Origin of the sequence: Propioniciclava coleopterorum (assembly GCF_011393335.1) — a bacterium.
GTDB lineage: Bacteria > Actinomycetota > Actinomycetes > Propionibacteriales > Propionibacteriaceae > Propioniciclava > Propioniciclava coleopterorum.
In genome coordinates, this window is record NZ_CP049865.1 from 3,115,688 (window position 1) to 3,341,791 (window position 226,104).

General features: G+C 72.3%; 211 protein-coding genes, 8 tRNA genes and 16 pseudogenes (1 of these 235 running past the window's edge). 158 read left to right on the forward strand and 77 right to left on the reverse strand.

The features are described from left to right. Nucleotides 1-717 precede the first annotated feature (717 nt). A tRNA-Met gene (locus tag G7070_RS14725) sits at nt 718-793 on the reverse strand. Between the two features lie 104 nt (nt 794-897). Between G7070_RS14725 and G7070_RS14730 the strand changes: the two genes are divergently transcribed. The 6 genes and pseudogenes from G7070_RS14730 (at nt 898) to serA (ending at nt 7,060) form a co-directional block, all read left to right on the forward strand. Then, complete coding sequence (locus G7070_RS14730; protein ID WP_166234363.1) at nt 898-2,472, forward strand: ABC transporter substrate-binding protein; 1,575 nt, start codon at nt 898-900, stop codon at nt 2,470-2,472. Nucleotides 2,473-2,482: 10 nt separating this feature from the next. Continuing rightward, nucleotides 2,483-3,448 (forward strand): ABC transporter permease, encoded by a 966-nt coding sequence (locus G7070_RS14735; RefSeq protein ID WP_246227145.1) that lies wholly within the window; start codon nt 2,483-2,485, stop codon nt 3,446-3,448. Beyond that, nucleotides 3,445-4,257, forward strand: a complete 813-nt coding sequence (locus G7070_RS14740; protein WP_166234364.1) for an ABC transporter permease — start codon at nt 3,445-3,447, stop codon at nt 4,255-4,257. Before G7070_RS14735 ends, G7070_RS14740 begins: the two co-directional genes overlap by 4 nt. Continuing rightward, nucleotides 4,254-5,081, forward strand: coding sequence for an ABC transporter ATP-binding protein (locus tag G7070_RS14745; RefSeq protein ID WP_166234365.1), 828 nt, complete (start codon nt 4,254-4,256; stop codon nt 5,079-5,081). Before G7070_RS14740 ends, G7070_RS14745 begins: the two co-directional genes overlap by 4 nt. Then, nucleotides 5,078-5,859: pseudogene (locus G7070_RS14750) on the forward strand (ABC transporter ATP-binding protein). The gene G7070_RS14745 and the pseudogene G7070_RS14750 overlap by 4 nt, the downstream one beginning before the upstream one ends. A 10-nt stretch (nt 5,860-5,869) precedes the next feature. Further along, nucleotides 5,870-7,060, forward strand: coding sequence for a phosphoglycerate dehydrogenase (gene serA / locus G7070_RS14760; protein ID WP_166234368.1), 1,191 nt, complete (start codon nt 5,870-5,872; stop codon nt 7,058-7,060). A gap of 114 nt (nt 7,061-7,174) precedes the next feature. On the opposite strand, the gene G7070_RS14765 is transcribed toward serA, so the two are convergent. The 4 genes and pseudogenes from G7070_RS14765 to G7070_RS14780 form a co-directional block, all read right to left on the reverse strand. Continuing rightward, nucleotides 7,175-7,996 carry an inositol monophosphatase family protein gene (locus tag G7070_RS14765; RefSeq protein WP_166234369.1) on the reverse strand — a complete coding sequence of 274 codons (822 nt, stop codon included), beginning with the start codon at nt 7,994-7,996 and terminating at the stop codon, nt 7,175-7,177. A 26-nt stretch (nt 7,997-8,022) separates the two neighbouring features. After that, nucleotides 8,023-9,026: pseudogene (gene rsgA / locus G7070_RS14770) on the reverse strand (ribosome small subunit-dependent GTPase A). After that, complete coding sequence (gene aroA, locus G7070_RS14775; RefSeq protein WP_166235360.1) at nt 9,023-10,255, reverse strand: 3-phosphoshikimate 1-carboxyvinyltransferase; 1,233 nt, start codon at nt 10,253-10,255, stop codon at nt 9,023-9,025. Before aroA ends, rsgA begins: the two are co-directional and overlap by 4 nt. Nucleotides 10,256-10,278: 23 nt before the next feature. After that, nucleotides 10,279-10,857, reverse strand: a complete 579-nt coding sequence (locus tag G7070_RS14780) for a DoxX family membrane protein (RefSeq protein WP_166234370.1) — start codon at nt 10,855-10,857, stop codon at nt 10,279-10,281. 177 nt (nt 10,858-11,034) lie between these two features. Between G7070_RS14780 and G7070_RS14785 the strand changes: the two are divergent. Together G7070_RS14785 and rsrA are read left to right on the forward strand one after the other, a co-directional pair. Continuing rightward, a pseudogene (locus G7070_RS14785) lies at nt 11,035-11,643 on the forward strand (sigma-70 family RNA polymerase sigma factor); the annotation flags it as partial. Nucleotides 11,644-11,655: 12 nt separating this feature from the next. Next, on the forward strand, nt 11,656-11,925 hold the full coding sequence (rsrA, locus tag G7070_RS18980; RefSeq protein ID WP_246228034.1) for a mycothiol system anti-sigma-R factor: 270 nt from the start codon (nt 11,656-11,658) through the stop codon (nt 11,923-11,925). Between the two features lie 65 nt (nt 11,926-11,990). On the opposite strand, the gene G7070_RS20025 is transcribed toward rsrA, so the two are convergent. Beyond that, nucleotides 11,991-12,065: a 50S ribosomal protein bL37 gene (locus tag G7070_RS20025; protein WP_431977957.1), complete on the reverse strand. Its 75-nt coding sequence runs from the start codon at nt 12,063-12,065 to the stop codon at nt 11,991-11,993. Between the two features lie 123 nt (nt 12,066-12,188). Here G7070_RS20025 and G7070_RS14790 point away from each other — a divergent pair, with 123 nt between their 5' ends. Continuing rightward, nucleotides 12,189-13,649, forward strand: coding sequence for a sensor histidine kinase (locus tag G7070_RS14790; RefSeq protein ID WP_166234372.1), 1,461 nt, complete (start codon nt 12,189-12,191; stop codon nt 13,647-13,649). 50 nt (nt 13,650-13,699) lie between these two features. Here the strand turns inward: G7070_RS14790 and G7070_RS14795 are convergent, their stop codons facing one another. Together G7070_RS14795 and G7070_RS14800 are read right to left on the reverse strand one after the other, a co-directional pair. Further along, nucleotides 13,700-14,800, reverse strand: a complete 1,101-nt coding sequence (locus G7070_RS14795; RefSeq protein WP_166234373.1) for an ROK family transcriptional regulator — start codon at nt 14,798-14,800, stop codon at nt 13,700-13,702. A gap of 56 nt (nt 14,801-14,856) precedes the next feature. Then, nucleotides 14,857-15,105: a WhiB family transcriptional regulator gene (locus G7070_RS14800; protein ID WP_166234374.1), complete on the reverse strand. Its 249-nt coding sequence runs from the start codon at nt 15,103-15,105 to the stop codon at nt 14,857-14,859. A 162-nt stretch (nt 15,106-15,267) separates the two neighbouring features. Here G7070_RS14800 and G7070_RS14805 point away from each other — a divergent pair, with 162 nt between their 5' ends. Beyond that, nucleotides 15,268-15,636, forward strand: a complete 369-nt coding sequence (locus tag G7070_RS14805; RefSeq protein WP_166234375.1) for a hypothetical protein — start codon at nt 15,268-15,270, stop codon at nt 15,634-15,636. On the opposite strand, the gene galK is transcribed toward G7070_RS14805, so the two are convergent. The 4 genes from galK to G7070_RS14825 form a co-directional block, all read right to left on the reverse strand. Further along, nucleotides 15,620-16,720 (reverse strand): galactokinase, encoded by a 1,101-nt coding sequence (gene galK, locus G7070_RS14810; protein ID WP_166234376.1) that lies wholly within the window; start codon nt 16,718-16,720, stop codon nt 15,620-15,622. The two genes, G7070_RS14805 and galK, sit on opposite strands and share 17 nt — an antisense overlap. Then, nucleotides 16,710-16,889: a DUF6104 family protein gene (locus G7070_RS14815; RefSeq protein WP_166234377.1), complete on the reverse strand. Its 180-nt coding sequence runs from the start codon at nt 16,887-16,889 to the stop codon at nt 16,710-16,712. Before G7070_RS14815 ends, galK begins: the two co-directional genes overlap by 11 nt. A 5-nt stretch (nt 16,890-16,894) precedes the next feature. Continuing rightward, a complete protein-coding gene (locus G7070_RS14820) occupies nt 16,895-20,647 on the reverse strand; it encodes a multifunctional oxoglutarate decarboxylase/oxoglutarate dehydrogenase thiamine pyrophosphate-binding subunit/dihydrolipoyllysine-residue succinyltransferase subunit (protein ID WP_431977958.1) in 3,753 nt (1,250 codons plus the stop codon). Nucleotides 20,648-21,011: 364 nt separating this feature from the next. After that, nucleotides 21,012-21,083: transfer RNA gene (locus G7070_RS14825), tRNA-Arg, on the reverse strand. 127 nt (nt 21,084-21,210) lie between these two features. On the opposite strand from G7070_RS14825, the gene lysA reads away from it, so the two are divergent. From lysA to G7070_RS14945, 24 genes and pseudogenes are all read left to right on the forward strand, one after another. Next, nucleotides 21,211-22,617, forward strand: coding sequence for a diaminopimelate decarboxylase (lysA, locus tag G7070_RS14830; RefSeq protein WP_166234378.1), 1,407 nt, complete (start codon nt 21,211-21,213; stop codon nt 22,615-22,617). Nucleotides 22,618-22,639: 22 nt separating this feature from the next. After that, a complete protein-coding gene (locus G7070_RS14835) occupies nt 22,640-23,935 on the forward strand; it encodes a homoserine dehydrogenase (RefSeq protein WP_166234379.1) in 1,296 nt (431 codons plus the stop codon). Nucleotides 23,936-23,937: 2 nt separating this feature from the next. Beyond that, nucleotides 23,938-24,546 carry a bifunctional phosphoserine phosphatase/homoserine phosphotransferase ThrH gene (thrH, locus tag G7070_RS14840; RefSeq protein WP_166234380.1) on the forward strand — a complete coding sequence of 203 codons (609 nt, stop codon included), beginning with the start codon at nt 23,938-23,940 and terminating at the stop codon, nt 24,544-24,546. Continuing rightward, nucleotides 24,536-25,915 carry a glycosyltransferase 87 family protein gene (locus G7070_RS14845; protein ID WP_166234381.1) on the forward strand — a complete coding sequence of 460 codons (1,380 nt, stop codon included), beginning with the start codon at nt 24,536-24,538 and terminating at the stop codon, nt 25,913-25,915. Before thrH ends, G7070_RS14845 begins: the two co-directional genes overlap by 11 nt. A 367-nt stretch (nt 25,916-26,282) precedes the next feature. Beyond that, nucleotides 26,283-27,896 (forward strand): transcription termination factor Rho, encoded by a 1,614-nt coding sequence (gene rho / locus G7070_RS14850; protein WP_246227146.1) that lies wholly within the window; start codon nt 26,283-26,285, stop codon nt 27,894-27,896. 318 nt (nt 27,897-28,214) lie between these two features. Beyond that, complete coding sequence (locus tag G7070_RS14855) at nt 28,215-29,462, forward strand: hypothetical protein (protein WP_166234382.1); 1,248 nt, start codon at nt 28,215-28,217, stop codon at nt 29,460-29,462. 11 nt (nt 29,463-29,473) lie between these two features. Continuing rightward, the gene (locus G7070_RS14860) at nt 29,474-30,115 is read left to right on the forward strand and encodes a hypothetical protein (protein ID WP_166234383.1); all 642 of its coding nucleotides are present in this window, start codon (nt 29,474-29,476) and stop codon (nt 30,113-30,115) included. After that, a complete protein-coding gene (locus tag G7070_RS14865) occupies nt 30,115-31,215 on the forward strand; it encodes an MBL fold metallo-hydrolase (RefSeq protein WP_166234384.1) in 1,101 nt (366 codons plus the stop codon). The genes G7070_RS14860 and G7070_RS14865 overlap by 1 nt, the downstream gene beginning before the upstream one ends. A 38-nt stretch (nt 31,216-31,253) precedes the next feature. Then, the gene (locus G7070_RS14870) at nt 31,254-33,122 is read left to right on the forward strand and encodes a patatin-like phospholipase family protein (RefSeq protein WP_166234385.1); all 1,869 of its coding nucleotides are present in this window, start codon (nt 31,254-31,256) and stop codon (nt 33,120-33,122) included. A 140-nt stretch (nt 33,123-33,262) separates the two neighbouring features. Then, nucleotides 33,263-33,475, forward strand: a complete 213-nt coding sequence (rpmE, locus tag G7070_RS14875) for a 50S ribosomal protein L31 (RefSeq protein WP_166234386.1) — start codon at nt 33,263-33,265, stop codon at nt 33,473-33,475. Between the two features lie 96 nt (nt 33,476-33,571). After that, entirely contained in the window at nt 33,572-34,648 is a 1,077-nt protein-coding gene (prfA, locus tag G7070_RS14880) for a peptide chain release factor 1 (RefSeq protein WP_166234387.1), read from the forward strand. After that, the gene (prmC, locus tag G7070_RS14885) at nt 34,641-35,498 is read left to right on the forward strand and encodes a peptide chain release factor N(5)-glutamine methyltransferase (RefSeq protein WP_166234388.1); all 858 of its coding nucleotides are present in this window, start codon (nt 34,641-34,643) and stop codon (nt 35,496-35,498) included. The genes prfA and prmC overlap by 8 nt, the downstream gene beginning before the upstream one ends. Further along, complete coding sequence (locus tag G7070_RS14890; protein ID WP_166234389.1) at nt 35,495-36,463, forward strand: L-threonylcarbamoyladenylate synthase; 969 nt, start codon at nt 35,495-35,497, stop codon at nt 36,461-36,463. The genes prmC and G7070_RS14890 overlap by 4 nt, the downstream gene beginning before the upstream one ends. 7 nt (nt 36,464-36,470) lie before the next feature. After that, nucleotides 36,471-37,574, forward strand: a complete 1,104-nt coding sequence (locus G7070_RS14895) for a glycosyltransferase family 4 protein (RefSeq protein ID WP_166234390.1) — start codon at nt 36,471-36,473, stop codon at nt 37,572-37,574. Next, nucleotides 37,567-38,028: a hypothetical protein gene (locus G7070_RS14900; RefSeq protein ID WP_166234391.1), complete on the forward strand. Its 462-nt coding sequence runs from the start codon at nt 37,567-37,569 to the stop codon at nt 38,026-38,028. The genes G7070_RS14895 and G7070_RS14900 overlap by 8 nt, the downstream gene beginning before the upstream one ends. 97 nt (nt 38,029-38,125) lie before the next feature. Then, nucleotides 38,126-38,950, forward strand: a complete 825-nt coding sequence (gene atpB, locus G7070_RS14905) for a F0F1 ATP synthase subunit A (protein ID WP_166234392.1) — start codon at nt 38,126-38,128, stop codon at nt 38,948-38,950. A gap of 51 nt (nt 38,951-39,001) precedes the next feature. Beyond that, nucleotides 39,002-39,232, forward strand: coding sequence for an ATP synthase F0 subunit C (locus G7070_RS14910; RefSeq protein ID WP_166234393.1), 231 nt, complete (start codon nt 39,002-39,004; stop codon nt 39,230-39,232). A 17-nt stretch (nt 39,233-39,249) separates the two neighbouring features. Beyond that, nucleotides 39,250-39,786 carry a F0F1 ATP synthase subunit B gene (locus G7070_RS14915; protein ID WP_166235363.1) on the forward strand — a complete coding sequence of 179 codons (537 nt, stop codon included), beginning with the start codon at nt 39,250-39,252 and terminating at the stop codon, nt 39,784-39,786. Further along, nucleotides 39,783-40,577, forward strand: coding sequence for a F0F1 ATP synthase subunit delta (locus G7070_RS14920; protein WP_166234394.1), 795 nt, complete (start codon nt 39,783-39,785; stop codon nt 40,575-40,577). Before G7070_RS14915 ends, G7070_RS14920 begins: the two co-directional genes overlap by 4 nt. 52 nt (nt 40,578-40,629) lie before the next feature. Next, nucleotides 40,630-42,261 (forward strand): F0F1 ATP synthase subunit alpha, encoded by a 1,632-nt coding sequence (atpA, locus tag G7070_RS14925; RefSeq protein WP_166234395.1) that lies wholly within the window; start codon nt 40,630-40,632, stop codon nt 42,259-42,261. Between the two features lie 8 nt (nt 42,262-42,269). Next, nucleotides 42,270-43,175, forward strand: coding sequence for a F0F1 ATP synthase subunit gamma (locus G7070_RS14930; protein ID WP_166234396.1), 906 nt, complete (start codon nt 42,270-42,272; stop codon nt 43,173-43,175). Between the two features lie 22 nt (nt 43,176-43,197). Continuing rightward, nucleotides 43,198-44,651: pseudogene (gene atpD / locus G7070_RS14935) on the forward strand (F0F1 ATP synthase subunit beta). Between the two features lie 2 nt (nt 44,652-44,653). Further along, the gene (locus tag G7070_RS14940) at nt 44,654-45,073 is read left to right on the forward strand and encodes a F0F1 ATP synthase subunit epsilon (protein ID WP_166234397.1); all 420 of its coding nucleotides are present in this window, start codon (nt 44,654-44,656) and stop codon (nt 45,071-45,073) included. Nucleotides 45,074-45,090: 17 nt separating this feature from the next. Next, a complete protein-coding gene (locus G7070_RS14945) occupies nt 45,091-45,540 on the forward strand; it encodes a DUF2550 domain-containing protein (RefSeq protein ID WP_166234398.1) in 450 nt (149 codons plus the stop codon). Here the strand turns inward: G7070_RS14945 and G7070_RS14950 are convergent. Further along, nucleotides 45,537-46,199, reverse strand: coding sequence for a cob(I)yrinic acid a,c-diamide adenosyltransferase (locus G7070_RS14950; RefSeq protein ID WP_166234399.1), 663 nt, complete (start codon nt 46,197-46,199; stop codon nt 45,537-45,539). The genes G7070_RS14945 and G7070_RS14950 overlap by 4 nt on opposite strands. A 28-nt stretch (nt 46,200-46,227) precedes the next feature. On the opposite strand from G7070_RS14950, the gene G7070_RS19475 reads away from it, so the two are divergent. Continuing rightward, the gene (locus tag G7070_RS19475) at nt 46,228-46,887 is read left to right on the forward strand and encodes a peptidylprolyl isomerase (protein WP_284690943.1); all 660 of its coding nucleotides are present in this window, start codon (nt 46,228-46,230) and stop codon (nt 46,885-46,887) included. A gap of 3 nt (nt 46,888-46,890) precedes the next feature. Here the strand turns inward: G7070_RS19475 and G7070_RS14960 are convergent, their stop codons facing one another. Further along, the gene (locus G7070_RS14960) at nt 46,891-47,691 is read right to left on the reverse strand and encodes an alpha/beta fold hydrolase (RefSeq protein ID WP_166234401.1); all 801 of its coding nucleotides are present in this window, start codon (nt 47,689-47,691) and stop codon (nt 46,891-46,893) included. A 2-nt stretch (nt 47,692-47,693) separates the two neighbouring features. Then, nucleotides 47,694-47,966, reverse strand: coding sequence for a hypothetical protein (locus G7070_RS14965; protein WP_166234402.1), 273 nt, complete (start codon nt 47,964-47,966; stop codon nt 47,694-47,696). A 39-nt stretch (nt 47,967-48,005) separates the two neighbouring features. Between G7070_RS14965 and nucS the strand changes: the two genes are divergently transcribed. After that, nucleotides 48,006-48,692 carry an endonuclease NucS gene (gene nucS / locus G7070_RS14970; protein WP_166235365.1) on the forward strand — a complete coding sequence of 229 codons (687 nt, stop codon included), beginning with the start codon at nt 48,006-48,008 and terminating at the stop codon, nt 48,690-48,692. Nucleotides 48,693-48,702: 10 nt separating this feature from the next. Here the strand turns inward: nucS and G7070_RS14975 are convergent, their stop codons facing one another. From G7070_RS14975 to mce, 4 genes are all read right to left on the reverse strand, one after another. Continuing rightward, a complete protein-coding gene (locus G7070_RS14975; RefSeq protein WP_166234403.1) occupies nt 48,703-49,539 on the reverse strand; it encodes an AI-2E family transporter in 837 nt (278 codons plus the stop codon). Further along, nucleotides 49,536-49,793 (reverse strand): hypothetical protein, encoded by a 258-nt coding sequence (locus G7070_RS14980; RefSeq protein ID WP_166234404.1) that lies wholly within the window; start codon nt 49,791-49,793, stop codon nt 49,536-49,538. Before G7070_RS14980 ends, G7070_RS14975 begins: the two co-directional genes overlap by 4 nt. A 178-nt stretch (nt 49,794-49,971) precedes the next feature. After that, nucleotides 49,972-51,234, reverse strand: coding sequence for a DivIVA domain-containing protein (locus G7070_RS14985; protein ID WP_166234405.1), 1,263 nt, complete (start codon nt 51,232-51,234; stop codon nt 49,972-49,974). A 120-nt stretch (nt 51,235-51,354) separates the two neighbouring features. After that, nucleotides 51,355-51,801 (reverse strand): methylmalonyl-CoA epimerase, encoded by a 447-nt coding sequence (gene mce, locus G7070_RS14990; protein WP_166234406.1) that lies wholly within the window; start codon nt 51,799-51,801, stop codon nt 51,355-51,357. Between the two features lie 198 nt (nt 51,802-51,999). Here mce and G7070_RS14995 point away from each other — a divergent pair, with 198 nt between their 5' ends. Both G7070_RS14995 and G7070_RS15000 read left to right on the forward strand, forming a co-directional pair. Beyond that, nucleotides 52,000-52,155 (forward strand): hypothetical protein, encoded by a 156-nt coding sequence (locus G7070_RS14995; protein ID WP_166234407.1) that lies wholly within the window; start codon nt 52,000-52,002, stop codon nt 52,153-52,155. Nucleotide 52,156: 1 nt separating this feature from the next. Beyond that, complete coding sequence (locus tag G7070_RS15000) at nt 52,157-52,696, forward strand: PH domain-containing protein (RefSeq protein ID WP_246227147.1); 540 nt, start codon at nt 52,157-52,159, stop codon at nt 52,694-52,696. On the opposite strand, the gene gluQRS is transcribed toward G7070_RS15000, so the two are convergent. After that, complete coding sequence (gluQRS, locus tag G7070_RS15005) at nt 52,693-53,586, reverse strand: tRNA glutamyl-Q(34) synthetase GluQRS (RefSeq protein ID WP_166234408.1); 894 nt, start codon at nt 53,584-53,586, stop codon at nt 52,693-52,695. The two genes, G7070_RS15000 and gluQRS, sit on opposite strands and share 4 nt — an antisense overlap. Before the next feature lie 118 nt (nt 53,587-53,704). Here gluQRS and G7070_RS15010 point away from each other — a divergent pair, with 118 nt between their 5' ends. The 13 genes and pseudogenes from G7070_RS15010 to ilvC all read left to right on the forward strand — a co-directional run bounded on the left by G7070_RS15010 (nt 53,705) and on the right by ilvC (nt 66,659). Beyond that, nucleotides 53,705-54,631 carry a helix-turn-helix transcriptional regulator gene (locus tag G7070_RS15010; RefSeq protein ID WP_166234409.1) on the forward strand — a complete coding sequence of 309 codons (927 nt, stop codon included), beginning with the start codon at nt 53,705-53,707 and terminating at the stop codon, nt 54,629-54,631. After that, entirely contained in the window at nt 54,628-55,566 is a 939-nt protein-coding gene (locus G7070_RS15015; RefSeq protein WP_166234410.1) for a helix-turn-helix transcriptional regulator, read from the forward strand. Before G7070_RS15010 ends, G7070_RS15015 begins: the two co-directional genes overlap by 4 nt. Nucleotides 55,567-55,596: 30 nt before the next feature. Then, on the forward strand, nt 55,597-55,803 hold the full coding sequence (locus G7070_RS15020) for a hypothetical protein (RefSeq protein WP_166234411.1): 207 nt from the start codon (nt 55,597-55,599) through the stop codon (nt 55,801-55,803). A 31-nt stretch (nt 55,804-55,834) separates the two neighbouring features. After that, entirely contained in the window at nt 55,835-56,113 is a 279-nt protein-coding gene (locus G7070_RS15025; protein WP_166234412.1) for a Sec-independent protein translocase subunit TatA/TatB, read from the forward strand. 7 nt (nt 56,114-56,120) lie between these two features. Beyond that, nucleotides 56,121-56,939: a twin-arginine translocase subunit TatC gene (gene tatC, locus G7070_RS15030; RefSeq protein ID WP_166234413.1), complete on the forward strand. Its 819-nt coding sequence runs from the start codon at nt 56,121-56,123 to the stop codon at nt 56,937-56,939. Continuing rightward, nucleotides 56,936-57,838, forward strand: a complete 903-nt coding sequence (locus G7070_RS15035) for a diacylglycerol/lipid kinase family protein (protein WP_166234414.1) — start codon at nt 56,936-56,938, stop codon at nt 57,836-57,838. Before tatC ends, G7070_RS15035 begins: the two co-directional genes overlap by 4 nt. Further along, nucleotides 57,831-60,668: a DEAD/DEAH box helicase gene (locus G7070_RS15040; RefSeq protein WP_246227148.1), complete on the forward strand. Its 2,838-nt coding sequence runs from the start codon at nt 57,831-57,833 to the stop codon at nt 60,666-60,668. Before G7070_RS15035 ends, G7070_RS15040 begins: the two co-directional genes overlap by 8 nt. 607 nt (nt 60,669-61,275) lie before the next feature. Next, a complete protein-coding gene (locus G7070_RS15045; protein ID WP_166234415.1) occupies nt 61,276-61,800 on the forward strand; it encodes a hypothetical protein in 525 nt (174 codons plus the stop codon). A gap of 43 nt (nt 61,801-61,843) precedes the next feature. Further along, nucleotides 61,844-62,623: an imidazole glycerol phosphate synthase subunit HisF gene (gene hisF, locus G7070_RS15050; RefSeq protein WP_166234416.1), complete on the forward strand. Its 780-nt coding sequence runs from the start codon at nt 61,844-61,846 to the stop codon at nt 62,621-62,623. Continuing rightward, nucleotides 62,620-63,039 carry an HIT family protein gene (locus G7070_RS15055; protein ID WP_166234417.1) on the forward strand — a complete coding sequence of 140 codons (420 nt, stop codon included), beginning with the start codon at nt 62,620-62,622 and terminating at the stop codon, nt 63,037-63,039. The genes hisF and G7070_RS15055 overlap by 4 nt, the downstream gene beginning before the upstream one ends. A gap of 229 nt (nt 63,040-63,268) precedes the next feature. Continuing rightward, nucleotides 63,269-65,013, forward strand: a pseudogene (locus G7070_RS15060) (acetolactate synthase large subunit). Then, nucleotides 65,010-65,543 (forward strand): acetolactate synthase small subunit, encoded by a 534-nt coding sequence (gene ilvN / locus G7070_RS15065; protein ID WP_166234418.1) that lies wholly within the window; start codon nt 65,010-65,012, stop codon nt 65,541-65,543. The pseudogene G7070_RS15060 and the gene ilvN overlap by 4 nt, the downstream one beginning before the upstream one ends. 87 nt (nt 65,544-65,630) lie before the next feature. Next, a complete protein-coding gene (ilvC, locus tag G7070_RS15070; protein WP_166234419.1) occupies nt 65,631-66,659 on the forward strand; it encodes a ketol-acid reductoisomerase in 1,029 nt (342 codons plus the stop codon). A 138-nt stretch (nt 66,660-66,797) separates the two neighbouring features. On the opposite strand, the gene G7070_RS19480 is transcribed toward ilvC, so the two are convergent. Further along, nucleotides 66,798-67,508, reverse strand: coding sequence for a LysM peptidoglycan-binding domain-containing protein (locus tag G7070_RS19480; protein ID WP_166234420.1), 711 nt, complete (start codon nt 67,506-67,508; stop codon nt 66,798-66,800). Nucleotides 67,509-67,696: 188 nt separating this feature from the next. Here G7070_RS19480 and G7070_RS19000 point away from each other — a divergent pair, with 188 nt between their 5' ends. From G7070_RS19000 to G7070_RS19010, 3 genes are read left to right on the forward strand one after another with little or no spacing between them, the layout of a single operon-like run. Next, nucleotides 67,697-68,509 (forward strand): P-type ATPase actuator domain-containing protein, encoded by an 813-nt coding sequence (locus G7070_RS19000; protein ID WP_246227149.1) that lies wholly within the window; start codon nt 67,697-67,699, stop codon nt 68,507-68,509. Further along, nucleotides 68,506-69,072 carry a hypothetical protein gene (locus tag G7070_RS19005; RefSeq protein ID WP_246227150.1) on the forward strand — a complete coding sequence of 189 codons (567 nt, stop codon included), beginning with the start codon at nt 68,506-68,508 and terminating at the stop codon, nt 69,070-69,072. Before G7070_RS19000 ends, G7070_RS19005 begins: the two co-directional genes overlap by 4 nt. Then, the gene (locus G7070_RS19010; protein WP_246228054.1) at nt 68,994-70,100 is read left to right on the forward strand and encodes an HAD-IC family P-type ATPase; all 1,107 of its coding nucleotides are present in this window, start codon (nt 68,994-68,996) and stop codon (nt 70,098-70,100) included. Before G7070_RS19005 ends, G7070_RS19010 begins: the two co-directional genes overlap by 79 nt. A 4-nt stretch (nt 70,101-70,104) precedes the next feature. Here the strand turns inward: G7070_RS19010 and G7070_RS15085 are convergent, their stop codons facing one another. After that, nucleotides 70,105-71,178: a 3-isopropylmalate dehydrogenase gene (locus G7070_RS15085; protein WP_166234421.1), complete on the reverse strand. Its 1,074-nt coding sequence runs from the start codon at nt 71,176-71,178 to the stop codon at nt 70,105-70,107. Nucleotides 71,179-71,273: 95 nt separating this feature from the next. On the opposite strand from G7070_RS15085, the gene G7070_RS15090 reads away from it, so the two are divergent. The 4 genes from G7070_RS15090 to G7070_RS15105 are packed head-to-tail and all read left to right on the forward strand — an operon-like array spanning nt 71,274 to nt 73,926. After that, nucleotides 71,274-72,359 carry a branched-chain amino acid aminotransferase gene (locus tag G7070_RS15090; protein WP_166234422.1) on the forward strand — a complete coding sequence of 362 codons (1,086 nt, stop codon included), beginning with the start codon at nt 71,274-71,276 and terminating at the stop codon, nt 72,357-72,359. Nucleotides 72,360-72,368: 9 nt separating this feature from the next. Further along, nucleotides 72,369-72,758 (forward strand): hypothetical protein, encoded by a 390-nt coding sequence (locus G7070_RS15095; RefSeq protein WP_166234423.1) that lies wholly within the window; start codon nt 72,369-72,371, stop codon nt 72,756-72,758. Between the two features lie 20 nt (nt 72,759-72,778). Continuing rightward, nucleotides 72,779-72,940, forward strand: coding sequence for a hypothetical protein (locus G7070_RS15100; protein WP_166234424.1), 162 nt, complete (start codon nt 72,779-72,781; stop codon nt 72,938-72,940). Beyond that, nucleotides 72,937-73,926, forward strand: a complete 990-nt coding sequence (locus tag G7070_RS15105) for an N-acetylmuramoyl-L-alanine amidase (RefSeq protein ID WP_166234425.1) — start codon at nt 72,937-72,939, stop codon at nt 73,924-73,926. Before G7070_RS15100 ends, G7070_RS15105 begins: the two co-directional genes overlap by 4 nt. Here the strand turns inward: G7070_RS15105 and G7070_RS15110 are convergent. Both G7070_RS15110 and tpx read right to left on the reverse strand, forming a co-directional pair. Next, entirely contained in the window at nt 73,840-74,979 is a 1,140-nt protein-coding gene (locus G7070_RS15110; RefSeq protein WP_166234426.1) for a serine/threonine-protein kinase, read from the reverse strand. The genes G7070_RS15105 and G7070_RS15110 overlap by 87 nt on opposite strands. A 76-nt stretch (nt 74,980-75,055) precedes the next feature. Further along, nucleotides 75,056-75,553, reverse strand: a complete 498-nt coding sequence (tpx, locus tag G7070_RS15115) for a thiol peroxidase (RefSeq protein WP_166234427.1) — start codon at nt 75,551-75,553, stop codon at nt 75,056-75,058. Between the two features lie 181 nt (nt 75,554-75,734). On the opposite strand from tpx, the gene cimA reads away from it, so the two are divergent. From cimA to G7070_RS15150, 7 genes are all read left to right on the forward strand, one after another. After that, the gene (gene cimA, locus G7070_RS15120; protein ID WP_166234428.1) at nt 75,735-77,321 is read left to right on the forward strand and encodes a citramalate synthase; all 1,587 of its coding nucleotides are present in this window, start codon (nt 75,735-75,737) and stop codon (nt 77,319-77,321) included. 73 nt (nt 77,322-77,394) lie between these two features. After that, a complete protein-coding gene (locus G7070_RS15125) occupies nt 77,395-78,072 on the forward strand; it encodes a DUF1707 SHOCT-like domain-containing protein (protein WP_166234429.1) in 678 nt (225 codons plus the stop codon). A 10-nt stretch (nt 78,073-78,082) separates the two neighbouring features. Next, nucleotides 78,083-78,646 (forward strand): DUF1707 domain-containing protein, encoded by a 564-nt coding sequence (locus G7070_RS15130; protein WP_166234430.1) that lies wholly within the window; start codon nt 78,083-78,085, stop codon nt 78,644-78,646. Nucleotides 78,647-78,731: 85 nt separating this feature from the next. Beyond that, nucleotides 78,732-79,547, forward strand: a complete 816-nt coding sequence (locus tag G7070_RS15135) for a fumarylacetoacetate hydrolase family protein (RefSeq protein ID WP_166234431.1) — start codon at nt 78,732-78,734, stop codon at nt 79,545-79,547. Next, nucleotides 79,544-80,587 carry a CPBP family intramembrane glutamic endopeptidase gene (locus G7070_RS15140; protein ID WP_166234432.1) on the forward strand — a complete coding sequence of 348 codons (1,044 nt, stop codon included), beginning with the start codon at nt 79,544-79,546 and terminating at the stop codon, nt 80,585-80,587. Before G7070_RS15135 ends, G7070_RS15140 begins: the two co-directional genes overlap by 4 nt. A gap of 124 nt (nt 80,588-80,711) precedes the next feature. Then, a tRNA-Gln gene (locus tag G7070_RS15145) sits at nt 80,712-80,783 on the forward strand. Nucleotides 80,784-80,853: 70 nt separating this feature from the next. Next, nucleotides 80,854-80,929 (forward strand) — tRNA-Glu (locus tag G7070_RS15150). Between the two features lie 56 nt (nt 80,930-80,985). Here G7070_RS15150 and G7070_RS15155 read toward each other — a convergent pair. The 5 genes from G7070_RS15155 to G7070_RS15170 form a co-directional block, all read right to left on the reverse strand. Then, entirely contained in the window at nt 80,986-81,150 is a 165-nt protein-coding gene (locus tag G7070_RS15155) for a hypothetical protein (protein ID WP_166234433.1), read from the reverse strand. 47 nt (nt 81,151-81,197) lie between these two features. Next, complete coding sequence (locus G7070_RS19015; RefSeq protein ID WP_348981468.1) at nt 81,198-81,863, reverse strand: substrate-binding domain-containing protein; 666 nt, start codon at nt 81,861-81,863, stop codon at nt 81,198-81,200. Beyond that, a complete protein-coding gene (locus tag G7070_RS19020) occupies nt 81,767-82,189 on the reverse strand; it encodes a LacI family DNA-binding transcriptional regulator (protein WP_246227152.1) in 423 nt (140 codons plus the stop codon). Before G7070_RS19020 ends, G7070_RS19015 begins: the two co-directional genes overlap by 97 nt. 117 nt (nt 82,190-82,306) lie before the next feature. Continuing rightward, complete coding sequence (locus G7070_RS15165) at nt 82,307-82,429, reverse strand: ANTAR domain-containing protein (RefSeq protein ID WP_246227153.1); 123 nt, start codon at nt 82,427-82,429, stop codon at nt 82,307-82,309. Continuing rightward, complete coding sequence (locus G7070_RS15170; RefSeq protein WP_166234435.1) at nt 82,429-83,016, reverse strand: GAF domain-containing protein; 588 nt, start codon at nt 83,014-83,016, stop codon at nt 82,429-82,431. Before G7070_RS15170 ends, G7070_RS15165 begins: the two co-directional genes overlap by 1 nt. 166 nt (nt 83,017-83,182) lie before the next feature. Here G7070_RS15170 and ctaD point away from each other — a divergent pair, with 166 nt between their 5' ends. Beyond that, nucleotides 83,183-84,898, forward strand: coding sequence for an aa3-type cytochrome oxidase subunit I (ctaD, locus tag G7070_RS15175; protein WP_431977902.1), 1,716 nt, complete (start codon nt 83,183-83,185; stop codon nt 84,896-84,898). Between the two features lie 35 nt (nt 84,899-84,933). Here the strand turns inward: ctaD and G7070_RS15180 are convergent, their stop codons facing one another. Further along, complete coding sequence (locus G7070_RS15180; RefSeq protein WP_166234436.1) at nt 84,934-85,719, reverse strand: sigma-70 family RNA polymerase sigma factor; 786 nt, start codon at nt 85,717-85,719, stop codon at nt 84,934-84,936. A 161-nt stretch (nt 85,720-85,880) separates the two neighbouring features. Continuing rightward, the gene (locus G7070_RS15185) at nt 85,881-86,606 is read right to left on the reverse strand and encodes an IclR family transcriptional regulator (RefSeq protein WP_166234437.1); all 726 of its coding nucleotides are present in this window, start codon (nt 86,604-86,606) and stop codon (nt 85,881-85,883) included. Between the two features lie 99 nt (nt 86,607-86,705). Here G7070_RS15185 and leuC point away from each other — a divergent pair, with 99 nt between their 5' ends. Continuing rightward, nucleotides 86,706-88,112, forward strand: coding sequence for a 3-isopropylmalate dehydratase large subunit (gene leuC, locus G7070_RS15190; protein ID WP_166234438.1), 1,407 nt, complete (start codon nt 86,706-86,708; stop codon nt 88,110-88,112). 3 nt (nt 88,113-88,115) lie between these two features. Further along, complete coding sequence (gene leuD / locus G7070_RS15195) at nt 88,116-88,721, forward strand: 3-isopropylmalate dehydratase small subunit (protein WP_166234439.1); 606 nt, start codon at nt 88,116-88,118, stop codon at nt 88,719-88,721. 88 nt (nt 88,722-88,809) lie between these two features. Here leuD and G7070_RS15200 read toward each other — a convergent pair whose 3' ends face one another. After that, the gene (locus tag G7070_RS15200; RefSeq protein ID WP_166234440.1) at nt 88,810-88,992 is read right to left on the reverse strand and encodes a hypothetical protein; all 183 of its coding nucleotides are present in this window, start codon (nt 88,990-88,992) and stop codon (nt 88,810-88,812) included. A 65-nt stretch (nt 88,993-89,057) separates the two neighbouring features. Here G7070_RS15200 and G7070_RS15205 point away from each other — a divergent pair, with 65 nt between their 5' ends. The 16 genes and pseudogenes from G7070_RS15205 (at nt 89,058) to miaB (ending at nt 102,980) form a co-directional block, all read left to right on the forward strand. Further along, entirely contained in the window at nt 89,058-90,182 is a 1,125-nt protein-coding gene (locus tag G7070_RS15205) for a D-alanine--D-alanine ligase family protein (protein WP_166234441.1), read from the forward strand. Continuing rightward, a pseudogene (locus G7070_RS20030) lies at nt 90,182-91,136 on the forward strand (thiamine-phosphate kinase). The gene G7070_RS15205 and the pseudogene G7070_RS20030 overlap by 1 nt, the downstream one beginning before the upstream one ends. Before the next feature lie 101 nt (nt 91,137-91,237). Then, nucleotides 91,238-93,712: an FtsK/SpoIIIE family DNA translocase gene (locus G7070_RS15215; protein WP_166234442.1), complete on the forward strand. Its 2,475-nt coding sequence runs from the start codon at nt 91,238-91,240 to the stop codon at nt 93,710-93,712. Nucleotide 93,713: 1 nt separating this feature from the next. Further along, nucleotides 93,714-94,394, forward strand: coding sequence for an SDR family oxidoreductase (locus G7070_RS15220; protein WP_166234443.1), 681 nt, complete (start codon nt 93,714-93,716; stop codon nt 94,392-94,394). Nucleotides 94,395-94,507: 113 nt separating this feature from the next. Beyond that, nucleotides 94,508-95,407: an aldo/keto reductase gene (locus G7070_RS15225; RefSeq protein WP_166234444.1), complete on the forward strand. Its 900-nt coding sequence runs from the start codon at nt 94,508-94,510 to the stop codon at nt 95,405-95,407. Next, entirely contained in the window at nt 95,404-96,129 is a 726-nt protein-coding gene (locus G7070_RS15230; protein WP_246227154.1) for a polysaccharide deacetylase family protein, read from the forward strand. The genes G7070_RS15225 and G7070_RS15230 overlap by 4 nt, the downstream gene beginning before the upstream one ends. Before the next feature lie 23 nt (nt 96,130-96,152). Continuing rightward, a complete protein-coding gene (locus tag G7070_RS15235; protein ID WP_348981471.1) occupies nt 96,153-96,506 on the forward strand; it encodes a putative quinol monooxygenase in 354 nt (117 codons plus the stop codon). A gap of 54 nt (nt 96,507-96,560) precedes the next feature. Continuing rightward, nucleotides 96,561-98,003 carry a 30S ribosomal protein S12 methylthiotransferase RimO gene (gene rimO, locus G7070_RS15240; protein WP_166234445.1) on the forward strand — a complete coding sequence of 481 codons (1,443 nt, stop codon included), beginning with the start codon at nt 96,561-96,563 and terminating at the stop codon, nt 98,001-98,003. Further along, entirely contained in the window at nt 98,000-98,602 is a 603-nt protein-coding gene (gene pgsA / locus G7070_RS15245) for a CDP-diacylglycerol--glycerol-3-phosphate 3-phosphatidyltransferase (protein ID WP_166234446.1), read from the forward strand. Before rimO ends, pgsA begins: the two co-directional genes overlap by 4 nt. After that, entirely contained in the window at nt 98,599-99,090 is a 492-nt protein-coding gene (locus G7070_RS15250; protein ID WP_166234447.1) for a CinA family protein, read from the forward strand. The genes pgsA and G7070_RS15250 overlap by 4 nt, the downstream gene beginning before the upstream one ends. A 116-nt stretch (nt 99,091-99,206) precedes the next feature. Then, nucleotides 99,207-99,500, forward strand: coding sequence for a helix-turn-helix domain-containing protein (locus G7070_RS15255; RefSeq protein ID WP_166234448.1), 294 nt, complete (start codon nt 99,207-99,209; stop codon nt 99,498-99,500). 3 nt (nt 99,501-99,503) lie between these two features. Continuing rightward, nucleotides 99,504-99,698: a DUF3046 domain-containing protein gene (locus tag G7070_RS15260; RefSeq protein WP_166234449.1), complete on the forward strand. Its 195-nt coding sequence runs from the start codon at nt 99,504-99,506 to the stop codon at nt 99,696-99,698. A 175-nt stretch (nt 99,699-99,873) separates the two neighbouring features. Next, nucleotides 99,874-100,928 (forward strand): annotated as a pseudogene (recA, locus tag G7070_RS15265) (recombinase RecA). Nucleotides 100,929-101,002: 74 nt separating this feature from the next. Then, the gene (locus tag G7070_RS20035; RefSeq protein ID WP_206079826.1) at nt 101,003-101,251 is read left to right on the forward strand and encodes a regulatory protein RecX; all 249 of its coding nucleotides are present in this window, start codon (nt 101,003-101,005) and stop codon (nt 101,249-101,251) included. Next, nucleotides 101,248-101,475, forward strand: coding sequence for a RecX family transcriptional regulator (locus tag G7070_RS20040; RefSeq protein WP_206079827.1), 228 nt, complete (start codon nt 101,248-101,250; stop codon nt 101,473-101,475). The genes G7070_RS20035 and G7070_RS20040 overlap by 4 nt, the downstream gene beginning before the upstream one ends. A gap of 14 nt (nt 101,476-101,489) precedes the next feature. After that, on the forward strand, nt 101,490-102,980 hold the full coding sequence (gene miaB / locus G7070_RS15275) for a tRNA (N6-isopentenyl adenosine(37)-C2)-methylthiotransferase MiaB (RefSeq protein ID WP_166234450.1): 1,491 nt from the start codon (nt 101,490-101,492) through the stop codon (nt 102,978-102,980). A gap of 190 nt (nt 102,981-103,170) precedes the next feature. Here the strand turns inward: miaB and G7070_RS15280 are convergent, their stop codons facing one another. After that, nucleotides 103,171-103,398: an antitoxin gene (locus G7070_RS15280; RefSeq protein WP_166234451.1), complete on the reverse strand. Its 228-nt coding sequence runs from the start codon at nt 103,396-103,398 to the stop codon at nt 103,171-103,173. 97 nt (nt 103,399-103,495) lie between these two features. On the opposite strand from G7070_RS15280, the gene miaA reads away from it, so the two are divergent. The 5 genes from miaA to G7070_RS15305 all read left to right on the forward strand — a co-directional run bounded on the left by miaA (nt 103,496) and on the right by G7070_RS15305 (nt 109,131). After that, entirely contained in the window at nt 103,496-104,443 is a 948-nt protein-coding gene (miaA, locus tag G7070_RS15285) for a tRNA (adenosine(37)-N6)-dimethylallyltransferase MiaA (protein WP_206079828.1), read from the forward strand. Nucleotides 104,444-104,447: 4 nt separating this feature from the next. Further along, nucleotides 104,448-105,305: a diaminopimelate epimerase gene (gene dapF, locus G7070_RS15290; protein WP_166234453.1), complete on the forward strand. Its 858-nt coding sequence runs from the start codon at nt 104,448-104,450 to the stop codon at nt 105,303-105,305. Then, nucleotides 105,302-106,729 (forward strand): GTPase HflX, encoded by a 1,428-nt coding sequence (gene hflX / locus G7070_RS15295; RefSeq protein WP_166234454.1) that lies wholly within the window; start codon nt 105,302-105,304, stop codon nt 106,727-106,729. The genes dapF and hflX overlap by 4 nt, the downstream gene beginning before the upstream one ends. Continuing rightward, on the forward strand, nt 106,722-107,105 hold the full coding sequence (locus G7070_RS15300) for a DUF952 domain-containing protein (protein WP_166234455.1): 384 nt from the start codon (nt 106,722-106,724) through the stop codon (nt 107,103-107,105). Before hflX ends, G7070_RS15300 begins: the two co-directional genes overlap by 8 nt. Nucleotides 107,106-107,205: 100 nt before the next feature. Further along, nucleotides 107,206-109,131 carry an ATP-dependent DNA helicase gene (locus tag G7070_RS15305; RefSeq protein WP_166235377.1) on the forward strand — a complete coding sequence of 642 codons (1,926 nt, stop codon included), beginning with the start codon at nt 107,206-107,208 and terminating at the stop codon, nt 109,129-109,131. A gap of 120 nt (nt 109,132-109,251) precedes the next feature. On the opposite strand, the gene lexA is transcribed toward G7070_RS15305, so the two are convergent. Continuing rightward, entirely contained in the window at nt 109,252-110,040 is a 789-nt protein-coding gene (gene lexA, locus G7070_RS15310; protein WP_166234456.1) for a transcriptional repressor LexA, read from the reverse strand. 222 nt (nt 110,041-110,262) lie between these two features. Here lexA and G7070_RS15315 point away from each other — a divergent pair, with 222 nt between their 5' ends. The 3 genes from G7070_RS15315 (at nt 110,263) to G7070_RS15325 (ending at nt 114,291) form a co-directional block, all read left to right on the forward strand. Further along, nucleotides 110,263-110,631 (forward strand): hypothetical protein, encoded by a 369-nt coding sequence (locus G7070_RS15315; protein WP_166234457.1) that lies wholly within the window; start codon nt 110,263-110,265, stop codon nt 110,629-110,631. Nucleotides 110,632-110,881: 250 nt separating this feature from the next. After that, nucleotides 110,882-111,382 (forward strand): transcriptional regulator NrdR, encoded by a 501-nt coding sequence (gene nrdR / locus G7070_RS15320; RefSeq protein WP_166234458.1) that lies wholly within the window; start codon nt 110,882-110,884, stop codon nt 111,380-111,382. Nucleotides 111,383-111,438: 56 nt separating this feature from the next. Next, nucleotides 111,439-114,291, forward strand: coding sequence for a vitamin B12-dependent ribonucleotide reductase (locus tag G7070_RS15325; RefSeq protein ID WP_166234459.1), 2,853 nt, complete (start codon nt 111,439-111,441; stop codon nt 114,289-114,291). Between the two features lie 561 nt (nt 114,292-114,852). Here G7070_RS15325 and G7070_RS15330 read toward each other — a convergent pair. Beyond that, nucleotides 114,853-115,053 carry a hypothetical protein gene (locus G7070_RS15330; protein WP_166234460.1) on the reverse strand — a complete coding sequence of 67 codons (201 nt, stop codon included), beginning with the start codon at nt 115,051-115,053 and terminating at the stop codon, nt 114,853-114,855. Between G7070_RS15330 and G7070_RS15335 the strand changes: the two genes are divergently transcribed. After that, nucleotides 115,038-115,874 carry a nucleotidyl transferase AbiEii/AbiGii toxin family protein gene (locus G7070_RS15335; protein ID WP_166234461.1) on the forward strand — a complete coding sequence of 279 codons (837 nt, stop codon included), beginning with the start codon at nt 115,038-115,040 and terminating at the stop codon, nt 115,872-115,874. The genes G7070_RS15330 and G7070_RS15335 overlap by 16 nt on opposite strands. Nucleotides 115,875-115,892: 18 nt before the next feature. Here G7070_RS15335 and G7070_RS15340 read toward each other — a convergent pair whose 3' ends face one another. Then, nucleotides 115,893-116,195: a GNAT family N-acetyltransferase gene (locus G7070_RS15340; RefSeq protein WP_166234462.1), complete on the reverse strand. Its 303-nt coding sequence runs from the start codon at nt 116,193-116,195 to the stop codon at nt 115,893-115,895. Nucleotides 116,196-116,293: 98 nt separating this feature from the next. On the opposite strand from G7070_RS15340, the gene G7070_RS15345 reads away from it, so the two are divergent. After that, the gene (locus G7070_RS15345) at nt 116,294-116,815 is read left to right on the forward strand and encodes a hypothetical protein (RefSeq protein ID WP_166234463.1); all 522 of its coding nucleotides are present in this window, start codon (nt 116,294-116,296) and stop codon (nt 116,813-116,815) included. 10 nt (nt 116,816-116,825) lie between these two features. On the opposite strand, the gene G7070_RS15350 is transcribed toward G7070_RS15345, so the two are convergent. From G7070_RS15350 to murQ, 4 genes are all read right to left on the reverse strand, one after another. After that, nucleotides 116,826-117,200, reverse strand: coding sequence for a GNAT family N-acetyltransferase (locus G7070_RS15350; RefSeq protein WP_166234464.1), 375 nt, complete (start codon nt 117,198-117,200; stop codon nt 116,826-116,828). A gap of 85 nt (nt 117,201-117,285) precedes the next feature. Then, entirely contained in the window at nt 117,286-118,323 is a 1,038-nt protein-coding gene (locus G7070_RS15355) for a MupG family TIM beta-alpha barrel fold protein (RefSeq protein WP_166234465.1), read from the reverse strand. Between the two features lie 123 nt (nt 118,324-118,446). Further along, the gene (locus G7070_RS15360; RefSeq protein WP_166234466.1) at nt 118,447-119,931 is read right to left on the reverse strand and encodes a PTS transporter subunit EIIC; all 1,485 of its coding nucleotides are present in this window, start codon (nt 119,929-119,931) and stop codon (nt 118,447-118,449) included. Nucleotides 119,932-119,975: 44 nt separating this feature from the next. Beyond that, nucleotides 119,976-120,869 carry an N-acetylmuramic acid 6-phosphate etherase gene (gene murQ / locus G7070_RS15365; protein WP_166234467.1) on the reverse strand — a complete coding sequence of 298 codons (894 nt, stop codon included), beginning with the start codon at nt 120,867-120,869 and terminating at the stop codon, nt 119,976-119,978. Between the two features lie 122 nt (nt 120,870-120,991). On the opposite strand from murQ, the gene G7070_RS15370 reads away from it, so the two are divergent. Beyond that, nucleotides 120,992-121,852: a MurR/RpiR family transcriptional regulator gene (locus G7070_RS15370; protein ID WP_166234468.1), complete on the forward strand. Its 861-nt coding sequence runs from the start codon at nt 120,992-120,994 to the stop codon at nt 121,850-121,852. Nucleotides 121,853-121,876: 24 nt separating this feature from the next. Here G7070_RS15370 and G7070_RS20045 read toward each other — a convergent pair whose 3' ends face one another. Next, nucleotides 121,877-122,434 carry an inositol monophosphatase family protein gene (locus G7070_RS20045; RefSeq protein ID WP_206079829.1) on the reverse strand — a complete coding sequence of 186 codons (558 nt, stop codon included), beginning with the start codon at nt 122,432-122,434 and terminating at the stop codon, nt 121,877-121,879. Continuing rightward, nucleotides 122,365-122,697 (reverse strand): annotated as a pseudogene (locus G7070_RS20050) (inositol monophosphatase family protein); the annotation flags it as partial. The gene G7070_RS20045 and the pseudogene G7070_RS20050, both read right to left, overlap by 70 nt. 74 nt (nt 122,698-122,771) lie before the next feature. Between G7070_RS20050 and G7070_RS15380 the strand changes: the two are divergent. From G7070_RS15380 to G7070_RS15395, 4 genes are all read left to right on the forward strand, one after another. Then, nucleotides 122,772-124,025, forward strand: a complete 1,254-nt coding sequence (locus tag G7070_RS15380) for a Gfo/Idh/MocA family protein (RefSeq protein ID WP_166234469.1) — start codon at nt 122,772-122,774, stop codon at nt 124,023-124,025. 94 nt (nt 124,026-124,119) lie between these two features. After that, nucleotides 124,120-124,935, forward strand: coding sequence for a transporter substrate-binding domain-containing protein (locus tag G7070_RS15385; protein ID WP_246227155.1), 816 nt, complete (start codon nt 124,120-124,122; stop codon nt 124,933-124,935). Nucleotides 124,936-124,999: 64 nt separating this feature from the next. Then, entirely contained in the window at nt 125,000-125,818 is an 819-nt protein-coding gene (locus tag G7070_RS15390; RefSeq protein WP_166234470.1) for an amino acid ABC transporter permease, read from the forward strand. Between the two features lie 2 nt (nt 125,819-125,820). Then, nucleotides 125,821-126,690 carry an amino acid ABC transporter ATP-binding protein gene (locus tag G7070_RS15395; RefSeq protein WP_166234471.1) on the forward strand — a complete coding sequence of 290 codons (870 nt, stop codon included), beginning with the start codon at nt 125,821-125,823 and terminating at the stop codon, nt 126,688-126,690. A 38-nt stretch (nt 126,691-126,728) separates the two neighbouring features. Here the strand turns inward: G7070_RS15395 and G7070_RS15400 are convergent, their stop codons facing one another. Both G7070_RS15400 and G7070_RS15405 read right to left on the reverse strand, forming a co-directional pair. Continuing rightward, the gene (locus tag G7070_RS15400; protein WP_166235381.1) at nt 126,729-127,214 is read right to left on the reverse strand and encodes a DedA family protein; all 486 of its coding nucleotides are present in this window, start codon (nt 127,212-127,214) and stop codon (nt 126,729-126,731) included. 5 nt (nt 127,215-127,219) lie between these two features. Beyond that, on the reverse strand, nt 127,220-128,530 hold the full coding sequence (locus G7070_RS15405; protein ID WP_166234472.1) for an acyltransferase family protein: 1,311 nt from the start codon (nt 128,528-128,530) through the stop codon (nt 127,220-127,222). 133 nt (nt 128,531-128,663) lie between these two features. Here G7070_RS15405 and G7070_RS15410 point away from each other — a divergent pair, with 133 nt between their 5' ends. From G7070_RS15410 to G7070_RS19335, 7 genes are all read left to right on the forward strand, one after another. After that, on the forward strand, nt 128,664-129,599 hold the full coding sequence (locus G7070_RS15410; protein ID WP_166234473.1) for an AEC family transporter: 936 nt from the start codon (nt 128,664-128,666) through the stop codon (nt 129,597-129,599). A gap of 176 nt (nt 129,600-129,775) precedes the next feature. Continuing rightward, nucleotides 129,776-131,131, forward strand: coding sequence for a phosphoketolase family protein (locus G7070_RS19030; RefSeq protein WP_246227156.1), 1,356 nt, complete (start codon nt 129,776-129,778; stop codon nt 131,129-131,131). Then, entirely contained in the window at nt 131,029-132,156 is a 1,128-nt protein-coding gene (locus G7070_RS19035; RefSeq protein ID WP_246228063.1) for a phosphoketolase family protein, read from the forward strand. Before G7070_RS19030 ends, G7070_RS19035 begins: the two co-directional genes overlap by 103 nt. 10 nt (nt 132,157-132,166) lie before the next feature. Further along, entirely contained in the window at nt 132,167-132,562 is a 396-nt protein-coding gene (locus G7070_RS15420) for a pyridoxamine 5'-phosphate oxidase family protein (protein ID WP_166234474.1), read from the forward strand. Nucleotides 132,563-132,568: 6 nt separating this feature from the next. Further along, nucleotides 132,569-133,270, forward strand: coding sequence for a ThuA domain-containing protein (locus G7070_RS15425; RefSeq protein WP_166234475.1), 702 nt, complete (start codon nt 132,569-132,571; stop codon nt 133,268-133,270). Nucleotides 133,271-133,473: 203 nt separating this feature from the next. Next, nucleotides 133,474-134,253 carry a prolyl oligopeptidase family protein gene (locus tag G7070_RS19040; protein WP_250645987.1) on the forward strand — a complete coding sequence of 260 codons (780 nt, stop codon included), beginning with the start codon at nt 133,474-133,476 and terminating at the stop codon, nt 134,251-134,253. Further along, nucleotides 134,238-135,563: a prolyl oligopeptidase family serine peptidase gene (locus G7070_RS19335; RefSeq protein ID WP_250645988.1), complete on the forward strand. Its 1,326-nt coding sequence runs from the start codon at nt 134,238-134,240 to the stop codon at nt 135,561-135,563. Before G7070_RS19040 ends, G7070_RS19335 begins: the two co-directional genes overlap by 16 nt. A 10-nt stretch (nt 135,564-135,573) precedes the next feature. Here the strand turns inward: G7070_RS19335 and G7070_RS15435 are convergent, their stop codons facing one another. Beyond that, the gene (locus G7070_RS15435; RefSeq protein WP_166234476.1) at nt 135,574-136,578 is read right to left on the reverse strand and encodes a hypothetical protein; all 1,005 of its coding nucleotides are present in this window, start codon (nt 136,576-136,578) and stop codon (nt 135,574-135,576) included. A 348-nt stretch (nt 136,579-136,926) separates the two neighbouring features. On the opposite strand from G7070_RS15435, the gene hrpA reads away from it, so the two are divergent. The 3 genes and pseudogenes from hrpA to G7070_RS15450 form a co-directional block, all read left to right on the forward strand. Further along, the gene (hrpA, locus tag G7070_RS15440) at nt 136,927-140,781 is read left to right on the forward strand and encodes an ATP-dependent RNA helicase HrpA (protein WP_166234477.1); all 3,855 of its coding nucleotides are present in this window, start codon (nt 136,927-136,929) and stop codon (nt 140,779-140,781) included. Nucleotides 140,782-140,791: 10 nt separating this feature from the next. Next, nucleotides 140,792-141,697 carry a PAC2 family protein gene (locus tag G7070_RS15445; RefSeq protein ID WP_166234478.1) on the forward strand — a complete coding sequence of 302 codons (906 nt, stop codon included), beginning with the start codon at nt 140,792-140,794 and terminating at the stop codon, nt 141,695-141,697. A 4-nt stretch (nt 141,698-141,701) separates the two neighbouring features. Beyond that, a pseudogene (locus G7070_RS15450) lies at nt 141,702-142,505 on the forward strand (acyl-CoA thioesterase); the annotation flags it as partial. A 230-nt stretch (nt 142,506-142,735) separates the two neighbouring features. Here the strand turns inward: G7070_RS15450 and G7070_RS15455 are convergent. Together G7070_RS15455 and G7070_RS15460 are read right to left on the reverse strand one after the other, a co-directional pair. Then, nucleotides 142,736-143,689 carry a sigma-70 family RNA polymerase sigma factor gene (locus tag G7070_RS15455; protein ID WP_431977903.1) on the reverse strand — a complete coding sequence of 318 codons (954 nt, stop codon included), beginning with the start codon at nt 143,687-143,689 and terminating at the stop codon, nt 142,736-142,738. Between the two features lie 154 nt (nt 143,690-143,843). Further along, a complete protein-coding gene (locus G7070_RS15460; RefSeq protein ID WP_166234479.1) occupies nt 143,844-145,973 on the reverse strand; it encodes a S9 family peptidase in 2,130 nt (709 codons plus the stop codon). A gap of 91 nt (nt 145,974-146,064) precedes the next feature. Here G7070_RS15460 and G7070_RS15465 point away from each other — a divergent pair. The 6 genes and pseudogenes from G7070_RS15465 (at nt 146,065) to G7070_RS15490 (ending at nt 153,076) form a co-directional block, all read left to right on the forward strand. Beyond that, nucleotides 146,065-147,481: pseudogene (locus G7070_RS15465) on the forward strand (RNA polymerase sigma factor). A 281-nt stretch (nt 147,482-147,762) separates the two neighbouring features. Then, on the forward strand, nt 147,763-148,806 hold the full coding sequence (locus G7070_RS15470; RefSeq protein WP_166234481.1) for a LacI family DNA-binding transcriptional regulator: 1,044 nt from the start codon (nt 147,763-147,765) through the stop codon (nt 148,804-148,806). Next, entirely contained in the window at nt 148,803-149,843 is a 1,041-nt protein-coding gene (locus G7070_RS15475) for a tripartite tricarboxylate transporter substrate binding protein (protein ID WP_166234482.1), read from the forward strand. The genes G7070_RS15470 and G7070_RS15475 overlap by 4 nt, the downstream gene beginning before the upstream one ends. 61 nt (nt 149,844-149,904) lie before the next feature. Continuing rightward, nucleotides 149,905-150,390, forward strand: coding sequence for a tripartite tricarboxylate transporter TctB family protein (locus G7070_RS15480; protein ID WP_166234483.1), 486 nt, complete (start codon nt 149,905-149,907; stop codon nt 150,388-150,390). 11 nt (nt 150,391-150,401) lie between these two features. Then, the gene (locus G7070_RS15485; protein ID WP_166234484.1) at nt 150,402-151,901 is read left to right on the forward strand and encodes a tripartite tricarboxylate transporter permease; all 1,500 of its coding nucleotides are present in this window, start codon (nt 150,402-150,404) and stop codon (nt 151,899-151,901) included. Further along, a complete protein-coding gene (locus G7070_RS15490; protein WP_166234485.1) occupies nt 151,901-153,076 on the forward strand; it encodes a Gfo/Idh/MocA family protein in 1,176 nt (391 codons plus the stop codon). The genes G7070_RS15485 and G7070_RS15490 overlap by 1 nt, the downstream gene beginning before the upstream one ends. Nucleotides 153,077-153,179: 103 nt before the next feature. On the opposite strand, the gene G7070_RS15495 is transcribed toward G7070_RS15490, so the two are convergent. Beyond that, entirely contained in the window at nt 153,180-153,695 is a 516-nt protein-coding gene (locus G7070_RS15495) for an O-acetyl-ADP-ribose deacetylase (RefSeq protein WP_166234486.1), read from the reverse strand. 55 nt (nt 153,696-153,750) lie between these two features. Between G7070_RS15495 and G7070_RS15500 the strand changes: the two genes are divergently transcribed. Continuing rightward, nucleotides 153,751-154,734 (forward strand): LLM class flavin-dependent oxidoreductase, encoded by a 984-nt coding sequence (locus tag G7070_RS15500; RefSeq protein WP_166234487.1) that lies wholly within the window; start codon nt 153,751-153,753, stop codon nt 154,732-154,734. 162 nt (nt 154,735-154,896) lie between these two features. On the opposite strand, the gene G7070_RS15505 is transcribed toward G7070_RS15500, so the two are convergent. Next, nucleotides 154,897-155,088: a DUF7455 domain-containing protein gene (locus tag G7070_RS15505; RefSeq protein WP_166234488.1), complete on the reverse strand. Its 192-nt coding sequence runs from the start codon at nt 155,086-155,088 to the stop codon at nt 154,897-154,899. A 189-nt stretch (nt 155,089-155,277) separates the two neighbouring features. Here G7070_RS15505 and G7070_RS15510 point away from each other — a divergent pair, with 189 nt between their 5' ends. From G7070_RS15510 to G7070_RS15520, 3 genes are read left to right on the forward strand one after another with little or no spacing between them, the layout of a single operon-like run. Further along, a complete protein-coding gene (locus G7070_RS15510) occupies nt 155,278-157,368 on the forward strand; it encodes a DNA gyrase/topoisomerase IV subunit B (RefSeq protein ID WP_246227157.1) in 2,091 nt (696 codons plus the stop codon). Between the two features lie 13 nt (nt 157,369-157,381). Further along, on the forward strand, nt 157,382-157,909 hold the full coding sequence (locus G7070_RS15515; protein WP_166234489.1) for a beta-class carbonic anhydrase: 528 nt from the start codon (nt 157,382-157,384) through the stop codon (nt 157,907-157,909). Further along, on the forward strand, nt 157,909-158,781 hold the full coding sequence (locus G7070_RS15520) for an SDR family oxidoreductase (protein WP_166234490.1): 873 nt from the start codon (nt 157,909-157,911) through the stop codon (nt 158,779-158,781). The genes G7070_RS15515 and G7070_RS15520 overlap by 1 nt, the downstream gene beginning before the upstream one ends. 101 nt (nt 158,782-158,882) lie before the next feature. Here G7070_RS15520 and G7070_RS15525 read toward each other — a convergent pair whose 3' ends face one another. Beyond that, complete coding sequence (locus G7070_RS15525) at nt 158,883-161,351, reverse strand: DNA gyrase/topoisomerase IV subunit A (RefSeq protein ID WP_166234491.1); 2,469 nt, start codon at nt 161,349-161,351, stop codon at nt 158,883-158,885. Nucleotides 161,352-161,398: 47 nt separating this feature from the next. Next, nucleotides 161,399-162,433 carry an App1 family protein phosphatidate phosphatase gene (locus G7070_RS15530; RefSeq protein ID WP_166234492.1) on the reverse strand — a complete coding sequence of 345 codons (1,035 nt, stop codon included), beginning with the start codon at nt 162,431-162,433 and terminating at the stop codon, nt 161,399-161,401. Nucleotides 162,434-162,489: 56 nt separating this feature from the next. Between G7070_RS15530 and G7070_RS15535 the strand changes: the two genes are divergently transcribed. The 3 genes from G7070_RS15535 to G7070_RS15545 are packed head-to-tail and all read left to right on the forward strand — an operon-like array spanning nt 162,490 to nt 164,842. Beyond that, a complete protein-coding gene (locus G7070_RS15535; protein WP_166234493.1) occupies nt 162,490-163,053 on the forward strand; it encodes a DUF5998 family protein in 564 nt (187 codons plus the stop codon). After that, nucleotides 163,050-164,186, forward strand: coding sequence for an alkaline phosphatase family protein (locus G7070_RS15540; protein WP_166234494.1), 1,137 nt, complete (start codon nt 163,050-163,052; stop codon nt 164,184-164,186). Before G7070_RS15535 ends, G7070_RS15540 begins: the two co-directional genes overlap by 4 nt. Next, nucleotides 164,186-164,842 (forward strand): thymidine kinase, encoded by a 657-nt coding sequence (locus tag G7070_RS15545; RefSeq protein ID WP_166234495.1) that lies wholly within the window; start codon nt 164,186-164,188, stop codon nt 164,840-164,842. The genes G7070_RS15540 and G7070_RS15545 overlap by 1 nt, the downstream gene beginning before the upstream one ends. A 42-nt stretch (nt 164,843-164,884) precedes the next feature. Here G7070_RS15545 and sepH read toward each other — a convergent pair whose 3' ends face one another. Next, nucleotides 164,885-165,961 carry a septation protein SepH gene (gene sepH / locus G7070_RS15550; RefSeq protein WP_431977904.1) on the reverse strand — a complete coding sequence of 359 codons (1,077 nt, stop codon included), beginning with the start codon at nt 165,959-165,961 and terminating at the stop codon, nt 164,885-164,887. A 185-nt stretch (nt 165,962-166,146) separates the two neighbouring features. Here sepH and G7070_RS15555 point away from each other — a divergent pair, with 185 nt between their 5' ends. Further along, nucleotides 166,147-166,440: a DUF4193 domain-containing protein gene (locus G7070_RS15555; protein WP_166234497.1), complete on the forward strand. Its 294-nt coding sequence runs from the start codon at nt 166,147-166,149 to the stop codon at nt 166,438-166,440. A gap of 91 nt (nt 166,441-166,531) precedes the next feature. On the opposite strand, the gene G7070_RS15560 is transcribed toward G7070_RS15555, so the two are convergent. After that, nucleotides 166,532-166,822 carry a DUF4235 domain-containing protein gene (locus tag G7070_RS15560; RefSeq protein ID WP_166234498.1) on the reverse strand — a complete coding sequence of 97 codons (291 nt, stop codon included), beginning with the start codon at nt 166,820-166,822 and terminating at the stop codon, nt 166,532-166,534. 86 nt (nt 166,823-166,908) lie between these two features. Between G7070_RS15560 and G7070_RS15565 the strand changes: the two genes are divergently transcribed. The 4 genes from G7070_RS15565 to G7070_RS15580 are packed head-to-tail and all read left to right on the forward strand — an operon-like array spanning nt 166,909 to nt 168,954. Next, a complete protein-coding gene (locus G7070_RS15565) occupies nt 166,909-167,364 on the forward strand; it encodes a DUF3093 domain-containing protein (protein WP_166234499.1) in 456 nt (151 codons plus the stop codon). Continuing rightward, the gene (gene dut, locus G7070_RS15570; RefSeq protein WP_166234500.1) at nt 167,361-167,867 is read left to right on the forward strand and encodes a dUTP diphosphatase; all 507 of its coding nucleotides are present in this window, start codon (nt 167,361-167,363) and stop codon (nt 167,865-167,867) included. The genes G7070_RS15565 and dut overlap by 4 nt, the downstream gene beginning before the upstream one ends. Next, complete coding sequence (locus G7070_RS15575; RefSeq protein ID WP_166234501.1) at nt 167,864-168,592, forward strand: DUF3710 domain-containing protein; 729 nt, start codon at nt 167,864-167,866, stop codon at nt 168,590-168,592. Before dut ends, G7070_RS15575 begins: the two co-directional genes overlap by 4 nt. An 11-nt stretch (nt 168,593-168,603) precedes the next feature. Next, a complete protein-coding gene (locus tag G7070_RS15580) occupies nt 168,604-168,954 on the forward strand; it encodes an OB-fold nucleic acid binding domain-containing protein (protein WP_246227158.1) in 351 nt (116 codons plus the stop codon). Nucleotides 168,955-168,987: 33 nt separating this feature from the next. On the opposite strand, the gene G7070_RS15585 is transcribed toward G7070_RS15580, so the two are convergent. The 3 genes and pseudogenes from G7070_RS15585 to G7070_RS15595 all read right to left on the reverse strand — a co-directional run. Beyond that, nucleotides 168,988-169,380, reverse strand: coding sequence for a VOC family protein (locus tag G7070_RS15585; RefSeq protein ID WP_166234502.1), 393 nt, complete (start codon nt 169,378-169,380; stop codon nt 168,988-168,990). A 41-nt stretch (nt 169,381-169,421) separates the two neighbouring features. After that, nucleotides 169,422-170,117 carry a potassium channel family protein gene (locus tag G7070_RS15590; RefSeq protein ID WP_166235389.1) on the reverse strand — a complete coding sequence of 232 codons (696 nt, stop codon included), beginning with the start codon at nt 170,115-170,117 and terminating at the stop codon, nt 169,422-169,424. Nucleotides 170,118-170,147: 30 nt separating this feature from the next. After that, nucleotides 170,148-170,783: pseudogene (locus G7070_RS15595) on the reverse strand (potassium channel family protein); the annotation flags it as partial. A gap of 34 nt (nt 170,784-170,817) precedes the next feature. Between G7070_RS15595 and G7070_RS15600 the strand changes: the two are divergent. From G7070_RS15600 to dxs, 6 genes and pseudogenes are all read left to right on the forward strand, one after another. Further along, complete coding sequence (locus tag G7070_RS15600) at nt 170,818-172,851, forward strand: APC family permease (protein WP_166234503.1); 2,034 nt, start codon at nt 170,818-170,820, stop codon at nt 172,849-172,851. After that, on the forward strand, nt 172,844-174,016 hold the full coding sequence (locus tag G7070_RS15605; RefSeq protein WP_166234504.1) for a class I SAM-dependent RNA methyltransferase: 1,173 nt from the start codon (nt 172,844-172,846) through the stop codon (nt 174,014-174,016). Before G7070_RS15600 ends, G7070_RS15605 begins: the two co-directional genes overlap by 8 nt. A 21-nt stretch (nt 174,017-174,037) precedes the next feature. Further along, the gene (locus G7070_RS15610; RefSeq protein ID WP_166234505.1) at nt 174,038-174,214 is read left to right on the forward strand and encodes a DUF6767 domain-containing protein; all 177 of its coding nucleotides are present in this window, start codon (nt 174,038-174,040) and stop codon (nt 174,212-174,214) included. A gap of 78 nt (nt 174,215-174,292) precedes the next feature. Next, a pseudogene (locus G7070_RS15615) lies at nt 174,293-177,114 on the forward strand (aconitate hydratase). 74 nt (nt 177,115-177,188) lie between these two features. Beyond that, a complete protein-coding gene (locus tag G7070_RS15620) occupies nt 177,189-177,662 on the forward strand; it encodes a hypothetical protein (RefSeq protein ID WP_166234506.1) in 474 nt (157 codons plus the stop codon). 679 nt (nt 177,663-178,341) lie between these two features. Beyond that, a pseudogene (gene dxs, locus G7070_RS15625) lies at nt 178,342-180,263 on the forward strand (1-deoxy-D-xylulose-5-phosphate synthase). A 17-nt stretch (nt 180,264-180,280) separates the two neighbouring features. Here the strand turns inward: dxs and G7070_RS15630 are convergent. From G7070_RS15630 to G7070_RS15650, 5 genes are all read right to left on the reverse strand, one after another. Next, the gene (locus G7070_RS15630) at nt 180,281-181,555 is read right to left on the reverse strand and encodes an HRDC domain-containing protein (protein ID WP_166234507.1); all 1,275 of its coding nucleotides are present in this window, start codon (nt 181,553-181,555) and stop codon (nt 180,281-180,283) included. Further along, a complete protein-coding gene (locus tag G7070_RS15635; RefSeq protein WP_166234508.1) occupies nt 181,552-182,112 on the reverse strand; it encodes a DUF3000 domain-containing protein in 561 nt (186 codons plus the stop codon). Before G7070_RS15635 ends, G7070_RS15630 begins: the two co-directional genes overlap by 4 nt. A 112-nt stretch (nt 182,113-182,224) precedes the next feature. Beyond that, nucleotides 182,225-182,662 (reverse strand): peptide-methionine (R)-S-oxide reductase MsrB, encoded by a 438-nt coding sequence (msrB, locus tag G7070_RS15640; RefSeq protein WP_166234509.1) that lies wholly within the window; start codon nt 182,660-182,662, stop codon nt 182,225-182,227. Nucleotides 182,663-182,717: 55 nt separating this feature from the next. Beyond that, the gene (locus G7070_RS15645; protein WP_166234510.1) at nt 182,718-183,509 is read right to left on the reverse strand and encodes a sirohydrochlorin chelatase; all 792 of its coding nucleotides are present in this window, start codon (nt 183,507-183,509) and stop codon (nt 182,718-182,720) included. A 370-nt stretch (nt 183,510-183,879) separates the two neighbouring features. Further along, a tRNA-Val gene (locus G7070_RS15650) sits at nt 183,880-183,951 on the reverse strand. Nucleotides 183,952-184,111: 160 nt separating this feature from the next. On the opposite strand from G7070_RS15650, the gene G7070_RS15655 reads away from it, so the two are divergent. From G7070_RS15655 to G7070_RS15730, 17 genes are all read left to right on the forward strand, one after another. After that, nucleotides 184,112-184,184, forward strand: a tRNA-Gly gene (locus tag G7070_RS15655). A gap of 41 nt (nt 184,185-184,225) precedes the next feature. Then, a tRNA-Cys gene (locus G7070_RS15660) sits at nt 184,226-184,296 on the forward strand. 1 nt (nt 184,297) lies between these two features. Beyond that, a tRNA-Val gene (locus tag G7070_RS15665) sits at nt 184,298-184,373 on the forward strand. Nucleotides 184,374-184,482: 109 nt separating this feature from the next. Next, on the forward strand, nt 184,483-184,812 hold the full coding sequence (locus G7070_RS19050; RefSeq protein WP_246227159.1) for a hypothetical protein: 330 nt from the start codon (nt 184,483-184,485) through the stop codon (nt 184,810-184,812). Nucleotides 184,813-184,856: 44 nt separating this feature from the next. Continuing rightward, nucleotides 184,857-185,972: a glutamate-cysteine ligase family protein gene (locus tag G7070_RS15670; RefSeq protein ID WP_246227160.1), complete on the forward strand. Its 1,116-nt coding sequence runs from the start codon at nt 184,857-184,859 to the stop codon at nt 185,970-185,972. A gap of 108 nt (nt 185,973-186,080) precedes the next feature. After that, the gene (gene thrS, locus G7070_RS15675) at nt 186,081-188,117 is read left to right on the forward strand and encodes a threonine--tRNA ligase (protein WP_246227161.1); all 2,037 of its coding nucleotides are present in this window, start codon (nt 186,081-186,083) and stop codon (nt 188,115-188,117) included. Nucleotides 188,118-188,175: 58 nt separating this feature from the next. Continuing rightward, nucleotides 188,176-188,664: an HIT family protein gene (locus G7070_RS15680; protein ID WP_246228074.1), complete on the forward strand. Its 489-nt coding sequence runs from the start codon at nt 188,176-188,178 to the stop codon at nt 188,662-188,664. After that, entirely contained in the window at nt 188,664-189,479 is an 816-nt protein-coding gene (locus G7070_RS15685) for a DUF881 domain-containing protein (protein WP_166234513.1), read from the forward strand. The genes G7070_RS15680 and G7070_RS15685 overlap by 1 nt, the downstream gene beginning before the upstream one ends. Nucleotides 189,480-189,495: 16 nt before the next feature. After that, the gene (locus G7070_RS15690; protein WP_166234514.1) at nt 189,496-189,828 is read left to right on the forward strand and encodes a small basic family protein; all 333 of its coding nucleotides are present in this window, start codon (nt 189,496-189,498) and stop codon (nt 189,826-189,828) included. Further along, entirely contained in the window at nt 189,821-190,741 is a 921-nt protein-coding gene (locus G7070_RS15695) for a DUF881 domain-containing protein (protein ID WP_166234515.1), read from the forward strand. Before G7070_RS15690 ends, G7070_RS15695 begins: the two co-directional genes overlap by 8 nt. A gap of 95 nt (nt 190,742-190,836) precedes the next feature. Further along, the gene (gene gcvH / locus G7070_RS15700) at nt 190,837-191,217 is read left to right on the forward strand and encodes a glycine cleavage system protein GcvH (protein WP_246227162.1); all 381 of its coding nucleotides are present in this window, start codon (nt 190,837-190,839) and stop codon (nt 191,215-191,217) included. Between the two features lie 62 nt (nt 191,218-191,279). Beyond that, nucleotides 191,280-191,774 (forward strand): FHA domain-containing protein, encoded by a 495-nt coding sequence (locus tag G7070_RS15705; protein WP_166234517.1) that lies wholly within the window; start codon nt 191,280-191,282, stop codon nt 191,772-191,774. Beyond that, nucleotides 191,775-192,467: a transcriptional regulator FtsR gene (gene ftsR, locus G7070_RS15710; RefSeq protein ID WP_166234518.1), complete on the forward strand. Its 693-nt coding sequence runs from the start codon at nt 191,775-191,777 to the stop codon at nt 192,465-192,467. It abuts the gene before it with no gap. 14 nt (nt 192,468-192,481) lie between these two features. Then, on the forward strand, nt 192,482-193,000 hold the full coding sequence (locus tag G7070_RS15715; protein WP_166234519.1) for a bifunctional nuclease family protein: 519 nt from the start codon (nt 192,482-192,484) through the stop codon (nt 192,998-193,000). A 114-nt stretch (nt 193,001-193,114) separates the two neighbouring features. Continuing rightward, on the forward strand, nt 193,115-193,690 hold the full coding sequence (locus G7070_RS15720; RefSeq protein ID WP_166234520.1) for a MerR family transcriptional regulator: 576 nt from the start codon (nt 193,115-193,117) through the stop codon (nt 193,688-193,690). A gap of 106 nt (nt 193,691-193,796) precedes the next feature. Continuing rightward, a complete protein-coding gene (gene gcvP, locus G7070_RS15725) occupies nt 193,797-196,640 on the forward strand; it encodes an aminomethyl-transferring glycine dehydrogenase (RefSeq protein WP_166234521.1) in 2,844 nt (947 codons plus the stop codon). 58 nt (nt 196,641-196,698) lie between these two features. Then, nucleotides 196,699-197,817 carry a YhjD/YihY/BrkB family envelope integrity protein gene (locus G7070_RS15730; RefSeq protein ID WP_166234522.1) on the forward strand — a complete coding sequence of 373 codons (1,119 nt, stop codon included), beginning with the start codon at nt 196,699-196,701 and terminating at the stop codon, nt 197,815-197,817. A 110-nt stretch (nt 197,818-197,927) separates the two neighbouring features. On the opposite strand, the gene G7070_RS15735 is transcribed toward G7070_RS15730, so the two are convergent. Continuing rightward, nucleotides 197,928-199,154 (reverse strand): pyrophosphate--fructose-6-phosphate 1-phosphotransferase, encoded by a 1,227-nt coding sequence (locus tag G7070_RS15735; RefSeq protein ID WP_166234523.1) that lies wholly within the window; start codon nt 199,152-199,154, stop codon nt 197,928-197,930. 234 nt (nt 199,155-199,388) lie between these two features. On the opposite strand from G7070_RS15735, the gene G7070_RS15740 reads away from it, so the two are divergent. After that, nucleotides 199,389-199,784, forward strand: coding sequence for a pilus assembly protein TadG-related protein (locus G7070_RS15740; protein ID WP_166234524.1), 396 nt, complete (start codon nt 199,389-199,391; stop codon nt 199,782-199,784). A 24-nt stretch (nt 199,785-199,808) separates the two neighbouring features. On the opposite strand, the gene G7070_RS15745 is transcribed toward G7070_RS15740, so the two are convergent. Both G7070_RS15745 and G7070_RS18080 read right to left on the reverse strand, forming a co-directional pair. Continuing rightward, nucleotides 199,809-200,573, reverse strand: coding sequence for an aminotransferase class I/II-fold pyridoxal phosphate-dependent enzyme (locus tag G7070_RS15745; protein WP_206079830.1), 765 nt, complete (start codon nt 200,571-200,573; stop codon nt 199,809-199,811). Next, nucleotides 200,570-200,932: a beta C-S lyase family protein gene (locus G7070_RS18080; protein WP_206079831.1), complete on the reverse strand. Its 363-nt coding sequence runs from the start codon at nt 200,930-200,932 to the stop codon at nt 200,570-200,572. The genes G7070_RS15745 and G7070_RS18080 overlap by 4 nt, the downstream gene beginning before the upstream one ends. 132 nt (nt 200,933-201,064) lie before the next feature. Between G7070_RS18080 and G7070_RS15750 the strand changes: the two genes are divergently transcribed. After that, the gene (locus tag G7070_RS15750) at nt 201,065-201,817 is read left to right on the forward strand and encodes a CPBP family intramembrane glutamic endopeptidase (protein ID WP_166234525.1); all 753 of its coding nucleotides are present in this window, start codon (nt 201,065-201,067) and stop codon (nt 201,815-201,817) included. Nucleotides 201,818-201,854: 37 nt separating this feature from the next. Then, entirely contained in the window at nt 201,855-202,478 is a 624-nt protein-coding gene (locus tag G7070_RS15755; RefSeq protein ID WP_166234526.1) for an L-threonylcarbamoyladenylate synthase, read from the forward strand. A 7-nt stretch (nt 202,479-202,485) separates the two neighbouring features. Here G7070_RS15755 and ppk2 read toward each other — a convergent pair whose 3' ends face one another. Further along, the gene (gene ppk2 / locus G7070_RS15760; RefSeq protein WP_166235391.1) at nt 202,486-203,307 is read right to left on the reverse strand and encodes a polyphosphate kinase 2; all 822 of its coding nucleotides are present in this window, start codon (nt 203,305-203,307) and stop codon (nt 202,486-202,488) included. 149 nt (nt 203,308-203,456) lie between these two features. Then, on the reverse strand, nt 203,457-204,962 hold the full coding sequence (locus G7070_RS15765) for an Hsp70 family protein (RefSeq protein ID WP_166234527.1): 1,506 nt from the start codon (nt 204,960-204,962) through the stop codon (nt 203,457-203,459). A gap of 131 nt (nt 204,963-205,093) precedes the next feature. Between G7070_RS15765 and G7070_RS15770 the strand changes: the two genes are divergently transcribed. Continuing rightward, nucleotides 205,094-207,574, forward strand: a complete 2,481-nt coding sequence (locus tag G7070_RS15770; protein WP_166234528.1) for a hypothetical protein — start codon at nt 205,094-205,096, stop codon at nt 207,572-207,574. Nucleotides 207,575-207,603: 29 nt separating this feature from the next. Here G7070_RS15770 and G7070_RS20055 read toward each other — a convergent pair. The 3 genes and pseudogenes from G7070_RS20055 to G7070_RS15790 form a co-directional block, all read right to left on the reverse strand. After that, nucleotides 207,604-208,604: pseudogene (locus tag G7070_RS20055) on the reverse strand (PAC2 family protein). Nucleotides 208,605-208,785: 181 nt separating this feature from the next. Further along, nucleotides 208,786-209,496 carry a DoxX family protein gene (locus G7070_RS15785; protein ID WP_166234531.1) on the reverse strand — a complete coding sequence of 237 codons (711 nt, stop codon included), beginning with the start codon at nt 209,494-209,496 and terminating at the stop codon, nt 208,786-208,788. A 44-nt stretch (nt 209,497-209,540) separates the two neighbouring features. Further along, on the reverse strand, nt 209,541-211,196 hold the full coding sequence (locus tag G7070_RS15790; protein WP_206079832.1) for a gamma-glutamyltransferase family protein: 1,656 nt from the start codon (nt 211,194-211,196) through the stop codon (nt 209,541-209,543). A gap of 51 nt (nt 211,197-211,247) precedes the next feature. On the opposite strand from G7070_RS15790, the gene G7070_RS15795 reads away from it, so the two are divergent. Continuing rightward, nucleotides 211,248-211,763, forward strand: coding sequence for a ferritin (locus G7070_RS15795; RefSeq protein WP_166234532.1), 516 nt, complete (start codon nt 211,248-211,250; stop codon nt 211,761-211,763). Between the two features lie 146 nt (nt 211,764-211,909). Here the strand turns inward: G7070_RS15795 and treS are convergent. Further along, nucleotides 211,910-214,030 (reverse strand): annotated as a pseudogene (gene treS / locus G7070_RS15800) (maltose alpha-D-glucosyltransferase); the annotation flags it as partial. Nucleotides 214,031-214,070: 40 nt separating this feature from the next. On the opposite strand from treS, the gene G7070_RS15805 reads away from it, so the two are divergent. After that, a complete protein-coding gene (locus G7070_RS15805) occupies nt 214,071-214,646 on the forward strand; it encodes a P-loop NTPase family protein (protein ID WP_166234533.1) in 576 nt (191 codons plus the stop codon). Here the strand turns inward: G7070_RS15805 and G7070_RS15810 are convergent. Both G7070_RS15810 and G7070_RS15815 read right to left on the reverse strand, forming a co-directional pair. After that, nucleotides 214,634-216,992 (reverse strand): annotated as a pseudogene (locus G7070_RS15810) (ATP-binding cassette domain-containing protein). The gene G7070_RS15805 and the pseudogene G7070_RS15810 overlap by 13 nt on opposite strands. 64 nt (nt 216,993-217,056) lie before the next feature. Further along, nucleotides 217,057-218,334 (reverse strand): MFS transporter, encoded by a 1,278-nt coding sequence (locus tag G7070_RS15815; RefSeq protein WP_166234534.1) that lies wholly within the window; start codon nt 218,332-218,334, stop codon nt 217,057-217,059. Nucleotides 218,335-218,567: 233 nt separating this feature from the next. On the opposite strand from G7070_RS15815, the gene G7070_RS15820 reads away from it, so the two are divergent. Continuing rightward, a complete protein-coding gene (locus G7070_RS15820; protein WP_166234535.1) occupies nt 218,568-219,866 on the forward strand; it encodes an ABC transporter substrate-binding protein in 1,299 nt (432 codons plus the stop codon). Nucleotides 219,867-219,990: 124 nt separating this feature from the next. Continuing rightward, nucleotides 219,991-220,470 carry an RICIN domain-containing protein gene (locus tag G7070_RS15825; RefSeq protein ID WP_166234536.1) on the forward strand — a complete coding sequence of 160 codons (480 nt, stop codon included), beginning with the start codon at nt 219,991-219,993 and terminating at the stop codon, nt 220,468-220,470. Nucleotides 220,471-221,375: 905 nt separating this feature from the next. Here G7070_RS15825 and G7070_RS15830 read toward each other — a convergent pair. The 5 genes in view from G7070_RS15830 to G7070_RS15850 are tightly spaced (at most 40 nt apart) and all read right to left on the reverse strand, a layout consistent with a single transcriptional unit that may run on beyond the window. After that, nucleotides 221,376-222,137, reverse strand: coding sequence for an SDR family NAD(P)-dependent oxidoreductase (locus G7070_RS15830; RefSeq protein ID WP_166234537.1), 762 nt, complete (start codon nt 222,135-222,137; stop codon nt 221,376-221,378). 39 nt (nt 222,138-222,176) lie between these two features. Further along, on the reverse strand, nt 222,177-223,067 hold the full coding sequence (locus G7070_RS15835; protein ID WP_166234538.1) for a DUF2268 domain-containing putative Zn-dependent protease: 891 nt from the start codon (nt 223,065-223,067) through the stop codon (nt 222,177-222,179). A 40-nt stretch (nt 223,068-223,107) separates the two neighbouring features. After that, a complete protein-coding gene (locus G7070_RS15840; RefSeq protein ID WP_166234539.1) occupies nt 223,108-223,344 on the reverse strand; it encodes a hypothetical protein in 237 nt (78 codons plus the stop codon). A 23-nt stretch (nt 223,345-223,367) separates the two neighbouring features. Beyond that, nucleotides 223,368-224,321, reverse strand: coding sequence for a DNA double-strand break repair nuclease NurA (locus G7070_RS15845; protein ID WP_166234540.1), 954 nt, complete (start codon nt 224,319-224,321; stop codon nt 223,368-223,370). Then, nucleotides 224,321-226,104: the 3' portion of an AAA family ATPase gene (locus tag G7070_RS15850; protein WP_166234541.1), read on the reverse strand. It continues 1,510 nt past the right edge of the window; only the last 1,784 of its 3,294 coding nucleotides appear in the window; the start codon falls outside the window, past its right edge; it ends in the stop codon at nt 224,321-224,323. Before G7070_RS15850 ends, G7070_RS15845 begins: the two co-directional genes overlap by 1 nt.

The following is a 226,104-nucleotide window of genomic DNA, read 5'->3' on the forward strand; positions in this document are numbered from 1 at the left end:
GGCGTGCCGTCGTTGTCGCTCCAGGCGTTGGTCCACACGGCACGGACGGCGGCGGGCCGTGTGGGGGTCGCCCCAGAGTCGAGCGGGGTCACCGACGCGTCGACGCGCACCTGGTTGTAGCGACCCGGCGGCAGGTGGACCGTGCGCCGCAGCAGGTCCGACGTTCCGACGACGGTGCGCTCGGCGGCCGACAGGTGATCGGAGGCGGTGACGCACTGCAGCGACGTCCCGGGGCTGGTGGAGCACACCTCGAAGTCCACCAGGTAGCGGCCCGGCGCCGGCGCTCCGCCGGGCGACCGGATGGCGATGAGGGGCCAGGGCGCCCCGACGGCCTGCGTGCCGCCCGCCCGGATGCCGGGCCCGGGTGCGGCTGTGGGGCGGCCCGGCTGATGCGGCCGCGCGGCGGGGCCGTGGTCCCGCCCCGCGGTGGGGCGGGTGAGGGCCGAGCGGGGGCGGGGGGCGACGGCAGCGCGGCCGCGAAGGGCGCGAACAGGACGCCGAGCAGAGCGCTGAGCGCGAGTCCGGCGGCAGCCCGGCCCGTTCGCGCGGACGCGGTCCGGCGGCAGCGGACGGACGCCGACCTGCGCTGCATCCTCGACCCTCCTGACCCCCGATCCGATCGTGCCCACCCTACGTGATAACGATGTTCAGAGGGAGGTCGGTGCTTGCCGGGGCGCACGAAAAAACCGGGAGCCGATGTTCGGCTCCCGGTTCCGGTGGTAGCGGGACAGGATTTGAACCTGCGACCTCTAGGTTATGAGCCTAGCGAGCTACCGAGCTGCTCCACCCCGCGTCGTGGGATCAACTATAGCCCAGCTTCCCGGTGGGCCCAAATCGGCGTTCGCTGGGGGTGCAGTAAGCTGAGCGACGCTCAGGGCGGCGACTTCTGGAGGGCGAGTGAGCACGAACACCAAGCGGGACCGTTACGCGCGTCGGGCGGTCGTGGCGCTCGTGGCGACCATCGCCGTGCTGCTGAGTGCCTGCACCCCCGGCGGGGGCCAGACAGGCTCGCCGGAGCCCCAGGCCTCGGCGCGCACCCTGGTCATCGGAGCCACCGCCGAGCCGACGTCGCTCGACCCGACCGCGGACGCCGCCGTCGCGGGCTCCCAGGTGATGCTCTACAACGTCTACGAGACGCTGGTGAAGGTCGACTCCCAGGGCCAGCTGCGGCCGCTGCTCGCCCAGGCGTGGGACGTCTCGCCCGACCGGCTCACCTACACCTTCCAGCTCAACCACGCCGCCAAGTTCTCCGACGGCACCCCGGTGACCGCGGACGCCGTGGCGAAGAACATCGACCGCATCAAGACCCAGCAGGTCGCGGCCAAGCTCAAGACCGTGATGAGCATCGTGGCCGGCACCAACGTCGTCGACGAGGACACCCTCGAGGTCAGCCTGTCGCGGCCGAGCGTGAACTGGCTCTACGAGATGGCGTCCACGGCCGGCATCGTCATCAACCCGGCGGGCTTCGACGAGGCCACCACCGCCACGGCGGGATCGGGTCCGCTGACGCTCGACCGCTGGACGCCGGGCGACAGCATCTCCCTGACCAAGGCGCCCTCCTACTGGGGCACGCCGAGCCGGTTCGACGAGGTGACGTTCCGCTACTTCAAGGACCCCAACGCGATGAACGCCTCCATGCTGTCGGATCAGCTGGACATCATCTCGAACCTGCAGGCGCCCGAGGCGCTCGCGCAGTTCAGCGACCCGAGCCGCTTCACGGTGCTCGAGGGCACCACCAACGGTGAGGTCGTCATGGGCGTGAACAACGGCGGCGACCCGACCGACCCCAACGTGCCGGCGGGCACCGGCAACCCGGCGCTGAAGGACGTCCGCGTCCGGCAGGCGATCACGATGGCGATCGACAAGAAGGCCCTGGTGAACACCACCTGGGGCGGCCACGGCGTCGTGCTGGGCTCCATGACGGTGCCCACCGATCCGTACTACGAGGACCTCTCCACGCTGTTCCCCTACGACCCCGACAAGGCCCGCGCGCTGCTCGCCGAGGCCGGGGCCACGAACCTGACGCTGCGGCTCAAGCCGGCCGCGCTGCCGTACGCGACGAAGGCGGCCCAGTTCATCGCCGCGCAGCTCCAGCAGGTCGGGATCACGGTGCAGGTCGAGGAACTGCAGTTCCCGGCGCGCTGGCGCGAGACGGTCTACGACCGCGCCGACTACGACCTCACCATCGTGGCGCACGTCGAGGCGCGCGACCTGAGCAGCTTCGCCAACCCGAACTACTACTGGCGCTACCACAACCCGCAGTTCGACAGCCTGGTCACCACCGCCGACCAGGGCACGGTCGATGAGTACGTCAGCGGCATGAAGCAGGCCTCCGAACTGCTGGCCCAGGACGCCGCGGCCGTGTGGCTGTTCGCGCTGCCCAACCTGGTCATCACCAAGCCGGGCATCACCGGGGTGCCCACGGACGCCCAGTCGCTGTCGTTCGACACCACCACCATCGCGAGGGCCTGAGGGCCCGAGCGTGGCGCTCCGTCTGTTCCTCCGGCTCCTGCTCCGGCTGGCCATCCTGCTGGTCAGCCTCGCGGTGGCCTCCTGGGTGATCTTCTGGATCACCCAGGAACTGCCCGGCGACATCGCGCGGGTGATGCTGGGCGACGGCGCCTCTCCGGAGCAGCTGGCGGCCAAGCGCGCCGAGCTGGGGCTCGACCGCCCGTTCCGCGTGCAGTACGAGGAGTGGGTCGTCGGCGTGCTGACCGGCGACTTCGGGCGGTCGTGGTACTCCAAACTGCCGGTCGTGTCCCTGATCGCCCCCCGCGCCGCCGTCACGGCCTTCCTGGTGGGCGGGGGCCTGCTCGTGGCCGTGGTCATCGCCCTGCCGCTCGGTGCGCTGGCCGCCCTGAAGCGGCGGCAGTGGCCGGGGTTCGCGGTCTCGGCCGCCTCGCAGATCGGGATGGCGATCCCCGCGTTCTGGGCGGGCATCCTGCTCGTGGTGGCGTTCGCCGTCCAACTGCGCTGGCTGCCCGCCAACGGCTACGTGCCGTTCACCCGGGACCCGGCCGCGTGGGCGGCGCACCTGGCGCTCCCGGTGATCGCGCTCGGGCTGGTGCAGGCGGCCGTCCTGGTGCGCTACGTGCGGTCGTCGTTCCTGGACGTGCTGGGGGAGGACTACTACCGCACCGCGCGGTCGATCGGCTGGACGCGCGGGGCGGCGCTGTGGCGCCACGGCGTCCGCAACGCCGCGCTGTCGCTGGTCACGGTCATCGGGCTGCAACTCGCCTCGCTGATCGTCGGGGCGGTCGTCATCGAGCGCGTGTTCGTCCTGCCCGGCCTGGGGAGCCTGATGCTCGACGCGGTGGCGGGCTTCGACCTGATCATCGTGCGCGGCATCGTCATGGTGCTCGTGGCCACCGTCCTGGTGATCAACGGGCTGATCGACATGCTGTACGCGGTGATCGACCCCCGGCTGCGCGAGGGGGACCGGGCATGAAGCGCCTCGAACTGCGCGTCGGGCTCGCGCTCGTCGGCCTCGTCGTCGCGATGGCGCTGCTGTCGTACATCTGGACGCCCTTCAGCCCCACGCTGGTCAACTCGACCACGCCGCTGCAGCCGCCGGGCTGGCCGCACATCCTCGGCAGCGACCACATGGGCATCGACACGTTCAGCCGGATCCTCGTGGGCGCGCGGTCCGCCCTCTACGTGGGGGTGATCGCCGTCGGCGTCGCCGCGCTCGTCGGGGTGCCGGTGGGCCTGCTCGCGGCCTTCCTGCCCCGCTGGGCCGCCGAGATCGTGCTCCGGATCACCGACATCGCCTACGCCTTCCCGGCCCTGCTGCTGGCCATCCTGCTCGCCGGCGTCTTCGGGGCGTCCACCGAGACGGCGATGCTCGCCATCGGCGTCGCCTCGGTCCCCGCGTTCATCCGGGTCGCCCGCGCCGGCGCGGTGAGCGTGCTGGCCTCGGACTACGTGCTGGCGGCGAAGGCGTCCGGCACCACGGCGGTGCGCACCGCCGTGCGGCACGTGCTGCCCAACATCTCCCCGCTGATCGGCGTCCAGGTCTCGGTGAGCTTCGCGCTGGCCATCCTCGCCGAGGCTGCGCTGAGCTACCTGGGCCTCGGCACGCCCAGCACGGTGCCCTCGTGGGGGCGGATGCTCGGCGACGCCCAGACCTACCTGTTCGGACACCCGATCCAGGCCCTGTGGCCCGGGCTGGCGATCGCCGGCACTGTCCTGGGCTTCAACCTCGTCGGGGACGGGCTGCGCGACCTGCTGGACCCCAAGCTGCGGGAGGTGGCATGAGCCGCCTGAGCGTGCGCGACCTCACGATCGCCTTCGGACGCCGCCCGCCGGTCGTCACCGGGGTGGAGTTCGATCTGGAGCCGGGCGGTCGCCTGGGCCTGGTCGGTGAGTCCGGCTCGGGCAAGACCGTGACCGCGCTCGCGATCATGGGGCTGCTGCCCGAGAACGCCCGCGTCACCGGCTCGATCAGGCTCGGCGACACCGAAATCGTCGGCCTGGGCGATCGCGCCATGGCGAAGCTGCGCGGCGACCGGCTCGGGATGATCTTCCAGGAACCCATGACGGCGCTCGACCCGACGATGACCGCCGGCCGCCAGGTCGCCGAGGCCTTCCGGCTGCACCGCGACCGGGACGCCGGACGCGCGCGCCAGGCCGTGTGGGACATGCTCGCCGCCGTCGGCTTCGACGACCCGCAGCGCATCGCCGACAGCTATCCCCACCAGCTCTCGGGTGGCCAGCGGCAGCGCGTCGTGACGGCGATGGCCCTCATCAACCGCCCCGCCGTCGTGCTGTGCGACGAGCCGACCACGGCCCTGGACGTCACCGTGCAGGAACGCGTCCTGCAGGTCCTCGACGGGGTGCTGGACGCCGCGGGCGCCTCCTGCCTGTTCATCAGCCACGACCTGGCGGTCGTGTCGCAGCTCTGCTCGGAGGTGGCCGTGATGCTCGAGGGCCGGATCGTGGAGCGCGGGCCCGCCGAGCAGGTGTTCGCCCGCCCCACGCACCCCTACACCGCCGGCCTGGTGGGCGCCGGCCGGCTCGACCTCCTCGAGCCCGGGACGCCGCTGCCCACCGTGACCGACGCCGCCCGGAGCGCCCGATGAGCCTCTTCGAGGTCCGGGAGCTGACCCGGGTCTACGGCAGCGGACGCAACCGGGTGGTCGCCCTGGACGGGGTCAGCCTCGACGTGGCGGCGGGGCAGCGGCTCGGCATCGTGGGGGAGTCGGGGTCGGGCAAGTCGACGCTGGTCCGTCTGATGGCGGCCCTCGACAGGCCGACCTCGGGCGAGGTGCGCTTCGCAGGGCGCCCCGTCACCGGCGTGCCCGAGCGGGGCTGGGATTCCTGCGATCGCGGGTCCAGATGGTGTTCCAGGACCCCCGCGCGTCGCTGGACCCACGGATGCGGGTCCGCGACATCGTCGCCGAGCCCCTCGTCAGCCCCATCGTGCGGGCCGAACTGGGCGAGGTCGACCGCACCCGCCGCGTCCTGCAGGTGCTGGCGGAGGTGGGCCTGCCGCCGGAGGCCGGCGAGCGGTACCCGCACGAGTTCTCCGGAGGGCAGCGGCAGCGGATCGCGATCGCCCGGGCGCTCGCCCCCGCCCCGGACGTGCTCATCGCCGACGAGGCCGTCTCCGCGCTCGACGTGTCGGTCCGGGCGCAGGTGCTCAACCTGCTGATGCGGCTCGTGGACGACCTCGGCCTCACCCTCATCTTCGTCAGCCACGACCTGGGTGTGGTGCGGCACGTGTGCGGCGACGCGATCGTCATGAACGCCGGCCGCATCGTCGAGGCGGGCCCGACGCGGCGGATGTTCGAGCACCCCCAGGACGCCTACACCGCCCGACTGGTGGCCGCGATCCCCAGGTTCAGGGCGCGCCCCTAGAATCCTCCGGGTGAAGGCGCTTCTGCTCGAGAACATCCATACCAACGGCGTCCGGCTCCTGACGGAGCGCGGGTTCGACGTCGTGACCATGCCCGGTGCCCTGGGGGAGGACGACCTCATCGAGGCGTTGCAGGGCGTCGACGTCCTGGGCATCCGTTCCAACACCCACCTGACGCCGCGCGTCCTGGCCGAGGCAGACTCGCTCAAGGCCGTGGGCGCCTTCTGCATCGGCACCAACCAGATCGCCCTGGACGAGGCCACGCGGCGCGGCATCGCCGTCTTCAACGCGCCCTACAGCAACACCCGCTCGGTGGTGGAGTTGGCCATCGGGGAGATCATCGCGATGGCGCGGCACCTCACCGACCACAACGCCAAGATGCACGCCGGGGAGTGGGTCAAGTCCGCCAAGGGCAGCCACGAGATCCGCGGCCGGTCGCTCGGCCTAGTCGGCTACGGCAACATCGGCAGCCAGTTGTCGGTGGTGGCCGAATCGCTGGGCATGCAGGTGTACTTCTACGACATCGTGGACAAGCTCGCCCTGGGCAACGCCCGCCGCAGCGGCAGCCTCGAGGAGTTGCTGGCCGAGGCGGAGACCATCTCGCTGCACGTCGACGGCCGCCCCGCCAACCGCGGCTTCTTCGGCGCCGAGCAGTTCGCGCAGATGCGGCCCCGCTCGCTGTTCCTCAACCTGTCGCGCGGCTTCGTCGTCGACACCGCCGCCCTGAAGGACGCCCTGGATTCCGGGCACGTGGCCGGCGCGGCCGTGGACGTGTTCGAGACCGAGCCGAAGAAGAACGGCCAGGAGTTCACCAACCCGCTGCGCGGCACGCCGAACGTCATCCTGACCCCGCACGTGGCCGGCTCGACCGAGGAGGCCCAGCAGAACATCGGCTCTTTCGTGGCCGGCAAGCTCGCCGACTACGTGGAGTCCGGCTCGACGGTGCTGTCGGTCAACCTGCCGCCGGTGCAGGCGCACCGCGGCGACGGCCGCCGGATCACGCACCTGCACCAGAACGTGCCGGGCGTCCTCGCCTCGATCAACACGCTGCTGGCCGGCTACGGCACGAACATCGTGGGCCAGACCCTGGCCACCAAGGGCCAGGTCGGCTACGTGGTGCTCGACATCGCCGGCGAGCTGGACCCGGCCGCGATCGACGCGCTGCGCTCGATGCCCGAGACCATCCGCGTCGAGGTGCACTGACCCCGCTCAGACATGGCTCGCGCCCGGCCCCTCCAGGGACCGGGCGCGGCGTCGTTGCGGGCGCTGCCGTCCGGGGATGCCCGTCGTCGGGTCCCGGACGGGTCGGCGGGACGCTCAGTCGTCCAGGTCGAGGCGCTCGGTGGGCTCCATGGGGGCCAGCCGGGCGACGACGTCGTCGTGCAGCAGGCCGTTGGTGGCCAGGGCGCCGGGACCGACCGGCCCGCGCACCCCGTCGAGGTTGCTGAACTCGCCGCCGGCCTCCCGGACGATGACGTCGAGGGCCGCCATGTCGTGCAGCGCCAGGTCGGGCTCGGAGGCGATGTCCACCGCGCCCTCCGCCAGCAGCATGTAGCTCCAGAAGTCGCCGTAGGCGCGCGTGCGCCAGGCGTCGCGCAGCAGGTCGACGAACTCCTGGCCGCGTCCCGACGACACCCAGCCGCCGATCGAGCTGTAGGACAGCGACGCGTTCTCCACCGCGGAGACGCTGCTGACCTGCATCCGGCTGGCGTTCAGCAGGGTCTTGCCCGTGAACGCGCCGTTGCCCTTGGACGCCCACCAGCGGCGCTGCAGCGCCGGCGCGGACACCAGCCCGACCACCACCTCGTCGCCGTCCATGAGGGCGATCAGCGTCGCCCACACCGGGACGCCGCGGACGAAGTTGCGCGTCCCGTCGATCGGGTCGATGACCCAGCGCCGGGGACCGTACCCGGTGTCCGCGCGCTCCTCGCCGTGCACCGCGTCGCGGGCGCGCGCCCGCTTGAGGGTGGCGCGGATGGCGTCCTCGACCGCCAGGTCGGCGTCGGTCACCTCGGTCAGGTCCGGCTTGGCGCTGACCTGGAGGTCCTGGGACTTGAAGCGGGCGAGCGTGAGCGCGTCCGCGGTGTCGGCCAGGACGTGGGCGAGCCGGACGTCGTCGACGTAGCTGGGATCGGGCATGGCTTCACCCTAGGGCAGCCGGTGCGCTACTCCCATGAGGCGGGGCTGGTCCACACCTTCTCCATCCGGCGGAACGACTCCAGCCGCTCGGGGCGCAGCTCGCCGCGCTCGACGGCCTCGTCCAGGGCGCACTCCGGAGCCGTGGAATCGTGTCGGCAGCCCGCGGGCAGTCCTGCGTGATCGCGGCCAGATCGTCGAAGGCGGCGAGGATCGACTCGGTGGTCACGTGCGAGAGCCCGAAGCTCCGGACGCCGGGGGTGTCGATCACCCAGCCGCCGGGGGCGGGCAGCTCCAGCGCGATCGCCGAGGTGGAGGTGTGGCGCCCGCGTCCGGTCACCTCGTTGACGTGTCCGGTGGCCCGGTCGGCGTCGGGGATGAGCGCGTTGACCAGCGTGGACTTGCCGACGCCGGAGTGCCCGACGAAGACGGTGCGGTGCCCCGCGAGCAGTTCGCGCAGCCGGTCCAGGTCGGCGCCCGGCTGCACGACCACGGCCGTGACGTCGAGGCCGGCGTAGGCGGCGAGCAGGGCGTCGGGGGAGGCCAGGTCGGCCTTGGTCAGCACCAGCAGGGGCGCCAGGCCCGCGTCGAAACCGGCCACGAGGATGCGGTCGATCATCCCCATTCGCGGCGGCGGGTCCGCCAGCGCGGTGACGATGGCGAGCTGGTCGGCGTTCGCGACGATCGGCCGCTCGTGGGCGTCGTCGTCGTCGGCGGTGCGGCGCAGCACCGTCTCGCGCGGCAGCGCCTCCACGATGCGCGCCAGCGTCCCCGGGTCGCCCGAGGTGTCCCCGACGATCCGGACGCGCTCGCCCACGATCACGCCCTTGCGCCCGAGCTGGCGCGCCTTGGCCGCCAGCACCACGGTGCCCTCGTCCTCGAGCTGCACCGTGTAGCGGCCGCGGTCGACGGTGATGACCAGGCCCGTCGCGGCCTTGGAGTAGTCCGGGCGGTCCTTGGTGCGCGGCCGCGTCCGCTTGGGCGGGCGGCCGTACCCCTCGTGCTCGTCGTGCGTGATGCCGCGGCGGCTCATGCGCCGACCAGCCCCGACCACAGCCCGGGGAAGTCGGCCATCGTCTTGGTGCTCGCCCCGACGTCGTCCAGCTCCACGCCGGGGACCGCGAGCCCCAGCACCGCGCCGGCGTGCGCCATCCGGTGGTCGGCGTGGGTGCGCCACGTGCCGCCGGTCAGCGCGCCGGGGGCGACGATCAGGCCGTCCTCGGTCTGCCGCACCTCGGCCCCGCGGGCGCCGAGTTCGGCCTCGAGCGCGGCGAGGCGGTCGGTTTCGTGCCCGCGGATGTGGCCGACCCCGCGGATCCGCCCGCCGTCGCGGGACAGCGCGAGGAGGGCGGCCGCGATGCAGGTGAGCTCGCTGGCCTCGGACAGGTCCAGGTCGGCACCGCTCACGGCGCCCGTCCCGGTGACGGTGACCGATCCCGGCGTGCGCGTCACGACGCCGCCCAGCGCCTCGAGCGTCGCGAGGATCGCCCCGGACGCCTGCACGGTGTGGGAGGGCCAGGGCACCGTCACGGACCCGCCCGCGGCAGGCGCGGCCGCCAGGAAGACGGCGGCGTTGACGAGGTCGGGCTCGATGACGTCGTCGCGGGCGGCGATCGTCCCCGGGGCGACGTGCCACGTGTCGGGCCCCGTCTCGGCGGCGTCCACGCCGCGGTCGGCGAGCATGGCCAGGGTGAGCCGGATGTGGGGCCGCGACGGCACGGGCGGGCCGACGTGGCGCAGGTCGAGGCCGCGCTCGAACCGGGCGCCGGCGAGCAGCAACCCCGAGACGAACTGGCTCGACCCCGAGGCGTCGATGGTCACGTCGCCGCCGGGCACCGCGCCGGTGCCGTGCACCGTGAACGGGATCGCGCCCCCGTGGTCGATCGTGGCACCCGCCTGCACCAGGCCGTCCAGCAGCGGCCCGACGGGGCGCACCTCGGCCTCCGGGTCGCCGGTGAACGTCGTGGTGCCGTCCGCCAGCGCGGCCAGGGCAGGGACGAACCGCATGATGGTGCCCGCCTGGCCGACCTCGACGGCGCCCGGGGTGAAGGCCGCGGGCGGGCTGACGAGGACGGTGCCGTCGGGGTCGTCGCGGAATCCGACGCCGAGGGCCTCCAGCGCGGCCCGCATCAGCCGCGTGTCGCGCGCGTCCAGCACGCCGGTCAGCCGCGACGGGCCGTCCGCCAGCGCGGCGAGGACGTACGCGCGGGCGGTCGCGGACTTCGATCCGGGGACCACCACCGTCCCCGACACCGGCGACATCGCGGTCGGGGCGGTCCACCGTGTCACGACAGCGCGCCCTCGATGCTCTTCTTGACGTGCTTGGCCTGCCGCTTGGCGTCGCCGGCGAGGTGCTTGGCGTCCCGCTTGGCCAGCTTGGCCGCGCGCTCGGTCTCGGCGCTCAGGCGGCGCCGAGTGTCCGCGGCCCGCCACGCCAGGCTGGGGCGACCGGCGGTGTCCTGGGTCACGATGAGGGCGGCGCCCAGCAGGGCCAGGTCGCGCAGGCGGGCCACCTTGTGCTCGGCGCGCTCCACCTCGCTGGCGCCCTCGGGGAGCTGCCCCAGCACCTGCGTCAGCATGGACGCGGCCGCCAGCGCACCGCCCGCGCGCCGGCCGATGCCGGTGACGATGCCCAGGCCGCCCAGCAGCGACAGGGCGCCGTTGATGCGGACCAGCGTCTCCGGGTTCTCGGGCACGTACGAGGCGGCGTCGGGGCCGACTGCCTTGCGGGCCAGCGGGACGATCCGATCCGCGACCGGCTCGACCTGAGCGACGTAGCGCTCGGGCTCCTTGATCGACTTGACCCCGTTGACAATGTAGAAGCCGCCCAGCAGCAGGCGACCGACTCCGCGCAATAGGTTCATGGCGACATTCCTACCACGGGCGCACGCGGGGCGGGAACAGACCACGGTCTGTGACGCCGATGTCGGGAATACCCGCCCCGGCGTCCTGGTTGAAAGGGCGTGGCAAGCACCGTACTGACCCCGGACTCCGAGCGCGGAACGCGCGTCGGGGAGGGTTCGCCGGTACTCTCGTACGTGATGAACCTCCCTACGACCGACGCGGCGAACGAACCGATCGACGTCACCCAGGAGACCGAAGAGGAGCGCACCGCCCGCTTCGAGCGCGACGCGCTGCCCTACCTGGACCAGCTCTACGGCGCGGCGCTGCGCATGGCGCGCAACCCCGCCGACGCCGAGGACGTCGTGCAGGACACCTTCGCCAAGGCCTACCAGTCCTTCCACCAGTTCAAGCCGGGCACCAACCTCAAGGCGTGGCTGTACCGGATCCTCACCAACACCTACATCAACGCCTACCGCAAGCAGCAGCGCCGCCCCAAGGAGGGGTTCGGCGAGGACGTCGAGGACTGGCAGCTCGCGCGCGCCGAGCAGCACACGTCCACGGGGCTGCGCTCGGCCGAGATGGAGGCCCTGGACCGGATGCCCGACTCCGTCGTGACCGACGCGATGGCGCAGCTGGCCCCCGACTTCCGGATGGCGGTCTACCTGGCCGACGTCGAGGGCTTCTCCTACAAGGAGATCGCCGAGATCATGGGGACGCCGATCGGCACCGTGATGTCGCGGCTCAACCGCGGACGCACCCAGCTGCGCGGCATGCTGGCCGAGCACGCGGCGTCCATGGGGATCGGAACGGGGGACGCGATGCCTGATCCGAGGATCGTCGACTGCGCCTACGTCGAGGAGCGCGTGCAGCAATTCCTGGACGGGGAGCTGAGCGAGACCGAGGCCGACGAGCTGCGGTTCCATCTGGACGCCTGCGCGCACTGCATCGACGGCGCCGACCTGATCGAGGCCTACCGCCGCCTGGTGCGGCGCTCGTGCGCCTCGCACGCGCCGGAGTCGCTGCGGCTGCGCATCATCACCCAGATCCACGCCGTGCAGGTGACCCGGATCGAGATCCGCGAGGTCTGAACCCGCCCCACGACACACGAAACCCCCGCGAGGATCTCGCGGGGGTTCGTCGTTCCGGGTACGGCTCAGGCGTTGGGACGCTTGCCGTGGTTCGCCTTGCCCTTGCGGCGAGCGCGGCGCTTGCGACCGGTCTTTCCCATGGGAATCTCCTCACGTCGGTTGGCGCCGGGCGGCGCGACGGTCCATTCTGCCACGCACCCCCGCCGCGCTCCAAACCGGGCGGGGTGGGAACGGCGTCTCCGGGAGGCCCTAGCATGGAGAGCATGCTCTCGATGACCGAGGTGATCGCCGAACACAGCGACCTGTCGGCGAACGACACCCTGTGGTTGGCGGGGCTGGTCGACCAGTGGGACATGCTCGCGGACCTGGCGTTCAGCGACCTGATCCTGTGGGTCCCCGACGTGGACGACAACGTGTTCTGGGCCGCCGCGCAGTGCCGCCCCACCACCGGTCCCACCGCGCTGGAGGACGACGTGGTGGGCGAGGACATCGCCTACGACCCCGAGAGCCTGGTGATCGAGGCCTACCTGTCCCAGGAGGTCAGCCAGACCAGCGGCAACAAGCTGCACGCGGGCATCCCCGTGGACGTGCACGCCGTCCCGATCCTGCGGGACGGCCGGGCGATCGCCGTGGTCGAGGTCCATACCAACCGGATGGGGGTGCGGGCGCCGGGCGCGCTGGAGGACACCTACCTGGAGACCGCCATGGTGCTCATGGAGATGATGCGCCAGGGCCGGTTCCCCACGCCCGGCGACAAGCCCGTGCCGTGGGGGACGCCGCGGGTGGGCGACGGCTCGCTGCGCGTCACCGCGGGCGGCGTCGTCGCGTTCGCGAGCCCCAACGCCATGAGCGCCTTCCGGCGGCTCGGCTGGGGCGGTGATCTGCTGGGCGACCGGCTCGCCGAGATCATGGACTCGTTCAAGCACGGCCGGCGCGAGCCCGTGGAGGAGATGGCCCCGCCGCTGCTGTCGGACCACCGCGTCCGCGAGATGGAACTGGAGACGATGGACGGCGCCATGCGGCTGCGGTCGCAGCCGCTGTGGCGCGACGGCGAGCCCGACGGCTGGTTCGTCACCTGCCGCGACGTCACCGACCTGCGCACGCGCGAGCGCGAGCTCGTCACCAAGGACGCGACGATCCGGGAGATCCACCACCGTGTCAAGAACAATCTGCAGACGGTGGCTGCGCTGCTGCGGCTGCAGGCCCGCCGCACCACGTCGCCCGAGGCGTCCAACGCGCTCGCGGACGCGCAGAAGCGCGTCGCGGCCATCGCGGTCGTCCACGAGATCCTGTCCCAGGGTTTCGACACCTCGGTCAGCTTCGACGAGGTCGCGGACCGGCTGATGACCATGGTGCGCGACGTGGCCACGTCCCGCAGCAAGGTGACGATGACCCGCATCGGCTCGTTCGGCAACATCCCCGCCGACGTCGCCACGAACCTGTCGCTGGTGTTCACCGAGGTGGTCCAGAACGCGCTGGAGCATGGCCTGGGCGATCGCCCCGGGCACGTGGTGGTGACCGCGGACCTGCGCGGGGGCTACCTCAGCGTCGAGGTCGCCAACGACGGGGAGACGCTGCCGCCCGACTTCGCTCCCGGCTCGTCGCACAGCCTGGGGCTGTCGATCGTGACCACCCTGGTGGCCGACCTGGAGGGCACCTTCGCGATGGAGCGCGGCCCCGAGGGCGAGGGCACGCTCGCCAAGATCGTCATCCCGCTGGACTGACCTTCGGGCCGTCGGCCGCTCGTCCCCGCCACGCGGCGCCTCGGGACAGGTCAGGCCGCGCGCATCCGGCTGCGGATGGCCAGCGCCGCGGCGCCGCGGGCCCACTCGGCCTCGCCGACCGCCTCGACGATCAGCTCGGGCACGGGCAGGTCGCGCGGGCTCATCTCGGCGAGCCGGGCGGCCACCCGCTCCTCGCGGCCGGCGAGCACCACGGCACCCTCCCCGGCGAGCAGGATCCGCCGCGGGGCCGTCACGGCCGACACCGTCCCGGCGAGTTGCCCGGCGGCGTCGGCCAGATCGTCCAGCAGGGTGGCGAGCCCCGGGTGGTCGGCCGCGAGCGCGGGTAGGTCCGCGGCCGCGATGGCGTGGCCCAGAAGGGCCGAGGCCCGCTCCACGAGCAGCGGGACGCCCGCGGCGTCCATGGCGGGGCGGCCGCCGCCCAGCAGCACCGGGCCGACCAGGCCGGCGGCGCCGCCGTGGCCGCGCACCAGTTCGTCGCCCGCCACCAGCCCCAGACCGACCCCGGCGCCGAGCGTGACGACCGCGAAGTCGTCGCAGCCGCGGCCCACGCCGAACCAGTGCTCGGCGACGGTGAAGGCGTTCACGTCGTTGTCGATGACCACGTCGAGCCCGGTTTCGGCGCGCAGCAGGCCCGCCAGGTCCACCGGCTCGTCCCAGCCGAGCAGGTGGGTGCTGCGCACCAGCCCGTCGGCGGCGACAGTCCCGCCCAGCGACACCCCGAGCGCGCGGGGTCGGCGCCGGCCGCGCAGGTCGACGACCAGCGCCCCCACGGCGGCGACCACCGCGGCGGGGGAGGCGTCCGCCAGCGGCGTCGAGCCGGCCCGCAGGATCGTGCCCTTGAGGTCGGTGAGGACGCCGTGCGCGGCGTCCCGGGTGAGCTTCACCCCGACGAACGAGGCGGCGCTCGCGGCGATCTCCAGGGGCAGGGCCGGACGGCCGGGGGAGCGCGGCCGCGGCGTCCCCTCGATCAGCAGGCCCGTGCGGACCAGCGGCTCGGTGATGCGGGTCAGGCTGGCCGAGGACAGCCCCAGCATGCGTCCCAGTTCGGCGCGCGAGATCGGGCCGTACCGGAGCACGGCGAGGGTCACGCGCAGCGAGGTCGGATCGAGGTTCCAGCGGTCGCGCGGCACACGACCAGTCTGCCGTTTCGGCGTCGACAAGGGTGCTGCGGGAACGAAAGAGAGCGTCAGCCGCGGTTGCGGGCGCGGGCGTTGCGGCGCTTCATGGCGCGGCGCTCGTCCTCCGACAGGCCGCCCCAGACGCCGTGGTCCTGTCCCGCCTCAAGAGCCCACTGGAGGCACTCGGCGCGCACGTCGCAGCGGGCGCACACCTTCTTCGCCTCCGCGATCTGCATGATGGCCGGACCGGTGTTCCCGACGGGGAAGAACAGCTCGGGATCCTCGGTCAGGCAAGCCGCCCGATGGCGCCAATCCATGCGGCAACCACTCCTTGTCTTGGAAGAGTCTCAGAAGCACGTCGGGTTGGGGGTGCGGTCCGGGCGTACCCGAACACTTTGCCAACAAGAACGGGCGAAAACAAGAGGTTTCACACGGCGGTTCGTGGGATCGGGCGAAACGATCCCGTACCATGGCCACCGATGCGCGAAACCTCCTCCCCCCGTTCCCCCTGGCTGACGGCCGCGGCCGTCGCCGGCGTCGGCCTGGCCGTCTTCTTCGTCGTCCTCGCGGTGCTCTCGCTGGCCTCCGGACACGGCGCGTTCAGCGGCGGGGTCGCGGTCGCGCTGCTGATCTGGGCCGTCATCGTGGCGGTCTCGGCGGTGCTGCTGTGGCGGGGGCGCGGGTTCCTGCGCGGGGTCGTGGTCGCGGCGGGGCTGCTCCACGTCTTCGCGTTCGGGCAGATGGTGCCGAGCAACCCCTGGGCGCTGCTCGGCTCGGCCGCCGGCCTCGTCTGCGTCGTGGCGCCCCTGCTGCCCAGCAGCCGGGCCCGCCTCAGTCGCGCAGGCTGAGCTCGATGCCGCCGGCGGCGGCCCGCGTGGTCGTGACGCCCGGGGCGTCGAACCCCCGCTCGGCGTAGGCGGCCTGCAGCGCCGCGGTGAACGCCTCCAGCCGGTCGGCCGGCAGCAGCGCGATCACGGTGCCGCCGAAGCCGCCGCCGGTCATCCGCGAGCCCAGCGCCCCGGACGCCAGGGCGACCTCCACGGCCAGGTCGACGGTGGGGACCGTGATCTCGTAGTCGTCGCGCATGGACGCGTGCGAGGCCGTCAGCAGCGCACCGAACGCGGGCCAGTCGGCGTCGCCGAGCGCGCTGATCGCGTCCAGGACGCGGGCGTTCTCGGTGACGACGTGCCGGACGCGCCGCACCTGCTCCGGGTCGCTCAGACGCGCCAGGGCGTCGTCGAGCTCCGCCACGGTGACGTCGCGCAGCGCCGGCACACCGAGCGCCGCCGCGGCGGCCTCGCAGGCCTCGCGTCGGCGCGCGTAGTGTCCGTCGGCCAGGACGTGCGGGCTGCGCGTGTCGACCAGCGCGAGGACGAGGTCGTCCGGCAGCGCGAACGGCACCTGCGTCGTGGTGAGCGTGCGGCAGTCCAGGAGCAGCGCGTGGTCGGTCTCGCACCAGAGGCTGGCGCGCTGGTCCATCGGGCCGGTGGGGATGCCCAGGAAGCCGTTCTCGGCGGTCTGGGCGGCCTGCGCCAGCTCCTCGGGGGTGAGGTCGAGCTCGGCGTAGAGGTCCAGCGCGAGCGCCGTGGCGCACTCCAGGGCCGCCGAGCTCGACAGCCCGCCGCCGAGCGGGACGTCGCTGGTCAGCGTCAGCTCGACGCCGCCCACGTCGTGGCCGGCCTGCCGCAGCGCCCACAGGACGCCGGCGACGTAGCCCCACCAGGCGCGCTCGCCGGGCTCGAGGGTGTCCAGGGTCACCGTCTCGCCCAACTGCTCGGACGTGATCGTGACCAGGTCGCCCTCGCCGGGGGACGCGGTGACCCGCGCCACCTTGTCCAGGGCGATGGGGAGCACGAAGCCGTCGTTGTAGTCGGTGTGCTCGCCGATCAGGTTCACCCGGCCGGGGGAGATCCCCACCGCGTCACTCGTCATCGGGATCGTCCAATCGCGCCAGCCACGTGGCGAATCGTTCCACGGGGACCTCGAACTCCGGGTGCACGTCCACGAACGTGCGCAGCTGCTCGGCGAGCCAGGCGAGGGTCACTTCCTCCTCGCCCCGGCGCGCCTCGAGCTCCTCGATGCCCCGGTCGGTGAAGTACACGCCGCTCAGACCCCGTCGAAGGCGCGGTCGAGCAGTTCCTTCTCCTGCGCGAGGTGCACCTTGTGCAGGCCCACGGACGGCGAGGACGCCTCGGGGCGCGCCACCGGCGTCATCGTGAACGTGTAGTCGTCGCCCATGCCCGCCTCGATGGCCTCGGGGAGGTGCAGCGCCATGAACGGCCACGGCCCCTGGTTGATCGGCTCGTCCTGCACGAAGCGGATGTCGGTGACGCCCGGGTAGCGCTTGAGCTCGGCGACCAGGTCGTCGGTCGGGAGCGGGTAGAGCCGCTCCAGGCTGACGATGGCGACCTTGCCCTCCAGGCCCCGCTTCGCGCGCTCGGCCACGAGCTCCCACCGGAGCTTGCCCGAGCACAGGATGACGGCCTTCACCTGCGCGTCGTCGGTGATCGACTCGTCGCCGATCGCCGGACGCCAGCGACCCTCGGTGAACTCCTCGGGCGGCGAGACCGCGGCCTTGTTCCGCAGCATCGACTTCGGCGTCATGATCACCAGCGGGCGGTGCCAGTTCACGTACGTGTGGGTGCGCAGCAGGTGGAAGTGGGACGCCGGCGTCGAGGGCTGGCACACGGCCAGCGCGCCCTCGGAGCACAGCTGCAGCCAGCGCTCGATGCGGGCCGAGCTGTGGTCAGGGCCCTGGCCCTCGTAGCCGTGCGGCAGCAGCAGCACGACGCCCGACTTCTGCGTCCACTTCGCCGCGCCGGAGGAGATGAACTCGTCGGCCATCGTCTGGGCGCCGTTGGCGAAGTCGCCGAACTGCGCCTCCCACAGCACCAGCGCCTGCGGGGAGGCGACCGAGTAGCCGTACTCGAAGCCCATCACCGCGTACTCGCTGAGCAGGGAGTCGTAGACGTGGAACTTGCCCTGGTCCTCGCTCAGGTGCTGCAGCGGGACGTACTCCTCGTTGGTCCGGCGGTCGACCACCGCGGCGAACCGCTGGCTGAACGTGCCGCGGCGGCTGTCCTGGCCGGTGAGCCGGACGGTGCGGCCCTCCAGCAGCAGCGACCCGAACGCGAGGATCTCGGCGGTGGCCCAGTCGATCGGACCCTGCTCGATGGCGTGCGCCCGGCGCTCCATCTGGGGCAGCACCTTCGGATGGACGGCGAAGTCCTCGGGGAACGTCACCTGCGCCTGCGCGATCCTGGCCATGGCCTCGGGAGTGATCGCGGTGCCCTGCTCGCGGCCCAGCTTGACCGGGTAGAACGGGACACGGCGGTAGGTGTCGTCGTCGTCGGAGGTGTCCTTGACGTCCTTGAACACGCCCTCGAGCCGGCTGCGGAACTTCTCCATCACCGCGTCGGCGTCCTCGGTGGAGATGTCGCCGCGTCCGATGAGCGACTCGGTGTAGAGCCGGCGGACGCTGCGCTTCTGCTCGATGAGGTCGTACATCTTGGGCTGGGTGAAGCTCGGGTCGTCGCCCTCGTTGTGGCCGCGGCGGCGGTATGCGATGAGGTCGATGACGACGTCGGTGTGGAAGCGCTCGCGGTATTCGAAGGCCACCCGGCCGACGCGGGCGACGGCCTCCGGGTCGTCCCCGTTGACGTGGAAGATCGGCGCCTGCACGACCTTGCCGACGTCGGTGGAGTAGACCGAGGAGCGCGACTCGCTCGGAGCGGTCGTGAAGCCGACCTGGTTGTTCACCACGATGTGGATCGTGCCGCCGGTCTTGAAGCCGCGCAGCTGGCTCATCTGCAGGGTCTCGTAGACCACGCCCTGGCCGGCGAAGGACGCGTCGCCGTGCAGCAGGACCGGCAGGACGTCGTAGGCCTCGAGGTTGCCCGAGGCGTCCATCTTGGCCCGCGCGATGCCCTCGACGACGGGGTTGACGGCCTCCAGATGGCTGGGGTTCGCGGCGACGGAGGTCTTGATCTTGTTGCCCTCCAGCGAGGTGAACTCGCCCTCGGCGCCCAGGTGGTACTTCACGTCGCCGGTGCCCATGATCTGGTGCGGGTCGATGCTGCCCTCGAACTCGCGGAAGATCTGGCCGTAGCTCTTGCCGACGATGTTGGCCAGCACGTTGAGCCGACCGCGGTGCGGCATGCCGATCATGACCTCGGACAGTCCGGTGTTCGCCGCGACGTCGCACACCTCGTCCAGCAGGACGATCGTGGACTCGGCGCCCTCCAGCGAGAACCGCTTCTGGCCGACGAACTTGGTCTGCAGGAAGGTCTCGAAGATCTCGGACTCGTTGAGCTTGTCCAGGATGCGCAGGTGCTCCTCGCGCGTCCACTTCTTGGCGGGCTGCTCGAACAGGGACTCGATCCAGCGCCGCTTCTCGGGCTCCTGGATGTGCATGAACTCGACGCCGACGTGGCCGGAGTAGGCGGAGCGGAGCTGCTTGAGGATCTCCCGCAGCGTCATCGTCTCCTTGTCGTGGCCGCCGAACTGTCCGACGGGGAACTCGCGGTCGAGATCCCAGATGGTGAGGCCGTGCGCCTCGAGCTCGAGCTCGGGGTGGCTGCGCTGCTCGTACTCCAGCGGATCGATGTCGGCCATCAGGTGGCCCCACATCCGGTACGCGTTGATGAGCTGGATGACGCGGGCGCCCTTGCTCAGCTCGAACGTGCGGTGCGCGGAGTCGTCGGAGGCCCAGCGCAGCGGCAGGTAGGGCACGCGCAGCGACAGGAAGACCTCGTCGTAGAAGTCGTGCTTGCCGATGATCAGCTCGTGCAGCACCTTCAGGAACTCGCCCGACGTCGCGCCCTGGATGACGCGGTGGTCGTAGGTCGAGGTCAGGGTGGTGATCTTCGACACGGCGAGCTCGCGCAGCCGCTGGTCGGAGGCCGCCTGGAACTCCGGCGGGTAGTCCAGCGAGCCGACGCCCAGGATGACGCCCTGCCCGGTCATGAGGCGCGGCACGGAGTGGCTGGTGCCGATGCCGCCGGGGTTGGTCAGGGACGCGGTGGTGTTGGCGAAGTCGTCGACCGTCAGCTTGCCGTTGCGGGCCTTCTTGACCATCGCCTCGTAGCCCTGCCAGAACTCGCGGAAGTTCATCTGGTCGGCGCCCTTGATGTTGGGCACGAGCAGTTGGCGGGTCCCGTCCGACTTCACCTGGTCGATGGCCAGGCCGAGGTTGATCTGGTTGGGGATCACCAGCGTGGGCTTGCCGTCGACGACGTCGTAGGCGTTGTTCATGTCCGGGACCATCTTCAGGGCCTGGACCATCGCGTAGCCGAGCAGGTGCGTGAAGGACACCTTGCCGCCGGTGGTGCGCGCGAGGTGCTGGTTGATGATCTCGCGGTTGTCGATGAGCAGCTTGACCGGCAGGTTCCGGACGCTGGTGGCGGTGGGGACCGTCAGCGACAGGTCCATGTTCTTGGCGGTGCGCATCGGCGCGCCGCGCAGCGTCACCTTGGTGGGCTCGGCCTTCTCCTCGATCGGGCGGACCGCGGAGGGTCGGTTGGCGGACAGGCCGCCGCCGCTGCCGGGGTTGCGGGGGGTGCTGGGCACCGACGCCGTGGGCGCGGGTGCGGGCACCGGCGCCGCGGCCGGCGTCGACGCGACCGCGGGGGTCGGGGACGGCGTCGGAGCCGCCGGGGCGGGCGGCGCGGCGGGAGCGGCCGGGGCCGCGGGCGCCGGCTTGGCCAGCTCGACCTTGGGGTCGGGGGCGGGGGCGGAGTGCTGGGGGCCGGCTGCGCGGGGGCGGGGGCCGGGGGAGCGGACGGAGCGCTGCTCGCCGCGGGGGTGGCCGGGGCGGCGGACGCGTCCTGCGCGGCGCGCTGCTGGAAGAACGCGCGCCAGGAGGGGTCTACCGAATCCGGGTCGGACGAATATGCCTCGAACATCTCTTCGATGAGCCAGTCGTTGGCCCCGAAGTCCGTGAGGTCGCTGGAGTTGTTGCCGGGCGCCGTCGCCACAATTGCCTTCTTCCATTCGCTCGCGCATGAACGGCCTGCCTGGTCGACCGCTCGGGTTCGAGCTTAGCCAGGATTCCCGACGCGGACGAACCCCGCGTGCCGCGTGGCGGGCAGGTCGCCCCCGCCCTTTTCCGGCCCGTCCACCGAAGCTTCTCGGGTATCGGAACCGAAGCCCGTGCCGCGACCATGACGGCGTCCGGGAATGAGCCGACCCCCCGTCCGACGTGGATCGGACGAGGGGTGGAGGGCGCCCCCAGCAGGATTCGAACCTGCGCTCCCGCCTCCGGAGGGCGGTGCTCTATCCCCTGAGCTATGGGGCCGAATGGCCGCAGACGACTCTAGCACCCTTCGGACGTCCGCTCCGCCTCCGGCCGTCCGCGCCGGGCCGCCGTCCGCGCGGTGGCGCCGGTGGGGCGTCCGTGCCCCGACGTGGCAGAGTTGACCGGCGTGACACACATGCACGTTGCCGGTTCGATCCACGCTGATGCCACCTCCGCCGCACCCGTCTGGCTGGAGAAGCCGACCGACGCCAACGCGCTCGTCGACGGTCTGTGGAGCGGCACCGCCGTCCGCGGCGCCGGCGGCGAGATGCACCTGGGCGGGCTGCCGGTGACCGAGATCATCGAGCAGGCCGGGTCGCCCGTCTACGTGATCGACGAACTCGACTTCCGCGGCCGGGCGCTGACCTGGGCGGAGGCCTTCGAGGGCTGGAAGGTCTACTACGCCGGCAAGAGCTTCCTGTCGGGGACCATCGCGCGCTGGGTGCAGGAGGAGGGGCTCAACCTCGACGTCTGCTCGCTGGGCGAACTCACGGTCGCGCTGCGCGCCGGCTTCGACGCCGCCCGGATCGGCCTGCACGGCAACAACAAGTCCGAGGAACTGCTGCGGCTGGCGCTGACCGCGGGGGTCGGCCGGATCATCGTCGACAGCGCCGACGAGATCGCCCGCCTGGAGCGCCTGGGCGCCGAACTCAGCGTCCGGCCCGACGTGCTGATCCGCGTGACCACCGGCGTCGAGGCCCACACCCACGAGTACATCGCCACCGCGCACGAGGACCAGAAGTTCGGCTTCTCGATCTCCGGCGGTCAGGCCCTGGTGGCGCTGGTGCGCTGCCACGGCAGCGCCCAGGTGAACCTGGTCGGCATCCACAGCCACATCGGCTCGCAGATCTTCGACACCAACGGCTTCGAGGTCGCCACCCGCCGCACCCTGCGCCTGATGAGCCAGTTCAAGGAGGCCACGGGCGTGGCGCTGCCCGAGCTCGACCTGGGCGGCGGCTTCGGCATCGCGTACACCACCGACGACTCCCCGGCGACCGCGCACGACCTCGCGCGCGGGCTGGCCGAGATCATCGACCACGAGTGCCGCGCGTTCGGCCTGGAGCGGCCCCTGCTCTCGATCGAGCCCGGACGCGCCATCAGCGGCCCCGCCGGCACGGCGCTGTACACCGTCGGCACCATCAAGGACGTGGAACTCGGCGGCGGCCAGTCCCGGCGCTACATCAGCGTGGACGGCGGCATGAGCGACAACATCCGCCCGGCGCTGTACGCGGCGGAGTACTCCGCGGTGATCGCCGACCGGGTCAGCGACGCGGCCCCGACGCTGTCGCGCGTCGTCGGCCTGCACTGCGAGGGCGGCGACATCCTCGTGCGCGACACGTTCCTGCCGCGCGACATCCGGATCGGCGACGTGATCGCGGTCCCGGGCGCGGGCGCGTACAGCCGCTCGATGGCCAGCAACTACAACCACACGCCGCGGCCCCCGGTCGTGGCGGTCCGCGACGGTAGGGTGGCGACGATCATCCGCCGCGAGACACTGGACGACCTCCTGGCGCTCGACGCCGGGCTGGAGTGAGAAAGGGCGGGACGATTCCATGATGACGATCGGGGACGCCCCCGTGCGCGTGGCGCTGCTGGGTTGCGGCGTGGTGGGCTCGCAGGTGGCCCGCATCCTGGTGGAGCAGGCCGACGACCTGAAGGCGCGGGTCGGGCGCCCGCTGGAGCTGGTGGGCATCGGCGTCCGGACGCCGGGGCCGCGGCCCGGCATCGACGAGGCCCTGCTGACCACCGACGTCGAGGCGCTGGTGCGCCGCGAGGACGTCGACGTGGTCATCGAGCTGATCGGCGGCATCGAGCCCGCCCTCACCCTCATCCTCGCCGCGATCGAGACCGGCAAGTCGGTGGTGACCGCCAACAAGGCGCTGCTCGCCCAGCACGGCGCCGAGGTGTTCGGCGCGGCCCGCGCCTCCGACGTGGACGTCTACTACGAGGCGTCCGTGGCGGGCGCCATCCCGATCATCCGGCCGCTGCGCGAGTCGCTGGTGGGCGACGCGATCACCAGCGTGCTGGGCATCGTGAACGGCACCACCAACTACATCCTCGACCAGATGCACACCCACGGCTCCTCGTTCGCGGACGCCCTCGCCGAGGCCCAGTCGCTGGGCTACGCCGAGGCCGACCCGACCGCGGACGTCGAGGGGCACGACGCCGCCGCGAAGGCGGCGATCCTGGCGTCGCTGGCCTTCCACACCCGCGTCAACCTCACCGACGTCGACTGCGAGGGCATCACCGGCATCTCGACCGGCGACATCGCCGCCGCCGAGCGGCTCGGCTGCGTCGTGAAGCTGCTGGCGCGCTGCTCGGTGTCGGCCGACGGCACGGTGGCGGTCGGCGTCCACCCGACGATGGTGCCGGTCGAGCACCCGCTGGCCGGCATCCGCGGCGCCTACAACGCGGTCTTCGTCGAGTCGGTCAACGCCGGCCGGCTGATGTTCATGGGCCCCGGCGCCGGCGGCTCGCCGACGGCCTCGGCCGTGCTCGGCGACGTCGTCACGGCGGCCCGCAACCGCGTCCGCGGCGTCTCGGGTCCCGGCGAGTCCGCGTACAGCACCCCCGGCATCACCGATCCCGGCCGCGTCGAGTCCCGGTTCTACCTCTCGATCACCGTCCGCGACGAGCCCGGCGTGCTGGCCCGGGTGGCCGAGGCGATGGCCCGCCACGACGTCTCGATCGCCGCGGTGCGCCAGGAGCAACTCGGCGACGGCGGCTACGCCCGCATCGGCGTCACCACGCACGAGGCGCCGTACGCCTCGGTGCGCGACGTCGTCTCGCTGCTGACCGCGACCAACGACGTCCACGGCGACGTGCGCCTGCTGCGCGTGGAAGGAGCCTGACCATGCTGCTGGCCTGCCTCGACCTCGAGGGCGTGCTGGTCCCCGAGATCTGGATCGGCGTCGCGGAGCGCACCGGGCTGGACGAGCTCCGGCTCACCACGCGCGACATCGCCGACTACGACGAGCTCATGACGCACCGGCTGGCGGTGCTGGACGCCCACGGCATCACGCTGTCGCAGATCCAGGACGTGATCGCGGGGCTGACCCCGCTGCCCGGGGCCGCCGCGTTCCTCGACTGGCTGCGCGAGCGCTTCCAGGTCGTCATCCTCTCCGACACCTTCTACCAGTTCGCGATGCCGCTGATGGCCCAGCTGGGGCACCCGACGCTGCTGTGCCACGACCTGGAGATCACCGACGACAGGATCACCGGCTACCGGCTGCGCCAGAGCGACCAGAAGACCAAGGCGGTGGCGGCGTTCCAGTCGCTCAACCTGTCCGTGGTCGCGGCGGGGGACTCCTACAACGACACGGGCATGCTCGCCCAGGCGCAGGCCGGCATCCTGTTCAACCCGCCGGCCAACGTCATCGAGGAGTTCCCGCAGTTCCCGGTGACCCGCGACTACGACGAGATGCGCGCGGCGTTCGAGGAGGCCCGGCTCCGTGTCGGCTAGCCCGACCGAACCGGACGCCCGCGGCGTCGACGTGCCCGCCGAACAGCGGACACCGCAGCCGGACGCCCCCGCCGAGGCGACGACCCCGACCGAGATGGCCTCCGATCCGACGACGCGGACGGAGCCCGGGCCCCAGCAGCCCGACCCCGGGACGACCGACGCGCGGCACGCCCGCTGGTCGCTCCGCTCGGTGCTGATCGCGCTGGCGTGGTTCCTGCCGCCGCTGGGCGCCGGGCTGTGGATGGCGGCCGTCACGATCCCGGGCGGCTCGTTCGACCCGTGGGCGCCCGCGATGATCGACCTCGACGTCTACCGGCGCACCGGGTCGATGCTCCTGGCCGGCCAGGACATCTACGTGGCCGAGGGGCTGCCCTGGATCTACCCGCCGTTCGCCGCCTTCTTCACCGTCCCCCTGGCCGTCGTGCCGCTCGGGGTGGCGCAGGTGTTCTGGATCGTGCTGACCGTGGGCCTGCTCATGGCGATGCTGTACCGGCTGGGGCTCTCGGGCTGGGTGCTGTCGGTGGCGACCACCGCCGCCGTCCTGCTGGCCGAGCCGGTGCGCGAGACCCTCGGCTTCGGCCAGCTCGGCGTCCTGCTCGTCGCCGCGGCCGTCCTGGACTCGATGCCGGGGCGCCGGATCTTCGGGCGCCGCCTCACCCCCGAGGGCACCTGGATCGGGCTGGCCACCGCCGTGAAGCTGACGCCGGCCACGGTCGCGGCCTACCAGTTCTTCGCCGGACGCCGCCGCCCCGGCCTGGTCGCCTTCTTCACGTTCGTGGCCGCGACGGGTCTCGGCGTCCTTCTGATGCCCGCGGGCTCGCTGCACTACTGGGGCGGGCTGCTCTCGGGCGACTCGGGGATCAACGCCGGGATCGTGTTCAAGACCAACCAGTCCGTGATGGGCGCGTGGGCCCGGCTGTTCGGCGAGCTGTCGCGCGGCGGGCTCGTGCTGAGCGCCGTGATGGCCGTCGTCGGCATCGTCGCCGCCGTGCTCGTGCACCGGGCCGGCCAGGCCGCGCTCGCGATCTGCCTCGCGGGCCTGACCAGCCTTCTCGCGTCCCCGATCAGCTGGTCGCATCACTACGTGTGGATCGTCCCGCTGACCGTGGTGCTGGTGACGGGCCGCTCCCTGGCGCTGCCGGTGCGGGTGCTCGGGCTGTTCTACGCCGCCTGGGTGTGGGCCGCCCCGTTCCAGGCGCTGCCCGGCGGCGACGGCGCGGAGCTGCGCTACACCGCGGGCCAGCAGCTCATCGACAACGCGGGCATCGTGCTCGGGATCTGCTTCGTCGTGCTGTGCGGGGTCTCCGCGCTGGTGCGGCGGGGCGGGTCGTCCGCGTTGCTGCGCGACGGCGTGGTAGTCTCGTCCTAACGCACGAGGTTGCGTCGCCCCCGCAGGCGGGTGCCGGGTTCATTCCGGCGAAGATCTGCTCCCTTCAAACTTGACGCGTCGTGCGTTGGTCGTTCGGGCCCGCAGACGTCGCGTGCCCCGCGGCACGGTGCCCCGGGGAACCCGAGAGGATCCCAGTGTCCGACATCGATTCGATGCTCCTGCCCGATCTGAAGAAGCTCGCCGGCTCGCTCGGCGTGAAGGCGACGGGCCTGCGCAAGGCCGAACTGGCCGCCGCGATCCGCGCCCACCAGTCGGGCGGCGCGACGAACGGTCGCTCGTCCGCGGCCCGCGAGGCCCGCGCCACCCTCCCGCTGGACGCCGCCCGCAGGCCAGCGAGGTCGCCGCCGTGCAGCGCACGCGCCGCGAGCGCCCCGCCCGCGCCGAGTCCGAGCAGCCCGAGCGCCGCGAGCAGTCCGACCGCCGCGAGCAGCAGCCCGAGCGTCGCGAGCAGCAGTCCGAGCGCCGCGAGCAGTCCGAGCGCGCCGAGCGCCAGGACGCGCCCGCCGACGGCGACGACGTCGCGTCGCGGCTCGAGGCGCTCGCCGCCGACGCCCCGCGCCGCAACCGTGGCCGCAACCGCGGCTCCGAGGGCGGGCAGGCCGCGCCTGAGGCGTCCGAGGAGCGCCAGGCGCCCCAGCAGAACATGAACAACAACAGCAACTCCGGCGGCGGCAACCGCCAGGACTCCTACGACGACGACGGCCAGGGCGGCCGCCGCAACCGTCGTCGCCGCAACCGCGACCGCAACAGCCGGCGCAGCGGCAGCGGCGGCGGCACCAACCGCAACGCGGGCCTGGACAAGATGGAGGCCGAGCCGACCGTCAACGAGGACGACGTCCTGACCGAGGTCAGCGGCATCCTCGACGTGCTCGACAACTACGCGTTCGTCCGCACCTCCGGCTACCTGCCCGGCCCGAACGACGCCTACGTGTCGCTGTCGATGGTGAAGAAGTGGGGCCTGCGCAAGGGCGACATCGTCACCGGCTCCATGCGCGCCCACCGCGAGGGGGAGCGGCAGAAGTTCAGCCCGCTGGTGCGGATCGACACCATCAACGCGGCCGACCCGGCGCTGGCCAAGGACCGCCCGGAGTTCAACAAGCTCACGCCGCTCTACCCGCAGGAGCGCCTGCGGCTGGAGACGACGCCGACCAACATGACCGGCCGCATCATCGACCTGGTCGCCCCGATCGGCAAGGGCCAGCGCGGCCTGATCGTCTCCCCGCCGAAGGCCGGCAAGACCATGGTGATGCAGTCCATCGCCAACGCGATCGTGGCCAACAACCCCGAGGTGCACCTCATGGTCGTGCTCGTCGACGAGCGCCCCGAGGAGGTCACCGACTTCCAGCGCTCGGTCAAGGGCGAGGTCATCGCGTCCACGTTCGACCGGCCGGCCGACGACCACACCACGGTCGCGGAGCTGGCCATCGAGCGCGCCAAGCGCCTGGTGGAGCAGGGCCACGACGTGGTCATCCTGCTCGACGGCATCACCCGCCTGTCGCGCGCCTACAACCTCGCCGCGCCGGCGTCCGGCCGCATCCTGTCCGGCGGCGTCGACTCCGCGGCGCTCTACCCGCCGAAGAAGTTCTTCGGCGCGGCCCGCAACGTCGAGCACGGCGGCTCGCTGACCATCCTCGCGACTGCCCTGGTCGAGACCGGCTCCAAGATGGACGACGTCATCTTCGAGGAGTTCAAGGGCACCGGCAACATGGAGCTGCGCCTGCGCCGCGAGATGGCCGACAAGCGCATCTTCCCGGCCATCGACGCCGTCGCGTCCGGCACGCGCCGCGAGGAGCAGCTCATGACCCGCGAGGAGCTGGCCATCATGTGGAAGCTCCGCCGCGTCCTGAGCGGCCTGGACGACCAGGCGGCGCTGGAGATGCTCATCAACCGCCTGAAGAAGACCCAGACGAACCTCGAGTTCCTGCACGTCATCAGCCGGACGACCCCCAGCAACGACTGACCCGACGCGGCAGCGCCGACCCTTGCGCGGCGCGCCGTACGGACGCCACCCTTGAGGCGGCGGGCACCCGGGTCCGCCCGGGTCCCCAGGAGCGGCGATGTCGCAGCCCGAGGTACGCATCGCGCTGATCGGCGCTGCGGCGCGGGCGGGACGCGCGGCCGCGAAGGGCCACGTCGGCCTCCTGGGGTCGCCCGCCGAGGCCGGCTGGTGGATCTGCGATCCGGACACCGACCTGCCGCCGCTGCGCCCGGGGGTCCGGCTCGTCCTGCTGGGTGAACCCCCACTCCGCCCACGGGTGAGCGCGGCGTCGACTGGTTCGTGCTGCGGCGGTCCGGGCTGGCGGGTCTGGTGGCGCTGCTGGCGCGCGGCGTGGCGCCCGAGGTGGCCCTCGCCCTGCTCGAGCGGCCGGCTTCGGGCTCGGACGCGGAACCCGACCGGCCCGGGGTCGCCACCGAAGGGCCGCACGGAGCCGACGACCGGGAACTGCACACCGCCACCGACCGGCCCGCGCCCGCACGCCCTCGCCGGACGCCGAGGCCCACCCGCCCACGCCGCCCCGGGTCCCGCAATCCGTCCTCGGGGACGGGCCCGGGGCGCCCCCGGCCGCGGCCGGCTCCTGCGCCGCAGGCGGGGGCAGGGCCCGAGCCCATCCACCCGGAGCAGCGGACGGCGGCCGACGCGCGCCGGCTCACCGCCGACTTCTACGACGCCGACACTCCGCTGCGGCGGGCCCTGCCCCCGCGCGCGGCGCTCACCCTCGTGCTCCGCATCGCGGTGCCCGAGGCGGGGCAGCCCGCCGGTGACGTGGCGGTGCCGCTGCCCGAGGATCCGAGCCGGGCGAGCGTCGTGCTGGACGTGACGGTCGCCGGCGCGTCCTGGCCGCGCCCGCAGACCCAGCAGATCGCGGTGCCGACCGGCGAGCCCGGCGCCCCCAGCACGTCGGCGGCATTCGACCTCGTCACCCCCGACGCCGGGGGCGTGGTGGACGTGCAGGTCAGCGTCACGCACCGCGGGCGCCCCCTCCAGGTGGCCGCGATCCTCGCCCCGGTCCGGGCGCGGCCCGCGCCGGGCGACCGCGTGGACGTGTCGGTGAGCGCCACGACGTCCGGGCCGCTGCCCGTGCCCGGGCTGGCGGCGGGAGCGACCCGCGAGGCGGTCACCGTCGACGCCCGCGGCTCGGACCTGGTGAACCTCGCCACCGGCGACCTGGTCCCGCAGTCCGACGTCGCGGACCTGCTGCGCGCGGCGGGCGCCTCGCTGTCGCGCGTCCTTGGCTCGCCGCTGGCGCCGGCGAGCTTCGCCGACCCGCAGGCCCGGGCGCTGCTCGTCGAACTGGCCCGGCGGGGGCCACGCTCCGGCAACGGCTGGCCCCGCTCGGGCTGGGCGACACTGCCGAGCTCAACCTGCTCGTCCTGGGGCACGGGACGCTGTTCCCCTTCGAGCTGGTCTACTCCGGGCCGGCGCCGCGCCGCGGTGCCACCGTCTGCGAGCACCCCGGCCCCGACTGCCCGCCGCCGACCAGCCGCCGCGTGTGCCCGCGCGCCTTCTGGGGCGCGTCCCGCGTGATCTGCCGGACCGTGCAGCGCCATGCGTGGGCACCGGCGCCGGGCCCGGTCCGGCTCGGCCCGGCGCTGTTCGCGGCGGCGGCGCGGGCCGACGCCGGATCCCTCGAGCCCGCGCCCTCGGGGGTGGCGCTGGCCGGCCTCGCGGCCGCGGCGTCCGGGACGCCGGTGCGGGTGACGAGCTGGACGGCCTGGCGGCGCGAGATCCGGACCCGCGGCCCGGGGCTGCTGGTGGTACTCGGCCACGTCGAGGAGGTGCCGGGCGACCGCGTCCTGGAGATCGGGCGCGCCTCCGACCTGTCGCTGGCCGACGTCGGCGCCGCGCACGTGCTGCGGGCCGGGGGAGCGCCGCCGCTGGTCGTGCTGGTCGCCTGCTCGACGGCCCTGGCCGCGGACCCGTTCGGGTCGCTGCACGGCGCGTGGCTCGACCACGGGGCGGCCGCCGTCGTCGGGACGCTCGCGCAACTGAACGGGGTGCAGGGCGCCGAGGCGACCGTCGCGCTGGTCTCGGCGCTGCGCGAGGTCGCCGCGTCCGGGCGGGACGGCGGCCTGGGCGCGGCCGTGACGGCGGCCCGCTCGGCGCTGCTGGCGCGCGGGCTGCTGGTGGGGCTGCTGCTGATCTCCCACGGGGAGATCGCGCTGGAGGTGGCGGCCTGATGTTCAGGGTGGTGGCGCTGCCGGCGGGTCCGGGCGACGCGGTGATCGTGGAGTACGGCCCCGCGCGGGCCCCGCGGCGGTTGCTGATCGACGCCGGGCCGCGGCACGCCTGGGCGGCCCTCGCGGCGCGGCTGCGGCGCCGCGCCGCCGACCGCTACGAGGTGCTCGTCGTCACCCACGTCGACGAGGACCACATCGGCGGCGTGCTCGAACTGCTGGACGACCCCGGCCTTGCGCCGCGGGTGCAGGCGGTGTGGTTCAACGGCTACGTGCACTGCGAGCGGGGCGGCAACGTGCTCGGGCCTGTGCACGGCGAGCAGTTGACCCGCCGGATCGTGGATCTGGCCGTGCCGTGGAACCCGGGTTGGCCGCGGCCCGTCGGGCCGGGGCTCGGGGGTCCCGTCGTCGCGCCGGTGTCCGGGCCGCTGCCGGCACTGGACCTGCCCGGCGGCGCCAGGGCCGTGCTGCTCGGCCCCGCCCCGGCGCAGCTGAAGCGGCTCGCCCGGACGTGGCGCGACGTCGTGACGAAGGCCGGGCTGGTGCCCGGGGCCGGCGCCGAGGGCGACGGTGCGGCCGTCCGGCAGCGCCCGCGGACGTGGGGCGACCTGCCCGCGACGCTGGACGCGGCGGCGCTCGCGCGGCTGGCGGCCGGCCGGTCCCGCGACGGGTCGGCGGCGAACGGCTCCAGCATCGCCGTCGTGCTGGAGTTCGAGGGGCGCCGGGTGCTGCTCCCCGGCGACGCCCACGGCCCGCCGCTCGCCGCCGCGATCGCCCGCTACGGCGCCGAGGTGGGGGAGTCGCGGCCGCGGTTCGACCTGGTCAAGCTGCCGCACCACGGCTCCGGGGCCAACGTCACCGACGAACTGGTGGCCTCCTGGCTCGCGCACCGTTTCCTCGTCAGCACCGACGGCACCGGGTACGCCCACCCCGACGACGCCGCGATCGCCCGGCTGATCCTGGCGGCGGAGACGGACCGCCCCGAGTTCCACGCCAACCACCCCGGCGGCGGGCTCGCCCGCTGGTCGGCGCGCGCCGGCGAGGTCGCCGCACGCTTCGTGTTCCCCAGGACGCCGGCCGCCGGCCTGACCGTCACCGTGTAGGACGCCGTCGGCGTCCCCGACCCACCAGGGAGGTCCCCATGACCGAGCCGCTCCCCACCCGCTCCTGCGACGTCATCATGAAGGGCGGCATCACCAGCGGTGTGGTGTACCCGCGCGCGCTGGCCCGGTTCGCGCGCGACTACCGGCTCCGGCGGCTGGGGGGCGCCTCCGCCGGCGCCATCGGCGCCGCGCTGGGGGCCGCGGCCGAACACGGACGCGGCAGGGACGGCGGCGGGTTCGAGGCGCTGGAGGCGATCCCCGAGCAACTGGGGGAGGGCCGCCTGGCCGCCCTGTTCCAGGCGGGCCCGCGCACCCGGCCGCTGCTCGGGCTGATGCTCGCCGCGACCGGCCACGACGCGCCCGGCGCTGCCTCGTCCGGGCTCGGGCGCGCCCGCGGCGTCGCGGCGGCGCTCCTGCGGGGCTGGCCGGTCGCCGCGCTCCTCGGCGCGCTCCCGGGGCTCGCCGGCCTCGCGCTGGCCGTGGTGGTCGGCGGCTGGGCCGGGGTCGGCGTCGGCGCCCTCGCGCTGGTGGTGCTGCTGGTCGGGGTGGCGGTCGGCGCGGGGGTCGGGGTCGCGCGCACCCTGACCCGCGACGTCCCGGCCCAGGGGTTCGGGATCTGCACGGGCCTCGGAGAGCCGGGCGGCGGCCCCGGCTTCACCGAGTGGCTCGCGCACACCATCAACGCCCTCGCGGGCCGCCCCGACGAGGCCCCGCTGCTGTACGGGCACCTGTGGACCGGCGGCGAGGAGGTCGCCGACGTGGCGGAGGATGCGCGCGCCGTCGACCTGCGGATGGTCAGCACGTGTCTCACCCAGGCCCGCCCCTACGAGATGCCGTGGGCGGCCCGCACGTTCTTCTACGAGCCCCGCGAGTGGGCGCGGTTGTTCCCCGCGGAGGTGATGGCCGCCCTCGAGGCCGCGCCGCGCGGCCGTGACCTCGACGTCGACGCGTCCTGGGAGGACGAGGCGGCGGCGGCGCTGCCGCGCCCGCTGCGGCGCCTGCCCGACCCCGAGCAACTGCCCGTCGTGGTGTCGGTACGGATGTCGCTGAGCTTCCCGCTGCTCATCAGCGCCGTGCCGCTGTGGACCGTCGACCGGCGCAGCGACCAGACCCGCGCGGCCGTTCGGGCCCGGCGCGCCGGACGCGACGACGGTCCGGCCCCGCAGTTCCAGAAGGTGTGGTTCACCGACGGCGGCTTCTGCAGCAACTTCCCCGTCCACCTGTTCGACGACGCGCTGGCCACGCGTCCGACCTTCGCGATCAACCTCGGCTCCTTCCTGCCGGGCCGCGTCCCCCAGGACGACGAGGCGCGCAACATCGAGTGGAGCCGCACCAACGCCGCGGTCCTGCCCAGCCACCGGGACGTGCCGGAGCGGGGCTGGGGCGCGGTGACGGGGTTCTTCGGCGCCGCGCTGGCGACCTCGCGGGAGTGGACCGACGCCACCCAGCTCAGCGCCCCGGGCATGCGCGACCGGGTCGTGCGGGTGCTCCAGTCCGACACGGAGGGCGGCCTCAACCTGTTCATGGACGGCCCGACGATCGAGCGACTCGCCGCCCGCGGAGAGGCGGCCGCGGCGGCGCTGACCGGCAGGTTCACCGGCGAGGACGGGCGCGGGGTGACCGGCTGGGACAACCACCGCTGGGTGCGCTACCGGGCCCTGATGGCGGCCCTGCCGACGTGGCTGCGCGCCTACGCCGAGGGCCGCGCCGCGATGGCCGACCTGGACGCCGCCGACCCGCCGAGCTACCCCATGAGCGTCCGCGCACGGGACGTCGCCGCCGACCTGGACGCCGCCCTCCGGGGCGCGGCTGCCCGGGTGGATGACTCCGGGTCCTCGGCCGGCGTGGGAGATCTCACCTCGGCGCCCCGGCCGCTCACGGTGCTCCGCCGCACCCCGCAGCTTTGACGCCGCGCCGCCGGCGGACCGGGGGAGTTTGGATCCCCGGCCGCGGCGCGGCATAATGAATCCTCGGTGCCGGTTCACGCCCGAGCCACAGGCTCGACATCCTTCGGCGACCCGGCCCGTCACCGATAAGGAGATCTCCCATGAAGCAGGGCATTCACCCCGAGTACGTGGAGACCCAGGTCAGCTGCACCTGCGGTAACACGTTCACCACCCATTCCACCGCGACCTCCGGCGTGATCCGCGCCGAGGTCTGCGCCGCCTGCCACCCGTTCTACACGGGCAAGCAGAAGATCCTCGACACCGGCGGCCGCGTCGCCCGCTTCGAGAAGCGCTACGGCAAGAAGAACGGCTAGTTCCTCTCCACGCCGGGTGTCAGGATTCGCGTCCTGGCACCCGGCGTCGTCGTTGCACCCCCGCCGGGGTGCATCTCACCACCGCAGAGGACGCCCATGTTCGCCAACGCCGCAGCGATCGTCGCCGAGTACGACGAGCTGACCGCCGCCCTGGCCGACCCGGCCACGCACGCCGACACCGCGCTGTCGCGGCGGGTGGGGCGCCGGTACGCCGAGCTGACCCCCATCGTGAAGGCGCTCGCCGAACACGAGACGCTCACCGCCGACCTGCAGGCCGCCCGGGAGCTGGCCGACGAGGACGCGGCGTTCGCCGAGGAGGCCACGGCGCTGGAGACCCGGCTGGCGGCGTCCTCGGAGAAGCTCGCCGAACTGCTGGCTCCGCGCGACCCCCACGACAGCGCCGACGCCCTGCTCGAGATCAAGTCGGGCGAGGGCGGGGAGGAGTCGGCGCTGTTCGCCGGCGACCTCGTGCGGATGTACTCCCGCTACGCCGAGCACCGCGGCTGGAAGGTCGAGGTGCTCGACGCGACCGAGACCGACCTGGGCGGCTTCAAGTCGCTCACCATGGCGGTCAAGGCGGGCGGTGGCTCCGCCCCGGACGCCATGCCCTACGGCGTGTTGAAGTTCGAGGGCGGCGTGCACCGGGTGCAGCGCGTCCCCGTCACCGAGACCCAGGGACGGATCCACACCTCGGCCGCCGGCGTCCTGGTGATGCCCGACGTCGACGACGACGCCGAGATCGAGATCGACCCCGACGACCTGCGCGTCGACGTCTACCGCAGCTCGGGCAAGGGCGGGCAGGGCGTCAACACCACCGACTCCGCCGTCCGGCTCACCCACCTGCCGACCGGCGTGGTCGTGACGTGCCAGAACGAGCGCAGCCAGCTGCAGAACAAGGCGTCCGCGATGCGGATCCTGCGCGCCCGGCTCGCCGCGCTGGCCGCGGAGCAGGCCGAGGCCGAGGCGTCCGCGAGCCGCCGCTCCCAGGTCCGCACCGTGGACCGCTCCGAGCGGATCCGCACGTACAACTTCCCCGAGAACCGGATCGCCGACCACCGGATCGGCTACAAGGCCTACAACCTGGACGCGGTGCTGGCCGGCGACATGTCCGGGGTCATCGAGGCGCTCCAGGCCGCCGACCTGGCCGAGCGGCTGGCGTCCGCCGGTGCCTGAGCGTCCCGTCTCGGCCGTCGTGGCCGCCACGGCGTCCCGGCTCGGCTCGGTCGCGGAGGCGCGGCTGCTGCTGGCCCACGCCCTGGGCGTCGAACCGAACCGGCTGCTGCTGGCCGATCCGCCGGACGCCGCCGCCCTGGCGCGGCTGGACGCCGGCGTGGCGCGCCGGGAGGCGGGGGAGCCGCTGCAGCACATCACCGGGTCCGCGCCGTTCCGCACCGTGACGCTGGAGGTCGGGCCCGGCGTGTTCATCCCGCGCCCCGAGACCGAGGTCATGACGGGCTGGGCGCTGGACCGGCTCGCCGAGATCATCGCCGCGGGGGTCGCCGAGCCGCGGGTCGTCGAGTTGTGCGCCGGCTCGGGCGCCATCACCAAGGCGCTCGCGACCGAGGCGTCCGCCGGCTCGTTCCACTGCGTCGAACTGTCGCCGGACGCCTGGCCCTACCTCGCCGCGAACCTCGCCGGGCTCCACGTGGACGCCCGCCTGGGGGACATGGCCGACGCGTTCGGCGACCTGGACGGCACCGTCGACCTCGTGATCGCCAACCCGCCCTACGTCCCCCTGGAGCATTGGGCGGACGTGCCCGCCGAGGTGCGCGACTTCGACCCGGCGCTGGCGCTGGTGTCCGGCGAGGACGGCCTGGACGCCATGCGGGTCGTGGCCGAGGTGGCGGCGCGGCTGCTGCGCCCGGGCGGCTTCGCGTGCGCCGAGCACGCCGAGGTGCAGGTCGACAGCGCCCCCGCCGTGTTCGTGGCCACGGGGGCGTTCACCCAGGTCCGCGACCGGCGCGACCTCACCGATCGACCGCGGTTCGTGACCGCGGTCCGGGCTGGCAGGATGGTTCCGTGACGAGCAACGTGATCGCGATCACCGACCAGGAGGCGGCCTTCTCCGCCGCGCAGGACGCCATCGCCGCGGGCGAGGTGATCGTGCTGCCGACCGACACCGTATACGGGGTCGGGGCGGACGCCACCTCCGGGGCGGCGGTGCAGCGCCTGCTGGACGCCAAGGAGCGCGGGCGCGACTTCCCGCCCCCGGTGCTGGTGGCCGAGGTCGGCATGGTGCGCGCGCTGGCCACGGGGGTCGACGACCGGCTCACCAGGCTCGCCGAGGCGTTCTGGCCCGGCGCGCTCACCGTCATCCTCAAGGCCCGCGAGACGCTGCGGATGGACCTGGGCGACCGCGGTGACACGATCGCCGTGCGCGTCCCCGATCAGGAGTTCACCCGGGAACTGCTGCGCCGCACCGGCCCGCTGGCGGTCAGCAGTGCCAACGTGCACGGGCGCGACGCCGCCACCACGATCGAGCAGGCGCTGGAGCAGCTGGGGGAGCGGTGCACCGTCTACCTGGACGCGGGCACCATGGACGGCAGCGTCCCCTCCACCATCGTCGACCTCACCGGCCCGCAGGCCCGCGTCCTGCGCGACGGCCGGATCTCGGTGGCCGAGCTGAACGAGGCGGTGCCCGGCCTGGTCGAGGTCCCCGCCGAGGAGCCGACCGCCGAGGACCCGACGACCGACGCGCAGTCCGAGGGGGAGACGCCGGAGTCCGACGCGCCGACGACCGAGACGCCCGACTCTGACGCGCCGGGATCCGAGACTCCCGAGGCTGACGCGCCGGGGTCCGAGGCGCCCGGGTCCGACGCCCCGACCACCGAGGCTCCCGAGTCTGGGGCGGGGCCTGTGTCGGAGTCCGAGGTGCCCGAGCCTGAGACCGAGTCAGAGGCACCCGGCGCGGGGGCGTCCGACACCCCGGCGGCGCAGGCCGCCGCGACGGAGCCGGAGGGGACGGGCCCGGACGCCGACCGGGCCTGACACCGACGTGCGCGAGTATCTGCTGGTCCTGTTCGTGGCCGCGGGCGTCACGTACGTGGCCGCGAGCCTCGCGCGCCGCTACGCCTTCCGGTTCAACGCTGTCGCGCTGGTGCGCGACCGCGACGTCCACACCAAGCCGGTGCCGTACTTCGGCGGCGTCGCCATGCTCGCCGGGCTGATCGCCGCGCTCATCCTGGCGACGAACCTGCCCTGGCTGGGGAGATTCGAGCTCGTGCAGCGCGACGCCTGGGCCATCTTCCTGGGCGCCCTGGTGATCTGCGTCGTGGGCGTGATCGACGACCTGTTCGAGCTGGGCGCCGCCGCCAAGTTCTCCGGGGAGGTGCTCGCGGCCGGGATCGTGGTGCTCAACGGCGTGAAGTTCTACTGGATCCCGCTGCCCGACCGCATCATCGCGCTCGACAACATCGCCGCCATCGCGCTGGCCGTCTTCGTCATCCTGTTCTGCACCAACGCCGTCAACTTCATGGACGGTCTCGACGGCCTCGCCGCCGGCGTGGTCGCCATCGGGGCGGCGTCCTACTTCCTGTACGCCTACCTGCTCAGCTACGAGCAGGACCTGGTGCGCGCCACCACGAGTTCGCTGGTGACCGTGGCGCTGGTGGGGATCTGCCTGGGGTTCCTGCCGCACAACATCCACCGGGCGCGGATGTTCATGGGGGACAGCGGCGCGCTGCTGCTGGGCTTCCTGCTCGCCACCTCGGTGATCAGCCTGACCGGACAGCTGGACCCGTCCCGGCTCAACGCCGGCGGGGGAGCGCTGTTCTCGGCCTACCTGCCGCTGCTGCTGCCGTTCGCGGTGCTGGCGCTGCCCGTCATCGACCTCGTCAGCGCGTACGTGCGGCGCACGCTCGCGGGCAAGCTCTGGTTCGAGGCCGACAAGCAGCACCTGCACCACCGCATGCTGCAGTTGGGGCACAGCCACCGCCGCGCCGTCGGGCTGCTGTGGCTGTGGGCCGCCGTCATCGCGTTCGGCGCGGTGGGCATCGGCATCGTCGACGGGTGGTGGCCGATCGCCGCCACGGTGGCCGGGCTGGCGCTCGCGGCCGTCCTGACCTTCTGGCCCCGGATCCGTGGAGGGACGCATGGCTGACCGGAAACCCCCCAGCCCCAACGTGCAGCGCGCGCTGCGCCTGCTGCAGGCGGGGCTGGTCGGCGGACACGTCGCGGCGCTCACCGCCGTCGGCCTGTTCTGGGCGATCGCCGGGCCCGAGGCGGGCATCACCGCGGCCATCGCCGCCGCGGCCACGATCGCGTTCTACGCCATCGCGCTCGGCGCGCAACTCATGGTCGCCGACGCGGCGCCCAAGGTCGTGCTGTTCGCCTGGCTCGCGTCCTACCTCGCGCGCGTCACCGTGCTCGGGCTGGCGCTGGCGGTCACCCTCACCCAGGCCGACCGGTTCGCGTGGCTCGACCCGGTCGCCCTGGTCGTCACCACCATCGCGGTGGTGCTGGGATGGCTGGGCTTCGAGCTGTACGCCTACTCCAAGCTCCGGATCCCGGTGTTCGACCCTCCCGAGGTGTCCAGCGACGGGCCACCGATGTGACTCAGCCCGGCAGGGTTGCTAGAGTTCCTGCCGCACCGGACCTCCCTTTTGGCGGCTGCGTGCGCTGACGGCATGACCGACCGCACAAGGAGGCGCAATGGGCGGTACCAACGGGTTGCTTCTTCTACCGTTGGAGGGCGAATCGTGGCCGCCGGGCGAGCACAGCTTCGGTTCGCGACCCCTGTTCCCCGGCATTCTGCCCGATTGGGTGAACAACCACGCCGCGCAGGCGGTGATCGCCGCAGCGCTGGTGATCGCGTTCTGGCTGTGGATGTCGCGGAACCAGAAGATCGTCCCCACGCGTAGGCAGGCCATCGGCGAGACGTTCTACGACCTCGTCCGCAACGGCATCGCCCGCGACATCCTGGGGCACGACTTCCGGCGCTACCTGCCGTTCCTGCTGGCCCTGTTCTCCTTCATCCTGGTGAACAACCTCTTCGGCCAGTTCTTCATCTTCATGTTCCCGACGTTCTCCAAGATCGGGTTCGCGTGGGGCCTGGCGCTGTGCGCCTGGGTGCTCTACAACGGCGCAGGCATCCGCAAGTGGGGCCTGTTCGGGTACCTCAAGCACGCCACGCTGCCGGCCGGGGTGCCCAAGCCGCTGTGGTTCCTCATCATCCCGCTGGAGTTCCTCTCCAACATCATCGTGCGCCCGCTGACGCTCGGGCTGCGTCTCTTCGCGAACCTGTTCGCGGGGCACCTCGTCATCATGGTCTTCGTGGTCGGCGGCACCATGCTGCTCACGGCGACCCAAACGCTGGAGGGCTTCCCCGTCCCGCTGCTGAACGTGGCCGGCGTCGTGTCGATCCTGTTCAGCTTCGCCATCTTCGCCCTGGAACTGCTCGTCGGTTCCATCCAGGCGTACATCTTCACCGTGCTGACCGCGCAGTACGTGGCCTCGGCCACCGCGGACGACCACTGATAATCCCCCGTTGACTTTCGCCTGAAAGAAACCATCCGAAAGGAAAACCCAATGCTCCCCTTCCTGGAGATCACGATCAACGGCTCGATCAACATGATCGGCTACGCGCTCGCGACCCTCGGCCCGGCCCTGGGTGTCGCCTGGATCTTCGCGTCCGTGATCAACGGCACCGCGCGCCAGCCCGAGGCCCGCGGCGCGATGATGGGCACCGCCTGGATCGGCTTCGCCGTGGTTGAGGCCCTGGCCATCATCGGTATCGCCCTGGCCTTCGTGCTGCAGTGATCTGGGGCACACCCATGTTGCCCCTTCTTGAAGGCATCAACCTCGGGCCGCTCCTGCCGGAGCACCCCGAGGAACTGATCGTCGGCATCATCCTGTTCCTGATCATCTGGTTCGTGGCGGCCAAGTTCGTCGTCCCGAAGTTCGAGGCGACCTACGCGGAGCGCACCGAGGAGATCCAGGGCGGGATCGAGAAGGCCGAAGCCGCCCAGGCCGAGGCAGCCGCCGCGCTGGAGGAGTACCGGGCCCAGCTCGCCTCCGCCCGCGAGGAGGCCTCGCGCATCCGTGAGGACGCGAAGTCCCAGGGCGCGGCCATCATCGCCGACATGCGCCAGCAGGCGACCGAGGAGAGCAGCCGACTGCTCTCCAACGCCAAGGCCCAGATCGAGGCCGAGCGCGCGACCGCGGTGACGCAGCTGCGTTCCGAGGTCGGTGGCCTGGCCACCACGCTCGCCGGTCGGATCATCGGCGAATCGCTGGACGACGACGAGCGCGCGGCCCGCACGGTCGACCGCTTCATCGCCGACCTCGAAGCGCACCCGGCGGGTCAGGCATGAGCGCCGCCGCCGAAGCCCGCCTGAAGGCGCTGGACGCGGTCGCGGACGCACAGCCCGCCTCCGCGGCGCTGGCCGACGACCTGTTCGCCGTGGCGGACGCCGTCGCGGGCCAGCCCGCCCTGCGCCGGGCGCTGACCGATCCGTCCACTCCGGACGAAGCGCGCCAGGGCCTGGCCGAGGCGCTGCTGAGCTCCCGCGTGGGGGCGCCGGCAGTGGCCGTGGTGGGTCAGGCGGCACGCGCCCGCTGGAACAGCGCCGCGTCGTTCGTCGCCGCCCTCGAGCGGCAGGGCGTCCGCGCCCTGTTGCGGGTGGCGCAGGACGAGGGCCGCCTCGACCAGCTCGAGGACGAACTGTTCAAGGTCGAGCGCGCGGTGGACGCCCACCCGGAACTCCGCAGCGCCCTGGCCGACCGGCAGGCGCCGATCGAGGGGCGGCAGCAGCTGCTCAGCGACCTGATCGCCGGCAAGGTGCTCGCCCCCGTGGAGCAGTTGGCCCGCCGCGCCGTCGTGGCGCGCAAGCGGACCTTCGACCTCACCGTGGACAGCTACCTCACCGCGGCCGCCGAACTGCGCGAACGCGCGGTGGCGACCGTGACGGTGGCGCGTCCGCTCACCGCGGAGCAGGAGCATCGGATGCTCGCGGCCCTCACGGCGCAGATCGGTCGCCCCCTGACGCTGCGCGTCGTGGTCGACCCGCACGTGCTCGGCGGGGTCCGGGTCGTCGTCGGTGACGAGGTCATCGAGGGCACCGTCTCCGGGCGCCTCCACGACGCCCGACGCAAGCTGGCCTGAGGCCGGCACACAAGACATTGATCACCAAGCAGGCAAGCGAAGGACGCATCCCATGGCGGAACTGACCATTCGTCCCGACGAGATTCGGGACGCTCTCGACCGGTTTGTCCAGAACTACACCCCGGACGCCTCCTCGCGCGAGGAGGTGGGCGTGGTCGTCACCTCCGGTGACGGCATCGCCAAGGTGGAGGGGCTGCCGTCGGCGATGGCCAACGAGCTGCTCGAGTTCGCCAACGGCACCCGCGGCATCGCGCTGAACCTCGACGTCCGCGAGATCGGCGTCGTCGTCCTGGGCGACTCCGAGGGCATCGAGGAGGGCTCGACCGTCCGTCGCACCGGCGAGGTGCTCTCGGTCGCCGTCGGCGACGGCTACCTCGGCCGCACCGTCGACGCGATGGGCAACCCCATCGACGGCCTCGGCGAGATCACCGACCTGTCCGGCCGCCGCGCCCTGGAGCTGCAGGCCGCCGGCGTCATGGACCGCCAGGAGGTGCGCGAGCCCCTGCAGACCGGCATCAAGGCGATCGACGCCATGATCCCGATCGGCCGCGGCCAGCGTCAGCTCATCATCGGCGACCGCAAGACCGGCAAGACCGCCATCGCGATCGACACGATCATCAACCAGAAGGCGAACTGGGAGTCCGGCGACCCGACCAAGCAGGTGCGCTGCATCTACGTCGCGGTCGGCCAGAAGGGCTCCACGATCGCCGCGCTGCGCAAGACGCTGGAGGAGGCCGGCGCGATGGACTACACCACCATCGTGCACGCCCCGGCGTCCGACCCCGCGGGCTTCAAGTACATCGCGCCCTACTCGGGCTCGGCCATCGGCCAGAACTGGATGTACGAGGGCAAGCACGTCCTCATCATCTTCGACGACCTGACCAAGCAGGCCGAGGCCTACCGCGCCATGTCGCTGCTGCTGCGCCGCCCGCCGGGCCGCGAGGCGTACCCCGGCGACGTGTTCTACCTCCACTCCCGCCTGCTGGAGCGCTGCGCCAAGCTGTCGGACGAGTTGGGCGGCGGCTCGATGACCGGCCTGCCGATCATCGAGACGAAGGCCAACGACGTGTCGGCCTACATCCCGACCAACGTGATCTCGATCACCGACGGCCAGATCTTCCTGCAGTCCGACCTGTTCAACGCCAACCAGCGTCCCGCCATCGACGTCGGCATCTCGGTGTCCCGCGTCGGCGGCGCCGCCCAGATCAAGGCGATGAAGGGCGTGGCCGGCACCCTGAAGCTGAGCCTGGCCCAGTACCGCGACATGCAGGCGTTCGCGATGTTCGCCTCCGACCTGGACGCCGCCTCGCGCCGTCAGCTCGACCGGGGCGCGCGCCTCACCGAGCTGCTGCGTCAGGGCCAGTACCAGCCGTTCCCGGTGCAGGAGCAGGTCGTCAGCGTGTGGGCCGGCACCAACGGCTACTTCGACGACGTGGCCGTGGACGACGTGCTCCGCTTCGAGGGCGAGCTGCTGGACCACCTGCGCCGCAACACCACGATCCTCACCACGATCGCCGAGACCCAGAAGTTCGACGACGACACGGCCCAGGCCGTCGCCGCCGAGATCAAGAAGGTCAAGGAGCAGTTCAACGCCGGCAAGGAGACCGTGGTCGGCGAGGCCCCGGCGCGGGCGCTGGGCGACGACGACGTGGACGCTGAGCAGATCGTCGTCAAGAAGGGCTGAGGCGGAGTATGGCTTCGAGTCTGAGGGAGCTTCGGCAGCGACGTAAGTCGGTGTCGGCGACCATGAAGATCACCAAGGCGATGGAACTCATCGCCGCCTCCAAGGTGATCCGCGCGCAGCAGACCGCCCAGCGGGCGCTGCCCTACACCCGCGAGCTGAACCGCGCGGTCTCGGCGCTGGCGACCCACGCCAGCGTCGAGCACCCGCTCACCACCCCGTCCAAGCAGGTGCGTCGGGCGGCGCTGCTGATCCTCACCTCGGATCGCGGCATGAACGGCGCGTACAGCTCCAACGCCATCAAGGCCGCCGCGCGCATGCGCGTCCGGCTGGAGGAGCAGGGCGTCGAGGTCAAGCGCTACGCGGTGGGCCGCAAGATCATCAACTACTGCAACTTCCGCCAGCTCCCGATCACCCGGTCGTGGGAGGGCTTCAGTGACGCCCCGACGTACGCGAACGCGCAGGAGATCGCGGACGCCCTCATCGAGGACTTCCTGACCCCGTACGAGGACGGCGGCGTCGACGAGATCCACGCGGTCTACACCCGCATGGAGTCCATGCTGACCCAGTCCCCGCGCGTCCGGCGGCTGCTGCCGCTGGAGGTCGTCTCGGGCGTCCACGAGATCGGCGAGCACGACATCGTGCCGCAGTACGAGTTCGAGCCCGACCCCGAAACAGTGCTGGACGAGCTCATGCCGCTGTACGTGCGCAGCCGCGTCTGGTTCTACCTGCTGCAGTCCGCGGCGTCCCAGCTGGCCAGCCAGCAGCGGGCGATGAAGTCCGCCACGGACAACGCCAACCAGCTCATCGAAACCCTGACGCGCGAGGCGAACCAGGCGCGCCAGGCCGAAATCACCCAGGAAATCACCGAGATCGTCGGTGGCGCCAGCGCGCTCGCCGAGGCGAGCGCCGAGTAAAGGCTAGGAAGCGAGAAGCAACATGACCGTGACTGCTGAGAACCCGACCCAGGCGGAGGCCACCCCCGGCGTGGGCCGCGTCGCCCGCGTCATCGGCCCGGTGGTGGACGTCGAGTTCCCCGCCGACCAGATGCCCGACATCCTCAACGCCCTGACGATCAAGATCGACGCCGGCGAACTGAGCCGTGAGATCACCGCCGAGGTGGCGCTGCACGTCGGCGACAACATGGTGCGCGCGATCTCGCTCAAGCCCACCGACGGCATGCGTCGCGGCACCCAGGTGACCGACACCGGGGCCCCGATCTCCGTGCCGGTCGGCCTGGTCACCAAGGGCCGCGTCTGGAACGTGACCGGCGACTGCCTCAACGAGGACATCTCCAACATCGAGATCGCCGAGCGCTGGCCGATCCACCGTCCGGCCCCCAAGTTCGACCAGCTCGAGCCGAAGACCGAGATGCTGGAGACCGGCATCAAGGTGCTGGACCTGCTGACCCCGTACGTGAAGGGCGGCAAGATCGGCCTGTTCGGCGGCGCCGGCGTGGGCAAGACCGTGCTCATCCAGGAGATGATCTTCCGCATCGCCCACAACTTCGGTGGCACCTCGGTGTTCGCGGGCGTGGGGAGCGCACCCGTGAGGGCAACGACCTCATCCACGAGATGATCGAGGCCGGCGTCATGAAGGACACCGCCCTGGTGTTCGGCCAGATGGACGAGCCGCCGGGCACCCGCCTGCGCGTCGCGCTGTCGGCCCTGACCATGGCCGAGTACTTCCGCGACGTCGAGAAGCAGGACGTCCTGCTGTTCATCGACAACATCTTCCGGTTCACCCAGGCCGGCTCGGAGGTCTCCACGCTGCTGGGCCGCATGCCCTCGGCCGTGGGCTACCAGCCGAACCTCGCCGACGAGATGGGCCAGCTTCAGGAGCGGATCACCTCGACGCGCGGCCACTCGATCACCTCGATGCAGGCGATCTACGTGCCCGCCGACGACTACACCGACCCGGCGCCCGCCACGACGTTCGCCCACCTGGACGCGACGACCGAGCTCAGCCGCGACATCGCCAGCCGTGGCCTGTACCCGGCCGTCGACCCGCTGACCTCCACGTCGCGCATCCTCGACCCGCAGTACGTGGGTCAGGCGCACTACGACGTGGCCACCCGGGTCAAGCAGATCCTCCAGCGCAACAAGGAACTGCAGGACATCATCGCCATCCTGGGCGTCGACGAGCTGTCCGAGGAGGACAAGATCATCGTCGCGCGGGCGCGCCGTCTGCAGCAGTTCCTCAGCCAGAACACCTACACGGCGGAGAAGTTCACGCAGGTGCCGGGCTCGACCGTGGCGCTGGCCGACACCATCGAGTCGTTCAAGATGATCTGCGACGGCGAGGTCGACCACATCGCCGAGCAGGCCTTCTTCAACGTCGGTGGCATGGACATGGTCATGGAGAACTGGGACCGCATCCAGAAGGAAGGCTGAGCATGGCGTTCGACAGCAGCCCGCTGCGGGTCGAGGTCGTAAGCGCCGACGGGCTCATCTGGCAGGGGGACGCCGTGTCGGTGGTCGCCCGCACCATGGAGGGCGACATCGGCATCATGGCGAACCACGAGCCGTTGCTCGCCATCCTGGTGCCGTCGGCGGCCGAGGTGCTCTCGGTCGACGGCAAGCGGGAGATCGTGGCCGTCGACGGCGGCTTCCTCTCGGTGTCGGACAACCACGTGTCCGTGCTGAGCAGCTACGCCCGCCTGGCGCACGAGATCTCGCTGCCCGAGGCGGAGCTGGAACTCGCCCGCGCGCAGAAGGCCCTCGAGGACGGCGACATCAGCACCGAGACGATGCAGCACGTCCACCGGGCCAGCGCCCAGGTGCGCGCCGCGAAGCGGGCCTCGGAGAAGCATTAGGGACGAGGCGGGGGAGCATGCCGGATTGGTGGAGCTGGTCGGCCGGGTTGGCCGTCGTCCTGCTGATCTGCGTGCTCGCCCCCATCGCCTGGCTCCTGTTCCGCCGCATGTGGCTGTCCATGGGACACGGGCGGGTGTTCGCCTGCTCGCTGCAACGCACCCCGACCTCCGTGTGGAAGGTCGGGGTGGCTCGTTTCCACGCCGACACGTTCGAGTGGTACCGGGTGTTCAGCCTGTCGCTGCGCCCCAAGGTGACGTTCCGCCGGGACCAGACCGTGGTGCTCAAGGTCCATCCCGCCCACGGCGGCGAGGGCTCCGGCGTGTTCCCGGGCCACTCGATCGTGGAACTCGGCCCGCCGCTGGCGGGCCGCTCGCTGGCGATGGCGCGCCCGGACCTCACGGCCTTCACGAGCTGGACCGAGGCCAGCCCGCCCGGCATGAAGAACGGGCGCCTGCTCGGCTCCTAGGCGTTCTCGGCCTGCGAGCGCCGGATGCGCGCGCGGTGCCGCTCGGCCCGCTCGCCGACAGGCTCCCGGTCCTTGCCGGGGATCCACAGCACGTCGTGACCGGTGTTGGCCACCCGCGCGAGGATGAACAGCAGGTCCGACAGCCGGTTGAGGTAGGTGATGGCCAGCGGGTTCAGCCCGCCGGGCTCCTCGCCGGCGCCCACGTCGAAGCCGTACTCCTGCGCGGCGGCCCACGCGGCGCGCTCGGCGCGGCGGACCACGGTGCGGGCGAGGTGCAGGTAACCGGCGCTCGGCGTCCCGCCGGGCAGGATGAAGCTGGCCAGGTCCGGCAGCCCCTCGGAGTACTCGTCGCACCAGGCCTCGAGGCGCTCGACGTTGGCGGCCGTGACCCGCAGCGGCTCCCACTTGGGCTCTGCGACCACCGGGTTGGACAGATCCGCGCCCACGTCGAACAGCTCGTTCTGGATGGCGCGCAGGGTCACGAGGATCGGCTGCGGCAGGGCCTCGAGCGCGGTCACGACGCCCAGGATGCTGTTCGCCTCGTCGACGTCGCCGTAGGCCGCGACGCGCGCGTCGGTCTTGCTCGTCAGGCTCATGTCGGACAGCCGGGTCTGGCCGGCGTCACCGGTTCGGGTGTAGATGCGCGTCAAGTTGACCATGCCCTCACCCTAGTGTGAGGTGGGCAGGGTGAACCGACGCCTGCTCGCCCTGCTGCTCCTGCCCGTGCTGCTGGTGGCCGCGACCGGGTGCGCGCTGCGGCCCGTGAACCGGACGCCCGCCGCCGGGACCGTGACGTGCGACTACCGGCCGGGCGGCACGCCCGCCAAGCCGGTGGACCCGCCCGCGTGGCAGGACGTCCCCGCGTCGGGCACCGAGCCGGTCACGTTCGACCTGGGGGATGTGAAGCTCCAGGGCGAGCTCGACCGGGGCGTCGCGCCGTGCACCGTGAACTCGTTCGCGAGCCTGGTCACCCAGGGCTTCTACACGGGCAGCGAGTGCCACCGGCTCTCGACCTCGGGGATCTTCATCCTGCAGTGCGGCGATCCGACGGGCACCGGCAGCGGGACGCCCGGGTACGTCTTCGACGACGAGGTGACCCCGGACACCACCTATCCCGCCGGCACGATCGCCATGGCCAACATGGGCCGCAACACCAACGGCAGCCAGTTCTTCTTCGTGTACGCGGACACGCCGCTGCCGCCGAACTACACCGTCTTCGGCCACCTCGACCAGGCCGCCACCGAGGCGGTGGCCGAGCGCGCCTTCCAGGGCCACGACGCGAGCAACCGGGACGGGACCGGGCGGCCGCTGGTCCCCACGGTGCTGCGCAGCGTCACGCTGGGCTGAGCCTCAGCGTCCCAGGGCCGGGCGCAGCTGGTCCAGGAACGCCTGCAGGGTCGCCGCCACCGCCTGCGGTTGGTCGGCGTGCAGCCAGTGGCCCGCGTTCTTGATGGTCACCAGCCGGGTGCGCGGGAACAGGGCGCGCATGGCCGGGCCGTGCTCGTCGGTGACGTAGCCGGAGTCGGCGCCCCGCAGCCACAGCACCGGCCCCTGGAACGGCCCCCGCAGGCCGGCCGGCCAGCCGCTGATCTGGGGCAGGGACGCCGCCAGCAGGTCGAGGTTGGGCAGCCACCGCCAGCCCTCGGGGCGGGCGCGGTGCAGGTTCTGCAGCAGGAACGCCCGGACGCCGGCGTCCGGCACCGTCGCGGCGAGCAACCGGTCGGCGTCCTCGCGTGTGCGCACCTGGTCCAGCGGCAGGGTGCGCAGGCCGTTGACGAGGCGTCCGAACCCGTAGCCGTGCGAGGAGTCGTCGGGGGAGATGTCGGCGACCACGAGCGCGCGCACCAGGCTCGGGTGCCGCAACGCCAGCGCCATCGCGGTCTTGCCGCCCATGGAGTGCCCCAGGACGGTGATCGGCGTGCCGGCGGGCAGGTGTTCTCGCAGCGTCTCGGCGACGCGGTCGGCCCACTCGGCGTAGCCGAAGGACGCCGTCCAGGCGCTGCGGCCGTGGTTGGGCAGGTCGATCAGCAGGCCGGGATCCGTCGCGGAGACGGCCTTCGCCACGGTGGCGAGGTTCTTGCCCTGGCCGAGCAGGCCGTGCAGGTAGGCGATCCGGGGGACGCCCTGACCGATCTGCATGGTGTGCAGCATGCTCAGGCCCGCCTCGCCCAGCAGGCGCTGTGCCAGTGCCGGCGGTGGTCCACCCCGCTGCTGGCGCCGATGGGCGCGACGCTGGGCCACGCGACCAGGTGCGGGGCGCCCGCGGGGATCGACTGGTGGCAGCCGGGGCACAGGTAGTCCTTGACGGACCGGCCGGCGGGCATGGACTGGATCAGCCACGTGCCGTCGCGCTTGGCCTCGCTGCGGGCGAAGCTCGTCGACAGCGGCCGCGGGGGACGCAGGTGCTTCGAGGGTCGCTTGGCCACGTGCCCCACCCTAGAGGGTAGGGTGGCGCGGTGCGTCTGATGATTGCCCGCTGCCAGGTCGACTACGCCGGACGACTGTCCGCCCACCTGCCGATGGCGACCCGACTGATCCTGCTCAAGGCCGACGGCTCGATCTCGATCCACGCCGACGACCGGGCCTACAAGCCGCTGAACTGGATGAACCCGCCCTGCACCCTCGTGATGCGGGACGCCGACCCGGACGCCGACGGCGAGGCCGACCTGGCCCAGGTCTGGGAGGTCGCCAACAAGGACGGCGACAAGCTCGTGATCTCGGTGGCCGAGGTGGTGCACGACTCCAGCCACGAGCTCGGCGTCGACCCGGGCCTGGTCAAGGACGGGGTGGAGGCGCACCTGCAGGCGCTGCTGGCCGAAAACCCCGCCACGTTCGGGGACGGCTGGGCGCTGGTGCGGCGCGAGTACATGACCGCGATCGGGCCGGTGGACATCCTGTTCCGGGACGCCGACGGCGCCCACGTGGCCGTCGAGGTGAAGCGCCGCGGCGAGATCGACGGCGTCGAGCAGCTGACCCGCTACCTGGACCTGCTGAACGCCGACCCGCGGCTGCGTCCGGTCGCCGGGGTGTTCGCCGCGCAGCAGATCAAGCCGCAGGCCAAGGTGCTGGCGGCGGCCCGCGGGATCCGGTGCGTGACGGTCGACTACGACGCGCTGCGCGGCATCGACAACGCCGAGGACCGGCTGTTCTGAGCCGGGACGCTCAGGCGCGGTCCAGCGCCGGCACCAGGACCTCCTGGTAGATCAGGAGCGCCGAGGCGACGGTGGGGATCGCGATCAGCGCGCCGGGGATGCCGAACAGGATGCCGCCCGACAGCGCCGCCAGGACGATCAGCGGGCCGGGCACGTTGACCGAGCGCTGGAAGATGCGCGGCTGGATGAGGTAGGCGTCCACCTGCTGGTAGATGAGGAAGAACGCGATCGTGATGATCGCCGCGGTCAGGTCCTTGATCGAGAACGCGATGAGGGCGACGATCAGCATCGAGATCGTGGGCCCGACCAGCGGGATGAACGCGAAGCCCGCCACGACGACGGCCAGCGCGAGCGAGTACTGGCCCAGCCCGATGATGTTGAGGAAGATGAACGCCGAGCCCGAGGCGAGCGCCACCACGATGAACAGCCCCGACATGTAGCCGCCGATCCGGCGGAAGACCTCGCCGGCGAGGTACTTCACGCGCGGGCGGCGCGAGGCGGGAGCCATCTGGTAGATGGTGTTCTTGATGCCGGGCAGGAAGGCGAGGAACCACAGCGTCAGGACCAGCGTGATGAACATGCTGAACAGGATGTTCGCGATCGCGACGCCGGCGCCGAGGATGCCGCCGAAGAGCCCGTCGAACCAGGCCCCGGAGCTGAGGACCTGCGTGATCCGGGTGATGATCTCGAACTGCTCGTCGAGCTCGGCGACCACGGGGTTCTCCTTGAGCCCCTGGAGGTAGCTCGGCAGGCTGGACACCAGCCCGTTCACCTGCTCGATCAGCAGCGGGAGCACCGCCCAGGCGCCCAGTGCCAGGACCACCACCAGCGTGAGCGCGACGATCACGACCGCCAGGCTGCGGGGGCGCCGCGGCGGACGAACCACTCGACCGCAGGGTTGAGCCCCAGCGCCAGGAACAGCGACAGGACGCCCATCAGCACGATGCTCTGCAGGGCGGCGATCGCGGCCAGCATGCCGAAGGCCAGCAGCCCGCCCAGCGTCAGCAGGAAGCCGATCTGGAACGGGTTGCGGTACAGCAGGCTGGTCGGCGGCGGGGTGTCGTCGCCGGCCGGCTCGTGCGTGGGGTCCGGTGGGGTCACCTGCGAGCCGCGGCGCAGCCGCCGCCACCACCGCCGCGGGGGCTCGGACGCCGACGCGGCGCTCGCGGGGCCCGCCGGGACCCGCGGCCCCGAGGGGCCGTCCGGGGGGCGGGGGTGGTCCGCGCCTCCTCGGCCGGCGCCGCCTCGATCGCCGGCTCTGGGTCGGGGCTGGTGGAGGTCACGAGCCGGACTGCTCCTCGCGGTGGTCCTCGGCCTCGTCCGACCCCTCGGGGAGCGCGGCCTGCGGGTCGGCGTCCGGGGTGTCGGGCAGGACGACCTCGTCGGTCTCCGCCTCGGCGTCCACCTCCAGGGACGCATCCGCGTCCGTCCCGGCATCGACACCCTCGCCGAGGACGACGGGCTCGAGGGTGGGCTCGGGGGCCAGGTCCGCGAGCAGGGTCGGGATGGCGCCCGTGGCCTCGTCCTCGGGGAACTCCTCGGCGGTCTCGGTCGCGAGGCTCGACAGCTGCGCGAGCTGGGTGAGCAGCGCCTGCTTGCGCTGGCGCAGGTGGCGGTGCTCCCGCTTGAGGCGCTCGTTGCGGGCCACCAGCTCGGTGTCGGCGGTGGCCAGGCGCGACTCGGCGTCCGTCTTGGCCTGGGACAGGATCCCGGCGGCCTCCGTGATGGCGGCGGCCTTGATGTCCTCGGCCTCGGCGTAGGCCGCCTGCTGGCGGCCGCGCAGGTCCTCCGACGCCTGGCGCAGCGCGTCCTGCAGTTCCTCGGAGCGCCGGGTGGCGTCGCCCGAGGTCGTCCGCAGCCGCTCGGTCAGCTCGTTGTGCTCGGTCTGCAGCGCGGTCAGCGCCTCCTCCCGCTCCTGGGCGGATGCGGCGCGGACGGTGGCGGCCTCGTGCTGGGCCTGCGCCAGGAGCCGCTCGACCTCGCGGCGGGCGTCGGCCAGCAGCGCCTCGGCCTGGTGGGAGGCGTCGGCCAGCACCGCCTCGCGGTGCCGGTCGGCGGCGTCGCGCAGCCCGCCGGCCTCGACGCGGGCCGCCTCGAGCTCCTGGGTGGTCTGCCGCTCGAGATCGGAACGCAGGACGCGCAGCGACGCGATGCCCTCCTGGCGGGCGTCCTCGGCGGTGGCGGCGGCGTCGTTGCGGGTGCGCTCGGCCTCGTTGCGGGCCTCCTCCAGCATCGCCGACGCGCGCGACTGGGCGCGCTCGATGAGGTCGGACGCCTGCGCCTCGGCCACCTTGAGCAGGTTGGCGGTGTGCGCGCCCAGCTTGCTGAAGTCGGTGTCGTCGACCCGCAGGTTCGCGGCGGTCAGTTCGCGCTGCACCTCGCGGAGCTGGTGCTTGGCGACGGTGACCTGGCGTTCGAGGTCGCGGATGTAGTCGTCGACCGCCTTCTTGTCGTAGCCGAGCATCGCGTTGGGGAAGCCCCGCACCGCGCTCGCGTTGTCGTCGAACAAATCAAGGCCGTGCGGCTCTTGCTGCTGGCTCACCGGTCCATCCTTTCGGCCGAGGCTCGGGTCACGTTCGATGCTACTGCCGGGCGCGCGGCCCGGGCATGCGACAGGCCCGTCCCGAGGCGGTAATTCGGGGCGGGCCTGCTGCCGGGTGGATCAGTGGGCCGCGTTCGGGTTCGGCTCGACGAGCTCGAGCAGGACGCCGCCGGTGTCCTTGGGGTGGCAGAAGTTGATGCGGCTGTCGTTGGTGCCGCGCTTGGGCTCGGGGAACAGGAGGCGCACGCCGCGCTCCTTCAGGGTGGCGCTCACGGCGTCCAGGTCGGCGACGCGGTAGGCGAGCTGCTGCATGCCGGGGCCGTTGCGGTCGATGAACTTCGCGATCGTGGAGCTCTCGTTCAGCGGGGCCAGCAACTGGATCTGGGCGTTCTCGGCGAGCTGGTCGCCGGTGCCGATCATGGCCTCCTCGACGCCCTGCTCCTCGTTGGTCTCGCGGTGGAGCACGCGCCAGCCGAGCACGTTGGTGTGGAACTCGATGGCCTCGTCCAGGTTCGGGACGGCGAGACCGACGTGGTCGATGCAGACGAAGAGATCGGTGTTGTCCATGCCTCAAGCGTGGCACAGCGGCACCGCGCGCGTGGGGCGTCCGGTCGATTGGTCCGACCAGCCGCGCGGCGGGCCGGCACGCGGCGCACCCCGTTGGGGTGACGCGCGGCGCGCCCACCTGCGCGCGAGCCCCCTGTGCTGCCACACTTGAGGGGTTCCAGACCGCTGCAGCAGCCAGAACTTCCCCCTGGAGGACCCATGGGCAAATGGATCAAAACGATCGTGCTCGCTCTCATCGTGATGTTCGCGATCTTCTACCTCTACACGCGCCCCGAGGCGGCCGCGGACTTCATCAAGTTCATCTTCGGCATCTTCGACTCGATCGGGCGGTTCTTCGACTCGCTGGTGCGCTGACGTGGTCTCGCTGTCACGCTTCCTCCGCCCCGAGGCGTCACGGCGACTACTGGTCGACGAGGGTGAGTTCATCGTCGACGAGGTGAGCAAACACTGGGTCTGCTACGTCGTCCCCACGCTGATCGTGCTGGCCGGGACGGCGAGTCTGTTCGCCATGCCCGCGCTCGGGCCCGGCTGGTGGGTGGGGCTGCTCGCGGGGCTGGCGCTGGCGTGCGTGGGTTTCTACCGGATCCACGCGCAGTTCATGGACCGGTTCCTCATCACCAACATGCGCGTGTTCCGCGTCCACGGCATCGTCGACCAGCACATGGCGACCATGCCGATCGCGCGCATCCTCGACATCTCGGTGCGGCAGACCTTCCTGGGCCAGTTGCTCGGCTACGGCCACTTCGTGTTCGAGTCGGCGGCGCAGGACCAGGGGCTGAAGCAGATCAACTTCGTGCCGCGGATCGAGGAGCGCGACCTCACGATCCAGCGCGTCATCCAGCGCGCCGGCCTGCGCGCCCGCATGGAGGCCCCGGCCGACTGGGACGGCGTCTAGCCCGCGGGCTCCTCCCAGATCCACAGGCCCGGGCGCCGCTCCGGGTCGAACCGGGACGCCAGGTCCTCGGCGGTCACCGGCTCCCCGGGCTCGTTCAGGCCCAGCGAGGCCCCCAGCTCCGACAGGACCCGGCCGGCGTCCCAACCCTGGGCCGCCAGGTCGGCCAGCGTCACCGCGCCGTCCCGCTTGGCCAGCCGCTGGCCGCAGTCGTTCACGACCAGGCCCACGTGGGCGTACTCGGGTTCGGCGGCCCCCAGGCGCCGCGCCAGCCACGCCTGTCGCGGCGAACTGGACAGCAGGTCCTCGCCCCGGACCACCTGCGTGACGCCCTGGGCCAGGTCGTCGACGACGACGGCCAGGTTGTAGGCGTAGGCGCCGTCGTTGCGGCGGACCACGAAGTCGTCGATCTCGCCGGTCACCTCGCCGGCCCAGCGGTCGCGGACGGTGACGGTCGCCGCACCCGCGTCGACGCGGAGCGCGGGCGGACGCTCGGCGCGGCGGGCGGCCCGCTCGGCGGCGCCGAGGTGGCGGCACGTGCCCGGGTAGGGCCGGTAGCCGTCGGCGTGCGGGGCGGAGGCCGCCTCGGCGATCTCCCGGCGGGTGCAGTAGCACTCGTACACCGGCAGGCGCTCCAGGGCGCCGGCGTAGCGGTCGAGCCGCTCGGACTGGCGCACCACCGGTGCGTCCGAGCCGATGCCGAGCGCGGCGAGGTCGGCCAACTGTCGCTCGGCGGTGCCGTCGGCGGCGCGGACCCGATCCACGTCGAGGTCCTCGACCCGGATCAGGAAGTCCAGGCCGGTCGACCGGGCCATCAGCAGCGCGGCCAGCGCGGTGCGCAGGTTGCCCACGTGCAGGTCGGAGGTCGGGCTGGGCGCGAACCGTCCCGCCATGGCGTCCTCCTCCCGCCGCCCGGCGGGCGACCCGCCGCGAATCTAGCCGACGCGCCCGAGGGCCACCCGGGGCGCGCCGTTGGGCGCCGCGGGGCGCGCCCGCCGGTAGCCTGACGGGGTGTCCGCGCGCAAGTCCGAGAGGATCATGAACCTCACCATCTGCCTGCTGCTGGCGCGCCGTTTCGTCGAGCGCGAGCAGATCAGGGAACTCGTCGAGGGCTACCACGGGCTGTCGGACACCGCGTTCGAGCGGACGTTCGAGCGCGACAAGGAGGAACTGCGCACCCTCGGCGTCCCGGTGGAGACCGGCTCCAACTCGGTGCTGTTCCCCGACGACGTCGGCTACCGGATCCGGCGCCGGGACTTCGAACTGCCCGAGATCGACTTCGCGGCCGCCGAGTTGGCCGCGCTGGGCGTGGCCTCCACGGTGTGGGACGACGCCCGCCTGCAGGACGAGGCGGTCAAGGCGCTGGCCAAGCTGCGCGCCGCCGGACTGGACCCCGACGGCGCGCGGGTCGCCGGATTCGCCCCCTCGGTCGCCGCCCGCGAGCCGGGCTTCGAGGCGCTGTGGGACGCCACGCTGAGCGGGCGGCCCGTCGGGTTCGGCTACCGGGGCGTGGACCGGGTCGTGGAGCCCTGGCGGCTGCTGAGCCGGCACGGCGCCTGGTACCTCATCGGCTACGACCGCACCCGCGGCGCCGGTCGCTCGTTCAAGGTGTCCCGGCTGGAGGGCCCGCCCCGGCCGGCGCCCGGCACCGTCCGGCAGCCCGCCTCCGGCGAGGTGGAGCGGCACCTGGCCTCGCTGGCCGCGCGCCGCGACAAGGTCGCCACGCTGGCCGTCCGCGACGGCGCCGCGCACGAGCTGGTCCGGTTCGCCGAGCCGGCCGAGGCACCGGCGCCCGCCGGTTTCAGCGCCTGGCGCATCCGGACGTCCTCGGACGCCGGCGAGATCGCGTCCCACGGCTCCGACGTGATCGTGCTGGATCCGCCCGAACTGATCGACGCGGTCCGCGCCCACCTGGAGGCGGTGGCGGCGTGGGCATGACCTCCAGCAGCCAGGTGCCGCGGTTGCTCGCCCTGGTGCCCTACCTGCAGGCGCACCCGGACGCCGACCTGAAGGCCACCGCCGCCGTCTTCCACGTGACGCCGCGGCAACTCGTCGCCGACCTCAACGTGCTCTGGTACTGCGGGCTGCCCGGCGGCATGCCCGGCGACCTCATCGAGGTCGACATGGACGCCCTCGACGAGGGGCGGATCCGGCTGACCAACGCCGACTTCCTGGACCGGCCGCTGCGGCTGACGGTCGAGGAGGCGATGAGCCTCATCGTGGCCCTGGGCGCGCTGGAGGAGATGGCCGATGCGGGCCTGGCCCCGGCGGTGCGTTCCGCGCGCGCCAAGCTCGAGGCCGTGTTCGGCGCGGGGGACCGCGTCGGGGTGAGCGTGCAGGCCGGCGAGGAGGGCGTCCGCGGGGCGCTGGCGGACGCGCTGGGCCGGGGCGTCGCCGCCCGCCTGACCTACCACGGCGCCGCCCGCGGCGAGACGACGACGCCCACCGTCGAGCCCGCGGGTCTGGCCACGCGGGACGGCTACGGCTACCTGACCGCCTGGTCGCGCGAGCGCGGCGCCTGGCGCACCTACCGGCTCGACCGGATCTCCGCGGTCGAGCCGCTCGCCGACCCGGTCGGGGACCACGGCGAGCCGCCGCCGTTGGCGTCCGGCTGGCTGGACGCGCGGCCCGACGCCGCCGAGGTGACCCTCGACGTGCGCCCCGAGGGGCGCTGGATCGTGGAGTACCACCCGACGCTCGAGGTCACCGACCTGCCGGGCGGGCTCACCCGCGTCCGGCTGCTGGTGGCCGACCCGGCCTGGTTCCGCCGCCTGCTGCTGCGGCTCGGCCCCGCGGTCGCCGCCGTCGAGCCGACGCACGCCGCGGCGTCCGCGATCGAGGCGGCGCGGGAAGCGCTGTCCAGGGACGGCTGACCCGCGTCTGAGGTGGGGTAGGGTGCACCGGTGACCTGGGTCTGGATCGTCGCGGCCACCGCCGCCGTGGGGACGTGCGGAGCGCTGCTGCTCGCGCGGGACCTGCGCGCCAAGGTGGCGGCGCTCGGGGCCGAGGTCACCACCCTCACGGACACGGCCGGGGCGATCCGTGCCGAGTTCGAGCGGGTCGGGCCCGCACCCGCGTCCGGCGTGGGCGATCCCGACCGCACCGCCTAGACTGAGTTCCGTCACCTACCGAGGAGTAACAATGCCGTTCAACATGCAGGGCTGGGAATGGGTCATCCTGATCGTCCTCGCGCTCCTGATCTTCGGCGGTACCCGCCTGGCCGGCGCCGGCAAGAACGCCGGACGTGCGCTGCGCGAGTTCAAGGACGAGACGCGTCAGATCAAGGCCGACGACGAGAAGGCCAAGCGCGAGAAGGCCGAGCGCGACGCCCTCTCCCAGGGCACGCCGAACGCCCCGGTGGTCGACGAGGTCGTCGAGGCCGAGGTCGTCGAGCAGCCCGAGAAGCGCGACCAGGCCTGATCGCGCCATGGCCCGCCTGTCGCTGGGCTGGCTGAAACCCCCGAAGGCAGCGCCCGACGGGGTGATGTCGCTGGCCGATCACCTCCGGGAGCTGCGCTACCGGTTGATCATCGCGGCGATCGCGATCACGATCGCCGCGATCCTCGTCGCCGTCTTCTACGACCCGTTCTACAGGTTCCTGCTCGAGCCGTACCTCCAGGGCAAGGCCCTGATCCTGGAGAAGAACAACGAGCAGCAGGTGGACGCCGTCCTGAGCGGCATCACCTCCCCGCTCGTGCTCGCCCTGATGGTGTGCGCGGTCGGCGGGCTCGTGGTCAGCAGCCCGGTGTGGATCTACCAGATCTGGGCCTACCTGGCACCGGCGCTGCTCGCCAAGGAGAAGCGCTACGCGCTCGCGTTCCTGGGCGCGGCGGTGCCGCTGTTCCTGGCCGGGGTCGCCGTGGGGTACCTGATCATGCCGCAGGCCATCGCCGTGATGCTGGGGTTCACCCCCGTCGCGGTCGGCAACCTGATCTACGTCGACGACTTCCTCAAGCTGATGTTCCAGCTCATGATCGTGTTCGGGCTGGGCTTCATCATGCCGGTCATCGTCGTGACGCTGAACCTCGTCGGAGTGGTCTCCGCGAAGGCCCTGGCCTCCGCGCGACCCTACGTGCTGTTCGGCTGCGCCATCTTCGGTGCCGCGGCCACCCCCGGCGGCGACCCGTTCTCGATGCTCGCGTTGGCGATCCCGATGATGCTGCTCTTCTTCATCGCCGAGCTGATCTGCAAGGCCAACGACAAGCGCCGCGCCAAGCGGCTCGGGACGGACCTGGTCGCCGCATGAGGCGCGTGGCCCTCGTGGTCAACCCCGAAGCGGGGCACGGCAGCGGCCGGCTGCTCACGCCCAGGATCGAGTCGAGCCTGCGGGACGCGGGCGTCGAGCCCGCCACGACCCTCGCCGAGTCCGCCGAGCACGCGGCCGCCGCCTGCGTCGAGGCGATCGCGTCCGGCGCGGACGGCCTGGCCGTGGTGGGCGGGGACGGCATGGCGCACATCGGTCTGAACGCCGCCGCCGGCACGGGGGTCGCCCTCGGCGTCGTGCCCGCCGGCACCGGCAACGACTTCGCCCGCGGCCTCGGCATCCGGAACTGGCGCGACGGGCTGGCGGCCATCGCCCGCGGGCGCACCGGGACGGTCGACCTCACCGAGGTGACCGGGGAGTTGTACGAGGGGCAACGCCGCTACGTCGGCTGCGTGGTCTCCACCGGCTTCGACGAGCGGGTGAACTTCCGCGCCAACAACGCCGGCCTGGACCTGGGGACCCTATCGTATCTGGGCGCCCTGCTGGCCGAACTGCGCTCGTTCCGGCCGCTGCGCTACCGGCTGGTCGTCGACGGCGTCGAGCGCGAACTGGACGCCATGCTGATCGCGGTCGCCAACGTGGGCATCTTCGGGGGCGGCATCAGGATCGCTCCGGGCTACGACCTCACCGACGGGCTGCTGGACGTCACCATCGTGCACCCGGTGTCCCGGCTGCGCCTACTGACGCTGTTCCCGCGGCTGCGCGGCAAGAACTTCGTCCAGCACCCCTGCCTGGAGTACCTGACGGCGTCCGAGGTGATCGTCGACGGCCCCGGCCTGCACGGCATGGCCGACGGCGAGCCCCTGGGACGGCCGCCGCTCACCTGCACCGCGGCGCCCGGAGCGCTGACCATCTTCACCCCCGGAGGACGCGGTGACTGAGACCCCGGACGACGACCGCACCACCCCGGCGGAGCGTCGGGAGCCGGACCCGATCGGCGCCGAGGTGGTCGGTGAGCAGCGGTTCCCCGCGCCCGGGCCGGCCTACGCCGAGTTCGAGGCGGCCTTCCCGTTCGCGCTGGACCCCTACCAGCGCGACGGCTGCGCCGTCGTGGAGGCGGGCGCCGGCGTCCTGGTGGCGGCGCCGACGGGGGCGGGCAAGACCGTCGTGGGGGAGTTCGCGGTGTTCCTGGCGCTGCGCCAGGGCAAGCGCTGCTTCTACACCACGCCCATCAAGGCGCTGAGCAACCAGAAGTACCACGACCTGGTCGAGCGGTTCGGGACGCACCGCGTCGGCCTGTTGACCGGTGACACCTCGATCAACGGTGACGCCGACGTGGTCGTCATGACGACCGAGGTGCTGCGCAACATGATCTACGCCGGCTCCTCGGCGCTGCGGAACCTGGGCTTCGTCGTGATGGACGAGGTGCACTACCTCGCCGACCGGTTCCGCGGCGCGGTCTGGGAGGAGGTCATCATCGGCCTGGCGCCCAGCGTGCAGCTGGTGTCGCTGTCGGCGACGGTCTCCAACGCCGAGGAGTTCGGCGACTGGCTCGGTGAGGTGCGCGGCGACGTCCGGGTGGTGCTGAGCGAGCGGCGTCCGGTGCCGCTGTTCCAGCACGTGATGGCCGGACGCCGGCTCTACGACCTGTTCAGCGACGAGGCGCCCACGGCGTCCGCGCTGCCGGTGAAGGGCGACGTCAACCCCGAACTCGTCAAGCTGGCCAAGTCGGACGCCAAGTACGTCCGCGACGACAGCCGCACCCGCCGCGGCCGGCGGACGCGGGACCGGATCGAGCGCAACCAGGCCGGACGCGGCGACCGCGGCCCGAACCTGGTTCCCCGCCGCGACGGCGCGGTGGAGAAGCTCGAGGCCGAGGGCCTGCTGCCGGCGATCTACTTCATCTTCAGTCGGGTGGGCTGCGACGCCGCCGTGGGCCAGCTGCTGCACTCCGGCCTGCGGCTCACCACGCCCGACGAGCGGGCCCGCCTGGAGGCGATCGCGGACGCCGTGGCGTCGGGACTGAGCCCAGAAGACCTGGACGCGCTGGAGTTCGGCACGTTCCGCGAGGGGCTGCGCCGCGGGATCGCCGCCCACCACGCCGGCATGCTCCCGGCGTTCAAGGAGGCCGTCGAGCAGGGCTTCGTCGAGGGTCTGGTCAAGGTCGTGTTCGCCACCGAGACGCTCGCGCTGGGCATCAACATGCCCGCCCGCAGCGTCGTGCTGGAGAAGCTGGTCAAGTACAACGGCGAGGCCCACGTCGACATCACGCCGGGGGAGTACACCCAGCTCACCGGGCGGGCCGGGCGGCGCGGCATCGACGTCGAGGGACACGCGGTCGTGCTGTGGCAGCGCGACATCGACCCGCGGCAGGTCGCGGGGTTGGCGTCCCGGCGCACCTACCCGCTGCGGAGCTCGTTCAGCCCCACCTACAACATGGCGGTCAACCTGGTCGGGCGGGTCGGGCCCGAACGGGCCCGGGGCCTGCTGGAGCAGTCGTTCGCGCAGTACCAGACCGACAAGTCGGTGGTCGGCGTCGCCCGCGCGGTGGCCCGCAACACCGACCGGATCGCCGCCCTGTGGCGCGACGCCGCCTGCGAGGCCGGCGACTTCGAGGCGTACGCCCGGGGGCGTGCCGAGATCAAGCGGCTCGAGAACGAGTCCGCCAAGAGCCGGCGCACCGACCGCCGCGCCGAGGCGATCTCCGCGCTGCTGGAGCTGGTGCCCGGCGACATCATCGGCGTGCCGGCGGGCCGGCACGAGGGGTGGGCCGTCGTGGTCGACCCCGGCAAGCGGGACCGCGGCAACCCCACGCCCACCGTGATGACCGAGCAGCGCCAGCTCAAGAAGCTCTCGCTCACCGACTTCCCCTCGCCGCCGGCGGTGGCGGGCCGGATGCGGGTGCCCAAGCACTTCGACCCCCGGCAGGCCAAGGACCGGCGCAACCTGTCGGCGGCCTTCCACAGCAAGCTGGCGGGGATCGACACCCGCGCGTCCCGCTACGTGCCCGCCGCGATGGACGCCGAGGTCACCGAGAAGATCGACGCGCTGCGCGCCGAGTTGAAGGCGCACCCCGTGCACGGCTGCCCCGACCGCGAGGCGCACTCCCGTGCCGCGGAGAAGGCGCTTCGGCTGGAGCGCGACACCGCCGACCTGCGCCGCCAGGTCGAGCGCCGCTCCAACACCATCGCGCTGCGCTTCGACCGGATCTGCTCGGTGCTGCGCGCGCTGGGCTATCTCTCCGGGGACGGCCGACGCGTCACGCCCGCCGGCGCGATGCTGGCCCGGATCTACTCCGAGCTGGACCTGGTGGCGGCCGAGGCGATCCGCGCCGGGGTGTTCGACGAACTCACCGCGCCCGAGTTCGCCGCGGTGGCGAGCAGCCTGACCTACGAGTCCCGCGGCGGGGAGCAGAAGCGTCCGGCGCGGATGCCGAACCGCTCCACCGAGATCGCCCAGTCGGCGATCCGGCACATCTGGCGCGACCTGTCGCTGATGGAGCGCGACCACAAGCTGGATCCCTCCCGCGACCCCGACATCGGCTTCGCCGAGGCCACGTTCGCGTGGGCGTCCGGCGAGGACCTGGCCGGCATCCTGGCGGCCACCGACCTGACCGCGGGCGACTTCGTCCGCTCGATGCGCATGGTGATCGACCTGCTCGGCCAACTCGCGGACGCCGCCGGCCAGGGCGTCGTGCGCGCGACCGCCCGCGAGGCGATCGACATGCTGCGTCGCGGCGTGGTGAGCGCCGCCTACGACGAGGACGACTGACCCGTAGCGCCCGGCTGCTCATCCGCGTCCGCGCGCCCGCGTCCGCGACGGCGCCCGTCCCGCGACGGCGCCCGTCCCGCGACGGCGCCCGTCCCGCGACGGCGCCTCAATGGTCGCAGTCGCCCCCTTTCGGGACGAGGCGCCCCCGTTCGTGGCGAGTCGCCCCCGTTCGGGACGAGGCGCCCCCGTTTGGGACGAGGCCGCCCCGTTGGTCGCAGACGCCCGCGTTCCTGCGGGGGTATCTGACGCAAACGGGGGCGTCTGTGCGACGCGGCGTCCGCATTCGTCGTAGCCGCCCCCGTTCGTGACGAGCCGCCCCCTTCTGGGACGAGCCGCCCCCACTCGGGGCGAGCCGCCCCCGTTCGGGACGAGGCGCCCCCTTTTGGGACGAGTTGCCCCCGTTGAACGCAGACGCCCCCGTTCCTGCGGGGGCGTCTGACGCAAACGGGGGCGGCTGCAACAACCACCACCTCATCAGCGGGCAGGAGCGGCCAGACCCGCCCCGACCGGGCAATCCGGGCCACCACGCACGCGGGAGCCGCCGCGGCGCTAGCCTCGCTCCCGGGCGTCCGCCGGTGCCCGCAGGCCCGAAGGATGTGCCCCGACCATGCTCGACACGCTGCGCACCGTCCTGGCGCGCGCCCTCATCGTCGCCGGGCGCGTCCTGCTCGTGGCGACGGTCCTGATGGCCGTCTGGGTCGGGTACCGGGCGGCGTCGGTGACCGAGAGCGAGGTCGTCGGCCTGTTCGTCCTGCTGGCGGCGTCCGGCTCGGTGTGGCCGATGCTGCTGCTGCCGATGGCCTCGGCGGCGCTGGCCACCACCGGGGGAGGGATCTCCGCGGAGACGGTGCTCGGCAGGCGGTCCGTGGCGGAGGTGCGCGTCGTGCACGCCCTGCGCCTCCCGGGCCACGTGTGGGGCTACCAGGTCGAGGTGGTGCTGGGGCGAGGCTGGCTGATCGTCGCATCGTCGGAACTGTGGGAGTGGCCGGACGACTACGGGCTGGGCGCCGTGCCGCAGGTCATCCACCCGTGGTGGACCGGCTGGCTGGTCATGGCGGGCTGGATGCTCGGCGGGCTCGCCGCGATCGCGCTCGGGTTCGGGCTGCTCGCCTGGCTGGTCCCCGCCGGGTGAACCCGGTCCGCTGAACCCCGCTGCGATGGATAGGGTGGCGCGCATGAGCGTCGCGATCCGTGTCATCCCCTGCCTCGACGTCGACGGCGGCCGCGTGGTCAAGGGCGTCAACTTCACCAACCTGCGCGACGCGGGGGACCCCGTCGAGCTGGCCCGCGCCTACGGCGATCAGGGCGCCGACGAGGTGACCTTCCTCGACATCTCGGCGTCCGCGGACGGCCGCGCCACCACGTACGAGATGGTCACCCGCACCGCCGAGACGGTGTTCATCCCGCTCACCGTCGGCGGCGGCGTCCGGGGCGTCGACGACGTCGACCGGCTGCTGCGCTGCGGCGCCGACAAGGTCGGCATCAACACCGGGGCGATCGCCCGCCCGCAGGCCATCGCCGAGATCGCCGAGCGCTTCGGCGACCAGGTCGTCGTGCTGAGCGTGGACGCCCGCCGCGAGCCCGACCAACCGTCCGGCTTCGGCGTCACCACGCACGGCGGCCGCCGCTCCGCCGGCCTGGACGCCCTGGAGTGGGCGCGCCGCGCTGTCGACCTGGGTGCGGGGGAGATCCTGCTCAACTCCATGGACGCCGACGGCACCACCGCCGGCTTCGACCTGGCGATGATCGAGGCCGTTCGCGCCGCGGTCGACGTCCCGCTGATCGCCTCGGGCGGCGCCGGCACGGTGCAGCACTTCGTGGACGCCGCCCGCGTGGGCGCCGACGCCGTGCTGGCCGCCTCGGTGTTCCACTACGGCACCCTGTCCATCGCCCAGGTCAAGGCCGGCCTCGCCGAGGCCGGATTCGAGGTCCGCATCGAAAGGCCGATCGCATGAGCGAGCATGTCACCGATCCCGACTGCCTCTTCTGCCGCATCGTGGCGGGAGAGATCGGAAGCCGGCAGGTCCACGCCGACGACACCGCAGTCGCCTTCCTGGACCTCGCGCCCTTCAAGACCGGGCACACCCTGGTGGTGCCGCGCACCCACGTCACCGATGCCCTCGCCGGGCCCGAGGTGCTGGCCGCGATCGCCCCGGCCATCGCCGCGACGGGGCGGCTCCTCATGGACCGCCTGGGGGCGACCGGTCTGAACATCCTGTCCAACGTCGGCCCGGACGCCGGCCAGTCGGTGTTCCACCTGCACGTGCACCTGGTGCCGCGCTACGCCGACGATCCGGGCACCGACGCGCTGGTGACGCGCACCGCCGACCCGGACCTCGACGCGGTGCACGCCGCGATCACGGGCGCCTGAGAAAAATGGGCGTCCATCATGTGGGATGTGGGGCGTCCACGTTGCGGGACAGCGCCCCGAGAGGGCTATGCTCGCCACGTGCACATGATCGCTCTCGTAGTTCGCAAGCGCGTCGCCTGACGGCAACGTCTTCGACGACGCGCTCCCTCGTACGCCCATATCGGCGACGGGGGTTTTTCTTTGCAACGAGGCAGTCCGCACACCGAACCGATCGAAGGGGATGATCACGATGACGCAGGAGCAGCAGCCCAAGACGTTGACCGGAGCCCAGGCGCTGGTCGAGTCGCTGGAGCGCCTCGGGGTCGACGTCGTATTCGGCATCCCGGGCGGCGCGATCCTTCCGGCCTACGACCCGCTGGGCCAGAGCGAACTCGTCAACCACATCCTCGTCCGCCACGAGCAGGGCGCGGCGCACGCCGCCGAGGGCTACGCCATGACCACCGGACGCGTCGGCGTCTGCATGGCCACCTCCGGGCCGGGCGCCACCAACCTGGTGACCGGCATCGCGGACGCCTACCTCGACTCGGTGCCGATCGTGGCCATCACCGGCCAGGTGGCCTCGGGCGCCATCGGCACCGACGCCTTCCAGGAGGCCGACATCCGGGGCATCACGTTCCCGATCACGAAGCACTCCTTCCTGATCACGCGGCCCCAGGACATCCCCGGCGCGCTCAAGGCGGCGTTCCACATCGCCGCGACCGGACGCCCCGGGCCCGTCCTGGTCGACATCTCCAAGGACGCGCTGGCGGCCACCGCGCCGTTCGTGTGGCCCACCGAGCTCGACCTGCCCGGCTACAAGCCCACCGTGACGCCGCACGCCAAGCAGATCCGCGAGGCGGCCCGCCTGATCCGGGACGCGCAGCGTCCGGTGCTGTACGTGGGCGGCGGCATCGTGAAGGCCGAGGCGTACGAGGCCCTGGCCGAGCTGGTGAAGATCACGCAGATCCCGCTCGTCACGACGCTGATGGCGCGCGGCGCGTTCCCCGACAGCGACCCGCTGAACATGGGCATGCCCGGCATGCACGGCACCGTGTCGGCGGTGGCCGCGCTGCAGAAGGCCGACCTGCTCATCACGCTCGGCGCCCGCTTCGACGACCGCGTCACGGGCAAGCTGGACACGTTCGCCCCAACGCCAAGGTGATCCACGCCGACGTCGACCCGGCCGAGATCGGCAAGAACCGCAACCCCGACGTCCCGATCGTGGGCGACGTCAAGCTGGTGATCGAGGCGCTGAACGAGGTGCTGCGCGGCGAGGATTCCGCCGACCACAGCGCCTGGACGGCCTACCTGCAGGGGCTCAAGACCAAGTACAAGGTCGAGCCGGAGACCACGAAGGACGGCCAGCTCAGCCCCGAGTACGTCATCAAGCGGATCGGTGAGCTGTCCGGCGACGCCTACTACGTCGCCGGCGTCGGCCAGCACCAGATGTGGGCCGCGCACCTGCTGCCGTTCGAGAAGCCCGGCCGCTGGCTCAACAGCGGCGGCGCCGGGACGATGGGCTACTGTGTGCCGGCCGCCATGGGCGCGCAGGTCGGCGTCCCGGGCGAGCTGGTGTGGGGCATCGACGGCGACGGCTGCTTCCAGATGACCAACCAGGAGCTCGTCACCTGCACGCTGAACAACATCCCCATCAAGATCGCGGTGATCAACAACGAGTCCCTGGGCATGGTGCGGCAGTGGCAGACGCTGTTCTACGGCGAGCGCTACTCCAACACCGACCTCAACAGCCGCCGGGTTCCCGACTTCCCGATGCTCGCCGAGGCGATGGGGGCCGTCGGCCTGCGCGCCGAGACGCCCGAGGAGGTCGACGAGGTCATCAAGAAGGCCCTCGAGATCAACGACCGCCCGGTGGTGGTGGAGTTCCTGGTCCACAAGGACGCGATGGTGTGGCCGATGGTCCCGGCCGGCACCAGCAACGACGACATCCTGATCGCCAAGGACCTGGCGCCCGACTGGGAGGAAGAGATCCTGTGAAGACCCACACGCTGAGCGTCCTCGTCGAGAACAAGCCGGGCGTCCTGGCCCGCATCTCGGGGCTGTTCGCCCGACGCGGCTACAACATCGAGTCCCTGGCGGTCGGCCCGACCGAGCGTCCCGAGCTGAGCCGGATCACCGTCCAGGTCGGCGCCAACGCCCCCGAGGTGCTGGAGCAGATCACCAAGCAGCTCAACAAGCTCGTCGAGGTCATCAAGATCGTCGAGCTCGAGGACACCGCGGTGCGCCGGGAGCTGATCCTCATCAAGCTGAAGGCCGACCCGGTCGCCCGCAGCCAGATCATCGACATCGTGCAGTTGTTCCGCGGCAAGACCGTCGACGTGCACAACGACTCGATGGTCATCGAGGCCACCGGCAGCCCGGACAAGCTGGAGGCGCTGCTGGAGATGCTGCGGCCCTACGGCGTCCGCGAGTTGGTGCAGTCCGGCCTCGTCGCACTCGGCCGCGGCTCCAAGTCGCTCACCGACCGTTCCACCCGCGGCGAGCGGCTCAAGCCGTCCGCCCACTGAACCCCGGGGCGGCGTCCCGACGACGACGCCCCTTCGACCGGTGCTCACGCACCGCCGAACCGTCCACAACAAGGAAGAGATTCACTCATGGCTGAGATGTTCTACGACGACAACGCCGACATGGCCGTCATCCAGGGCCGTACGGTCGCGGTCATCGGGTACGGCTCGCAGGGCCACGCCCACGCGATGAACCTGCGCGACTCCGGCGTCGACGTCCGCATCGGCCTGAAGGAGGGCTCCAAGAGCCGCGCCAAGGCCGAGGCCGAGGGCTTCCGCGTCGTCTCGGTGGCCGACGCCGCCGCCGAGGCCGACCTGATCATGATCCTGGCGCCCGACCAGCACCAGCGGAAGATCTACACCGAGTCGATCGAGCCGAACCTGCAGCCCGGCGACGCGCTGTTCTTCGCCCACGGCTTCAACATCCGCTACGGCTACATCACCGCGCCCGAGGGCGTCGACGTCTGCATGGTCGCGCCGAAGGGCCCGGGCCACCTGGTGCGCCGCGAGTACGCCGAGGGCCGGGGCGTCCCGGTCATCGTCGCGGTCGAGGAGGACGCCACCGGCAACGCGTGGCCCCTGGCGCTGAGCTACGCCAAGGCGATCGGCGGCCTGCGCGCCGGCGGCATCAAGACCACCTTCACCGAGGAGACCGAGACCGACCTGTTCGGCGAGCAGGCCGTGCTGTGCGGCGGCGCGTCCGCGCTGGTCCAGGCCGGGTTCGAGACCCTCGTCGAGGCCGGCTACCAGCCCGAGGTCGCCTACTTCGAGTGCCTCCACGAGCTCAAGCTGATCGTCGACCTCATGTACGAGGGCGGCATCGCCAAGCAGCGCTGGAGCGTCTCCGACACCGCCGAGTTCGGCGACTACGTGTCGGGCCCCCGCGTCATCGACGCGCGGGTCAAGGAGAACATGAAGGCCGTCCTGGCCGACGTGCAGAACGGCGCGTTCGCCAAGCGCTTCATCGACGACCAGGACGCCGGCGCGCCGGAGTTCAAGGCGTTCCGCGAGAAGGGCGAGGCGCACCCGATCGAGGCCACCGGCCGCGAGCTGCGCAAGCTGATGGCGTGGGTCAAGAGCCACGACGACGACTACGTCGAGGGCACCGCGGCCCGCTGACCAGCGGCCACGCACGACGCGAGGGGCGTCGGGACCACTCCGGTCCCGGCGCCCCTCGCGCGTCCGGCCCGAGGAGGTGCGGACGACGAACGGCGGGGCACCCCGCTCAGGAGTGCCCCGCCGTGGGGGAGGCTCGGATCAGCCGATGGCCAGCTTCTGGCCGACGAAGATCAGGTTGGGGTCGGAGACCTTGCCCTTGTTGAGGCTCCACAGCGTGCGCCAGCCGCCGTCGACGTGGTTCGCCACCGCGAGCTCGCTCAGGGTGTCGCCGGGCTTCACGGTGATGAACCGCTTGCCGGTCGTCTCGGTGGCCTTGACGGTGGTCGCACGCTTCGGCGTGGCCTTCTTCGTGGTGGTGGCCTTGGCGGTGGTCGCCTTGGTCGTGGTCGACTTCGCCGGGGTGGTCTTCTTGGCCGGCGTGGCCTTCTGCGTGGAGGCCTTCTGCGTCGTGGCCTTCTTGGTGGTGGTCGCGCGGGGGGCCTCGGCGGTGCCGCCGGACGCGCCACCGTTGCTCTTGGTGAGGCCGGCCTTCTTGGAGCAGACGGGCCACGCGCCCGGGCCCTGGCCCGCCAGGACCTTCTGCGCGACGGCGATCTGCTGCGCCTTGGTGGCCTGCGCGGCCGTGGGGGCGTAGGCGGTGCCGCCGTAGGCGCGCCACGTGGACGGGCTGAACTGCAGGCCGCCGTGGTAGCCGTTGCCGGTGTTGATGGACCAGTTGCCGCCGGACTCGCACTGCGCGACCGAATCCCAGACATCTGCGTGAGCCGGCGCGGCGAGAGCGACGGAGCCGCCGACTGCAACGGCCGTGGTGGCCGCGAGGGCGAGCAGACGCTTCGGAGTGTTGTTCATGGGTGTCCTTTCCTGCGGAATCCCCCGAGGCTCGATGCTCCGCCGGAGGACGTGGTTTCAGACTAAGTCAAAGTCTGAGAAAAACCAAAGCAATCTCTGGGCTGATTCTCAGATTCATCGGGCACCGTCGGCCGGCAGCCGCCGGGCGGACCCGTGAATCGGGCCGTGGATCTGGCATTCTTGCCCGCGTGCAGGACACGCGAACCGCAGGACTCACGCAGCAGGAGGTGGCCGCCCGCGTCGCCGCCGGCCAGGTCAACACCCTTCCGCCCCGCAGCGGTCGGACGGTCGCGCAGATCGTGCGCGACAACGTCTTCACCCGGATCAACGCGATCCTGGCCGTGCTGCTGGTCATCGTGCTGGCCACCGGCTCGTGGATCAACGCCGCCTTCGGCCTGCTGATCATCGCCAACTCCGCGATCGGCATCATCCAGGAGCTCCGGGCCAAGCGCACCCTCGACGCGCTGGCCGTCGTGGGGGAGGCGCAGCCGCTGGTGCGCCGCGCCGAGGGGACGCGCCGGCTGCCCCGCGACGAGGTCGTGCTTGACGACCTCATCGAGCTCGCCCCCGGCGACCAGGTCGTCGTCGACGGTGAGGTGCTGGAGGCCGACTACCTCGAGGTGGACGAGAGCCTCCTGACCGGCGAGGCCGACCCGGAGCCCAAACAGGCCGGCGACCCGGTGATGTCGGGCAGCTTCGCCGTGGCCGGCTCCGGGCTCTACCGGGCCACCAAGGTCGGCGCGGACGCCTACGCCGCCCAACTGGCGGCCGAGGCGTCCCGCTTCACGCTGGTGCACTCGGAGCTGCAGTCGGGCATCAACCGCATCCTGCGCTTCATCACGTGGCTGCTCATCCCCGTCGGCCTCGCCACGATCGTGGTGCAGCTCACCCTGACCGACATGCCCTGGCGCCGGGCGGTGCTCGCCATGGCCGGCGCGCTGGTTCCCATGGTCCCCGAGGGACTGGTGCTCATCACCTCCATGGCGTTCGCGCTCGGGTGATCCGGCTGGGGCGGCAGAAGGTGCTGGTGCAGGAACTCGCCGCGATCGAGGGCCTCGCCCGGGTCGACGTCGTCTGCGCCGACAAGACCGGCACACTGACCGAGAACGGGATGCGGTGCCGCAGCGTCGTCCCGCTCGCCGAGCTGGGGGAGGGGCGGCTGCGCGAGGCGCTGGCCAACCTGGCCGCCGGCGACCCGCACCCCAACGCGTCCCTGACCGCGATCGGGGAGGAGGTCGGCGCTCCACCCGTCCCCTGGACGCCCACGGACCGGGCCCCCTTCACCTCGGCCAAGAAGTGGTCGGGCGTCTCGTTCGCGGGCGAGGGGGCCTGGGTGCTGGGGCCCCCGACGTGCTCGCGAGCGGCGAGGTCGCCGCCCGGGCCGAGGAGATGGCCGCGGGCGGCCTGCGCGTCCTGCTGCTCGGCCGGGCCGAGACCGTGCAGGGCGCCGGCGCGCCGGGACGCGTCGACCCCGTCGGGCTCGTGGTGCTGGAGCAGCGCGTCCGGCCGGACGCCCGCGCGACGCTGGAGTACTTCCGCGACCAGGACGTCGCCGTCAAGGTGATCTCGGGCGACAACGCCCGCTCGGTGGGGGCCGTGACCTCGACGCTGGGCGTCGTCACGGGGGCGCCGGTGGACGCGCGCAGCCTCGACACGCCCGAGAAGCTCGCCGGGGCCGTGGAGGAGCACCAGGTCTTCGGCCGCGTGACCCCCGACCAGAAGCGCGCCATGGTCGCGGCGCTGCAGGCGGGCGGACACACGGTGGCGATGACCGGCGACGGCGTCAACGACGTGCTGGCGCTCAAGGACGCCGACCTGGGCGTCGCCATGGGGTCGGGAGCCTCGGCGACGCGCGCCGTCGCCAAGATCGTGCTGCTCGACGACCGCTTCGCCACCCTGCCCAGCGTCGTGGCGGAGGGCCGGCGCGTCCTGGGCAACATCGAGCGCGTCGCCAACCTGTTCCTGACCAAGACCGTCTACTCGGCGATGCTGGCGCTGCTCGTCGTGCTGTGGCGCGTGCCCTTCCCGTTCCAGCCGATCCACGTGACCATCACAGGCTGGTTCACCATCGGCATCCCGGCGTTCCTGCTGTCGCTGGCCCCCAACAACGAGCGCGCGCGCCCCGGATTCGTGCAGCGCGTCATGCGGCTCGGCCTGCCCGCGGGGATCGTCGTGGCGACCACCACCTTCATCACCTACCTGCTGCTCTACCCGGGCGGGCAGCCCGACGCCACCACGACGCAGCAGGTGGCCGCCGGCACCCTGGCGTGCCTCATCATCGGCGCCACGTGGGTGCTGTCGGTGGTCGCGCGCCCGTACCGCTGGTGGCGCGTCGGTCTGGTCGCCACCGCCTACCTCGCCTACGCGCTGATCTTCTGGCTGCCCGCGACGCAGCGGCTCTTCCTGCTCGACACCTCCAACGGCGCGATGATGCAGACCGGCGTCCTGATGGGCCTGCTGGCGGCGGCGCTCGTCGAGGCGACGTGGTGGATCCGTGCCAAGGTGTTCGGCGCTCCGGCGGTGCTGTGGGTGCGTCCCGACGCGCCGGACGAGCCGGTCGCGCCCCAGCCGGAGGAACCCCGGCCCAGCTGAGGCGTCAGCCGGCCACCCGGGCGGCGATCGCGTCGCCCACCTGGGAGGTGCTGCGGCGAGCGGCGCCGCGCTGCGCCACGTCGGCGTCCACGGCGGCCTCGATCGCGGCGGCCTGCTCGCGGCGTCCCAGGTGATCGAGCAGCAGCGCCATCGACGAGATGGTGGCGGTGGGGTCGGCGATGCCCTGGCCGGCGATGTCGGGGGCCGAGCCGTGCACCGGCTCGAACATCGACGGGAAGGCGCCCGAGGGGTTGAGGTTCGCCGAGGCGGCGAGCCCGATCCCGCCCGTGACGGCGGCCGCCAGGTCGGTGATGATATCGCCGAACAGATTGTCGGTGACGATGACGTCGAAGCGCTGCGGGTCGGTGACGAGCATGATCATCGTGGCGTCGACGTGCAGGTAGTCGGTGGTGACGTCGGGGTACTGCGCCGCGACCGCGGTGAAGATGCGGTTCCACAGCCCGCCCGCGTGGGTCAGCACGTTGTGCTTGTGCACGAGCGTCACCTTGCGGCGGCGCCGTTGCGCCCGCTCGAACGCGTCGCGCACCACTCGCTCGACGCCGCGGGCGGTGTTCACCGACACCTCGCTGGCGACCTCGGCCGCGGTGCCGGCGGCCAGCGAGCCGCCCACGCCCGCGTACAGGCCCTCGGTGCCTTCGCGCACGACCACGAAGTCGATCGGCCCGCGGTCGACGACGGCGTCGGACAGCGGCGTGGTGACGCCGGGATAGAGCTTGGACGGCCGCAGGTTCACGTAGTGGTCGAAGGCGAAGCGCAGCTTCAGCAGCAGGCCGCGCTCCAGCAGCCCCGAGGGGATCGCCTTGCTGCCCGGGGCGGCACCGACCGCGCCCAGCACGATCGCGTCCGCGGCGGCCAGTTCGGCCATGACCGAGTCGGGGAGCACCTCGCCCGTGCGCTGCCAGCGCTCGGCGCCCAGGTCGTAGTGCACGTAGTCGAAGGCCTGCGCCCCGGTCGCGGCGTCGAGGACCTTGAGTCCCTCGGCGACGACCTCGGGGCCGATCCCGTCGCCGCCGATGACGGCGATGGTGGGACGTGCGGAGGAAACGGCGTCGGTCATGCCCGAAGCCTAGCGTCCCGATGTCCAGAATGCGGTACCGAAATCTCATTCCTCGGATGTCCGGCGGCGCGGGTCCGACGCGATATCCTGACGCCATGCCCGTGACCTTCGACGTCCAGCCCAGCCCGTCCGCCCGCACCGACGCGGAGGTCGCGGAGATCCTCGCCGATCCCGGCTTCGGGCGCTTCTTCACCGATCACATGGTCTCCATCACCTGGACCAAGGGCCAGGGTTGGCACTCGCCGAAGGTCGTCCCGTACGGCCCGCTGTCGCTGGATCCGTCCGCCGCGGTCCTGCACTACGGGCAGGAGATCTTCGAGGGGATGAAGGCCTACCGCCACGAGGACGGCTCGGTGTGGCTGTTCCGGCCCGAGCGCAACGGCGAGCGCTTCCGCACGTCGGCGGCCCGCATGATGCTGCCGGACCTGCCGGTCGACCTCTTCGTCCAGGCGGTCCGCGAGCTCGTCACGATCGACGCGCGCTACGTCCCGGAGGCCGCGGGCGAGCACAGCCTCTACATCCGGCCGTTCATGATCGCCTCGGAGGCGTTCCTCGGGGTCCGCGCGGCGGAGGAGGTCACCTTCCTCGTCATCGCGTCGCCGGTCGGGCCGTACTTCGCCGAGGGCGTCAAGGGCGTGGACATCTGGGTCACGGACAAGTGGGCGCGCGCCGGCGTGGGCGGCACCGGCGCGGCGAAGTGCGGGGGCAACTACGCGGCGAGCCTGATCGCCCAGTACGAGGGCTACGAGCACGGCTGCACCCAGGTGATGTTCATCGAGGCGGCCGAGAAGGACCGCGTCGAGGAGTTGGGCGGCATGAACGTCTTCCTCATCAGCGCGGACGGCCAGTTGGTGACCCCGGCGCTGACCGGCACGATCCTGGACGGCATCACCCGGGATTCCATCCTCGCGGTCGGGGAGCAGTTGGGCCTCACCCCCGTCGAGCGCCGGCTCTCCGCGCAGGAGTTCCTCGACGGCATCGCCGAGGGCACCTTCGTCGAGGCGTTCTGCTGCGGCACCGCGGCGGTCATCAGCCCCATCTCCGGGTTCAAGTCCGAGCGGGGGGAGTGGCGCCTGAAGGGGCAGGACTTCGCGACCACGGTCCGCATCCGGGACGCCGTCCTCGACATCCAGTACGGCAGGACGCCGGATCGTTTCGATTGGCTGCAGCGGGTCGTCTAGATTGGAGCGGTGACTCAGTTCGAACCGGCACCGCAGCGCGGCAACCTCTGGCTCGGCGTGGCGATGGGCATCGCCGCCGGCCTGGTGATCGTGGTGCTCGCCTGGTTCGCGTTGGTCGACCCCACCACCGCCGAACCCGCGCCGTCCCCGACCCCGCAGGCCACGACGCCGCCCGCGACCACGCACTCGCCGACCCCGACGAGCACGCCCACCCCGACGCGCACGCCGACGGCCACGCCCACGCCGACCGCCACGGCCACCGACACCCCCACGAGCGCGCCGACGGCGCACCCGGGGATCGTCACCGAGCTGCCGAAGGGCTCGTGGGTGACGGTGCTGGATTCGCTGGGCCAGTCCGGCACCACCCCGAGCGCGCCCTGGAGCGCGCGGCGGAACTGAGCAAGCCGGGGCACACCGCCGTGCCGCTGGACACCAACGCGTTCGCCGGCCTCAACCGGGGCTACTACGCGATCGTGATCCCCGGCCAGAAGAGCCGCGACGAGTCCTACGCCGTGTGCGACGCCATCGGGACGCCCCGGGGCGACCACTGCTACCCGCGGGAGATCCAGGGTCCCCGGTGACGGTGGACCGGCGTCGGTTGCTGCTCGCGGGGGCGCTGCTCCCGTGGGCGGCCTGGGCCGCCCCCGCCGTCGCGGCCGCGCCCGCCGCGCCCGTCATCCGGCCGCGCTCCGAGTGGGCGGGCACCCTGGCCCCGGTGGGCCCGCTGCAGCCCGAGACGGACGTCCGGTTCCTCCTGGTGCACCACACCGAGACGCCGAACGGGGACACCCCGGAGAAGACCGTCGAGCGGCTGCGGGGCATCTACCGCTTCCACACCGGAGCCGACAAGGGGTGGCCGGACGTCGCGTACAACTTCTTCGTGGACCGGTTCGGGGTCGTCTGGGAGGGGCGCCAGGGCAGCCTGGAGCGCGCCGTCCGGGGCGACGCGACCGGGGGTTCGCAGGGGTTCGCCGAGTTGGCGTGCTTCGTGGGCGACCACACCGCCGAGCCGCCCACCGAGGAGGCGCTGACCGCGATGACCGGCCTGCTCGCGTGGCTGGCGGCGCGCAACGGCCTCGACCTGGCCGCGCCGGTCTCGTTCGTCTCGCGCGGCTCCAACCGCTGGCGCCGGGGAGCGGAGGTCGCGACCGAGCAGATCGCGGGGCACCGGGACATGTCGCGGACGGCGTGCCCGGGGGACGCCCTCTACCCGCTGATCACCTCGCGCCTCCTGCCCGGCGCCCGGCAGCTGCTGGCGGGGGCTCCGTCCCCCTCGCCGTCACCGACAGCCACGCCCTCGCCGGCGGCGTCCGGGAGCGCGCCCGCGCCGACGGTGGGACCTTCCCCGACACCGCCGCCGCTGGAGGGCATCAGCTGGGGCGGCGCCGCGCTGACCGCCCTGGGAGTGGCCGGGGTCGCGTTCTCGGCACGAGCGGGCCGGGGCGAGCCTCAGGCCGGGACGGGGAGGCGCGACGCGGGGTCAGACGATGAGCTGGAACAGGATGATGGCGGCGCCGACGCCGACGGTGATCAGCAGCCCGAGCAGGAACCCCCGCAGGGTGGCTGAGCTCGTCGTGGCGGGCGCGTAGGCCGCGGCCGGGGTCACCGGCTCCAGCCGCGCCGACGGCGCGCCGGGAACGTGCCTGCCCCCGGCGGGGTTCGGTTGCCACGCATCGGGCGCGGGGGCCGGGGTCGGCTCCGGCAGCGTGGGGATGACGCGGGTCGGTTCGGGCGCCGCCGGGGAGCGCGGCTCGTCGCGGAACAGCTCGAACCCCGGCGTCGGCGCCCACGGCGACGGCTGCTCGCGCGGCGGGATCACCTGGGTCGCTTCGGCGTCGGTCGTCCGTGGCGCACCAGGGGCCGCGGTGTCGCCCTCGGGTTCGGTCCGGTCGGGGCCGTCTCCCTCGTGCCCCTCGCGGGCGGGAACGGTCGGGATCGGGCCGGTGATGTCGAGGGCGGACATCGGCTGCGTCGCGTCCATGGGCGGCGCGGCGTCCGGCCGGACGGGGGCCGCATGCGCGCTCGGCAGCGGCACCGCGGGGGCGTCCGCCGGCGGGCCGGGCAGCGGAACGGTCGGCTCGACCACCGGGATCGGCGCCACGGGCGCGGACGCCGCGTCGGGGAACCGGACGCGCGCGGGCTCGGGCGACGGCTCGGGCAGCACGGTGCTCGGCGCCGGGCCGGAGGTCGCGCCGAAGTGATCGATCAGCGTGGGGAGCAGGGCGCGGCTCTTGACGGGCGGGACCAGGAACGTGAGCCGGGACGCCGAGCCGATGCTGAACCGCACCCACGGCTCACCGCCCAGCGACACGGTGCTGTAGGTGGCCGGCGTCGTGGGGGTCACCGAGACGCTGGCGTGGTGGTCGGCGCCGTGGGCGTCGCGCCACAGCAGGCCGGCCGCCTCGGGCTGCAGCACCAGGGCGCCGTAGTCGATGCGTTCGCCGGCGACCCCGACCGGGATGACGTAGGAGATGGCCTGCCGCTCGTCGACGACGCGCCCGAAGCGCGAGGCGCCCCCGGTGAGCACCTGCCGCGAGAGCGAGGCGAAGCGGTCGTCGAAGGGCGCGAGATCGAGCGCGGCCACGGCCGCGCGGCTGATCCGGTCGGCGAGATCCGGCATGGAAACAGCTCCCTTCGTCGGACCCAGCATAGTGACGCGCGGCGCACCCCCGGGCGGGGTGCGCCGCGCTCGAGGGTCAGGAGAGGGCGGCCACCGCGGCGTCGTAGTCGGGCTCCTGGGTGATCTCGGGAACCACCTCGGTGTAGACGACCTTGCCGTCGGCGTCGAGCACGATGACCGAGCGGGCGTTGAGGCCGGCCAGCGGGCCGTCCACCATCAGCGTGCCGTAGTCGCGCGAGAAGCTGGAGCGGAACGTCGAGCCGACCCGGACGTTCTCGATGCCCTCGGCGCCGCAGAACCGGCCCAGCGCGAACGGCAGGTCGGCCGAGGCGCAGACGACGGTGGTGTTCTCCAGCCCGGCGGCGATCTCGTTGAAGCGGCGCACGCTCATCGCGCACACGCCGGTGTCGACGCTGGGGAAGATGTTGAGCACGACGCGCTGCCCGGCCAGGTCGGCCAGCTTCACGTCGGACAGGTCGGCTCCGGTGAGCGTGAAGTCGGGAGCGCTCTGCCCGACTTCGGGCAGGTCTCCGACGGTGCGGACGGGGGTCCCCTTGAACTTGGTGTCAGCCATGCCTCGTTTCTAGCACGCGGACCCCAGCGGGTCGATGCCGCGGCGCGGGTGGGTGACCCTCCCCGTCACGGCTTCCCGCGCCACGACGTCTCGCCGGGCGAGATCGGAGGTCCGGAACGTGAGAAACGGCGATACTGCACCGGTTGGCCGGCGCCGTGCCGGCCCCAGCCGAGGAGGCCCGATGACCGCGCAGCCCGCCGCTCCGGACGTGTTCCACCTCTACGACACCACGCTCCGCGACGGTGCGCAGCAGGAGGGGCTCCGCCTCACCGTGAGCGACAAGCTGAAGATCGCCCGCGTCCTGGACGACCTGGGCGTCGGCTTCATCGAGGGCGGCTGGCCGGGCGCCAACCCCAGCGACACAGCCTTCTTCGCGGCGGCCGCCGCGGGCGAACTCGAGCTGCGGCACGCCAAGCTGACCGCCTTCGGCGCCACCCGCCGCGTGGGGGCCCGCGCGGCCGACGATCCGCTGACCCGCGCGCTGGTCGACGCGCAGACCGAGGTGATCTGCCTGGTCGCCAAGAGCCACGACGAGCACGTGTTCCGCGCGCTGAAGACCACCCTGGACGAGAACCTCGCCATGGTCGCCGACACCGTGCGCTTCCTCACCGGCGAGGGCCGTCGGGTCTTCGTCGACGTCGAGCACTTCTTCGACGGCTACCGCGCCAACCCGGCCTACGCGCTGGAGGTGGTCCGCGCCGCGGCCGAGGCGGGCGCCGAGGTCGTCGTCCTCTGCGACACCAACGGCGGCATGCTGCCGGCGTGGATGGGCGAGGTCGTGTCGGCCGCCTCGGACATCGGCGTCGACCTGGGCGTCCACTGCCACAACGACACCGGGTGCGCGGTGGCCAACACGCTGGCCGCGGTGGACGCCGGCGTCATGCACGTCCAGGGCACGATCAACGGCCACGGGGAGCGCACCGGCAACGCCGACCTGATCACCGTGGCGGCCAACCTCCGGCTCAAGTACGGCTGGCCGGTGCTCAGCGACGAGCACCTGGCCCGCGCCACGTCGGTCAGCCACGCCGTCGCCGCGATCACCCACGTCGCCCCCAACGCCCGGCAGCCCTACGTCGGGCAGTCCGCCTTCGCGCACAAGGCCGGCCTGCACGCGTCCGCGATCAAGGTGGACGCCAACCTGTACCAGCACACCGACCCGCGCCTGGTCGGCAACGACATGCGCATGCTGGTCTCGGACATGGCCGGCCGGGCCAACATCCAGCTCAAGGGCGACGAGCTGGGCTTCGACCTGTCCGACCGCGACCTGGCGGCGCGGATCACCGACGTGGTGAAGCAGCGCGAGATGGACGGCTACTCCTACGAGTCCGCCGACGCCTCGTTCGAGCTGCTGCTGCGCGAGCAGACCGACGCCCTGGACCCCGCGTTCGAGGTGCAGCGCTGGCGTGTCCTGACCTCCGACGAGGTGAGCGAGGAGGGCGACTCCGAGGCCACCGTGAAGGTGCGCGTCGGGGACGCCGTCGTGTCGCGCGTCGGCGAGGGGTTCGGGCCGCTGAACGCCCTGGACCACGCCCTGCGCTCGGCGCTGGAGACCGAGCACCCCGACGTCGAGACCTTCGAGCTGACCGACTACCGGGTCCGGATCCTGGAGACCGGGCACGGCACGGACGCGATCGTCCGCGTCCTCATCGACACCACCGACGGGGAGCGCAGCTGGACGACCGTGGGCGTGGGCACCAACGTCGTCGAGGCGTCCTGGGAGGCCCTGCACGACGCCTACCTGTGGGGGCTGCACACCCGCGCCGCGTGAGTCCGCGAAACCCGCCCGGACGCCGACGCGGGACCGCGCGGTGCCCGGCGGACGGCTGGGTAGGCTGGTGGACATGATGGACGCACCCGATGGCGACTTGAGGATCGGCCACGCCGAGCGCGACGCCGCCGTCGAACAGCTGCGCGAGGCGGCCGCCGAGGGGCGGCTGACCCTCGACGAGCTCGACGCGCGGATCGAGACCGCGCTCCAGTCCCGCACCCGCGCCGAACTGCGCGCGCTGCTGGCCGACCTGCTGCCCGGCCAGCAGCTCGAGGCCGCCATCAACCCCACCGCCCTGACTGCGCAGCACGCCGAGCCGGGGTGGAGTTGGCAGGACCCCCTGGTGCTCACCGCCAAGTGGGACGACGTCTTCCGCGGCGGCCCCTGGCAGGTGCCGCCCTTCCTGGAGCTGAACCCCGTGGCCGGCAGCGTCAAGCTGGACTTCAGCGACGCCCGGCTCTCCACGCGCGTGATCGACGTGAGCGTGGTGGGGGCGCCGGCGACACGATCCTCATCGTGCCGGGCGGCTGGGGCGTGGAGATGTCCCGCATCGAGAAGGGCCTGGGGTCGGTCAAGTCGACCGTCGACCCGCGCCCGACCGGGACGCTGCCCCAGCTCATGGTGCGGGGACGCACCTCGCTGGGCAGCATCCGCGCCCGGCACCCCAACTGGTGGGACACCAAGCGGCGGGAGCGCTGGCTGGCCCGAGGCGGCGGGGTCGTCGCCAAGAACTGAGGGGCGGCTTGGCTAGGATCGCGGCCATGGAGACCCACGAGCCCGCGCTCCCGGACGGCCACCTGCGCGTCACCCCCGCCCAGCGCGAGCACGCGCTCGCCCGGCTGCGGGAGGCCGCCGCCGACCAGCGCATCCGGTTCGAGGAGCTGGAGGCGCGGACCGCGTCCGTCCTGGAGGCGGTGACGCGCGACGACCTCGCCGCGCCCCTGTACGACCTCGTCCCCACCGCCGATCTCCCGGGAGCGACCGGCGAGGTCGCCCTGGGGGACGGGCCCGGCCTGACGTGGGAACGGCCCCTGGTGCTGCGCGCCGAGCACTGGTGGCGCACCGTCAAGATCGCCGGGGCCTGGGAGGTGCCGCCCTTCCTGGAGGTCAACGCCAGCCGCGGTCCGATCCTGCTCGACTTCCAGCGCGCGGTGGCGCTGGCGCCCGTCATCGACGTGGTCGTCAACGCGAGCTGGCTCGGCTCGGTCACGATCGTGGTGCCCCGGGGCTGGGGCGTGGACGCCACCCAGGCGACGGGGGCCAGTACTCCCAGGTCACCAGCGAGGTCGACACCCGCCCGCACCCCGGCAACCCCCGCCTGGTGATCCGCGGACACCTCGGGGGCGGCATCACCGCGCGCTACCCGGGCGCGCGCGACCTGAGGCGGGCCGAGTCGGTAGCCTGAGGTGCATGCGCATCGCTCGATTCGTCCACGACGACACCATCGGGTTCGGCACCGTCGAACTCCCCGACGACGCGGGGGAGCACCCCGACACGATCCAGGTCCTCAACGGGGATCCGCTGGTCGGGCCGGTCCAGTACACCGGCGAGCGGCTCCACCTGGACGACGTGAGGCTCGTCGCGCCGGTGATCCCGCGCAGCAAGGTCGTGGCGATCGGGCGGAACTACGCGGCTCACGCCGCCGAGTTCGACAACGACGTGCCCGAGGTGCCGATGGCGTTCTTCAAGCCCAACACCTCGGTGATCGGCCCCGGCGAGCCCATCGTCTACCCGCGTCAGACCACCGCCGTCGACCACGAGGCCGAGCTGGCCGTCGTCATCGGCCGGATCTGCAAGGACGTCCCCGCCGAGCGTGCCGCCGAGGTGATCTTCGGGTACACCTGCGCCAACGACGTCAGCGCGCGGGACCTCCAGAAGTCCGACGGCCAATGGGCCCGCGCGAAGGGGTTCGACACGTTCTGCCCGCTCGGCCCGTGGATCACCACCCACCTCAGCATCGAGGAGGCGTCCAACCTCGGGATCCGCGCGACCGTCACCCGCGACGGGGACGTGATCGAGCGGCAGGACTCCACCACCGCGAACATGGTGCACGGGATCGCGGACCTGGTGGCCTTCGTGTCCGCCTTCACCACGCTCCTGCCCGGCGACGTCATCCTGACCGGCACCCCCGAGGGCGTCGGACGCCTCGAGCCCGGCGACGTGGTCACGGTCGAGGTCGACGGGCTGGGCGCGCTGTCCAACCCCGTCGTGGCCGCGGAGGCATGAGCCCCAGGGACCGGCGCGCCCGGTCGGGCAACCCGGCGGTGGCCGCGCAGGCGGGTCGGCGTCCCACGCCGCGGACGCCTTCGGGCCCCTCGCGGCCGGGGTTCCGAGGGCCCTTCGCGCCCCTGCTGGACGCCTTCGCGACCGAACGCATCCCGAGCGGCGTGGACTACCCCCACGCGCTGCGCACCACGACGGCGAACCCCTTCACCTCGATGGTGGGCGTCACGTTGGGCCTGCTGTCGTTCATGGTCATCACGCCACTCCTCATGCGCGGGCTCGGCGGGCTGTACTGGCTGGCGATCGGCTCGCCGGGGGACTTCGACGCCACCTTCCGGGCGCTCACGAGCTACGAACTCCCGTTCGGGCTCGTCGTGGGCCACCTCGGGCTCGCCACGCTGATCCCCCTGTCCATGGCGCTGGTGCTGTTCATCCACCGCGTCCGGCCGGGGATCCTCGGATCGGTGCTCGTGGGCCTCCGGTGGGGCTGGCTGGGCGCCTGCCTGCTCGTCGCCTTCGCGTCGCTGTGGCTGGTGCTGGTCGTGCAGAACCTCACCCAACCGGGCGGGCCGTCCTTCGCGCTGAACCCCCAACCGGGCGCGGTGTGGTTCATCGTCATCATGCTGCTCACCACGCCGCTGCAGGCCGCCGCGGAGGAGTACTTCTTCCGCGGGTACCTCATGCAGTCGCTGGGGTCCATGGTGGCCTCGCCCTGGTTCGGCATCCTCACCTCCGCGGCGGTGTTCACCGCCTTCCACGGCTCGCTGGATCCGGCCCTGGTGCTCGACCGGTTCGCGTTCGGCGTCCTGGCGGGATGGCTGGTCGTCCGCACGGGTGGCCTGGAGGCCGGAATCGCCGCGCACGTCGCCAACAACGTCACCTCGTTCGGGCTGGCGGCGCTGACCGCGTCGGTGGCGCAGGTGAAGGCGATCAGCGAGGTGACCTGGATCGTGGCCGCGTGGGACGTCGGACGGTTCGCGCTGTTCACCGTCCTGATCGTGCTGCTGGCCCGCCGGTGGAAGCCGGCCACCGAAACCGCGTGAGGCGCGCCGCGCGGGCCACCGGTTGCCTCGGTTTTGAGCCCGGGCCCCGGTTGCAGTAAGGTCTTACCTCGCTGGCTCAGCCTGGCCGGCGCCGCTCGATCCGTGAGGATCGGGAGGTGAATGAAGGGGTATGGGGTAATTGGCAGCCCGCCGGATTCTGGTTCCGTCAGTCTAGGTTCGAGTCCTAGTACCCCTGCTGGGAGGCGATTTCGCCAGAGGCGCAAGGCTCTGGTAATGTCTCCCGGGCACCGAGAACGGTGCGAGCTGGCCCCGTTGTGTAGCGGCCTAGCACGCCGCCCTCTCAAGGCGGTAGCGCGGGTTCGAATCCCGTCGGGGCTACCAGCTGAACGGCCCCTCCCAAACCGGGAGGGGCCGTTCGTCGTTCTGCGGCGGGGGAGTCAGCGGGCCTGCGGGTCCAGGCGGCGGGCCCACGCGCGCAGCACCCGGGACGCCCCCGCGCGGAGCGGGCCCGCCTCCCAGCCGCCCTGGAGGGCGGGGGCCGTCGGCAGGGCCGACGTGGCGAGGTTGTGACCCAGGGTGGTGACATCGAGGACGTTGAACATGTGCGGTGCTTCCTTCGTGGTGGTGGTGGTGGTCGGGGCGGGTTCGGTCAGGCCCGCGGCGCGGGCGCGGTGGAGGCGCGGACGACGAGGCGGGTCGGCAGGATCACCCGGCGCGGCTCCAGGGCGGGGTCCAGCATGAGCCGGGCGACCCGGCGCCCCTTCTCCTCGATGGGCTGGTGCACGGTGGTCAGGCCGCGCCCGGCCGCCTCGGGGATGTCGTCGAATCCGGCCAGCGACACGTCGCGCCCGGCCGTGGCGCCCCGCTCGGCGAGGCCGTCCATCAGGCCCAGCGCCATCGTGTCGCTCAGCGCGACCACGGCCGTGGGGCGGTCGCGGACGTCCCACAGCGTCCCCACGGCGGCCCTGCCGGCGCTGTAGCTGTTCTCGGCGGTCGTGTGGACGCGCAGGGACGCGCCGCCCAGGCCGCGGCGCAGGCCGGCGAGGCGGTCGACGTTGTCGACGTAGTCCGGCGTGCCGGGGGCGTGGACGCCGCCGTTGAGCAGCACCGCGACGTCGCGATGCCCGAGCCGCGCGAGGTGCTCGCCGAGCTGGACGCCGGCCATCACGTCGTCGATGGCGACGTGATCGATGTCGGGGCGCGGATCCATGACGCTGATCACGACGGGGATCCCGCGGGCCAGAGCAGCCTCCACCGCCGGCGCGGTGCTTTGGAGGCACAGGCTCGTGAGGGCGTCGATCGAGGCGCGTTGCACCGCCTCCGCGGTCGGGGGAGCAGCAGGATGCCGACCTCGCCGTCGGTGAGTTCCTCCGCCAGCCCCCGCAGGAAGCCGATGGCGTACGGGTCGGAGAAGGCGTAGGAGTTGTGCTGGGTCATCAGCACGCCGATCGCCCCGGCGCGACCGCTGCGCAGCGCGCGCCCGGCCGGGTCCGGCCCGTGGTAGCCCAGCTCGGCGGCCACGGCGAGGATCCGTTCGCGGACGTCGGCTGAGAGCTGATCGGGGCGGTTGTAGGCGTTGGAGACCGACGACGGGGACACGCCCGCCGCCAGGGCCACCGACTTCGCCGTGATCTTCGTCACACCGCCTCCTTCTGGATCGATTTACTAGAACGATACAGAAGGGTCGGCGGTCGGCCAAGACGAAGGCCACGGTTGCCGCGGGCGGGCGCGCCGACGCCCGAGCGCCGAGGCCGCCGATCAGGGGAGCCGGCCGGTCTCCGCCACCACGGCCGCGACGGCGCTGAGCTTGTGGTTGGTGCGTTGGGAGGCCGCGCGCAGCATGGCGAACGCCTCCTGCGGCGTCGCCCGGAACCGTTCCATCAGGATCCCCTGGGCCTGGCCGATGACGGTGCGGTTGACCAGGGCGGAGGACCGGCTCGCCAACTCGCGTCCGGCGGCGACGGCGATATCGACCAGCGTCGCCAGCGCGCCGGCGGCCGCCAGGTCGTCGGGGAGAACCCGGCGGCGCGCGGCGCGTAGAGCGTCAGGACGCCGTGGCTGCGCGGCAGGGGCAGCGCCAGCGCCGCGCCGAGCCCGGCCTCCCGCGCCGAGCGGGCCCACCGTGGCCAGCGCGTCTCGGCGTCCAGGTCGGCGACGTGCTCGGCGACCCCGGTGCGCAGCGCGCTCAACCCCGGCCCCTCGTCGTGGCGGTCCTGCGCCTCCTCGGCGGCGTCGGCGTCCCCGCCGACCGCCACCTCGGCGACCCGGCGGTGATGCCGCACGAGCACGGCCGAGGCGGCATGGCAGGGCGGCACGAGGTCGCACACCGCCAGGACGCCCTGACGCAGGCGTTCCTCCTCGGTCGAGGCGGCCGCCAGCCGCAGCGCCCAGTCCGCGATCGCCTCCCAAGCTTCGGCCTCGCCGACTCCGCGCGCCTGCGCGGCGGCCGCCGGCTCGTGCTCGCTCATCGTGCCGCCCTCCGTGGTCGGGACTCCCTCTGGTTCCAGCATGCGCCCCGAACCGTGGAAGTCCAACGAATCTGCTTGTCGTAATCGGTTTGGGACCCGGTCGAGTGGGGTACCACCCCTGTGAGGTGAGTCCGCGACCGCTGTGCCGACGAAGGGGGAACACGGGATGAGCGTCATGGAGAGGGCCGCCACCGCCGAGCCGCGACCGGAAGCGGTGGTGAAGGCGCGCCGCGGCGCCTGGGCGATGAAGTTCCTGACGACCACCGATCACAAGCTGATCGGCGCCATGTACATGGCGACGGCCATGGCGTTCTTCGCGTTCGGTGGGCTGCTGGCGCTGGGGATGCGCGCGGAGCTGGCCTACCCCGGGCTGCAGTTCCTGGACTACGAGCGCTTCAACCAGTTCTTCACCATGCACGGCACGATCATGCTGCTGATGTTCGCCACCCCGATGTTCGCGGGGTTCGCCAACGCGATCATGCCGCTGCAGATCGGCTCGCCGGACGTCGCCTTCCCGCGGCTGAACGCGTTCAGCTACTGGCTCTACCTGTTGGGCGCGCTCGTCGCCTGCAGCGGATTCCTGACCCCGGACGGCGCTGCGAGCTTCGGGTGGTTCGCCTACACGCCCCTGTCGGACGCGATCAATACCCCCGGCGTCGGCGGCAACCTGTGGGTGGTCGGGATGTACCTCATGGGCCTGTCGAGCATCTTCGGCGCGGTCAACTTCGTCACGACCATCGTGACGCTGCGCGCGCCCGGGATGACGATGTTCCGGCTCCCGATCTTCTGCTGGAACGTGTTCGTCACCGCGATCATGGTGCTGATCTCGTTCCCCGTGCTCGGGGCCGCGCTGCTGGTCCTGGGCGCCCAGCGGATGCTCGGCGCACACGCGCTGGACGCCGCGACCGGCGGAGCGCTGCTGTGGCAGCACCTGTTCTGGTTCTTCGGCCATCCCGAGGTCTACGTCGTGGCCATCCCGTTCTTCGGCATCATCACCGAGATCCTGCCCGTCTTCAGCCGCAAGCCCATCTTCGGCTACGTCGGACTGGTGTTCGCGACGCTGGGGATCGGCAGCCTGTCCATGACGGTGTGGGCGCACCACATGTTCGTGACCGGCGCGGTCAACATGCCGTTCTTCTCGTTCATGACGTACATGATCGCCGTGCCGACCGGGGTGAAGTTCTTCAACTGGATCGGCACGATGTGGAACGGCTCGGTCCGGCTGCAATCGCCGATGCTGTGGTCCATCGGCTTCCTCACCACCTTCCTGTTCGGTGGGCTGACCGGCGTGATCCTGGGGTCGCCGCCGCTGGACTTCCAGGTGTCCGACACCTACTTCGTGGTGGCGCACTTCCACTACGTGCTCTTCGGGACGGTCGTGTTCGCCACGTTCGCGGGCTTCTACTTCTGGTGGCCGAAGTTCACCGGGCGCATGCTGAACGAGCGCCTCGCGATCCTGCACTTCTGGCTGACCTTCATCGGCTTCCACACCACGTTCCTCGTGCAGCACTGGCTGGGCGTCGAGGGGATGCAGCGCCGGATCGCGGACTACCTGCCGCAGGAGGGCTTCACCTTCCTCAACCAGGTCTCGACCGTGGGCGCGTTCATCCTCGGCATCGCCTTCCTGCCGTTCCTGTGGAACATCTGGATCTCGCGGGACGCGCCGCTGGTGGGCGTCGACGACCCGTGGGGCTGGGGCCGATCGCTGGAGTGGGCCACCTCCTGCCCGCCGCCGCGGCACAACTTCGCCGTCATCCCGGTCATCCGGTCCGAATCGCCGGCGTTCGACCTGCACTACCGGGGCTTGGGCGCGGTGCCCCACCGGGACGAGCAGGACGATCTGGCCGTCGGCGACGAGCCGGCCCACCCGGGCACCGGGTAGCGGTGCGCCGGTGGGCGTCGGGCGGGCGGAAGCGCTCAGCCCGCCCGACGCAGTGGAGCGTCGGGCTCGAGGCGTCCGCGCAGCGTCGCCAGGACGCGCCGCAGGAGGCGCGAGACCTGCATCTGGGAGACGCCGAGGCGCTCGGCGATCTCCTGCTGGCTGAGGCGATCCACGAAACGCCACCGCAGCAGGGCGCGGGCCTCGGGCGTCAGATCGGCGACCGCCGCCTCGAGCGCGAGGTGCTCCACCAGGGCGCCGATGGCGTCCTCGGGGTCGGGCGGATAGCCGGCAGGCGCGGGCCCGCGGGCCTCCAGTGAGTCGGGCTGGAAGCACGATTCGATCTTCAGCGCCTGGCTGACGGCCTCGACCGGGACGTCGAGGGCCGCCGCGATGGCGGCCGGCGAGGGCGTCGATCGGCGCGCCTGCTCCAGTTCGGCGCGCGCCCGGGCGATCTCGCCCCGCAGTTCGACCAGGCGGCGCGGTGGCCGGATGGCCCAGCACCCGTCGCGGAAGTGACGGCGCAGTTCGCCGAGGATCGTCGGGACCGCGAACGCCGAGAACAGGTGCTCCGCGTCCGGGTCGAACCGCACGAGCGCCAGCAGCAGGCCGTAGCGCGCAACCTGGATCAGGTCGTCGGCGTCCTCGCCGCTGAGCCGGTAGCGGTGGGCCAGGGCGTCGGAGAGTTCCAGGTTGAGGGCCACGGCGCGCTCGAGGATCCGGGCGCGGTCGGCGGGGAGCGTCGCGGTCGGGAGGCGTCTGAGCAGCGTCGCCGTGCGTGCGTCGCGTTGGGCGCGCTGCTCCTGGATCGTCGGGACCGCCATGATGCCGTGCCTCTTCGTCGAGCGGCACCTGGTCCGAACCGGCTTGGGGCCAGCCTGTCAGGCGAGCCGGGCCCAGACAAGCCCCGGATCGGCGGGTAACCCTGTGCGACCCACAGGGGCCCGGACGGATCGCTCCGCCCGGGCCCCTGCGTCGTGTGCGGTCAGGACTCGCCGCCGCTGCGGCGCAGCACCTCCGAGAGCCGCTCGGCCGCCGCCATCACCGACGGGGCGTGCAGGCGTCCGGGCTGGCGGGTGAGCCGCTCGATCGGGCCGGAGACGCTCACGGCGGCGATCACCTTGCCGGCGGGGGAGCGCACGGGGGCGGACACCGAGGCCACGCCGGCCTCGCGCTCGGCCACGGACTGCGCCCAGCCGCGGCGCCGGACCGTGGACAGCGCCACGGCGGAGAAGGTCGCGTTGGTGAGGCCGCGCTGGATGCGCTCGGGCTCCTCCCAGGCCAGCAGCACCTGGGCCGCCGACCCGGCGTTCATGGTGAGCTGCGTGCCGACGGGGATGGTGTCGCGCAGGCCGACGGGGCGCTCGGCGGCGGCCGCGCAGATGCGGAAGTCGCCCTGGCGGCGGAACAACTGGGCCGATTCCCCGGTAATGTCGCGCAGGCGGGCCAGCACGGGCCCGGCGGTCGCGAGCAGGCGGTCCTCGCCGGCGGCCGCGGCCAGCTCGGTGAGGCGGGGGCCGAGCACGAAGCGGCCCTGCAGATCCCGGCTCACGAGCCGGTGGTGCTCCAGCGCGACCGCGAGGCGGTGGGCGGTGGGCCGGGCGAGGCCGGTGGCGGTCACGAGGCCCGCCAGGGTGGTGGGGCCCTGCTCGAGGGCGGTGAGCACCTGGGCGGCCTTGTCGAGCACGCCGACGCCGGAAGAACTGTCCATACTCTGATATTGCCGTCTCGAATGTTGAACCGCAAGTTGTAGCATGGCGGGCGTCCCGCGGATCACCGATCCGGGCACATCGTGGAGAAGGGAACGTTCATGGGGAAGACCCTCGCCGACAAGGTCTGGGAGGACCACGTCGTCCGGAGCGCCGAGGGCGAGCCGGACCTGCTGTACATCGACCTGCACCTCGTGCACGAGGTGACCAGCCCCCAGGCGTTCGACGGCCTCCGCCTCGCGGGCCGCCCGGTGCGGCGTCCCGACCTCACGCTGGCGACCGAGGACCACAACACCCCGACCGAGAACATCCTGCTGCCGATCGCCGACCCGGTCTCGCGCCTGCAGGTCGACACGCTGCGCCGCAACGCCGCGGAGTTCGGCATCCGGATCCACAGCCTCGGCGACAAGGACCAGGGCGTCGTCCACATCATCGGCCCGCAGCTGGGCGTCACCCAGCCCGGCATGACCATCGTGTGCGGTGACTCCCACACCTCGACCCACGGCGCGTTCGGCGCGCTGGCGTTCGGCATCGGCACCTCCGAGGTGGAGCACGTGCTCGCCACCCAGACGCTGAACCAGGCGCCCGCGAAGCGGATGGCCGTCAACATCAACGGCGAACTGCCCGACGGGGTCACCCCCAAGGACGTCGTGCTCGCGCTGATCTCCAAGGTCGGCACCGGCGGCGGCCAGGGCTACATCGTGGAGTACCGGGGCACCACCATCGAGAACATGTCGATGGAGGGCCGCATGACGATCTGCAACATGAGCATCGAGTGGGGCGCCAAGGCCGGCATGGTCGCGCCCGACGAGACCACCTTCGCCTACCTCAAGGGCCGTCCGCACGCTCCCGAGGGCGCCGACTGGGACGCCGCCGTGGAGTACTGGCGCACCCTGCGCACCGACGACGACGCCCGCTTCGACGCGGAGGTCGACATCGACGCCGCGACCCTGACGCCGTTCGTCACGTGGGGCACCAACCCCGGCCAGGGCGTGGGGCTGGGCGACGCCGTCCCGTCGCCGGACGATTTCTCCGACCCGGTCGCCAAGTCGGCCGCGGAGCGCGCCCTGGAGTACATGGCGCTGACGCCCGGGGTGAAGATGAAGGACATCGCCGTGGACACCGTCTTCCTCGGCTCCTGCACCAACGGCCGCATCGAGGACCTGCGCCTCGCCGCGGGCGTCATCGCCGGCCGCAAGGTCGCCGACGGCGTCCGCATGATGGTGGTGCCGGGTTCGGCCCGCGTGCGCCTGCAGGCGATGGAGGAGGGCCTGGACAAGGTGTTCCTCGACGCCGGCGCCGAGTGGCGCGAGGCCGGCTGCTCCATGTGCCTGGGCATGAACCCCGACCAGCTGAAGCCGGGGGAGCGCTCGGCATCCACGTCGAACCGCAACTTCGAGGGCCGGCAGGGCAAGGGCGGCCGCACCCACCTCGTCTCGCCCGCCGTCGCCGCCGCCACCGCGGTGCGCGGCACCCTGAGCTCGCCCGCCGACCTGGAGGAGAAGTAAGCCATGGACACGTTCACCTCGCACACCGGCGTCGGCGTCCCGCTGCGCCGCAGCAACGTCGACACCGACCAGATCATCCCGGCGGTCTACCTCAAGCGCGTGACCCGGTCCGGCTTCGAGGACGGCCTGTTCGCCGCCTGGCGCTCCGACCCGGACTTCGTGCTCAACAACGAGGCCTACACCGCCGGCACCGTGCTGGTGGCGGGCCCCGACTTCGGCACCGGCTCATCCCGCGAGCACGCGGTGTGGGCGCTGCAGAACTACGGCTTCAAGGTCGTGATCGGCTCGCGGTTCGGCGACATCTTCCGCGGCAACTCCGGCAAGGCCGGCCTGCTCGTGGCGGTCGTCGACCAGGACGTCGTCGAGGCGCTGTGGTCCCACCTGGAGGCGTCCCCGGGCGCCGAGATCTCCGTGTCGCTGGAGGACCGCACCATCACCGCGGGGGAGACCACCTACCCGTTCGCGATCGACGACTACACCCGGCACCGCCTGCTCAACGGCCTGGACGACATCGGCCTGACGCTGCAGCACGACGACGCCATCGCGGCGTACGAGGCCCGCCGCCCCGGCTTCAAGGTGGCCACCCTGCCCGCGAAGGTCGCCGGCTGATCGCCCGCCCTCCTCGACCGACGCCCCCGCCCGCACCCCGCGGCGGGGGCGTCGTCCGTCCGGCGGCCCGGACGAGGTGACCGTCGGGTCAGGGCAGGGTGACGCTGCGGCGTCCGGACGCCTCGCGCACGGCCAGCCGCTGGCCGACCCGCAGCGAGCGCAGTTCGGGGGCGAGGTCGGCCGCGGGGACGGTCACGCGCCGGCCGGCATCGTCGACGCACTCCCAGCCGCCCTCGACGAGGCGGACGACGGTGACGTGCGTGGCGGGCATGGCGTCAGCTTAGGCGCGCCGCCTCGCTAGGCTGTCCCCGACCCACTGCGCTTGGAGGAACACCCATGGATCAGTCCACCCGGACACGCGTCGCGATCATCTTCGGCGGCGTGAGCTCCGAGCACGACGTGAGCTGCCTCACCGCGGGCAGCGTCGCGCGCGCGATCGATCCGGAGCGCTTCGAGGTGGTCGGCATCGGCATCACCCCGTCCGGACGCTGGGTGCAGGTCGCCACCGCGGACCTGCTGGCGCTCGACGTCGCCGACAACGCCCTGCCGCGCCTGGACGAGACCCGCCCGGACGCCGTGCTGATCCGCGGCGACGGGAACGGCGGCGGCCGGATCGCGACGCTGGATGACGAGCGGCTCGCGGAGGCCCGCGACTTCGACGTGGCGTTCGCCCTGCTGCACGGGCCCTTCGGCGAGGACGGGACCATCCAGGGGCTGTTCGAGATGATGGGGATCCGCTACGTCGGGGCCGGGGTCGCGGCGTCCGCGATCGGCATGGACAAGGACCTCATGAAGCACGAGCTCCGGGCGGCCGGGCTCGCGGTCTGCCCGTGGGTGGCGCTGGACCGGCACACCTGGGCGGCCGACCGCGCCGGGCTGCTGCTGCGGATGGAGGCCGACCTGGCCTTCCCCGTCTACGTCAAGCCCGCCCGGGGCGGCTCGAGCATCGGCATCAGCCGCGCCGAGACTCCCGCGCACCTGCCCGCCGCGATCGAGGAGGCGCTGCGCTACGACGCCAAGGTCATCGTGGAGGAGGGCTTCGTGGGGGCGCGGGAGATCGAGGTGGCCGTGCTGGACGTCCTCGACGGCGCCCCGCGCACCTCGCTGGCCGGCGAGATCGTCGTCCGCACCGAGGACGCCTTCTACGACTACGCCGCCAAGTACCTTCCCGAGGGGCAGGTGGACCTCGTCGTCCCGGCCCCGATCAGCGACGCGCTGCTCGCGCGGGTCCAGAAGACCGGCGCCCGGACGTTCCGCGCCATGGGGGCCGAAGGCCTGTCCCGCGTGGACCTGTTCGTCACCCCCGACGAGGAGATCTACGTCAACGAGCTCAACACGATGCCGGGGTTCACGCACCTGTCGATGTACCCGATGCTGTGGGACGCCTCCGGGCTGCGCTATCCCGACCTGATCGCGGAGCTCATCGAACTGGCGCTCACCCGGCCGATGGGGCTGCGCTGATGGCGGTCCGCACGCTGGGTGAGGTCGGGGAGTTCGGCCTCATCGAGGAACTGACGGCGGGCCTCGTCATGCCGGACGCCGTGAGCGTCGGGCCCGGCGACGACTGCGCCGTCTTCGCTCCGACAGGCCAGGTCGTGGTCAGCACCGACGCCATGATCGAGGACGTCCACTTCAAGCGCGTCTGGTCGGGCCCCGGCGACGTGGGCCGCAAGGCCGTCGCGGCCGCGGTCGCCGACGTCGAGGCGATGGGCGCGCGTCCGCTCGGCGTCGTCGTCGCCCTCGCCGCCCCGCGAGCACGTCGGAGGAGTGGGCGCTGGAGTTCGGCCGCGGCGTCCGCGCCGAGTGCGAGCGCGCCGGTGCCGCCCTGCTCGGCGGGGACATCACCGGCGGCGGCCGGATCGCGATCACCGTGACGGCGTTCGGGACCTGGAGGGACGCGCCCCCGTGCTGCGCTCCGGCGCCCGGGCCGGCGACGTCGTCGCCTACATCGGACGCCTCGGCATGGCGGCCGCCGGGCTGGCGGTGCTGGCCCGGGGCTTCCGCTCGCCCGGCGCCGTGGTGCGCGCCCAGCGCGTCCCGGAGCCGCCCTACGGCCAGGGCGTCGCCGCCCAGGAGGCGGGCGCGACCGCCATGATCGACTGCTCCGACGGACTGCTGGCCGACCTGGGACACATCGCGGACGCCTCGGGCGTGGCGATCGACCTGCGCGCGGACGCGTTCGACGTCGACGAGGCGCAGAAGACCGTGGCCGCCGCGATCGGCGGCGGAGACCCGCTCACCTACATCCTCACCGGCGGCGAGGACCACGCCCTGGTGGCCACCTTCGCCCCCGGCGCCGTGCCCCCGGGCTGGACCGTGGTCGGCGAGGTCGCCGAGGGCGAGCCCGCCGTGACCGTCGACGGCGCCCCCTGGGACCTCGGCGAGGACGGGGCCCCTGGCTGGCGCCACTTCTAGCCTGAGCAGCCACGCGCCGCCGGCGATGCGTCTCCCGGTGCCACCGCCCGGAACGGCGTGGTCGCTCGACCGATCCGGGCCCTGATTGTTAGGGTCGAGCCATGGCGACCCGCGCGTCTTCCCCCTCGCGGAGCCGATCGAACGCGTCCACGCGCTCGTCGTCTTCACGTGGCGGAAGCAAATCCAAGAACACGCGTCGATCCCCCCAGAAGTCCGGGGGCGGCATCGGCGCTCTTTTCGGTGCCCTCGGGCGCGGCCTGACCGCGCTGTGGCGCGGCATCGCCGGCTTCCTGGGCGGCGTGGTCCGCAGCTTCGGCGCGGGCGTCCGTGATCTGGATCCCGAGCTCCGGCGTGACGGCACCGGGCTGGCCCTGATCGTCCTCGGCGTCGTGGTCGCCGCCGGGTTCTGGTTCATGCTGCCCGGCGCGTTCGGCGACGGCCTGCGGGCCGGGGTCGCCACCATCTTCGGCGCCCCGTCGATCGTGCTGCCCCTCGCGGCGTTCGCGATGGCGTGGCGCACCATGCGCGACCCGCAGTCCAACGGCCCCACCGGACGCCAGCCCGTCGGCTGGCTGGTGTTCTGCCTCGGCGTCCTGGGGCTGTTCTCGGTCGCGCACGACGTCCCCGCGCCCACCCAGCCCGAGCAGATGCAGCACGCCGGCGGCATCCTGGGCTTCATCCCGAGTTCCTTCCTGATGGACCTCGGCGGGCCCTGGGTCGCCATCCCGGCCCTGCTCGCCATGGCGATCTTCGGCGCGCTGGTCATCACGGGCATCCCGCTGTACGAGGTCCCCGACCGGATCCGCGCGCTGCGCGAGAAGTACCGCCGGCCCGAGCGCGCCGACGAGCCGACCTACGGGGTCGACGAGGCCTACGACACCCCCCTCGTCACCGACCCCGACGAGACGCCCGCGCTGGAGCCGCGCTCGCCGCGCCTGGACCGCGACGAGCAGATCAACTTCGACCTCTTCGGCGAGGACGCCGCGCCCGCCCCGGCCGCCGATCCCGCCCCGGTCACCGCCGGCAGGCCCCCGGCGGCCGAACCCGCGGAACTGCAGCCGCCCGCGCACTCCAACGAGCCGCTGCGCGCCGAGCAGACCGTGCTGTCCGGCGACGTCCAGTACCTGCTGCCCGAGCCCGCCCAGCTGAAGGCCGGCAGCGCGCCCAAGGCGCGGACCGAGGCGTCCGACGCCGTCGTGGGGCGGCTGGCCGAGGTGTTCCGCCAGTTCGACATCGACGCGTCCGTCACCGGCTACACCCGCGGCCCGACGGTCACCCGCTACGAGGTCGAGCTGGGCCAGGGCGTCAAGGTCGAGAAGGTCACCGCGCTGGGCAAGAACATCGCCTACGCCGTCGCCTCGGCCGACGTCCGGATCCTCAGCCCGATCCCCGGCAAGTCCGCGATCGGCGTCGAGATCCCGAACACCGACAAGGAGATCGTCTCGCTGGGCGACGTGCTGCGCAGCAACCGCGCGCGCAACGACCACCACCCGATGACCGTCGGCCTGGGCAAGGACGTCGAGGGCGGCTACGTGGTGGCCAACCTCGCCAAGATGCCGCACCTGCTGGTCGCGGGCGCCACCGGCTCGGGCAAGTCCAGCTTCGTGAACTCGATGATCACCTCGATCATGATGCGCGCCACCCCCGACGAGGTGCGCATGCTGCTCGTCGACCCCAAGCGGGTCGAGCTGACCAACTACGAGGGCATCCCGCACCTGGTCACGCCGATCATCACCAACCCGAAGAAGGCCGCCGAGGCGCTGCAGTGGGTCTGCCGCGAGATGGACCAGCGCTACGACGACCTGGCCGCGTTCGGGTTCCGGCACATCGACGACTTCAACAAGGCCGTCCGCGCGGGCCAGGTGAAGCTGCCCCCGGGCTCCGAGCGGCACCTGGCGCCCTACCCGTACCTGCTGGTGATCGTCGACGAGCTCGCCGACCTCATGATGGTCGCCCCGCGCGACGTCGAGGACTCGATCGTCCGGATCACGCAGCTCGCCCGCGCCGCCGGCATCCACCTCGTGCTTGCCACCCAGCGGCCCTCCACCGACGTGGTGACCGGCCTCATCAAGGCCAACGTGCCCTCACGGCTGGCGTTCGCGACCAGCTCGATGACCGACTCGCGCGTCATCCTCGACCAGCCGGGCGCCGAGAAGCTCGTGGGCCAGGGCGACGGCCTGTTCCTGCCGATGGGGGCGTCCAAGCCGGTCCGCGTGCAGGGCGCCTGGGTCACCGAGCAGGAGATCCGCGCCGTCGTCAAGCATGTGACCGAGCAGTTGGCGCCGCAGTACCGCGAGGACGTCGCCGCGCCGCAGGAGTCGACCAAGGTCGCCGAGGACATCGGCGACGACATGGAACTCGTCCTGGAGGCGGCCCAGCTCGTGGTGAATCTCCAGCTGGGCTCCACCTCCATGCTGCAGCGCAAGCTGCGCGTGGGCTTCGCCAAGGCGGGGCGCCTCATGGACATCCTCGAGACCCGCGGCATCGTGGGTCCGTCGGAGGGCTCCAAGCCGCGCGAGGTGCTGGTCAAGCCCGACGACCTGGACGCCGTCCTGGCGAACCTGCAGGAGGGCTGACGTGCGCACCGTGCTGGTCACCGGCGGCACCCGCGGCATCGGCCGCGAGATCGTGCGCGCCCTCGCCCCGACGACGCGGGTGATCGTCGGCGGCCGGGACGCCGCCGCGGTCGCCGCGGTCGTCGCGGAGCACCCCGGGGCGTCCGGCTTCGTGGCCGACCTGGGCGATCCGGACGCCGTCGCCCGCGCCGTCGCGGGGCTGGGGGAGCGCCTGGACGCCGTCGTGCACAGCGCCGGCGTCGTCAGCCACGGCAGGGCCGACGAGCTGTCCTGGGACGAGTGGCGCCGCGTGCTCGACCTCAACGTGATCGCGGTCGCCGAGCTGACCCGGCTGCTGCTGCCGCGGCTGCGGGCCGCCCGCGGCCAGGTGGTCGTCCTCAACTCCGGGGCGGGGTTCACCGCCGGCCCCGGGAGCGCCATCTACGCGGCGTCGAAGTTCGCCGTGCGCGCCTGGACCGACGCGCTGCGCGCCGAGGAGCGCGGCGTGCTCCGCGTCACGTCGGTGCACCCCGGACGGGTGGACACCGACATGCAGCGCGAACTGCAGGCCGCCGAGGGGCGCGCGGACTACGACACCTCGCAGGTGATGACGGCCGCCGCGGTCGCCGGCGCCGTCGCGTTCGCCCTGGACGCACCCGCCGACGCGTGCGTCGAGACGGTCTCGGTGCGGCCCGCGGGCTGACACCGTCACCTCGCTCGTCCACGGTTCGGCGGGTCGGGCACCCGGGGTCTCCCCGTCGCTCCCACCCGGACGCCGGGAGCGCGGGTGTCGGCGCCGCGTCCTAGGCTGGGCGCATGACCGTTACCAAGCAGCGCACCATCGGGCGCTACACCGTGTCCGCCATCGGCTTGGGCGCCATGCCCTTCTCGATGGGGGGCAACACCAAGCCGAGCCACGAGCAGGCCGTCGCGACCGTCCACGCGGCCCTGGACGCCGGCGTGACGCTCATCGACACCGCCGACATCTACGCGCCCAGCTGGGACACCATGGGCCACAACGAGCGCATCGTGGCCGAGGCGCTCGCGTCCTGGGGCGGCGACCGCAGCGGCGTCGTCGTCGCGTCCAAGGGCGGCATCACCCGCAAGTCGGCCGAGCAGGACTTCCGCCGCGACGGCTCCGTGGAGTACCTGCGCGAGGCCGCACTGGCGTCCCGCGAGCGCCTGGGTGTGGAGAGCATCGACCTCTACTACTGGCACCGCCCCGACCGTCACCGCCGCTACGGCGAGTCGATCGAGGCCCTGGCCACGCTGAAGGAGGAGGGCATCATCACCGAGATCGGCATCTCGAACGCCAACGTCGAGGAGATCCGGGTCGCGGTCGAGGTGCTGGGCGACGGCGGGCTGGCGGCGGTGCAGAACGAGTTCTCGCCCAGGTTCAACCACACCTCCTACCCGGAGCTGCAGTACTGCCACAAGCACGGCATCGCCTTCCTGCCCTGGTCGCCGCTGGGCGGCACCAGCGGCGGCGCGGTGGCGGTGGGGGACCGGTTCCCCGTCATCGGCGAGGTGGCCCGCGCCCACCACGCGTCCCCGCAGCAGGTCACCCTGGCCTGGGAGCTGTCGCTGGCCGACAACGTCATCCCGATCCCCGGCGCGTCCAAGCCGGCCTCCATCGTCAACTCGGCGGCGGCGATCGACCTGGAGCTGACCGAGGCGGAGCTCGAAGCCATCAGCGCGGCGGTGCTGAACCGGTGAGCCCCACCCGACGGACGCGGCGGGCGCTGATCGCGCTCGCCGCGTCCGCCGTGGTGCTCTCCCTGCTCGCCGTCGGCGGCTACGCGCTGATGAACAGCAGGACGGCGCAGGTCGCCGGGCGGCTGGTCGACCGCGTCGAGACGGCGGAGAAGGTGGTCGCGCTCACCTTCGACGACGGCCCGACGGCCGCCGACACCGACGCGATCCTTTGGCTGTTGGCCCAGCGCGGCGTGCCGGCGACGTTCTACGTCAACGGCGGCGTCGCCGCGGCCAACCCGGGCCAGCTCGAGCGCCTCGTCGCTGCCGGCCACGAGCTCGGCAACCACACCCAGGACCACAAGCGCCTGATCTTCGTCACCCCCGACGGCGTCGCCGCGCAGGTCGAACCGACCGACGCCGCCATCCGCGCCGCGGGGTACGACGGCCCGATCACGTTCCGGCCGCCGAACGCCAAGAAGCTGGTCGTGGCGCCGGTGTGGCTGGCCCAGCACGACCGCACCACCGTGATGTGGGACGTGGAGGCCGAGGACTTCGGCGGCGGCCCGCCGCAGCCGGCCTCCGACATCGCCGAGCGGGTGCTCGCGCAGGTGCGCCCCGGCTCAATCGTCCTGCTGCACCCCTGGAACGGCCGCGCCGCGACCCAGGAGGCCACCGGCGAGGTGATCGACGAGCTGCGCCGGCGCGGCTACCGCTTCGTCACCGTGTCCGAACTCATCGGCTGACGCTGTCGGCTCGGGCGGCTAGCGTGGGCGCAACGACGACGAACCTGGAGGTGGCGATGATCTTCATCTGCGTGAAGTGGACCGTGAAGCCCGAGTACGCCGACGACTGGATCGAGCTGACCCGCCCCTTCACCGAGGCGACCCGCGCCGAGCCGGGCAACCTCTTCTTCGAGTGGTCCCGCAGCGTCGAGGACCCGAACCAGTACGTGCTGATCGAGGCCTTCCGTGAGGACGCCGCCGAGGCGCACGTCACCAGCGACCACTTCCGGGCCGCCCAGGCCGAACTCCCGCAGTACCTGCCGGTCACCCCGCGGGTGCGCAACGTGGTCATGCCGGGCGACCACTGGGACGAGCTGGGCGAGTTCCGCGTCGACTAGGCCGAACACCGCGGACGCCCCGGCCCGCGCGGCCCGCTGGGCTAGCCTGGGTCGGTGACCTCCTCGACCCGTGTCCATATCGTCTCGTTGGGCTGCGCGCGCAACGACGTCGATTCCGAAGAGCTCGCCGGGCGCCTCGAGGCGGGCGGCTTCCTGCTGGTGGACGAGCCGCAGGAGGCCGAGGCGGTCGTCGTGAACACGTGCGGGTTCATCGAGTCGGCCAAGAAGGACTCCATCGACACCCTGCTGGCCGCCTCCGACCTCAAGGGCAACGGCACCACGCAACGCGTCGTCGCGGTCGGGTGCATGGCCGAGCGGTACGGCACGGAGCTCGCCGACGCGCTGCCCGAGGCGGACGCCGTGCTCGGCTTCGACGACTACGCCGACATCGACGCCAAGCTGCGCCTGATCATGTCCGGCGCCCACCTGGAGGCGCACACGCCGACCGACCGGCGCCGGCTGCTGCCGGTGTCCCCGGCGCAGCGGCAGGCGGCCGCGCCCGGCGTCGCCATCCCCGGCATGGGCGCCCCCGACCTCCCGGCGGGCGTCGCGCCGGCGTCCGGCCCGCGCGCCGTGCGCCGCCGGATCGGCGGCGGCCCGTCCGCGCCCGTCAAGATCGCCTCGGGCTGCGACCGGCGCTGCGCGTTCTGCGCCATCCCCAGCTTCCGCGGCTCGTTCGTCTCCCGCCCGATCGACGACATCGTCGCCGAGGCGTCCTGGCTGGTCGACCACGGCGTGCGCGAGGTGTTCCTGGTCAGCGAGAACACGTCCTCCTACGGCAAGGACCTGGGCGAGCTGGGCGCGCTGGAGACGCTGCTGCACCGGCTGGACGCCGTCGCGGGCCTCGACCAGATCCGCGTGTCCTACCTCCAGCCCGCCGAGATCCGCCCCGGGCTGATCGAGACGATGTGCGGCCTCGGGAAGGTGGTGCCGTACTTCGACCTGAGCTTCCAGCACGCCGCCCCCGCCGTGCTGCGCCGGATGCGGCGCTTCGGCGATCCCGACAGCTTCGGTGACCTCCTGGAGCGGATCCGGCGGCTCAGCCCGCGCGCCGGCGTCCGCAGCAACGTCATCGTCGGGTTCCCCGGCGAGACCGAGGCCGACGTCGAGATCCTGGCCGAGTTCCTGTCGACGGCGCGCCTGGACGCCCTGGGCGTCTTCGCGTACTCCGACGAGGAGGGCACCGAGGGCGTCCGGCTCGCCGACCACGTGCCCGACGACGTCATCGAGGAGCGCTACGCCCGCCTCAGCGACCTGGCGACCTCGCTGGTGGAGGAGCGGGCGCTGGAGCGCGTCGGGGAGCCCGTGCGCGTCCTGATCGAGGCCATCGAGGACGGCGTCCCGGTCGGACGCGCCGAGCACCAGGGCCCCGAGGTGGACGGCGTGACGTCGTTCCCCGACGCCGGAGCGTCCCTGGCGGTCGGCGACCTCGCCTGGGGTAGGGTCGTGGCAGCCGAAGGGGTCGATCTCATCGCGCGCGAGGAGCAGCCGTCATGACCGAGCAGGCCAAGGTCAGTAACTGGAACGTGCCGAACATCCTGACGGCCGTCCGGATGGTCATGGTGCCCATCTTCGCGTGGGTACTGCTGGCCCATCCCCAGGACCCGACGATGCGCTGGATCGCCACCGCCGTCTTCCTGGTCGCGATCGCCACCGACGCCCTCGACGGGCGGATCGCCCGCAAGTACAACCTCATCACCGACTTCGGCAAGCTCTGGGACCCGATCGCCGACAAGGCGCTCACCGGCATGGCCTTCATCGGCCTGTCGATCCTGGCCGAGCTGCCCTGGTGGATCACCATCATCATCCTGGTGCGCGAGTGGGGCATCACGGCGCTGCGCTGGGCGATCATGAAGTACGGCGTCATGGCCGCCAACCGGGGCGGCAAGCTCAAGACCGTCATGCAGTCCGTCGCGCTCGCGATGTTCCTGCCGGGGCTGCAGTTCATGCCCGCCGTGTGGGACATCATCGCCTGGATCGCCATGATCCTCGCCTTCGCGCTCACGGTCCTCACCGGGCTGGACTACCTGCGCGAGGCCAACAAGCTGCGCGCCACCTACCTGGCCGAACACCCCGAGGAAGGCAGCCGCCGATGAGCGAACTCGCGAGCAAGGTCATCCGCACCCTCACCGAACGCTCGCTGTCGCTGGCCGCGGCCGAATCGTTGACCGGCGGGCTGCTCGGGGCGACCCTCACCGACGTGCCCGGGGCGTCGCAGGTGTACGTGGGCGGCACCATCGCCTACGCCACCCCGATGAAGACGGCCCTGCTGGGGATCGACCCCCACGTCATCGCCCAGCACACCGTGGTCAGCGAGCAGGTGGCCCTCGAGATGGCGATCGGGCTACAGCAGCGCACGGGCGCCGACTGGGTGATCGCCGTCACCGGCGTCGCCGGTCCCGACCCGCAGCAGGGGCACGCGCCGGGCGAGGTGTGGGTCTGCGTGGCCGGCCCGCGCGTCCCGAACACGCCGCAGTTCCAGCAGACCGAGCGGTTCCAGTTCGAGGGCGACCGGGACGCCGTACGGCGCCAGACCATCGACGCCGCCTTCGGGATGCTGCTCCGCGCGGCCTCGCCCGTGTAGGTTGGGGGAACATTCCGCCGCGCCACGGCGTTGTGGATGAGTCGCCTCCCGCTCGCCGCCCCCAGGGCGCGGGCGAGGGGCGCTGGATGGACAGAGACGGGAAGGGAGGTCCGGGCATGGCCGAGGTACTGATGCGAGACATGGTGGGTCAGACGCTGCGCGAACTGCGCCGCACGTCGGGCAAGACACTGCGCGACGTCTCCGGTTCGGCGCGCGTCAGCCTGGGCTACCTGTCCGAGGTCGAGCGGGGCCAGAAGGAGGCGTCCAGCGAACTGCTGAACGCGATCTGCGGCGCCCTGGACGTCGACCTGTCGGAGATGCTGCGGCTGACGAGCGAGCGCGTCGCCGCGCACGAGTCGGTCACCACCCTGCCGGTGCGCGCGATGGCGCCGCAGGCCGCGGTCGCCTGACCGTTGCGCGAGCAGGAGTTGTGGCGCCGGATCCGGGCGCACGTGGGCGCGGCGCACGCCGACACCTGGGCCCGTGACGTGGTCCTGATGGACCTGGGCGACCGGACCGTGCTGGAGGCGTTGGACGCCGGCGTCGGCGCCCAGCGGGTCTGGCGGGCCGTGTGGTCGTTCCTCGACCTGCCCGAGTCCGAGCGCTGACGCGACACGCGGCGCGTCGCTTCCCGTTCGAACGTGTGTTCGGTAATCTGAGGCGTGCCGTGAGGGTTGCGGGGCCATCCTGACGAAATGTCGGACCGGGTGCCTAACGTGAACGGTGTCGGGGTTCCCCACCCCATCACAGGTCCACCACGCGGTGATAGACGAGAGGAACGTCATGGCGGTTGCAGATCGCGAGAAGGCACTCGAAGCGGCCCTCGCCCAGATTGAGAAGGCCCACGGCAAGGGTTCGGTGATGCGTCTCGGCGAGGAGACCCGCCTGCCCATCGAGGTGATCCCACCGGCTCCATCGCCCTCGACGTGGCGCTCGGCATCGGCGGCCTGCCCCGCGGTCGCGTCGTCGAGATCTACGGCCCGGAGTCCTCCGGTAAGACCACGGTGGCGCTGCACGCCATCGCCAACGCCCAGGCGGCCGGCGGCATCTGCGCCTTCATCGACGCCGAGCACGCGCTCGACCCCGACTACGCCGCCAAGCTGGGCGTCGACACCGACGCGCTGCTGGTCAGCCAGCCCGACAACGGCGAGCAGGCCCTGGAGATCGCCGACATGCTGGTCCGCTCCGGCGCGCTGGCGCTGATCGTGATCGACTCGGTGGCCGCCCTGACGCCGCGCGCCGAGATCGAGGGCGAGATGGGCGACAGCCACGTCGGCCTGCAGGCCCGCCTGATGAGCCAGGCGCTGCGCAAGATGACCGGCGCGCTGTCCGGCTCGGGCACCACCGCCATCTTCATCAACCAGCTGCGCGAGAAGATCGGAGTCATGTTCGGTTCGCCCGAGACCACCACCGGCGGCCGCGCGCTGAAGTTCTACTCCTCGGTCCGCCTCGACGTGCGCCGCATCGAGACCCTCAAGGACGGCTCCGAGGCCGTCGGCAACCGCACCCGCGTTAAGGTGGTCAAGAACAAGGTCGCCCCGCCCTTCAAGCAGGCCGAGTTCGACATCGTCTACGGCGCCGGGATCAGCCGCGAGGGCAGCCTGATCGACCTGGGCGTCGAGCACGGCTTCATCCGCAAGGCCGGCGCCTGGTTCACCTACGAGGGCGACCAGCTCGGCCAGGGCAAGGAGAACGCGCGCAACTACCTGCGCAACAACCCCGAGGTCGCCAACGAGATCGAGCAGCGCATCAAGACCAAGCTGGGCATCGGCGTGAAGCCGGCCGACGGCGAGGTGCCCGAGGGCATCGACCCGGTCACCGGCGAGGTGGTGTTCTGACCGGGCGCCGAGGGCGTCCCGGCCGGGAGGAGCCGGCGGACCTGGGCGACCAGACCCCGGCCGATCCCCACGCCGTGGCGCGCGAGATCGGGCTGCGGCTGCTGGACGCCCGCGCCCGCTCGCGGGCCGAGCTCGCGGAGGCGATGGCCAAGAAGTTCGTGCCCCAGGACGTGATCACCGAGACCCTCGACCGCTTCGAGGAGGTCGGGCTCGTCGACGACGCGCAGTTCGCCGCGCTGTGGGTCGAGGGCCAGCAGCGCCGGATGAAGTCGGGGCGGGTCCTGCGCCAGGAACTGCGCCGCAAGGGGTCGACGACGAGGTGATCACCGAGGCGCTGGACGAGACCGCCGACGACGCCGACCACCAGGCGGCCCTGGCCTTCGCCACCAAGCGCGTCCGCAGCATGGCGGGCCTGGAGCCCCAGGTGCGCTACCGCCGCCTGGCGGGCGCGCTGGCGCGCCGCGGCTTCGCCCCGGGGCTGTGTCACCGGGTCGTAGCCGAGGTGACCAGCGAGGGCGAGGAGTTCTTCGACCCCGACCACGGGTAGAGTTGCGCCTCGTTATGACGACGCAGGCACAACGCACGTACGAAGTGATCACCTACGGGTGCCAGATGAACGTGCACGACTCCGAACGCATCTCCGGCCTCCTGGACGAGGCCGGCTACTCGCCGGCGCCCGCCGGGGACCAGGCCGACATCGTGGTGTTCAACACGTGCGCGGTCCGTGAGAACGCCGACAACCGGCTGTACGGCAACCTCGGACACCTGGCACCGGTGAAGGCCAAGCGGCCCGGCATGCAGATCGCCGTGGGCGGCTGCATGGCGCAGAAGGACCGCGACACGGTCGTGAAGCGGGCCCCCTGGGTCGACGTCGTCTTCGGCACCCACAACATCGGCTCGCTGCCCACCCTGCTGGAGCGGGCCCGCATCGAGCAGGCCTCCCAGGTGGAGATCGAGGAGGCGCTCGTCCGGTTCCCCTCGACGCTGCCGACCCGGCGCGAGTCGCCCTACTCCGCGTGGGTGTCCATCTCGGTGGGCTGCAACAACACCTGCACCTTCTGCATCGTGCCGCAGCTCCGGGGTAAGGAGACCGACCGTCGCCCCGGCGACATCCTGGCCGAGATCCGCGCCCTGGTCGCCGAGGGCGTCCAGGAGGTCACCCTGCTGGGCCAGAACGTCAACACCTACGGCGTCGAGTTCGGCGACCGGCAGGCCTTCTCCAAGCTGCTGCGCGCCTGCGGCGAGATCGAGGGCCTCGAGCGCGTCCGGTTCACCTCCCCGCACCCGTCGTCCTTCACCGACGACGTGATCGCGGCGATGGCCGAGACGCCCAACGTGATGCCGAGCCTGCACATGCCGCTGCAGTCCGGCTCCGACACGATCCTGAAGGCGATGCGCCGCTCCTACCGCAGCACCCGGTTCCTGGGCATCCTGGACCGGGTCCGCGAGGCCATGCCGCAGGCGGCGATCACCACCGACATCATCGTCGGCTTCCCCGGCGAGACCGAGGAGGACTTCCAGGGAACCCTCGACGTCGTGCGTGCCAGCCGGTTCTCCGCCGCTTTCACCTTTCAGTACTCGATCCGCCCCGGCACGCCGGCGGCCGAGATGGAGAACCAGGTCCCCAAGGCCGTGGTGCAGGAGCGCTACGAGCGGCTCATCGCGCTGGTCGGGGAGATCGCCCACGAGGAGAACCGGAAGCTCGTCGGGCGCACCGTCGAGGTGATGTTCGCCGACGGTGAGGGGCGCAAGGACGGCGAGACCCACCGCGTGTCGGGCCGGGCGCGGGACAACCGCCTGGTGCACGTCACGATCCCGGCGGGGATGCCCGCCCCGCGTCCGGGCGACCTGGCCGACGTCGAGATCACGTACGCGGCGCCGCACCACCTCAACGCGGACGGGGCCGTGACCAACGTGCGCCGCACCGCCGGTGGGGACGCGTGGGAGCGCTGGAACGGCGGCGGCGCGCCGAACGCCTCGATCGGTCTGGGGATGCCGCTGCGGCGTCCCGAGCCGATGGCCCCGGCGTCCGGCGGCTGCTCGGTCGACTGAGCCTCGCGGGCCGCACCACGCGGCCGGCCCACGTCCGCGGGCGCGGTGCCCCCGGCCCTGACCGACCACGCCCGCTGGACGCCTCGGGTCCGCGGCCCCGGACACGACACAGGGCCGACCCCGCGGGGATCGGCCCTGGCCGAGATACTTGCCTCTTGACGATCGAACGCCGCAGCGTCGGTCGTGAACGTCAGGCCTGCTCGCCCTCCACGGGCGCGGCGGGCTGCTCGGCGGGCGCCGGAGCGGCGTCGTTCGGCTGACCGATCTGGTCCTTGAGGAAGTCCTGAGCCTGGTCCACCTTGTCGGCGTACTTGCCATCGGTCTTCTGATCGATGAAGTCGCCGGCCTGGTCGATCACAGCCTCGACCTTCTCCTCATTGGTGTCAGCGGCGTTCTTGATGTCGTCGAAGATGCCCATGTGGCCTCCTTTCGCTCGTCGTCGCCGGGCCCATCGGCACGCGGCGCCACCAGGTTAGCCGCCGCGGTGGCGTCCGGCACCCCCACAGCGGGCGACAATGGAGGACGTGATCCCCCTGCTGGCCGTCAACGGCCCCACCGCGAGCGGCAAGTCCGGCCTGGCCATCGACGTCGCCCTGGCGCTGATCGCCTCCGGCCAGCCCGCCGAGGTGGTCAACGCGGACTCGATGCTCGTCTACCGGGGGATGGACATCGGGACGGCCAAGCCCACCGTCGAGGAGCGGCGCGGCGTCCCGCACCATCTCATCGACATCCTCGACGTCACCGAGAGTGCGACGGTCGCCGACTTCCAGCGCCGGGCCCGGCGGGCCTTCGCCGAGGTGCGCGGCCGGGGAGCGGTGCCGGTCGTGGTGGGCGGCTCGGCGCTCTACATGCGGGCGATCCTCGACCACTTCGACTTCCCCGGCACCGACCCCGCCGTCCGCGCGCGCTGGGAGGCCGAGCTGGCCCGTGTCGGCCCCCACGCCCTGCACGCCCTGCTGGCGCGGCGCAGCCCGGAGGCGGCGCGCGAGCTGGAGCCCGGCAACGGGCGGCGCATCGTGCGGGCGCTGGAGGTGCTGGACCTGGCCGGCGACCACCGGCCGACGCTGCCGGAGTGGACCTACGAGGTGCCCGGGGTGCTCAGCCACGGCCTGAGCCTGGAGCGCGCCGTCATGGACGAGCGGATCGACCGCCGGGTCGACGCGATGTGGGCCGACGGCCTGGTCGAGGAGGTGCGGACGCTGGCCGACCGGGGGCTGCGGGAGGGGTTCACGGCGAGCAAGGCGCTGGGCTACCGCCAGGTGCTGGCCTTCCTCGACGGCGAGACCAGCGAGGAGGAGGCCCGCGCGGAGACGGCGCGCCGGACCCGCCGGTTCGCGCGCAAGCAACTGAGCTGGCTCCGCCGCGACCACCGCATCACCTGGCACGACGCGGCCTCCGGAGGGCTGGCCGATCGGTTGGCCGGGGTGGTGCTGTCGGCGAGCGATCCGGGCGTGGGAGAATAGACCAATGGTTCAGTTCGCCAAGGGGCACGGCACGCGCAACGACTTCGTGCTGCTCACCGACCCCGACGACCGCGAGCCGCTCGACGTCGAGCAGGTGCGTCACCTCACCGACCGGCGCGGCGGCATCGGCGGCGACGGCGTGCTGCGCGCGGTCCGGGGCGGGCACGTGCCCGGCTGGGACGGCGACCCCGACGCCTGGTTCATGGACTACCGCAACGCCGACGGCTCGATCGCGGAGATGTGCGGCAACGGGGTGCGCGTCTTCGCCCGGTACCTCGTCGAGGAGGGGCTCGTGCCCGCGGGCACGACGCGGATCCCGATCGGGACGCGCGCCGGGCTGCGCGTGGCCGACCTGCTGCCCGACGGGCGCGTCCGCGTCTGGATGGGGCGGCCCGAGGCGTCCGGCGAGCCCGTCAGGGTGACGCTGGGGGAGCGGAGCTGGCCGGCGGCGGCCGTCGACGTGGGCAACCCGCACGCGGTGGTGCTGCTCGACTCGGCGGCGCAGGTGGCCGAGCTGGACCTGACGCGGGCGCCCGCCTGGGAGCCGGCGTCGATGTTCCCCGCGGGCGTGAACGTCGAGTTCATCGCCCCCGCCGGCGAGGGCCGCGTGACGATGCGCGTCCACGAGCGGGGCGTGGGGGAGACCGAGAGCTGCGGCACCGGCACGGTGGCCGCCGCGACGGCGGCCGCGACGGCCGCCGGACGGAACGAAGGAACCTGGACCGTCACGGTGCCGGGCGGTGAGGTGGAGGTCGAGTTGGCCGGCGGCGAAGCCTGGCTGACCGGCCCCGCCGCCATCGTGGCCCGCGGCGTCCTGGAGTGGCCGGGCGGCCCGGGCCGCCCGGATGGAGGAGCGACATGACCGACGAACACGACGACGAACTCGACTACGACGGCGAGCAGCTCGACCTCGACGAGCGCATCTCGCTGCGGCGCGTCCCCGGGATGTCGACCCAGCTGGCCGACATCACCGAGGTCGAGTACCGCGAACTGCAGTTGGAGCGGGTCGTGCTGGTGGGCGTGTGGACCACGGGCAGCGAGCAGGACTCCGACAACGCCATGGCCGAGCTCAAGCTGCTCGCCGAGACGGCCGGCTCCGACGTGCTGGACGGCCTCGTGCAGCGCCGCAGCCACCCCGACCCGGCCACGTTCGTGGGGCGGGGCAAGGTGGACGAGGTGCGCGAGGTCGTGATCGCGACCGGCGCGGACACGGTCATCGTCGACGGCGAGCTCGAACCCGCGCAGCTGCGGAACCTGGAGGACCGGATCGGGGTCAAGGTCATCGACCGGACGTCGCTGATCCTCGACATCTTCGCGCAGCACGCCAAGTCGGTCGAGGGCAAGGCCCAGGTCGAACTGGCCCAGCTGCAGTACCTGCGGCAGCGGCTGCGCGGCTGGGGCGGCAACCTGTCCCGCCAGGCCGGTGGACGCGCGGCGGGCGGCGCCGGCATCGGCGGCCGCGGCCCCGGCGAGACCAAGATCGAGACCGATCGCCGGCGGATCCGGACGCGGATCGCGCAGCTGCGCAAGCGCCTGCGCGACCTGGACGGTGTCCGCGACACCAAGCGGGCCGAGCGACGCCGCAACCAGATCCCCTCGGTCGCGATCGTCGGCTACACCAACGCGGGCAAGAGCTCGCTTCTGAACCGGCTCACCGGCGCCGGCGTCCTGGTCGAGGACGCGCTGTTCGCGACGCTGGACCCCACCACCCGGCGCGCCGAGACCGCCGACGGGCGGGTCTACACGCTCACCGACACCGTCGGATTCGTGCGGCACCTGCCCCACGACCTCGTGGAGGCGTTCCGCTCGACGCTGGAGGAGTCCGCCGAGGCCGACCTGCTCGTGCACGTCGTGGACGCCAGCGACCCCGACCCCGCGGGCCAGATCACCGCGGTGCGCACCGTGCTGAACGAGATCGGCGCCGGCCACATCGCCGAGCTGATCGCGTTCAACAAGGTGGACCTGGTCGACGAGGCGGCCCTGCTGCCGCTGCGGACGCTCGCCCCCGACGCGCTGTTCGTCTCGGCCCGGCGCGGCGACGGCCTGGACGCCCTGCGCGCGGCGGTGGAAGCGCGGCTGCCGCGTCCGGCCGTCGAGGTGCGCGTCCTGATCCCGTACGCCCGCCACGAGCTGATGGACCGGATCCACAAGGCGGGCGAACTGCTGGCGTCGGAGCACACCGCCGACGGCACCCGGGTGCACGCCCGGGTGAACGAGGACCTGGCCGGCGAACTGGCGCCCTTCCTGGAGGCGTCGGCGCAGGCGGGAGGAGGAACGCATGGCTGAGTCGCTGCCGCTGTGGCACGTGTCGGAGCGGTCCCTGTGGGAGGAGGCGCTGGGCGCCGGCGTCTACCGCTGGTCCACCCGGGGCCGGACGCTGGGGGACGAGGGCTTCATCCACTTCTGCTACCCGTCGCAGCTGGAGTGGGTGGCGCGCCACTTCTACGACGGCGTCACCGAGCCCCTGGTGATCCTGGAGGTGAACCGCGACGCCCTGGGGGCGCCGATCCGGCTGGAGTCCGTGCTCGGGTCGGAGGAGCGGTTCCCGCACCTGTACGGGCCGCTGCCCACCCGCGCGGTCGCGTTCGTCCGGACGTTGGAGATCACCGCCGAGGCGATCACCATCGGCGATCCCGAGCACGTCGACCGCACCGGTGGCTGACGCGCAGGCCCCGCGCACGCAGGAGACCACGCGCACACAGCAGATCCTGAACGCCGCCGTCGCCGGGATCGCCGGCAGCGAGCGCCCCGGCCAGGACGCGATGGCGGCGGCCATCGATCGCGCCTTCGCCGACGGGGAGCACCTGCTCGTGCAGGCCGGCACCGGCACGGGCAAGTCGCTGGGCTACCTGGCGCCCTCGCTGGCCTACCTGCTGGAGCACCCCCGCGGCCGCGTCGTGATCGCGACCGCGACCCTGGCCCTGCAGGCCCAGCTGGCCGGCGCCGACATCCCGGCGGCGGTCAAGGCGGCCGAGAAGGTCGGGGGGCGCACGGTCACGCACGCCATCCTCAAGGGCCGCACCAACTACGCGTGCCTGCACCGCGTCATCGAGGGTGCCGGGGCCGAGCAGGACACGCTGCTGGGCGCCGCTGAGGTGGCCGAGGGACTCCGCAAGACCCGGGCGGACGCGTCCTCGGTGCTCGGCGCCGAGGTGGTCGCGCTGCGGGAATGGGCCCGCGACGAGCTGGACGCCGAGGGCGCCGGGGACCGCGACGACGCGCCGACGCACACCGCCGCGGCGTGGGCGCAGGTGTCGGTGCCGGTGCGTGAGTGCCTGGGCGCCCAGCAGTGCCCGTTCGGCGACGTGTGCTTCGTGGAGCGCTCCCGGGCCAAGGCCAGGGAGGCCGACCTCGTCGTCACCAACCACGCGTTGCTCGCCATCGACGCCATGCACGGCAACACGGTGCTGCCCGAGCACGACCGGCTCGTCATCGACGAGGCGCACGAGCTCACCGCCCGGGTGACGGGCGCGGCGTCGCACGAGCTCAGCCCGCAGCAGGTCGAGCGGGTGGCGCGACGCTGCCTGCCCTACCTCGACGACGACCTCGCGATCGAGTTCCTCGACCTCGGCGAGATCCTGACCGATGCCCTGGCCGACGCGCCGCTGGAGCGGATCACCGACCCCGAGTCGCCCATCGTCGCGACGCTGGCGCGGATCCGGGACGTGGCGCGCCGGGTGGTCAGCCAGGCCAACGGCGACGAGCCCGAGGCCAAGCAGGCCTCCGCGGCCGCCAAGGAGATCTTCGACGTCGCCGAGGCCATGGCGGCACTGAAGGACGGCGACGTCGTGTGGGTCAGCGAACGCGAGCGCTTCGGCCGGTGGCTGGTCGCCGCGCCCCTGGACGTGGCCTTCCTGCTGCGCGACCGCGTCCTGAGCCAGACCCCGACCGTGCTCACGTCGGCCACCCTGACCATCGGGGGCCAGTTCGAGGCGGCGGCGTCCTCGGTGGGGCTGAAGCGCGACGAGCGGGCCGACGCGGGCGCCGAACCGGACGACGACGCGCAGGCGTGGCGCGCCCTCGACGTCGGGTCGCCATTCGACTACCAGCGCCAGGGGATCCTCTACGTGGCGGACCGGTTGCCGCCGCCGCGCCGCGACGGCATCACCCCGGAGGCGCTGAAGGAACTCGCCGAGCTGGTCTGGGCGGCCGGCGGCCGCACGCTGGGGCTGTTCGCGTCCCAGCGCAACGCCGAGGCGGCTGCGCGGCACTGCCGGGCCGAACTGCCCGGGCAGACGATCCTGTGCCAGGGGGACGCCCAGCTCAGCGAGCTGACCCGACGCTTCATCCGCGAACCCGAGACCAGCCTGTTCGGGACGCTGTCGCTGTGGCAGGGCGTCGACGTCCCCGGCGAGACCTGCCGCCTGGTCGTGATCGACAAGATCCCCTTCCCGCGGCCCGACGACCCGCTCATGCAGGCGCGGCAGAACGCCGTGAGCAGGTCCGGGGGGAACGGCTTCATGTCGGTGGCGGCGGCGCACGCGGCGCTGCTGCTCGCCCAGGGCAGCGGCCGCCTGATCCGGCGCGTCACCGACCGCGGCGTCGTTGCGGTGCTGGACCCCCGTTTGAAGACCGCCCGCTACGGCGGGTTCCTGCGCTCGTCGCTGCCGCCGTTCTGGTCCACGACCGACCCGGAGGTGGCCGTCGCCGCGCTGCGTCGCCTGGGCCCCGAGGCGAAGGCGGGCTGAGCCAGGGGCGTCCGCGTCCTCCCGGGCGGCCAGGCTCACTCGTCGGCGCACGACGCGCACCCGCCCCGGCACAGCGCTGCCCGCGACCGGCGGCCGCGGGCAGCGTGGGTCGGGAACGGGTCAGACGCGCCGCAGGACGGCGGTCACCTTGCCGAGGATCGTGGCCTCGTTGCCGTCGATGGGGGAGTAGGCCTCGTTGTGCGGCAGCAGCCACACCTGCCCGGGCGTCCGCTTGAAGGTCTTGACGGTGGCCTCGCCGTCGATCATGGCCGCGACGATGTCGCCGTTGTTGGCGTCGGGCTGCTGCCGGACCACCACGTAGTCGCCGTCGCAGATGGCGGCGTCGATCATCGAGTCGCCGCGGACCTCCAGCAGGAACAGCTCGCCCTCGCCGACCAGGTCGCGCGGAAGCGGGAAGACCTCCTCGACCTGCTGCTCGGCCAGGATGGGGCCGCCGGCGGCGATCCGACCCAGCATGGGCACCTGGACCGCGCGCGAGACGTGCACGTCCTCGTCGTAGCCGGACGCCGCGGGCGCGGCCTGCGGGGCGGTGCGGACTCCCGGCCCCTGTGCGCCGGGCAGGTGGACGACCAGGGCGCGCGGCCGCTTGGGGTCGCGGGAGAGGAAGCCCTTGGCCTCCAGGGCCTTCAGTTGGTGCGCCACGCTGGAGGGCGACGCGAGGCCGACGGCCTCGCCCATCTCGCGGATGGTGGGCGGGTAGCCGCGCTCGGCCAGCGCGGTCTGGATCGTCTCCAGGATCAGGCGCTGGCGCAGCGTCAGCCCGTCGGCGTCGGCCGGCCCGTCGGGGAGGGCGTGCACCTCGCCCAGCCGCGCGAGGTCGTCCTCGCTCGGTCGGCCACGTCGATGCTGCCGGGGGATGCCGTTCTCGCCGCTGTCCTTGCTCGCCATGGCAGCAACCTAAGGCACGCGCGCCGGCTAATCAAACACCTGTTCGACCGTGTCGCCACCGAGCGGGCGGCGCCCCGCAAGAAATGTCGGAGGCGGCGTGCAGGGTGATTCCTGAGCCCGAACGGCCCGCCGAGAAGGCGCCGGGAGGGTTGCAATCGTAAGAGTGTTCGATAATACTGTTCGAACAGGCGTTCGATGGACGCCGGACGGAAGGAGTCAGTCATGACCGCACTGCTGCTGGATTACCCGACCACCGCTCGGGTGCGCGTCCGGCCGTCCCGCGAGCACGCGGGTGTCCCGGTCGCTCCCCACCGCACGGCGCCGCACCGCTCCACCGGGCCGACGCAGCGGCGCTGGTCGGTGGCGCAGGGGAGTTCCGCACGCCCCGCAGTCGCGCCGGCCGTCGCTTCGGGGCGGCTCTACTGGACGCCCCGCGGGCTCGCCGTGATGATCGCGCTGGTCGCGATCGTGGCGGTGACGATGGTCGCCACGATCGTGGGATCGTTCCTGGCCGTGAGTGACGCCCCGCTGGTGACCCCCGCCCCGCAGGCGGCCCTCGCTCAGCCCGCCGCCGCGGGACTGGTGGGTTGACGGCCCCACCGCTCCGGTCACCCCCTTAAGAGCCGCCCCGCGCCAGCGCGAGGGCGGCTCCGTCGCCTCCGCAACATCGCGGCGCGTCTGGGTTGATTGTGGTGACGGAACGGCCTAACCTCTACATCTAGTAGTTACAGCGGTGTTCTTAGTCCACAGGTAGTGGTTCTGGTCCACACGATGTACACCGATCATCCACAAGCGCATCCACAGGCGGGGTGTCGCGCGCGGTCGCGAGGAAGGGGGAGCCATGCACTGTCCATCATGCCGGTACAAGGACTCCCGCGTGCTCGACTCGCGCGTGGCCGAGGACGGCAGCTCCATCCGCCGGCGCCGCGAGTGCCGGTCCTGCGGCAAGCGGTTCACGACCCTGGAGCAGATGCAGCTCGTGGTCGTGAAGCGCTCCGGCGTCATCGAGCCGTTCTCCCGCGAGAAGGTCGTCAACGGGGTGCGCAAGGCCTGCAAGGGCCGTCCCGTCTCCGACGCCGACCTCGCCAAGCTCGGCCAGCAGGTCGAGGAGTCGCTGCGCAGCAGCGGCCAGGGTGAGATCGAGGCCGACGACGTCGGCCTGGCGATCCTGCGCCCCCTGCGCGCGCTCGACGCGATCGCCTACCTGCGGTTCGCCTCGGTGTACCAGCACTACGACTCGGTGGAGGACTTCGAGTCCGCCATCGAACAGCTCAAGGCCAGCGGCGAGGCGTCCACAGCGGCGTCCCATCCAGCGCAGCCCCTACCCGATCAGCTGTTCTGATCACCCGTCCAGACATGCCACCCGACGACAGCGTCAACCCACACAGGAGGAGCAGAGTGACCGCAACCAAGCAGGCGCCACGCAAGGCAGCCGCCAAAGGCAAGGGCCTGAGCATCGAGCGCGTCTTCACCACCGAGGGTGTCCACCCTTACGACGAGGTGGCCTGGGAGAAGCGCGACGTCGTGCAGACGAACTGGAAGACCGGCGAGACGGTCTTCGAGCAGAAGGGCGTGGAGTTCCCCGACTTCTGGAGCGTCAACGCCTCCACCATCGTGACCACCAAGTACTTCCGCGGCGCGGTCGGGACGCCGGCGCGCGAGGACAGCCTGCGGACCCTGATCGACCGGGTCGTCGGCAAGTACCGCGACGCCGGCGAGGAGAACGGCTACTTCGCCACTCCCGAGGACGTCGAGATCTTCGAGCACGAGCTCACCTGGATGCTGCTCCACCAGGTGTTCAGCTTCAACTCGCCGGTGTGGTTCAACGTGGGCACCAAGAGCCCGCAGCAGGTCAGCGCGTGCTTCATCCTGTCGGTCGACGACTCGATGGACTCGATCCTCAACTGGTACAAGGAGGAGGGGTTCATCTTCAAGGGCGGCTCCGGCGCCGGCCTGAACCTGTCGAAGATCCGCTCGAGCAAGGAGCTGCTGTCCTCCGGCGGCACCGCCTCGGGGCCGGTCTCCTTCATGCGCGGCGCCGACGCGTCGGCGGGCACCATCAAGTCCGGCGGGGCGACCCGCCGTGCGGCGAAGATGGTCGTGCTGGACGTCGATCACCCCGACATCGAGGAGTTCGTCGAGACCAAGGCGCGCGAGGAGGACAAGATCCGTGCCCTGCGCGACGCGGGCTTCGACATGGATCTGGGCGGCAAGGACATCGTGTCCGTGCAGTACCAGAACGCCAACAACTCGGTCCGCGTCAACGACGAGTTCATGGCGGCGGTCGAGGACGGCACCGAGTTCGGTCTCAAGGCCCGCATGACCGGTGAGGTCATCGAGAAGGTGGACGCCCGCGACCTGTTCACCAAGATCGCGAAGGCCGCCTGGGAGTGCGCCGACCCGGGCATCCAGTACGACGGCACGATCAACGCCTGGCACACCAACCCGGTGACCGGCCCGATCACGGCGTCGAACCCCTGCTCGGAGTACATGAGCCTGGACAACAGCTCGTGCAACCTGGCCAGCCTCAACCTGCTGAAGTTCCTGCGCGCCGACGACACGTTCGACACCGAGACCTTCGTCAAGGCCGTCGAGCTGATCATCACCGCGATGGACATCTCGATCACCTTCGCGGACTTCCCGACCGAGCCCATCACGAGGACGACCAAGGACTACCGCCAGCTCGGCATCGGCTACGCCAACCTCGGCGCCCTGCTGATGGCCATGGGCCGCGGCTACGACTCCGAGGGGGGCCGCGGGCTCGCCGCCGCCATCACCTCGCTGATGACCGGTGCCGCCTACCGGCGCTCCGCCGAGCTCGCCGCCGTCGTGGGTCCCTACGCGGGGTACGCGCCGAACGCGGCCGCGCACCAGAAGGTGATGCGCAAGCACCAGGCCGCCAACGACGACCTGCAGCTGACCGAGGCCGCGGACGCGCCGGTGCAGGCCGCCGCGACCGACGAGTGGGCCAAGGTGGTCGAGCTGGGCGCCCGGAACGGCTTCCGCAACGCGCAGGCCTCGCTGCTGGCGCCGACCGGCACCATCGGCTTCATGATGGACTGCGACACGACCGGCATCGAGCCGGACTTCTCGCTGGTCAAGTTCAAGAAGCTCGTCGGCGGCGGCTCGATGCAGATCGTCAACCAGACGATCCCGCGCGCGCTGGAGAAGCTCGGCTACACCGCCGAGGTCGCCGAGGCCATCGTCGCCTACATCGCCGATCACGGGCACGTCGTCGGGGCTCCCGGCCTGAAGACCGAGCACTACGAGGTCTTCGACACCGCGATGGGCGAGCGCGCCATCAAGCCGATGGGGCACGTCCGGATGATGGCCGCCGTGCAGCCGTTCCTGTCCGGCGCGATCTCCAAGACGGTCAACCTGCCCGAGACCGCCACGGTCGAGGACATCGCCGACGTCTACCTGCAGGGCTGGAAGCTCGGCCTGAAGGCGCTCGCGGTCTACCGCGACAACTGCAAGGTCGGCCAGCCGCTGTCCGACGGCAAGAAGAAGGAGGAGCCGAAGGCCGAGGCGGCCAAGCCCGAGGTCCGGGTCGAGTACCGGCCGCGGCGCCAGCGCCTGCCCAAGACGCGCCTGTCGCGGACGACCTCGTTCAGCGTCGGCGGCGCCGAGGGCTACATGACCAGCTCGGAGTACGAGGACGGCCGCCTGGGCGAGCTGTTCCTCAAGCTCGGCAAGCAGGGCTCGACCCTGGCCGGCGTGATGGACGCCTTCTCGATCGCCATCTCCATCGCGGTCCAGTACGGCGTGCCGCTGGAGACCTACGTGCAGAAGTTCACCAACCTCAAGTTCGAGCCGGCCGGCATGACCGACGACCCGGACCTGCGGATGGCGCAGTCGATCATCGACTACGTCTTCAAGCGCCTCGCGCTGGACTACCTGTCCTTCGACGAGCGCTCGGAGCTGGGCATCTACACCGCCAAGGAGCGCGCCCGCTACGTCGAGACGGGCTCCTACCTCTCCGAAGAGGACGAGGCGGAGATGATCGAGTCGGAGTCGCTGAAGAACGACGCCGTCGACGACATGCGCTTCGACGAGTCCGGCCCGAACCAGCCGACGCTGGTCTCGGCGGCACCCGACCTGAGCGAGGCCCACACCACGGCCGAGCTGATGGAGCGGGTCACGGGCCAGGCCGTGGACGCGCCCCTGTGCCTCACCTGCGGCACGAAGATGCGCCCCTCGGGTAGCTGCTACGTGTGCGAGGGCTGCGGCTCGACCAGCGGCTGCAGCTGACCGACGCGGACGGCCCCGAACCCAGCCGGGTTCGGGGCCGTTCGCCTTTCCGGCCGGGCCCGCGGGAAGGTCCACTATGCACAGCACTACCTAATAGGTAGTGTTATGCATATTCGAAGGAGGTGTTCGGGTGGGGGCTGTGCCGAACGAGATCACCGGGGCACCGCTGCGGACGGTGCGCCCACTCATGCTGCGGGGGGTCTACGCGGACCCGGAGAAGGAGCTCGTCCGACTGCGGCGGGCCGGGCGCGTGGTGCGGATCGCGCCGGGCACCTACGTGGCCCGCCCCGACGACGTGCCGGCCGACCAGGACTGGCGGCCCGCGCTGGAGGACGCGGCCATGGCCTATGCCACCGCGCAGTACGGCGACCGCGTCCCGGTGCTCCATGGGCTGAGTGCCGCGCGGTTCCACCACGCCATCCCGCGCGCCCTGGGCGTCGCGGTCGTGGCGGTGCCGCAGCAGCACCGCGCGGTGGACCTGGCCGACGGCGGCCGGGTGGTGTTCACCACCACCGACACCGAGGCGATCGACGCCCGCCTGGAGGCCGGCGCCCTGGGCGGCTACCTCGTCGCCACCCCGAGCAGGCGTTCCTCGACCTGCTCGCGCGCCCGAACCTCGGCGGACTCCCGGCCGACGCCGCCGCGGCCGTCGCCGCGCTCGCGCCGACCCTCGACCCCGAGCGGCTGGCGCGGCTCCTGCCGCAGCGCCCGGCCACCGTCCGGCGACGCGCCGCCGAGGCGCTGGCGTGAGCCCCCGCGCACGGCGGAGTGCGGCCCGTTCGGCCTACACCCTGGACGAGGCCGACGCCGCGGCGCAGCAGGCGCACTTCGGGGTGGCCCGCGACCAGGTCGAGCACGACTTCGTCCTGTCCCACCTGCTCGCGGCGCTGGCGCCCCACGCGGACCGGTTCGTGTTCTTCGGCGGCACTGCGCTGAGCCGCACCCACCTCGACGGGCTGCGGCTGAGCGAGGACGTCGACCTGCTGTCGGTCGGGCCGCGGCCGGAGGCGGCGCGCGTGCTGGACGCGGCGATCCGCGACGGGCTGGAGCGGGGCTTCGGCCGCGTCGAGGCGGATCGCGACCTCACCGCCGTGCGCCGCGACACCGACCCGTCGGTGTACCGGATCGGCGCCGTCAGCGTCCGGGTGCAGCTGCTGGACGGCGCCCGGTACCCGCGGTGGCCGGTGGCGCCGACGCGGGTCGCCCAGCGTTACACGGGCCTGCCGGATGTCACCCTGACCACCTACACGCCCGACGCCTTCGTCGGCGCCAAGACCGCGGCCTGGTCGGACCAGACGCGGCAGGCGGCCCGCGACCTCTACGACCTGTGGGCCCTGGCGTCGCGCGGATTCATCACGCCGGCGGCCGCCGCGCTGTACCGACGCCTGGGCCCGACCGGGCGGGCGCCGGGGCCCTGGACCTTCCCCACGCGGGTGCCGGGGGAGGCCGAGTGGGAGGCGTCGCTGGGCCACCAGTGTCGACCGGCCGTCGGCCCGCGCGCGGCCCACGACGCCGTCGTGGCGGCCTGGCGCGCCGCGGCCGGGAACGAGACCGACGGCTCGGACGCGCGCGTCGACCGCTGAGCCGAAGCGCGTCGGGGCTCAGGAGGCGGCGTTGCGCCCGTAGGCGAGGTCCCGGTAGTCGGGATGCCGCGCCATCCAACCCTTGACGAAGGGGCACAGCGGCAGCACCTCGAGGCCGCCCTCGGCGCGGACGTCGTCCAGGGCGGCGCGGATGAGCTGAGACCCGAGCCCGCGGCCCTCGAACGCGGGATCGATCTCGGTGTGGGTGAAGGTCACCAGGCCGTCGGTGCGCAGGTACTCGGCGAAGCCGGCGAGGTTCCCCTCGTCGGTGACCTCGTAGCGGTGGGCCGCGCGGTTGTTGCTGATCGAGACCTCGGACATCGACGCTCCTTCCCGGCGGCCGGTCGGGGACGCCGTCGTGGCCGAGTCTAGGCGTCCCGGACCGGGTGCCGGACGCCGGTGCGGCGTAGGCTGCGGCCATGTCGACGACCTCCGTGCCGCGCGGCCCGGCCCCCGGCCGGGTGGCCCTCACCGCCGCGGCGGTGGGCTACGCGATCCTGCTGGTCGGCGTGGCCCTGCTGGCCGGCGGAGACACGGCTGACCCCCTGCCCGAGGGGCTCGTGGCCGCGCTGGCCGGCGCGGGCGCGGTCATCGTCGCGATCTGCCTGCTGGCGCCCCTGATGCCGCAGCGGTGGGCGCGGTACGCCAACATCCCGTACCGCTCCCACTGGGAGACTCCCGAGCGGTGGCCGCGCGCGCAGCGTCTGCTGGCCGACGAACTCGGGTGGTTCGGCACGGCCACCCTGGCGCTGCTCGGCACGCTGCTGGCCATCAGCGCCGTCCGGGCCGAGGGGACGCCCGTGCCAGCGTGGGTCGCCGTGGCCGCGGTGGGCGTGTTCATGGCGTGGATCCTGGGTTACGCGACCTGGCTGTACCTCGGGCCGCGCTGGCGTCCGATGACCGATCCGCGGGACGCGCCGGCGCCGGGTCGTCGCCGCTGAGCCGCCCGACTCAGGCGGGCGCCACCGTGCGGCGCACGATGCAGTCGCGCGTGCCCTTCGGACGGACGTAGACGAAGCCCGCGTCTTCGAACATGGCCCGCGAGCCGCCGTGCAGGAACGGCGACGACACCCGGACGCCGGGGGCGCGGTCCTGCGGGTAGCCGTCCACGACGCCGCCGCCCGCCGCGGCGATCAGGTCGAGCGCGCCGGCCAGCGCGGCTCGGGCCACCCCGCGGCCGCGGTGGCGCCGATCGACGTAGAAGCAGGTGATCCGGTAGTCGGGCAGGTCCCCCGGCGCCGCGACCTGGGCGCGGTGGGTGATGCCCGGCAGTTCGGCCGGGCTGCCGTACTGGCACCAGCCGACGGCCTCCTCGCCCTCGAACACGGTGGCCTCCTCGTCCGAAGGGGCCTCAGCCTAGGACGCGTGCCGGCGTCCCGGAAGGCGGGCTCGCGCGAGGGGGCGGCGGCCGTCAGGGGGCGGCGACGAAGCGGACCAGGCGCGAGAGCCGGAGGCGGTCCACCACGGAGCGGTAGGGCGCCGCGATGTCGGCGACCCGGGCCTGCCGCGGGTCGAGCGGGGCATCCCGCAGCATCAGGTGCGTCTCCCCGGCGTAGCGGCCGTAGTTCGGCAGGTCCATCTGGACGCTGCCCCGCTCGCGGACGTCGGCGTTCACCCAGGACGCGGGCGTCGGACGGCCGCGGGTTCCCTCCAGGCGCTCCGACAGCCCCGTCTCCTCGATCCGGATGCGCCACGGGCCCTCCAGCAGGAAGTCCGCGGCGGCGTCGATCGCGGCGAGCGGGACGGTGATCTCGCCGGTGCGTTCGTAGTGCTCGATCCACTCCAGGTGGCGGGGCAGCGGGACGCCCTCGGCGAACACGATCGTGGTGCCGGGGAACTCCTGGGCCACCTGCAGGTAGTTCACGTACGCGTTGCGGTGGCGCTGCTCCTCGAGCATCGGCAGCCCCAGGTGCAGGGGGGCGCGGAAGGTGAGCTCGCCCGGGATGAACGTGAACACCTCGAGGCCGCGCGCGGCGAACAGGGCGTTCTGCCGCCGGACGAAGTCGGCGGTCAGCCCCGTCTCGGGGCGCGGGTAGTAGTTGTGCCAGCCCACGAGGGTGAGCCCGTCGAGGGCGTCGAGCTCGGCGTCGCCGACCGTGCTGGCGTTCAGGGCCACCTTGAAGTCGCCGACCTCGGCGATCCGGGCGATGTCGGCGACGTCGAACCCGAAGTCGATCCGGACCCAGCGCACGCCCCAGTCGCGCAGCACGCCCACCTCGTCCCGCCCGATGCCCAGCTTCATCAGGGTGACGGGGGAGATGTCGGCGCAGAACGTGAGGCCGTCGCGCTCGTGCAGCGTGCGCAGGTGATCGGCGAAGGCGGCCAGGTCGTCGGCCTCGGGGATGTGCAGCGACGTGAAGAGCGCGTGCTCGGCGCTGTGGTCGCGGGCGGCCGCCACGACGGCGTCCCGGACCTCGACGGGATCGGTGGGGTAGAGCGAGAACAACATGACGCCATCCTTGTCGGTTCTGCGTCGGCGCGGGGCGCGCCGGGAAGGTTGCGGGGCCGGCGTGACGCGCCCCGGGGACGGGAAAGGGGGTGGGCCCGAACCGGACCCACCCCCGAAGATCGATCAGCCGAGGCGCTCGACCATCTTCTCCTTGAAGCCGAAGAAGTAGGTGAGCACGAAGCCCATGACGATCGCGATCGCCAGGCCGCCGAGGTACCAGAACCAGTGCCCGGGGGTGATCACGCCGGTCATGAACAGGCCCGACAGGCCCAGGGCGCCGGCGCCGAAGCTGCCGCCCTGCTGCATGCCCCACGCGATGAACGCGCCACCGAAGCCGGCCCCGAGGCAGGCCGTGATGAACGGGTAGATCAGCGGCAGCGACACACCGTAGATCAGCGGCTCGCCGATGCCCAGCAGGCCGAGCGGGAGGGCGCTCTTGATGATGGTGCGCAGCTTCTTGCTCTTGGTCTTGACCCAGACCGCGATGGCCATGCCGTCCTGGCCGCCGCCCGCCATGGCGAGGATCGGCAGGAGCTCGGTGAAGCCGTGGTCGGCGATGAGCTGGGCGTGCAGTGGCGTGAGCCCCTGGTGGACGCCCAACATCACCATCGGCAGGAAGAGACTCGCCATCAGGTAGCCGCCGATGACGCCGCCCTGCTTGAGTCCGAAGTCGACCAGGAGCCAGGTGAGGCCCTTCATGAGCAGCGCCGAGATCGGCATGATGATGATGACCGCGGCGATCGCGCCGAGGATGACCGTCAGCGCCGGGATGATGAACAGCTCGAAGCTGGCCGGGATGACCTTGCGCAGGTTCTTCTCGATGAGGGTGAACACCCACGCGGTCACCATGACGCCGATGACGCCGCCCAACCCGGGGCTGAGCTGGCCGAACAGCGGCAGAACGAGCGGCTGCGCGGCGGTGGTGATCGAGCCGTCGGCCGCCTTCACCGCGGCGATGCCTGCCAGTGCCGGCATGTAGGGCACGCCGCCGGCGATGAAGCCGAGCACCGGGGTGCCGCCGAACTCCTTGGCCGTGTTGTGGCCCACGATGAAGTTCAGCGCGCCGGTGACGATGGCGCCCAGGGCCGCGAAGGCCAGGAACCACGGGTTCTTCACGATCGTCGGGTCGGCCAGCTTCCAGAAGTTGGCGATCGACGCGATGATGCCGCCGGCGACGAAGCCGGGGATGATCGGGATGAAGATGTTGCCGATGTGGCGGAACAGGGCGTGGACGCCCGTGTTCTGGCGGGCCTTGACCTTGGCGCGCGTCTCGCCCGCGACGTCGCGGACGCGGTCGCCGCCGGTGAGGGCTGCCAGGGCGTCGGGCTCGTCCTCCTCGTCGTCGTCGAAGTCGACGTGGGCGGCGTTGCTGACTTCGGCGAACGCGACGTCGAGGCGGTCGGAGTGACCCGGGCCGACGACGATCTGGACCTGATCGCCGGGGACGACGCCCAGGACACCGTCGAGCGCCTTGATGCCGGCGACGTCGACCTTCTCGGGGTCGTTCACGTTGAGACGGAGCCGGGTCATGCAGTGGGTGAACGAGTCGATGTTCTCGTTCCCCCCGGCCAGGGAGAGGATCTCCCGGCTGAGGGCCTTGTAATCCATGTCTGTTCCTTCGGTGAGCGGTGCGGTGTTGGTGATACGTGGGGTCAGTCGGCGACGGCGGCGCGCACGAAGCCCTGGCTGGCCTCGAGCCGTCCCCGTGCCTGATCGGCGTCGACGCCGAGCAGGATCATGACGATGGCGGTCTTGGCGTGACCGCCGGACGCCTCGAGCGCGGCGCGGGCCGCGTCCTCGGCGCAATCGGTGGCGGCGCGGACGATGCGGACGGCCCGCTCGCGCAGCTTGGCGTTGGTGGGGGCGACGTCGACCATCAGGTTCCCGTAGACCTTGCCCAGGCCGACCATGGTCGCGGTCGAGATCATGTTGAGGGTCAACTTCTGGCTGGTGCCGGCCTTGAGCCGCGTGGAGCCGGTCAGGACCTCCGGGCCGTTGTCGAGTTCGATCGCGATGTCGGCGTGCCGGCTGACGTCGGCGTCCGCGTTGCAGGCGATGGACGCCGTGGCGGCGCCGACCTCCCGGGCGTGGTCGAGCCCGCCGATGACGTAGGGGGTCCGGCCGGACGCGGCGATCCCCACGACGAGGTCGTCGGGGCCCACGCCGAGGGCGTCCAGGTCGGCGACGCCGAGCTCGGCGGAGTCCTCGGCGCCCTCGACCGCCTTGAACATGGCGCCCTGGCCCCCGGCGAGGAGGCCGACGACCTGCTCGGGCGGCGCGCTGAAGGTGGGCGGGATCTCCGCGGCGTCCAGGACGCCGAGGCGACCGCTGGTGCCGGCGCCCATGTAGATGAGGCGCCCGCCGCGCTGGAGGCGCTCGGTGGCGGCCTCGACGACCGCCGTGATCTGGGGCAGCGCCGCCGCGACGGCGTCCGCGACCTTGTGGTCCTCGTCGTTCATCACGCGCAGGAGCTCGGCGGGGGTGAGCTCGTCGAGATTGCTGGTCGCAGGGTTGCGCCCCTCGGTCGTGCTCATGTTGCTGGTCATGGAACGTGCCCTCCTCGGCCTCGTCGACATGACGCACTGTTTCATACTTCTGATAGTTTGTGAAGCATTGCAACACGATGGTTCCGACGGCACACTGGATGCCAGCCTCGACAGGGGGAGAGATGGACGTTCTGGGCACGCTCAGCGCGGCGCGGCCACGGCTGCGTCCGGCCGAACTGCGCGTGGCCGTGGCGATCCTGGAGGACCCCGAGACCGCCGCCGGCGCCACCGTCGCGGCGCTGGCCGAGCAGGCGCAGGTGAGCCAGGCGAGCGTGGTGCGGCTCGCGCACGCGCTGGGCTACAGCGGCTTCCCCGAACTCCGGGTCACCCTCACCCAGGAACTCGCGCGCCGCGCGATGGAACTGGAGCGCTCCGCCGTCGGGCACGGCCGCATCGACGTGGCCGACGACCTGTCCGAGGTCGTGGCCAAGCTCGCCTTCCACGAGGCGCGATCCATCGAGCAGACGGCGCGGCTGATCGACCCCGACGCGCTGGACGCCGTGTCCGCCGCGATCGCCGACGGCCGACCGACCCTCACGCTCGGCGTCGGGGCCAGCGGCCTGGCGGCGATGGACATGACCTCCAAGCTGCAGCGCATCGGCCTGGCGAGCGTGTTCTCACCCGACACCCACCTCCAGCTGACCCACGCGGCGCTGACGTCACCGGAGTCCGTCGTGATCGCCTTCTCGTTCAGCGGCCGCACCGGCGAGGTGCACCGGGCGCTGAGCCTCGCCCGGGAGCGGCGGGCGCTCACCGTCGCCGTGACCGGCGACCCGCTCTCGCCGATCGGTGCGCTGGCCGATCACGTCCTGACGATCAGCGCGCGCGAGGACGAACTGCGTGCCGCGGCGCTGGCCAGCCGGATGGCGCAACTCGCCGTCGTCGACTTCCTGTTCGTCCTGGTGGCCCAGCGCCGCGGCAGCGGCCTGGACGACATCCTCGAGCAGACCCGCGCGGCCGTCCGCGACCTGCGGATGGACTGAGCCGGGGCCGGGCGTCGCCGGCGCTCAGGCCTCGATCAGGGCCTGCAGGGCGTCCAGGATCTCGGGCCGGCCCGCCAGCAGCAGGTCGGTGTCGGGCGCGCCGCCGTCGCGTCCGCGGACCGTCAGGCCGGCGCGCTCGGCGATCAGCCACCCGGCAGCGAGGTCCCACGCGTTGAGGCCGCTCTCGTAGTAGGCGTCCTGCCGGCCCGCGGCCACGTAGCACAGCTCCAGCGCCGCCGACCCCTGCCGGCGGATGTCGCGGATCCGCGGCAGCACCCGGGTGAGGATCTGCGCCTGCGCGGTGCGCAGTTCGGCGCGGTACCCGAAGCCCGTCGAGACCAGCGACAACCCCAGGTCGACCGCGGGGGAGGCGCGCAGCTCGCGCTCCTCGCCGCGCACGCGCATCCACGCGGGCCCGTCGGCGGTGGCCCAGAACAGCTCCTCGTGGTCGGGTTGGTAGACCGCGCCGGCGACGGGGCGGAACTCCCGCGCGGGTCGCCGACGACCGCCGCGACGCTGACCGAATACTCGGGGATGCCGTAGAGGTAGTTGACCGTGCCGTCGATGGGGTCGATCAGCCACGACACGCCCGTCGCGCTGGGGGAGAACGAGCCCTCTTCGCCGAGCAGGCCGTCGCCGGGTCGCAGCTCGGCCACCAGCCGGGCCGCGAGCTCCTCGGAGCGCTTGTCCATGACGGTGACGACGTCCACCGGCGAGCTCTTGGTGGCGGCGACGCCGAGGCTGTCGGGGCGCTCGTCGGCGATCAGGCGGCCGCACCGCCGGGCGATCTCGATCGCCACCCCGACGAGCGCGGCGGTGTCGGGGGTCTGGGCGTGCGGATCCATGCCCCCACCCTGGCACGCGGTGGCAACTCGCGCGCCGGGGGTTCATCTGACGGCGGGAGGGTGAGAATGGGGGCATGACCATCGACTACGCGCTCCTGGGCGCCGGCAACCGGGGCACCAAGTACGCGACCTGGGTCGCCGAGCATCCCGACCGCGCCCGCGTGGTCGCGGTGGCCGACCCCGATCCCGGGGCGCGCGACCGGATCGGCGAGCTGTGCGGCGTGGCGCCGGACCGGCGCTACGACTCCTGGAGCGCGCTCCTGGCCGAGGGCAGGATCGCGGACAGCGCCATCGTCGCCACCCAGGACGCCGACCACGTCGGCCCGGCGGTCGCCGCCCTGGAACTCGGCTACGACGTCCTGCTCGAGAAGCCGATGGCGCCCACCGAGCAGGACTGCCGCCGGATCGTGGACGCGGCGCACGCGTCCGGGCGGTTGTTCGCCGTGTGCCACGTCCTGCGCTACACGCCCTACACGGCGCTGGTCCGCTCGATCATCGCGAGCGGGGTGCTCGGCGTCCTGCAGTCGGTGCAGCACCTCGAGCCGATCGGGTGGTGGCACTTCGCGCACAGCTACGTGCGGGGCAACTGGCGCAACGAGGCGCTGTCCTCCTCGCTGCTGCTCGCCAAGAGCTGCCACGACCTCGACTGGCTCGCTTTCGTGATGGGGGCCCGGATCTCCTCGGTGTCGGGATTCGGCTCGCTGCGTCATTTCCGTGCGGGGGAGGCGCCCGAGGGCGCCGCCGACCGCTGCGTGGACTGCGTCCACCAGCACACCTGCCCCTACTCGGCGGTCGACCTCTACCTCGACCGGCCCGTGGGCGAGGCGAGCGGTTGGCCGTTGTACGTCCTGACCCGTGACCCATCCCAGATGGCGAAGGCGGTCGCGGAGGGTCCCTACGGGCGCTGCGTGTACGCCAGCGACAACGACGTGGTCGACCACCAGGTGGTCGCGCTCGAGTTCGACAACGGGGCCACCGGCTCGTTCACCCTCACGGCCTTCACCGACAAGGCCGACCGGCAGACCCGGATCTTCGGCAGCCACGGCTGCCTGGAGGGCGACGGCGACACCGTCCGGGTGCTCGACTTCGCCACCCGGGAGTGGACCACCCACAGTGCGCATCGTCCCGGCGAGATGGACGCCGCGTCCGGGCACGGCGGCGGGGACGACGGCCTCATGGACGCCTGGACGGCCGCGGTCGCGGCGCAGGACCAGAGCCTGGTCTCCTCCGACGCCGCGAGCGCGCTCGCGTCCCACCTCGCCGTGTTCGCCGCCGAGCGCGCCCGCAAACAGCGTCTGGTGCTCGAGGTCGATCCCGCGGGGATGTAACCCTTTGGTGACGGCCTCGCGCGTACTGTTGGGCGGCGCGGCGGGGAGTGAGAGCATTCACCATCGCCAGCCGTTCCCGGGAGGACAGTCCATCGTGAAGAAGCCCTACGTCGCCGCCGCTGTGGTGGCCGCCACCGCGCTCGCCCTGAGCGGGTGCGCCAACAACTCCGCCGCCCCCGCCGGTCCGCAGACCACCGCAGGAACCGGCGGGGTCGCGCTCGTCTCCCCGGGCAAGCTGACCGTCTGCACGCACCTGGCCTACAAGCCGTTCCAGTACACCGACGGCGGCAAGATCGTCGGCTTCGACGTCGACCTGATGGACCTGGTGGCCAAGAAGCTCGGCGTCACCCAGGAGATCGTCGACATCGAGTTCGGGCAGATCACGTCCGGCGCCGTGTTCACCGCAAAGAAGTGCGACGCCGGCGCCGCCGCCATCACGATCACCGACGAGCGCCAGAAGGCGACCGGGTTCTCCAAGCCCTACTTCGCCTCCAAGCAGGCCCTGCTGGTCAAGGCCGACTCGGGCATCACGAAGCTGGCCGACCTCAAGGGCAAGGAACTCGGCGTCCAGACCGACACCACCGGCCAGAAGTTCGCCGAGGAGAAGGCGGCCGAGGTCGGGTACACCACCAAGGTCTACGACGACATGCCCACGGGGTCGAACGCCGTCCTGGCCGGCACCGTCGCCGGGTCGATGAACGACAACGGCGTCCTGCTCGACTTCGCCAAGGACAACCCGACCACCAAGGTGGTCGAGGAGTTCGACACCGGCGAGCACTACGGCTTCAACGTCGGCAAGGACAACGCGGCCCTGGCGACCGCGATCGACGAGGCACTGGACGCCGCGAAGGCCGACGGCACGTTCAACACCATCTACAAGAAGTGGTTCGGGGTCGACGCACCCAAGTGACCTCCACGACGACCGGGCCCGCCGGGGCCCGGTCGTCCCTCGTCCACTCACCTCGAGGAAGCCGATGACAGCGAACACCGTCCCCGTCGCCCGCTCGAAGATGTCGCCGCGTCGGCGCGCCCGCCTGATCCGCCTGGTGCAGTACGCCGTCCTGCTCGGCGTGGTGATCTGGCTGCTGGTCACGATGGACGGCCGCCAGGTCCAGCAGGTGTTCTTCCGGCCCGACCTGGTGCAGGAGACGCTGCTCGGCATCCCACGGCACCTGCTCAACACCGTGATCTACACGGCGGGCGCCTTCGTGTTCGGCCTGCTGCTGGGCACCGTCCTGGCGCTGATGCGGCTGTCGCAGGTCGCCCCCTACCGCTGGATCGCCGGCATCTACATCGAATTCTTCCGCGGCGTCCCGGCCATCATCGTCCTGCTCGCGTTCGGTCTGTTGCCGATCGCGTTCCCCGGCCTGAGGTTCCCGCTGGAGCCCTACGGCACGGTCTGGACGGCGCTGGGCATGGTGTCGGGTGCCTACATGGCCGAGACGATCCGGGCCGGCATCCAGGCGGTGCCGAAGGGACAGGTCGAGGCCGCCCGCAGCCTGGGCATGCCGTCGGGGACGTCGATGCGGCGCATCGTGCTGCCGCAGGCGTTCCGCATCATCACCCCGCCCCTGACCAACGAGCTCATCCTGCTGACCAAGGACTCCTCGCTGGTCTACGTGCTGGGCCTCACCACGGCCGCGTTCGAGCTGACCAAGTACGGCCGCGACCTGTCCAACAGCAACGGGAACCTGACGCCCCTGGTGGTGGCCGGGTTCTGCTACCTCCTGATCACCCTGCCGCTGACCTTCCTGGTGCGGTGGATGGAATCGAAGCAGAAGAAGGCGCGCTGACCATGACCGAGACGACCACCCCGACCGCGATCCCCTCGGGACGCCGCGAGGACGAGATCCAGGTCTACGACCTCCACAAGAGCTTCGGTGAGCGCGAGGTGCTCACCGGCATCAGCCTCACGGTCCACCAGGGTGAGGTGGTGTGCGTCATCGGGCCGTCCGGCTCGGGCAAGTCGACGCTGCTGCGGTGCGTGAACCTGCTGGAGATCCCCACGTCGGGCCGCGTGTTCATCCTGAACGAGGAGATCACCGACCCCGACGCGGACGTGGACGCGATCCGCAGCCAGATGGGCATGGTGTTCCAGCAGTTCAACCTGTTCCCGCACCTGACGGTGCTGCAGAACTGCACCATCGGGCAGACCGTGGTCAAGAAGATCGACAAGGCCACCGCGGAGAAGATCGCGCTGGACTACCTCGGCCAGGTGGGCCTGCGCGACCGGGCGGACGCCTACCCGGCCCAGCTCTCGGGCGGCCAGCAGCAGCGCGTCGCGATCGCGCGGGCGCTGTCGATGGACGTGCAGATGGTGCTCTTCGACGAGCCGACTTCGGCCCTGGACCCCGAACTGGTCGGCGACGTCCTCGACGTGATGCGGCGCCTCGCCGAGTCCGGCATGACGATGATGGTCGTCACCCACGAGATGGCGTTCGCCCGCGAGGTCGCCGACCGCGTGATCTTCATGGACGGCGGGGTCATCGTGGAGGAGGGCGACCCCGACCAGGTCATCGGGAACCCGCAGCAGGAGCGCACCCGTACGTTCCTGCAGCGCGTGCTGAACCCCACGCACCTGCATCCCGACGAGCCGGACGAGCCGATCGCCGTCGCGCCGACCGTCGAGCCGGAGGACAAGCCCCGGCGGTCGCGCCTCTTCTGACCCGCGGCAGGACGCCGGCGTCCGGGTCCTACCCGAGGTCAGGACGCCGCGGCGTCCGGGCGTCGGCGGCGCGACTCGCGTACCCGCCAGACGATGAACGCCGCGAGCGCGGCCGCGGCGATGACCGCGACCACCACGGCGACCGTGGGGTTGCGCGCCCACAGCAGGTTGAACGACTCGACGCCCACATAACCGACGGTGCCGTACAGCAGCGCCCAGATGACCGATCCGACCGTGACCGCGGGCAGGTAGCGCCGCAGCGGCATCCGGGTGGCGCCCGCCGCCAGGTTCACCAGGGTCTGGAACCCGATGGTGAGGAACGACAGCGAGATGATCGGGGGGCCCCACTTGTTCAGCTGCTGCTCGGCGCGCGCGTAGCCGGGCGAACTCATGGCGTGCGCGATCCGGGTCCGGCGCGCGCCGGACTGGATGAGCCGCCCGAGCCAGTAGGTGGCGTTGGCCCGGCACATCACGATGACGAACAAAGCCGCGACGATCACGTAGAAGGGGGCGTCCCACTCCATCGGATTCACGTCGTCTTCCCCTCCGCGGCGCTCGGCCTCGCACCCGTGCGGTGGGCGGCCTGGGTGCGGTCGGCCGCATACCCCATCAACCAGGAGCCCAGCCAGATCAGGATCACGCCCAGCGATGAGCCGGGGCGGGCGGGATGGATGACGGTTCCAGTCTGCCAGACCAGCAACGTGCCCAGGACGAGGGTGCCGTACGCCATGATCGCGACGGCCGTGTCCTGCGCGGGGCCCAGCGGCGGGATCATGCGGAGTTCGAGGCGGCCCAGCAGCGGGATGACGGCGGCCACGACCAGCAGCGCGCAGAGCGCGAGCACGGCGGGGGAGAGCAGCACCGGTGCCAGGATCGGCACGAGCGCGGTCAGGAGCAGCAGCCCCACCCCCGCCACCACGATGCACGGGATGTGCCACAGGTAGACCGACACCATCACCGTGTTGAGGACGGCGATCGCCCGCTCCGCGCGGGGCGAGATCGTGGCGAGCCACCCCGCCCGCTCGACCAGCGCCAGGACGCCGCACTGCGCCAGCGCGAGCGCGGCCATCGCGAGCGTGGGCGGCTGCAGGTTCGCGAACGGCAGGTCGGCGAAGCCCACCGACGTGGGCGGGTAGCCCAGCGCGAACACCATGAGGCAGATGGAGCCGACGCCGACCGCGATCGCCGCCGGGGCCGCCCACGCGGGGCCGCGGCGCCACCAGCCGCGCTGGTAGGCGATGCCGAACTGGTGCACCAGGGGCCACACCAGGATCATGTTGAGGTTGCGGAGCTCGGGCCGCCCGACCTGCAACGACCACAGGTCGACCGCGAACGCCGCGGCCGCCAGGGCGAGCATGGGCCACACGCCGAAGCGGTCGTGCAGCCGCACCAGCCACGGCGCGAAGGCGACGATCACCAGGTAGACCGTGATGAACCACAGCAGCTGCATCAGCGCCCGGCTCAGCGTGGACGCCTGGTCGAGCCACCCGAACCAGGCCGCGCCGGTGGCCAGGACGGCGCAGAACGTGACGAACACCGACAACGGTCCGACGAGCCGCCGGCCGCGTCCGGCCAGGTAGTGCCCGAGCGACGTGCCCTCGCGACGCATCCGGTCCACGGTGAGGGTGTTGCCGAACCCGCCGGCCACGAAGAACAGCGGCATGATCATGAGCACCCACGTCAGCGGGTACAGGGCGTGCGGGGCCGCCCAGGGGATCAGGGTGACGTGGCCGTCGACGATCCTGATCCGGTACAGCAGCGTGTGGAACACCACGACCACCAGCACCGACAGCGCCCGCGCCACGTCGATCACGTGGTTGCGGGGCCGGGTGGTGTTCACCGCGTCATCCTAAGTCAGCCCCGTCCGCGACCCGGCACCGCTCCGCCCGCGCGATGGCAACCCGGCCGCGGCGCCGCTGCCACGCGTGGCAACCGCTCTCCGGGCGGGGCGGCCGCCCCGCTAGGGTCGGGACGTGCAGAGCGCGTTGGGGGGCATATCGACCATCTGGGTCGTGATCGGCGTCGGCTGGCTGATCGCCCACCTACGGCTGGTCAACACCGAGGGGCGACGCCTGATGGCGCTGCTCGCCTTCACCGTCGGCTCACCCGCCCTGCTGTTCGCCATGGTGTCGCGCGCGTCGCTGGACCACCTCTTCTCCCGCACCGTCATCGTCAGCGCGATCGCCGTTGTGGTCGTGGGCGGCGTCGCGATCGTCCTGGCCCGCTGGGTCCTTCGCGGCTCGGTGGGCGACACCGTCATCGCGTTCATGGCCTCGGCCTACACCAACGCCGCCAACTTCGGCCTGCCGGTCGCGATCGCGCTGCTGGGGGACGCGACCTGGATGGCCCCCATCCTGCTGATGCAGGTCGCGCTCCTGATGCCGGTCTGCCTGGCGATCCTGGACAGCCACACCGCCCGGGCGGCGGGCACGAAACTCTCGCCGTGGCGCTACCTCAGCCTGCCGTTCCGCAACCCCATCACCATCGGCATCCTGCTGGGGCTGGCGGCCAACCTCCTGGGCATCCAGATGCCCGCGTGGGTGATGCGTCCGGTCGACATGATCGGCGGGATCGCCGTCCCGCTCATGCTGCTCGCCTTCGGCGTCTCGCTCCGGCTGGACCCGCTGCCCGGCCGCGGCGAGCACCAGGCGCAGACGTGGGCGGTCGTGGCGCTGAAGACCGTGGCGCACCCGGTGGCGGCCTGGGGGATCGGGACCGCCTTCGGCCTGACCGGGCCTGAACTGTACGCCGTCACGGTCCTCGGCGCGCTGCCGGCCGCGCAGAACGTGCACGTCATCGCCACCCGGTACGACCAGAGCGAGCTGATGGCGCGCGACGCGGTGTTCTGGTCGACGATCCTGTCGGTGGGCACCCTGCTCGGGATCGCCGCGCTGCTCGGCGGCGCCTGAGCCTGGGACACGGCCGGGCATGACCTCGCGTGGGCGCGACCCCGACCCGCGCCGGACGCGACCGACCCGCCCCCGAGCGTCCCGGCGGTGACACCCCGATGACGGCCACCCCATCGGGCGACGGCGTTTCGGCCGGACCCATGGCCGCGGCGAACCGACCGGGGTAGCGTGCAGGTATGGCTGTGGTGCTTCCGAGTCTCGAAGAGTCAGAACTCGCCGCGATCGATGCGTGGTGGCGGGCCAACAACTACCTCACGGTGGGCCAGATCTACCTCCAGGCGAACCCGCTGCTGCGCGAACCCCTGCGCGCCGAGGACGTCAAGCCGCGCCTGCTGGGCCACTGGGGCACGAGCCCCGGGCTGGCGTTCATCTGGGCGCACGTCTCCCGGCTGATCAAGCGGACGGGGCAAAAAGCGCTCTACATCACCGGGCCGGGGCACGGCGGCCCGGCGATCGTGGGGGCGTCCTACCTGGAGGGCACCTACACCACCTACTTCCCGCAGGTCACCCAGGACGAGCCGGGCCTGCTGCGGCTGTTCCGGCAGTTCTCCGCGCCCGGCGGCATCCCCTCGCACGCGTCGGTGACGACGCCCGGCTCGATCCACGAGGGTGGCGAACTGGGCTACGCGCTGATCCACGCCTTCGGGGCGGTGTTCGACAACCCCGACCTGCTCACGGTCGCGGTGGTCGGGGACGGCGAGGCGGAGACGGGCCCGCTGGAGGGCTCCTGGAAGGGGATCTCGTTCCTGAACCCCGAGCGCGACGGCGCCGTGCTGCCGGTCCTGCACCTCAACGGCGGCAAGATCGCGGCGCCCACGGTGCTCTCCCGCAAGCCGCGCGAGGAGGTGCGGGCGCTGTTCGAGGGGCACGGCTACGACGTGATCGAGGTCGAGGGCGACGACGTGCCCGGTATGCACGAACGGTTCGCGGACGCGCTGGGTGCCGCCTACGCGGCGATCACCGAGATCCAGGAACTCGCCCGCAGCGGCCGCTGGGACGGCGTCCGGCCGCGCTGGCCGATGATCATCCTGCGCTCGCCCAAGGGGTGGACGGGCCCGCACGAGGTCGACGGCACGCTCGTCGAGGGCACGTGGCGGGCCCACCAGGTGCCGCTGTCCGGCATCCGCAGCAACCCCGAGCACCTGCGCCTGCTCGAGGAGTGGCTGCGTTCCTACCGGCCCGAGGAACTGTTCGACGAGACCGGTGCGCCCACCGAGCTGGTGCGGTCGGCGAACCCGCTCGACGCCGACCTGACCCTGTCGGGCACGCCGTACGCCAACGGGGGCGGCTCATGGAGCCGCTCGACCTGCCCGACTTCCGGGACCTGGCCGTCGAGGTGGCGGCCCGCGGCGGCGACCGGATCGAGTCCACCCGCAAGCTCGGCGAGCTCATGGAGCAGGCCTACCGGCGCAACCCGACCCGCTTCCGGCTGTTCTGCCCCGACGAGACGAACTCCAACCGGCTGGGGGCGGTGTTCGGCGCCTCGGACCGGGCATGGATGGAGGAGGTCACGCCCGACGACGAGCACCTGAGTCGCGAGGGTCGCGTCATGGAGGTGCTGAGCGAGCACAACTGCCACGGCTGGCTCGAGGCCTACAACCTCACCGGACGCCACGGCCTGTTCGCCACGTACGAGGCGTTCGCCATGGTGTCGGCGTCCCAGACCATCCAGCACGGGAAGTGGCTGCAGGAGGCCGACGAGCTGACCTGGCGGGCACCCATCCCCAGCCTGAACATCCTGGTGAGCTCGACCGCCTGGCGCAACGACCACAACGGCTTCAGCCACCAGGGACCCGGCATGCTGCAGCTGCTGCTCAACATGGGCGCCAAGGTCGCGCGGGTGTACCTGCCGCCGGACGCTAACTGCCTGCTGTCGGTGGCCGACCACTGCTTCGCGTCCACCGACTACGTCAACCTGATCGTGCAGGACAAGCAGCCCCAGCCGCAGTGGCTGAGCATGGACGAGGCGATCGCGCACTGCACCAAGGGTGCGTCCATCTGGGACTGGGCCGGCAACGAGGAGGGCTTCGGCCCCGGCGACCCCGACATCGTGCTCGCCTGCGCCGGCGACGTCATGACGATGGAGACCGTCGCGGCCGCCGAGATCCTCAAGGTGCGGCTCCCCGCCCTGCGGACGCGCGTGGTCAACGTCGTCGACCTGATGACCCTGCGGCGCCCCAAGGACCACCCGCACGGCATGAGCGAGACCTACTTCCGCGAGCTGTTCACCGACACCAAGGACGTGGTGTTCGCGTTCCACGGCTACCCCGGCGGCATCCACCAGCTGGTCCACGGCCGGCCGGACGCCGACCGGTTCCGGGTGCGCGGGTTCATCGAGCAGGGCACCACGACCACGCCGTTCGACATGGTCGTGCGCAACCGGGCGTCCCGCTACCACCTGGTGATGGACGCGATCAACAACGCGAAATCCCTGCCCAAGGGGGCCGAGGAACTCAAGGACTGGTGCGAGGAGCAACTGGCCCGGCACGAGTCGTACATCGTCGAACATCTCGAGGACATGCCACAGGTGCGCGACTGGCGACTCGGGGAACTGTAAGCTCGACTGCGTGATTCCTGGCTACTTCGTGACGATCGACGCCGACGAGTGCCTGCGCCTGCTGGGCGAAGGCACCATCGGCCGGGTCGCCTGGGTGTCCTCGCGCGGCCTGCAGGTCCTGCCCGTGAGCTACACGCTCGTCGGCGACGCCGTCGTCTTCACCGTCGCGGAGGGCACGATCCTCGGCGAACTGTCCCGCCCGACGAAGGTCGCGTTCGAGGTCGACGACCTCGACACCCAGACCGCGACCGGGTGGTCGGTGCTGGCCCAGGGCGAGACGACGCCCTTCGCCGGCGACAAGGAGGCGCTCAAGAGCCTTCCCTGGGTCCCTGGCCATCAGGACATCCCGATCGCCGTGGAGCTGAGCTTCCTCGCGGGCCGGTCCGTCTCGGCCGAGAGCGACTGACACGTCGTGCCGCGCGTCCTGATCTTCTCCGGCGCCGGGCGCTACGCCGACCCCTGGCATCCGTTCGAGGAGACGACGGCCGCGATCGCCGACGTGGCCCGCGGGATCGGCGCCGACGTCACGATCAACCACAGCACCCCCGACGCCTTCGCGTCGTTGGCCGACGTCGACCTGGTGGTGGTGAACGCAGGGGGCGGCGACCCGCACGACAGACCGGCCCCCGAGCCCGTCTGGGACGCCGCGCAGGCGCAGTTGGCGGAGTACCTCGCCGCGGGCGGTCCGCTACTGGGCACCCACACCGCCGCAGCGGCCTTCCCGGACTGGCCGTCGTGGCGGGAGTTGTTCGGCGGCGCCTGGGTGCGGGGGACGTCGTTCCACCCCGAGCGGAACTACGCCCTGTTCGAGGCCACCCCCGACTTCGTCGATCACCCGATCTTCGCCGGCATCGAGGCGCCCGCCGGGCTGCCCGCGCTGGCCGGCCGGCCGGCGGTGCTGTGCTACGACGAGCGCTACAGCGCGATGGTGCTGGGCGAGGACGCGCGTCCGCACCTGGTGCACGAGACGGGCGAGAAGCTCGAGGTGTGCGGCTGGGTCACCGGCGATCGGATCATCTACGACGGGCTGGGCCACAACGCCCGCTCCTACGAGTCGAGCAGCCGCCGCCGGCTGCTCGCCAACGAGATGACCCACCTGCTGTCGTTGTCCTGATCGCCGTCACACCCACCCGCGCCGCGGGCGCCCACTGCGCTGCCCCCGCCGTGCTGGTCTCACCCCGCTGTGCTGTCTGACTCCGCGGGGCGAGGTGACCCACGCTGGGCCGAGGCGACGCGCTGTGCTGAGCACCGCCGTCCTGGCCGACCGCCGTCCGGAGCATCCCGCGTGCGGCTTGCGCCGCTCCTAGGATGGCGACCATGGACTACCCGCTGACGCGCCGCGACGACCTGACCGAGACGCTCCACGGCGTGGAGGTGTCCGATCCCTACCGCTGGCTGGAGGACGCCGACGACCCCGACGTGCAGGCGTGGGCGGGGGAGCAGCAGGCGTTCACCGAGGCCGCGCTCGCCGGGCTGCCCGGTCGGGGCTGGTTCCGGTCGTTCCTCGACGCCGAGGTCGCCCGGCCGCGCGCCGGCATGCCGGTGTGGCGCAACGGGCACTACGTCGTCAACCGCAACGACGGCGCCCACCCGCAGGACGTCTGGTACCTCGCCGACAGCCTCGAGGCCCTGCTGGCCGGCGGCGAGGTCGTCCTGGACCCGAACGCGTGGAGCGAGGACGGCACCTCGTCCCTCTCGGCGTTCAGCATCTCCCGCGACGGCGCCCGTCTCGCGTACGCGCGCAGCGACGGCGGCTCCGACTGGCAGCACATCCGCGTCAAGGATCTGGCGACCTGCGAGGACACCGACGAGCCCGTCGTGGCCAAGTTCACCTCCCCGGCCTGGCTGCCGGACGACCGGTCGTTCCTCTACACCACGTTCGACGAGGCCGCCGACGCCCGCGGCACGGCGACGGCGGGCCTGGGTACCGCCCGCCTCATGGTGCACCGCCCGGACGGCGAGGACGAACTCCTGCTGAGCTTCCCCGACGAGCCGCACACCCAGGCCTGGGGCCAGGTCTCCCACGAGGGCGGGCACCTGCTGGTCTCCATCGTGCGCGGCACCGAGCGCACCAACCGCCTGTGGGTCTACCCCTGACGACCGCGGACGGCCGCACCACGTTCGGCGACCCCATCAAGGTCGTCGACACCGCGGACGCGGAGTACGACCCGATCCGCCTGGACGGGGACACGCTGCTGCTCCAGACCGACCTGGACGCGCCGCTGGGGCGGATCGTGTCGGTCGACCTCGGGTGGGCGGCGCGCGGCGACGTGCAGTTCGCGGAGGTGGTGCCCGAGACCCGGGCGACCCTCACCGACGCCGTCGCGGCCGCCGACGGGCTGCTGCTGGGCTACCTCGACGACGCGCAGGGCGCGGTCGTGCACGTGGGACGCGACGGCTCGGGCGCGGTCGAGGTCGACCTGCCCGCCGGCGCGCTCGTCGGGCTGGACGGCCGGGCCGGGCGCGAGGAGGCCTTCGCGGCGGTCAGCACGCTGACCACGCCCACGGCGTCCTTCCGCCTCGTCCTGCCGGCGCACCAGGGCGACCCGGTGGCCGTCGAGCCGCTCGACCTGCTGCCGCGCGCGGCCCTGGACGCCGACCGGCCGGGCTTCGTCCTGCGCCGGCACCGCGCCACCAGCGCCGACGGCACGCCGGTGCCGTACTTCCTGGCCGTCCCCGACGACGGCCGCGACGGTCCGCGTCCGACGCTGCTGTACGGCTACGGCGGCTTCAAGATCCCGGTCGGCGCCGACTACCGGCCCGGGTGGGCCGCCTGGCTCGCCGCCGGGGGAGCGCTCGCCATCGCCAACCTGCGCGGCGGCGGCGAGTACGGCACCGCCTGGTACGAGGACGGGCGCCTGGCCAACAAGCAGCACGTGTTCGACGACGTGATCGCCGTCGGCGAGGACCTGATCGCCACCGGGGTCACCCCGGCCGACGGCCTGGCGGTCCACGGTCGCTCCAACGGCGGCCTGCTGGCCGGGGCCGCCCTGACGCAGCGCCCGGACCTGTTCGCCGCCGCCCTGCCCACCGTGGGCGTGCTGGATCTGCTGCGGTTCCACAAGTTCACGATCGGCGCGGCCTGGATGAGCGACTACGGCGACCCGGACACCCCCGAGGGGTTCGCGGACGCCCACGCCTACTCGCCGCTGCACCGCGTCCGGCCCGGGACGGCCTACCCGCCCACGCTGGTGAGCACCGCCGACCACGACGACCGCGTCGTGCCGCTGCACAGCTTCAAGTTCGCCGCCGCGCTGCAGGCCGCCCAGGGCGGCGACGCGCCGATCCTGCTGCGCGTCGACACCTCGGCGGGGCACGGCGCGGGCAAGCCGCTGGCCAAGATCGCCTCCGAGTGGACCGACCTGCTCGCGTTCGCCGCCGAGAACACCGGCCTGCGCCCGGCCTGACCGGGGCGGGTCAGCCCGGCACCAGGACGGAGACGCCGCCCTCGTGGAAGCCCACCGCGTAGCCGCCGATGGCCCGCGCGTTGAGCGAGTCCTCCGCGAGCTCGGCGATCCGGGTGCCGTCGGCGCGCACGAGCGGTGAGCCGTCGGGGGTGGTGACCAGCAGGACGTCGCCCGCCGCCGTGAGGCCGCGGACGGTGCCCTCCGGCAGCCGGGCTCCGGTGGCGACCACCTCCAACTCCTGCACGCGCGGCTCCACGACCACCGGCCGCCCGTCGGCGGCGACCGCCTCGACCCGGGAGGCGCGCGACAGGTCCGCGAGCGTGAAGAGGACGCCCTCGGAGGAAGGCGCCGTCGGCTGGTGCGCCTCGTGGACGCGGCCGCGGTCCTCCCCGGTCCAGGCGTAGGCCTGCCCGCTGGAGGTGGTGGGCGAGCCGTCGGTCACGATGAACCCGTCGCTGGCCCAGTACACGTCGCCCAGCGGCTCCAGCGCCGTCTCGGCGACGATGGTCGCTCCAGTGGTGGCGTCGCGCACCGCGTGGCGCTCGAACATGGTGCGGCACGCCACCGCGGTGCCGATCACGAGGCACTCCTGGGCCTCGAAGTCGCCCTGCTGCTGCCAGGCGACGCCGCCGGGCGTCAGGCCCAGCAGGTAGCCGCGGCCGTCGGCCATGCCCTGGACGACGTACACGTCGCCGACCACGCCGAGCACCCGGTCCACGCGCAGGTCCAGCCTGCCGGTGTCCAGGGCGATCGACTCCCCGCTCCGGACGTGGGTGGCCCTCACCGCCGGCCCGCCGGCCGAGGAGAACACCAGCTCGTGTCCCACCGAGCCGGCCATCTTCGGGCCCGACGGGGCGCACGGGGCGCCGGCGGTGCGCCACAACTCGGCGCCGGAGCGCAGGTCGGTCGCGACGGTGACGCCGTCGGGCTGCTCGACGACGGCCACGTCGTCGGAGATGCCGCACAGCACTCCCGAGGCCGACCAGGTGCGGGCGCCGGCGGCGTACCCCGCCACCAGGTAGCCGCCCTCGGCGATCGTCGGGTGGTAGGAATCCTCGGCGGTTCGGGGGACGCCGCCGGGGTGGCGGCCGGGGAACCGCCCCCGGTGCCGGCGGTGTTCCAGGTACCCGGCACCCCGGGCGGCGGCGCGGGGGCTCCCGCGGGGGTGCCGCAGGCGGACAGCACCGCCAGCACGAGGACGGCGCCGAGGGCGAGAAGACGGGTGGGGCGGGGCATGGGACTCCTGGGGGACGTGCCGACATGACGTCGTTTCGCCACGACCCTAGCGGGGTGGCCGTCCGTGCGGACGCGTCCGGCGACCGGTTGCGGGGGCGTGGGGCGCGGCCCCGTACACTGGTCGGTCGTGCCAGCAGCCCAGCCGAGGATCGCGTTCGACCCTGCCCTGCCGATCAGCGGGGCGGTCGACGAGATCCGTGCTGCCCTGGCGGGGCACCAGGTCGTCGTCGTGGCCGGCGAGACCGGCTCGGGCAAGACCACGCAACTGCCCAAGATCGCGCTGGCGGCGGGCCGGAAGCGGATCGCGCACACCCAGCCGCGCCGCATCGCCGCGCGCTCGGTCGCCACCCGCATCGCCTCCGAGATGGGTGTCGAACTGGGCACGGCGGTGGGCTACCAGGTGCGGTTCACCCGGCAGGCCACCAAGGCGACCGCCGTCAAGCTGATGACCGACGGCATCCTGCTCGCCGAGATCGCCCACGACCGCGACCTGCGGGCCTACGACACGATCATCATCGACGAAGCGCACGAGCGCTCGCTCAACATCGACTTCCTGCTGGGCTACCTCAAGCAGTTGCTGCCGCGGCGTCCCGACCTGAAGGTCATCATCACCTCGGCGACCATCGACACGGCCCGGTTCAGCGAGCACTTCGACGACGCGCCCATCATCGAGGTGTCCGGGCGCACGTACCCCGTCGAGATCGTCTACGAGCCGCTGACCGACGCCGACGACCTGGCGGGCGGGGTCGCGGCGGCGGTGAAGACGCTGCACGCGCTGGGCGACGGCGACATCCTGGTGTTCTGCTCCGGCGAGCGCGACATCCGCGACGCGGCCGACGCCATCGGGGCCCTGAAGCTGCGCAACACCGAGGTGCTGCCGCTGTACGCGCGGCTGTCCGCCGCCGAGCAGGACCGGGTGTTCAAGCCGCACGAGGGCCTGCGGGTCGTGCTGGCCACCAACGTGGCGGAGACGTCGCTGACGGTGCCCGGGATCCGCTCGGTGGTCGACCCCGGCCTGGCCCGGATCAGCCGCTACTCCGCCCGCACCAAGGTGCAGCGGCTGCCGATCGAGGAGATCTCCCAGGCCTCGGCCAACCAGCGCTCCGGACGCTGCGGGCGCGTCGGGCCGGGCATCGCGATCCGGCTCTACGACGAGGAGGACTTCGCGGCGCGCCCCGCGTTCACCGAGCCGGAGATCCTGCGCACCAACCTGGCCAGCGTCATCCTCCAGATGGCCGACGCGCGGCTGGGGCCCATCGAGGACTTCCCGTTCGTCGAGCCGCCGGACCGCTCGCAGGTCCGCGACGGGCTGAGGCTGCTGCGCGAGCTCGGCGCGCTGGCTGACGACGAGCCCGGACGCGACGGCCAGCGCCTCACCCCGACCGGACGCCTGCTGGCCCGACTGCCCGTCGACCCGCGGCTCGGCCGGATGCTCGTGGAGGCCGGACGCCGCGGCGTCCTGGCGGCGATGATCCCGATCGTCGCGGCGCTGGCCATCCCCGACGTGCGGGAGCGGCCCAGCGACAAGCAGGCCGAGGCGGACACGTCGCACCGCCGGTTCTGGCTGCCCGCCGACGCGGCGTCCGGCTCGGACCGGGACGCGTCCGACCTGGCCGCCACCTGGCGGCTGTGGCGCTACCTGCGCGAGCAGCGCCGCGAGCGGTCCGGCAACGCGTTCCGCCGGATGTGCCGCGACGAGTTCCTCAACTTCCTGCGGATCCGGGAGTGGCAGGACCTGGTCACCCAGCTGCGCGACATCACCAAGGAACTCGAACTCGACGAGGCGCGCGCCCCGCGCGGGGGCGGCCGCCGCGGGCGGGGCGCGTCCGAGCAGCGGGGCCGCGAGCGGTCGCGTCCGGACGCGGCGGGGCCGGACGCCGAGCCCGACTGGGACGCGGTGCACACCTCCGCGCTGGCGGGGCTGCTCTCGCACGTCGGGCTGAAGGAGACCCGGGGCGACGACAAGACCCCGCAGCGCCGCGGCCGCCGGCCTCTGGCGGAGTACCTGGGCGCGCGCGGGGCGCGCTTCGCGATCCAGCCCGGCTCGGCGGCGGCGAAGGCGGAGCCGCCGCTGGTGGCGGCGGTCGAGCTGGTCGAGACGACCCGGCTCTGGGGCCGGACGGTGGTGCCGGTCACCGCCGAGATGGTCGAGGCCGTCGGCGCCCACCTCCTGGTGCGGCAGTACGGCGAGCCCCGGTGGTCGGCCTCGCGGGGCCAGGTGGTCGCCGACGAGCGCGTGCTGCTGCTGGGCGTCCCGATCGTCGCGGGCCGGACCGTCGGCTACGCCCGCGTCGACCCGGTCGTGGCGCGGGAGATCTTCCTCCGCTCGGCGCTCGTGGAGGGCCAGTGGCGTACCCGGCACCACTTCTTCGCCCGCAACGAGCGCGCCCGCGCGGAGGCCCAGGAGCTCGAGGAGCGCACCCGCCGCCGCGACATCGCCGCCGACGACGACGGCATCTACGCCTTCTACGACCGCCGCGTCCCGACCACGGTGACCGGGGTGGTGGAGTTCGACCGCTGGTGGCGCGACAAGCGCCGCGAGGAGGACCGGTTCCTCGACTTCAGCGTCGACGACCTCATCGAGGACGTCTCCGCCCTCGACGTGTCCGAGTTCCCCGACTCGTGGACGGTCGGGCCGACCGAGGTCCCCGTCAGCTACACGTTCGACCCCGGCGCCGGACGCGACGGCGTGAGCGTCGAGGTGGACGTGTCCGTGCTCAACCAGGTCGACGCCGCCCCCTTCACCTGGCAGGTGCCCGGGCTGCGCACCGAGCTGGCCACCGAGCTGATCCGCGCCCTGCCCAAGGCGGTCCGCACCCGGTTCGTGCCCGCCCCCGACTGGGCGCGCCGGGCCCTCACCTGGCTCGACGAGCGCCCCGAGTGGGCGCAACGCCCCTTCCCGGACGCCTTCGCCGCGGCCCTGGGCGGGCTGTCGGGCGGCCCGGTGGACCCGGCGCTGTTCTCCCTCGACGCCCTGCCCGAGCACCTGCGCGTCCACTACGTCATCACCGACGGCACCAAGGAGTTGGGCACCGGCACCGATTTCGAGGCGCTGCGGACGCGGTACGCCCCCCGCCTCAACCAGCGGCTCAACGCCACCTCGGAGCTGACCCACGCCGGCGCGACGTCGTGGAAGTTCGGCGTCCTGCCCGCGACGACCGAGATCGCGCGTCGGCCCACGCCGCTGGTCGGGTATCCGGCGCTGGTCGACCAGGGCGACACCGTGGGCGTCCGGGTGGCCAACACCCCCGAGAAGGCCGCGCGCTGGCACGCGCTGGGCCTGCGCCGCCTGATCGCGCTCGACAGTCCCGACCCGACCCGGTCGGTGTTCGCGCACCTGTCCAACCCGGACCGGATCGCGCTGGCGTCCGGGCCGTACGAGAACCTCAACGCGCTGCTCGCCGACGCCCGGCTGCGCGCCATCGCCGACCGGCTCGCCGCGCTGCGGCTCGACCCGGGGGAGGTGCGCGACGAGGCGGCCTTCGTCGCCGCCAAGGACGCCGTCCGCCCCGACGTGGCCGAGCGGATGCAGGCCATCACGCGGCAGGCGGCCTCCGTGCTGAGCCGCGCCACGGCCGTCCGCTCCGCCCTGGCCGGGCAATCCGGCCCCAGCGTCTCCGACGCCCGCGCGCAGCTGGACAACCTGGTGTTCGCCGGCTTCATCGCCGCCACGCCCGAGCCGCACTTCACCCGGCTGGACCGCTATCTGCACGCGCTGGCCAACCGCGTCGCCGCGTGGCGCGACAACCCCGCGCGCGAGGCCCAGCACCTGGAGACCATCTCCGCGCTGGAGGACGCCTACGACGCCGCCATCGCCGGCCACCCCGTGGGCGAACTGCCCGCGGCGGCGTCCGAGGTGGGCTGGCTGCTGGAGGAGCTCCGGGTCAGCCTGTTCGCCCAGTCGCTGGGCACCGCGCAGAGCGTCTCGGCCAAGCGTGTCCGCACGGCCATCGCCGCTCTGGCCGCGCGCCGCGCCGACTAGAGTGGCCGCCATGGCTGACCCGTCGGAGCTCTACACCGTGGACGCCGAGGTCCGGGACGCCGTCCTGGGCACCGCCCCGGTCCTGCTGCACCTCCTCGAGGGCTACGTGGACGCCGGCCAGGTGGGCCGGCAGATCGCCCAGCACCTGCTGGCCACCGGGCAGCCGGAGGTGGTGGCCACGTTCGACCACGACGCCCTCCACGACTACCGCTCGCGGCGCCCCCAGCTCGTCTTCGACCAGAACACCTGGGTCGAGATGAGCGACCCCGACCTCGTCCTGTCGAAGCTGACCGACGCCACCGGGCGGGTCTACCTGCTGCTGAGCGGCCCCGAACCCGACATGGGCTGGCGCCGCGCCCTGGACGCCGTGCTCGCGCTCGCCGCCGACCTCGGCGTGACGGAGCTGGTCACGGCGCACGGGATCCCGATGGCCGTGCCGCACACCCGGCCCACCCTGATCACCGGGCACGCCACCGACCCGGCCCTGGTCGCCGAGAACCCCGTGTGGATCGACCGGGTGACCGTGCCGGGCAGCTTCTCCGCGACGCTGGAGTTCGTGGCGGGGGAGCGCGGCTTCACCGCCCGCGGCTTCGTCGCGCACGTCCCGCACTACCTCGCGCCGGGCACCTACGCGCCGGCCGCGCTGGCCGTCATCGAGCGGATCCGCGAGGCGACGGGCCTGCACCTGCCGCCCGGCGACCTGGCCACCCTGGCGATGGGCACGCTGGCGCAGCTGGAGGAGGAGGTCTCCTCCGACGGCGAGCTCGGACCGCTGGTCTCGGCGCTGGAGGAGCAGTACGACGAACTGGTCGCAGGCGGCGGCCGTTCGGTGCCGTCGGCGGACGAGATCGGCGCCGTCATCGAGCAGTTCCTGGCCGACCGCGACGACGAAGGGAACGCCGGTGGATCACATTGATCAGGTGCTGGAGCTCCTGGAGGTCAAGCGCATCGGGCCCGACGTCTTCGTCGGCGAGAACCCCGACACCCACCTGCAGCGCGTCTTCGGCGGGCAGGTCATGGGCCAGTCGCTGGCGGCGATGTACCACACGGTCGCCTCGGACCGGCTCGCGCACTCGCTGATGGGCTACTTCCTGCGCCCGGGCTCCACCGCGGCGCCGATCGAGTACGTCGTCACCCGCACCCGCGACGGCGGGTCGTTCTCCAGCCGCCGCGTCACCGCGTCCCAGGGCGGCCAGGACATCTTCGTGATGTCGGCGTCGTTCAAGGTGCCCGAGGAACAGGGGCTGGAGCACGCGCTCGCCCCGCTGCCCGACCTGGCGCCGCCGGAGGACTGCCCGTCGCTGGCGTCGGTGCTGGGGCGGCGTTCCCCGTGGACCGCCGAGATCTGGGAGCGGGAGTGGGCCGCGCTGGACGCCCGCTGGATCACCGACTCGCTGGGCTCCAGCAACGGCGAGCCCAGCCTTCAGATGTGGATCCGCTCGGTCGGCGCGCTGCCCGACGACCCGCGCGTGCACCAGATGGTGCTGGCCTACGCGTCCGACCTGACGCTGCTGCCGGTCAGCACGCTCACGCATCCGGAGGCGTTCGGCTCCCCGCGGCTGCAGATGGCCACCATCGACCACTCGATGTGGTTCCACCGGCCGATCCGCGCCGACGAGTGGGTGCTGTACGACCAGACCTCGCCCAACCTCAACAACGCGCTGGGGTTCTCGCGCGGCCGGCTCTTCGCCCAGGACGGGACGCTGGGGGCGAACGCGGTGCAGGAGGGGCTGATCCGCATCGGCGACGCCCGCCCCGCACCGGCCTGGTCTGAGCCCGCACCGCCGGCTTCGCGGCCGCGCCTCTCGTCGGTCCCGCCGGTCGATGGGCAGGCCCGACCCGAGCCCGCACCTGCCGGCCTCGCGCCCCCGGACGCACGAAGGCGGGGCCGGGACGAACCCGGCCCCGCCTCCACGGGGTGCCGCTCTCCTGCGTGCCCTGGCGCCGCCGCGCGTCAGGCCGCGATCTGGGTGTTGCGCAGCTTGGCGATCGCCTGCCGCTCGATCTGGCGGACGCGCTCGGCGGTGATGCCCCACACGCTCGCGATGTCGGCCAGCTTGGCCTGGCGGCCGTCCAGCAGGCCGTAGCGACGCCGGACGACGTCGGCGGACCGCTCGTCGAGGTTGCCCAGCATGTCGTCGAGCCGGGCGCGATCCTCGGCGTCCAGCACGACCTCGTCGGGGCCGGGCGTCGTGTCGCGGGCCAGCAGGTCGCCCAGCGCGGTGTCGCCGTCCTCCTCGACCGGGGCGTCCAGTGAGACGTGGTCGCGGGCCAGACGGAGCAGTTCGACGATCCGATCCTCCTCGAGGCCGAGCTCGTCGGCGATCTCGATGATCTCGGGCTCGCGGCCCAGCTTGCGCTCCAGGTTGCGGCGGGTCGCCGAGACCTGGTTGATCTGCTCGGCGACGTGCACGGGCAGCCGGACGATGCGGGACTGCTGCGCGATGCCGCGGCTGATGGACTGCCGGACCCACCAGGTGGCGTAGGTGGAGAACTTGAAGCCCTTGGTGTAGTCGAACTTCTCCACCGCGCGGATCAGGCCGGTGTTGCCCTCCTGGACCAGGTCCAGCAGCGGCATCTGCGAGCGGCCGTACTTGCGCGCCACGGAGACGACCAGGCGCAGGTTGGCGGTGATGAACTGCTTCATCGCGGCCTGGCCCTCCTCGGCGATGGTCTGCAGTTCCTCGGTGGACGCCTTGACGGCCTTGCGGCCGCCGCGCTCCTTGACGAGCAGGTTGCCGGCGAGGATGTTCTCGGCGTACAGCCCGGCCTCGATGCGCCGGGCGAGGAAGACCTCCTCCTCGGCGCTCAGGAGCGGGGTCTTGGCGATGCCGTCGAGGTACAGGCCGACGGAGTCCTTGCCGTCGATGCCTTCGGAAGAGCGAATGCGGTGTGCGCTGGAGATCATGCGGTCGTCCTTTCGATCGTCACCAGTACAACGCCTGATCGTCCGGATTTGTTCGCTGAGGGCCCGAACGGGCCTCAGGACGCCCCCGACCTCTCCAGATCAAGACTGTGGTCGTACGGGACACCCCTGCCCACGGGGGTGGACACCCGGGGTCTCACTCCCGGACGCCCACCTGGTCCAGCAGCCACGCCAGCTGGAAGGCCCGCTCGCGCCAGGCCTTGTAGCGTCCCGAGACGCCGCCGTGCCCGGCCACCATCTCCGTCTTGAGCAGGATGGGGCGCTCCGGCGGATTCGTCGCCGTCGTCTGCAGGCGCGCGGTCCACTTGGCGGGTTCGGTGACCTCGACGCGGGTGTCGTTGAGGCTCGTCGTGACGAGGATCGCCGGGTACGGGACCGGCGCCACGTTCTCGTAAGGGGAGTAGGCCTTCATCGCCGCGTAGATCGCGGGATCGGCGACCGGGTTGCCCCACTCCTCCCACTCCATCACCGTGAGCGGCAGTTCGGGGTTCAGGATGGTCGTCAACGGATCGACGAACGGGACGACCGCGTGGGCCGCCCGGAACAGGTCGGGTGCCAGGTTCAGCGCCGCGCCGATCAGCAGGCCGCCCGCGGAACCGCCCTCGGCCAGCAGCCGGTCGGGCGCGACGTAGCCCTGCTCGACGAGCAGCCGGCCGGCCGCGACGAAGTCGCTGAAGGTGTTGGCCTTGTGCTCGCCCTTGCCGCCCTCGTACCAGGGCCGCCCGAGCTCGCCGCCGCCGCGGACGTGCGCGATCGCGAAGACCAGGCCGCGGTCCAGCAGGCTCAGCCGGCTCATGGCGAAGTACGGCATGGTCGCCGACTCGTAGGCGCCGTAGCCGTACAGCAGGCCGGCCGCCGTTCCGTCGACGGGGGTGTCGCGGTGCCGCACCACCGACACCGGGACGCGGGTGCCGTCCGGCGCGGTGGCCCACAGCCGCTCGCTGACGTAGACCGACCGGTCGTAGGGGCCGCGCTGGGGGTGGTCGAGGACCGGGGTCTCCTTCAGCAGCCGGCGCTCGCCGGTGTCGAGGCGGTACTCCCACACCGACGGGGGGCTCACCAGCGACTCGTAGCCGAACCGGATCCGGTCGGTGTCGAAGTCGGGGGACTCCTCGGCGCCGACGTCGTACAGGTTCTCGTCGAACTCCAGCTCCACCGGATCGCCGAGGCGACCCTCGGCGTCCCGGGGGAGCAGCATGATGCCCGCCAGGCCGTCGGTGCGGTGCTCGACCACGACCGAACGCTCGTAGACCGTCACCCCGGTGAGGCGGCGACGCGGGTCCTCGGCCAGGACGGGCTCCCACTGCTCCGCCGACGTGGCGTCCAGCGGGGCGCGGCTAAGCGCGAACTGCGGCGCGCCGTCGTTGTGCAGGACCCACAGCCCGTCGGGGGCCACCTCGATGGAGTAGTCGACGCCCTGGCGGCGTGGGGCGACCACCCGCGGCGCCGCCGTCGGGTCGTCCGCCGGGAGCAGGGCCGCCTCGCTGGTGAGCTTGGAGGAGGCCTCGATGATGATCCAGCGATGATCGCGCGAGTCGTCCACGCCGATCCAGAACCGCTCGTCCGGCTCCTCCACCACCAGGGCGTCCGGCGTGGCCCCGCCGAGCTCGTGGCGCCACACCTGGTGCGGGCGCCAGGCGGCGTCCACGCGGGTGTAGAAGAACCAGTCGCGCCCGGCCCAGGCGCCGCCGGCGCCCACACCCGGCAGCGGGCCGTCGATCACCTCGCCGGTGGCGAGGTCGGCGAACCACAGGTCGTAGCGCTCGTCGCCGGCGACGTCGGTGGAGTAGGCCAGGCGGGTGCCGTCGGGGGACACCTGCGCGTGCCCCATCGAGAAGAAGTCGTGGCCCTCGGCGAGCGCCTGCACGTCCATGACCAGCTGCTCGCCCTCGGGCGGGGTGGTCACATCGGGGATGTCGTCGCGGGAGGTGGCGGGCACGCGGTACGTGCTGGGGTAGTCCAGACCCTCGGTGGTGCGGCTGTAGTACCAGAAGCTGCTGCCGTCGGTGTGCGTGACGTGGGTGGGGACCGACAGGTCGGTCTGCTTGGTGCGCGCCTTCAGGTCGCCGAACAGCGTCTCGGTGAGGGGGGCCAGATGCGCCGTCTCCTGCTCGGTGTAGGCGTTCTGGCCCTCCAGGAACGCGAGCAGATCGGGGTCGGTCTTGTCCGCCATCCAGTGGTACGGGTCCGCCACGGCGTCGCCGTGGACGGTGCGGATGTAGGGGCGCTCGGGCGCGCGGGGAGGCGTCAGCTTCGGTTCGGGCACGCGGGCCAGCCTAGCCGCGGACTCCGCACACCCGGGGACGGGGCGAACACGCGCGGGCGTCCATTTGGGTCCGGCACCTCGGCGTGGAAGAATGAACACGCGCCGACCGTTGACAACTCCCGGTTCGGCCACGCCCAGAAGCGGACGAGGAGAGGTCCCAAGTGACTCCACGAAGCAGCGCCTCGAGCGCGTCCACCCCCGCCAAGCCCGCCGCCGCGCGCAGCCGCGCGAAGGCGACCGAGGGGGAGGCCGTCGAGGCCACGCCGCGCACCACGCGCAAGGCGCCCGCGTCCAAGGCGGGCACCAAGGCACCCGCCGCCAAGCCCGCGACCCGCAGCCGCGCCGCCAAGGCCAAGCCTGAGCCCACCGTCGCCGAGGTGCTCGACGAGTCCGCCGTCCAGGAGGTCTCGTTCAAGCGCGAAGGCGACGACGTCGTGCTGACGGTCGGGGGCAAGAAGCGTTCGCTCGACGACGTGGACGAGAACGCCCTCGACCTGTCCGAGGCGGCCAAGGACGAGAAGAAGATCAACGAGGACGAGGGCTTCTCGCTCTCGGACGCCGACGACGCCGACGAGCCGGAGCAGCAGGTCATGGCGGCCGGTGCGACCGCCGACCCGGTGAAGGACTACCTCAAGCAGATCGGCAAGGTCGCGCTGCTGAACGCCGAGCAGGAGGTCACCCTCGCCAAGCGGATCGAGGCCGGCCTGTTCGCCGACGAGTCGATCACCGAGGGCAACGTCAAGACCAACGACGTCGACGACTACCTCTGGATCGCCGACGACGGCCGCCAGGCCAAGAACCACCTGTTGGAGGCCAACCTCCGCCTCGTGGTGTCCCTGGCCAAGCGCTACACCGGCCGCGGCATGCTGTTCCTGGACCTGATCCAGGAGGGCAACCTGGGCCTGATCCGCGCGGTGGAGAAGTTCGACTACACCAAGGGCTACAAGTTCTCGACGTACGCCACCTGGTGGATCAAGCAGGCCATCACCCGCGCCATGGCCGACCAGGCCCGCACGATCCGCATCCCGGTGCACATGGTCGAGGTCATCAACAAGCTCGCGCGCGTCCAGCGGCAGATGCTGCAGGACCTGGGCCGCGAGCCCACGCCCGAGGAGCTCGCCAAGGAGCTCGACATGACCGCCGAGAAGGTCGTGGAGGTGCAGAAGTACGGCCGCGAGCCGATCTCGCTGCACACCCCGCTCGGCGAGGACGGCGATTCCGAGTTCGGCGACCTCATCGAGGACTCCGAGGCGGTCGTCCCGGCCGAGGCCGTCAACTTCACGCTCCTGCAGGAGCAGTTGCACGACGTCCTGGACACCCTGTCCGAGCGCGAGGCCGGCGTGGTCTCCATGCGCTTCGGCCTGACCGACGGCCAGCCCAAGACGCTGGACGAGATCGGCAAGGTCTACGGCGTCACCCGCGAGCGGATCCGCCAGATCGAGTCCAAGACGATGAGCAAGCTGCGTCATCCCTCGCGCTCGCAGGTCCTGCGGGACTACCTCGACTGAGGTCACTGTCGCACACCGCGAACGGCGGCGCCCCGAACCGGGGTGCCGCCGTTCCCGCTTCCTGTGCCTGCGGATGCCCTCGGGCCGGCCGCGCCCGGCAGCGCGACGTGACCTGAACGGCGCTCGTAGGCAAACGATTACTTGTTGCCAGCGGGGCTATTGACCCCACGCGAGCCAGTTGCTTAGATGCTCGACGTCGATAGGTAATCGTTTGCCTAGGGGCAGGGTCGCTCGCCGGAGACCGGCCGCTGCTTTCCGCTACACGTTCGAGGAGGTAGCTCGTGGCCAGGTATCCCACGCTGAAAGACGTTGCGCTGCGCGCCGGCACCTCGGCGGCCACGGTCTCCTACGTCCTGAACGGAGCCGAAGGCCGCTACGTGAGTCCTGAGATGAGGGAGCGGGTCCTGGCCGCCGTCGAGGCGGTGGGGTACATCAAGAGCTCTCCCGCGAGCAGCCTTCATGGCAAGCGGCGCGGGGTGATCGCCTTGCTGGTTCCCCAGTTCTCCAACGCCTACTTCACCCAACTGATGGTGGCGATCGAGTCGGTCGTCGAGCGGGAGGGCTACCTCCTGTCGATCTGCAACACCTTCGACGATCCCGAACGGGAACGCGACATCATCGTCAAGATGGCGGCCCAGCGGGTCGACGGGTACATCGTCATCCCCACGGTGGCCGCCGCCCGCAACACCGCCCCGATCCGCAAGCTCGACGTGCCCTTGGTGCTGGTGGACCGGCCCATCACCGGGGTGGAGGACGCCGCGCCGCAGATCACCCCCGACAACTTCGGCAGCGGATTCCAGTTGGGACGCCACCTCGGGGAAGCCGGGCACCGCCGGGCGGCGTACCTCGGCTGGGTGTCCGGCTTCGACGCCCTCGATGACCGGCGCCGCGGCTTCTGGGAAGGCCTGCGCGCGGCGGCGGACTCTCCGGTCGACGAGGTCTCCTACGCCGGGGAGTTCTCCCTCCGGGCCGGCTACGACCTAGCAGCCCGGGCGCTCCATGAGCATCCCGACCTGACAGCCCTGTGCATGGGCTTCAACGTCCCGGCGCGCGGGAGCGTCAACTATCTGGCCGAGCAGGGCATCGTCCCCGGCCGCGACCTGTCCGTCGTCCTCATCGGTGCACCCGACTGGGCCATGACGGGACAGAACGACTTCACGCTCGTCGATCTCCTCCCCGAGGAGATCGGTCGTCGAGCGGCGGAAGAACTCCTCCTCGAACTGTCCGCCTCCAACGCAGGACGCGGCCGAACCGTCGTGGAGGGCCGACTCCGGGTCGGCACATCGGTAACCAACCTGACAGGCTCTGAGGAGACAAGAAGATGAAGAGAATGGTGAAGCTCGCCGCGGTCGTGGCCGCCGCAGCGCTGGCGCTGACCGGCTGCTCGGGCAACGGTGCTGGCTCTCCCGGCGGCGGTGCGGGAACGGACTACCCCAAGCGCGACATCGGGGTGACCGTCCCGTTCAACGCCGGCGGCTCGACCGACCTCACCGCCCGCACGGTCGGCGAGGCGATGGGGACCTCGCTCAAGACGAAGGTGATGGTCACCAACACCCCGGGTGCCGGTGGGAGCGTCGGAACCCAGACCGTGATGAACGCGAAGAACGATGGCTACTCGATCCTGGCCGATGGCATGCTCGCCTTCACCTCGATGCCCGTCATGGGCACGCTGACGACCATGCCGAAGGACTGGGACTTCTGGCTGGCCACCTTCACTCCCAACGTGATCGCCGTGCAGAAGGACTCGCCCTACCAGACGCTGGACGACCTCATCCAGGCCATGAAGGACAAGCCGGGCCAGGTGAGCATCGGTACCGCCGGACCGGGGAGCGCGGGCCACATCGCCGCGGAGCTCTTCACCGGTGCGGCGGGCACCAAGTACCGCCATGCCCCCTACAACGGAGGCAACCCGGCGATCGTCGCAACGCTCTCCAAGGAGGTGGATGCCACCACCCAGCTCCTGGTCGAGATGCAGGACATGCTGGTCGCGGGGGACCTCCGCGGGCTGGCCACCTTCGCCGCAGAGGACATCAAGCTCGACAACGGCATCGTGATCCCCACGATGTCCAAGGCACTGCCCAGCACGGCCTCGATCCTTCCGATGGGGGAGACCACCGGGTTCGCAGTGCAGAAGGGGCTCGATGAGCAGATCCTGGCCAAGCTCGACGCGGGCTTCGCCGAGGCGATGAAGGACCAGAAGGTCCTGGACTTCTGCAAGACCAAGGGCATGACCCCGGTCACGATCGGCCGTTCGGAGTCGCAGGCCTACGTCGCGAAGCTGCAGTCGGTCGTCGCCTGGACCCTCCAGGACGCCGGCGTCGCCGCCAAGTCGCCCGACGAGTTCCAGATCCCGCGTCCGTGAGTCCCCTCGGTGGCCGGGACGCAAGTCCCGGCCACCGAGCCGCCCCTCCAGGAGGATCCCCATGGAAACAACCCGGAACCGCAGGCTGAACTTTCTCAGCTCGATCGTGCTGATCGCCCTCTCGGTGGCGATCACGGTCGGCAGCATCTACATCCTCACCGCCAGCCGTGCGTCCTTCATCGCCTCCCCGGGCCTCATGCCGCTGATGCTCGGCCTCGCGCTGCTCGGGATGTCACTGGCGCTGTTCGTGCAGAGCCTCCGGGACGGAGGCGTCCCCGCGCGGGTCGCTGAGTCGCGCGCATGGTTCGCGGAGATCGCCGCCGCCCCTGGCGCCAGGACCACCGTCATCGGCCTCGCGATCATGGCGCTCTACGCCTTCGTGCTGATGCCGTTCCTGCCGTTCTGGGCGGCGTCCCTGATCTTCATGATCGGGATGCTGGCCTTCCTGCGGGCCGCTCGCTGGTGGGTGATTCTGATCCTGTCGGTCGGCGTCGTGGGCCTGGTCTACCTCATCTTTCAGATCCTCTTCCGCGTTCCGCTCCCGTAAGGCAGATCGAGATGAACCCCTCCTACTTCCTGGACGCGTTGGGAACGGTCTTCGACCCGATCAACATCCTCGTCCTGCTGTTGTCCACCTTCATCGGGCTGGTCATGGGCATGCTGCCCGGCCTGTCCGCCACCATGGCGATCGCCCTGCTGACGGGCCTCACCTTCGGCCTGCCGACCCAGACCGCCCTGATCTCGCTGCTGGCGATCTACGTCGGGTCGATCTCCGGGGGCGCCCAGACGGCCATCCTGCTGAACATCCCCGGCACCCCCGCGTCCGCGGCCACCGCGGTGGATGGTTTCCCCCTCGCCAAACAGGGCAAGGCCGGCTACGCCATCCTGCTGGCGACCACGTCCTCGATGCTCGGCACGTTGATCAGCGTGGTCTTCCTGCTCACTCTGACACCCCTGCTCTCGCAACTGGCGCTCCAGTTCGGCGCCTGGGAGTTCTTCCTGCTCGCGTGCTTCGGCGTGGCCATCTGCGGAATGCTCACCTCCAAGGGCAACGCTCTGCGCGGCTGGATCTCGGGCTTCCTGGGCCTCTTCGTGGCCCAGATCGGGCTCGACAGCATCGACTCATTCCCCCGGTTCTCCTTCGGCAACGTGAACCTGATGGCGGGCATTCAGTTGATCCCGGTGATGATCGGGCTCTTCGGGTTCCCGGAGATCGTCAAGGCATTCCGCCCGGAGGAGCAGTCCATCATCCGGGTCGCCGGAATCAAGATGGGCGAGGCCATGGCCACCATGCGGCGGAACTGGCTGCCCGTGCTGCGTTCCTCCGTCATCGGCACCGGAGTGGGGATCATCCCGGGGGTCGGCGAGGACGTCGGTGGCTGGCTGTCGTACGCGGCCAGCAAGTCCGCCGGCAAGGACCCGGACTCGTTCGGCAAGGGCAATCCCACCGGCGTGATCTCGGCCGAATCGGGTAACAACGCCTGCATCGGCGGCGCGATCATCCCCATCCTCTCGCTCGCCGTTCCGGGATCCGCCCCTGCCGCGGTGCTCCTGGCCGCCTTCCTGATGCACGGGTACCGGCCCGGCCCGCTGCTGGCCAAGCAAGCCCCCGAGTTCGTGGTCCAGGTGTCGATTTACCTCGCCATCGCCGCCCTGGCGATGTGGGGGCTGGCGCTCATCCTCATGCGCTTCACGGTGCACATCCTGCGCCTCCGCAAGCAGGTGCTGATGCCGATCATCTTCGTGCTCTGCGCGATCGGGTCCTACCTGATCAACTACTCCCTGTTCGACGTGGCGATGATGTTCGTCTTCGGGTTGATCGGCTACTTCATGTACGAGTTCGGCTTCCCGGCGGCGCCGTTCCTGCTCGGCGTGATCCTCGGGCCGATGGCCGACAGCAACCTCCGTCGGGGGCTCATCCTCAGCGACGGCAGTCTCATGCCGATGTTCACCCGTCCCATATCGCTGGTCTTCATCGTGCTCATCGCCTTGGTGCTGGCCACCCAACTGGGGTTCTTCACGAGGCGTTCCTCCTCCAAGAAAGCGAAGGTCTCCTAATGGCTGACATCGGCGTGGGAATCGTCGGAACCGGGTTCATCGCAGAGATCCACGTGGCGGCGTTGCGCCGCGTGGCGCGTCACAACGTCCAGGTGGTCGCCTGTGCGTCGCCCGACAGTGCCGCGTTCGCGGCGCGGCACGGGATCCCCGTCCATCACCCAGACTTCGAGGCCCTGCTCGCCGACGAATCGGTGGACGTGATCGACATCTGCACTCCGCCCGCCCTGCACGCGGGCATGGTCCGTCGCGCCCTCGAGGCGGGCAAGCACGTGATCTGTGAGAAGCCGTTCACGGGGTTCTTCGATGTGGGGGAGCGAGGGGCCGACGGGTTCGACCGCCAGGAGATGTACGACGTTGTGATGGCGGAGATGGACGAACTGCGCGATGCGGTACGCCGCAGTGGCCTGGTCTTCGGATACGCCGAGAACTACATCTACGCCCCCGCGGTGCAGAAGAGCCGCGAGCTCATCCAGGCCGCCGGCTCGAAGGTGCTCCTGATCCGCGGAGAGGAGTCGCACAGCGGCTCGCACGCACCCCACGCGGCCCAGTGGCGGGCCAACGGGGGCGGATCCCTCATCAGGCAGGGCTGCCACCCGCTCTCGGCGATCCTGTACCTCAAGCAGGCCGAGGCGCAGGCGCGGGGCACGACCGTCGCGGTGGCGTCGGTCCTGGGTGAGCAGGCCACGTTGAGCAATCTGCTCACGGAGCGGGAGCGTCGCCACATTGCAGCCCGCCCCTTCGACGTCGAGGACTCAGCCACCCTGCTGCTGACCTTCGACGACGGAACCCGCGGCATCGTCAACGCCTGCGACATGGTCGTGGGGGGAGTTCGCAACGAGGTCGAGGTGTTCACCAACGAGAGCGTGCATCTGTGCCAGATCTCTCAGAACGACGCCATGCGGGTCTTCCACATCGAGGAGCCGCGGGGGATCCACCTCACTGAGAAGGTCGAAACCACCGCGGGCTGGCAGGACGTCCAACTCGAGGAGCTCGTCATGCGCGGCTACGTGGGGGAGATGGAGGACTTCGTGGAATGCGTCGCCAACGGCGGCACGCCGCAGTCCGACATCGAACTCGCCTACGCGACCACCCAGGTCCTCTATGCGGGCTACCTGTCCGCGTCGACCGACCGTCGGGTGCACCTGCAGGACCGCGCCGACACGCGGGTGCCGTGAACCGTGCTCACAGGGGCGTCGGGGGGCCCGCCTTCGGCGACCGTCCTCGAGGCGCCGACGTTCGAGCGGATGCGGGCGGTGAACCCGCTCGCCGGTGTCGGGTTCAGCTGACGAGGGCCCGCCTGAACGCGTCCCGCAGCCGGTCGGAGAACAGCACGAAGCGCACCTCGTCGATCCCCGGCATCGGGTGGCCGCGGACGGCCGCCACCGCGATGCGGGCGACCTCGTCGGCGTCCCAGCCGTAGACCCCGGCGCTGACGGCCGGGAACGCGACGCTGCGGGCGCCGAGCTCGACCGCCCCGTCGAGGGAGCGGGTGAAGCAGGACGCCAGGAGCGCCGGGTCGGTCTGGCCCGCGTGCGCGTTCGGGCCGACGGTGTGGATCACCCAGCGCGCGGGCAGGTCGAAGCCCGGCGTCGCGACGGCGTCGCCCACCGGAAGCCCGTCGGGCAGGGTGGTCGCACGCAGTTCGCGGCAGGCGGCGAGCAGGCGCGGCCCCGCGGCCGCATGAATGGCGCCGTCGACGCCACCGCCGCCCAGCAGCGAGGAATTGGCGGCGTTCACGATCGCGTCGACGGCTTCGCGGGTCAGGTCGCCCCGGTGGCAGGTGATGCGGGTCATGCCCCCATCCTGCCGCGGTGTGCCGGCGGACGGTACGCCGCGTAGGGTCGGGGCCATGAGCACCGTCCCCGTCTCCGTCCTCGACCTGGCGGGAGTCGCCGCCGGGTCCACCACCTCCGACGCGTTGACCGCCACCGTCGAGCTCGCCCAGGCCGCCGACCGGCTGGGGGCTCACCGGTTCTGGGTCGCCGAGCACCACAACATGGCGGCCGTCGCGGCGACCAACCCGCCCGTGCTCATCGCCGCGGTCGCCGCCCGCACGAACCGGATCCGGGTCGGCTCCGGGGGCGTTATGCTGCCCAACCACTCGCCCTACGTGGTCGCGGAGCAGTTCGCCATGCTCGAGGCGCTGTATCCCGGCCGCATCGACCTGGGCATCGGGCGCGCGCCGGGCGCGGACCCGATCACGTCCTGGGCGCTGCGGCGCACCCAGGAGGGCCTGGGGCACGAGGAGTTCACCGAGCACGTCCGGCTCGTGGACGCCTGGCTGAGCCCTGCGGGCGTCCGGGCCGGGATGGGGCACACCCTGCGGGCGACGCCGGCGGCGGCCAGCTACCCGGAGATCTGGCTGCTGGGGTCCTCGGACTACTCCGCGCGCCTCGCGGCGCAGTTGGGGATGAGCTTCGCCTACGCGGGCCACTTCGGTCAGCTCGACCCCGCCGACGTCATCGGGCTGTACCGCAGCGGCTTCCGCCCCAGCCCCACCCTCGCCGAGCCCCGCAGCATGCTGTGCACCTCCGCGCTGGTGGGTGCCACCCCGGAGGAGGCGCGCTTCCTGGCGGGCCCGTCCTCGGTGCAATGGCTCAACCTGCGCCGCGACGTCCGCGAACCCATCCCGTCGCCGGCCGAGGCGGAGCGCAGGCTCGCCGAGCTGGGCGACATGGAGGTCGGCGGCACCAAGGTCGTCGGGACACCGGAGGAGGTCCGCGAGCGGCTGGCGTCCATGGTGGCCGCCAGCGGCGCGGACGAGCTGATGATCGTCACGACGGCCTTCGACGTCACCACCCGGATCGAGACCCTGGCGGCTGTGCTGGAGTGAGCGGGGTCGCCCGTCTCGCGGGCGCCCACTGTGCACCGCGTGGACCCGGTTCGGCCCCGGGAGGGAGCCTCGGGCGGGTGGATGAAAGACGGTGGATGAAAGAAAGACGGTGGGCCCCGGCTGAGTGCCGGGGCCCACCGTCGTGGCGTGAAGGGTGGTGGGTCAGTTCAGACGATCCGTCTCGTCCTGGATCTTGAGGGCGACCTGCTGCAGCTTGTCCTGGTGGGCCCGCGCGTGATGGGCACAGAACAGGAGCTCGCCGCCGGACGGCAGGGTGACCCGCAGGTAGGCCTGCGCGCCGCAGCGATCGCAGCGGTCCGCGGCGGTGAGCGAGTCCATCACCGAAGTGCTCATGGGCGGTCCTTTCCGAGTTCGACCGGTGTCATCGACTAGAACGCCGACACCCCGACCTTTGTTCCCTTGCTCCGAAGTTACAGGAGCGGAACAACCGTGGGGGGATGTGGCCGCGCGGTGTCACCGGATCGTCACCTTCGCCGGAGCGGTGCGACCGGGATCGTCGGCTGGTGACAGTAGGCTGCACGGGTGACTTCGACCGCCGCCGCCAAGACTGAGAACCGGGACTACGAGGCCCGCCACCTCCTCGTCCTCGAAGGCCTGGAGGCCGTCCGCAAGCGCCCCGCCATGTACATCGGCTCCACCGACACCCGGGGCCTCATGCACTGCATGTGGGAGATCATCGACAACGCGGTGGACGAGGCGCTGGCCGGCTTCGGCTCCGCCATCACCGTGATCCTGCACGCCGACGGTTCGGTCCAGGTCGACGACCAGGCGCGCGGCATGCCGGTCGACATCGAACCCCGCACCGGCCTGTCGGGCGTCGAGGTGATCTTCACCAAGCTGCACGCCGGCGGCAAGTTCGGCGGCGGCTCCTACAACGCCACCGGCGGCCTGCACGGCGTCGGCGCGTCCGTGGTGAACGCCCTGAGCTCGCGGCTCGACGTCGAGATCGACCGCAACGGCTTCACGTGGGCGATGTCGTTCCGTCGCGGCGTCCCGGGCGTGTTCGACGGCGAGGGCCCCGAGGCGTCCTTCACCCCCGACAACGCCCTGCGCAAGATCGGCAAGGTTCGCAAGGGCGTGACCGGTTCGCGGGTGCGGTACTGGCCCGACCGGCAGATCTTCCTCAAGGACGCCAAACTGTCCGGCACCCAGTTGGCCGCCCGCGCGCGGCAGACGTCGTTCCTCGTGCCCGGCCTGGCGATCACCGTCGACGACCGGCGCATCGCGGGCGAGGAGCACACCGAGACGCATCTGCACGAGGGCGGCATCTCCGAGTTCGCCGACTACCTCACCGAGGGCACCCCGGTCACCGACGTGCTGCGGCTGCAGGGTTCCGACCGGTTCACCGAGACCGTCCCGATGCTGGACGCTGCGGGCGCCATGACCCCGACCGACGTCGAGCGCGACCTCGACGTCGACATCGCGCTGCGGTGGGCGGGCGGCTACGACGCCAAGGTCGTCTCGTTCGTCAACATCATCGCCACCCCGAAGGGCGGCACGCACGTGCAGGGCTTCGAGCGGGGCCTGGTCCGGGCGTTCGGCAGGGCGCTGGACGGCAGCCGGCTGCTGAAGTCCGGCGAGGAGGTGACCAAGGAGGACATCCTCGAGGGGCTGACGGCCGTGGTGACGGTGCGGCTGGCCGAGCCGCAGTTCGAGGGCCAGACCAAGGAGGTGCTGGGCACGCCGCCGGTGACGCGGCTCGTCACGCGCATCGTGGAGACCGAGCTCAGCGAGTTCCTGACCAGCCAGAAGGCGGCGCTGCGCCCGCAGGCCCGCGCGGTGCTGGAGAAGGCCGTCGCGGCGTCCCGGACGCGCGTGGCGGCCCGCATCCACAAGGAGAACCAGCGCCGCAAGACCGCGCTGGAGTCCAGCACGCTGCCGACCAAGCTGGCCGACTGCCGCAGCTCCGATCAGAGCCGCAGCGAGTTGTTCATCGTCGAGGGCGACTCGGCGATGGGGACGGCGAAGCTGGCCCGTAACTCGGAGTTCCAGGCGCTGCTGCCGATCCGCGGCAAGATCCTCAACGTGCAGAAGGCCTCGGTCGCCGACATGCTCAAGAACGCCGAGTGCGCCGCCATCCTGCAGGTGGTGGGCGCCGGGTCGGGCAAGACCTGCGACCCGGACCAGAGCCGCTACGGCAAGATCATCTTCATGGCGGACGCCGACTCCGACGGCGCGCACATCCGCACGCTGCTGACGACGCTGTTCTTCACCTACATGCGCCCGATGATCGAGGCGGGACGCGTCTACACCGCCGTCCCGCCGCTGCACCGCTTCGAGCTGACCAAGCCGAAGAAGGGCCAGGACAAGTACATCTACACGTACTCCGAGACCGAGTACCACCGCAAGCTCGCCGAGCTGACCAAGCGGGGCGTCGGTTTCAAGGAGCCGCAGCGGTACAAGGGCCTGGGCGAGATGGACGCCGACCAGCTCAAGGAGACCACGATGGACCCCCGGCACCGGCAGCTGCGCCGGATCACCGTGGAGCAGGGGGAGTCCCTGGAACAGGCGCGCGCCACGTTCGAGAAGCTGATGGGCAACGACGTGGCCCCACGCAAGGAATTCATCGTCGAGGGCGCTTTCGCCCTGGATGCCGAACGGATCGATGCCTAGGCAGGAGCAGACCATGACGCAGGACCTCACCTCATCCCGGCCGCGTCCCCCCGAGGGGTTCGCCGACCTGATCGCTGCGAACAGGCGTTACTCGATCTCGTTCCCGCACGGCTTCGACGGCATCGCGCACGCGGGCGTCCTGATCCTGACGTGCATGGACTCCCGGCTGGAGCCGCTGGAGATGTTCGGGCTGTTCCTGGGCGAGGCGAAGATCCTGCGCACCGCCGGGGGACGCCTCACCGACGCGGGCCTGGCGGCCATGGTGATGGGCGTGCACAAGCTGCGCGTCAACCGGATCCTGATCGTGCCGCACACCTCCTGCGCCGCCGCCTCCAAGACCGAGGAGGAGATGCGCGCCACGATCGAGGAGATCGCCGGCGTCGAGGTGGGCGACTTCCGCTTCGGGGTCGATCCCGATCAGTTGGGCCGGCTCCGCGAGGACGTCGACGCCGTCCGCGCGCATCCACTGATCGGCCCGTTCGCCGAGGTCGGCGGCTTCCTGTACAACGTCGAGACCGGCCAGGTCGAGCAGATCTGCTGATGGCCGGGTCCAGCGTCGTCGTCGTCGGGGCGTCGGGCTACCTGGGGCGCCACCTCGTGGCGGAGTTCGCGGCGCGCGGCGACCGGGTCTGCGCCGTGGTGCGCGACCGGCGCCGCGCCGAGGCGCCCGGGGCGCACGGCGCGCCCGCGCTGGCCGGCCTGCCCGTGCGGTGGCGCGAGGTCGACGTGGCCGACCCGGCCGCCCCGCTGGGCCTGGCGCCCGGCGACCGGGTGGTCTCGGCTCTCGGCGTCACCCGGCAGAAGGCGACGCCCTGGGAGATCGACCTGCGCGCCAACCTGCGCGTGCTGGACGCCGCCGAGCGCGCGGGCGCGTCCTCGTTCAGCTACGTGGGCGCCCTCGGCATGGACGCCCGCACCTCCGACCTGCTGCGCGCCAAGGCCACCTTCGCCGCCGCGCTGCGCCGCGCCGACCTGACCGGGCACGTGATCGACCCGTCGGGCTACTTCAGCGATCTGGGCTGGTTCGTCGACATGGCCCGGCGCGGCCGGGTCCTGCTGGTCGGCGACGGTTCCGCCCGGCTCAACCCGATCCACGGCGCCGACCTGGCCGCCTTCATCGCGGACCGGGTCGCCGGTCCGGCGGGACGCTGGGAGGTCGGCGGGCCCGACACGCTCAGCTACCGCGAGATCGGTGCGCTGGCCTGCGCCGCCGTGGGGCGCCCGCCCGCCTTCTGGGAGCTGAACGATCGGGTCTGTGGCGCCCTCCAGTGGACGGCCGACCGCCTGGGTCGGCGCACGGGTGAGTTGGCCCGGTTCTTCCTGGCCGGCCTGCGCACCGACGCGGTGGGCGAGGCCACCGGCGTCCACCACCTGGCCGACCACTTCGCCCGGCTCGCGGCCCAGAAGGGCTAGTCGGGCCGGGCGGACTGCTTCCCGCCGACCATCTCTGCGGCGCGCAGCCTGGCCGCTTGCCGCGCCGCGTGCCCGGCTTTCCGCGCAGCCCGCCGGGGCGGCTACCCGTGGCTCCGCGTCGAGATCGCCACGACGGGCTGGGGGAGCGGCGTCCCCGATCCGTCGCGTCGCCCGGTGGCCGGGGGCAGGTCGACCGGGCTGCCGGACGCCGCCGCGGCGATGGCCGGGGCGGGGCCGACCCAGGCCAGCGTGAGGGCGTCCTCGCCCTTGAGGAACCGGTGACAACGGACGCCGCCGGTGGCGCGCCCCTTGCCCGGGTACTCCTCGAATCCGGTCACCTTCACCAGGCCCACCTCGGTGCCCGGGAGCGCGTCGGAGGAGCCCGACACGGTGACCACGACGGCGTCCGCCTCGGGGGTCGCGCCGAAGAAGACCGCCCGCGTGCCCGGGGCGAGCTTGATGCCGGCCACGCCGCCGCCCGAGCGGCCCTGCGGCCGCACCGCGGCGGCCGGGAAGTGCAGCAACTGGGCGTCGCTGCTCACGAACACCAGCTCATCGGTCTCGTCGCGCAGTTCGAGCGCGCCCACGACCTCGTCGCCCGGCTCGAGCCGGATGACCTCCCAGGAGTCGCGACCCAGCAGTTCGGGCACGACGCGCTTCACGACGCCGCGGGCCGTCCCCAGCGCCCAGCCGGTCGTGGCCTCGGTCAGCGTGGTCAACGCCAGGATGCGCTCGCCCTTGCCCAGGTCCAGCAGCTCGGCGGCGCGCGAACCGCCCTTCAGGTTGGGGGCGTCCGCGGTGAGCGCCACGCTGGGCAGCTCGATCGCGTGCGCGCGCAGCACCCGACCCGCGGAGGTCAGCACCCCGTACTCGCCGCGCGCGGTCGTGCGGACCGCCGAGACGATCACGTCGTGCTGGGCGCGCCGGCCGTCGGCGGGGATCGGCTCGTCGGTGTCGGCGCGGGCCAGCAGCCCCGCCGAGCTGAGCATGACCACGCAGGGGTCGTCGGCGATCTCCAGCGGTGCGGCGGTGGTGACCGGGGCGCCGCCGCCGGCCAGCAGCACCGTGCGGCGCGGCGTCCCGTAGGTGCGCGCCACGGCGTCCAGTTCCTTGGCCACGAGGGCGCGCAGCTGGGCGTCGTCGTCGATGATGGCCAGCAGCGCGTCGATCCGGTCGCGCAGGTCGTCCCGCTCGGACTCCAGCTCGATCCGGCTGAACTTGGTCAGCCGCCGCAGCTGCAGGTCGAGGATGTAGTTCGCCTGCGCCTCCGACAGTTCGAAGACCTCGATGAGCTTCGCGCGGGCCGAGGCGACGTCGTCCGAGCCGCGGATGATGGCGATCACGTCGTCGATGTCGGCGATCGCGATCAGCAGGCCCTCGACCAGGTGCAGCCGCTCGGACGCCTTGCGGTGCTGGAACCGGGTGCGGCGCAGCGTGACCGACATCCGGTGGTCGGCGTAGACGACCAGCGCGTCGCGCAGCGACAGCGTCTGGGGCTGGCCCTCGACGAGGGCGACCATGTTGATGCCGAAGCTGTCCTCCAGCTTGGTCATCTTGTAGAGCTGCTCGAGCATCGCGTCGGGGTTGATGCCGTTCTTGACCTCGATGACGAGCCGGGTGCCGTTGGCCAGGTCGGTGAGGTCCTTGATGTCGGCGATGCCGGAGAGCTTCTTGTTCTGCACCAGCGTCTTGATCTGGTCCATGATCTTCTCCGGGCCGACCATGTAGGGCAGCTCGGTGACGACGATGCCCTTACGGCGGGGCGACGTCTGCTCGATGCGGGCGGTGGCGCGGATCTTGAAGGAGCCGCGGCCGGTGCGGTAGGCGTCCCCGATGCCGTCGAGCCCGACGATCTTGCCGCCGGTGGGCAGGTCGGGGCCGGGCACGAAGCGCATGAGCTCGGCCACGTCGGCGTCCGGGTGCTTGAGCAGGTGCTTGACCGCCTGGATGCACTCGACGAGGTTGTGCGGCGGGATGTTGGTGGCCATACCGACGGCGATGCCGGTGGAGCCGTTGACGAGCAGGTTCGGGAACGCGGCCGGCAGCACGACGGGCTCGTTCATCTTGCCGTCGTAGTTGGGGCGGAAGTCGACCGTCTCCTGGTCGAGCTCGTCGGTCATCGCGAGTGCCGCAGGCGCCATCCGGCACTCGGTGTAGCGCATGGCGGCGGGGCCGGAGTCGAGCGAGCCGAAGTTCCCGTGGCCGTCGACGACCGGGAGCCGCATCGCGAAGTCCTGCCCCAGCCGCACCAGGGCGTCGTAGATGGCGGTGTCGCCGTGCGGGTGCAGCTTGCCCATCACGTCGCCGACGACGCGGGCGCACTTCACGTGCGGACGGTCGGGCTTCACGCCCATCTCGTCCATCGAGTAGAGGATGCGGCGCTGGACGGGTTTGAGCCCGTCGCGCGCGTCCGGGATGGCGCGGGCGTAGATCACCGAATAGGCGTACTCGAGGAAGCTGGTCTCCATCTCCTCGGTGACGTCGATGTCGGTGATGAGCTCCTGCGCATCGTCGTCCACCGGCGGCTTCGCTACCACACGTCCCCCATATCCCTGATTACCACCCGCCATTGTGGCGGTTCGCCCCCGCGCGCTCTCCTCGCCACTCCGAGGCCCGCTCAGTTCCGGCTGAGGTACCGATCGAGCACGCGGCGCAGGCCGCGGCCGTCCGGGGCGCGGAAGACCGGGATGTCACGGGGGTGCTCGGAGCTGACCTCGAGCGGCTCCATCGTGCCATGCGCCAGGAACTGCTCCGCCGGCGTGAGCTGCCGGATCGCGATCGCCGTCACGTGGTCGGGGTGGGACGCCGCGAAGTCGCCGTAGATGTCGGGGTCGTGCTGGCCGTCGTCGCCCACCAGCAGCCAGCTGATGTGCGGGTAGTCGATCGAGAGCTGCAGCAGGGCGCCGCGCTTGTGCTCGGGACCGGACCGGAACCAGCCGGTGTTCGTGGGTCCCCAGTCGGTCAGCAGCATCGCGCCGCGCGGGTAGCGGTGCCGCCGCATGAAACGCGTCAGGAAGCCGTGGGTGTTCCACGCGCCGGTCGAGAGGTAGAACACGGGGGCACCCGGACGCCGCGCGAGGACGTCGTCGAGGAACACGGCCATCCCGGGCACGGCCTGGCGGGCCTCCTCCCGGCGGAAGAACGAGTTCCAGGCGGAGATGAACAGGCGGGGCACCATCGTGGTGAGGATGGTGTCGTCGATGTCGGAGACCACCCCGAACCTCTGGTCGGCGTCCACGATCTGAGCCTCGAAGCCGACCGGCTCCGACGAGGTCGTCTCCACCGTGCCATCCCGCCAGCCCGGAGCCAGGTCGTGGTCCCGGACGCGGTGGTCGATGTAGCCGCCCCGGTCCGACGTGCCGGTCACGACGGTGTCGCCCAGATGGATCTCGTAGCGGGCGTGGACGCAGGGGGTGGTCAGGAAGTTGCGCCAGCCCCGCCGCCGCAGGAACTCCTCGGCGGCCTTGCCCAGCTGGGTGTCGTCGAAGGTGGGGGAGAGCACCACGCGGCCCAGGACGCGGACGAACGTGTCGTCGCCGTAGGCCGTGTACGGGATGACCCGCTCCTGCCAACCGAGCAGCCGGAAGAGCCGTTCGACGCGGCGGTCGACGAACAGTTCCCAGCGGGCGGCGATGAACGGCCGTTTGCTCATGGTGCACAACGGTAACGGTTTTTCGCCCGGATCCCCGCTCATGGGACAATGGCGCAATGACCAGACTCCCGCTCGACCTGAGCGCCGCGATCGTCTCCTCGGGCTACTTCCCGGAGTTCGTCGCGGCGACGGTCATGCAGGCGGTGGACGGTGAGGACGTGATCGCCTCCCTCGTCCATCACGAGGCGACGTTCAACGCCCACGAGCTCCACCGGCACATCACCGTGCTGGTGCTGACGCCGACGCGCTTCATCGTCGCCCACACCGACGACGGCGACAACCCGTCGCAGCCGCAGGCGCTCACCACCACCGAGGCCGTGGCGCTGCGCCGGCTGAAGTCGGTCGCCCTGACCCAGGTGGCGGCGAACCCGGAGCGGTTCGGCCGCGGTGCGCGCACCATCGCCGAGGCGTGGCTGGTGGTCAACTGGGGCGCCATCCGCCGGGTCGAGATCGAACCGGCCGGCTGCAACGACCCCAACTGCGACGCCGACCACGGCTTCACCGCCCAGGACCTGGCCGACGATCTCACGGTGCGGATGAGCGTCGCCGCCGACGGCGAGGACGCCGTGCTGAACCTCATCACGTTCGCCTCCAAGCTGCAGCGCGTGGCCGGTCTATGACCGAGGTGCTCGCCGCCGCGCCGATCGTCCCGACGTACGGGGCCGGCGCGCTCTCCGACGTGGTGCCGTCGATGGCCGCGTCCCTGGGGCTGCCCGGCTGGACCGACGTCCTGGGCCTGCCGGAGGCGCCCCGCTGGGTGTTGATGCTGGTCGACGGCCTGGGCGACCTCAACCTGGCCGCCGCCGCGGCGGACGCCCCGTTCCTCACGTCCCTGCGCGAGACGGGCGGGGCGCTGACCGCCGGCGTCCCCAGCACGACCGCCACCAGCATCACCAGCCTCGGCACCGGGCTCACCCCCGGCCAGCACGGCATGGTCGGCTACTCGTTCCGCAACCCGGTGGACGGCGGCCTGCTCAACGCGCTGGCCTGGCAGGACGGGCTGTCGGCCTACGACGTCCAGCCGCGCCTCACCGCCTTCGAGCGCCTGGCGCGCGCGGGCGTCGCGCTCACGACGGTGAGCCCGGCGCGGTTCGCGGGCACCGGCCTCACCGAGGCAGCACTGCGCGGCGCGCGGTTCCAGCCGGTGCCCGACGAGAGCGACCACGCGGCCCGCATCGGCTGGACCGCCGACGCCGCGGCGTCCGGCCAGCGGTCGCTGGTCTACCTGTACGAGCGGTCCCTGGACCACACCGGGCACGGCCAGGGCTGGGGCAGCCCGCAGTGGCGCGAGGCGCTGCGCCGGGTGGACGCGCTCGCCCGCGACGTGCGCGCCGCCCTGCCCGCCGACGCCCGGCTGCTCATCACCGGCGACCACGGCATGATCGACGCACCGCGGGACCGCTGGGTCATCGTCGAGGACGTGCCCGAGCTCGGCGCCGAGGTGACCCTGCTCGCGGGCGAGGGCCGGCTGCGGCAGCTGTACGCCCGCCCCGAGCACGTGGCCGCCGTCGCGGACCGCTGGCGCGACGTGCTGGGCGAGCGGGCGTGGGTGCTGACCCGCGACGAGGCGATCGACGCCGACTGGTTCGGGCCGGTGGACGGCCGCATGGCCTCCCGGATCGGCGACGTGCTGGTCGCGATGCGCGACGACGGCGCGGTGATGACGCGCACCCAGCCGCGCGAGTTCGGGCTGGTCGGCATGCACGGCTCGCTGACCGAGCTGGAGACCCGCGTCCCGCTGCTGGTGGCCTGATGGCGTCGCTGATCTACTTCACCGGCCCCATGAACTGCGGCAAGTCGACGCTGGCCCTGCAGGTCGACTACACCGAGGCGAGCGCCGGACGCCGCGGGCTGCTGTTCACCTGCTTCGACCGGGGCGGACAGGCCGTCATCAGCAGCCGGATCGGGCTCACCGCCCGCGCCATCGAGGTGACGCCCGGCTTCGACTTCTGGGAGTACGTCACCGCCGAGCTCACCGCCGGACACCGGGTGGACTACCTGGTCTGCGACGAGGCGCAGTTCTACACCGAGGCCCAGGTCGACGACCTGGCGCGCATCGTGGACGAGCTCGACATCGACGCGTCGTGCTTCGGGATCCTCACCGACTTCCGCACCGAGCTGTTCCCCGGCTCGCGGCGCCTGGTCGAGCTCGCCGACCGGATCGAGATGCTGCAGGCGCGGCCGCGCTGCTGGTGCGGCGCGCCCGCCACGCACAACGCCCGGATCGTCGACGGGGTGATGGTCGTCGAGGGCGACCAGATCGCCGTGGGCGACATGGACGCCGACGCCGTGGTCCGCTACGAGGTGCTGTGCCGCCGGCACCACCGGCGGGGGATGCCGTCGCGCAAGGGCGGGGTGGACCTCACCCCCGAGCCGCTGCCGTTCGACGACGAGCCCGCCGCGCGCTGAGCTGCGCGGGCCCGTCACGCCCTCGGCGCGGGGCGTGCCAGCTCAGTGATCGTCGGCGCGGGGCGCGCCGAACATGATCTCGTCCCAGCTGGGGACCGCCGCACGCTTGCGCTTGGGGCGCTTGCGCACCGGCTGCGGCTCCTCGGGCTCCTCTTCGTCCAGCAGGGACAACTGCTCGGGCTCGGCGGGGGAGGACGCCGCCGGCGCGTCGGACGCCGCGGGGGCCTCATCCGGCGTCGCGGGGGTCTCGGGCGCCGGACGCTCGCCCTCGACCACCTCCACGACCTCGACCACCTCGACGATCGGCGGCTCCTCGGCCGCCGGTGCCGCCTCCTTGGGGTGCACGAGGCCGGCGTAGATCTTCACCGAGTCCTCGTCGAAGCTCGACAGCATGTCGTAGAGGACGTCCAGGTCGCTCTGCGCGGGCGGGACGATGTCGTAGACGCCGTCCACCTCGGCCAGGTCGCCCTCGTGGAAGGCGTCCTCAGCCTCGAGGTCGTCCTCGGGCGCCTCGCGCTCGTCCTCGTCGGTGTCCGACCCCTCCTCGGGTGCGGTCCCCGGCAGGTGGTGCACCTGCGCGACCGGATCCTGGGTGACGCGGACCAGCGCGAGATCGTCGGCGGCCGGGACGTCTCCGATGAGGCGCTTGGCCTCCTCGTCGTCGGCGACGCTGAACCGGCCCATCTGGTCGTAGGCGAACGAGGCGGTGCGGGGCTCGTCGGCGCCGGGGAACGTCACCTGGACGCGCCAGCGCCGGTCGGCGAGCTTCCAGGCGTCCCACGTGGCGCCGTCAGCGTCCAGGCCCTCGGCGGCCAGCGTGTCGGCCACAGCGTTGCGCAGGGTGCGGTGCGACGTCGTCTCGCCGCGGCGGCGCACGGGATGCGTGCGGGCCAGCCCGGCGACATGGTCGCGCTCGGCCATCACCGGGTCGGAGAAGGCGGCGATGCGCTCGATCGGGACGCCCGCGGCGGCGGCGACGTCCGCGGGGGATTCGCCCGCACGGATGCGCGCCTGGATGTCGCGTGGTCGCAAGGAACTATCCATCATCAGTCTCCGAGTCGACGGGGGCGGTGCCTCGGCAGGTGGCCGCCGGCGCTCACCCCCGTGGGTGTCGTACAAAGTAACCTACCGTGCCCGACCCCGCCGACGGCGAGCGCCTCGACGCGATGTCGAGACAACCTGACTGGGGTGGGACTTGACGGGTGTGATATATGTGCGTCTGCACCTCGTGCACGGCGCCGGGACCTTCCCCGGAGAGCCGCGCACGGGAATCGACACCCTTTGTCAGCTGGTGGAAAGGCATCATGGCGACTGATTACGACGCTCCTCGCAAGAACGACGAGGAGAACGAGGACAGCATCGAGGAGCTCAAGAGCCGGCGCAACGACAAGAACTCGGGGAAGGTCGACGAGGACGAGGTCGAGGCCGCCGAATCGTTCGAGCTCCCCGGAGCCGACCTGTCCCACGAGGAGCTGACCGTACGGGTTCTGCCCCGGCAGGCCGACGAGTTCACGTGCGCCAGCTGCTTCCTCGTGAAGCAGCGCTCGCAGGTGGCCAAGGAGGTCAACGGACTGCTCTACTGCGTGGACTGCGCCTGAGCGCTGAGCGGCGCCGCCCGGAACACCGGGCGGCGCCGCCGTTCAACGGGCCGCTGCGGCAACGCGCGGCCCGTTCTGCGTGCGTGAGGGGCTAGAACCGGAGGTTGACCGCGCGGGCGAGCTGATCCTCACCGATGTAGGCCGACCAGCGCTTCGCGGCGAAGCGGTTGATGAGCACCTGGGACAGCCCCACGCCGACGGCGACGGCGACGACCCACGCGACCGCCTGCCCGGTGGGAACCGTCGGGTCGTTGGGATGGGGCGGCTCCTCGCCGGTGACGAACTCCCAGGCGCCGTCGACCACCTTCTTGGTCACCGCCGCCGCAGCGATGCCCACGGCGGTCGAGTAGAGGTTCCAGACCATCTTCTGGGGGATGTCCATGCTGTCCTGCCCGTCCGGGCGGCCCGGCGGCCGCGTTCGGGTCAACCCTAGCCCGCGGGCCGCGGCGCGTTCGATAGATTGGGGGCGTGGAATACCGCGAACGTCTGAGCGCCCCGGGTTGGTACTGGCTCGTGGGCGTGGCCTTCGGCACCAGCGGCGTGCTGGCGCTCGGCCTCTGGTTCGGCCCGTGGGTCGGCTTCGGGGCGGCGCTGGCGAGCGTGGCCCTCATCGGGCTCGCGGTCGCCTGGATGGGACGCACCGAGATCAGCGTGGACGCCGCCGGCGTCCGGGTGGGCCCCAACCTGCTCGAGTGGCCCTGGGCGGGCGAGGTGACGGAGCTGGACGCCGAGCAGACCCAGGCGCTGCTGGGGGCCGCCTCCGACCCGTCCGCGTTCGTGGTGCAGCGGCCCTGGCTCTCGCGCGCGGTCCGCGTCCAGGTGGCCGACGCCGCCGACCCCCACCCCTACTGGCTCCTCGGCACCCGTCACCCCCGCAAGCTGGCCCAGGCGATCGAACGAGCGCGCACCGGGACACCGGCGTGACCACCGACTGGACGCCGACGGTCCCGGTCCGCCGCCTCGACCCCGGCGTCCCGCTGCCGCGCTACGCGCACCCCGGGGACGCGGGCGCCGACATCGCCACCGCGGTGGACGTCACGCTGGAACCGGGGGAGCGGGCGCTCGTCGGCACCGGGATCGCCCTGGCCGTCCCGGAGGGTTGGGCGTGCTTCGTGCACCCGCGTTCGGGCCTGGCGGCCCGCGAGGGGATCACCATCGTCAACGCGCCCGGGACGGTGGACGCGGGCTACCGCGGCGAACTGCACGTCTGCCTGCTCAACACCGACCGAAGCCGCAGGGTGATACTGCGACGGGGGGACTTGATCGCGCAGCTAGTCTTCCAACCCGTCGGACGAGCCGGCTTCGTCGAGACCCAGCAATTGGCCGACAGCCCGCGCGGCGCGGGCGGCCACGGCTCGACCGGCGGAGTGGCGAGTTGGTCCGACGAGACGGACCCCAGTGCACCAGACGGAGGGACACCACAGTGATCTTTGGGCGTAAGGCGCGGGCCGCCGAGGAAGCCGAACTCGAGCGCGACGAGGCGATCGAGGACGAGGCCGACCTCGAGGACGCCGCCGACACCGACCCCGACGACATCGACGAGGCCGACGACACCGACGAGGAGGCGGCCGAGGCGGCCGTCGACCCGCGCGAGGACGGCCCCTTCGACTTCGAGGAGGTCGCCCTGGACGCCGACGAGGTGCAGCGCATCACCTTCGGGCCGGTCATCATCACGCCGTTCGAGGGGCTCGGCCTGCAGCTGCACGGCAACCCCGAGACCGGCATGATCCAGGCGCTGCTGGCGACGTATGAGGAGTCCGGCCTGGAGCTGGCGCTCTTCGCCGCGCCGCGCAGCGGTTCGCTGGCCGACGAACTCCGCGAGGAGATCGTCGAGGAGGCCACCCAGGGCGGCGGGCACGCCGAGGAGGCGGACGGGCCGTTCGGCCCCGAGGTGCGCCGCGTGATGCCGATCGACGGCCCCGAGGGCGAGCAGCTGTTCCACGTGTCGCGGGTGTGGCTCGTGGACGGCCCCCGCTGGCTGCTGCGGGGCACGCTGATGGGCCAGGCGGCCATGGTCGAGGGCGAGGACGCACCCGCGGACGTGTTCGTGGAGTTCTTCCGCAACGTCGTCATCCGTCGCGACGAGGCTCCCCGCGTGCCGGGCGAGCTGATCCAGCTCGCCCTCCCCGAGGGCGAGGCCCCGCAGGGCTAGGAGGCACCATCATGGGCCTGAAGGACACGCTGCGCAGCCTGCTGCGCTCCACCGACGAGATCGCCTCGGCGGACCGGCACAAGATCGCCGCCGAGGAGGGCGCGGACTCCGTCGCCCAGTGCACCGACCGCAGCCGGGTCACGCTGCGCGGCACGGTCGACGTCCTCACCGTGCGGCCGCGCGGCACCACCAAGTGGCTGGAGGCCGAGATGACCGACGGCACGGGGCAGGTGCGGCTGATCTGGATGGGGCGGCACGAGATCCCGGGCATCGACGCCGGGCGCGACCTCGTCGTCGAGGGCCGGATCTCGGTGAGCGACGGCGAGCGCGTGATGTACAACCCGCGCTACGAGCTGCGCTGATCGCGCCGGGCACCCTCGCCCGCCGTCGGGCGCTCAGGACTCCTCGGAGACGACCTCGGCCTTGAAGCCCGCCGCGTTCTCCAGCCAGCCCGCGTAGTGGCCGTCCCCGCCCGCGTGCGGGTACCGCTCCTGGTACAGCGGCGTCCAGCCGTGCTCGGGCGCCTCGGCCATCACGGCGTCGACCGCCTCCCGGCTGTCGGCGCGGAACGCGAGGTGGTTCAGGCCGGCGCGGCGCCGGTCGTGGGTGGGGTCGCTCAGGTTGGGCGACGTCGTCAGCGTCAGGTAGGAGCCCCCGGCGGCCCAGGTCTGGCCGCCCGGCCATTCGGTCTCCAGCATGAAGCCGAGCCGCTGCAGCAGCCAGGCCCAGTCGTCCTGGAGGGTGGGAGGTTCGGCGACCCAGAGTTCGACGTGATGCAGTCCGGACATGGCGTCAGCCTCTCACAGGAGGGACGCCCCGGACCGGCTGCTCACTCCTCGTCGTCGTCCATGACGCGCTCGCGCTCGACGCCGGGGGCGAGGTAGTGCGCCAGGTCGAGTTCGGCGTCGGGGTGGACCACGAAGAGCAACTCGTCGTCGCCCTCCAGGGAGCCGTCCTTCTGCGGAGGCGTGGCGTTCCCGTCGCGGATCACGGCCACCAGGACGGCGTCGCCGGGGAAATCGAGCTCGTCGATGCGGTGGCCGATGATCGGGCTGTCGGTGGGCAGCGTCATCTCCACGAGGTTCGTGCGCCCGCCCTTGAAGGAGAACAGGCGCACCAGGTCGCCGACGGTGACGGCCTCCTCGACGAGCGCGCACATGAGGCGCGGGGTCGAGACGGCGACGTCCACGCCCCACACGTCGTCGAACATCCACTCGTTGCTCGGGTGGTTGACCCGCGCCACGGTGCGGGGCACCGCGAACTCGGTCTTGGCCAGCAGGCTCGTGACGAGGTTCGCCTTGTCGTCGCCGGTCGCGGCGATCGCGACGTCGCAGCGGTCCAGGCGGGCCTCCTCCAGCGAGTCGACCTCGCAGGCGTCGGCCAGCAGCCACTCGGCCCCGGGGACGCTGTCGGGCTTGATGGCCTTGGGATCGCGGTCGATCAGCAGGATCTTGTGGCCGTTGGCCAGCAGCTCGCGGGCGATGGAACGGCCGACGTTGCCGGCCCCGGCGATGGCGACGCGCACGGGTGTCTCCTTCTTCGACTCAGTGCTTGGCGGGGGCTCGGACAGGATCTGCTCGACGCGGGGGACGTCCTCGTTGGCCAGCGCCACGTAGAGGATGTCGCCGTCCTGGAGCAGCGTGTCGTCGGTGGGGACCAGCCCCTGGCCGAACCGGGTCAGGAACGGGACGCGGGCGTGCAGCAGCGACTCGATGCGGCCGATCCGCTGGCCCACCCAGGCGTCGTGCGCGCCCACCTGGATGAGACGGACCTGCCCTGACGGGTCGCGCCACTGCGGCTCCGAGCCCTCGGGCAGCAGCCGGCGCAGCACCTGGTCCGACGCCCAACGCACCGTCGCCACCGACGGGATGCCGAGCCGCTCGTAGACCTCGGCGCGGCCCTGGTCGTAGATCCGCGCCACGACGTTGTCGATGCCGTAGGTCTCGCGCACCACGCGGGCGGCCAGGATGTTCGAGTTGTCGCCCGAGGACACGGCGGCGAACCCGTCGGCCTCCTTGATGCCCGCCGCGACGAGCACCTTCCGGTCGAAACCGATGCCCTTCACGGTCGCGCCGTGGAAGTCGGGACCCAGCCGCCGGAAGGCGTCCGGATCCTGGTCGATGACGGCGACGGAATGGCCCCGGCGCTCGAGCGCGCGGGCCAACGAGGACCCCACGCGGCCGCACCCCATGATCACGATGTGCACGGCGCTAGAGTGTACCCCCGTGAACGTCGCGGACGCCCTGAAGCGAGTACTGGTCGGGCGCAAGCTGGCCAGTGCCCAGCTGGGGGAGACCCTGCTCCCCAAGCGCATCGCGTTGCCGGTCTTCGCCTCCGACGCGCTCTCCTCGGTCGCCTACGCCCCCGACGAGATCATCCTCACCCTCAGCCTGGCCGGCGTCGCCGGCTTCTTCTTCTCCTGGCAGATCGGGCTCGCGGTCGCGGTCGTCATGGCGGTGGTGGTGCTGTCCTACCGCCAGACGGTGCACGCCTATCCCTCCGGCGGCGGCGACTTCGAGGTCGCCACCGTGAACCTCGGACCCAACGCGGGCCTGACGGTCGCCTCGGCCCTGTTGGTCGACTACATCCTCACGGTGGCCGTCTCGGTGAGTTCGGGGGTGCAGAACGCCAAGGCGCTGTTCCCGTTCATGGTCGGCTACGAGGGGGTGGTGGCTGCGGTCATCATCCTGGTGCTGATGGCCATGAACCTGCGCGGCGTCCGGGAGTCGGGGACGCTGTTCGCGATCCCGACCTACGGGTTCATGTTCGCCGTGCTGGGCATGATCCTCGTCGGCCTGTTCCGGATCTTCGTGCTGGGGCAGCCGCTGAACGCCCCGACCGCCGAGTTCGACGTGGTCGGCGACCCGTTCTACTCCCAACTGACCGGCTTCGCCATGATCGCGCTGCTCGCCCGGGCGTTCTCGTCCGGATCGGCGGCGCTGACCGGCGTGGAGGCGATCTCCAACGGCGTCCCGGCGTTCCGCGAGCCGAAGAGCCGCAACGCCGCCACGACGCTGGCGCTGCTCGGCACGATCGCGATCTCGATGCTCACCGGCATCCTCGCCCTGGCGAACCTGACGCGGGCCAAGATGGTCGACGAGGCGGCGGGCGTCCACTTCACGCTCAACGGCGCCCCGGTCGAGGACCATCAGGACACGATCATCGCCCAGCTGGCCGCCACGGTGTTCGACGTGTTCCCGGTGGGCTTCGTGCTGGTGATCACCATGACGATGATCATCCTGTTCCTCGCCGCCAACACCGCGTTCAACGGCTTCCCGGTGCTGAGCTCGATCCTGGCCCGTCACGGCTTCCTGCCCAAGGCGCTCTACACCCGGGGCGACCGGCTGGCCTACAGCAACGGCATCATCCTGCTCGCGTTGGCGGCGGTCGGGCTGGTGCTGGTCTTCAACGCCAGCGTCACCGCCCTCATCCAGCTGTACGTCGTCGGCGTCTTCGTGTCCTTCACCGTCAGCCAGCTGGGGATGCTGCGGCACTGGACGCGCCACCTCGCGACCGAGGTCGACCCGGCCGCACGCCGGACGATGAAGCGGGCCCGCGCCATCAACGCGGTCGGCCTCACGTTCACCGGCACCGTGCTCGTCATCGTGCTGGCCTCGAAGTTCATCTACGGCGCCTACCTGGCGATCCTGGCCATGGCGCTGCTGTTCGTCCTGATGAAGCTCATCAGCCGGCACTACCAGAAGGTGGCCGAGGAGACGGCGCTGTCGCCCTCGGACGTCCGGATGCTGCCCAGCCGGGTGCACGCCGTGGTGCTGGTGACGGAACTGGACAAGCCCTCGCTGCGGGCCGTGACCTTCGCGCGGGCGAGCCGGTCCAGCAGCATGGAGGCGGTCACCGTCGCCTCCGACGAGGAGCACACCCGCCACATCCGCGAGCAGTGGGACGCGCTGGATCCCGGCATGCCGCTCAAGATCATCTCCAGCCCCTACCGCGAGGTCGTCACCCCCTTCGTCAAGTACGTCAAGGGCCTCAGCTCGGGCAACCCGCGCGACGTGGTCATGGTCTACGTCCCCGAACTGGTGGTGGGCCACTGGTGGGAGCGGCTGCTGCACAACCAGACCACGCTGCTCATCAAGACGCGGCTCGCGTTCGTGCGCGGCGTCATCACCGCGGCGGTGCCGTACCAGCTGGCGTCCTCGCGGCACGCCATCGACCGGGTCGTCCGGCAGGACGGCGCCAAGTGGCGGCGCCCCGGCACCGGCACCGTGCACTCCGGCGCCCACCTCGACGATGAGTGAGGACGCGCCCGCGGTCGGCGACGTGCTCGCCGACGTCGAGATCGGGCCGATCGCGCACGGCGGGCACTGGGTCGCCCGGCACGAGGGCCGCGTCGTGTTCGTGCGGCACGCCCTGGCCGGGGAGCGGGTCGTCGTCCGGCTCACGGGGGTCGCCAAGCGGCACGCGTTCGGCGACGCGGTCGCCGTCATCGAGGCCAGCCCGCACCGGGTCGAGGAGCCCTGCGCGATCGCGGCGACGTGCGGGGGCTGCGACTTCCAGCACGTGGAGGTCGGGCACCAGCGCGAGCTCAAGCGTCAGGTGGTCGCCGAGCAGGTGCGCCGCCTGGCCGGGATCGCGTGGGACGGCGAGGTGGAGGGGGTCGACCCGGACGCCTTCGGCTGGCGGACGCGGATGCGGTACCGCCGCGGAGGCGAAGGCTGGGGGCTGCGCCGCAGCCGCTCGCACGAGGTGTCGGCCCTGCCGGCGGTCGGCTGCCTGATCGCCGCGCCCGCCCTCGCCGCGCCGCCCCCGGACGCCGCCGGCGACGAGATCATCGGCGTCGACGGGCCTCAGGGGTCCGTCTGGGTCGCACCGGGCGCCGAGACGGTCGTGACGGCGCAGGCGGCCGGGCGGTCGTGGCGCGTGCGCGCCGACGGCTTCTGGCAGGTCCACCCCCAGGCGGCCGACACGCTCGTGGCGGCGGTGCTCGACGGGGTGCGGCCCCGTCCCGACGAGGTGGCCCTCGATCTCTACTGCGGCGTCGGGCTGTTCGCCGGCGCCCTGGTGGACGCCGGCCTGCGGGTCACCGGCGTCGAGGGCGCCCGCGAGGCCGTCGAGTTGGCCCGGGGCAACGTGCCCGAGGCGCGCTTCCTGTCCGGGGGAGTGGAGAAGGTGCTGGCGCGGCGCCCCCCGCGCGGTCGCCGTGGCGGCCCGCCCGCGCTGCCGGATCGCGCCGACGTGGTCGTCCTGGACCCCCCGCGCACCGGCGCGGGTGCCGCGGTGATCGAGGCCGTCGCCCGGCGGCGTCCCCGGGTCGTGGCCTACGTCGCGTGCGACCCGGCGGCGCTGGCGCGCGACCTGCGCACGGCCGGCGAGCACGGCTACCGCGTCGCGTCGCTGCGGGCCTTCGACCTGTTCCCGCAGACGCATCACGTGGAGTGCGTGGCGATCCTGACCCGGGGGTAAGCTCGCGCGCAGGAGGGATGGATGGCTCGCTACATCGAGGCTCGTTGCCCGTTGCGCCCGCAGGACAAGTGCTCCTTGTGCACCCCCGGGGCCGACGGACCGCACAACTGCGGCCTCGTGTACCTGATGATGGACGACGACGAGTTGCGCGAAGAGTATGCGGCGCGTCGGCGGGCCGATCGGGCTCATCGCGGCTGATCCATTCCCGGAGCACAGGAAGTACGCTATTATCTCGACGTCGAGATATTAGTGAACGTCGACCAGGAGGCAGACCACATGAGCGTCAACAGCTTCGGGGCGAAGGCCGAGCTCAACTCGAGCGGCACGTCCTACCAGATCTACTCCGTCAAGGCGGTGGAGGGCTCCGACACGTTGCCCTACAGCCTCAAGGTGCTGCTGGAGAACCTCCTGCGCACCGAGGACGGGGCGAACATCACCGCCGAGCAGATCACGGCGCTCGGCACGTGGGACGAGACGGCGGAGCCGTCCAAGGAGATCCAGTTCACCCCCGCGCGCGTCATCATGCAGGACTTCACCGGCGTGCCCTGCGTCGTCGACCTGGCGACGATGCGCGAGGCCGTGCAGGCCCTGGGTGGGGATCCGTCGAAGGTGAACCCGCTCAGCCCGGCCGAGATGGTCATCGACCACTCGGTCATCGCCGACTTCTTCGGCACCGACCAGGCCATGGAACTCAACATGGACGTCGAGTACGAGCGCAACCGCGAGCGGTACCAGTTCCTGCGGTGGGGCCAGACCGCGTTCGACGACTTCAAGGTCGTCCCGCCGGGCACCGGCATCGTGCACCAGGTCAACATCGAGAACCTGGCCCGCGTCGTGTTCCCGCGCGAGGTGGACGGCGAACTGCTCGCCTACCCCGACACCTGTGTGGGCACCGACTCCCACACCACGATGGTCAACGGCCTCGGGGTGGTCGGCTGGGGCGTGGGCGGCATCGAGGCCGAGGCGGCCATGCTGGGCCAGCCCGTCTCGATGCTGGTGCCGCGCGTCGTGGGCTTCAAGCTCTCGGGCAAGCTCAGCGACGGAGTGACCGCCACCGACCTGGTGCTCACGATCACCGAGATGCTGCGCCTGCACAAGGTGGTGGGCAAGTTCGTCGAGTTCTACGGCCCGTCCGTCGCCGAGGTGCCGCTGGCCAACCGCGCCACCATCGGCAACATGAGCCCCGAGTACGGCTCGACCATCGCCGTCTTCCCGGTCGACGACAAGACGCTGGACTACCTGCGCCTGACGGGCCGCTCCGAGGAGCAGATCAAGCTGGTCGAGGACTACACCAAGGCACAGGGCCTGTGGCACGACCCCGAGGCCGAGCCGCGTTACTCCGAGTACCTCGAACTCGACCTGTCGACCGTCGTGCCGAGCATCGCCGGCCCGAAGCGCCCGCAGGACCGCGTCGTGCTCGCCGAGTCGAAGGTGGCCTTCCGCCAGGCACTCCCGAGCTACGCGGGGTCGCCCGACGAGCTCGAGGGCTACGACGAGAACGTCGCCGAGACGATCCCCGCCTCGGACCCGACCGCGGCGGACCCCAACGTCCCGGACAACTCCCCGGCCCCGGCCGATCAGGGCCACGGCGAACTGCCGTCGCGGGTCAACAAGCCCACCCTGGTGACGCTGCCCGACGGCACGCAGTTCGAGCTTGACCACGGCGCGGTCACGGTCGCGTCCATCACGTCGTGCACCAACACCTCGAACCCGTCGGTGATGCTCGGTGCCGCCCTGGTCGCCAAGAAGGCCGTCGAGAAGGGCCTGCGGCCCAAGCCGTGGGTGAAGACCACCGTGGCGCCCGGCTCGAAGGTCGTCACCGACTACTACGAGAAGTCCGGCCTGCAGCAGTACCTGGACAGCCTCGGCTTCAACACCGTCGGCTACGGCTGCGTCACCTGCATCGGCAACACCGGTCCGCTCATCCCGGAGGTCAGCCAGGCCATCAACGACGCCGACCTCGCCGTCGCGGCCGTCCTCTCGGGCAACCGCAACTTCGAGGGCCGCATCAGCCCCGACGTGAAGATGAACTACCTCGCGTCGCCGCCGCTGGTCATCGTGTACGCGCTGGCGGGCACGATGGACATCGACCTGGCCACCGAGCCGCTGGGGCAGGACGCCGACGGCAACGACGTGTTCATGGCCGACATCTGGCCGACCACCGAGGAGATCGAGGACGTCATCGGCGGCTCGATCAGCGCGGAGATGTTCGAGCGCCGCTACGCCGACGTGTTCGCCGGCGACGACAAGTGGCGCTCGCTGCCGACCCCCGACGGCGAGATCTTCGAGTGGGACGCCGACTCGACGTACGTGCGCAAGCCCCCGTACTTCGACGGCATGCCCGAGCAGCCCGCCCCGGTCACCGACATCGAGGGCGCCCGCGTCCTGCTGAAGCTGGGTGACTCGGTGACCACCGACCACATCAGCCCCGCCGGCAACATCAAGGCCGACACCCCGGCCGGCCAGTACCTGACCGAGCACGGCGTGCAGCGCAAGGACTTCAACAGCTACGGCTCGCGCCGCGGCAACCACGAGGTCATGATCCGCGGGACGTTCGCCAACATCCGGCTGCGCAACCAGATCGCGCCCGGCACCGAAGGCGGCTACACCCGCGACTTCACCCAGGCCGACGGCCCGGTGTCGTTCGTGTACGACGCCTCGGTCAACTACCAGGCCGCCGGCATCCCGCTGGTCGTCCTGGCCGGCAAGGAGTACGGCTCCGGCAGCTCGCGCGACTGGGCGGCCAAGGGCACGTCGCTGTTGGGCGTCAAGGCCGTCATCGCCGAGAGCTACGAGCGCATCCACCGCTCCAACCTCATCGGCATGGGCGTCCTGCCGCTGCAGTTCCCTGAGGGGCAGACCGCCGACAGCCTGGGCCTGGACGGGACGGAGACCTTCGCCATCGCGGGGGTCACCGCGCTCAACGACGGCACCACCCCGGAGACCGTCGCGGTCACCGCGGTGAAGCCCGACGGCACCGAGATCGCGTTCGACGCCGTCGTGCGCATCGACACCCCGGTGAGGCGGACTACTACCGCAACGGCGGCATCATGCAGTACGTCCTGCGGCACCTCGTCGCCAAGGATCAGGCCGCCTGATCCGCGGCGCGCACCGCTGAGCGTCACCCCGGCCGGGCACACTGGCCGGGGTGACGTCCGTTTCGAGGAGGGGCATGGACGAGCAGGAGATCAGGTTCCGGGTCGCGGAGGCGCCCGTGGGCGGCGGGCGCATCGCCTGGTCGTACCTGGGCACGCTGCTGGCGGCGCTCGTGGCGACCCTGCTGTGGGCGGCCTGGAGCCCGTTCGGCGGCGGCTTCTGCGGGCCCGACAACCCCACCTGCGAGCTCGGCTGGAACATCGTCGGCTTCCTCGGGGCGCTGGTGCTGGCGCTCGCGCTGCCGGCCTACGTCCTGCGGCTCGGCTGGGAGTGGTGGGGCGTCGGCGCGGCCGTCCTGCTCGGCACGCCCGTATGGGGCGACGGCGCCACGCCGCGGACGATCCTGATCGTCGCCCTGGGCATGCCGCTGCTCGCGGCCCTGCTGACGTGGCGCGGCCCGGCGCGACCCCGCTGGCGGCCGTGGCTGGTCGTCGGGCTGCTGGCGCTGGCGGTGGCGGGCTCCGCGCTGGTGCTCCTGCTGCTGTTCTGACCCGCCTTGAAACCTGTCCGACCCGACGCCTAGAATCGAACGCACGTTCGAAGAAGGGGGTCGCCATGGGCACGATGACGTGGACGCCGATGGGCTCGCACGGCTTCGGCCGGCACGCCGACGGGGGCGTCGCCCCAGCGGACGCACCCGCTTCCCGGCCCAGACGGCGCTGTACACGCCGCCGGGCTGGCCGCAGGAGGTGCAGCCGCCGCACACCCCGGAGTGGGAGGTCACGGCGACGGCGTTCCTGCTCGACTGCTGCCCGGCCGACTACCGCGGCTACCCCGTCCTGCGCCGCCACCCCGTCGTGCTGGCCAGGTTCGCGGCCGAGTACGTCGAGTCGCAGATCGGGGCGTGCCGCGACGGCCTGGGCGGCGTCCGGGCGAGCCTGGGGGAGCTGGTGGACCCCCGGTGCTGGAGGCGGCGCTCGCCGCGTGGCACGAGCAGGAGGCGCTGCTGCGGCGGCGCCGACGCGAGGTCGCGCTGGTGGAGGAGGCGCTGCGGGGCAAGGTGTTCATCCGCAAGCTCTGAGCGGCCGCGGTGCGCTCGTGCGCACCGCCAGGAACATGGCCCCGGGGACGCCGGTCGCACGCAACGCCGTCATCCGTGGCCCACGGATGCACCCGCCCCGGAGCGTTGGCGGATGGCGTCGGGGCCCGACACGCCTAGAATCGATCCCATGTCGTTTCTCGAGGCGGTGCACGGGCCGCGTGACCTGCGGGCGCTGAGCGGCGCGCAGCTCACGCAGTTGGCCGAGGAGATCAGGGCCTTCCTGATCCGGAACGTGAGCCGGACGGGCGGGCACCTCGGCCCCAACCTCGGCGTCGTCGAGCTCACCCTCGCGCTGCACCGCGTCTTCGACTCCCCGCACGACCCCATCGTCTTCGACACCGGCCACCAGAGCTACGTCCACAAGATCATCACCGGCCGGCAGGCCGGCTTCCCCACGCTCCGCCAGCGGGGCGGCCTGTCGGGCTACCCCGACCGCGCCGAGAGCCCGCACGACTGGGTCGAGAACTCCCACGCGACGACGTCCCTGAGCTGGGCCGAGGGTCTGGCCAAGGGCTTCCGGCTCACCGGGGAGGACCGCACCGTGGTCGCGGTCATCGGCGACGGCGCCCTGACCGGCGGCATGGCCTGGGAGGCGCTCAACAACATCGCAGTCGGCGACGACCTCAAGCTCGTCGTCGTGGTCAACGACAACGGCCGCTCCTACACCCCGACCGTGGGCGGGCTCGCGACGCACCTCTCGACGCTGCGCACCGACCGCCGCTACGAGCCGACGCTGCGGCAGATCAAGCAGCGCGTCCGCTCGGCACCCCTGATCGGGGGGCCGCTGTACGACGTGCTGCACGGCTTCAAGACGGGCATGAAGGACATCCTGGCTCCCCAGGGGATGTTCTCCGACCTGGGGATCAAGTACATCGGCCCCATCGACGGCCACGACCAGGCGATGCTCGAGCGGGCGCTGGAGTCGGCGCGCAACTTCGGTGGGCCGGTGCTGGTGCACTGCATCACCGTGAAGGGCAAGGGTTTCCGGGCGGCGGAGGAGGACGAGGCCGATCGGTTCCACGCCGTGGGCCACATCGACGAGGAGACCGGCGAACCGCTCACCGCCGCGGCGCGCCGCACCTGGACCGACGCGTTCCGCGAGCACGTGGTCACGCTGGCCGACCGGCACCCCGAGGTCGTCGGCATCACCGCCGCCATGCTGCACCCCACCGGCCTGGACGCCTTCAAGGCCCGCCACCCCGAGCGCGTCTTCGACGTCGGCATCGCCGAGCAACACGCGGCCACGTCCGCGGCGGGGCTGGCCGCCGCCGGGCTGCACCCGATCGTCGCGCTGTACGCCAGCTTCCTCAACCGCGCGTTCGACCAGGTGCTCATGGACATCGCGCTGCACCGCCAGGGCGTCACGTTCGTCCTCGACCGCGCCGGCATCACCGGCCCCGACGGACCCAGCCACCACGGCATGTGGGACACGTCGCTCCTGCCGCTGGTCCCCGGCGTCCACCTGGCCGCCCCCGCGACGAGCCGCGCCTGCAGGACGCCCTCGACGTCGCCGTCACCATCTCGGACGCACCGTCGGTGGTCCGCTACTCCAAGGACCCGCTCGCCGACCCGCTGCCCGCCCAGCGCGCCACGCCCGCCGGCGACGTGCTGTGGGAGGAGCCCGGAGCGGCCGTGCTGCTGGTCGGCTACGGGCCGCTGGCCCGCACCGCCGTCGACGCGGCCCGTCTCGCGGGGGAGCAGGGCGTCCCGGTCGCCGTCCTGGACCCGCTGTGGGCCCTGCCCGTCTCGGGCGACCTCATCGAGGTGTGCCGTGGCTACGACCTGGTGGTCACCCTGGAGGACGGTGGGGTCACGGGCGGCCTGGGGGCCGCCCTGGCGCTGGCGTGCGGTCAGAACGGCGTCTGGACGCCGGTGCGGCCCCTCGGCGTCCCGCAGCGGTTCATCCCGGCGGCGAGCCGCGCCGAGATCCTCGACGACCTGGGCCTGACGCCCGAGGGCGTCGCGCGCAGCGTCGTCGACCTCGCGTTGGACCGCGCGGTCGTGCAGTTGTCCTCGCCCGCACCCGACGTGCAGCGCCGCCCCTCCTGAGCCGGCCGCGCGGGCCGCTAGATCAGGCCGGTGACGACCGGGACGACCAGCGCCCGCTGCCAGGGGCGCACCCCGAGGTCGGTCAGGAAGGCGTCCACCGACGCGGTGGTCGCCGGCGTCGGCGGCTCGAAGGCCAGCCTGCGCAGCGCGTCCGGGGCGATGAGGTTCTCCACCGGAACCGACCACGCCTCGGCGACCTCCATCGTCGCGGGACGCATCTTCGCCCAGCGCTCGGCCGCCTCGGGGAACCGGTTGGCCCACCCCTTGGGGTGCGGGGGCCCCTCGGCCGGCGGACGCTTGGCCGGCAACTCGGGGCCGGGCAGCGCCAGCGCGCGCTCGGTGGCGGCGAGCCAGTTGGCCTCGTAGCGGGCGGCCTGCCGCCAGCGGAAGCCCTCGACGCTACGGACGGCGTCGCGCGTCAGCGTGAAGTCGCGCGCCTCCGCGCGGGCCGCCAGCCCGCTGATGGCGCGGTCGGCGAGGATGCGGCCGGGGGCCTTGTCGAGGCGCTCGGCGAGTTCGTCCCGCTCCTCCCACAGGGCGCGCACGACGGCCAGCCCGCGGGGCGTGCGGACCTCGTGGGTGCCGGTGGTCCGCCGCCAGGGCTCGCGGCGCCGGTGCGGCTCGTCGCCCGCGTGCTCGGCCAGATGGGCGAACTCCTGATCAGCCCACTCCCGCTTGCCCGCGGCGTCCAGCTGCTCGGCCACCCAGTCGCGGAGCGGGACCAGCAGTTCGACGTCGAGGGCGGCGTAGTTGAGCCAACTGTCGGGCAGCGGGCGCCGGGACCAGTCCGATGCGGAGTGCTCCTTCGCCAGCGACATGCCCAGCGCCTGCTCGGTCAGCGCGCCCAGCGAGACGCGCGGGAGCCCGAGGAGCCGGCCGCCGAGCTCGGTGTCGAAGAGCCGGCGGGGGAGGAGTTGGACCTCCGCCAGGCACGGCAGGTCCTGCGTCGCGGCGTGCACGATCCACTCGGCGTCGCCCACCGCGTCGGCGAGGTCGTGCAGGTCGGCGCGGTCGGCGTCCCCGCTGAACGCGATGGGATCGAGCAGCACCGTGCCGGCGCCTGCGCGGCGCAACTGGATGAGGTAGGCGCGTCCGGTGTAGCGGAACCCGTGGGCCCGCTCGGTGTCGACCGCCAGCGGACCGGTGCCGGCCGCCAGCGCGCGCACCGTGGCGGCCAGCGCCTCGGGGGTGCGGACGACCTCGGGCACGCCGTCGGCGGGCGCCGAGACCAGCGTGTAGCTCGGGGCGTCCGGCTCGGTGGTGGACTCCGGTTCGGAGGGGTGGGGGCTCATCGACGCCTTCCGGGACGGTGCAGGGGGATGGGGACGACACCGTCGGGCAGCAGGGGGAGGCCCGACACCATGCACAGGAGATCCTGCCACGCCTCGATGTGCGCGACGATCCCGTCGCCCTCGGCGAGCACGGGCGTCCACGACGCCCGGATCTCCACCTCGGCGCGCCCCGGGTCGTCCTCCATCGAGCCGAAGGATTGCGAGGTGACGGCCGTCACCGTGCCCGAGGGCGCCACGTACGCGGCCCCGCGTCGGGCCAGCGCGTCCTCGAGCCAGGACCAGCCCACCTCGGCCAGCAGGGGATCGGCGACCATCTCGGGGTCGACGGCGGCGCGGGCGAACGTCACGCAGCGGAAGGTGCCGTCCCAGGCGGGGTTGCCGTCGGGGTCGTGCAGCAGCACGAGGCGTCCGTTGCCGACCTCGTCGTCCTGGTCGTCGACGTCCGCGGCGATCGCGACGGCCTGCGGCGCGATGCGCTGCGGGGCGGGGATCTCCTCGACGGTGAGCTCCGGCCGCCAGGCCATGCCCAGCAGGGCCGACGCCGCGTCGTCGAACATCTCGGTCTCACTCGCCCTTGGCCGCACACCAGCAGGCTAGGTCGCGCGGCGTGTCGGGCCGGGCTGGACGCGCCGGGCGCGGGCCAACCGGTGTCCGGCTAGGCGTCCTCGACTAGGACGCGGGCGCGTCCGCCGCGTCCGGTGCCCGGTGCACCAGGCAGATCGAGTTGATGCAGTAGCGCCGGTCGGTGGGCGTGTCGTACCCCTCGCCCTCGAACACGTGGCCCAGGTGGCTGTCGCAGGCCGCGCAGCGCACCTCGATCCGCGGCCGTCCCGGAAGGGACTCGTCGCGCAGGTACCGGACGCTGCCGTCCTCGGCGGGCGCGTAGAAGCTGGGCCAGCCGCAGTGCGAGTCGAACTTCTCCTCGCTGGTGAACAGTTCGGCCCCGCACGCCTTGCAGGCGTAGGTGCCGGCGTCGCGGAAGTGCTCGTACTCGCCGGTGCCCGGACGCTCGGTCGCGCCCTCGCGCAGCACCGAGAACTCGAAGGGCGTGAGCACCTCGCGCCACTGCTGCGGGGTGCGGACCACCGTGGGCTCCCGATCCGTCATGTCGTTCCTCCCTGACCGTGTGTCCTCCACGGTACCCGCGGCGGAGGCGCCGGCCTCAGGCGGTCGCGGCGAAGTGACCGTCGGCGGAGAAGTTGCCCTCGTCGTCGAACGCCAGCAGTTCCATGGCGGCGAACGCGTAGCGCGCCAGGACGATCTCGGCCACCTCCGGGGCGGCGCCCAGCGGGTCGGAGATCGCGATCGCCCCGCCGCGGCGGGCCTGGTCGGCCTGCACGGCGTAGCGCTCGTCGCCGGTGAGGAAGAACGACCCGACCGCGATGTGGCGGCGGCCCTGGGCCCGCAGGCCCTGGATCGCCTGGGCGACCGACGGGCCGGAGCCGTCGGCCACGGCCGTGAGGCAGGGGAGCCGGTGGTGCGTGGACCACTGCCGCGCGCGCCGCGCCAGCAGCGCGGTGCCGCGGACGTCGCCGGTGGTGGGCGAGCTGAGGATCAGGCCGTCCAACTCCAGGACGCGGGCCTGGGCGAGCGCCGTGCGCAGTCGCTGGTCGAGCACCGACAGCAGGGTCGCCTCCGGCCCGACCGGCCGGGCGACCTGGATGGTCAGCCCCGGCTGTTCGGTGGCTGCCTGGCTCACCACCCCGGAGAAGCGCGGGTCCACGTCGGCCGCGTTGACCAGGTCGAGCGGCACGAGCACGGCCTCCCGGACGCCGGCGGAGTGCAGCTTGCGCAGACTCTGGGCGATGTTGGGCACGCACGAGTCGAGGAACGTGATGGCGGGGCGGACCTCGGGGCGCATGCGGGCGATCTCAGCCTTGAGTGCGTGCGCGATGCGCACGACGCGCTGATCTCGGCTGCCCGGGGGAACCATGACGAGGGTTGGTGCGGTCACTGCCGTTACCTCCCGGTCTTGCGTGGATGGCCGGCGCCCTTGCCGCTTCAACATGGTCATCCTTACTGAAAAGTTGAGGCGCTGCCAATCGATGTGTCCCGTTGGTTGAGATCCGCCTCCATAATGTGAGACGCCCCGGTCGAACGCGGCGTCTCAGGCCGATTGCGGAGGCAAGTGAACGCCCCGCTTGCCGTGCGGCGTGCCGTCGCCGGTGGCGGCCGGGGGCTCGGCGCCACGGCTCGATCGCGCGCCAGCCACCGAGGTCGCCGGTGGTGGGCAGGCCGCTGTCCCGCGGGAAGCCTGGCGCGAGGACGGGGCTGGTGTTGAAAAGGGCCCCCGCCGGGACTCTCGTCCGGCGGGGGCCGTGCGGTGGGCGATACTGGGTTCGAACCAGTGACCTCTTCGGTGTGAACGAAGCGCGCTACCCCTGCGCCAATCGCCCGCGGAGGAAGACTGTACCTCACGGCGGCGGGGGTGAGGCAAATCGGGGACGCCGCCGCTCGCCCGGCAACCGCGACGCCCGCTCGTTTTGCTTTCGCCGTCAGGACCCGTATATGGTGTTCCACGCGCCGGACGGGCTGAAACGCCCCGAAGGAAAGCATGCGGACGTGGCTCAGCTGGTAGAGCATCACCTTGCCAAGGTGAGGGTCGCGGGTTCGAATCCCGTCGTCCGCTCGGAGAGGGCCTCGTACCTCTGTCGAGGCCGGTTCTTCACCGGTGGAGTGGCCGAGAGGCGAGGCAACGGACTGCAAATCCGTGTACACGGGTTCAAATCCCGTCTCCACCTCGGGCGGTTGGCGCAGTTGGTAGCGCGCTTCCCTGACACGGAAGAGGTCATCAGTTCAAGTCTGGTACCGCCCACCACGTCAAGGCCCCGCGTCCCCGCGGGGCCTTCGTCATTTCCGCAACCGGCCCGACCGCCCGCTGAGAACGCCCTCGACCGCGATACCCGGCGCGGGTCATACTCGCTGACATGGGCACGAACGTGGGCGCGCGCCGGTTCTCCCGCGAGGAGCGCCAGAACTACCGCCGAAAGGTGCAGGTCTGCCTCGACGTGCTGGAGCAGATGCTCGAGGAGCAGCGCTTCACCACCGAGGGTCACCGCATCGGGATGGAGATCGAGCTCAACCTCGTGGACGCGGACCACCAGCCGGCCATGGACAACCGCGACGTCCTCGCGGCCATCGCCAACGACGAGTTCCAGACCGAGCTGGCCCGGTTCAACATCGAGTTCAACGTGCCCCCCGGCGACCTGGGGGCGACAACCTGCTCACCCTGGAGGAGACGCTGCGGGCGTCGCTGAACGAGGCCGAGCGCCGCAGCTCGGCCCGGGGCAGCCACATCATCATGACCGGCATCCTCCCCACCGTGATGGCCGAGCACTTCAGCGGGGACTGGATGAGCGACAACGTGCGCTACGCCGCCCTCAACGATGCCGTGCTCGCCGCACGGGGTGAGGACATCCACCTGGACATCGACGGGCCCTCGGGGGAGCGGCTCGACGTCTTCGCGGACTCGCTGGCCCCCGAGTCCGCGTGCACGTCGCTCCAGCTGCACGCCCTGGTCGCCCCCGGCGACTTCGCCCGCTGGTGGAACGCCGCGCAGGTCGTCGCCGGCCCCCAGCTCGCGCTGGGCGCGAACGCGCCCTACGTATTCGGGCACGAACTGGAGGCCGAGAGCCGGATCGAGGTGTTCACCCAGGCCGCGGACACCCGACCGATCGAGTACGCCAACCAGGGCGTCCGGCCGCGGGTGTTCTTCGGGGAGCGCTGGATCACGTCGATCTTCGACCTGTTCGAGGAGAACTCGCGCTACTTCCCGGCGCTGCTGCCCGAGATCTCGCAGGAGGATCCGCGCGCCGTGCTGGCCGCCGGCGGCACCCCGCAACTGGCGGAACTCCGCCTCCACAACGGCACCGTGTACCGCTGGAACCGGCCCGTCTACGACCTCGTGGACGGGCGCGCGCACGTCCGGCTGGAGAACCGGGTGCTGCCCGCGGGTCCCACCATCGTCGACACCCTCGCCAACGCGGCGTTCTACTACGGCGTCCTGAACACGCTGGCCCAGGACGAGCGGCCGGTCTGGTCGCGGATGGCGTTCGGGACGGCCGAGTCGAACTTCCGGGCCGGCGCCCGCTACGGCATCGACGCCGAACTGTTCTGGCCCGGTCAGGGCGAGGGCCCGGCGTCCGAACTCGTGCTGCGCCACCTCCTCCCGCTGGCGCACGAGGGCCTGACGGCGTGGGGCGTCGCAGGCCCGGCCATCGACCGCTACCTGGGCATCATCGAGGCGCGCTGTCTCTCGGGGGTGAACGGCGCCGACTGGCAGGTGCGCAGCGTCCGGGCGCTGGAGGCCACCGGGATGGACCGCCGCGCCGCGCTCACGGCGATGACCGCCGCCTACGCCGCGGGGATGCACACCAACGAGCCGGTGCACACCTGGCCGCTGGCGACGCAGTTCTGAGCGGTCGCGCCGCGCGGCGACACCCGGTCCGCCCGGCGCCGGGCGATGCGGCAGAATGGGGGCGTCCGTGCGCGGGCGCGCCGCGCCCGCCGACCGAAAGGAACACCGGTGTCTTCTTCCATCACCATCCTGCGACCTGACGCTTCCGAGCAGCGCACGGTGGAGGGGACGACGACCGGGCTGGACCTGTTCGGGAACGACCGCACGGTCGTGGCGATGCGGGTCGACGGCGAACTGCTCGACCTCGCCCGCGAGCTGTCCGACGGCGACCGGGTCGAGCCGGTCACGTCCGACAGCCCCGACGGGCTCTACATCGTGCGCCACTCCGCCGCGCACGTGGCCGCCCAGGCGGTGCAGAACCTGCGGGCCGAGGCCAAGCTCGGCATCGGTCCGCCCGTGACCGACGGCTTCTACTACGATTTCCAGACCGAGCCGCTGACCCCCGAGGACCTCAAGGTGCTCGAGAAGGACATGGGACGCATCGTCAAGGAGCGGCAGCGGTTCGTGCGGCGCGTCGTCACCGACGAGCAGGCGCGCGAGGAACTGGCCGGCGAGCCGTTCAAGCTCGAACTCATCGGGCTCAAGGGCAACAACGCCGACGCCGAGGGCGCGGCCGTCGAGGTCGGCGCCGGAGAGCTGACGATCTACGACAACGTGCGCCGCGACGGCGCCGTCGCGTGGAAGGACCTGTGCCGCGGCCCGCACGTGCCGCACACCGGCTACCTGGGCAACGGGTGGGCGCTGACCCGGACGTCCGCCGCCTACTGGCGCGGCGACCAGGCCAACGCGCAACTGCAGCGCCTGTACGGCACCGCGTGGGCGTCCAAGGAGGACCTTCAGGCCTACAAGACCCGCCTCGAGGAGGCCGCCAAGCGCGACCACCGCAAGCTCGGCACCGAGCTGGACCTGTTCAGCTTCAACGAGATCGTGGGGTCGGGCCTGCCGCTGTTCCACCCCAAGGGCGGCGTCATCAAGCGCGAGATGGAGGACTACGTCCGCGCCCGCCACATCGCCGAGGGCTTCGACTACGTCGGCACGCCGCACATCGCCAAGGAGGACCTGTTCTACACCTCGGGTCACCTGCCCTACTACGCCGAGGGCATGTTCCCCCCGCTGCTGGAGGACGCCGAACGCGACGAGCAGGGCAACGTGGTCAAGGGCGGGCAGGCCTACCGGCTCAAGGCCATGAACTGCCCGATGCACAACCTGATCTTCTCCGCGCGCGGGCGGTCCTACCGGGAGCTGCCGCTGCGGTTCTTCGAGTTCGGCACCGTGTACCGCGACGAGAAGTCCGGCGTGGTGCAGGGGCTGACGCGCGTCCGCTCGATCACCCAGGACGACTCGCACAGCTACGTCACCAAGGAGCAGGCCCCCGACGAGATCCGGCACCTGCTGAAGTTCATCCTGGGCCTGCTGGCCGACTTCGGGCTGGACGACGTCGCGCTGGAGCTGTCCACCCGCGACGAGGACGGCAGGAAGAAGGACAAGTTCATCGGGTCGGACGAGCAGTGGGCCGAGGCGACCGCCGTGCTGGCCGAGATCGCCGAGGAGTCCGGGCTGCGCGTCGTGCCCGACCCGGGCGGCGCCGCCTACTACGGCCCCAAGATCTCGATCCAGGCCTCCGACGCGATCGGTCGGGTCTGGCAGATGTCGACGATCCAGTACGACTTCAACCAGCCCGAGCGGTTCGGCCTGCAGTACACCGCGCCCGACGGCTCCCACCAGCAGCCCGTCATGATCCACTCGGCCAAGTTCGGTTCGATCGAGCGGTTCATGGGCGTGCTGATCGAGCACTACGCGGGCGCGTTCCCGGCGTGGCTCAGCCCCGTGCAGGTCATCGCCGTCCCGGTCGCGGAGGCCTTCAACGGCTACCTGGCCGGCGTCGTGGACCAGCTGCGCGCGGCGGGCGTGCGGGTGGAACTGGACGACTCGGACGACCGGTTCGCCAAGAAGATCCGCAACGCCGCCAAGGAGAAGGTGCCGTTCACGCTCATCGCGGGCGGCGAGGACGCCGAGGCGGACGCCGTCTCGTTCCGGTTCCGCGACGGCAGCCAGCGCAACCAGGTGCCGGTCGCCGACGCCGTGGCCGAGATCGTGGCCTGGATCGCGTCGCGGCGCAACGACAGCCCGTCGGCCCAGGCATGAGCGCGGGGACGCCCGAGGGGCCGACGCCTTCGCGGGCGTCCCCGACGCCTTCGAGCGGCTGTGGACGCCGCACCGCATGGTCTACATCGACGGCGCGAACAAGCCCGCCGACGCCGGCGAGCACGCCTGCCCCTTCTGCCGGGCGCCAGGCCGCGACGACGCCGAGGGCCTGATCGTGGCGCGCGGCGAGACGTGCTACGTGGTGATGAACCTGTATCCGTACAACCCGGGGCACCTGCTGGTGTGCCCCTACCGGCACGTGTCGCTCTACACCGACCTGGACGCCGACGAGACCGCCGAGTTCGCGGCGCTCACCCAGCGGGCCATGCGGACGCTGCAGGAGGTGTCGCACCCCCAGGGCTTCAACATCGGCATGAACCAGGGCGCCGTGGCCGGGGCGGGCATCGCGGCGCACCTGCACCAGCACGTCGTCCCGCGCTGGCAGGGCGACTCCAACTTCCTTCCGGTCGTCGGCCGGACCAAGGCCGTCCCGCAACTCCTCGAGGACGCGCGCCTCCTGCTCGCCGAGGCCTGGGACCCGGCCTGATGGGGGCCCAGCAGAGCCCGCCGCGCGAGGAGGCGCCCCGCCGCCTCGACGCGTCGATGGACCTGCTCAACAACCTGCGGCGCGACGCCCTGGACCCCAGCTACGCCGAGGCGGCGGCCATCCACGGCGGCCGGCGGCGCGGCCCGGTGCTGTTCCCGGCGCTGCTGGTGGTGGGGCTGCTGTTCGGGCTGGCGGTGGCCTCCACCTGGCGCACCGCGCCGGCGGCCGCGCAGGACCGGGCGGCCGTCATCGAACGGATCAAGGCGACCGAGGACCGGATCGACGAGTTGCGCGGGCGCGCCGCGGGCCTGGGGGAGGAGGTGCGCGAGCTGCGACGCTCGGCGGGCACCCTCACGGCGTCCGAGCAGCGCCTGGCCGACGAGCTGGGGCCCGCCAGCGGGGCCGACCCCGTGACGGGTCCGGGCGTGCGGCTCATGCTCGACGACGGCGCCGACGCGGCCATCTCCGGCAGCCGGGTGGTGGACGCCGACCTGCGGATGGCCGCCAACGGCCTGTGGGCGGCGGGCGCGGAGGCGGTCGCGATCAACGGCCACCGACTCTCCTCGCGCACGGCGATCCGCAACGCGGGCGGCGCCATCACGGTCGACTACCGTTCCCTGACAAGGCCGTACACGCTGGAGGCGGTCGGCGACGTCGACGCGCTGCGCACCGGCTTCGCCGACACCGACGGCGGCCGGTGGCTCACCGGCCTGCGGGACCACTACGGCGTCGGGTGGCGCCTCGACCGGGCTGGACAGATCAGACTGGAGGCCGACCCCGGCCTCGGCGTCGACCGCGCCACCCCGGTCCGATAGGAGGAGAGAGGGAACCGTGTTCGCCATCCTGGGACTCATCGTGGGCATCGTGCTGGGCATCCTGCTGCAGCCAAGCCTGCCCCCGCAGCTGCAGCCCTACCTGCCGATCGCGATCGTGGCGGCCATGGACGCCGTCTTCGGCGGGTTCCGCGCCTACCTGGACCGCATCTTCGACGACAAGGTGTTCGTGGTCTCGTTCATCTCCAACGTCCTGATCGCCGCGCTCATCGTGTGGGTCGGGGACCTGATCGGCGTCGGCGCGCAGCTCTCCACCGCCGTCGTGGTGGTGCTCGGGATCCGGATTTTCACCAACGTGGCCGCCATCCGACGCAAGTTGTTCCATGCCTGAGCCGCGCGATCCCGACGCGACGACCGCGCCTGACGCGAGGCCCGAGCCCGCGCCCGACGCGACGCCGGCGCCCGAGTCTGAGCCCGCGCCCGAGGCGACGCCGGGGGCGGCCGCGCCGGACGACCGGGCGCGCGGGGAGGACTTCGGTGGCGCGCCGGTCGACGATCGCACGGCGCAGACCCCGACGGGCCCGATGCCCCCGCGCACCTGGCGCGAGATCGGGCGCGACATCGTGCGCCCCGGCCGCTCGCAGCTGATCTTCGCGCTCATCCTGCTGCTGTGCGGCCTCGCCGTCACGATGCAGCTGACCGCCCAGCGCGACCAGCGCTACACCAACCTGCGCCAGGACGAACTGGTGGCGATGCTGGACGACGTGAGCGCCGAGACCCGGCGGCTGGAGTCCGAGGTCGGCCAGCTCGAACGCACCCGGGACCGCCTCGCCAGCGGGGCCGACGCCGACCAGGTGGCGCGGGAGGAGGCCCACGAGCGGCTGGACGCCCTCGAACTCCTGGCCGGCACGGTGCCGGCTCGCGGGCCCGGGGTCGAGATCACCATCGATGACCGGTTCGGCAAGGTCACCCCCGAGGTGCTGCTCAACGTGATCGAGGAACTGCGCGACGCGGGGGCCGAGGTGCTCGCCGTCGACGACGTGCGGCTCGTCGCGAGCAGCGCCGTGATCGTGAGTTCCGGGGGAGCCCTGCAGATCGACGGGGTGACGCTGCGGCGTCCGATGACGATCCTGGCGATCGGCGACGGGCCGACGCTCGCGGAGGCGACCCGGTTCCGCGGCGGGCTGGTGAGCACGATCGAGGGCGACCGGATCAAGGGGCACGTCACGGTCAAGGAGCGGGACGTCATCGACATCACGGCGACCGCGACCCCGCGTCCACTGCGGTACGGGCGCCCGGGCTGACCGGTGATCCCGTCCCCCGGGGCGGCACGGGCGTCGGTTTGTGATTAGGCTGGCGTCACACGATGCGGCCAGGGCGGCCGACAGGAGGAGGAGACGTGTTCCCCGAGGATCTTCGCTACACCGACAAGCACGAGTGGGTCCGCGCCGGCAACGGTGACACCGTGCGCATCGGCATCACCAGCTTCGCCGCCGAGGCGCTGGGTGACATCGTGTACATCACGCTGCCGCAGGTGGGCGAGGAGGTCGCCGCCGAGGACACGGTCGCCGAGGTCGAGTCCACCAAGAACGTGTCCGAGGTGTACGCGCCGCTGTCGGGCGTCATCACCGCCGTGAACGAGCAGCTCACCGACGCCCCCGACACCGTCAACGCGGATCCGTTCGGCGACGGCTGGTTGTTCGAGATGGAGCTGACCGATCCCGGCCAGCTCGACGACCTGCTGGACGCCGACGGTTACGCGGCGGTCGCGGGGGAGTAGTGTGGTGGGCTCCGCCCCGGTGCGCCGGGGCGCCGCCATGCTGATGATCTGAGGGGAGTGCCATGTTCCGGTGTCCAGAGTGCGGCCACGAAACCGCGGAGGCCGTCAACTTCTGCCCGAACTGCGGCGCTGCCCTGAAGTCGAGCACGGGGGACACGACCCGCGTCATCTCCATCCCGCCGCAGCTCAGCGAGGATTCCGGCGAGCACACCGACCCGCACCTGCCCGCACTGGCCGACGTGCCGCCGGGCGCGTCCGTGCTCGTGGTGGTGCGCGGCCCCAACGTGGGCGCGACGGTCCTGCTGGACCAGGAGACCATCACCGCGGGGCGGCACCCGCAGTCCGACATCTTCCTCGACGACGTGACGGTGTCCCGCCACCACGCCAAGTTCACCGAGCGCGGCGGCCATCACTGGGTCGGCGACCTGAACAGCCTGAACGGGACCTACGTCAACCGGACGCTGATCGACGGCGAGGTCGCGCTGCGTCCCGGCGACGAGGTGCAGATCGGGAAGTTCCGCCTGGCCTACCTGGTGGCGCCGACCGGGCGTAGCTAGATGCCCGCTCCCAGCACGCGGAGCATCGGGCAGGTCCTCAAGGTGCTCAAGGAGGACTTCGAGGACATCAGCATCTCCAAGATCCGCTTCCTCGAGGGCGAGGGCCTGGTCTCACCCGAGCGTGCACCGTCGGGCTACCGGCGGTATTCGGAGCAGGACGTGGCGCGGCTGCGCTACATCCTGGAGGTGCAGCAGAAGCACTACCTGCCGCTGAAGGTGATCCGGGAGCACCTGGAGAAGCTGGACGCCGGCGAGCAACCCGTCACCGCCTCGGCCGCCGAGCCGCCGCCGCTCGAGCCCGTGGTCACCCCCACGCCGCCCGAGCGGCAACCCCCGGCCAAGCGACCCATCAACATCTCGCGCCGGGAACTGCTGCGGCTCTCGGGGCTCTCGGACGCGCAACTCTCGGAGCTGGAGCGGCACGCGCTGGTCCTGCCGCGGCGCGGCTCGGTGCAGTACGGGCGCGACGCCCTCACCGTCGCCGTCGCCGCCCGCAAGCTCGCCGTCTACGGCATGGACGCCCGTCACCTGCGCGCCATCAAGCAGGCCGCCGAGCGGGAGGCGTCCCTCATCGACCAGAGTCTCGCCGCGCACGGTCGCCGCCGCCCCGGTTCTCGACAGGCGGTGGTCGACGTGATGCAGTTGGTGCTGCACGCGCACGCGGCGCTGCTGCGCTCCTCGATCACGTCGTGAACGGAGGCGGACCCATGATCCCGATGATCTTCAGCGAGGTGCGCGTCACGGCGGTTGCCGACTCGCCGCTGCTGCTGCTGCGGGAGGCGCGCGGCGAGCGCTACCTGCCGATCTGGATCAGCGCTGCCGGCGCCAACTCGATCCTGTCCGCGCTGGAGGACGCCCCCGACGACAACCCGGGCACGCACGACTTCATCATCGAGGCGCTGGCCGCGCTGGACGCGGTCGTCACCGAGGTGCACATCCTCGACATCGTGGAGGGGGTGTACACCGCGGCCGCCGTGGTGTCGGGGCACACCGTCCCGTGCCGCGCCTCGGACGGCGTCGCGCTGGCGCTGCGCTGCGGCGCGACCGTCTTGGCGCGCGAGGAGGTGCTCGACAAGGCGGGCACGACCGTCGCCGCCGACGTGCCCGAGGCGAGCCTGGGGGGCGGCTCCGACGAACAGATGGAGCAGTTCCGCGCGTTCCTCGACACCATCAACCCCGAGGACTTCGAGGCCGGCCCCGCGGGCGACGGCGACGAGCAACCCTGAGTCGACGCTTGAGGGTTGCGGCGGTGTCGGCCCCGTCGCGGCGTGTCGGGGAACTGGGCGGACGCCGACCGCTACCGTCATACTGGATCGAGGACGAAGGACCACGCAGGAGGCATGGTGAACGCATCGGAGGCCAAGGTGCCGAGCACGGCGGGGCTGCAGGACGTCCTCTTCGAGGGCGATTTCGCACCCATGCCCGAGGACATCGGCTTCCGCGGTCCGATCGCCTGCAACGCCGCCGGGATCACCTACCGGCAGCTCGACTACTGGGCCCGCACCGGGCTGGTGGTGCCGAGCATCAAGGCCGCGGACGGGTCGGGCACCCACCGGCTGTACGGCTTCCGCGACATCCTCATGCTCAAGGTCGTCAAGCGGCTGCTCGACGTGGGCATCTCGCTGCAGCAGATCCGGGCCGCGATCCTGCACCTGCGCGAGCGCGGCGTCGAGGATCTCACCTCCGTCACCCTCATGAGCGACGGCGTCTCGGTGTACGAGGCCATCTCCGATGAGGAGATCATCGACCTGGTCCACGGCGGCCAGGGCGTCTTCGCCATCGCCCTGGGGCGCGTCTGGCACGACCTGGAGGGCAACCTCGCGGCGCTGCCGACCGAGCGCGCCGTCGAGCAGCCGGCCGCGCCCACCCGCGTCGACGAACTCGCGGCCCGGCGCGCCGCCCGCACCGCGGGCTGACGCGTCCCGCGCCGTGGCCGAAGCACTCCCGGCCGCGCGATAGGTTGGGGGCAGTCTCTCCACCCGGGTGGCAGGCGCCCGGCCCCGGCGAGGCGAGGAGTGAGCCATGGAACCGTTCGAGATCCGTCACCTCGGCCCCGACGCCGCCGACCGCGAGGCGATGCTGCGGCGCGTGGGTCACACGAGCCTGGACGCGCTGACGGACACGGCTCTGCCCGACGACATCACGATGAGCGAGCCGCTCGAACTGGCGCCCGCGGCGTCCGAGGCCGGCATCCAGGCCGAACTGCAGCGCATGGCCGCGGCCAACCACCCGGGGCGCGCGATGATCGGGCTGGGCTACCACGGCACCCTCACCCCCGCGGTGATCCGCCGCACGGTGCTGGAGAACCCCGCCTGGTACACCGCCTACACCCCCTACCAGCCCGAGATCAGCCAGGGCCGCCTGGAGATGCTGCTCACCTTCCAGACCGTCATCACCGACCTCACGGGGCTGCCGTCGGCGGGGGCCTCGCTGCTGGACGAGGGCACCGCGGTGGCCGAGGCGGTCGGCGTGGCGCGCCGCAAGCAGCGCAAGGGCTCCGTCGTCCTGGTCGACGAGGGGATCCTGCCGCAGTCGCTCGCGGTGCTGCACACCCGGGCCCGCGCGCTGGGCATCGAGGTCGTCGTCACCTCCGACCCGCTGGAGGGCCTGCAGCGCCACGACGCGTTCGCGGTCGTCCTGCAGACCCCGGACGCCGACGGCTCGGTCCGTTCGGTCGAGGAACTCACCACGATCGCCGCCAAGGCGCACGAGAACGACGCGCTGGTCATCGCCGCCGCCGACCTGCTGGCGCTGACGCTGCTGCCCGCGCCTGCGTCCTGGGGGGCCGACATCGCCGTGGGGTCGACCCAGCGCTTCGGCGTCCCGCTGTTCTACGGCGGGCCGCACGCCGGCTACATCGCCGTGGGGGAGGGGATGGAGCGGCAGCTGCCGGGCCGCCTGGTCGGGTTGTCGCAGGATCGACACGGGACGCCGGCGTTCCGGCTGGCCCTGCAGACCCGGGAGCAGCACATCCGGCGCGAGAAGGCCACCTCGAACATCTGCACCGCCCAGGTGCTGCTGGCCGTCGTCGCGGCCTCCTACGCCGTCTACCACGGCCCCGAGGGCCTGCGCGGGATCGCGTCCGACGTCGCCCGCAACGCGCGGCGCCTGGCCGCGGCGATCACCACCGCCGGCCACCCGCTGGTTTCGGACACCTTCTTCGACACGCTCACCGTGCACACCCAGGGCGCCGCCCCGCGGTACGTGCGCGCCGCCCGCGAGCGCGGCATCCACCTGAGGTTCGTCGACCTGGACCACGTCGGCATCAGCGTCGGCGAGGACGCGACCGAGGCGGACCTGGCGGCCGTCGCGGCCGTCTTCGGCGGGGCGCTCACCGACGCCGAGGCCGGGTCGCTGGGCCAGCCCGAGCGCGAGCCCGGCTACCTCGGCCACCCCGTGTTCCACCGCTACCGGTCCGAGACCGAGATGATGCGCTACCTGCGCGCCCTGGCCGACCGCGACTTCGCCCTGGACAAGGGCATGATCCCGCTGGGCTCGTGCACGATGAAGCTCAACCCGGCCGCCGCGCTGGAGCCGATCAGCTACCCCGGCTTCGCGAACCTGCACCCCTTCGTGCCGGCCGCGGACGCCCAGGGCTACGCCGAGCTGATCGCCGACCTGGAGGCGCAGTTGGTCGCCATCACCGGCTACGACCGGGTCAGCCTGCAGCCCAACGCGGGCAGCCAGGGCGAGTTCGCCGGCCTGATGGCGGTCCGCTCGTTCCACGAGGCTAACGGGCAGCCCGAACGGACCGTCTGCCTCATCCCCGCCTCCGCGCACGGCACCAACGCGGCGTCCGCGGCCATGGCCGGCATGGACGTCGTGGTGGTGAAGACGGCCGAGGACGGCTCGATCGACTTCGAGGACCTGACCGCGAAGATCGACAAGCACGCCGACAAGCTCGCCGTCATCATGATCACCTACCCCTCGACGCACGGCGTCTACGAGGCGCGGGTGCGGGAGCTGTGCGAGCTCGTGCACGCCGCCGGGGGCCAGGTGTACGTCGACGGGGCCAACCTCAACGCGCTGATGGGCCTGGCGCAGCCGGGCAAGTTCGGCGCCGACGTCAGCCACCTCAACCTGCACAAGACGTTCGCCATCCCGCACGGCGGCGGCGGCCCCGGCGTCGGCCCGGTCGCCGTCCGCGAGCACCTGGCGCCGTACCTGCCCAACCACCCGCTCGTGCCGGACGCGGGCCCCGTGACCTCCTACGGCCCGATCTCGGCCGCCCCCTACGGCTCGGCGGGCATCCTGCCCATCTCGTACGCGTTCATCGCGATGATGGGCCCCGCGCTGCGGGAGGCGTCCCAGGGCGCGGTGCTGGCCGCGAACTACGTGGCCGCCCGGCTGTCCGAGCGCTACCCGATCCTGTACACCGGCGAGGGCGGCCTGGTCGCGCACGAGTGCATCGTGGACCTGCGCCCGCTCACCAAGCGCACGGGCGTGACGGTCGACGACGTCGCGAAGCGGCTGATCGACTACGGCTTCCACGCGCCGACGATGAGCTTCCCGGTCGCGGGCACCCTGATGGTGGAGCCCACCGAATCGGAGTCGCTGGCCGAACTGGACCGGTTCTGCGAGGCGATGCTGTCGATCGCGGACGAGGCCGAGCGGGTCGCGTCGGGGGAGTGGCCGGCCGACGACAACCCGCTGCACAACGCCCCGCACACGCTGGCCGAGGTGACCGCCGACGCGTGGGACCACCCCTACCCGCGCAGCCTCGCCGCGCACCCGGCGGGCGTGAAGCTCGGCGCGGTGTCCACGGGCGCCCGCGACCGCTACTGGCCGGCCGTGGCCCGCATCGACGGCGCGTTCGGCGACCGGAACCTGGTCTGCTCCTGCCCGCCGATGGACTCCTACCAGTGACGGCCGCGCGCCCCGCGGGTGGGTGACCGCGGGGCGCGCCGCCGTTAGGGTGTTCGGCATGGTCGAACGCCTGCAACGCCTCCTGCAGATCCCCTGGATCGCTCACCTCGTCCGCACTTTCGAGCGGTTCGGGCAACGGTTGGGGTCCCAGTTCGCCGCCGCGATCACCTACTTCTCGGTGCTGTCGCTGGTGCCCATCCTCATGGTGGCGTTCGCGATCCTCGGCCTGACGCTGACGGTCTTCATCCCCGACGTCCTGGACCAGGTCAGCGCCTGGATCAAGGACGCGGTCGCGGGCCAGGGCGAGCTGGGCGAACAGCTCGCCGAGGTCGTCAACCAGGCCCTGCAGGGCTGGCGCGCCATCCTGGGCGTCGGCCTGGTGGTGGCGCTGTGGTCGGGCGCGAACTGGGTGAACAACATCCGGCAGGCGGTGCACGCCCAGATGCGGCCGGTGTTCGACATGACCGAGCAGAAGACCAACATCGTCGTGCAGACGCTGATCAACATCGGCATCCTGCTGGGGCTGTTCCTGCTGGTCGGCGTCATGATGGCGCTCAGCACCGTGGCCACGGGCGCGCGGGACGCCGTCGTCGCCTGGCTCAAGCTGGAGGGGACGATCTGGGCGGGGCTGCTGGCCTGGGCGCCGCTGCTGGGCATGCTGCTGGCCGGCTACGTGCTGTTCGTGTTCATGTTCGCGGTGTTCACCGAGCGCGGCTTCCCCAAGCGCCTGATCGCCAAGGGCGCGGTGATCGGAGCGGTGGGCACGACGATCCTGCTGTGGGCCGCCGGGTTCGTCGTCGGGATCTTCTCCAACAACGCGGCGGCGGCGGTCTTCGGCAGCGTCATCATCGTGATGCTGTACTTCAACCTGTTCGCCACGCTCACGCTGATCGTGGCGGCGTGGATCGCCACCGACACCAGCCAGCTCGTGGCCGAGCCCGAGATCGTCCTGACCGACGACGCCGCCCGCACCCCGTCGAACTACGCCAGCAAGGAACTCGTCGCGATCCTGCGGGCCGGCGAGGAGCGCGCGCGGCAGGATCGGGTCCCGCGCGAGGCGGCGGTGACCGCCGCTCGGGTGAGCGGGGGAGTCGGCGCCGCCGTGGGGGCGGCCGTGGTGGGCGTCATGGCGACGATCGCCGCGGTCGTGTCCGGGCTCCTGGCCCGCCGCTCCTAGCCGCGGACGCCGGCGGCCGGCGCTCGCGCGTGGCGCCAGCGACCCTGACCGGACGCACGCGTGGCGCGCACCCGCGAGGGGTACGCGCCACGGCGGTGAGGTCGAACGGGTCAGTGCTCCGCGGGCGGCGCGGCGACCGGGGCCGCCTGGCCGATGGCGGCGAGCAGGTCGAGGTACCAGTCCTGACCGATGTCGAACGGCTTGCCGCCCTTGATCCGGGAGAACTCGATGCAGCGCAGCTCGTCGCCCTGCTCCTCGTCCTGGCCCACGAGGCCCGGCTCGCCGCGCAGGGCGGCGTCCACGGCGAAGGTGGCCATGGTGTCGATGAGGTCCAGGTCGAACTGATCCGAGGCCGCCGACCGGGCGAAGTAGCCCGACTTCTGCACCAGGGTCTTCTCCGCGCCCAGCTTCTTGGCGAACTGCTCGCCGAACCAGGCGCCCGGGTTCACCTTGTCGAGGCGGATGTGGCCGAAGGCGTCCCGGGCGATCTCCTCGCCGGCGGCCTCCATCTCGGCCACGATGCTCTCCACGCCCGCGCCTTCGGAGATGAACAGGTTGACGCAGCCCACCTCGTCCATGATCGCGGTCAGGCGCTGCGCCTCCGCGGCGATGTCGATGACGGCCTCGGGCACGTAGACGCCGTGGATGTCCCAGGCGCGCTTGTCCAGGCCGATCGCCGGCACCCAGGTCTGCTCGTCGAGCCACTCCCGGTACTTGCGCGCCGTGGCGGCGGTCAGCCAGCCGCAGTTGCGGCCCATGATCTCGTGCACGATCAGCATCCGGCCGCTGGCGTTGTGCTCGGCCAGCACGTTCTGCGCGAACTGCGAGCCCTCCTCGGCGGCGGTGTCGGCGCCCAGGCTCTGCCGGATCGGGATGATGTCGTTGTCGATGGTCTTGGGCAGCCCGACGACGGTGAGCTCGTAGTCGTGCTCGTGCAGGTACTGCGCCAGGTCGGCCGCGGTCGTGTTGGTGTCGTCGCCGCCGATGGTGTGCAGGATCGTGACGCCGTCGGCGACCAGGCGGTCGGCGGCGAACTTCAGCGGGTCGGCGCCCTCGGGCACCAGGCCGCGCTTGACCAGGTCCTTGGTGTTGGTCAGCTTGACGCGGCTGTTGCCGATGGGGGACCCCCCGAAGCGGCGCAGGACGTCGGCGTTCGCGCGGACCTCGTCGGTCACCTCCAGGGCGTCCCCGGTCAGGAGCCCCTGGTAGCCGTTGCGGTAGGCGATGATCGGCACCTCGGGGGCCAGCTCGGTGTAGCGGCTGATCAGCGAACCGATCGCGGTGGACAGACACGGGGCGAAACCACCGGCGGTGAGCAGTGCGACCTTCTGAGTCATCGGGGACCTCTCGCGTGAGACGACAATCGGGTGGCGCGCACGCGCGCCGCTCGTCCCAGCCTATTGCCGTCCGAGCCGATCCGCTCGCCCGCGCCAGGATCGCAGGGCCGGCGTCCTGCGGCGGCTGCGTGGGCCCCCGTGGGCGCTGAACCGGTCGCCGGGCTGTGGATGACCCGCGCGGCGCGGGCGGCCGGGTGGCACGATGGTGCCGTTCCACCCCCGAAGGAGCCTGCCATGGCATCACCCCGCCCCGACGAGCGCGGCCAGTCACTCTCGGCCCTGGTCGCGGTCGTCCTGCTCGCCCTGTTCCTGGTGACCGGCCTCGTCGTCGACGGCGGGCGTCAGGTCGCCGCGGCACGGGAGGCCGAGGCGGGTGCCGCGCAGGCTGCCCGCGCGGCCGCCGACGAGAGCACCGTGGCGCGCGCCGCCGGCGCGCCGTCCGACCTCGGCGCGGTCCGGGCCGCGGGGCAGCGCGTCTTGGCGGAGCGAGGGCTGGCCGGCGACGTGCGCATCGAGGGCGGCCAGATCCACGTGCGCGCCGAGACGCGCAGCCCGACCGTGTTCCTGTCGGTGCTCGGCATCGGCTCGGTCGGCGGCAGCGGGGAGGCGACCGCCTCGCTGCTGGACTGACGCGCGCCGCCGGGCTCCGCGTGGCTAGACGCTGGCCGCCATCGCGGCCACGGCCCGCTCGATGAGCTCCGGGTTCGCCGCCAGGTTCAGCCGCACGAAGCTCTCGTAGCCCGGGCCGAAGGTGGCGCCGTCGTTGAGGGCGACGCGGGCACGCTCGACGAAGTGCTGCGCCGGGTGGGCGAGCCCCAGCGCGGAGCAGTCCAGCCAGGCGAGGTAGGTGCCCGGCTGCCGCTGCCAGGTGATGCCCTCCAGGCGCTCGGCGAGCAGGCGCGCCAGGAGGCCCTTGTTGGCGGCGACCTCGGTCATCACCTCGTCCACCCAGTCCTGGGCGTGCACCAGCGCCGCGGTGTGGGCGAGCGTCGCGAGTTGTCCGGTGGACTGGTTGGCCAGCGGGGGGAGCCGGTCGAGAGCGCCGAGGGCGTCCGTGCCGGCGATGTAGAGCCCGCCCTTGAACGCGGCCAGGTTCCAGCCCTTGCCCGCGGAGAACGCCACCACGGCGTTCTGCGCCTCGGGCAGAGCCAGGATCGGGGTGAAGCGGGCGCCGGGGTCGACCAGCACGGCGTGGATCTCGTCCACGACCAGCAGGACGTCGTGCTCGCGGCACAGCCGCGCCACCGCCGTGAGCTCCTCGGCGGTGTGCACCGTTCCCGTCGGGTTGTGCGGGGAGCACAGCAGGTACGCCGTCGGCCGCTCCGGTCCGGCGAACGCCTCGGCGAGGGCGGCCAGGTCGAGGCGGCCCTCCCCAGTGAGCGGCACCTGCGTGATGTGCCGGCCGTAGCCCTCGATCACCTGCCAGAACGGGGGTACACCGGCGGGTTGATGACGATGTGGTCCCCGGGTGCGGTGTTGCCCAGCAGCAGCCCGAGGATAGCGTTCATGACGTCACCCGCACGGCGCAGTTGGGTATCGGCGGGCCGCCAGCCCCAGCGGCGCTCGGCCATGGCGGCGTACGCGTCGGCGTACTGCGTCCCGAACGGGTAGCCCGTGTCGCCGGCGTCCATGGCCGCGGCCACGGCGTCCCGGACGGCCGGGTGCGGCAGGACGTCCATCTCGGCGACGAACAGCGGCAGGACATCGTCGGGGTAGGACCGCCACTTCAGCGACGTGCGCGCCCGCAGCTGCGATTCGGACAGGTTGAACAGCGACATGCCCGCATTCTTCCACGCGTCTTGGGTGGGTTCGGGCCCGCCACATCGTCGACGGACGCCGCGGGCGGGCCGTCCCAGGGACTCCCGCGAAGGCATCTTGTTTCCAAACACGAAAGTAGTTACTGTGAAGCCATGAACAAGACCGGTCACCCCCACGACGCCACCCCGACGGCGGTCGCGTCCGTCCCCGCCTCCACGGCGCTGGCGCTGCTGTTCCTGCGCCCCTTTCTGCTGTTCTGCTCGTTCGCCGTCCTGTGGCTGATGCCGTCGGCGAGCGGCGATCCGGGCGACAACCTCCTGTGGCAAAACGTCGCGATCGTCGGCGTCGACCTGGTGTCGCTGGCCGTGGCGACGGCGATCCTGCGCCGGCACGGCGGCACGCTGCGCGGCCTCATCAGCCCGCGGGTGGCCGATGTCGGCTGGGGCCTGCTCGCCGCCGTGATCGCGATCGCTGGCTTCTTCGCCGCCTCGTTCGTGGCCAACTTCATCGCCTACGGCGGGCCGCCCCCCGCCCCGACGGGCGCCGCCCCCACCATCCCGCTGTGGTTCGGCCTGTGGTGCCTGCTGGTGATGCCCGTCACCATCGCCGTCGCCGAAGAGGTCGTCTACCGCGGCGTGGGCCAGGGTGCCCTGTCGGCGCACTGGGGCCGCTGGGCGGGGCTGCTGGTGATGGCGGCGGTCTTCGGCCTGCAGCACCTGGCTCTGACCCCGCCCGACCCGCAGGCCTGGGTGGCGCGCTACCTGACCACGTTCCTGGCCGGGTTGATGTTCGGCTTGCTGTACTGGTGGTTCAAGCGCCTGAGCCCCCTCATCGTCGGGCACTGGCTGCTGGACGTCCTCGGGCTCGGCCTGCCGATGTTCCTGGCGGCGACAGCCGCCCTGTGACCCCCTGGGTCGAGCCTGGCGGGCCTAGGGTGGTGCCATGGCCCGCTACTTCGACGTCCACCCCGCCAATCCGCAAGCCCGCTCGCTGGCCCAGGTCGCGCAGATCATCCGGGACGGCGGCCTGGTCGTGTACCCGACCGACTCCGGCTTCGCGCTGGGCTGCTCGCTCGGCAACGCCGACGGCCTCGCCCGCATCCGCAGCATCCGGCACCTCGACCGCCACCACCACTTCACCCTGGTCTGTTCCGAGTTCGGGCAGTTGGGGCAGTACGTCGAGATGGGCAACGACGTGTTCCGCGCCATCAAGGCGAACACGCCCGGCCCCTACACGTTCATCCTGCGGGGCACGCGGGAGGCGCCCAAGGTGATGCTGCAGGAGAAGAAGCGCACCGTGGGCGTCCGGATCCCCGACCACGTCACCGCGCGTGCGCTGCTCGACGAGTTGGGCGAGCCGCTCATGTCCAGCACGCTGATCCTGCCGGACTCCGAGGACGCCCCCACCGACGGCTGGGCGATCGCGGAGGCGCTGGAGCACCAGGTGGACGCGGTGCTCGACTCCGGCGACGTGGGCGTCGGCCCGACCACGGTGATCGACTTCACCGCCGAGGACGACCCGATCCTGCGGCGCGGCGCCGGCGACACCGCGCCGTTCGAGGAGTGAGCCCGGCTCAGTCCTCCGGGTCCCGGTAGGGCGGCCGCTTCCCGCCCGAAGTCAGCGTCGCTGCGTAGTCGGGGACCTCGAGTTGCAGCGACCGCTCGGTGCGCCGGTAGCCGGTGCTCGGCGGACGCTCCGGCAGTTCCAGCGTCGGTCGCTCCACCGGCTCGTAGGGGATCGACGCCAGCAGGTGCTGGATCATGTTGAGCCGCGCGCGCCGCTTGTCCTCGGCCTCCACGACGTTCCAGCGGGCCGGCTGGACGTCGGTGTGGACGAACATCTCGTCCTTCGCGCGGCTGTAGTCCTCCCAGCGCGCCAGCGACTGCACGTCGGTGGGGGAGAGCTTCCACTGCCGCATCGGGTCGGTGAGCCGGGAGCGGAACCGCTTCTCCTGCTCCTTGTCCGAGACGGAGAACCAGTACTTGCGCAGCATGATGCCGTCGTCGATGAGCATCCGCTCGAAGATCGGGCACTGCCGCAGGAAGCGGATGTGCTCCTCGGCGGTGCAGTAGCCCATCACCTTCTCCACGCCGGCGCGGTTGTACCAGGACCGGTCGAAGAACCGGATCTCGCCGGCGGCGGGCAGGTGCTCCACGTAGCGCTGGAAGTACCACTGCGTGCGCTGCCGCTCGGTCGGGGCCGGGAGCGCGACGACACTGGCGACGCGCGGGTTCAGGTACTCGGTGATCCGCTTGATCGCCCCGCCCTTGCCGGCGGCGTCGCGCCCCTCGAAGATCACCACGATCCGGGCGCCGGCGCTGCGCACCCACTCCTGCATCTCGACGAGCTCGGACTGCAGCCGGCTCAGCTCAGCCTCGTACAGGGACTTGGGCAGCTTCTTGGGGCCATCGCCCCATTCTGACGCGCCCGGGCGCCGCGCGCACCCGTTCCGGGTGGGCGGTTCCGACGCTCACCGCGGCGGGAAGGGGCGGCTGGGCGGCTCACCTCCCGCACGCCGACGGCGGGCGCGGAAGCCTGAAGGCGTCAGGCCGACGTCCCCAACCGGCGCGTCACGGAGTAACCGTCCTCGAGGTCGGTGAGCGTCGCCGTGATGACGCCGCGGGCGTCCACGCGGTACTCCTCCTGGATCAGCGGGCCCTCCCCGGTCCGCACGACCGGGATCCCGGCCGGGTCGGCGGCGTCGCGCAGCGTGCGGTCGAAGGGGAAGAACACCGGCTCGAGCGGGACGACGTCGCCGGTCGGCTCGCCCGAGGCGCCCAGCCGTGCGTGCTCCACGAAGCGGAAGACGCCCAGGTTGTGGGCGGCCCGGTAGCGGCGGGTGACCGTGACCTCCGCGTCGGGGCTGGTGCGCTGGTCGCGGCGGATCAGCGGGTCGAAGGCGAGTTGCGCGCCGGCGTCCGCGTCCCGGAAGACGCCGAAGCCGCGCGAGAGCCGGTCGGTGAGCCGGAACCCCGACTCGGGATCGGCGGCGATCGCCAGCCCGATCGCTGTGGACGCCGCGGCGTGCGGCGAGCGCTTCACCCGCCGCCCGAAGCGTGCCCGCAGCTCGCGGGCCACGAGCGGCAGCTCGGAGGAGCCTCCCACGAGGTAGAGCCCGGCGACCTGGGCGGCCTCGAGCCCGGCGGCGTCGGCGCTGCCCAGCAGCGGCTCGAGCGCCTCGACGGTGCGGGCGATCAGCGGGGCGGCCGCGGCGTAGAAGTCGTCGACGTCCACCACGACGTCGGTCGTCCCCACCCGCAACGGGATGCGGCGCGACTGCGGCGACAGCGACTCCTTCGCCGCCCGGGCCTCATCCAGGAGCGCGGTCGAACCGGCCGCGTCGAGGACGGGGTCCCCGGCGGCGGCGCGCGCCAGGTCGGCCAGGACGGCGTCCAGGTCGTCTCCGCCGAGCCGGTTGATGCCGAGGGAGGACTCCACCTCGTGGGCCAGGTCGGCCACCTGGACCAGCGACGCGTCGAACGTCCCGCCGCCGAGGTCGTAGACGACGACGCGGGTGCGCCGCGCGTTCAGCGTGCGGGCCTGGCGGTGCGTGTACTCGAACGCGGCGGCCGAGGGCTCGTTCAGCAACCCCACCACGGTGAAGCCGGCGGCGGCGAAGGCGTCCAGGGTGAGGAGCCGCTGCGCGGAGTGCGCGTGGGCCGGGACGGCGACCATGGCCTCCAGCGGCGCCTCCGGATCCACGTCGGCGAGCGTGGACGCCGAGGCGAGCGCCTCGCGCAGCGCGCGCAGGAATCCGGTCACGAGGTCCGCGAGCGGGACGTCCGCCTCCCCGACCCGCACGGTCGCGTCGGGGCGGACGCTGCCCGCCGCCAGCGCGCGCTTGAACGAGCGCACCAGCGGCGCGCCCGCCCGCGCGGCCGCGAGGGCGTCGAAGCCGAAGACGAGGCGACCCTCGACCAGGGCGGCGACCGAGGGGAAGTGGTCGACGCTGTCGCCGTGCTGATCCTCGAACGACACGACCGGGTAGTTGCCGCGGTCGACGACCGAGACGATCGTCCTGGTGGTGCCGAAGTCGATGCCGAGTCTCATGCCTGCGAGGCTAACCCGACAACGCGCCCGGCTGACGCCCCACCGGCAGGACTGGACGCCGCCGGCACCACCGTCGATCCCGTGCTGGGCACCCGGGTTCGGAGGCGCTGCCGCCGGTAGCCTTGCTGGGCATGACCCGCCCCCACGTCGTGACGCTGCTCCTGCGCTGGCTGACGCTGCCCGTCCATCCCGCCGACCTCGGGCGCGAGCACGACGCCCTGGTCGACGCCCTGCTGGACTCGCCGGAGCGCGAGACCGCGCACGCGCACGCCCTCGGAACGCTGCTGGCAGCGACCACGGGGGAGGAGCCGCCGCCCGGCCACCCGGCCGCCGACGACCTCGGGACGGCGCTGTCGCTGCTGACCCGCGCGGAGGCGGCCGCGATCGCGGCGGCGCGATCCCAGGAGGAGGCCGACGCGCGCGGCGGGTCGGTCCCACCGTCCGACGCCGTGGCCTCCCTGGCCGCGCAGCTGGACGCGCTGGCGTCCCGCTCCTTCGAACTGTCCGATCTCGGGCTGGCGCGCCCCCTGCAGGCCCAGGCCCGCCTGTGGCTGGTGGGCGCCGCCCAGGACCCGCTCGCGCCGGCCACGCTCACGCTCCTGCGGCAAGCGATCGGCGACGTCGAGGGGGAGCGGCACCGCCGGGTGCTGGGCCAGAGCTTCGCCGTCCTGGCGCGGGCCGCCGCCGCGGGCGGCCGGGCCGACCTGTGGCAGGACGCCGTCGAGATGCTCGACGCCCGGCTCGGCCCGCTGATGCCCCGCGATCTGGCCTGGTGGGTGGCCGGCTGGGCGAGGCAGGTCGTGCGGCTCGACTCCCGCTGGTTCCGGGCGCAGCGGACGCGGGAGCAGGCCGAGGCGCTGCTGGCGCCCGCGCTGGCGTCCGGCACGCCGGTGGAGGTCGAGCGGGCCGAGGCCGTCCGGGTCGAGCTCGGCGTCGCGTACGCCCTCAACCGGGACCACGACGAGCGGCCCTTCCTCGACGTCCTGGACGAGGTGACCGCGGGGCTGATCGCCGACCTGGGCACCGCGCCGGCGCGCGAGCACATCCTGTCGCGATCCGCCGCGCTCGCGCTGCGCGCCCCGTCCCGGCCCGAGCGGATCTCCACCGCGTTGACCGCGTGGCTGGACGCGGCCCGGGCCCGCGGCCCCCTCGGCCCGGAACTGATCGAGCAGTACCGCAGCCATCTCGAGCGGCTGGATGCGGCCCGGGACGGCACGTCGCCGGGGCAGGATTCCCAGGGCGACGCCGCCGACCTGCCGCCCGACGCGGTGCCGGGCGTACCGGCCGGGCTGTACTCGCCGCACGCGGGCGTCCGGGTGCGCACCCTGCGCAGCCAGTTCGGAGCCTGGGCCTTCATGACCGCCAACGCGTCGGAGGGGGACGCCTTCTACGAGGCGGTGCCGATCCTCGCCGAGTTGTACACGCGGGGGATCGCCGACCCCGTGGAGGACGTCCGGGAGGAGGCCGTGGTCTTCGCCCGGCGCCTGATCTACGGCTACAGCCACCGGGGGCGCAACCCGGACGGCATGACCTGGGTGCGGCGGGTCATCGCCGACACGGCCGGGATGACGTCGATCCGCTGCCACCGCGCCCACGTGCTGGCGCTGGCCGACTACCGCACGATGGACACCGACCGGCTGGCGATCCTGGCCGCCAACGATCGCCTGGACGCCGCCCTGGTCGGATCCCAGGCCGACTACGCGATCTGCCAGCGGGCCCTGCTCGCTCTGTGGCGGATGCGGGAGATGGACGACGACGACCCCGACAAGGTCTGGGCCAGCGAGCGGGTCGTCCCGATGCTCGTGGAGAGCATCGACAACGACGAGTACGAGCAGCACGACTGGCCCGACCTGATCCGCACGCAGGCACGGTGGCTGATGTACCGGCACATCCAGGCCGAGCGGTGGGACGACGCGTTCCGCAACGCGCGCACCTACGCCCAGTGGATGGACGCCGAGCCCGACACCGAGCAGCTGCGCGTGGTGGGGATCTACCACCTGGGGGAGTTCGCGGCGCTGGCGGGCGACCCGGCCTCCCCGCACCGCGACGAGGCCCTGGCGATGATGGACACCGCCCGGCGGATCCTCGCGAAGGAAGATCCAGACGTGCTGGCGATCCACGAGGCCAGGGCGACGATCCAGATGGCCGGCGCCACCTGGGGCCGGGATCGCTCCCTCGCGCTGGCCGAGTTCGACCGCGGGCTCGGGATGGGTGTGCGTGCGCTGCCCCACGATCCCGACGGGACCCACCAGTTGGCCTCGTGGATGACCGCCTGGGGGCGCTGGGCCTTCATCGAGGCCGAGCGTTGGGACTCGGGGGATCACGACGGCACCGAGCGGCCCTACACCGACACGGCGCGGGCGGCGCTGCTCTACCTGCGGCATCGCCTCCACGCCATCGACCCGGAGGCCGAGGCCCACACGCGCGATCTGGTCCGGCTCGCGGCGCACCCTGGCACGTTCCTGACCTCGCAGAGCGACGACGACGTCCGGGAGCTGTACGCCCTGCTCGTCCCGCTGCTGGACGACCGACGCGACGGCGCGGACGCCGCCAAGGTGCGCGAGCTGGCCAAGAAGGCGGGACGCCGCGGGCGCGGCTGGTTCGGCCGCTGAGCGACGAAGGAGGGCAGCCGCGAGGGGCCTCAGCCGTCCTGCGGATCGGCCGGGCCCCGGTCCTCGGATCCGGGGTCGGCGTCCGTCTCAGGCCCGTCGAGGCCCGTGGTGTCGGGGTCCGCGGCGTCCGGGGCGTCGTCCCCGAGCCCGGCGAGGAAGTCCTCGAACTGGCGTCCGATCTCGTCGGCCGACGGCAGGGACTCGCTGCGCGTGCTGCGGAGGCTGCGCTCCGACATGAAGCGCTCGTAGTTCTCCTCCAGCGTGCGCACCATCTCGGTGAGCTCCTCCGAGGCCTGCACCTGCTGGTCGATCTGGGCGCGGACCAGGCTCGCGGCCAGGTCGAAGCCCCCGGTCGGCAGCGCCAGGTGCGTCCCGGCCTTCAGGGCCTTCATGAGCGCGCCGGCGGCGGCCGGGTAGTCGGCGTCCGCGATGTAGTGCGGGACGTGCGCGAGCAGCCCCGTCACGGGGTGGCCTGCCTCGCCGAGCCGCAGGGTCAGGACGCTGGGGAAGGACGCCTTCAGCGCGAACGTGCCGAGCATCAGGTCCTCCTCGGCGACGCGGTCGGGCTCGCCGGCGTACTGCGTGACGGCCACGGGACGGGTGTGGGGGCCGGCGCCGGGATCGCCTGGACGAGCACGGTGCTACGGACGTCCAACTGCTCGATGACGTGCGTGACGCCGGCGGCGAGCCGCTCCCACTGGAAGGACGGCTCGGGTCCGTTGAGCAGCAGGAAGTCCCGGCCATCGGCGTCGGTCACGAGGTGGAGTGCGATCTCCGGCTTGGCGTAGCTGTCGAAGTGGTCGCGGTCGAACACGATCTCCGGCCGGCGCCCGCCGTAGTCGATGAGCTGGTCGGCGTCGAAGCGGCCCAGCAGGCGGTTGGGCAGCTGATCCAGGAGGTGGGCGTCGACCATGCGCTGGGCGTGCCCCGCGTCGAGGTAGCTGCCGAGGGTCACGACGAGGGTGTCGGCGTGCAGACGGCGCTGGTCGACGTGTGGCTCCCACGTGAACAGGCTGATGGGGTCGAGCATGAGGAAGCTCCCCTCCGTTCCGGTCTGGCTGCTGGTGCTGATCTTCTCCTCAACGCCGGTGGGCGGGCCGGCATTCCGGGTTCTCCCACGGCGAACGGCGCCGGCACGTCGTCGTGCCGGGCGCGCGCGTCGGCGTCCGCGGCCGGGGCGCACCGCTCGGCCGCGGCCGACGGCGGATGGCTCAGCCGCGCCGCGCGTACCGCTTGGTGACGCGCCGGTCGGCCGCCCGCTCCCGACGGTCGGTGCCCAGGCCGTGATCGACCGACACCCGGCCGGCGCCGGTGAACACCAGGGGCAGCGCCAAAGCGCCGTACAGCAGAGCCCCCTCGTTGGCCAGCCCGCCCGTGGCGGCGTCCAGCACCGGCGCGCCGGTCCACAGCCCGAGCCCGTAGAGCAGCCCCATGATCGCGGCGAGCAGGAGCGCCGAGAACCGGGTGAAGAGGCCGACGGCGATCAGGACGGGCAGCACCACCCCGGCGGCGCCGAGGGCGACCGCGGCGATGTCCGGCGCCTGGTTCAGGAGGGGGAGCTCGCGCATCTGCGCCGTCAGCGGGCCCAGGTGCATGAGCTGGTAGAGGCCGCGCAGCACCAGCGGCAGGATCATCAGGCGCAGCAGGAGCAGACCCAGGTCGGTGAGGCGCCGGTTCTGCATGCGCTCGAGTTCGTAGGCGTATTCGGGCAGGTCGCGGGGATCCACGTCCGCCGCGTCCCGCTCGGGCGGCCGGGGCGGCGGCGTCTGCTGCAGGGCGGCGACGTCCATCACCTGCGTGCGCTCCGCCGGGGTCTCGAAGGCCGGCGCCACGTACGGCACCGACTGCGTGGCCTCCGTGCCGATCACGACGGTCGGCTCGTTGTCGTCCTCGCGTCGCCCCATGGGCTGCCACTCACTCATCATTCCCCCTGACTTCGCGGCGTCCTTGCCCGGAGGCTACCGCGTCACCAGCCCAGCGGGTAGGCGTCCGCGCGGGGCTCGGACCCGGCGACCAGCGTCCCGTTCTCCAGGCGCCAGATGGCCTGGCCCCGACCGAACGTGGTGGCCCGGTCGGTGGCGAGCGCGTCGTGGCCGCGGGCGGCGAGCGCCGCCACCACCGGGGTCCCGGCCGTCGACTCGACGTCGACCCGCCCCGTCTCCGCGTCCCAGAACCAGCGCGGACGCCCCAGGGCGGTCTGCGGGTCGTCGCCGTGCTCGACGGCGTCCAGGACCACCTGGACGTGGCCCTGGGCCTGCATGTGGCCGCCCATGACACCGAACGGCCCGACGGGTTCGCCGCCGCGGGTCAGGAAGCCGGGGATGATCGTGTGGAAGGGCCGCTTGCCGGGCGCGAGTTCGTTGGGATGCCCGGGCTCCAGCGAGAAGCCCCAGCCGCGGTTCTGCAGCGAGATCCCGGTCCCCGGGACGACGATGCCCGCCCCGAAGCCGGCGAAGTTGGACTGGATGAAGCTGACCTGGTTGCCCTCGTCGTCGGCGGTGCACAGGTAGACGGTGTCCGAGGAACGCGGGTCGACCGCGACCGGGCGGTGGGCCCGCTCGCCGAGGGCGGCGCGGCGGCGTCCGATGTGCGCGTCGGCCAGGAGCGCGGCGGTCGGCACGTCGGCGTGCGCGGGGTCGGCCACGAACGCGTGCGTGTCGACCAGCGCCGCCTTGACGGCCTCGATGGCCCGGTGCCACGAGGCCGGACGCGGCGGGGCGTCGGCGGCGGCGACCCCGGGCGCGCCGAACGGCGCCACGTCGGCGGGATCGTGCCCGTCCAGGATCCGCAGCGCGATGAGCGCGGCGATGCCCTGACCGTTCGGCGGGATCTCCCACACCTCGTGGTCCCGGTACGACACGCCGATCGGATCGACCCACTCCGAGCGGTGCGCGGCGAGATCGTCGGCGTCCAGGAAGCCGCCGGTGGCCGCGGCGAACGCGACGAGGCGGTCGGCGGCGGCGCCGGTGTAGAGGTCCTCGCCGCGGCTCGCCCCGAGCGCCCGCAGGGTCGCCGCCGTGGTCGCCGAGCGCCACACCTCCCCGATGGCCGGGGCGCGCCCGAGCGGGGCGAAGTGCGGCAGGAAGGCGTCCTCGGCGGGGTCGTGGTGCGCGCCGCGGCGGGCCTCGGCGAGCGCGACGGCGCGTTCCCACGCGGCCGCCACGACGCCGGAGACCGCGAACCCCTCCTCGGCCAGGACGGCCGCGGGCTCGAGCAGCGCGGCGAAGTCCAGGCGGCCGAAGCGGGCGTGCAGATCGGCCCACGCGCGCACCGCCCCGGGGACCGTCACCGCGTCCCAGCCGTGCTGCGGCATGGCGGTGCGGCCGGCGTCGACCAGATCCCGCGCGGTGCGGCGCCGGGTGGAGCGGCCCGAGCCGTTGAGGCCGTGGGGGCGTCCGTCGTGCCAGACCAGCGCGAACGCGTCCGAGCCCAGGCCGTTGCTGCACGGCTCCACCACGGTGAGGGCGGCGGCGGTGGCGATGGCGGCGTCCACGGCGTTGCCTCCGGCCTGCAGGACCGAGAGACCCACCTGCGCCGCCAGCGGCTGGGAGGTGGCGACGGCGCCGCGTCGCGCGAAGACCGGTTGGCGGCGTCCCGCGACGCCGAGCGGGGACAGATGCACGGCAGGCAGGCTACCTTGTGGGGCGCCCCGCCCGATGGAAGAGTTGTGGGCATGAAGCTCACCGACAAGTTGTCCCACGCGTTCGACCAGCAGATCACGCTGGAACTCTCCGCCGCGGTCGTCTACCGGCAGCTCTCCATCGCCATGGGGGTGGCCGACCTGCCCGGCCTGGCGCAGTGGCTGCGCGCCCAGTCCGACGAGGAGGTCGTGCACGCCGACAAGTTCATCACCCACGTGGTCGACCGGCAGGGCTCGCCCAAGATCGGCGCGATCGAGGCGCCGAAGGTGAAGGCCGACGCGACCCCGCAGGACGTCTTCGCCGCCGCGCTGGCGCACGAGGAGAAGGTGTCGGAGGCCATCCGCAACCTGTACCGCCTCGCCGACGCCGAGGGCGACCTCGACAGCCGGCCGCTGCTCAACTGGTTCCTGGATGAGCAGATCGAGGAGGAGGCGACGGTGGGGGAGATCCTCGCCCAGATCAAGATGGTGGGCGACGACGGCCCCGGGCTGCTGCGCCTGGACGCCGAGCTCGGACGCCGCACCGGCGGGGGCGCCGAGGAGGCCTGAGCCCGCGCCCGGGCATCCGGTGCGGCTAGGACGCCCGGATGCCCAGCGCCAGCCCCCGAAGGGTCCCAGCGCCACGCTGAAGCCCCCAGATCGTCGACCTCGCCGACCGGCTCGCCGGTGGCGAGGTCGACGACCGTCCCGGCCGGCAGTTCCTCGCTCTGGACGCGGGCGTCCAGGGCCTCCTCGGAGAAGTTGAGGACGGTCACCTCCGTCGAGCCGTCGCCCAGCCGGTTCACCATCACCAGCACGCTGCGGTGGCCGACCTCGGGGATGTCGACGAGTTCGCCCGTCGCCACCCCGGACTGGCGGCGCACCTCCAGGATGCGCGCCAGCCGCGAGACGAACGAGTCCGGGTCCTCCAGTTGCTCGGGCAGCCCGCCGTACAGCGTCCGGGCGCGCGGCATGCCCGCCCCGGACTTCACCAGCTCCGGTGAGGCGTCCATCAGGTCGTAGGCGCCGCGCTCGATCCAGCGGGTGTCGCCGTCGGCGATCAGGCCGCGCACCTGGCTGCGCTCCAGCGGCAGCGCGCCGACCAGATCCCAGCCGGACAACGCGATGACGCCGGGCTGGTAGGCGTTGTACATGCACAGCAGCAGGTGGGCGTCCCGGATGCGGGCCACGTCGTCGGCGCCGATCTCGTTCAGGTCGGTGATGCCCAGCGTCGCGGTGATGATGGACGCGGTGGTGCAGGCGATCCCGTTCTGCGTGAACACCGCGTTGTAGGGGGCCGCCTCGCCGGTGAGGGTGTCGCGCATCGTCTGGCGGACGTGCTCGGCCAACTCGGCCCCGGTCATGTCCCGACCGCCGAAGCTGAACGTCTCCTCGGCGTGGCCGTGCGCGAAGTGCATGAGCTCGTAGGTGAGTTCGTCGTGGTTCTGCAGGGCGTGCACCAGGGAGGCCTGGTCGATGCCGCGATCCAGCGCCTCGCGCAGCGTGAGCCGCAGGAACTCAGTGTCGCCGGTGGCCATCGCCACCTGGTAGGCGGGGCGGGTGATGAAGTCGTAGCTGAGGTCGGGGCCGACCGAGCCGGTGTTCTTGATGTCGTCGATGGTGAGGTTGAGCTCCTGGAAGGTGAAGCCGCCGACCTTGCGCACCATCGACCCGATGAGCTGGTTGGCCGCCTGGGACAGCGGGTGGCCCTCCGACCAGGCCGGGGCGAGGTCCACCGACTTCTCCACCCCGAGGAAGCCGTTGGCGTCCAAGCGCAGGCCGCCCGAGCCCAGGTCGAGCAGGGAGTGCAGCGCGTCGCCCATGACCAGACGCATGCCGGCGAACGTCGGGTCCAGCCAGTTGATGGACGGCTGGCCCTCCTTGAAGTAGTGCAGGTAGACCCAGCGCCGCTGGACGCCGCGGTGATCGTGGATCGGGGGCGTCACCGACCAGTTGGTCTCCTTGACGCCGGGCTCGTAGAAGATGACCCGCTGCAACTCGCCGATGATGTAGCCCGCCTCGGCGAGGGCGCGCTCGGTCGCCGGGTCGAGGTTGACAGCGTCGCGCCCCTCGGGGACGTCGGGCAGCAGGTGCCAGGCGTCCCGGGGGATGTCGATGAGGTGGTAGATGCCGGGGTAGTCGCCGTAGTTGAGTTCGGCGAGCCGGAAGTCGGCGCCCTTCCCGGTGTGCCCCGGGACGATGTCGTCGATGACGGTGCCGCCGTGGGCCGCGGCGGTCTCCGTCATGTCGCGGAACTCCTCCTCGGTCCCGAACAGCGGGTCGATGGCCATGCTGATCCGGTCGAAGTGGCCGTCGATGGAGGGGGTCTGCTCCCAGCCGGAGATGCCGCCGGCGAGCTTGACCGGGCCGGTGTGGATGCCCTCGATGCCGATGCGCTCGAAGGCGTCCCACAGCGCCTCGTCGCCCAGCGCGCCGAGGAACGACTGCCCGTGCGCACTGATGAGGCTGAGCGGGTACGCCGTGTACCAGACCGACGCCTGCTCGACCGCGCCGCGGGGGTTGGGCGCCGCGAACGCGTTCGCCCACATCAGGTGGTGGCCGGCCAACTGCCGCCCGAGCGTGGAGGCGTCCGAGAGCATCGACTGCTCCTCCAGCCACTGCACGTAGGCGTGGTTGCGTCCGTCGGCGGCGAACGGCGGCGCGGGCAGTTCCGAGCCGGCGTGCTGCCGCTTGGCCGGTGGACGCAGCCGGGCGGGCCGGGCGTCGAACCGTTGCTGGTCGAAGTTGATCTCGGCCGTGACATCGTCGTCCGCGGGCTCGTCGAGGGGCCGCTGCTGCTCGTTCGTCGTGGTCACCGCACCACCGTAGCCAGCCATCGCCGCTCACAGAACGTTCGCGCGCCGCTATTGTGCAGGAATGCCCGCCGCGACCCTGGCCGACGTTATGCGCGCCCGCCGGATCCTGGTGTACGGCTGCACCGGGTCGGGCAAGTCGACCCTGGCGCTGGCGTTGGGCCGACTCCGGGGCCTGCAAGTCACGCTGATCGACGAACTGACCTGGGAGCCGGGCTGGGTCTCGACGCCGCCGCAGGAGAGGGACGCCCGCGTGCTGCCCCGCTACGCCGCGGAGGAGTGGGTGATCGACACCGCCTACGGGGTCCATCGCCACGCGGCCCACGCGCGCGCCGACGTGATCGTCGGGCTCGACTACCCGCGGGTGCTGTCGCTGGGCCGGCTGCTGCGCCGCACCGCCCGCCGGATCGTGCGGCGCGAGCCCTGCTGCAACGGCAACATCGAGACGCTGGGGAGGACGCTGTCGCGGGACTCGATCATCGCCTGGCACTTCCGCTCGTGGGCGCGCAAGCGCGCGGTGATGCGCGGCTGGGCCGCCGCGGCCGAGGGGACGCCCGTGCTGCTGCTGGATCGCCCCCGGGACGCCGACCAGCTGCTCGCCGCGCTCGCCGCGGGTGCGGGTTCGGGTCAGCCCACGTAGTCGGCCAGGTGCCGGCCCGTCAGCGTGGGGCGTCCGGCCACGAGGTCGGCGGGCGTGCCCTCGAACACGACCGTGCCACCGTCGTACCCGGCGCCGGGGCCGAGGTCGATGATCCAGTCGGCGTGCGCCATCACCGCCTGGTGGTGCTCGATCACGATGACGGACTTGCCCGCCTCCACCAGGCGGTCCAGCAGCCCCAGGAGTTGTTCGACGTCGGCCAGGTGTAGTCCGGTGGTCGGCTCGTCGAGGATGTACACCCCGCCCTTCTCGCCCAGGTGGGTGGCGAGCTTGAGGCGCTGCCGTTCGCCCCCGAGAGGGTGGTGAGCGGCTGGCCGAGCGTGAGGTACCCCAGACCCACGTCGTCGAGCCGGCCGAGGATGGTGGCGGCGGCCGGGGTGCGCGCCTCGCCCTCGGCGAAGAACGCCCGGGCCTCGGCGACCGGCATCCGCAGCACCTGCGAGATGTCCCGGCCCCCGAGCTTGTACTCGAGCACTTCGGCCATGAACCGCCTGCCCTCGCACACCTCGCACACGCTGGAGACGGTCGCCATGAACCCCAGGTCGGTGAAGACGACGCCGGCGCCGTTGCAGGTCGGGCAGGCGCCCTCGGAGTTGGGGAGAACAGCGCCGGCTTCACGCCGTTGGCCTTGGCGAACGCCTTGCGGATCGGGTCCAGCAGGCCCGTGTAGGTCGCCGGGTTGCTGCGTCGGCTGCCCTTGATGGCGCCCTGGTCGATCGTGACGACGCCCTCGCGTCCGGCGACCGACCCGTGGATGAGCGAGCTCTTGCCCGAGCCGGCCACCCCGGTCACCACGACCAGGACGCCGAGGGGGATGTCCACGTCGACGTCGCGCAGGTTGTGGGTGTTCGCGCCGCGCACCCCGAGGGTGCCCGTCGGCGTCCGGACGGCGTCCTTGAGCCGCGCGCGGTCGTCCAGGTGCGTCCCGGTGAGGGTGCCGCTGGCCCGCAGGCCCGCCAGGTCGCCCTGGAACACGATCTCGCCGCCGCCGCTGCCGGCACGCGGGCCGAGGTCGACGACGTGGTCGGCGATCGCGATCGCCTCGGGCTTGTGCTCGACCACCAGCACGGTGTTGCCCTTGTCGCGCAGGCGGACCAGCAGTTCGTTCATCCGCTGGATGTCGTGCGGGTGCAGCCCGACGGTCGGCTCGTCGAAGACGTAGGTGACGTCGGTGAGCGACGAACCCAGGTGACGCACCATCTTGGTGCGCTGCGCCTCGCCGCCCGAGAGCGTCCCGGCCGGCCGGTCGAGGCTGAGGTAGCCCAGACCGATCTCGACGAACGAGTCCAGCAGGGAGGTCAGCGCGTCGGTGAGCGGCTTTGCGTCCGGTGCGTCCAGGTCGCGGATCCACGCGGCCAGGTCGGAGACCTGCATGGCGCACAGGTCGGCGATGTTCCGGCCGGCGATCCGGGACGACCGCGCCGGGGCGGCCAGCCGGGTGCCCTCGCACTCGGGGCAGGAGGCGAACTTCACCGCTCGCTCCACGAAGGCGCGGATGTGCGGCTGCATCTGCTCGGGGTCCTTGGACAGCATCGACTTGCTGATCTTGGGGATCAGCCCCTCGTAGGTGAGGTTGATGCCCTCGACCTTGATCTTGGTGGGCTCCTTGTGGAGCAGGTCGTGGAGTTCGCGCTTGCCGTAGTCCTTCAGCGGCTTGTCCGGATCGAAGAAGCCCGAGCCGATGTAGATGCGGCCGTACCAGCCGTCCATGCTGTAGCCGGGCACCTTGAACGGCCCCTGCCGCAGCGACAGGTCGCCGTCGTAGACCTCGGTCAGGTCGATGTCGGAGACGTTGCCGGTGCCCTCGCAGCGCGGGCACATGCCGCCGACCAGGGTGAACGTCCGCTTCTCGACGCGCGAACCGGCGCCCTTGTCGACCTTGACGCCGCCCTGCCCGGTGACCGAGGGGACGTTGAACGAGTAGGCCTGTGGGGAGCCGATGTGCGGGTCGCCGAGCCGGCTGAACAGCAGCCGCAGCAGCGCGTTCGCGTCGGTGGCCGTGCCGAGGGTCGAGCGGATGTTGGGGCTCATCCGCTCCTGGTCGACGATGATCGCGGTCGTGAGGCCCTCGAGCATGTCCACGTCCGGACGGTCGAGGGTGGCCATGAAGCCCTGCACGAACGCCGGGTAGGTCTCGTTGATCATGCGTTGGGACTCGGCCGCGATCGTGTCGAACACCAGCGAGCTCTTGCCCGATCCGGAGACGCCGGTGAAGACGGTCAGGCGCCGCTTGGGGATGTCCAGGGAGACGTCCTTGAGGTTGTTCTCCCGGGCGCCCCGCACCCGGATCACGTCGTGGGAGTCGGCCACGTGTTCGCGTTCACTCACAGCGCACCAGGGTAGGGCACGGCGCGGACGCCGCGGCGCGGAGGGGAGGCCGCGCCGCGGCGGGTCAGGGCTGCCGGTAGACGCGGCGTGCCACCAGGACGCCGACCAGGGACAGGACGCACATCGCCGCGTAGTAGAACCCCGGGACGGTCAGCAGACCGGTCAGGCCGACGAGCCAGGTGAGGATGAACGGCGCGAACCCGCCGAAGATCGCCACGCCGAAGCTGTACGCGATCGTCATGCCGGAGCTGCGGACCTGGACCGGGAAGATCTCGGACAGCAGCGCCGGCATGGGGGCGAAGTAGAAGCACATCAGGACGCCGACCAGGATCTCGCAGACCGTGAGCATCGCGACGGAGGGGTTCGCCGCCAGCAGCAGGAAGATGGGCCAGCCGGCGAGGATGCCGACCACGGCCGCCGGGATCATCACGGTGGTCGGGCCGACCCGGTCGGCCAGGCGTCCGACGAACGGCGAACCCAGGAACGTGATGACGCCGGCGACGACCGCCCCCGGGAACGCCGACCAGGCCGGGAGCCCCAAATTCTTGACCGCGAACTGCGGCAGGTAGGTGATCAGGTAGACCGAGATGGTCGCCATCGCGATGATGAGGAACGACGCGACCAGGCGGCCACCGTAGCGGCGGATCAGCGTCCGCACCGGGTGCGGGTCGGGCGTGGACGCCTCGAACTCGGGCGTGTCCGTCATCCGGGTGCGGACGTACCAGCCCACGGGGCCGATCAGCAGGCCGATCGCGAACGCGATCCGCCAGCCCCAGTCGTGCAGCATCTCCACAGGCATCAGGGCGGTGAGAAGCCAGGAGATTCCGGCGGCCAGGAACATCGAGATGCCCTGGGTCGCCACCTGCCAGGACGCGTAGTAGGCCTTGCCGTGCGCGGCGTTCTCCGTGAGGAACGCCGTCGCCGACCCGAACTCGCCTCCGGCGCTGATGCCCTGGATGATCCGGGCGATCGCCAGGATGAGCGCCGCCCAGCCACCGATGACCTGAGCGCCCGGGGTCACGACGATGATGAACACGCCCAGGGTCATCAGGCCGATGGTGAGGCTGAGCGCGGCCTTGCGGCCGTGACGGTCGGCGTACCCGCCGATCAGGACGGCGCCGAGCGGACGGACGACGAAGGTGATCGCGAAGGTCGCCCAGGTCATCAACTGGCCGGCCAGCGTGTCGCCGGGGTAGAACACCGCGGCGATGGTGCCGGCCATGAATCCGAACAGCACGATGTCGTACCACTCCAGCGCGTTGCCCAGCGACGCGGCGACGACCGCGCGCCTGGCCCGACTGCGTTCCTCCGCGCTCTGCAGGGAGGCGGTGTCGTGGGACATGGTCCACTTCCTTCCGAGGGATGGGTCCTCCGCTGGGGACCACTCCTCATGTTGCCACGGGTTGCCAGCGTCCCGGCGGACCGTCACCCCTGATGAAGGCCGGATCAATGGCGCGGGTCACTCTCGGCAGGTCACGACTGGGGCACGCCTGCGGCATGGCTCTATCCGCGGAGCGCCGGGCGACTTACGCTGATTCGCAAGGTCGGGCAACAAATCTGATTCAGGAGGAATCAATGGACCGTAGGACTTTCCTGGGGGTGGGCGTCGGCATCGGAGCCGGTGCCGTCCTCGCGGGGTGTGCGCAGGGCGGCGGGGGAGCCGCGACCCCCACCGGCGATCCGACGAACGCCACGCTGCGTTTCACCTGGTGGGGCAACGACACCCGCACCAAGCTGACCAATGCTGCCATCGCGCAGTACATGAAGGACTTCCCGGGCGTGAAGCTCAGCGGGGAGCCCGGTGAGTGGAGCGGCTACTGGGACAAGCTGGCCACGCAGGTGGCGGCCAACGACGCCCCGGACATCATCCAGATGGACGAGAAGTACATCGCCGACTACGGCGCCCGCGGCGTCCTGCTGGACCTGGAGAAGGCCGGCGTCAAGACCGACAAGTTCATGGCCGGCACGGTCGACACCGGGCGCCTGCCCAAGGGCCTGTTCGGCATCAACGCGGGCGTGAACGCGCCCACGATCGTCGCCAACCCGGCGCTGTTCGAGCAGGCCGGCGTCGCGATCCCCGACGACACGTCGTGGACGTGGGACGACCTGCGCAAGACGGCCCTGGAGGTCACCCAGAAGCTGAACAAGTCCGGCACCTACGGCGCCGGCAACCTGTTCGGCCAGGACGGCCTGCTGAAGGCGTTCGTCCGGCAGAAGGGCGGCCAGCAGTGGACCGCCGACGGCAAGATCGGCTGGAAGAACGAGGACGTCGAAGAGTTCTTCACGATGCTGATGGCGATGCAGGACGACAAGTCGATCCAGCCGCCGTCGGAACTCGCCGAGGAGGACACCAAGTCCATGGACCAGTCGGCGATGGCCGGCGGGCGCGTCGCCATGACGTTCCTGTGGTCCAACCAGATCAAGGCCATGGACGCCGCGTCCGGCCAGAGCATGAAGATCCTGCGTCCGCCGGCCGCGGCGGCCTCGCCGAAGTGGCTCTGGTACAAGGCGTCGATGTACTGGTCGGCGTCCGCACGCTCGAAGAACCCGGCGGCCGCCGCGGCGCTGGTGAACTGGCTGTCCAACACCCCCGAGGCGGCCAAGATCCTCACCGCCGAGCGTGGGCTGCCGGCCAACACGGAGTGCCGGGCGGCGATCGCCGGCACGCTGGAGCCCTCGGACAAGAAGGTGTCGGACTTCCTGACCAGCATCGAGAAGGACGTCACGGACGCCGGCGGCATCACGCCGGTGGGCGGCAGCCAGTTCCAGACGGTGATGCAGCGCAAGTACCAGGACATCCTGTTCAAGCGGGCCACCATCCCGGACGCCGTCAAGGCGCTCCGCGACGAGGTGCAGAGCGGCCTGAAGTCCTGACCCGACCGGGAGCGGGGCCGACCATGCGGTCGGCCCCGCTTCTGTTCGCCCGTTCGGCTTCGGCAGGGGGCGCCGCGCGGATGGTCCCTTGACAGCGTTATGGCGTCACCCTCAGATTTGGCGCATGCACCGCACCCTCAGGCTTCTGCTCACCGCCCTCGCCGGCGTGTTCCTCTCGCTGTCGCTCGTCATCACGAGCGCGCCCTCCGCCTCGGCAGCCCCCGGATCCTCCTCGGAGATCAGGACCGTCGGCGGCACCCAGACCGTCTGCATCCAGGCCAGCGGCCGCTACAACAACGTGTTCACCCAGCAGTGCTGGATCGATCGCCACCTCGGCTACTGGTCGTTCACCAAGGTCGGCGGCTACTGGCGCATCACGCACAAGTACTCGGGCAAGCGGCTCGACAGCAACGCGGCCGGGTCGGTCTACCTGCACGCCCCGAACACCGGCAACTATCAGCTGTGGGTCGTCCAGGACCGCGGCAACGGCCAGTACCGGCTGTTGAACCGGGGGACCGGCCGCTGCCTCAACAACGGCTACTGGCTCGGCCGCGTGACGACCCAGCCCTGCAGCACGAGCAAGGACCAGCTCTACCGGATCTGACCGAGCTGGCCCTCCCGGCCGTCCCCGAGCCGCCCGCGTTTGCGACGAGCCGCCCCGGTTTGCGACGAGCCGCCCCGCTTGGGGCAGTTGCCCCCGTTCCTGCGTGGGCAACTGGCGGAAACGGGGGCGTCTGCGTGGGGTGGGGCAGCGCGTGCTGGGGCCGCCCGCGTTTGCGACGAGCCGCCCGTGCTTGTGACGAGCCGCCCGCGTTCGCGACGAGCCGCCCGCGTTCGCGACGAGCCGCCCCCGCCAGCGACGAACCGCCCCCGCCAGCGACGAACCGCCCCCGCCAGCGACGAGCCGCCTCCGCTCGCGACGAGCCGCCCCCGTTTGCGATGAGCCGCCCGCGTTTGCGACGAACCGCCCCCGCTCGCGATGAGCCGCCCGCGTTCGCGACGAGCCGCCCCCGCTTGGGGCAGTTGCCCCCGTTCCTGCGTGGGCAACTGGCGGAAACGGGGGCGTCTGCGTGGGGTGGGGCAGCGCGTGCTGGGGGGCCGCCCCGCGTTTGCGACGAGCAGCCCCCGCTTGCGACGAGCCGCCCGCGTTCGCGACGAGCCGCCCCCGCTTGGGGCAGTTGCCCCCGTTCCTGCGTGGGCAACTGACGCTAACGGGGGCGTCTGCGTGGGTGGGGCAGCCCGTGCTGGGGGCCGCCCGCGTTTGCGACGAGCCGCCCCCGTTTGCGACGAGCCGCCTCCGCTTGGGCCAGTGGCCCCCGTTCCTACGTGGGCGACTGACGCTAACGGGGGCGTCTGCGTGGGGTGGGGCAGCGCGTGCTGGGGAGCCGCCCCTCTAGCGACGAGCCGCCCCCGCATGGGTCAGTTGGGCCCGTTCCTGCGTGGGCGGCTGACGCAAACGGGGGCGACTGCGTCGGTGGGTCAGCGTGCGACCGTCGGGACGCGAGACGGTCAGCGGACGTAGACGCCGCCGTTGATGTCGATGATCGTGCCGGTCACGAACCCGGCGGCGTCGCTGGCGAGCCACAGCACCGCGCCGGCGCAGTCGGCGGGGATGCCCGGCCGGCCGACGGGGATGCCCGCCACGATCTGCTTGCGGGCCTCGTCGGCGGTGAAGGTTTCGTGGAAGGGCGTGTCGTCGATGAAGCCGGGGGCCAGCGCGTTGACGGTGATGCCCTGGGGCGCGAGCTCGCGGGCCAGTCCCTTGGTGAGGCCGAAGACGGCCGCCTTGGAGGTGGCGTAGGCCGTCGCCCCGGGGCCGCCGCCGTTGTGGCCGGCCAGCGATGCGACGTTGACGATGCGTCCGCGGCCGTCGCTGAGGAACGGCTGCACGGCGCGGGTGACGTAGTAGGCGGAGTCGAGGTTCACCGCCATCACCTGGCGCCACAGGTCGGCGTCCAGCTCGGGCAGCGGCGCGCGCCGGACCATGCCGCCGGCGTTGTTCACCAGGATGTCGAGGGCGCCGAACTCGTCGCGCAGTTCGGTGGCGAACGCCTGGACGGCGGCTTCGTCGGTGGCGTCGAGCGGGCGCGCGAACGGCTCGTGCCCGGCGGCGGCCAGCGCGTCGAGCAACTCGGCGTCCGGCTCGTGGGTGCGGTAGGTGACCGCGGTGCGGACGCCGGCGCGGGCCAGCGCGATCGCGATGCCGCGGCCGATGCCGACGCCGCCGCCCGTGACGAGGGCGGTGCGGCCGGCGAGGGTGTCGTTGCTCATGGGAACTCCTGGATCGAGGCTTTCCTCGACCCTAGCGATTCACGCGGTCCGCAGGGACGCCGCCGCCGCGTTCACCACATCCTGGGCGTCGGCCCGCACGCTGCCGGCCGCGGTGGCGCCGGAGACGGCGAGGTAGGCGTCAGCGATCCGGTTCCCCGCCGCGTAGCCGGCGCCGGTCGGCAGCCCCACCGGGGCGGCGCCGAAGCGGGCGGCCGAGGCGTCCCCGAGCACCCAGGGCATCAGGTTCTGCATGCCGGCGATGTCCAGTCCGGCCCACACCCGGTCCAGCAGGACATCGTCGTCGAGGTGGGGGAGCGCGAATGGGGTGTAGCCGGCGTCGCCGTGCAGTTCGCGGGCGAACGCGTCGGCCAGGCCCTCCGCGACCACCTGCTCGGCCACCGTCACGGTCACCGGGTTCCATACGACGCCGCCGGGCGCGTAGCGCACGTTGTGGTGGAGCTCGTGGGCGGCCAGCGCCTCGAGGCGCTCCAGGTTCCGCGGCGTCGGGAGCAGGGTCAGTTCGATGAAGCCGGTGATGCCGCCGAACGCGGCCAGCCCGAGCACTTCGTCGCGGAAGTGGGGGTCGGCGCCGTCCCCGACCGTGAGCAGCACCGTGACGTCCGGGACGCTGAGCCCCGGGTTGGCGGCCTCCAGGGCGCGGGACGCCTCCGTCAGCCCCTGCTCGAGCCGCGACCATGCGTCGGCCGCCTCGAAGGTCTCCAGAGCGGCAAGGGAGAGGTCCTCGTCGCGATCGAGCGGGAAGCCGAACCCGCCGCTGTGGATCTGCGCCTGATCGACGCCGCCCGGGACGAACCGGTACGCGCCCGCCAGCGGAGCGCGCATGCCGCGCAGAAGATCGGGGCGGTCGGCGGGGGGCGCCTGCAGGATGGTGCGGGTGGCGGTGGCGGTGTCGAGGACTCGGATGGCCATGTCCGCCACGGTAGCCGGGGCGCGCTGGGGCCCCAACCGGTCAGGCGCGAGGACGCCAGGTGCGGATCGCCTTGATGAGCTGGCGGACGCCCATCACCATGAGGAGGACGGCGACGACGATGCCGATCATGTTCTGGTCGGTGGTGAGCATCAGGCCCAGCAGCGCGATCCCCGCCAGCAGGATGCCCGCGGCGATGACCAGGCCCAGGAGCTTCTCGGTGAGCGTGCGCTCGGGTGCGGGGGCGGACTGGTCGTCTGGGCGGTCGCTGCTGGTCACGGGGGCACCCTACTGGACCCGGGTCAGCGGGTCGCGGCGAACAGCCCGCGACGGAGCAGCGCCTGGTCGCCCAGCCGGTGGCGCAGCGTCCGCTCCAGCCCGCTGATCGGGTACAGGTTCTGCGGGGCGCGGGGTTCGCGGAACGGCTCGCTGGCGTACCGGGGCAGCACGGCCTGCGACAGGGACGCCAGGGCGACGGCCTCCTCGCGAGGCAGGTCGGGGGAGCACTCGATCCGGACCACGCCCGAGCGCGGCGTGGCCGCCCCGCCCGGCAGCCGGAGGTACCAGGTGTAGCGCTCCCACGTCGTGCCGAGCAGGAACACCGGGGTGCGCTCGCCGGGCTCCAGCGCCGACACGACGTGGTTCAGCTCGGGCGGCAGGTAGGTGGTGTGGTGCGACTTCACCAGGCCTATCGCGCGCGGGACCTTCGTGCGGCCCAGCAGGGGGCCGTCGATGACGAGCAGGTCGTCGGTGTCGTCGCCCGATCGGGCGCGGGCGTTCGCCGCGCAGATGATCTCCAGCTCGCCCAGCTTCTGCTGCAGGGCCAGCGACAGCACGTCGAAGATCTGCTTGCCGGGGTCGGGCTTGGCGTGCACGGCGGCCCAGGTACCGAACCTGGTCGGGATGTCCTCGGCCTCGTCGGCGGTGGTCAGCAGCGCGCGGCGGACCTCGGCCATCTCGACGCTCGCCCCCTCGGCGGTGGAGCGGACGATCCCGGCGGCGTAGGAGGCGCAGAGCGCGGGCTCGGCGTCCGGCCCGCCGTCGGGGCTGATCCACAGCCGCGCCTCCTCGCGGCGGATCCCGTCGACGAAGAGCAGGGTGCCCGGCACCCGCGCGCCCGCCGGCGCGACGGGCCCCCAGCGCTCCGGCGGGACCTCGACGGCCGGGTCGAGCTGGGCCACCGACTGCGCCAGCTCCTCGGCTTCCTGGACGCTGGAGCCGTAATCGGGCGCCCAGCCGTCGACGGAGAAGCGCATCAGCCCTCCCGCACGACGGTCGAGGACCGGGAACTGCGCGACACGTTGAACCGGGTCGGGATCCGCTCGGCGAGCCCCTGCACGTGGGTGACGACCCCCACCAGGCGGTCGCCCTGGGCCAGCCGCTCCAGCGTGAGGGCGACGACCTCCAGGCTGTCGGGATCCAGGGAGCCGAAGCCCTCGTCGAGGAAGATCGACTCCAGCCGGCCGGCCTTCGACGACATCGACCCGAGTTCGGCCGACAGCGCCAGGGCGAGCGCCAGGCTGGCCTGGAACGTCTCGCCGCCGGACAGCGTGCGGACCGAGCGTCGCGCCTCGGCGTCGGTGTGGTCGACGACGTGAAACTCGCCGTTGTCGTGCCCCAGCGTGAACTGGCCGCCGGAGAGCTCCAGCAGCGAGGACGACGCCGACTCGACCAGGACGTCCAGGGCGGCGCCGGCGAGCCAGCGCTGGAACTTCCGTGCGTTCATGTGCTGGGCGAGCAGATCGGCGACCTGGCGGCGCGCCTCGGTGTCGGCCCGGGCGGCGCGCAGCGTCACGAGCTTGTCGAGGTCGTCCACGATCCTGCGGTGCAGATCGTGCGCTAGGGCCTGCTGCGCGGCCACGGCGGAAGCGACCTCGCCGGACGCCGTCACCTCGACGCCGCGGGTGAGGGCCGCGTCCAGCAGGGCGAGATCCGCCGCGGCGACGCCCTCGTCGGCCGCGACGACGGCGTCGCGGGCACGCTGCAGCGACTCCGCGGCGTCCGCGCGGGTGTCGTGCGCCCACGCCGCCAGGGCGGCCCAGGCGGCCGGCAGGTCCGAGGGGTCCACGGCGGGCGCGCCGAGCGGGATGAGGGGCTCGCGCGTCTCGCGGAGCAGCGCGCCGGCTGCTGTCACCTCCCGGCCCAGCGCTGCCTGGCTGGCCAGGGCGGCGTCCCGGGCGCGACCGGCATCGGTCCGCGCGGTGAGCGTCACCCGCTCGCGTTCCTCCAGCCCGGTCAGCAGGTCGAGGTCCTGGGCCGTCTGCTCCGCGTCGGGCGCGCCGTCGAGGGCGGAGGCGAGCTCGTCGCGGCGGGCCCGGGCACGCGCGAGGGTGTCCTCGGCGCGCACGGACGCCGCCCCGGCCACGCGCACGGCGTCCGCGGCGCGCTGCCGTTCGGCGGCTGCTCGTTCGAGCGTGGCCCCGGCGGCTGCTAGGGCGTCGGCCGCGGCGTCCCGTGCCGACCGCGCGTCGGGCAGGGCGTCGTCGTCGAGCCGCGCGACCTCGGTGGCGGCCCAGCCGGCGAGCTGCCGCCACGCCTCGTGCAGCGGCAGGGCGTCGGTGTCGGGTGCCCCCAGCGGGGCGACCCCGGCGCGCGCCGAACGCAGGCCTGCGAGGGCGGCGTGCCGCTCGGAATCGAGGGCGCCGGCGGCCCGGGTCGCGCCCGCGAGCGCGTCGCGGCGGGCGAGGCGCTCGGCGTCGGCCAGGTCGGCGGCGGCGCGGGCCTCGTTGGCCCTGGCCAGCGCGGTCGCCGCGGCCTCGCGCAGCGCGGCCGGGTCGCCGCCGTCGGGCAGCAGGGTGGCCAGCTGCTCCCGCGCCTGCGTGACGGCGCGGGCGTGCCCCCTGACCTCGGACTCCGCGCGGGTCGCGGCGTCGCGGGCGCTGCGGGCGGCGGCCTCGGCGTCCCGGAGAGCGGAGCGGGCCGCGTCCGCCTCGGAGGAGTCGAGGGGGGAGGGGAGCGTCGCGACGGTCGCGGTGCAGACCGGACACGCGTCGCCGACGCGCAGGTGCCCGCGCAGGCCCGCGGCGGTCGCCACCTCGA

Excerpts from the sequence above, each read along its gene's own strand:
- G7070_RS14740 (WP_166234364.1), top strand. The coding sequence starts at position 3,445 with ATGAAGCGCCTCGAACTGCGCGTCGGGCTCGCGCTCGTCGGCCTCGTC.
- G7070_RS14745 (WP_166234365.1), top strand. The coding sequence starts at position 4,254 with ATGAGCCGCCTGAGCGTGCGCGACCTCACGATCGCCTTCGGACGCCGC.
- G7070_RS14765 (WP_166234369.1), bottom strand. The coding sequence starts at position 7,996 with ATGCCCGATCCCAGCTACGTCGACGACGTCCGGCTCGCCCACGTCCTG.
- aroA (WP_166235360.1), bottom strand. The coding sequence starts at position 10,255 with ATGTCGCCGGTGTCGGGGACGGTGGTGGTCCCCGGATCGAAGTCCGCG.
- G7070_RS14780 (WP_166234370.1), bottom strand. The coding sequence starts at position 10,857 with ATGAACCTATTGCGCGGAGTCGGTCGCCTGCTGCTGGGCGGCTTCTAC.
- rsrA (WP_246228034.1), top strand. The coding sequence starts at position 11,656 with ATGCCTGATCCGAGGATCGTCGACTGCGCCTACGTCGAGGAGCGCGTG.
- G7070_RS14790 (WP_166234372.1), top strand. The coding sequence starts at position 12,189 with ATGCTCTCGATGACCGAGGTGATCGCCGAACACAGCGACCTGTCGGCG.
- G7070_RS14800 (WP_166234374.1), bottom strand. The coding sequence starts at position 15,105 with ATGGATTGGCGCCATCGGGCGGCTTGCCTGACCGAGGATCCCGAGCTG.
- G7070_RS14805 (WP_166234375.1), top strand. The coding sequence starts at position 15,268 with ATGCGCGAAACCTCCTCCCCCCGTTCCCCCTGGCTGACGGCCGCGGCC.
- galK (WP_166234376.1), bottom strand. The coding sequence starts at position 16,720 with ATGACGAGTGACGCGGTGGGGATCTCCCCCGGCCGGGTGAACCTGATC.
- G7070_RS14835 (WP_166234379.1), top strand. The coding sequence starts at position 22,640 with ATGACGATCGGGGACGCCCCCGTGCGCGTGGCGCTGCTGGGTTGCGGC.
- thrH (WP_166234380.1), top strand. The coding sequence starts at position 23,938 with ATGCTGCTGGCCTGCCTCGACCTCGAGGGCGTGCTGGTCCCCGAGATC.
- G7070_RS14865 (WP_166234384.1), top strand. The coding sequence starts at position 30,115 with ATGTTCAGGGTGGTGGCGCTGCCGGCGGGTCCGGGCGACGCGGTGATC.
- G7070_RS14870 (WP_166234385.1), top strand. The coding sequence starts at position 31,254 with ATGACCGAGCCGCTCCCCACCCGCTCCTGCGACGTCATCATGAAGGGC.
- rpmE (WP_166234386.1), top strand. The coding sequence starts at position 33,263 with ATGAAGCAGGGCATTCACCCCGAGTACGTGGAGACCCAGGTCAGCTGC.
- prfA (WP_166234387.1), top strand. The coding sequence starts at position 33,572 with ATGTTCGCCAACGCCGCAGCGATCGTCGCCGAGTACGACGAGCTGACC.
- G7070_RS14900 (WP_166234391.1), top strand. The coding sequence starts at position 37,567 with ATGGCTGACCGGAAACCCCCCAGCCCCAACGTGCAGCGCGCGCTGCGC.
- atpB (WP_166234392.1), top strand. The coding sequence starts at position 38,126 with ATGGGCGGTACCAACGGGTTGCTTCTTCTACCGTTGGAGGGCGAATCG.
- G7070_RS14910 (WP_166234393.1), top strand. The coding sequence starts at position 39,002 with ATGCTCCCCTTCCTGGAGATCACGATCAACGGCTCGATCAACATGATC.
- G7070_RS14920 (WP_166234394.1), top strand. The coding sequence starts at position 39,783 with ATGAGCGCCGCCGCCGAAGCCCGCCTGAAGGCGCTGGACGCGGTCGCG.
- atpA (WP_166234395.1), top strand. The coding sequence starts at position 40,630 with ATGGCGGAACTGACCATTCGTCCCGACGAGATTCGGGACGCTCTCGAC.
- G7070_RS14930 (WP_166234396.1), top strand. The coding sequence starts at position 42,270 with ATGGCTTCGAGTCTGAGGGAGCTTCGGCAGCGACGTAAGTCGGTGTCG.
- G7070_RS14940 (WP_166234397.1), top strand. The coding sequence starts at position 44,654 with ATGGCGTTCGACAGCAGCCCGCTGCGGGTCGAGGTCGTAAGCGCCGAC.
- G7070_RS14945 (WP_166234398.1), top strand. The coding sequence starts at position 45,091 with ATGCCGGATTGGTGGAGCTGGTCGGCCGGGTTGGCCGTCGTCCTGCTG.
- G7070_RS14950 (WP_166234399.1), bottom strand. The coding sequence starts at position 46,199 with ATGGTCAACTTGACGCGCATCTACACCCGAACCGGTGACGCCGGCCAG.
- G7070_RS14960 (WP_166234401.1), bottom strand. The coding sequence starts at position 47,691 with ATGCTGCACACCATGCAGATCGGTCAGGGCGTCCCCCGGATCGCCTAC.
- nucS (WP_166235365.1), top strand. The coding sequence starts at position 48,006 with ATGATTGCCCGCTGCCAGGTCGACTACGCCGGACGACTGTCCGCCCAC.
- mce (WP_166234406.1), bottom strand. The coding sequence starts at position 51,801 with ATGGACAACACCGATCTCTTCGTCTGCATCGACCACGTCGGTCTCGCC.
- G7070_RS14995 (WP_166234407.1), top strand. The coding sequence starts at position 52,000 with ATGGGCAAATGGATCAAAACGATCGTGCTCGCTCTCATCGTGATGTTC.
- gluQRS (WP_166234408.1), bottom strand. The coding sequence starts at position 53,586 with ATGGCGGGACGGTTCGCGCCCAGCCCGACCTCCGACCTGCACGTGGGC.
- G7070_RS15015 (WP_166234410.1), top strand. The coding sequence starts at position 54,628 with ATGACCTCCAGCAGCCAGGTGCCGCGGTTGCTCGCCCTGGTGCCCTAC.
- G7070_RS15025 (WP_166234412.1), top strand. The coding sequence starts at position 55,835 with ATGCCGTTCAACATGCAGGGCTGGGAATGGGTCATCCTGATCGTCCTC.
- tatC (WP_166234413.1), top strand. The coding sequence starts at position 56,121 with ATGGCCCGCCTGTCGCTGGGCTGGCTGAAACCCCCGAAGGCAGCGCCC.
- G7070_RS15035 (WP_166234414.1), top strand. The coding sequence starts at position 56,936 with ATGAGGCGCGTGGCCCTCGTGGTCAACCCCGAAGCGGGGCACGGCAGC.
- G7070_RS15045 (WP_166234415.1), top strand. The coding sequence starts at position 61,276 with ATGCTCGACACGCTGCGCACCGTCCTGGCGCGCGCCCTCATCGTCGCC.
- hisF (WP_166234416.1), top strand. The coding sequence starts at position 61,844 with ATGAGCGTCGCGATCCGTGTCATCCCCTGCCTCGACGTCGACGGCGGC.
- G7070_RS15055 (WP_166234417.1), top strand. The coding sequence starts at position 62,620 with ATGAGCGAGCATGTCACCGATCCCGACTGCCTCTTCTGCCGCATCGTG.
- ilvC (WP_166234419.1), top strand. The coding sequence starts at position 65,631 with ATGGCTGAGATGTTCTACGACGACAACGCCGACATGGCCGTCATCCAG.
- G7070_RS19480 (WP_166234420.1), bottom strand. The coding sequence starts at position 67,508 with ATGAACAACACTCCGAAGCGTCTGCTCGCCCTCGCGGCCACCACGGCC.
- G7070_RS15085 (WP_166234421.1), bottom strand. The coding sequence starts at position 71,178 with ATGACCGACGCCGTTTCCTCCGCACGTCCCACCATCGCCGTCATCGGC.
- G7070_RS15090 (WP_166234422.1), top strand. The coding sequence starts at position 71,274 with ATGCCCGTGACCTTCGACGTCCAGCCCAGCCCGTCCGCCCGCACCGAC.
- G7070_RS15110 (WP_166234426.1), bottom strand. The coding sequence starts at position 74,979 with ATGCCGGATCTCGCCGACCGGATCAGCCGCGCGGCCGTGGCCGCGCTC.
- tpx (WP_166234427.1), bottom strand. The coding sequence starts at position 75,553 with ATGGCTGACACCAAGTTCAAGGGGACCCCCGTCCGCACCGTCGGAGAC.
- cimA (WP_166234428.1), top strand. The coding sequence starts at position 75,735 with ATGACCGCGCAGCCCGCCGCTCCGGACGTGTTCCACCTCTACGACACC.
- G7070_RS15125 (WP_166234429.1), top strand. The coding sequence starts at position 77,395 with ATGATGGACGCACCCGATGGCGACTTGAGGATCGGCCACGCCGAGCGC.
- G7070_RS15130 (WP_166234430.1), top strand. The coding sequence starts at position 78,083 with ATGGAGACCCACGAGCCCGCGCTCCCGGACGGCCACCTGCGCGTCACC.
- G7070_RS15135 (WP_166234431.1), top strand. The coding sequence starts at position 78,732 with ATGCGCATCGCTCGATTCGTCCACGACGACACCATCGGGTTCGGCACC.
- G7070_RS15140 (WP_166234432.1), top strand. The coding sequence starts at position 79,544 with ATGAGCCCCAGGGACCGGCGCGCCCGGTCGGGCAACCCGGCGGTGGCC.
- G7070_RS15155 (WP_166234433.1), bottom strand. The coding sequence starts at position 81,150 with ATGTTCAACGTCCTCGATGTCACCACCCTGGGTCACAACCTCGCCACG.
- G7070_RS15165 (WP_246227153.1), bottom strand. The coding sequence starts at position 82,429 with ATGGAACGGTTCCGGGCGACGCCGCAGGAGGCGTTCGCCATGCTGCGC.
- G7070_RS15170 (WP_166234435.1), bottom strand. The coding sequence starts at position 83,016 with ATGAGCGAGCACGAGCCGGCGGCCGCCGCGCAGGCGCGCGGAGTCGGC.
- ctaD (WP_431977902.1), top strand. The coding sequence starts at position 83,183 with ATGAGCGTCATGGAGAGGGCCGCCACCGCCGAGCCGCGACCGGAAGCG.
- G7070_RS15180 (WP_166234436.1), bottom strand. The coding sequence starts at position 85,719 with ATGGCGGTCCCGACGATCCAGGAGCAGCGCGCCCAACGCGACGCACGC.
- G7070_RS15185 (WP_166234437.1), bottom strand. The coding sequence starts at position 86,606 with ATGGACAGTTCTTCCGGCGTCGGCGTGCTCGACAAGGCCGCCCAGGTG.
- leuC (WP_166234438.1), top strand. The coding sequence starts at position 86,706 with ATGGGGAAGACCCTCGCCGACAAGGTCTGGGAGGACCACGTCGTCCGG.
- leuD (WP_166234439.1), top strand. The coding sequence starts at position 88,116 with ATGGACACGTTCACCTCGCACACCGGCGTCGGCGTCCCGCTGCGCCGC.
- G7070_RS15200 (WP_166234440.1), bottom strand. The coding sequence starts at position 88,992 with ATGCCCGCCACGCACGTCACCGTCGTCCGCCTCGTCGAGGGCGGCTGG.
- G7070_RS15205 (WP_166234441.1), top strand. The coding sequence starts at position 89,058 with ATGGATCAGTCCACCCGGACACGCGTCGCGATCATCTTCGGCGGCGTG.
- G7070_RS15215 (WP_166234442.1), top strand. The coding sequence starts at position 91,238 with ATGGCGACCCGCGCGTCTTCCCCCTCGCGGAGCCGATCGAACGCGTCC.
- G7070_RS15225 (WP_166234444.1), top strand. The coding sequence starts at position 94,508 with ATGACCGTTACCAAGCAGCGCACCATCGGGCGCTACACCGTGTCCGCC.
- pgsA (WP_166234446.1), top strand. The coding sequence starts at position 98,000 with ATGACCGAGCAGGCCAAGGTCAGTAACTGGAACGTGCCGAACATCCTG.
- G7070_RS15250 (WP_166234447.1), top strand. The coding sequence starts at position 98,599 with ATGAGCGAACTCGCGAGCAAGGTCATCCGCACCCTCACCGAACGCTCG.
- G7070_RS15255 (WP_166234448.1), top strand. The coding sequence starts at position 99,207 with ATGGCCGAGGTACTGATGCGAGACATGGTGGGTCAGACGCTGCGCGAA.
- miaB (WP_166234450.1), top strand. The coding sequence starts at position 101,490 with ATGACGACGCAGGCACAACGCACGTACGAAGTGATCACCTACGGGTGC.
- G7070_RS15280 (WP_166234451.1), bottom strand. The coding sequence starts at position 103,398 with ATGGGCATCTTCGACGACATCAAGAACGCCGCTGACACCAATGAGGAG.
- miaA (WP_206079828.1), top strand. The coding sequence starts at position 103,496 with ATGGAGGACGTGATCCCCCTGCTGGCCGTCAACGGCCCCACCGCGAGC.
- dapF (WP_166234453.1), top strand. The coding sequence starts at position 104,448 with ATGGTTCAGTTCGCCAAGGGGCACGGCACGCGCAACGACTTCGTGCTG.
- hflX (WP_166234454.1), top strand. The coding sequence starts at position 105,302 with ATGACCGACGAACACGACGACGAACTCGACTACGACGGCGAGCAGCTC.
- G7070_RS15300 (WP_166234455.1), top strand. The coding sequence starts at position 106,722 with ATGGCTGAGTCGCTGCCGCTGTGGCACGTGTCGGAGCGGTCCCTGTGG.
- G7070_RS15305 (WP_166235377.1), top strand. The coding sequence starts at position 107,206 with ATGGCGGCGGCCATCGATCGCGCCTTCGCCGACGGGGAGCACCTGCTC.
- lexA (WP_166234456.1), bottom strand. The coding sequence starts at position 110,040 with ATGGCGAGCAAGGACAGCGGCGAGAACGGCATCCCCCGGCAGCATCGA.
- G7070_RS15315 (WP_166234457.1), top strand. The coding sequence starts at position 110,263 with ATGACCGCACTGCTGCTGGATTACCCGACCACCGCTCGGGTGCGCGTC.
- nrdR (WP_166234458.1), top strand. The coding sequence starts at position 110,882 with ATGCACTGTCCATCATGCCGGTACAAGGACTCCCGCGTGCTCGACTCG.
- G7070_RS15340 (WP_166234462.1), bottom strand. The coding sequence starts at position 116,195 with ATGTCCGAGGTCTCGATCAGCAACAACCGCGCGGCCCACCGCTACGAG.
- G7070_RS15345 (WP_166234463.1), top strand. The coding sequence starts at position 116,294 with ATGTCGACGACCTCCGTGCCGCGCGGCCCGGCCCCCGGCCGGGTGGCC.
- G7070_RS15355 (WP_166234465.1), bottom strand. The coding sequence starts at position 118,323 with ATGTTGTTCTCGCTCTACCCCACCGATCCCGTCGAGGTCCGGGACGCC.
- G7070_RS15360 (WP_166234466.1), bottom strand. The coding sequence starts at position 119,931 with ATGGATTACAAGGCCCTCAGCCGGGAGATCCTCTCCCTGGCCGGGGGG.
- murQ (WP_166234467.1), bottom strand. The coding sequence starts at position 120,869 with ATGACCAGCAACATGAGCACGACCGAGGGGCGCAACCCTGCGACCAGC.
- G7070_RS15370 (WP_166234468.1), top strand. The coding sequence starts at position 120,992 with ATGGACGTTCTGGGCACGCTCAGCGCGGCGCGGCCACGGCTGCGTCCG.
- G7070_RS15380 (WP_166234469.1), top strand. The coding sequence starts at position 122,772 with ATGACCATCGACTACGCGCTCCTGGGCGCCGGCAACCGGGGCACCAAG.
- G7070_RS15390 (WP_166234470.1), top strand. The coding sequence starts at position 125,000 with ATGACAGCGAACACCGTCCCCGTCGCCCGCTCGAAGATGTCGCCGCGT.
- G7070_RS15395 (WP_166234471.1), top strand. The coding sequence starts at position 125,821 with ATGACCGAGACGACCACCCCGACCGCGATCCCCTCGGGACGCCGCGAG.
- G7070_RS15400 (WP_166235381.1), bottom strand. The coding sequence starts at position 127,214 with ATGGAGTGGGACGCCCCCTTCTACGTGATCGTCGCGGCTTTGTTCGTC.
- G7070_RS19030 (WP_246227156.1), top strand. The coding sequence starts at position 129,776 with ATGGCTGTGGTGCTTCCGAGTCTCGAAGAGTCAGAACTCGCCGCGATC.
- G7070_RS19040 (WP_250645987.1), top strand. The coding sequence starts at position 133,474 with ATGGACTACCCGCTGACGCGCCGCGACGACCTGACCGAGACGCTCCAC.
- G7070_RS15445 (WP_166234478.1), top strand. The coding sequence starts at position 140,792 with ATGGCTGACCCGTCGGAGCTCTACACCGTGGACGCCGAGGTCCGGGAC.
- G7070_RS15455 (WP_431977903.1), bottom strand. The coding sequence starts at position 143,689 with ATGATCTCCAGCGCACACCGCATTCGCTCTTCCGAAGGCATCGACGGC.
- G7070_RS15475 (WP_166234482.1), top strand. The coding sequence starts at position 148,803 with ATGAAGAGAATGGTGAAGCTCGCCGCGGTCGTGGCCGCCGCAGCGCTG.
- G7070_RS15480 (WP_166234483.1), top strand. The coding sequence starts at position 149,905 with ATGGAAACAACCCGGAACCGCAGGCTGAACTTTCTCAGCTCGATCGTG.
- G7070_RS15485 (WP_166234484.1), top strand. The coding sequence starts at position 150,402 with ATGAACCCCTCCTACTTCCTGGACGCGTTGGGAACGGTCTTCGACCCG.
- G7070_RS15490 (WP_166234485.1), top strand. The coding sequence starts at position 151,901 with ATGGCTGACATCGGCGTGGGAATCGTCGGAACCGGGTTCATCGCAGAG.
- G7070_RS15495 (WP_166234486.1), bottom strand. The coding sequence starts at position 153,695 with ATGACCCGCATCACCTGCCACCGGGGCGACCTGACCCGCGAAGCCGTC.
- G7070_RS15500 (WP_166234487.1), top strand. The coding sequence starts at position 153,751 with ATGAGCACCGTCCCCGTCTCCGTCCTCGACCTGGCGGGAGTCGCCGCC.
- G7070_RS15505 (WP_166234488.1), bottom strand. The coding sequence starts at position 155,088 with ATGAGCACTTCGGTGATGGACTCGCTCACCGCCGCGGACCGCTGCGAT.
- G7070_RS15515 (WP_166234489.1), top strand. The coding sequence starts at position 157,382 with ATGACGCAGGACCTCACCTCATCCCGGCCGCGTCCCCCCGAGGGGTTC.
- G7070_RS15520 (WP_166234490.1), top strand. The coding sequence starts at position 157,909 with ATGGCCGGGTCCAGCGTCGTCGTCGTCGGGGCGTCGGGCTACCTGGGG.
- G7070_RS15525 (WP_166234491.1), bottom strand. The coding sequence starts at position 161,351 with ATGGCGGGTGGTAATCAGGGATATGGGGGACGTGTGGTAGCGAAGCCG.
- G7070_RS15530 (WP_166234492.1), bottom strand. The coding sequence starts at position 162,433 with ATGAGCAAACGGCCGTTCATCGCCGCCCGCTGGGAACTGTTCGTCGAC.
- G7070_RS15535 (WP_166234493.1), top strand. The coding sequence starts at position 162,490 with ATGACCAGACTCCCGCTCGACCTGAGCGCCGCGATCGTCTCCTCGGGC.
- G7070_RS15540 (WP_166234494.1), top strand. The coding sequence starts at position 163,050 with ATGACCGAGGTGCTCGCCGCCGCGCCGATCGTCCCGACGTACGGGGCC.
- G7070_RS15545 (WP_166234495.1), top strand. The coding sequence starts at position 164,186 with ATGGCGTCGCTGATCTACTTCACCGGCCCCATGAACTGCGGCAAGTCG.
- G7070_RS15555 (WP_166234497.1), top strand. The coding sequence starts at position 166,147 with ATGGCGACTGATTACGACGCTCCTCGCAAGAACGACGAGGAGAACGAG.
- G7070_RS15560 (WP_166234498.1), bottom strand. The coding sequence starts at position 166,822 with ATGGACATCCCCCAGAAGATGGTCTGGAACCTCTACTCGACCGCCGTG.
- G7070_RS15580 (WP_246227158.1), top strand. The coding sequence starts at position 168,604 with ATGGGCCTGAAGGACACGCTGCGCAGCCTGCTGCGCTCCACCGACGAG.
- G7070_RS15585 (WP_166234502.1), bottom strand. The coding sequence starts at position 169,380 with ATGTCCGGACTGCATCACGTCGAACTCTGGGTCGCCGAACCTCCCACC.
- G7070_RS15605 (WP_166234504.1), top strand. The coding sequence starts at position 172,844 with ATGAGTGAGGACGCGCCCGCGGTCGGCGACGTGCTCGCCGACGTCGAG.
- G7070_RS15610 (WP_166234505.1), top strand. The coding sequence starts at position 174,038 with ATGGCTCGCTACATCGAGGCTCGTTGCCCGTTGCGCCCGCAGGACAAG.
- G7070_RS15620 (WP_166234506.1), top strand. The coding sequence starts at position 177,189 with ATGGACGAGCAGGAGATCAGGTTCCGGGTCGCGGAGGCGCCCGTGGGC.
- G7070_RS15630 (WP_166234507.1), bottom strand. The coding sequence starts at position 181,555 with ATGAGCCCCCACCCCTCCGAACCGGAGTCCACCACCGAGCCGGACGCC.
- G7070_RS15635 (WP_166234508.1), bottom strand. The coding sequence starts at position 182,112 with ATGTTCGACGACGCGGCGTCGGCCCTGCTGGGCATGGCCTGGCGGCCG.
- msrB (WP_166234509.1), bottom strand. The coding sequence starts at position 182,662 with ATGACGGATCGGGAGCCCACGGTGGTCCGCACCCCGCAGCAGTGGCGC.
- G7070_RS19050 (WP_246227159.1), top strand. The coding sequence starts at position 184,483 with ATGGGCACGAACGTGGGCGCGCGCCGGTTCTCCCGCGAGGAGCGCCAG.
- G7070_RS15670 (WP_246227160.1), top strand. The coding sequence starts at position 184,857 with ATGACCGGCATCCTCCCCACCGTGATGGCCGAGCACTTCAGCGGGGAC.
- G7070_RS15685 (WP_166234513.1), top strand. The coding sequence starts at position 188,664 with ATGGGGGCCCAGCAGAGCCCGCCGCGCGAGGAGGCGCCCCGCCGCCTC.
- G7070_RS15695 (WP_166234515.1), top strand. The coding sequence starts at position 189,821 with ATGCCTGAGCCGCGCGATCCCGACGCGACGACCGCGCCTGACGCGAGG.
- G7070_RS15705 (WP_166234517.1), top strand. The coding sequence starts at position 191,280 with ATGTTCCGGTGTCCAGAGTGCGGCCACGAAACCGCGGAGGCCGTCAAC.
- ftsR (WP_166234518.1), top strand. The coding sequence starts at position 191,775 with ATGCCCGCTCCCAGCACGCGGAGCATCGGGCAGGTCCTCAAGGTGCTC.
- G7070_RS15715 (WP_166234519.1), top strand. The coding sequence starts at position 192,482 with ATGATCCCGATGATCTTCAGCGAGGTGCGCGTCACGGCGGTTGCCGAC.
- G7070_RS15720 (WP_166234520.1), top strand. The coding sequence starts at position 193,115 with ATGGTGAACGCATCGGAGGCCAAGGTGCCGAGCACGGCGGGGCTGCAG.
- gcvP (WP_166234521.1), top strand. The coding sequence starts at position 193,797 with ATGGAACCGTTCGAGATCCGTCACCTCGGCCCCGACGCCGCCGACCGC.
- G7070_RS15730 (WP_166234522.1), top strand. The coding sequence starts at position 196,699 with ATGGTCGAACGCCTGCAACGCCTCCTGCAGATCCCCTGGATCGCTCAC.
- G7070_RS15735 (WP_166234523.1), bottom strand. The coding sequence starts at position 199,154 with ATGACTCAGAAGGTCGCACTGCTCACCGCCGGTGGTTTCGCCCCGTGT.
- G7070_RS15740 (WP_166234524.1), top strand. The coding sequence starts at position 199,389 with ATGGCATCACCCCGCCCCGACGAGCGCGGCCAGTCACTCTCGGCCCTG.
- G7070_RS18080 (WP_206079831.1), bottom strand. The coding sequence starts at position 200,932 with ATGTCGCTGTTCAACCTGTCCGAATCGCAGCTGCGGGCGCGCACGTCG.
- G7070_RS15750 (WP_166234525.1), top strand. The coding sequence starts at position 201,065 with ATGAACAAGACCGGTCACCCCCACGACGCCACCCCGACGGCGGTCGCG.
- G7070_RS15755 (WP_166234526.1), top strand. The coding sequence starts at position 201,855 with ATGGCCCGCTACTTCGACGTCCACCCCGCCAATCCGCAAGCCCGCTCG.
- G7070_RS15765 (WP_166234527.1), bottom strand. The coding sequence starts at position 204,962 with ATGAGACTCGGCATCGACTTCGGCACCACCAGGACGATCGTCTCGGTC.
- G7070_RS15770 (WP_166234528.1), top strand. The coding sequence starts at position 205,094 with ATGACCCGCCCCCACGTCGTGACGCTGCTCCTGCGCTGGCTGACGCTG.
- G7070_RS15785 (WP_166234531.1), bottom strand. The coding sequence starts at position 209,496 with ATGAGTGAGTGGCAGCCCATGGGGCGACGCGAGGACGACAACGAGCCG.
- G7070_RS15795 (WP_166234532.1), top strand. The coding sequence starts at position 211,248 with ATGAAGCTCACCGACAAGTTGTCCCACGCGTTCGACCAGCAGATCACG.
- G7070_RS15805 (WP_166234533.1), top strand. The coding sequence starts at position 214,071 with ATGCCCGCCGCGACCCTGGCCGACGTTATGCGCGCCCGCCGGATCCTG.
- G7070_RS15815 (WP_166234534.1), bottom strand. The coding sequence starts at position 218,334 with ATGTCCCACGACACCGCCTCCCTGCAGAGCGCGGAGGAACGCAGTCGG.
- G7070_RS15820 (WP_166234535.1), top strand. The coding sequence starts at position 218,568 with ATGGACCGTAGGACTTTCCTGGGGGTGGGCGTCGGCATCGGAGCCGGT.
- G7070_RS15825 (WP_166234536.1), top strand. The coding sequence starts at position 219,991 with ATGCACCGCACCCTCAGGCTTCTGCTCACCGCCCTCGCCGGCGTGTTC.
- G7070_RS15830 (WP_166234537.1), bottom strand. The coding sequence starts at position 222,137 with ATGAGCAACGACACCCTCGCCGGCCGCACCGCCCTCGTCACGGGCGGC.
- G7070_RS15835 (WP_166234538.1), bottom strand. The coding sequence starts at position 223,067 with ATGGCCATCCGAGTCCTCGACACCGCCACCGCCACCCGCACCATCCTG.
- G7070_RS15845 (WP_166234540.1), bottom strand. The coding sequence starts at position 224,321 with ATGCGCTTCTCCGTCGACGGCTGGGCGCCCGATTACGGCTCCAGCGTC.